Below are 230,686 nucleotides of genomic sequence, written 5' to 3'. Positions count from 1 at the left end.
TAGTGGATGTGTATCAAGATATAATTGAAAATAGCCTCATTGGGTTTTATTATGTGTATGAAGAGGATATGATGGGGCTGGATGAACCGGATACTCGAAAAGTTGCTTTGGAGCATTACAAAAGAATTGCCCAACTTGCCATTAAAAATGAATTTGATATACTGAAGCCTGTAAATTTGCCCAATGGACACCTAAGCATACGTAGAGCTAAGAAAGTAGAGCTCTTTGAGCTGCGGAAGGAGGCACTACAGGAGCGTCTTGCCACAGAATGTCCAGTGCCCCTGGCCCACTTCCTGATCGGAAACGTTGCATATTTTGAAGATTCCCTAATAGATAAGTTTCCTGTACTGAACGAAACATTAAAATTTGAGGCATCACTTGGGATCCTATTGACCTTGAACGAGCAATTTCAATTTGAAACGGTGGACGACCCACCCAAGAAAATTGAGAATAAACTGCACACTGTTCAACAACTAAAGGAGAAAAGTACAGAACGTAAGAAAAAAGACGCTATCATTTCCGATGACGAAGCCATAGACTTCCTGTTAAATTCGGTTTTCTCCAAGTCGTCTAAATAGCACCATAGGCATAGGCCAAAATATGGTTGTCTTATACTGTCCTAAATTATATTGGCCTAATATCCTACTAAGCTTTTTAACCACATAAAATATAACCATACTTTTTTTAGATACCACCATATAAGCTATAAAAAGTAACCTTATTTTGTCCAAATACACATTCAGGAGCACCATAGCTATGGTTGCCCCCTTATGGTTAATTACTTAGTTACTTTAACCATATATTTTAAAAAGAATATTAATAGTAACCCTATTTTTGTAATGCGCTACGGGCAAAGGAGGGTCAACCATACCTTAGCGAACGACATACTGAAACAACAACCCAAGTTTACTGCCAATGCCAATTATATTGATAAACAATCAATTAACTTCTATTCCTCCCGTTACATTCCCTTGTTCATATAATCTTGCCAGGTAACCAGAATGTATTTTTCTTTTCCATATTCGATTTTTTTCAAGAAACCGTATTCATAAATAAAAAAATATACGTCTCCCTTTTTGTTCTTCCAATAGTGGGTGAAAAAGTTGGAATCGAATCCCTGCTCCGAAAGAACCTTACATCTTATCGTTACCTTGCCCCCTTTGTTATATTGTTTAAGAATCTTCCGGTTCAGTTTTAGCTGATTGTCTACTTTATTGTAAAAGCGTTCCGGTCTTTCCTTTTCTTTTTGATATTGGAAAGCACTCTTGCAATGTAGATTGCAATATTTTTTATCCGTTCTACCCGTAAGTGGCTTTTTACAGTACAAACACTCATGTTGTAGTCTCATTTCCATAAACTTAAGTGAATCTTTATGCGAACATTATTCGATTAAGATACGATTAAATCATTTTTATTAATGAACTTGGAAAAAAAATAACATGTTTAAAGGTAGAAGCATTACGTTAAAACATTTATTGATAAATAACGTAAAACATATTGGACTCCAGTTCAAATCTGATAAAGTAATCCAAGCGCTTGTGGAGAAATTACCACACATATGTTGGAGCCAGGAATATGGCATGTATCATGTCCTCAACAATAAAACCAACCTTAGTACACTTTGGAGTACATTTCGTGGAGAGGTCTGGATAAACGGAAATTATTTTTTCGAGAATAGCCATGGACTAAACCCAGACAAACCCCATAACATAAACTGGTACAGGAACAGGGAGCTGAAAGAAGGTTTTAAAAGATGTCCGGAAGAGTACCTGGACAAGTTGGAATTAAGCAGATATGCGGAAAATACGGTAAAGACCTACGTACACCATTTTGAAACCTTTATAAATCATTTTCACGGCATACCACCCAATGCCATTACTGAGATAGAGGTAAGGAAGTATTTGCAAAAGCTAACAAGGGATGTCCGTTCACACTCTTATTTAAACCAAGCAGTCAACAGCATCAAATTCTATTTTGAGGTGGTCATGGGTATGCCCAACCGCTTCTATAACATTGAACGGCCCATTAAACAAAAACAACTGCCCAAAGTACTTTCAAAAGAAGAAGTTCTAAGCCTTATTGAGTATACCCGCAACTTAAAACATCGCTGTATCATTTCCCTATTATATTCGGCAGGCCTTAGAAGAAGTGAGCTTCTGAACTTAAAAATAGACGATATAGATGGAAAGCGAATGCTTATCTGCGTTAAGGCGACCAAGGGCAATAAAGATAGAATGACCGTCCTAAGCCCCACACTCTTAAAAGAACTACGTGCTTATTACAAAGAGTATAGACCACAGCACTATCTATTTGAAGGCCCCGGTCAAAAAGCCTATACCGCTTCAAGTGTATTAAAAATTACCTATATGGCTGCCATGAGACCGGGCATCATGTTACGTCATAGCTTTGCTACCCACCTTCTTGAAAACGGCACTGATATAAGGCACATTCAACTGCTGCTAGGCAACAGTAGTACCAAAACCACGGAAGTTTACACCCATGTGGCAGAAACCTCGTTTAAAAGCATAAAAAATCTCTTATCTTAGTTCCGCATAATATATATATAGATCATATGATCTATATTCCTACGTTGACCGTAACATACATATTAAAAAATGCCAACTAAGAGTTTCCCTCCTTTTTTGTTGTTTACCCAATAGTTTGACGAAATAGATTCATAAGCAGTTCGTTTATCAGCACAACAAAAAACTACGCTTTATAAAGCTAAAATATGTCCTTTAAAAGTGTTTTGGGTTTTATAAAGAGCAACTAAGAGTAAAATCCTTTTGCCGCCAGCACGTAATCTCTACGGAATCGTTTCCCAGTCTGACTTGTGGTTTGTCATATTCAACGAAGTTATATTGGAGTTTTAAGCATATTTCTGTGTTTACAAAAGTCTGGCTCAGTATGGCAAATGCGGCAAAATCTACGCGGATTGTTCCTTTCTTTTTCCTTGAGAATAAGGTTTGCGCTGTAAGCTACGGTCAACAAAACCTAAGAATTAATGCGGGGCTTTGGTGTTTAATCAAATGGTTTGCGTAATTTTATAAGGTCGTCAAATCTGTTTGATTTGACATTTTAATATTGAAAAAATAAACGCAAACAAAAAGCTTTGTCTTAGCGCGAAGACGGAAACTTTACAGTTTCCTTAGTTCCGCACTAATCTTAGCTCAGGCGTTGCCAGTAATGCGAGGCAAATCAATAAAAGTTTCCATATAATTCAACTTTTTTGTTATCTTTACTTAAGTAAATCGACAAAATAAACTGAATGAAACCAAAATTTGAGGTAGTTTTTCTTGAGCAGGCTATAGACTTTATGAGTAAAATAGATGCAAAAGCCAAAAAGAAAATCTATTACAATTTGGATAAAGCGAAACTCGAAAATGACCCAAAACTGTTTAAAAAACTGACAGATGATATTTGGGAATTCAGAACGCTTTATCAAGGAATTCAATACAGACTTTTTGCTTTTTGGGATAAAACGGACAAAACCGAAACTTTTGTTTTGTCAACTCACGGAATGGTTAAAAAAGTGAGTAAAGTTCCAAAATCACAAATAGAGAAAGCATTGAAAATTAGAGCTGAATATTTTGACCTATAACATTGAAATTATGGCAACGAAAAACAAAAAAATGAAAATGATGACACTTGACCAAATGAAGGACAAGGACATCGGAAAAGTTGGAACACCAGAACGAGACAAATACGAATTTGACTTGCGAATGGAAGTGCTCGGCGATATGATTAAGTCTGTCCGAAAAGAAAGGAATTTGACACAAGAACAACTTGGAGAATTAATTGGAGTTCAAAAATCGCAAATATCAAAATTGGAACGAAATACAAAGAATGTGACTATCGAAACCATTTTAAAAGTATTTCGAGCATTAAAGGCTAACGTTCGATTTAGTGTGGAAATGAACGAATTTGAATTCAAAGTAGCGTAAAGCACTAATGACAATCGAGTGGATGGCTCCGCCATCAAATGACGGAGTGCCCCCCTCACACCACCGTACGTACGGGTCTCGTATACGGCGGTTCGTAAATCATCAAACCAAGGCTCTTTTCACCCTTGGCACTATCTTCTAATTTAGGCATAGGCTACAACATGTGCTCCTATGCGAATTTTGAAGAGAATTACGTTCGGTCCTTCCTTGTTTGTGAGACCTCTAGGGTACTAGCTCGTTTCCCGTAAGTACTATGACCTCTGCTGACTTCTCCATGTAGCTACACGTAACTTTGGAGACCTCCCCAGGTAAGAACATCTTCTTTCTCTCGATCCCTGCCGTATCTACATACTTACCCTTTTGTAATCTTGGGGCGTTACAATGATGTGCGTGCTTACCCAAGTAAATATGCCTCTGTATACGGTTCCTGTTCGTCAGTACCGAGTTTTGTAGTCTCGCTTTCTTCAGATGTAACCTCACGGTTACCACCCTTGCGACTTACTAATGCTTCCAGACGTTACTCCAGCGCATAAGGGACTTGCAGCCTCTAGATTAATTAACTACTTTTCTGTAGTTAAAAGATGCCCATACTGGGCACACACACTGTATATGAAATCATAGCTCCCATTCGGTCGCTACGCTTCATATACTAACCGTTAGCGGTAATAAGACAAATCAACTAAAATCCTGAATTTAAATACATTTATCCTTGATTTGAAAACTTTATAAATCTGTATGCCCCGTAAATTTGTGAAAAAACAAATATTATGAGTAAACAGAAAGTTTGGTTCATTACAGGAGCGTCTAAAGGGATGGGACTTGAAATCACAAAAGCGGTTTTAAGTAATGGCGGTAAAGTCATTGCAACTTCTCGAAATACGGACACGCTTTTGGAAAAAATTGAAGAACAAGAAGGAAATTTGCTTCCAATAAAGCTGGACATCACTAATGAAAAAGATGTTGAAAATGCGATTTCAAAAGGCATAGATGAATTTGGACAAATAGATGTTGTGGTCAATAATGCAGGGTATAACCTGTTGGGTAATATTGAAGAAATAAGTGATGCCGAATTTAGAAAAACAATGGATGTAAATGTTTTTGCAATGACCAATATTATTAGAAATGTCCTCCCACATTTACGTAAGCAAAAATCGGGGCATATCATCAATACTGCGTCTATGATGGGTTATATGAGTTATCCCGCTAACGGAAGCTATAGTGCATCTAAATATGCGGTTATTGGACTGTCAGAGGCACTTGCTCAAGAAGTCGCTCCTTTTGGCATAAAAGTAACTATCCTTGCTCCAGGAACATTTCGTACAAATTTTATGAATGAGGATACACTCAATGTTGCGGAAAATAAAATTGACACCTATAATTTAAATAAGCAGGTTGAACAGTTTATTGGGTTCGATGGCAAACAATTAGGGAATCCTAAAAAATTAGCAGAGGTAGTACTTAAACTTATAGAAATGCCGAATCCTCCCTTGCATCTTCCTTTAGGTTCTGATAGTTACAATGCCATTTTGGAAGTTCGTAAAAACGAAAAGGAAGAAATGGAAAAATGGAAAGCCTTATCTTTATCAACTGATTTTGAATAAAAATAGTGTGAAAAAAGCTGCTCCATATAAAATTGAGTCAATATCTGAACTTCATAGATTATTCAATTTACCAAAACCAATTCATCCTTTGATAAGCGTGATTGATTTTGAGCATTTGAAATTCTATTCCAATGAAATTTGGAGCAGCTTTTATTATGATTTCTATTGTGTAGCTATTAAAAAAGAGGCTTCAGGCAAGTTTAGGTACGGACAAGGTCATTATGATTTTGATGAAGGCCTGATGAGTTTTACCAAGCCAGGTCAAATCTTTTCTGTCACGAATCCTGTGGATGACCCCGTGTCAGGATATATGATGGTTTTTAAACCTGATCTTATACGACATTATCAATTAGGTAAGATTATAGGTAATTATGGATTCTTCTACTATTCTACCGCAGAAGCGCTTCACCTTTCTGAAAAAGAGGACAATATCATTATGTCACTGATGCATCAAATGCAGGATGAACTAAAAAATAACATTGACCATTATAGTCAGGATTTAATAGTATCGCACATTGACTTGCTTCTCAATTACGCAAAGCGTTTTCACAATAGGCAGTTTTTGACACGAAGTTCTGTGAATAAGGACATTGTAGTAAAAATGGAAAAATTAATGGATGCGTACCTAAAAAGTGATGCTACACTATCGGGTGTTCCAACGGTCAACTATTTTGCAGAGAAACTCAATATCTCTCCCAATTATTTGAGTGATTTATTAAAAAATGCTACCGGTAGAAATGCACAAACCCATATTCAAGAATCCATAGTTGAAAGAGCGAAAGAACTGCTTTCCACAACTAATTTAAGTATAAAGGAAATCGCTTATGATTTGGGGTTTGAATACCCTCAATCATTCAGTACTATGTTTAAAAAAAACACACAACAAACACCATTGCAATTCAGGGCATCATTTAATTGAAAAAATTACTACCGCTAACAAAGTATATAAAAAATAGCGGTTGAATTGCTTAATCCAAAGTGATTTTCATAAATTTATAATCAGTATCAAACCGAAAAGTCCGTGCGTAAAAACCGCTACTTTTCATATACGCAACCGTCAGACTGTCTCAATACTTAAAGATAGCTTTACCTCGCAAGGTTCGATATTCCTTATCTTTAAGTATGGAGTATCAACAGAAACAATCCCGTACCCAGCTTACCCTCTACACCACTTGTTTGGATGATATGATCGCCGAGGAAAATTCGGCACGCACCATTGACCGTTTTGTGGACGGTCTGGACCTACAGGCCTTAGGGTTTGGGCCCATGGCATCGCAAGGGCGTCCGCCCTATGACCCCGCCGATCTCTTGAAGCTTTACATCTATGGGTATTTGAACCGGATACGTTCGTCCAGAAATTTAGAGTTGGAGTGTGCCCGCAACATCGAACTGATGTGGCTGCTCGGCAACCTAAAACCAGACCATAATACTATTGCCCGTTTTAGAAAGGACAATCCCAAGGCGATAAAACGGGTGTTCCGAGCCACGGTGTCCATAGCCAGGAACCACGAGCTGATCGGCGCAATCCTCATTGCCGGAGATTCCACCAAACTCAGGGCGCAGAACAGCAAAAAGAACAACTTTAACCTAAAGAAGGTCGCACGCCACCTGGAATACATCGATAAAAAGCTCGAAGAACACCAACAGGAGCTGGCCGAGGCGGACGGCGACCGAAAGGAGGATATCCGTAAACTGGCAGAAAACAGGGAACGACAAAGGGAAAGATATCTCCGTATCCAAGAGGAACTACGGGCGGACACCTCCACGGAAAACCCACAGATATCCACAAGCGATCCCGATAGCCGCCACCAAATCGTCAGGGGCACCATAACGGAAGTCTGTTATACCGCACAGACAACGGTGGATGCCGACCATAAGCTCCTGATCGATTACAAGATCACCAACCAAAACGACAAAAAGGCCATGGGCGGTATGCTCAGAAGGGCAAAGGCCATTTTGAGCACCAACGCTTTTACCGCATTATATGACAAAGGCTACCATACCGGAAGCGAGTTCAAGGTGGCCGACGACCTTGGGGTCGACACCCTGGTGGCCGTGCCCGGTATCGGCCGTGCCAGCCAGGCACCGGACCCGGCATATAATGCCGAACATTTCAACTACGACCCACAACGGGACAGCTATCGCTGCCCACAGCGCCATGAGCTTACCAGTAACGGAAACTGGTACAGGGCACGCAACTATCGGTTCAAACAATACAAAACGAAAGCGTGCAAAAATTGCCCGGTGCGCAACCGATGCACATCGGCAAAGCAAAATGGAAAGATATTGCAGCGCAGCGAATTCACAACGTTTATCGAACGTAACGCCCGTAGGGTAGAGGAGCAACCAGATGTTTACAAAAAACGGCAGGCCCTTGTCGAACATCCTTTCGGTACCATAAAAAGGCAATGGGGCTTTGACCACATCATCACCAAAAAGGGAATCCCTGCGGCCGGTGCAGACTTTGGGCTTATTGCATTGGCGTATAATTTAAAAAGACTTATCAAATTAGGTTGGAAGCCCGAAATCAGGGAAAATCACCGAACGAACATCTTAAAAAAGCCTCTTCTAACCGTTAAAAGGCTGAAAGATGGGGTCCTGTCCCATATATCCGAATTTATGAAAATCCCCCCATCTTTCAGGCCCATATCTCGTATATCCCAAATTGTGTAAATTTATTCAAAATAAAAGGTGGTTTTGAGACAGACTGCCGTTAGCTACCATTATGACCCGTCCTAAAATATGTTTACAAGAAACAAACTCAATTATAAAGATTCTTTTTTGTAATTTTTTTATATTTGCTTCAGGAGAATTTTAGACACATTATTTGTGTTGAACTTATTTTTATCATTAGAGAAGATTTTGGAAAATAAGTTTCATTCTTGCACAACTAAATAGTGCTACTCTAATAAAATTAAATTTTTATTAGAATGAATACAAAAGCACCATTAGTTTTATCCTTATCCGAAGTAACAAATACCTTAAAAAATTTAAATTTAATACCTTTAATAGAAGAAGGCTTTGTCTCCTTATCTTCTAATAAGGCTATTGTTCCTCCAGTAGGAGAATTACTTTTCGAAAACCCAAGAGGTGAATCGCATATTAAATATGGTTATATCATTAATCAACCGTATTATGTAATAAAAGTAGCTTCTGGCTTTTATGAAAATCCAAAAATAGGGTTAAAATCAAGTCAAGGTTTAATGTTGGCTTTTAGTCAAAAAACTGGTGTGCTTAAAGCGATTCTGCTAGATGAAGGACACCTTACAGATATTAGAACTGCTATTGCTAGTATGATTACCCTAAAATATTTAGCTCCTAAACACAATATCAGAATTGGGATTATTGGAACAGGTATACAAGCAGAACTTCAATTAAAATACCTTCATACTGTTAGTAATTGTAAAGAAATATTTGTTTGGGGGAGAACAGCAGAAAAGGTAAAAGCTTTCAAAGATATTTTTAAAGACTCTAATTATAACATTACAATAGCTCCTTCTATACCGGAATTAGCTCACAACTGTAACATTATTATTACTACTACTCCGTCTACAACGCCACTATTGTTTTCATCACAAATCAAAAAAGGGACGCACATTACTGCTATAGGTTCTGACACTTCCGAAAAAATGGAATTAGACACAGACATCATAAAAAAAGCAGACATAGTAATCTCAGATAGTATTGAGCAATCTAAAACGAGAGGCGAAATCTATAAAGCAAGACAAAATAATTGCTTAAGTAAAGACACACTTCGTGAATTAGGAAATATTATAAAAGACCCAACATTGGGTAGACAAAACGACAATCAAATAACCGTCGCAGATTTAACAGGAGTGGCGGTACAAGACATTATGATAGCGACCGCAATAATTAATAACTATAAAATTTAAGATTATGAACATTAGAACTTTTGACCTTGAACGTATTCAATCCTTATATGAGAATACAGTTCCAATTAATTTAACCGAAAGTGGTTTTCATCCATATACCTTAGAGGAGTTATTGAGCGTAGACCAAATAAAAATGCTTTCTTCTACGGTTTTAGGGTATGGACAAACTAATGGTTCAATACCATTAAGACAAATTGTTTCTTCACTATATCCTAATTGTAATGAAGATAATGTTTTAGTAACTAATGGTTCTGCAGAAGCTAACTTTATTGCTTGTCATACCATTTTAAAACCAGGAGACGAAATGGTAATGATGGTACCAAATTATATGCAAATTTGGGGTATTGTTGAAGAAATGGGATGTACTCCTAAAAAATTTCATTTAAGAGAAGAAAATAACTGGAAACCTGATTTGGAAGAATTAGAATCTAAAATGAATTCTAAAACAAAAATGATTGCTCTATGCAACCCTAACAATCCTACTGGATATGTACTAACAGAAAACGAGATGAAATCTGTAGTTGAAATAGCTAAAAAATATGATGCTTGGATTTATTGTGATGAAGTTTACAAAGGAGCAGATTTAGATGGTATTGAAAAGCATAGTTTTTATGGAATGTACGATAAAGTAATGGTAAATGGCGGGCTTTCAAAAGCATATGCGCTTCCTGGTTTACGTTTAGGCTGGCTAGTAGGCCCAGAAGAATTAATTGCTGATACTTGGGCTTATCATGATTATACTTCATTAACAGCTGGGATTTTAAGTCATAAAATAGGAGAAATAGTTTTACAACCAGAAAAAAGGAAAGAGGTTTTAAACAGAAACATTTCAATGCTAAACGAAAATCTCAAAATTACTCAACAATGGGCAGATGAACATAGCAATTCATTAACTTTTGTACCTCCAAAAGCAGGAGGAATGGTTTTTATAAAATATAATTACCCAATTAATTCGACAGAGTTATCAGATTGGTTACGTTTAGAAAAAGGAGTTTTTATTTTAGCAGGTGATGTATATGGAATGGATAATCACTTTAGAATAGGAATCGGAGCTGAAAAGAAAGAACTTTTAAAGGGGTATAGTATTTTAAGTAAAGCTCTTAATGAACGATTTGATATTTAAAAAACGGTAGCTAACAATGTATCCTATGAAAAGCCCTAGATAAATTATTTAATTTCATTGCATGCTATAGTATTAAAATTTTCAAATATGTAAAAATGAAAACATACTTGTTATATAATGATAAACATATCAGAACATATAAATGAAAAATATCCTCATTTTAACCTTACGGATGAAGAAGTGTCTATTTTAGAGCAACATTTAACAACGTGTTTCTTTAAACGAAATGACCTTTTTCTGAAAGAAGGAACTCCGTGTGAAAAAATAGGCGTAATATTTAAAGGGACAGCTTACTCTTATAAAATGGATGATAATGGAGAAGAAGTTATAAAAAACTTCTTTTATCCCAATAATCAAGATATTCTTTTTAATTATGAGAGTTATTTACAAAATGAAAACTCTAATTTAAATATTAAATTTCAGGAAGAATCCTTTGTAGGTTTTTTTTATATCAATGATATCATAAACCTTTACACAGATTATCCTCGTTTTCTTCATTTAGAAATGTTACTTATAAAACAGCAATTTCAATATGCATTGCAAAGAAGCAAGATATTACAACTTGGTTCAGCAGAAGAAAAAATAAAATTACTGCAAAAGTATAAACCTAAAGCCTTTGAATTATTTCCTTATTCGCATATTGCTTCCTATTTAGGAATTCATAGAAACACATTTAGACGTGTTTTTTCAAAACAATAATAAACCCTCATTTTTTATACCAAAATAGCATCTATCTTATATGTACAACCATAGTTAAATATTATGTTAATCAATAAAGATCTTGCTGATTTAAATATTTAAAAATAAAAAGTATTGCCCATCTCCCTTCGCATAAAAATGTAATTTTTAAAACACAACCAAACCCATAAAACCTATTTGCACCATATGGTGCGTTATTTACTTTGAACGCTATTATACTTTTGTATTAGAGTTATTTACTCAATTATGTACAAGTAGTTAAAATAGCAATTATGGACACAAATAATAAAAAAGTAAACACGGAACTCTTAAACGAAATATTAAGTAATAGAGAAGGAGATGTTTCTGACGTATTAAGAATTTATGACCAATTAGAACCTGTAAACTTAGATTTTATGACAGGTCGTTGGAAAGGTTATGAAATTAAAACAGGCCATTCTTTAGATGGTATGTTAGTCCCTTCTGGCTGGTATGGAAAAGTATTTAAATCTCCCGAAGAAGTACATCCGTTAGTTTTCTTTGCTAAGAATAAAACTCAATTATATGCTGTAAATCCTAAGAAACTTTCTATGGATGTAAAAGTTCCTAATAATATTATAGGTGTATTAATGTCATTAGCAAAGCCGTTTTTACAAACAAAAAAGTCTGGTGCTCGGCTAAGAATGATTGAGTATAGAGGAAAAGCAACGGCAACAATGCAATATGATGATAAGCCTATTAATGATCATTTTGTAAAAATTGATGAGAATACCGTATTGGGACTTATGGACAAAAAAGGAGATTCTCCAAATTTTCCTTATGCTTTTGTATTAGAAAGAGATAATGAGTCTAACTACCAAATAAAATTCTAAGCATATGAAATTCAAGGATAAAATAGTATTGATTTCTGGAGGAGCAAGTGGCATAGGACAATTACATGCCACAAAATTAGCTACAGAAGAAGGCGCTATAGTTGCCATTTTAGATGTAAATGAAAAAGGATTAGAAGAAACAGCTTCACGATCAGCGAACATACACCCCTACTATTGTGATGTAACAAATATTGAATTAGTACGAGAAGTAATTAACAAAGTGATTACTGACTTTGGACCTATAGATCGTTTATTTAATTGCGCTGGGATTATGCCTGCTGGTTTACTGAAGGATTTAACCGCAGAACATATCAATAAGTTAATGCTAATCAATTACTGTGGAATGGTTAATATATGCCAAACTGTAGTGCCTGAAATGTTAAAAAGAAACAGTGGAGATGTCATTATTTACGGTTCTACTGCGGGTATGTTGGTTACTCCTAAATTTGGTGCCTATGGTGCTACAAAAAGCGCTAATAATTTTTACACCAAAGTATTAATCGAAGAAAACAAAAAGTCTAAAGTTAGAATATTATTGGTTTGTCCGCCAGCTGTAAATACACCGCTCTTAAAACAAGCAGAAGAAACAGATCAACCCGATATGTTTAATACTACGTTCTTCAAAAAATATATGACCTCTTCCCCTGAAGCTGTTGTAAATGCCGTGGAAAAAAGCATTAAAAAAGGAAAAAAAATCTGCTATCCAGGTGCTGCCGGTATTATGGCGTTTTTAAATAGATTTATGTAAATATCAATTAATAAACATAATAAAATAAGCGCCCAAATGCGTAAATAAAAAATTTAAAAAATATAATCATGAAAGAGCATTTTTTTGTACCTAATGAAATAACCTCAAATTTTGATAGACCAGATTATTCATTTCCAGATTCTGAAACCTATGCAATAGCTTTTAAAACAGATAAAGCTGCACTTGAAGGATTTTTACCTGAAGGATTGAGTTTTGTGCCAGGTTACGAAGATGTTGTATTACTAAGAATTAATAAGTTTGAATGTACAGAGAAAAAAATTAGACCTTATTGGGAGTCTGTTATATCTGTTCCTGCTTCCATAGAAGTAAATGGAGAAAATGTAATTGGTGAATATGCCGCGCAATTATACTTAGGTTCTATTGAGCCAGAAAGTGATATATCTCCTATTTTAAGCGGTCAATTACTGTATGGATACCCAAAAAGGGAAGCTATATTCTCTATAAATGGTGAATTTGGTAAAAGTGATGTTAGTGTTGTAAAAAGACGCCACGGAAAAACATTATGTGATGTAGACTTTAAAACTTGGACATCAGAAGCACCAGATAACCTTGGGGCTGCAGTACCTCAAGGACCATTATTACTTTGTAAAGCAATTCCTAATGTTAGTGGAAATGGGTGGGATGTTTTAGAGATTAATACACCAGGAATGGTTGATGGTTCTTTAAAGATTAAAGAAATGAGACCCCTAGAAGGAAAAATTAATGGAGATATAATTTTAGATACTGGTCGTGCTTTACCTGTAAAAGAAATTCTTGAGTCATATTATATGAAGTATGATTGGATATTAACTTGGGGAATGACACTACATAATTATCTTAAATAATAGATATGACTTCCATACTTACTTTGAAAGGTTTTTAGTAAAACATCAAAAAACTATTGCTAACAACGGTAACAGTTGCACAAGCCTATAATTAGAAATAATTACTATCGATATAAGCCTCTTTAAGGGGCTTTTTTTATGCTAAGCTAGAAGTTGAACTTGAATTTTCCGTGCGCCGGAGAAAGGCTTTTCACGTAATGAACCATGACTTTTACGAATAATGGCAGGGCAAGCTTTCCCGCCCCACTTTTCGGGTGTTTGTTCTCGAATTTCAGGTACTTTTTGAGGTTGTAGGCGATCGCCGATAGGTGCATCACCTTGTTCGCCTGTGCAAGTCCAATGGTAGTTATCTTCCTCAGACTTATAAATTGGGTAAGACCCACTTAATTTTAACAATAAAAAATAAAATGGTTGGTCAGTTCGCTGTTTTTAGTCATTTCTTAAGCAGACTTAAATAATTTATAGCCTTTATGGTTTTCCGTAATGGACTGTGCGTTGATAATTGTAGGTTTATTCTTTAATAGTATATTAGTGAGCAGAAAAACTATTACACATATTCCTCGATAATAGGGGTGTATGTGCAATTGTACACATACACGATTGTTACCACACATTTTGAAAAAAAAATATAAACTCAACAACAAATTACTAAATAAGCTCCTAAAGCAAAACTTATGGATGCTCATACTTTTGGTGGTTTTTTGTTTGATAAATTGGATATGGTTTAGTAGCAGAGATATTGAATCTTTTTGGCTACTTTTTCTAATTATAATTGGAGTTTTATTAGTATTTAACTTACCGTCATTGGTCCTATTTTTAAACTATTACAAAGAGAATAAGTATACTGATTTTGAAATAGTTGAAAAACCCAATTCAATTAAAATAAACCAAAGTGGAATTATTAAAACTTACATGCTGAATGATTGTAAAAAATCAACATATCATTTAGCTTACAACTATAAAAATACTATCGACAATAGAGGGAGAGACTCTATGTTTTTTTCGGATTTTGGATATTGGGATTTGCAATTTGAAAATGGAGACCGATATTACTTGACAAATCTCCTGAACGACTTTGTTCATCAAGCTCCAATTATTCGAAAAACAAAATATCGATTTAGATTGTTTCCGTATATAAAAAAATTGGATTCAAAAGAAGGTGTGAAATTAAAATCTATACCGAAAAAATATTAATAATTAATGGACTCGACTCAAACGCAACTGTTATGCAGATGGACCTTTTAGCTAGTTAATGTAGAAGGAACAATCTTAACAGAATTTATGCGCATTTAAAACGGTGTTGTGAAGAAAAAACGTGTGGTAACAATACCTATAATTAATGCGGACTTGTGTCTTATTCGCAAGGTCTGTGTATATTTATAAAGTCACTAAATCTGTTGGATTTAGCTTTGGATAAAACAAAATACAAATCAAAACCAAAAGCTTTAGCTTAGCGCATGGCTGGAAATCCGTCGGATTTCCGCGCCGCACTAATCATAGCCGCAACGTTGTGGTGCATATAAAAAAATGAGAACTAACATTAAAATATCGTTTCTGATTTTACTGATTTTGACAATAATCGGATGTCAAAACTCTGAAAAAAAAGAAAAACAGTTGGTTCAAATAGATTTCGGAAAATGGGACAAAGAAAGCGATAGTCTTGGTGTTGAATTAGTTTATAATCGATTCGAAAATTGGAAAGACTTACTCAAACGGACTGAAAGAATTGCTTGTAACGATAGCATACCGAAAATCACTTTAAAATCTGACGATGAAATTAAGACAATCTATTTCCATAATCCTTGTTGGGAAAATTTTGCTTGTATATTAATAAAACAAAAGAATACAATCGAAATTCATAATGATACAATTAATAAAAATTACGAGAATTTCTATCCTTTAGATAGTTTGGAAAGTGTTTTAAAAAGAGATATTGAAAACAATGGGAAAAATCCGCAGTTAAGTGACAATCCCGAAAAATTACTGATTTACGTTTCTTATGACGAAAACGGATTTGAAAATTTACCTAAAACATTAGACAAACTAACTCAAGCTTATAAACGAATTACTAATAAAACGGATATAAATATTTGGCTGAATGAGAAATTTGACATTCCTCCTCCGCCACCACCTCCGAAAGAAATAATAAAAATTGAATAAAAAATACGCACCACAACAAAGAACTGAGGTAAAAAACAAACAAATTTTTCTTTAATCTGAGACAATATTATTCTAGGCTCATAGATTCTAAAATCAGGTTCTTTGAGCTTTTTTTTATTTGATTTATCTGCTTTTATCTCAGCAATACAGATACGTAAGTTTCATCATATGGTTTGCCAGATTTTGCGATGGCAAAGGACTGTTTCAATAGTTTGTTGGCAACGGCTATCAATGCCAATTTCTTGCTCTTGCCCTTGTTCACGATTCGCTCATATACCTTTCTGCATGCCTTGTTGTGTTTACAAGCATTGAAAGAACATAGAAACAATAGGTTGCGAAGCTTTCTATTACCGACCTTACTTATTCTCGCTCGACCTCTTACACTGCTCCCAGACTCTCGTATCGTTGGGGTTATACCTACATAACTACAAAGCTGCGAGGCCGTTTCGAACTTGTTGAAACCATCGGCGACCACTATTAGGAACAATGCTGTCTTTTGACCTATACCAGGTATTGACATCAATAAGGTCAATTGCTCCTGTTGGTCCTCTTTTACCAATGATAAAATCTTTGATTCGATTGCAGCTACCTCTTTATTCAGCTGCTTCCTGTTCCGTATCAAGGAACGATAAACAAACTTTGAGGGTATACCTAAAACTACCTCCCCATGTATCTTGTTCTTGGTCGCCGTTCGTTGTTTTAAATAGTTATCCAATAACCGGAACAACTGTAAACATTCACTCTGAACATCTGTCAAGGCATTATAAATAGACACCTCGTTGACCAGGGCATATTCACATATAGCCTTCGCATCGCTCTTGTCCGTTTTCACCTTGGCAAGTCTCATTTGAATGAAACGTTTGATCGACAATGGATTTACTACCGAAACGATTACGTCGTTCTTGTAAAGAAACTGTGCAAGTCTATAATGATAATATCCGGTAGCTTCCATAACGACCAATGAACCTTTGGGTAATTCCTCAAGGTATTTCTTGAATCCAGTTTCATCGTTCTTATACTGCTCGTGACCCTTCCTACTTCCATGTACATCAAAGACATCTTTACTGATGTCGACTCCAAAAGTTTCTTTATATTTATTCATAAGAAATGTTTTATGAAAGAACCGGCTACTTCTGCCCACAACAACTTGAAAACGAGATCTAAGGTCTCACAGAACTGAACGTGGTTTAAGTAGTAAAAGAGAGAGGATTATCAATGTTGTCGAAGTCTAAAGCTTCACTGTATAACATAACCTTAATTCTCTCTTTTGTTCTTTCTGGTTACAACAACAATTTACTGAGAATCAAACTTAAGCCGTATAAAAATAATGCTTAGTTTAGTGCTTAATCAAGAGTCCGTGTACTTTTGTTACGTCTGATTTTCCTACGGAAAATCCTCGCACACAAAACCGCACTATTCTTATACAAACACGTTAGCAATAATTTAAAAAAACATTACGGACTAAGAAATAGTTTGATAAAGAATGAATATATCCGATTTCAAAAATCATAAAGAGTATCAGAAAATTATAAAGAAAGAAAAAATACCAATAGGTAACTTCTCTTATGAAATATACTTGGGTTCTGATATTCTTTTTCAGAAAAAAGATGATACTGGTCTTTGGGATATCACAATTTATAAGAGATTGGAAGGAACACCTCTTGAAAGATTAATGATTATTTCTGCCTTGGGGACTATTAAAAGTAAAGAAGAAAATTGGTATAATGATGAAACAAGTCCATTTAGCATAATTGGTCCCGAAATACAAAAGTCGTTTCATCTAATTGACGACAAATGTAAAAAAATAGCAGAAGAAGTTTTATGTGATATAAGAAATAGTCTACACTATATGTTTGAAGTAGATTTTTTATTGCGAAAAAATACTTCTCTATTAACGATGTGATACAACTCGCAAAATATTATCAATCAACGAGTATGATGTCATCAATGTTTTTTCAATTCTTGACAACAATTTCAGCTTTAAAAAAACATAACGGAGATGTTGTAAATTTTAATGAACATTTAATTTCAATTAAAAGATATGAACTTCTTCAAATAATAGATGTTGAAAGAGTTGTCTTGGATAATTCCAAGATAACAAAAAAAGATATTAAAGATATATTCAATTTATTATATCCTGACAGAGAAAAAATAGCATCAAAATTTGAATTAGAGCAACAACTCAAAGAAATTAAAGGAAGTGATAAGTGTTTTATTCTTACAGAAGATAGTAAATCAAATAACTTGACGAAAGTAATATTTGAATCTAATGGATTTGAATTTTCTGAAACGTCCATTTTATCTTATGATAGTTGTAGTCAAATCGGCTCAGTAATATTATTTTCCGCTTTTGTAAAACAAAAATTTCCCTACATTGAGATAATTGTTCACAGAGATAGAGATTATTTAACAGATGCTGAAATCATTAAGTTAGAAACTCAATTCGAAGAAATTGGAATAAACTTATTTATAACTAACGGAACAGACATTGAAAGCCATTATGTTAATGAATTGCACGTAAATAAATGTTATCCCGAAATAAGTATTCAAAGAGCTAAAAAACTAATTGAACAGTCTTTTGAGGAAGTTAAGGAAAAGTCAATTGATTTATTAAAGAAAAAAGAATTCGGAGAAAAATATAAAAACAAATCCTCACATTTAGAAAATGCAATTAATGATATTTATACAAATAACAAACTAAGATTTTCACAAGGTAAAGCGTTGTATAAATGTTTAAAAAAAATCATACAAAAAGAGATTAAAGAGAATCCAAATCTTGAGGTAACAAGTGAGTATTTAAAAATCGATAAACTTGAAGGAATATCAAGAAAGATTTGGAATAAACAATAAACATCGCGAAAAAAACTATTGCTAACAAAGAACTGAGGTAAAAAACAAACAAATTTTTCTTTAATCTGAGACAATATTATTCTAGGCTCATAGATTCTAAAATCAGGTTCTTTGAGCTTTTTTTTATTTGATTTATCTGCTTTTATCTCAGCAATACAGATACGTAAGTTTCATCATATGGTTTGCCAGATTTTGCGATGGCAAAGGACTGTTTCAATAGTTTGTTGGCAACGGCTATCAATGCCAATTTCTTGCTCTTGCCCTTGTTCACGATTCGCTCATATACCTCTCTGCATGCCTTGTTGTGTTTACAAGCATTGAAAGAACATAGAAACAATAGGTTACGAAGCTTTCTATTACCGACCTTACTTATTCTCGCTCGACCTCTTACACTGCTCCCAGACTCTCGTATCGTTGGGGTTATACCTACATAACTACAAAGCTGCGAGGCCGTTTCGAACTTGTTGAAACCATCGGTGACCACTATTAGGAACAATGCTGTCTTTTGACCTATACCAGGTATTGACATCAATAAGGTCAATTGCTCCTGTTGGTCCTCTTTTACCAATGATAAAATCTTTGATTCGATTGCAGCTACCTCTTTATTCAGCTGCTTCCTGTTCCGTATCAAGGAACGATAAACAAACTTTGAGGGTATACCTAAAACTACCTCCCCATGTATCTTGTTCTTGGTCGCCGTTCGTTGTTTTAAATAGTTATCCAATAACCGGAACAACTGTAAACATTCACTCTGAACATCTGTCAAGGCATTATAAATAGACACTTCGTTGACCAGGGCATATTCACATATAGCCTTCGCATCGCTCTTGTCCGTTTTCACCTTGGCAAGTCTCATTTGAATGAAACGTTTGATCGACAATGGATTTACTACCGAAACGATTACGTCGTTCTTGTAAAGAAACTGTGCAAGTCTATAATGATAATATCCGGTAGCTTCCATAACGACCAATGAACCTTTGGGTAATTCCTTAAGGTATTTCTTGAATCCAGTTTCATCGTTCTTATACTGCTCGTGACCCTTCCTACTTCCATATACATCAAAGACATCTTTACTGATGTCGACTCCAAAAGTTTCTTTATATTTATTCATAAGAAATGTTTTATGAAAGAACCGGCTACTTCTGCCCACAACAACTTGAAAACGAGATCTAAGGTCTCACAGAACTGAACGTGGTTTAAGTAGTAAAAGAGAGAGGATTATCAATGTTGTCGAAGTTTAAAGCTTCACTGTATAACATAACCTTAATTCTCTCTTTTGTTCTTTCTGGTTACAACAACAATTTACTGAGAATCAAACTTAAGATGTATATAAAACATAGCTAATATAGGCTTTCCGAAAGGTTTATGTGTATTTGCGAAGACCGCCAAATTTTTAAATTTGACGATTTTCAATAAAAAAGATAAATAGTAAAATTTAAAAATTCGGCTCGTGTATAATCCGAAAAGATAGCGTCTTTTTACACGCTACGTTTCATATACGGAGACGTTGGCAACAATATGAGAAAAACCGTTTTACATATCATAATTCTTCTGATTGTAGCCTTACCCTTTTTGTAGCCTTCCCTAAAAATAGGACAGTATAAAATTCGAATTTATTAATTTTAAACTTTACTGCACCTTAATTGCATTATAAACGCAATTAAGGTGCATTAATGCTATTTATTATTATTTTTGTCAGCATTAAGTTTTGCTAGTCTGTAATTATTTTTGATGAAAATTGGTCGTCTAAGAAATAGTATAACGTTTCTCTTCCTTGCGCTATTCATAACAACGAAAATGGCGGGGCTTCATGTATTTTCACATATAGATGAAGATGACCATGGGGTGGAATGCGCTATTTGCGTCCATGTAAACGCAATCAACTCAACTCCTGCTATTACACCTGATTCTCTGGGTCCGGTAATAGAAAACACAGCATACGTACCCCATGAAGCAATAACCGAAATTTATACCTTCGTTGTTTCTAGTACAATTGCTCCAGACCAGCTTTTTTCCAGGCCTCCCCCATTTGTATTATAAGAACTCCTGTACACCTTATGGGTGGTGATGCATACTGCACCTTATGCAATTAATTTATTCGTCCTTTTGATTATGTATTATTAATTGATTGACTACTTCAGCATCACCTTGTATAGGTTGACCTAGGCCCTTTTTTGGGACAATAGTTTAATATCTTATAGTACATTACATGTTTTATAAATATCTGGGTATATGGCTATTCTTTAGTCTATACGCAACTGCGTTTGCACAAGATACTTTTCAAATAAAAGGGGTTGTGTTACACGCAAAGGACTTATCACCGGCACAAGGTGCTACAATCGTAGGTAAAAAACTTTATGCAGTTTCTACGGCAAATGGTGCTTTTACCATCAACAATGTGGCAGAAGGCACATACACTTTTACCATATCCCATATTGGTTGCGAACCTACAACCCTAAGTGTTGACGTACAGCAAAATATGGACGGATTAAAGGTTTATTTGGTTGAATCCGCAACGGTTCTTGAAGAGGTAAAGGTTAACGGGAAAACAAAAAAAAGAGAAGCTTTAGAAGTTCCTATTGTTACCCAAACGGTTTCCAAAGAATTTCTTGAACAGAATAGAGAAAACACCTTAATGCAAACTTTGAGTAAAATTGCCGGTGTAAGTACGATCAATATTGGTTCTGGGCAGTCAAAACCGGTTATTAGAGGTTTGGGTTTTAATAGGGTTGCCGTCGTACAAAATGGTATTAAACACGAAGCACAGCAATGGGGCAATGACCACGGTCTAGAAATTGACCAACACGGTATTGAAAACATTCAAATCATTAAAGGTCCGGCTTCTTTATTATATGGTTCTGATGCTATTGCCGGTGTGGTAGATATTCAACCTAACCAAACTCCGTTACCTAATTCCTTTGGTGGTGAAGTCAATATTCTTGGAGAAAGTAATAATGATCTGTTGGGTGTTTCAGCTGGTATAACATCTAGAAAAGATAAATGGTTCTACCGTGGGCGACTAACATATAGAGACTACGGGGACTATAAAGTTCCCGCAGATAGAATCAATTATGAAAATTATGTTTTTGAACTAGATGATAATAATTTAAGGAACACTGCAGGTAACGAAGCAGATGCCAGTTTAGGTATTGGCTATGTAACTGAGGGATTCAAATCTGAAACCGTTTTTAGTAATGTAAATGCAAAAAATGGATTCTTTGCAAATGCACATGGTTTAGAAGTACGAACTTCTAGTATAGATTATGATAGCTCTAACAGAGATGTTGACCTTCCATATCACAAAGTAAATCACTTTAAAATAACGAACAATACTTCAATCAGTGCCGGAGAACATTTATTACATATAGATCTTGGTTATCAAAACAATAATAGAGAAGAACATTCAGAACCTGTACCGCACGGGTATATGCCTACACCACCGGACACTAAAGAAAGGTTGTTCATTAAAAACACCTACTCTTTAAATTTTCGAGACGACTTTAACCCTACCGATAAACATGATATGGTGATAGGTCTAAACACGGAATATCAAAATAATAATATTGGTGGATGGGGTTTTCTAATCCCGGAGTACAATCGATTTACAGCAGGTGTTTTTGCCTACGATCAGTTTGAGATTAATTCAAATTTTCATGTGCTAAGCGGATTGCGTTATGATGTAGGTAGGGTAGATACCAAGGCATATTATGATTGGTATCCTTCAACTGTAAATAATGCCGATGGTTCCACATCATATATTCACCAACAAAGGTCTAAAGACAAAACCTTAGATTTTGGGAGTCTTAGTGCTTCTTTAGGGTTAAGTTATATTCAAGATAAAACCAGTTACAAAATAAATGTAGGTAGAAGTTTTAGAATGCCACTGGCCAACGAATTGGCCTCGGACGGAGTTAACTATCACATGTATCGCTATGAAAGAGGTAATCTAGATTTAGACCCCGAGGTTTCGTATCAGCTAGACTTATCGTTAGTACACACAGAAAAATCTTTTAGTGTTGGTGTTAGTCCGTTCGTGAATATTTTTCAAAATTATATTTACTTGAATCCAACTTCAAATTATTACGAAACCATACAAATTTATGAATACACACAAGCCGAAGTTTTTAGAATAGGTGGTGAATTCAACGCAAGTGCTACTATTACTAAAAACTTGCGGTTGGATGCATCGGTAGAGTATGTGTATTCAGAGCAAACCAGCGGTCCTAAAGAAGGCTTTACATTGCCATTTTCTCCGCCTTTATCCGGATTGTTATCTGCCCGATATCAATTTGATAAGCTTTTGATTTTTAACAAACCACAATTGATTGCGGATTATAGAATTACCGCAGCTCAGGAAGAAATTGTGCCACCAGAAGAAAAAACAGACGGCTATCAAGTATTGAACATGTCCTTTTTAACGGAAATGAATGTGTTAAAAAACAGTTTACCGCTAGAAATGCGGGTAAAGCTAAACAACGTATTCAATACCAAATACTTTAATCACACTAGTTTTTATAGGCTTATAGATGTACCAGAAGCCGGTAGAAATATCTCATTATCACTAACAATACCCTTACAGTAATCAGTAATCAGTAATCAGTAATCAGTAATCAGTAATCAGTAATCAAATTAAAAATTAGTACAATGAAAACAACCATTATGAAACAGAATTTAAAATTTTTAGCAATCGTTGCGTCTGCCGGACTCTTTTTACAATCATGTAGTAGCGATGATGACGGAGATATTGAGTTAAGCGCTCCTGTTATAGCCAGCTTTGAATATGGTGAAGGTCATCATGACGAAGATGGTGATGAGGACGAAGATCATGACCATGTTTCAGAAGAAGCATATGCTTATAGAGGATCAGACATACATTTAGAAGCAGAAATTACAGCCGAAGCTACGGTAAGCAGTATTACCGTTTCCATTCATTCAGATGAAGTAACTGCTGGAGAAGGCGAAGTAGATTGGGAGTTTGAACAAGTTTATACAGATGCAGACTACTTAGTTATTAATCCTACTTTTCATGAACATATAGATATTCCTGCAAATATTCCAGTGGGGGAATACCATATTGAACTATTAGTAACCGACGAATTGGGGAATAGCACAGAAGTAGATGGTCACCTTGAAATCATGGACACCATTACTATTAGTGGTTTTGAAATGGATGAAACAGTAGCTAGAGGAGAAGATTTCCACGTTGAGTTTATGATACTTGCTGCACATGGCATACATAGTATTGCTGTAGATATTCATGCAGACGGTGTTACTCCTGGTGATGGAGAAGTAGAATGGGATTATGAAGAAGAATTTTTAGAAGGTTATCACGAAGAAACCGAAGCAGAATTCCATGAGCATATAGATGTACCTGCTACTGCTCCTGCAGGAGAATATCATATCATCTTTACTGTTGAAGATGAGGATGGTGACACTATTGAATATGAAGCACATATTGATGTTACTGCTTAATTAAAAAAACAAAACCGCATAGCATAAAGCGTGCTGTGCGGTTTTAAAACTAATCTTATGAAATCTACATTTAAAAATTTTTATTTTTTAGTCATTATACTGCTAATAGCAGCTTGTTCTAGTGATGACAGCACTGAAATAGACGAAGAGAAACCAACTATTAGTGTTAATTATACTGGAGGTTTCCCTCAAGGTTGTGCAATGTTAACTAAAGGAGAAACTTACAATTTTAGGGCTATGGTGACCGATAACAGCGAACTTGCTGCATACAGTATTGATATCCATCATAATTTTGACCATCATACCCATGATGACCAAGTAACCGAATGCGAATTAGGCGAAATTCAAAGCCCTGTTAATCCTTTGATTTATGTAGAAAACTTTACAATTGAAGGCTCTTTGACCAGCTATGAAATTAATATTCCCGTAACCATCCCAACTGATATTGATACAGGCGATTACCACTGTGCCTATTCGGTTACAGATGCCACTGGCTGGCAAAGTAGAACATCTATTGATATTAAAATCGTGGAATAAGCAACGTTATAAAAGCTTAAAAATACCTATTAACATATGGAAGCGATTATTACAATTGTTGGCTTTTTGGGAGCAGGAAAAACTACTTTATTAAAGTTTTTAATAGATAGTTTTTCTGAGAAAGGTTGGAACCCCTTTTTGATTCTTAATGATTATGAGAATGCAGATATGGATGCCCAGCAATTTATAGCGCAAATGCAAACCAATAGCATTAAAGCGCTTACAGGCAGTTGTATTTGTTGTAGTGGTATAGTAGAGCTTAGAAACATCGTAAATAGAATTGCGGAAAGAAAGAACGGAATTACTTTAATTGAAGCCAATGGTACTTCTGATGCTTGCTCTCTTATGGAGTTCTTAGGCGTAGGCCTAAATGATAGGTTCTTCCCCCCTATTCAAATATCTGTTGTGGATGTTAAAAATTGGCAAAAACGGGGAGAACATAATGAATTGGAAGCCAATCAGATTCAGGTTTCCTCACTTCTTGTTTTAACGCACTTAGAAAATACAACCAAAAGCCGACAGGATGTAGTCGTTAAGGAAATAAAAGCGCTCAATCCACTGGCACGAATTAGCACTATGGAAGATTTAAATATTTCGCTTCTTCCAGAACTTTTACCCGCTACCAATGCGCCTCAAAAAATGGAGCATCACAAAGCACATTGGTCTTCCTGCTCTGCAGATTTGCCCATTTTGTCCCACCTAGAGTGTATCCATAGGATTTGTGAAGCCCTCCCCAAAAACATACTCAGGGTAAAAGGCTGTGCTCAAATCAATGAGGAAAGTGCTTACACTTATTTTGAACGCAACCCAGATGGCGAGGTCCATATTAGACCTTTTAACGGTGTTCCCATAACCGGCACCAAGCTCTTGGCCATAGGACCAGGCAGTAGTCCTGAAATTTTAGAAAAAATAATACAACAAAGCCTTAACGCATCAATTTCAACATAGAAGAAAAAAACTTCAGCTAGAAAAAATACTAAGCGTCTCTTAAATTTTAAATCGTATGGAAATGAAAAAACTACCTGTAACCGTATTAAGTGGCTTTCTAGGTGCTGGAAAAACCACCTTACTCAATCATATTTTACATAACAAAGAAGGGTTAAAAGTAGCTGTTATCGTAAATGATATGAGCGAAGTAAATATAGATGCCCAATTCATTGAAAATGAAAATACACTATCTAGAACCGAGGAAAAACTGGTAGAAATGTCCAATGGATGTATTTGCTGTACCCTTCGTGAAGATCTTATGGTAGAAGTGGAAAAACTTGCCGCCCAGAATAAATTCGATTACCTATTGATAGAAAGTACGGGCATAAGCGAACCTATACCCGTGGCACAGACCTTTACCTTTGAAAGTGAAGATGGCACTATTGATCTGAGCCGTTTCAGTTATGTTGACACCATGGTTACCGTAGTAGATGGGTTTAACTTCTTAAAAGACTTTTCCAGCCCGGACTATCTTACCACCAGGTCGTTAACGGATATTGAAGGAGACCATAGAACCATTGTTAATTTACTTACCGATCAAATTGAATTTGCCAACGTAATCATCATCAATAAAATTGATTTAATTACGTCCGATCAATTAAAAGAACTTAGGGCTATTATTCATAAATTGAACCCCGAAGCGCGTATTATTACAGCTACTGAATCTAAAGTAGAACTAGTGGATGTTATCAACACAGGGTTGTTCGATTATGAGAAAGCAGAGGCCTCGGCAGGGTGGATCCAAGAACTGGAAAAAGAACATGTGCCCGAAACCGAAGAATACGGAATAGGTTCCTTTGTCTTCAGAAGTAAAAAACCATTTCACCCAGAACGTTTTTTAACCTACCTCAACCAAAGCTTCCCTCAAAATATTATTAGAAGTAAAGGGTTGTTTTGGTTGGCATCTAGATCGGACCAAGCATTGTTATGGAGCTCTGCAGGAGGTTCTTGCAAAGCTGATTCTGCCGGTGTCTGGTGGACATCCATGCCTTTTTCAGAACGAATAAACTATGCCTCTTTTTGTGACAACCAGAATCAAATTGAATCGGATTGGGATGTTCTTTTTGGTGATCGCAAAATTGAATTGGTTTTTATCGGGCAGCATATAAACAAAGAAAAAATGATTTCAGAATTGAAAAATTGCCTGCTCACGGAGCCGGAAATAGACCTTTGGGCAAATCAATTATTCCCGCAACAAGACCAATGGCCCATAGCGTAGCAATAGTAGTAATACAATTTTAAGATGGTTCAAACAGACAATCTCACATTTCATTATAAAAAAGCGGAACATACGTTCCGCTTTCCCAACATAGATTTAAAAGAGCAGGAAAGTTTACTCATTTTAGGAAAATCCGGAATAGGAAAAACAACCCTGCTACATCTTTTGGCCGGTCTACTTAAGCCTGCAAGCGGAACGCTAGTGATAGATAACGTAGAGATCAACAAGCTGTCTCACTCACAATTGGATAAATATCGCGGGCAGCATATTGGGCTAGTATTTCAAAAAAATCATGCTGTCAGGTCGTTAAACGTTCTGGACAACTTAAAGGCCCGTCTTTTTTTTAGCGGAAAGTCCATCAACCCTACCGTGATCGACTCCTTGTTGGAGCAATTGGACTTAAGCGAGACTAAAAGTAAGGGAATCAATGAGCTCAGTGAAGGACAACTACAGCGTTTAGGAATCGCTATGGCCGTAGTACATCATCCACATGTAATTCTAGCTGACGAACCCACCTCAAGTCTGGATGATGAAAATTGTATGGCCGTATTGCGATTGTTACAACAACAGGCAGAGAAAAACGGAGCGAATTTGGTAGTCATTACCCATGACAATCGCATTAAGTCTGCGTTTAAAAATGTTATTACGCTATGAACAATTGGAAAATAAGCCTTAAGAACCTTATCCATAAACCGCTCTATGCGTTTTTAAGTATATTTTCCCTATCCATCAGTATTGGCCTTCTATTGGGCATTCAACAGTTGGATACTTCCATACAAAACCAATTTGAAAATGGTTTGGGTACTACAGAAATGGTAGTTGGTGCCAAGGGAAGCCCGCTACAATTGGTGCTTTCCTCTGTACTGCACATAGATAACCCAACGGGGAATATCGCGTACAGCGAAGTGGCAAAAATGAAAAAAAATCCTTTGGTAAAAGAAGCCGTACCCATCTCCTATGGCGATAGCTACAAAGGCCACCGTATCGTAGGCGCTACGCTGGGTTTCGCTAAAATATACAGTGCGGAACTACTAAAAGGAAGAGAAGTTGAGAGTGCTATGGAAGCCGTTTTAGGCAACGATGTAGCCCAACGATCAGGCTTAAAACTGGGCGATACATTTGTGAGTTCGCACGGACTAACCGAAAATTCAATCGAACAACATGAAGAATCCTTTACGGTGGTCGGTATTTACAAGCCAACTTACAAAGTAATAGATAGATTGATCGTAACCAACCTAGAAAGTATCTGGGATGTTCACGACCATGAAGACCATGACGGCCATGAGGAAGCCCATTTAGAACCAGAACATGATTCCCATAGTGAACATGAGAATCACAAAAACCATGAAGACCATAATGCACACGATTTGCATGAAAAAGAAGATGATAGGGAAGTAACCTCTATTCTGGTTTCCTTTAGAAACCCCATGGGTCTCATGACCATGCCAAGAAATATTAATTCCAATACGGACATGCAGGCCGCCTTGCCCAAGTATGAGCTAGAGCGACTGTTTCGCTTTACGGGCGTTGGGGTCAAAGCAATCTCCTGGATCGCCTATATTATTCTACTCATATCCTGTGTTTCTATTTTTATCGGTCTATACAAGATGGTGCGCGAACGTGCTTTTGACCTTGCTTTGATGCGTACCTATGGTGCCAGTAACTTTCAGCTGTTCCGTATTGTGGGTTTTGAGGGTATGCTAATGGTATTGGCATCCTTGATATTTGGTTTTTTGTTTTCCCTTATCGGGATACATTTTATTATCGATGTATTCAAATCCCAGTTTCAACAGGATATCGTTCTCACATTTTCTACGGACCAAATGCTAAGAACGCTGCTCATAGTAATAGCTATAGCTATGGTTTCCGTAGCATTGGCCATTATTCCTCTGTTAAAAATGAACATCTCAAAAATTTTAAGTGATGAAACATAACCTTTTATACGCGCTATTTTTTCTCGTTTCCATTACCGCCATGGGGCAGGTAGACATTACCTGGGACGATTTGGCCAAAGTAGATTACACAGAGAAATATTTCCCCACCTATGATTCCAACTTTCTGTACCCGGAGTTCAGTCAAGAAATAATCAACCTTCAAGGCAAAGAAGTAACCCTATCCGGTTATTTCTTAGATGTAGACCCCAATGGGGAACTCATTATTCTATCTAAGAATCCATTGGCTTCCTGTTTCTTTTGTGGTAACGGAGGACCGGAAACAGCAGTAGAACTTCATTTTAAAACTAAACCCAACTTTAATACAGACGATGTAGTGCTTATAACAGGCACCTTAAAACTCAACAAAGACGATGTTGAGCACTTTAATTACATCCTAACCGATTGTTCCGGGTTTAAATTAAAATAAAACAACACTTTCATACCAAAATAACATAAAAATGAACAGAAGAAAATTTTTTAGAAACGGATCGCTGCTTACGCTTGGGACATCCTTACTTCACCCTTTTAACAGTACTGCCAATAGTATCGGGAACTCCGGCAAAAACAAAAAAGCAAAAAACATTATCGTAGTGGTTAGTGATGGTATGAGTATTGGCACATTGAACATGGCCGATTTGTACCTTTCCAGAAAAATAGGTACAGGCACCAATTGGTTGCAACTGTATAAAGACAATAAGGTAACCAGATCACTTATGGATATGGCTTCCGCCAGTTCTATAGTAACGGATTCCGCTGCGGCAAGCTCCTCTTGGGGCGGAGGTGTGCGTATTGATAATGGCGCATTAAACGTGAGCAAAAACGGAGAAGAACACCTTCCTATCTGGCAGAAATTTAAACAAGCAGGAAAAAAAGCGGGTTGTGTCACCACGGTACCCATCACCCACGCTACTCCAGCCGGATTCTGTATTAATTCCAAATCAAGAAACGCCCAGGAACAGATTGCCGAGAAATACTTGCAACAAAAATTTGATGTAATGATGGGGGGGGGCGATACGTACTTTTCTCCGGAGAAGCGAAAAGACAAAAAGAATTTGTACAAAGATTTTTCATCAAACGGTTATGAAGTGGTACAAACCAGAAATGAAATGCTTTCGGCATCTATAGATAAACCAATTTTAGGGGTTTTTAATGATGGTGCACTTCCCTACTCCATAGATAGAAATAATAGTAAAGAACTTCTGCAAAAAGTACCTACGCTTGCCGAAATGACGCATAAAGCCATTGAAGCCATGAAAGACCACCCTAAAGGTTTTGTATTACAGGTAGAGGCCGGAAAAGTAGATTGGGCCGCACATGGGAACGATATTGCCGGCCTTTTGTACGATCAAGTGGCGCATGACGACGCTATACAAGTAGCTATGGATTTTGCCGAGCAAGACGGCGAAACTTTAGTCATTATCACCACAGACCACGGTAATGCCAACCCAGGATTGATTTATGGAAAAGAGACAAACGATAATTTTGATTCCGTCCAGAAATACAAACACACCAATGAGTGGATTTTGAACGGTATCGGCAAAGAAACATCCGTATCCCAATTGAAGGAAAGAGTAGCTTATGCCAATGCAATGCCGCTTACGGACGAAAAAGCAAAACTATTATTAAGTTACTATTCCGAATTACAAACGGAAGACGGCCTATACAATCCAAAGAAACTTCCTTTTAAGGTTTTGGCAGAAATACAGTCAAAACACAATTCTGTGGGTTGGATCAGTATGCAGCATTCTGCCGATTATGTTGAATTGGCCATGTACGGACCGGGAAGCCAACATTTAAAACCCTTTATAAAGAATACGGACCTACACTACTTTATGCTTGAAGCTGCGGAAGTAGAAAATACTTTTTAAAAAAGAGCAAGCATCCCGAAAGAGAAATTAGTTGCTGAATTTAAAAACAATACATACCTATTTGCCACAAATCTAGAGCCTAAAAAAGAGTTTGATTTCGATTCATTTATTAAAAAAAGGTTGGATTTAACTCTTCTTGGTCTTAGAAAATTGAATGTTCTGAAATAAATACTGGTGCTAATAAGTAAGCATCCGTGCGGTCGGTATTGACCGAGCATGAATGTGGTGTTGAACTACATCGGATCTTTGGCCGCGTTGTTTCCTATGGGTATTGATATGTATTGGGAGGGAAATTTGAAGAGGCACCTGTGTGGATACCTTTTACGGTTAGCGTGTTTTCTGCCTCCAAAGTACTCTCAACATATTAAATCAACATATGTGCCACTCAATTCAAGTTATTATAAGACAAAATTAAAGTTTAGGTAATATATGCGTTAACTTATCTAGGTATCATTGCAGGTGTTAGACCACACCTATGAAAATCTCAGATGCCAATTTGTTTTTGCTTACTCTCAAGGACAACGAGGTTGCTTTTAAGCAACTCTATGACCGGCTCTGGAAAAGTCTTTATCTATTCTCTCTTAAACTTTTACAAAACGAAACAGAAGCCAAAGATGTAGTTCAGGATGTTTTCTGTAATCTCTGGACAAAAAGGAAAGAACTTGAAATTAAAAATGTAAAATCTTACTTGTTTTCTGCAACTAAATACAAATGCTTAGAATATATAAGGAAAAACAAAAAATATTCTGATTTACTAACTCAGATAAATCTTGCCGATTTAGAAAACAACACGGAGCGGGAGTTGGACTTTAAGGAAACGAAGTCCAAAATTGAAAATGGTATTAATACATTACCATTGAAGACCAAGCAAATTTTTACCATGAGCAGGTATGATGACCTTTCTAACAAAGAAATTGCCCATAAATTAAATATTTCAATAAAAACCGTTGAATATCATATCACCCAATCAATCAAACAATTAACTCCGGTTATTGCTTCTTAAAATTATTTTTTTCAAAAAAAGCACTTTCTTGCTTAGGGTTAACCTTCTTTTTTCTCTCTTACTTATAGAGCACCATAGTAATGACGGAAAAAGAACTTCAAAATTTAATAGACAAATACATTTCAGGCAACTGTTCCCAAGAGGAACAGGAGCTTTTGGATAAAGTTCTTGACAGCTATACTGATGCCGATGCTACTTTGCCGGAAATAGAAGAAGAGTTCCGTATTCAATCGGAAATATATTCCCACATTCTTAAAAAGGGAATAGCCCCTAACAAAACCCACTCAACCAAAACCTACAAATGGTTGAAAATTGCTGCAGCAATGGTTTTACTTTTATTTAGTTTAAGTGCTGCTTTTTATACCATCAACCCATTTGAAAAAGAAAATGTAGTTGCCCAATCTTTTGTAACTAAATCTACGGAATGGGGTCAACGTTCTACTTTAACGCTGCAAGACGGAACAAAAATTACCTTAAATGCGGGCAGCAGTATTGAGTTTCCCGAAAGTTTCAATGCGCTATCTACAAGAGAAGTGAAGCTAAATGGTGAAGCATTTTTTGAAGTAGCAAAGAATCCCAATAAACCGTTTATAATCCATACAGAGAATGTAACCACTCAGGTATTGGGAACCTCGTTCAATGTAAACGCTTATGACTTTAGCGAAAATATTTCAGTAACTGTCAGGACGGGAAAAGTACGGGTACAATCGGAAAATAAAGATGGTGCCATCAATACGGTATATCTTACTCCCAATCAAATGGCTGCATACAGTAAAAAAGGTGATGAACTTATTACCTCTACCGTTGATAATGAAAACTATCTAGATTGGAAAAATGGAATTATCAGATTTAACGATATCACTTTCTTAGAGGCTTCTAAAATGCTCACCAGATGGTACGGTATTGAAATAGACTTTCAGTCTCCATCCCTTAAAAATTGCCATGTTACGGCACGTTATGAGAAAGCAAAACTCCACGTAGTTCTAGAGAGTATAAAATTTGCTACCAAAGGAATGGATTACGAGTATTTAGAAAACCATACCATTTTATTAAAAGGATCATGCAACCATTAAAACCTATACCACCATGTAAATAAAATAGACTCAGAAAAAAAAGCAGCCTGTGACACTTTGGCGAGGATCAACAGACTGCATAGCATTTAACGATTAAATAGATAACCATTAAACATTCTGTGAAGTTATGAATTCACTAAGTATTAAACAATTTATTGCGTTGACAATGAAAATTACCGTTCTACTTGTGATTGTTGCGCTAATGAACCCTCTTTTCGCATCGACGGTTGAAGCCCAACGATTAGACCAAGTTTCCGTAGAACTATCCCTAAAAAATGCCTCTATAGAAGAGGTTATCTCTACTATTGAGGACCAAACTACATTTAACTTCGTATACGGTCGATCCATTATCAATTTAAAAAACAGGTACAATTTTAATTACAGTGGAGTTTCGTTAAAGTCCGTTTTAGAAATTCTGGCCAAGGATGCGGGTCTTGCTTTTAGACGAATAGATGAGAATATTTCTATAGATCGACGAAAGCAAACCGAAAATAAAGTTGTAGACCTAATTTTTCAGCAAGTTGAAGGAAGGGTTCTAGACGAAACCGGTCAACCCTTACCTGGCGCCTCTATTGTAGAAAAAGGAACTACTAACGGCACCGCTACCGATTTTGATGGTAACTACAGTATTAATGTAGGTCCGGATGCGGTACTGGTGGTATCATATATTGGTTATAATACCGAATATGTTCCGGTAGGAAACGAAACTCAAATAGATATTAAATTATCTATGGCTTCCTCTGCCCTGCAAGAGGTTGTACTTATTGGGTATGGTCAACAAGCCAGAGCAAAGGTGGTTGGGTCGGTCTCCGAGATAAAGAACAGCGAACTTGAAAATGTTACCGCTGCTACGGTCGATCAGCAATTGGCCGGTAAAATTTCCGGGGTAATCATCAACCAATCCAACGGTCAACCTGGTTCAGATTCGCAAATTATCATTAGAGGTACAGGAACACTAACTGCGGGTACCAACCCTTTAATCGTAGTTGATGGCTTTCCGCTTACAGAGGGAAGTTCTTTAAGTTCCGTAAACCCTAACGATATAGCCGAAATCAATATTCTAAAAGATGCCGCTTCAGCATCCATTTATGGTTCAAGAGCTGCGAATGGAGTAATATTGATTACTACAAAATCCGGTACCCGTAATCAAAAAACAACCGTAACCTTAGAAACTTACGGAGGTGTGCAACAGCAAAGCTCGGGTGTAGAATTGGTGGACGGTTATGAATTTGCTCAATTCCTGACCGAAGCTAGAAACTGGGGTTATGTTTCTAAAGACCCTGCTAATAGGAGTGAAATCGATCCGAACTCCGTGAGGGTTACAAAACTTATTGATGGAAAACAGATAGACGGCCGTGAACTTTTCTTGCCAGAATTAACACCCTACCTAAATGGAGAGCCCGGCCTTGTGAATACGGACTGGATCGATGAAGGTTTTAGGAATGCAGCCTTGTCCAACTATGCGCTATCCGTTTCTGGGGGGAATGAAAAAACAACCTATTACACATCTTTGGGATATTATGATCAAGAAGGTGTTGTGGTTGGTACGGATTTTAAGCGTTACTCGGGATCGGTAAATCTTCAGAGTCAAATCTCGGAAAAGGTCAAATTTGGTATCAACCTAAAACCTACGTACTCCATTGAAAACTCAGTAGACCAAGGTAGCCGAAGCAACGGTGTGCTTGGCCTTTCCGTTCTTAATTTTCCATTTTACAGCCCTTATAAGTCAGATGGAAGTATTAATATTAGTGACCAGCTTGTACACGAACAGCATGAGGTTGAAGGCGTCCGTATTAATGGTACACCAGTAGAAAACCTAATTGCCACTGCCAATTTAATTACGGACGTTAAAAAACGATTTAGGATTTTTGGTAATGCCTTTATTGATGCAGAAATTCTAGAGGGCCTAACCTATAAATTTTCTTTAGGAGGCGATTATGATTCCTATGTTCGCGACTACTACTACCCTATTAGCGTGGGATCTTACCGGACTCCAGCCCCTAGAGCGGATGCTAACGGTGAACAACGTAAGCAGAATAAAATCAATTATTTGCTTGAAAACACCTTAACATACGATAAGAGTTTTGGCAAACATCACCTTAACCTTTTAGGTGGTTATACGTTTCAAAAGGAAAAAACGGATTATACTAGGGTAATCGGTACCGGTTTCGCAGATGATAACATTCAAAATATTGCGGGTGCAAGTGCTTTTACCGCATCGGCGGATGTAGGTATATGGACATTAGAATCCTACTTGGCTCGTTTACAGTATGATTTTGATTCAAAGTATCTGATATCGGCAGCTATTCGTCGTGATGGATCTTCAAGGTTCGGAATCAATAACAGATGGGGTAATTTCCCTTCCGTTGCAGGCGGTTGGGTATTTACCAGAGAAGGTTTTTTTCCTCAAAATGATGTAGTAAGTTTTGGTAAGATATCGGCCAGTTGGGGTCAAACTGGAAACAACCAGATTGGAACCTATGCTTCTAAAGCATTGGTAACGGATTCCAACTATGTATTTGATGGTGGTATTGCACCAGGATATATTACCACATCTGCCCCTAATCCAGATTTGGGTTGGGAAGTAGCTTCTTCTTTTAACATTGGTCTGGACCTTGGGTTGTTCAATAACAAACTGAACTTCAACATGGCCTATTATAAGACCAACACCAAAGATTTGCTATTGGATGTTCCCGTTCCACAGCAAACAGGTTATGATAATGTATTGGCCAATATTGGTGAAATGGAAAACCAAGGCTGGGAATTTCAGATATCCGGGAACGGTTTTAAAGTAGGAGAGTTAGGCGTTGGGTTCAACGCCAACCTAACCTCGTATGAGAACAAGGTTATTGCTTTAGGGCCTGGGCAAGATAAAATTGCTACGGGTAGGGACCAACTTTTTACAACTCAAATTGGTAGACCTATTGCCGAAATCTATGGGTATACCTTAGATGGTGTATTTAAAACACAGGAAGAAATTGACTCAACACCACATTTAGACGGTACCCTTACGGGTGATTTAAAAGTTGTGGACATCAATAACGATGGTGTTATAGATGATGAGGACAAAACATCCAAAGGTACTTATGCTCCTGATTTTACCTATGGTTTTGGTGTAAACCTAGATTACAAAGGCTTTACCTTAAGTGCCAATTTTGCCGGTGTAGAGGGAAGAACATTATTGGATGGCGACCTTAGCTCCATAACCGAATCCGGGGAAGGCTTTGGGGTTCCTACGCAATATTACTTTGACAATAGGTACCACCCGGTCAACAATCCTGACGGATTTTTGGGTCAGCCCAACTTTGGTAATTTCTCCAACTCAAGAAAAATTCTGCGTAGTTCTGTAACTGTAGAAGAAAACAATGGTGATTATTTCAGATTTAGAGACCTCCGCGTAGGTTATAATTTTCAGGAAAACTTATTGGAGAGAATCAAACTTTCCGGCTTACAAGTTTATTTTTCAGGAAATAACCTGTTTACCTCTACCAAATGGAGAGGTTGGAACCCAGATGGTACTTCAAGTGATATACTTACGTCCGGCTACAACTCCGGCGGTAACTATCCTATTTCCAAGACCTATACAATCGGTTTAAAAATTTCATACTAAAAAGCTATTCAAATGAAAAAGTATATATCCTTAACTATTGCAGTTCTTGCTCTGGGATTGGTAAGCTGCGAAAAAGAATTGATTCAGAACCCAACCACCACTAAGGTTGCCGATAATTTCTATGCCAATGAGGCAGAAATGGAAGAAGCGGTAAATGCCGTATTCGCTACCCTGCAATTTACAGGTGTTTATGACACGGCCATGCCCGCTGTTGGAGAACTTCCGGGCGAAGATGCCTATGATGAAACTCCAGCCAATGATGGTGGAAACTATGGGATGCTGGACGACTTTATCGTTATTCCGCAAAGTAGCCTTATAGCCGATGTTTGGGAAGACACCTACAAAGGCATTCAAAGAGCCAATATTGTGCTCAGCAGAATTCAAGAAGTAGAGTTTGAAGATGCCGCATTAAAAGAAGCGCGGACTGGAGAAATGTTATTCATTAGAGCATTACTTTATTTCAATTTAGTGAGAACCTTTGGTGATGTTCCTTTAATTGTTGATGAAGTTGAAAATCCACAAGAGTATTTTGGCCAGTCCAGAACCTCCGTTACGGAAGTCTATGCTCAAATTATTTCAGATTTGGAGGCTGCGGAAATTGTGCTCCCCATTCGGAATGACAGTAATAGAGGACGTGTGGTAAAAACTGCAGCACAAGCGCTTCTAGGCAAGGTTCATCTTACCCTAGGAGATTATTCTGCAGCTAAGGAAAGCTTGTTAAAAGTTGTAAACTCCAATGCCCATAATCTGATTGCGGTAGACGAAGTATTTTCGGTTGATAACGAACTTAATGAAGAGCTCATTTTTGTAGTTCAGTACGCATCAGGAATAAACTCAAATGGAGAAGGTTCAGATGCCTATAGAATGTTCAACCCAACGGGAAGACAAGATGGCGGTATGGCCGGAACAAAGGGACATGGCGTACTTAAACCTGATTTTTTCGCATTGTATGATGATACCGATAGCCGAAAGGACGTATTTGTAGGCCAACTGGAATCTGGTTTAGCATATAACAATAAAATTGCCGTGCCAACTACGGTAATAGGCGATTCCCCTAGCGATTGGGTGGTACTGCGTTATGCAGACGTGCTTCTCATGCTGGCCGAGATAGAAAACGAATTGGGCAACTCCACGGATGCAGTCTCTTATTTGAACGAAATTCGTAACAGAGCAAATCTTGGGGATTATAGTGGTTCTACCGATAAGACCTCATTGTTCGCCGAAATAGATTTACAAAGACGTTTAGAGTTGGTATGGGAAGGTCACCGTTGGTTCGATTTATTGCGCCAAGACCGTGCACAGTCCGTATTAGGTATCACAGATGCCAATAAATTATTACTACCGTTGCCTGCAAGTCAAATTGCGGCAGATCCGGCATTGGTTCAAAATCCAGGATACTAAGAACAGATTATGAAAAAACAGATGAAACGCACAATCCAGGGGCTTTTATTTTTCATATTTGGAATGCAAATAGTTGTGGGGCAAGAGTCCCACAACGCATCCCAAAGCAAGGCCGCGCAAATTTTACATCAGCTTAAAAATCCGTCTGCAGAATATATCGTTGCCATTTCCCACAGAGGAGATTGGCGCTATGCTCCAGAAAATTCATTAATGGCCATTCAACGTTGCATAGACTTGGGTATTGATGTTATAGAACTGGATTTTAGACTTACCAAAGATGGTCACTTAGTGGCTATGCACGATACCACCGTGGACAGGACAACCAACGGAACTGGAAAAGTAAGCGAATTGACCTTAGCGGAAATAAAACAATTTCGATTGAAAAATGCAGCTGGGGTGAGACATTCCAACCAACAGGTGCCTACACTAGAAGAGGTTATGAACTTGGTAAAGGGAAAGGTCATGGTAAACTTGGACAAGACCGAAAGTAAGTGGGTAAGAGAATCTTATGAAGTATTGAAGAAGACCAAAACAGTAGACCATGCTATCTTTAAAGGTAATGATGATATTACGGTGATGCGCCAAAAATACGGCTCTTTAATGGATAGTATTATATACATGCCCAAACTTTGGTACAAGAACCCAAAAGTAAAAGAGTTATATCAAGGATATGAAAAAGACATTGACCCCTTTTACTACGAAACTATTTTTGATACCGAGGAAGCCGAACCCCTTAGAATTGCCAAATCACAAATGAAAAAGAACGGTGATGGCTTTTTGGCCATTGCCCTGTGGGATGAACTTTGTGCAGGTAGAACTGATGAAATGGCTTTGTTGGAAGGACCTGATAAAGCTTGGGGCTGGTTAATTGAACAAGGTGCCAATGCCATCATGACCGATAGACCTGAGGAACTACTGGAATACCTTGAAAGCAAAGGATTAAGAACTATGAAAACGGCTAATCAAAATCGATAAAAATGAATCTAAAAATAGGCGTTAGTACTATCCTTTTTGCTTTTTTGTGCATTAACCAAGGTTTCTGTCAAACCAAAAAGGTAGATAGTATTCTATACGATTTTAACCACAGACCAGAAAAGATTCTAGTGGCGGCCCATAGGGCCGCTCACCAGAATTATCCTGAAAACTCCATTGCTGCAATTCGCGAAAGCATACGTATGGGAATAGCCATTGTTGAATTGGACATCCGGGTTACAAAAGATAATAAATTGGTAGTGATGCACGACCGAACCGTAGACCGTACGACAAACGGATTCGGTAAGGTAGAACAGCTTACATTCGAAGAAATAAGGAGCCTTCGCCTTAAGCATAAAGATGATTTGACCGATGAACAGGTGCCTACTTTAGAAGAGGTACTCTTAGAAGCTACAGGAAAAATACTTATTGATATAGACTTTAAAGCAGCGCCCAAACACATTGACAAAGCCTTAGTTCTTATAGAAAAACATGCAATGGAAGACCAGATTATCTTCTTTTTATACGACCATAAGCTAGCGCCAAAACTTCATAAGAAAAGTCCGGATATTAAAATTATGCCCCGGGCCCATAATCAGAGTGAAGTAGAAGAAATTTTAAAATGGAATTACATTAAAGTTATTCATGTGGATGAAAGTTTTTATGATGATGCACTTATGAAACGCATATTGGATGCCAACGTGCGCGTATGGATGAATGCTTTAGGAAAATATGACACCATGGAAAAAACAGAAAGGAATTCCGGTTTTGAAGCTTTATTGAAGCAAAAGAACATCAATATCATACAAACGGACTTACCTGAAGAGTTGAACAATTTCCTTATTAATAGAAAATTTAAGGAATAGTTTCATTTTTTTCTCAATTTGATTAAGGGGCATAACTTGCCCCTTTTTTAACCCTTAGAAAATAGTTTACTAACATAGGTGTCTTATTTTTAATAATTCTATTTCTTAGTATCACAATTACCACAAACCAAACAGAACACTTAATGAAACTCCATCAAATCCTCTCCGCTTTAGTACTCTTTTTAGCCGTACACCAATACAGTATTTCACAAGAGTCAAGTGAGACTAGTATGCATGGTCATAGCCACTATAGCCGTTTCTCTAATACAGTGGACCACAAATTGATATTTCCTTCTAAAGTGCCCGATAGAATTATTGTTAATCTAACAGCAGACCCTTCCCATAGTTTTGCGGTAAACTGGCGCACGGAACAATCCGTTGATACGGCTTATATTGAAGTTGCCCTAGAATCTCATGGTCCTGAAATACGCATACCAGGTGTCGCACGCCGTATTGTAGCGAAAACGGAGCTGTTCGAAAATGAAAATATCCGTGACAAGGAAGCTTTGGTAAAGGCTGCTTATCATTCCGTTTTGGTCGATAAACTGGAACCTGGCAAAGTATACGCATATCGTGTGGGGTTTGGGGAAATGAACGATAGTACTTGGAGCGAATGGTTTCAAATAGAAATGCCGAGCCCAGATGTTGATGCGCCTTTCAGCTTCGTATATTTTGGAGATGCGCAGAACGATGTTAAATCCATGTGGTCCAGAGTTATCCGTAAGTCTTACAAAATGGTTCCCGATGTTGATTTTATGCTACATGCCGGAGACTTGATCAACCACAGTGAATCCAACGAAGAATGGGGCGAATGGTTCTATGCGGGAAGCTACATTCATGCTACGGTACCAAGCGTAATGACACCGGGCAATCATGAATATAGAGACGGTAAGCTATCCAGCCTATGGAGTCCCCAGTTCAATTTGCCACAAAATGGACCTCAATTAGAGGAAATGGAGACCTACTATACCCTAGATTACCAAAACATGAAACTGATTTCTTTTGATGCGGAGCAGTTTGACGAGCACCCTGAATCCCGTAAACAGGTAATGAAATGGTTAAAAGAAACCCTCTCCATGAACACCCGTAAATGGATTACACTTTTTATGCACTACCCTATCTATTCCACTGCAAAAGGGCGTGATAATAAAGCGTTACGCGAAGCACTAAAACCTTTGATCGATGAGTACAAAGTGGACTTGGTACTGCAAGGCCATGATCATACCTATGCCCGTGGAAATGATCTAAACAAAGATCAAGGCAAAACCCTTGTTTCCGACGTGGGAACTATCTATGCCGTATCCGTTAGCGGTCCTAAGATGTACGAATCGCAAGATCAAGATTGGATGGCTCGCCGTGGCGAATACACACAATTGTTCCAAATCATAACGGTGTCCAAAAACACAATTAAATACCAAGCTTTTACTCCTTTAGGTGGATTGTACGATAGTTTTGAATTACAAAAAGATGATAACGGAAAGAAAAAACTCATCAACCAAGAAGCTGAACTTCCTTTACGTTTGAAAAAGGATTTTGTTGGGGAGTAAGTTTTATACCTATTCTCTCAAGCAATAAAACTCTTAGCTGAATTTGTGAAAATGGAAAGCATTTAGAAGCAAACTGAAAGGCGTCGATTGGAAAGCCAAGAAGCGCATCCTATAAAGGCGACCAAGCTATTATAAATGGTTCATTCCGAAAATTCAACACTGTGCTTTCCACTTGGGAAGTTTCCACTTATAACTATCAGAATGAAATCAGATAATGTGCAATTAGATTCCAGAAAAAACTTAGAAACGGCTCCAAAAACTACATACGAATAAAAACGCAGTATGAGTATACAGCCGTTCTTTACATCAAAACTTTACTTGATAGTAATTTGGATAGCGTATATTCTTTACAACATTTAATTGAGCCCTACACCATTTTCATTTGAATGGCAAGTACAATTACCCAGGGTTCGTCCGCTTAAAATAATCGACCATTCTAGGACCTGTCAATCCATGTATCAATATACTTAGGATAACAACGCAAGAAACAACGGCATATATTTCATTGGCAGATGAGAAACTACTTTCATATAAAGCAAAAGCCAGATAAAAAAAAGAACCGACTCCTTTAATACCAAAAAAGGAAACAGCCCATTTTTTATTTGCTTCAATCGTACTACCCAAAAGGCCAATTCTACCTGCCAACGGCCTTAGAAACAAGATGGCTGTTAATGCTACCAACACTCCTTTCCAATCCGTATAGTTCAAAATTCCCGAAGCAACAAAGCCTCCAAAAATAATTGTCCATAACACGATTAGAAATTCTTCAATTTTCTCATTGAACAATAAAAGCTCTTGCTTATCCTCATTGGATTGCCCATCCTTCTTTTTAGCTTCTTTTGATCTTTTAAGGTGATAATGGTACTGGGCGAACAAACCGGCAAAAAAGGCACTTATGAAACCATATGCATGCAAGAGTTCTGCAATACTGAACGCAAGAATTGCCAAACCAATACCCATAAAACCGGATAGTATTTCATCTTTATATTTGCTGGGAGTATTTGTTATCAAAAGACTGAAGGAATATCCTAAAATACTGCCTATGACAATACCTCCCAAAATCTTATAGAGTACATAATAGTTTATCCAATGGTAAACATCTACCTCTGACCAAGCACCTACTTTTGACCACATTATCGCTAAAAACACGAATGGAAATGCCATTCCATCATTTAATCCTGCTTCTGACGTTAACGCATATCTTATTCCGGTATTCTTATTTTCATACATTTCTTCTTTCTGCAACTGTAGTTCTGAGGCCAAAACTGGGTCTGTAGGTGCACATACAGAGGCTACAAGAAGAGATGACGCTCCATCCATGCCCAAAAAATAGTAACAAATTGCAGTCAATGCAGATATATAGAGTGGCATCGTAAAAAATATAAGTCTCAACGGATCTTTCCAATGCCGAATGCCGTACCGCATTCCGATTTTTAGGCCTGCCCCCATGAGACTGATAATTACAATAATCTCTGTCAATATTTTAACATATTCATGCTTCCAAACCGGATTTGGCCAAGATACGGGCAGGCCGAAGTAGTAATACAATAGCCCAATAACTAGCAATGGTACCGTATAGGATATCTTAATCTTTTTCAAGAAAATGGAGGCAAATGCGACCAGCACAACCGCTCCGCTGAAAGCGAACAATATTAAATAATAATCTTTGATGTATTTAAATATATAGTTCTACAAATAGTTTTTGTTTCCAGACACTACGCTATCGCCAAGCGCTTCTGGAGTACATGAGACAAATAAATCACTATGCTATATGCAATGTTCCTTCAGCTGCATTCTTATGCAAAAGCGATTCTACTATACGTTCCAGAGACGATACCAGCGATTCGTATGACGAGGTCTTTATCAAATACCGATTAGCACCTAGTTCAAACAATTTTTCTATGCGATCAATATCAAATTCCGAGGAATATAGGACTATAGGCACGTTTTTTAACTTTGATTTTTTCCTAAGGGCTATTAAACATTCTTCTCCATCCATTTTTGGCATGTATAAATCCAAGACAATTATATCGGGTATGAATTTCTCGGACCTAATTCTATCAACCACCTCTACCCCATTTTGGAACGTTGTTAGCCTAATGTCCCTGTCAATTTCGTTTAATGCTTCTGCAAAGGCTTCTCGATCGGTTACATCGTCATCAGCTAAGTAAACGGATAAGCCCCTTTTCCCTCCTAAAGTTGATGTCATAATTGTTAATTTTTAATGAATGTGGTTATAATATAGCTTACGAAGGTATTTCTTGTATAAACGATCTATTAAACCAATTAAAAATTAATTTGACTGTTTAGAATTTGTACGGCTCTAGTCCGTGTTACAAATACATCTAAAAATATACCACCTCTCTGTAAAAATGTTTTTAAAATCTAAGACGTTATAAAGAGTCGATTGGTTCTAACACTGAATTAAACTTTTGAATGCTGTCTTTTGCGGTTATCATCGACTATATATTCATATCAATTCAAATTCTTTGTAATCGCGTTAACTAATGAAAATTACTTGATTGATATTCGCATTACATTTAAACAGCAAAAGCATGTCTCTATTAACTATCATTTTAAACATTTTTCTTCCACCATTAGCCGTATTTTTAAAACATGGGCTAGGAACAACTTTTTTAGTCAGTATAATTTTGACCTTGTTCGCTTGGTTACCGGGTGTAATCCATGCTTTTATAGTAAATAAGTAGTTTTGAGCTTATTTTAAATGAAAAGTAACAAGACTCATTATTCAACGTGCCACTCCAAGAGTGTCAGTAGGTTTTATAATTTAGAGGATTGCCCTATGTTCTAACACCTAATTTATTTTGGACTAATCTTTACGGGGAATTCAGACTCGCCACCATACAACTTAATTTCTTGTATATCCGCTGGCATATAATAACCAGCCTTTTCTAGTTCCTCTTTTACATTTCTCACCACATTACCTTTTGTTATCAGTGCCATTCTCCTAAAATCTTTAGTATCTACCCAGAAAAAGACTTTTAAATTAACCGTACTTGTAGCCAGTTCATCTTCGATAACAAAATTTTCATGCTCTTCATCTTCTATGACATTGGGTTCTTTCTTTAAGGCATTTAAAACGGTTTCTTTCGCCCCTTCAATATTGTCTTCATATGCGATCCCGATAATGAAATCCCATCTAAAAAAGCCATCTTCCGTATAATTGGTCACAGGCTTCGTAAGTACATCACTATTAGGTATATATACATCTTTACCATCAAAGGTTTTAAGCTTCGTATATCTGAATTCCAAAGCTTTAACCTTTCCGAAATTCTTATCTATCTCTACCGTATCATTAACATTAAACGGTCTGCCAAAAGCCATTATAATACCCGCAATAAAATTTTGGCCAATATCTTTAAAAGCGAATCCTAGAACAACCGCACTAGCCCCTGCGGCAGTTAATATTCCTGTGGCTATGGCCCCTAGCCCCGATGCTTCCAAAGCCATCATGATAGCAATGATTACAGAAATATATTTTATGGCCTGCCCCAGAAATTTACTCATTAGAGGGTCGCCCGTTTTAACCGCCAGCCTTCTTTTTGCAAATCCACCTAACCAAGAACCTATTAATAAACCTAAGATTACTATTAATATGCCCATTCCAATACCGGGTAATTGCTCTATCAATCCGTTGTAAAAAGAGGTAATAGATTCCGATATGGTGGTGATATTGTCCTGCATGTATTGAAAGAATTATGTTTTATATCTGGTATAAATTAAGGAAGGCCGTTACAATTAAGTAACTCAAAGTGTTTATAATTTAGCCTTAAAAATTAAACTCCTAATTATCTCACTTTATCCCACCGGATTTTTGCAGTTGTCATTTGCCTCCGCATTTTATTTTTTTGCAGATCAAAATCAATAAACATACCCAAAGAACTTTTACCGACAACTTCGGTCATGCATTAATTGACAAGCCTTTTCACCACAGGTAACATCCTAACCATAAGGGATAAACCAGAATCATTCCTTGTTAATTCAGCCAATACTGTATGTCAAAAATTATGGATCTAAAGGTTGATAGGGGTTCTGATGCAATGAAACCGGCAATCCTTTGAACTCTATTGTAAGGGGAGATAATCGCTCAAAAAGTTTTATGGGTTGATACCCTAATTCTTCCGAACATCGCTCCGAAAAATTATCGCTTTGTAAGTAACTACTGTGCATAGGGCCCGTGATCACCAAGCTTTTCTTTTCCAAAGGAATGCCGTAAGACATCATTAATCTAGTTGCGTTACGCATATTTGTAGTTGTATGGCGTGCGTAAGGTTCAATTAGTATACGCTCTTCTGGAATCCCGTATATTTTTATAAGCTCCCGCTTCATCTCAACACCTTCGTTATACGGAGTCATAAAAGGATGTGTATGTCCTCCAGAGACGATTATAAATGGCACTTTGTACCTACTGTACGCATTAACCGCCATTTGCAACCTCATTTTTGCCATACCCGATAAACGATCGCGGGTTGTTTCCGGACCAGAACCTAGTACTACCAAACAACCATAATCATAGTTGTCAAAATCGGTGGACTTTACAGTTTCAACGGCTTTTGCATTTTCTTTTTCCTGAAGTGGCTCGTATCGTACGGCCTCATCACGGTGATTGGCATATAGCAACCACAGAGATAAGTCTAAGCTTGGTTGAAAAAATAGGTTTTTTTCTTTCGGCCGAACCAAGACCAGATTCTTTAAAACGTTTAAACCATAAGTATATCTCTGGGAATGTACATTATAAGAAACCGAGTCTATTTTTTCATATAATGGTTTTTTCCCTAACCCGTATACCTCCAAAATGGTATCCATACCTTTCGCGCAGAGCTCCCAAGATTTATATAGAAAATCATCATCTGACTTATCTTTAAAATTGGCATAGTTGCCGGACTGTCTAAGGTCAATTATTAAATCTGCCAAGGCTTTGTTCTTTTTGGACAGTTTCACCAGCCTCTTGCCTACAACTTCAATAGCTTCATCATTCCACATAAATAGGTTGATAATTTCTTGGCCACTTTTGGGCATCTCAAGGCTATTTTGCTTGGGATAATAAGGATTCAAATAAGAGTTTAAAGTCTTATCTTTTTGCAAAACCTCACTTACTTCTTGATTGTTATTTATGGCCGTGAACAAATAAAAATTTTTGTTCTGTAATTTTTCAAATGTCTTATTTTGATGCGCCTGATCAAACTCTTTTTCTTGAGCCGTCACCCCTGTCAAAATTAGAAACACCGTTAAAAAGAATAGCTTTTTCATACCGTACATGATAAAAAAAGGGCCTCTATAATAGAAGCCCTCGTTATAATAATTAATATCCGTTGTTCTGGGTTATAAGCCCATCTTCTACACTATCTATATATTCTTGCGGAATAGGCCAATATTCATTTTTACCTGCGGTGAAAGCTGCATTCGTTAAATGACTTCGTCTAGTTTTTTCTATCACCAGATAATCGTCTATAACATCTTTGGCGATACCCCAGCGAACAAGGTTAAAAAATCTATGTCCTTCCATTGCTAATTCCAAACGCGTTTCTAAACGTACTTTATCCCTTGCATCGTCTATATCTGTCCATACCGTGTCATAAGTAGCTATAACATAGTTGGCAGCATCCGCTGAGCCATCAAGTGTTTTTACAAACTCAGAGTTGGCAGCACGTTGTCTAATTTCATTAACCAGGTTGCGGGCCTCTTCTAGGTTACCCAATTCTACTGCTGCTTCGGCTCTCCATAATAGCACCTCAGCATAACGAATGATATAGTAGTTAAGCGCATCAACATAAGGCCAAACCGTAACATGATAAGGAGAATTAGCAGAAAGGATTCGCTTTTTAGGACCGAAAGGTCCATAAGTGGCCAAATCACGTGCCCAGTTATCCTCATATAAAACATCTAAATCTTTATATGGAATTCCTGGACGGCCAATTGTGATATCCAAGCGTGGGTCAACATTGTCAGTTGCAGTAATTTCTACATTATCTACCACCGGAAGACCACTAGCATCCGTCTTAAAAGTATTCACTAAATTCTGAGACGGGCGGTGGAAGCCATACTGAGAATAAAAAGGACCTCCTGGAGCAGTCAAACGATCACCGATACTACCATTGTAGTTATCGGACTGACCATCATTAACCGAATACTGTACCGCAAAAACCACTTCTATACCGTTATCGTTCTCCGGAAGAAAAACGGACTGAAAATCATCCATAAGTCCGTAGTTACCACTCATAACCAAAGTGGTGGCATCAAATGCATCTTGCCATTTTTCTTGAAAAAGATAAGTTTTTGCCAAATAGGCCATGGCCGCCAATTTTGTAGGCCTACCTTGTTCCTCTTGTGAATCTGGCAGTACATCATAAGCCGCTTGAAAATCGTCTTCAATTTTACCCCATAATTCTTCAGAAGTAAATTCCGTATTTGAACGGGCATAATCGTCTACTGTTTCCGCAGTCTCATCTATGTACGGAATTTGATTATAGATTTTCTTTAGCTCAAAATAGTAGTGTCCTCTAATAAATCTCAATTCGGCTCTACGCTGTGCTTTTAAACCAGCATCAAAATCTTCTGACGCATCTAGCAACTTCATTGCCTCATTGGTTCTTTTCACACCTTCATAAAGAGCCATCCATTTGCGTTCAACATCATAGGTTGTGGAATTTGTATTATATAATTCCATTTGATGAATTTGATTCTGATCACCGGTTCCACCACCACCTTTGTAGCTATCATCTGAAACTACATCGCCAAAACTCCAGTTCGAGGCAGGTGAGTTATAAGCGTTGCTCGCTCCATCAATCTGTCCGTTTAGAACACTGTAGGCCGAAATAATAGCTTTCTCTACATTTTCGGGTTTAGTCATTTCAGATGGAGGGACTTCCCCAAATGTTACTTCCTCTAAATAATCATCGGAGCAAGAGCCCATTATTGTCAGTGCTATAACCGCAACGATTACAAGTATTTTCGATTTTTCTTGTCGTAAGTTTTTCATCGTTTTATTAAAGTTTTAGGTTACATCCAATTACAAAAGTTCTGCTTGGCGGGTACAAGCCTCTATCTACCCCAATGTCTAGATTCCTATTACTACCTGAATAGTTTTGAAGTCCTACTTGCGGATTCATACCGCTGTAATCGGTAATTGTAAATAGATTACTGGCCTGCGCATAAATTCTAAGGTTTACACCTCCTAACAATTCCGGTTCAAAATTATAGCCGACCTGCATATTGGTAAGCCTGACGAAAGACCCATCTTCTACGTAGTAAGAAGAGGGACGAATATTATTGTTGGGGTCATCTAATGATAGACGTGGTATGCTACTGTCAGTATTGCTTGGAGACCATGCATCCAATAATACATCTTCCTTGTTGTAGGCCGCTTGATTAAAAAAGTGGTTTTTGTACTTGGTAAAGTTATAAGTATCATTACCAAAACTGCCGTTAAAGAACATGCTCAAATCAAAATTCTTATAGTTGAACTGTAGATTAAGGCCAAGCATGATATCCGCATGCGGAGAACCAATAAAAGTTCTATCATCAGCATCAACATCACCATCACCATCAACATCTTTGAACTTAATGTCACCAGGGCTGGCATTAGGCTGTAAGCCATAGCTATCTATTTCTGCCTGACTTTGAAACAAACCATCTGCTTCATGTCCGAAAAAGGATGCGATAGGTTGCCCAACCGCACTTCTAGAAATTTCTTGGTCAAAGTTTACACTGTGTAAGGATGAGCTGGGTATTCCTAAATAATCCGAAGTGTTCAACTCTGTTAGTTCATTATTAGCTCCGGTAAGATTTAATCCAATTTGATACCCTAATTCGCCTGTCTGATCGGCATAATCGATGTTAATTTCAAAACCATTGTTTTTCATCTTACCATCGTTCACCCATTGGCCATCATTTGTTCCTCCATAGGTTAACGGTACAGTGTTATAGATTAAAATATCATCGGTTTCTTTGATGTAATAATCTGCAGTAATGTTCAGTCGGTCATCTAAAAGACCTAAATCGACCCCCAAAGAAGTTTGAGTTGTAGTTTCCCATTTTAGATTCGGGTTGGCAATACGTGATTGGGTAAGTCCAGTGTAAACCGCTTCTTGAGCTCCATCTATAGCGTAGTTAGAATTGGCATTGTTGTTTCTGTAGCTATCAACAGTAGCGTAGTTGGAAATTTCTTGGTTTCCGGTTTGTCCCCAACTACCTCTTAACAATAAGGAAGAAACAAGCCCATTCGTATTAAAAAAATCTTCACGGTCTAAACGCCATCCTAAAGAAAAAGCTGGGAATGTTCCCCATCGGTTATCCTCACTAAATCTTGAACTACCATCATTCCTTACTGTTGCCGTAAATAGATATTTCTCGTCAAAATTATAATTCAACCTACCAAAATACGAATTAAGCGACCAACCAGAGGCTCCTCCGGAGTTGAGCATATTCTCCGTTCCAAAGCTTAAATAGCGAAAATTTTCATCTTCATATAAAAATTCGCTCACCTCGGCACCAAAATTTTCATAGTTGTATTCAATAGCCTCTTGCCCTAACAAAACATCCAAACTATGATTGCCAAAGCGCTTTTTATAGTTCAAAGTATTCGTAAATGAAAACTGGTAATTGAAACTATTTGAAGTGGACAAAGAATTTGTATTGTTCGTAACCAGAATTTCATCAAAAGTTTGAGAAAACTGTCTATAGTTATAATTTTCATAATCTAGGCCAAACGAGGTTTTAAAAGTAAAATCTTTTATATACAGATTGGCAAATAAATTACCTAAAGCCTGTACTCGCTTCTGTTTATTGTCTTTATTGCGGTCCAATTGACCCATAGGGTTATTACTGTCGTTTATAGGATTACCGGCGTAATTGCCATTTATATCCTTTACAGGAACTATAGACGGAAACTGCATTGCAGTAAGGATTACGCTACCCAAAGCTTCATTTGTACCTACTGAAACGCGTTCTTTATAATTGACCGTAAAGTTTTCTCCAATAGTTAAAAATTCACCAATATTATACGAGGAATTGAATCTTGCTGAATACCGCTCAAAACCCGTATGTTTAATAAGGCCTTCTTGATTAAAATATCCAACGGAAAACATATGCTGTCCTTTAGAATCCCCTTTTGCCAGTGACACATTGTATGATTGAACTGCTGCTGTTTGCATAATCTCGTCTACCCAATTGACATCTGCACTGGGTATGGTCTGATCTGCATTCAAATATTGTGGCACAACCGCTTGAGTAGGGTCATCGCCATAAATATCGTTGGAAGGCGTGCCTCCATCGTTTAAGGTCGCCTGCCATAATAAATCTCCGTACTGCTGAGCGTTAAGCATTCTTGGTAGATTGTAGCTAGACTGGATACCCGCGTAGCTATCAAAAGTGACCTCGTAACCACCTTCCGAATTAGAGCCCTTTTTTGTAGTGATAATTACAACCCCATTTGCCGCCCTTGAACCGTAAATAGAAGAGGAAGCTGCATCCTTCAACACTTGAATACTTTCAATATCCGTAGGGTTAATTCCGTTTAACCCATTGGAAGCCGGCACACCATCTATTATAACCAAAGGATCGTTGCTATTGATAGTACTAAACCCCCTTACTCTTATAGAAGTTCCTCCTCCTGGAGAGTTATCACTCATAATCTGGACCCCGGGCAATCTACCTTCCAACATTTCAACCACGTTGGCCTTGGGTTGTGTATTTATATCTTCTGGTGATACTGTAGCGATAGCTCCCGTGATGTTTTTTCTTGATTCGGTGCCATAACCTACCACAATAATTTCATCTAGCTGTGAGGCACTTTCAGAAAGCATTATGGTTATAGTATCCAACCCTTCTATACTAACATCTTGTCTTTTGTAACCGATATAGGTAACGGAAAGAGTGTTAAAGTTAGAAGGAATTTCAATGACAAATTTTCCATCAAAATCAGATACTGCACCGTATTCCGTTCCCTCTACAAAAACATTGGCTCCGGGTACGGCAATACCCGCCTCATCCACGACGGTACCGGTTACTTTCCGCTTTTCTTGAATAAACTTTACCAACACCCCTTGATCGGTAACCTTAAAATCTACATTGGCTTTACCTTTAAGCACGTCTAAAACGGAGTTCAGGTTCTCTTTGTTTACATCTAAACTGATGCGTTGTTGCAGGTATTGAGCATCGGCGGCATAAATAAATCTTTTTCCGGTTTGACTGGCAATCAAGTCAAAGACTTTCTCTAATGAAACACTTTTAAGGCTCAGGTTAATATCATCTAAATTCTGTGTCTTTACCGTTGATACCGGTGTAATGGGAATTTCTTTTCCCAGACCTAGAAATGGCAAGCACAGTAATAGTGCTAATATGTTTAATTTTTTCATTTGGTATTAGATACTTTAGTTGTTTGTTCTCAATAATTCTAAGTAGTTGAAAGATTTGTTTTTAGGGTTGTACCATAAGTAGTGAGGTATAGGGTTAATATTGCTTTTTCTTGAGTACGGTGCTTCTAATGATTTTTAAGGCATGGGCCATATGGCTTTCTACAGTTTTCACAGAAATCCCCAAGATTTCAGAAATTTCTCTGTATTTGAGTTCGTCCAGCCTGCTCATTTCAAAAATTTGACGAGACTTCTTGGGTATTTGACATAGGATTTCTTCTATTTTCTGACTGAATATTTCCTTCTCTTCCTGATTTATAATTTGCTGTTCTATACTTGGACTCGTAGTGTATTCAGCTTCAAACCCCTGGTCAAAAGACTGCTTGAGATTAGATTTGGAAATAGCCTGTAGCAATTTGTTTTTCACTACTACATACAAATAAGGTTTAGGGTTTCTTATTTCCTGTATCCGAGTTTCATTGTTCCAAAGCTGAAGAAATACATCGGACACAACTTCTTCTACACTATTCTGCTCATTAGTGTAGGAGAGACCAAACCTGCAAAGCCCATCATAATGTCTATTGAAAATGGTCTCAAGGGCTCCTTTGTCTCGCTCTTGAATCAATTTAAACAACTCCAAATCGGACAACCGTCTAAAGCGCTCATGGTTTGTTGTGTAGGATTTAGTTTTCATCACTTGGGGAAATTGAAAATTTGTTATCCGATATAGGAGTTATTTTTACATCTGCAATAAAGGCCAGCGTTTGTATAAAGTCATCAAGACTTTGGTTCTCAAATGCGCCATTAATTTCTTTCGCCCCAACAAGACTGTCGCCAACAGAGAAGTCAACCCCATAAAATGAATTGATATCTGCGAGTGCTTTTTGAAGTGGTAATCCATTTAAAACAAGAATATTATCTTTCCAAGATGTAGTTTTTGAAATATCAAAATTTCGCTTTATCACCTCCCCTGTTTCACTATTCCAAATAAGTTCTTCTTTAGGCTCTAATCGTATCTCGTCTCCCGACTCTTTTAATTTCACCTTTACTTTTCCGCTTTCTAAAGAAACTTTGGTTATAGTGCCTTTATCGTTTACGTTGAACTTTGTACCTAGAACCTCAATTACAAATCCATTTGCCCTCACCCTAAAAGGCCGGTCAACGTCTTTAGTTATATCAAAATAAGCTTCTCCTTCTACCCATACTTCCCTACTTTTTGTACCGAACATTTCCGGATATTTAATCTGCGCTTCAGAATTAAGGGTTACGGTAGAATGGTCCGGTAATGTTATTTGTGTACGCTCACCTTTTAAAGCGGTAATATGATTGGTATACCTAGAATCGGTTCCTGTTAGAAGTCTTGATACGAAAAGAGCTAACAAAATTGTAGCAGCAACCGCTAACCACATTTTATTTTTAGTGTTTAGGACTATTGTTCTTTTTTTAGGTTTTGAATTGACCTCGTTTCTTAAACGATTTGCAAATTTATTTTTGTTTAGATGAAGTAATGGTTTGGGATAAGCATCCCAGAGTAACTTGTAGTCTTGGTACAATTCACTTACGCTATCATCCAACAGCAGTTTTACCTCAAACATAGATTGTTCTTGGTTGCTCTCCATTTCTCCCGCAAGTCTTCTGGCACATTCAATATCTTCCTTAGATATTTCCATGGTCTCTTGTTTACTTCTATGAGCGCGAAAAGATAGTTTTACCCCTAGACCGCAATGTCACCAAAATGCAAAAAGTCGATTAACTTAATGTTAACCCACTTTTTTAAAAATGATAAAGAGTATCAAATTTTGACCTCATATAACTATAGTCATTACTTTATAAATATTTGGTCATCTTTATTCGTTTTCTACATAGTCCTTTCTCAAACGAACTGGAGTTTCGGGAATCCTATTTACTAACTTCTTCTTTCCGTTAATTTTCATCAAATCAAAAGCGTCATACAAAGTTCCAATTGGAGTATAGGCCTCATAACTCAGTACATTGCCTGCAATTGTAATTATCTGGAATAATTGAGTAAACTCTCCTCTCCTCTCTATCCAGCTTTTATCAACCGACTCATACATCTTTGGCCCACTTACCGATACGGCGTAAATAGTACCGGCATCAGAAACTGAAGTCACACCAGATTCTTCATTATTTATCTGGCCCCGTGCGTAGGTGTGATCATGACCTTGCAAAACTAAATCCACCTTATACTTATCTATTAAAGGTTTAAGATGCTCAATAAGCACCTCATAGTTCTCTCTTTTTTTAGCGGGAGTATATAAAGGAAAATGTAATGTAATTGCCGTCCATTTTTTGGTATTGTGACTTAAAACGGAATCCAACCATTTAACCTGTGCTGCTCTTTCCTCTTCATTTTTCTTAAAATGGATACAATCGATAGATATGACCTTTAAATCTTGATAATCTACAGCATATGTAGTTTCTACTACCCCATCTATTCCTTCAGGCCCGTTTTTAGGTAGGTTAAATTGAGGTCTCCATAATGGCGTAAGATCAGCATCTCTGTACTCATGGTTTCCAGGTGTCATTATGCTCGGTATGGTAGCATGAATAAAACTCCCTGCATGAAACCATTCGCCCCATTCAAGATTAGAATCCTGACTGTTTATCAAATCCCCGGCATGAAGCATAAAATCCACAGAAGGGAATTGTTTATAGGAATTTCGTATCACACGGCTCCACATAGATTTTACATCATTCTGAGCATCCCCAAAATAGATAAAACTAAATTCTTTTCCGCTTTTGTCAGATGCGGTTCTATACTGAAACCATTCGCTCCATAAAATATCGCCTTTGATTTCACCAGCATCGGTTCCAACTCGATAAACATAGGTTGTGTCTGGCACTAAACCGGTTGCCGTAGCTGAATGAAAACTTGCTTTAACCAAGGGTTCCGGATTTTTCTCGTGCTTGTTTTCAAATCTTTCAGTAATGGCTTTGGTTCTCATAATATTCCCCAATCTAAATTCAGGGCCGTCTGTAGCCAGTGCCACTTCCAAATAAGCTGTGTCTATTTGCTGGTTCGTTCGCCAGTTAACCGCTAACATAGTGGCGGCATCTTCTGGTAAATTTGCAATAATTCTATCGGGAACTTTACTTGGGTAGATAAGTTTATGCGATAATACCGTATCGTGCTTTTGATAGTGGGTGTGGTGGTGTTCATCTTGTCCTAAACCATGCATATGGCCTTCGTTGCTACTTTGTTTACAAGAAACAAAAAGAATAAGCCCTAGTGCCATAACAAGCTTGCAACAACTAGAATTAGATTTAAATATTGACTTCATAGAAATATAATTAGGATTCAAGTTTACTTTTAATATAGGACGGCCCTATGTGGTCCGCCCTATTCCTTTTATCGTTTTATTATCATAAAAGCCTTACTGTAGCAGCCACATTTTGGCCCACTGGTCATTCTCCGCCGGATTTAATCTAGAAACGGCATCAACCATATTACCTTCATTATTTGGATCTGAATAGATAAAACGCACTGGAGTAATTTGCCCTTTGGTGCCGGATATAATATTCTTATCCAAATTAGGATACCCCGTTCTTCTAAAATCGAACCAAGCTTCATAAGTAAACCAAAGTGAAATCCACTTTTGATGTATGACCGGTTCCAATGGATCGCTTGCCGTGTCATATATTGTATTGGCGTTAGCCAAATAAGAAGCCTTGTCAAAAGCCACTAACTCATTGTTCTGCTCATCATAAACAGCTTCCGCATCGCCATCTTGTATCTCATACTGCTCAAAGGATAACTCTATTCCTTTCTCGTAGTGAGACTTGGCATCATCGCCGATCCAACCTCTAATACTTGCTTCCGCTAACAAAAACTCTATCTCTGCTGCATGCATGAATACAGCTTTTACCAATTCATTGCTGTCTTCTGAATACATTGATGTTAGATAAGAGGTATGCGGATTAGCCGCTGCCGCTAAATAAATATTGGGGTCCAAGGCCGCAATTGCATCACCAAAATCAGTTAAGGTAGATGCACCCAAATTAAAATCGTTCGGTGCGTTCAATGCTATTGGGAGACCAACAAAAAGAGAAGTGTTTAAATCGTTCTCAGGATTGCCATCTGAGTTAATCGCGTCAATATCCACATCAACATAACGTTTTAAACGACCGTCTTCTTCCTCCACTTTATTCTCTGTACCCGGTACTAATTGCACGTCTACCGGCGCTACCCATTTTGTTAACCTAGGGTCATTAAGTTCAATAAGGTCGTTTACAATCGTAGAAGAAGGTTTACGTCTATAATATTCCGATCTGTTACTATAATTAAGAGGTCCGCCAGGCCAACTATTATCGTCAGCAGTCCCAACATATGAAATAGTGGCGTTAGCATCATTTGAAAGAATTATAGGTGCTCCACTATCAATGATTGCGGCAAAACCGCCGCGAGCATCAACCTCAGTTTTCTCAGAAAGGCGCATGTATATCCTAAGCCTTAAAGAATTAGCGAATTGACGCCATTTTTGACTGTCTCCTTGATATACAATATCCGCATCGGCTACTTCTGATATTGTACCAGCCGTACGAAGTAATTCTACAGCTTTTTCTAAATCAGCCAAAATGCCTTGGTAAATATCCTGTTGATTGTCATACGCCGGTTGAAACGCTGCACCACCTTCTTCTGCATTTAACGCTTCGCTGTACGGCACATCTCCGTACACAGAAGTTAAGAATTCATAGCCGTAGGATTTAATTATAAGCGATACCGCTTGGTAATAGTTTTTAACCTCACCTTCTTTTTCGGTCTCGGCACGCTCGTAAATATAATCGGAGTTTTTAAGTGGTTTGTAATAAGAACTAAAATCTATAGGTGACCATTGATAATTATTTTCCTCATAACTGGTAAAATCTCTTTGCAGGTACTGTGAAGCAGCGGATACCTCTACCCATTCGTAGCACACCGAAGATTGAATTTGAGCCGTTTCACTTAAAATACCAGTCAGCACAAACTTAATATCCACCTCAGTTTCCGCTAAGCTGTTAGGGCTAACATTTATTTCCGTCAATGACTTTGTGCAGGCGCCATTTATGATAATAAGCCCAAAAAAAGCAAGTTTTAATATGTTATATTTTATAGTCTTCATTATTGTATTTTTTAGAAACCAACATTAAGTTTAAATCCGATTGGAGCTGTCCACGGGGCTAAATTCCATTTTTCATGCCCTTGATCACCACCATCGTAAGCTAACTCAGGATCAATACCGATACCTGCTGCGGTCCATAACATTATGTTTTTGGAATAAAGGGATAGTGAAACATTATTTGCCGATATCATTTGAGCAACCTTTTTAGGAAAATCATAGGTAAATGTGATATCTCTAAGTTTCACAAAGGAAGCATCGTACATAAATGCATAACCGGTACGCCAGAAACTTCCGCTAGATTCAACCACACGATAAGCATCGAACATCTGGGTACCTTCTGCACCAAAATTTTCTGTGTACGTACCATCACCATTATCAATCACGCCCGGAAAAAATGCACCGTTATAATTACCATTGTAATCAAAACCGCCAAGTTCTTGAGTTCTACCACCAACCCAAACATCATTATCTCGGTAAACAGGATTGTTCTTAATTTCTTCCGCCAATGCATCTCTGTCCCCTCCAAAAGAATTAGCATCCAATATCCCGGAAAATGTGCTAGAACTTACGCCATTTTGCCAATCTTCTATTTTACCGGATCGGGCCATACGTTTCATAGACTCTGAGAAAAACTCACCTCCCTGACGCCAATCAAAACTTGCAGAAACCGTAAAATTCTTATACTTGAACGATGTGGTCATCCCCAACGTAAAGTCGTTGTTGAAGTTGCCTACTTTTATTTGGTTCTCTTTTGTACGGTCTACCACCCATCTACCATTAGCATCTAAGAGATTCCACCCCGCGTATGGACCGTCTTCTACTTTTTGAATGTACGGAGAATACAAATCACCTATTTCTCCCCCTACTCTAGTAAAAGACCCCATGTCCGTACCTCCTCCAAAGGATATTCTGTCTATACCATCAACCAACTCTACTAATTTGCTCTTTTGTGTAGTGAAATTGAAATCCATATTCCACTCTACATCCTTTGTGCGAATAGGAACAATTTGCATACCCAATTCTACACCGTAATTCTCAACATTACCGGCATTAATGGTGGTACTGGTATAACCGGAAAGTGGCGTAGCATCTACATTAAGAATTTGATTTTTGTTTTGATTCTTATAGTAAGTACCATCAAAGCCCAACCTACCTTCAAAAAACTTTAAGTCCGTACCAAATTCATAAGATGTAGCTATTTCTGGTTTTAAGTTGGTATTTGGCATACTACTAGGAAGCGAGTACGTATAATCATCGCCCCAATACCCCTGGGAAAGTATGGGATGAATAGCATAGGGCGAAGTATCTTTACCTACTTCTGCCCAACCAGACCTAAGTTTTACAAGAGTTACCCAGCTAGGCATATCTAACGCCTCTGAAACCAAAAAACTTCCTGAAACAGAAGGATAGAAATAAGAACGATTTTCTTTTGGCAAAGTACTGGACCAATCGTTACGAGCCGTTACATCTAAAAACGCAATATCCTTGTAACTTAATGACAGTAGTCCATAAGCACTATATATTGCTTTTTCCGAAACGGAACTAGCGTATAATAAACCAGCTCTGGCTACATTTGATAAGGTGAACAATCCAGGTAAAACCAAGTTATCACCACCAGCATCAAGGCTTTCTCCTTTAGACTTTAAAATATTCCCCCCTACAGAAGTAGAAAGATGAAAATCTCCTAATTGTTTGGTATAGGAGAAAAGAGCTTCAAAATTCGCTTCACGTGTTAACCCTGTGCTTATGTAATATGAACCAAAAGGCTGTGTATCACCAAAACCTTGATAAGACCACGGACGTAGAATTTCTTCTTTGTTGTTTACACTGCTATACGATGCTCGCCCCATAGCGCTAAATTCGGGTGTTATCTGCCAATCTAATTTGATGTTCCCAAAGCCACGAATCTTGTCGAACCTATTCTGACGTTCACTGCTAAACCACCACGGGTTGTTATAACCTTCCGTTACGTTTCGTTGTTGCACGTTATTCTCTACCCACAAATCTCCTTTTAAGTCATTAATGTTAATGTGAGGAGCAATATTGTAAACATCAAAATACTCGTCATTTCCCCCGATAAGGTTAGAAGGGTAATTATCCGAATAAGAGTTTGATAAATTGATGTTCACAGACACATTAAAATTATCGGTAACCTTATAGGTCGTACCCAAATTCATACCGATTCTTTGCAGCTCAGCTTCGGGAGTTATCCCTTCTCCTTTTAAATGGGAAATACCCAATCTAAAATTTCCCTTGTCATATGAACCGGAAATTGTTGCATCATTAATTGTGGTGAGTCCTGTTTGAAAATAATCTTGCAAACTATTGTCATAAAACTGTAATGGAACAGCCTCTCCGTTACTATTATATTGTACTGCAGCCGTACCTTCTTCCGCTCCATACCAATGTTGCCATGTAGCTTCATTGAACTGACCCTTTTGACCATTGGTAAACCTGTTTTGCAAATCGATATATTTATAGGGGGAACTCAAGGTCATTGTAGAGTTAAGGCTCACACCGATTCCCTTTTTACCTTCACCTGATTTTGTTGTAATGAGAATTACTCCGTTTCCTGCACGAGACCCATACAAGGCCGCAGCGCTCGCCCCCTTAAGGACACTTATGGTCTCAATGTCCATAGAACTGATATCTCCCATAACACTTGCATCACCCACGGGTGCACCATCGATAACAACCAAAGGCTGATCATTTCCCGTCAATGAAGTTTTACCACGAATAGTAACATACGTTTCCGCAAAAACATCATTACCGGAACGACGCACATCCAACCCTGATACTTTTCCTGAAAGGCCACCAAGGGCATTCTCTTGCGGCACAAGGTTCAACCTTTCCGTATCTGTTTCGCCCACTGAATAACCAAGTGCCTTTTTATCTCTCTTCATACCTAATGCGGTAACAACTACCTCATCTAATTCTCCTGCATTGGGCTTAAGTGAAACTCGAATATCGGAGCTGTTGACAAGAACAACTTCTTGGGTCTTGTACCCTAAATAAGATACCTCTAGCGTGGCATTGGTATTTGCAACCTGAATTATAAAATTGCCATCAAAGTCTGTTGTGGTTCCGTTCGTTGTTCCTTTTTCAACAATACTTGCGCCTGGCAAAGGGTTTTCTGCTTCATCTAAAACCAAACCTCGAACCTCATATTGAACGGAACTTGTTCCCGAACTACTTTGGGTTTTATCTCCAATTTTTCTTGCGGTTAAATGAATCTGTTTGTCTTTCTCTACAATAGTGTAGGACGTATTGGTGTTGTTGAAAACAAATTTCAACACTTCAGAAATAGGTTTTCCATTCACATTTATAGATACATTTCTACCTAAATTGACATTCTTAACTCGATAAATAAAACGAAATTCAGATTGACTTTCGATTTCATCTATTAATTGCAGTAAAGGAACATCTTGCAAATTGAGCGTAATCTTAGTTCTCTGAGCCAAGGAATCGCTCGCTTGTAATGTAAAAAAGACCAATAGAAACAATAAACTCAGTTTCATTTTTAGATTTTTCAAATAGGTTTTGGGCCTTCTTTCTAGTTTAAGAAGATTTTTCATATTTTTGTTTTGCTAATAGTGGTTATATTTTTAGTAATCACGATTTTACAATCGGGAAATGCGGGAACATTTTCCGATTTTTTTTACTCTTTTTTTCTCACATACATCTATTTTTTAATTCTCATATAGTTAGTTTATAAGTACTCGGTCCCCTTCAATTTGATAATCAATTCCGTGGTATTCTTTTAAAGTCTCCAACACTTTCTTTATGGGTACGGCATCAAATCTGGCACTGAATTTTTCCTTTGCCAATTGATCGTTTGTATTTGTGATGACCACGTTATAGTGTCTTTCTAGTTTTTTCAGTATATTTTCAAAAGGCATATCCCTAAAAACCAACTCGCCCTGCATCCAAGAAGTATAAATGGAGGTTATCACAGGGGTAGTAGAAATTTGAGAATTTTGGTTATCAAAACTTCCTTTATATCCCGGTTCTAAAACAACAGGCTTCGATGGAGTTTTCTTATCTGCCGCATAAAGACCAACGGCACCTTCTACAAGTACAACTTCTGTAACTTGGTCTTCGTGATAGGCTTGTACATTAAATTTGGTGCCTAAGACCTGAACATCCAGATTACGCGCATTTGCTATAAATGGATGGGCGGAGTCTTTGGCAACTTCAAAGAAAGTCTCTCCTGTTATATAAACTTTTCGGTCTTGCCCCTTTAGGAATTGAACGGGGTATTTTAATGACGACCCGGCATTAAGATGAGCGATTGTTCCATCAGATAATTGAATCTGGAATTTTTTACCGTAGGGAACATATAAGGTGTTGTATATTAATTCCTGAATCGCCTCAGACTCTTCATATACCAATTCATTTCCCTTTTGCTGACCAACAATATTTCCTTCCCTATCATAAACATTTGTGGTGCTATCTTCTTTGATAATCTTGGTTGAACCATCTTGTAATTGCAAAGTGATAACATCACTTTTGTCCATCCGGTCATTTTGCACAACAGTTCTTTGATAGTAAATGGTAACCGCTGCTATAATACCTACAACCATTGCGGCCGTACGCCAAACAAACTGAAAAGAAAATTTAGATGTGGCCGTCTTATTTTGTTCGACGGTATCGGTTATTCGTTTTAATAACCGTATACGTGCCTGTTCTTTATCGGAAAGGTTCCAGGCACCCTCAAAATTTTTTACTTGAGTATCTTCACAGAATTCATACAGTAGTTTTTCCTCTTTAGAAGAACATTCTCCTTTTTCAAACTTATTTAATAAAATAAAGAATTCATCTTTTGTCATGCCATGGGCCTTTGAATACCAAGACACATAACCTGACCACTTTTCACACGACAAAATTCGAAAAACGACCTATTTAATGATTAGATAACAATTCAGATACAAGCTGCTAACCTAAGCAGGAATTCTTTTAGAAAAGGAAAGTCAAGAATAAGGCCGTACCTAGCTCTTTGCGCAAATGTTTTAGCGCCAAACTGATTTGGTTTTCGACAGTTCGTTGTGAAATATTAAAATGATTGGCTATTTCTGCAGAAGAATAATCTTGAAATTTACTCATGTAAAATATGGCCCTGCACCTTGCCGGCAACTTTTTGGCCGCAGTCTCAATAGCTAATACGGTAGCGGTCTTATTAAATTCCTGTTCTATTTCAGGCTCCAGTCTTAGCTTATCCACAATAAATTCATCCAAGGCTGAAAATTTGTCGTCTCTAATTTTTAGAAGAGCTCTATTTCTAACCCCATTGTATAAGTAGCCCTTTAAATTGGTTATTTCCAATTTTTCTCTTCTTATCCAGATTTGAGTAAAAACTTCATGTAGAACATCCTCAGTTAGCCACGCGTCATTAAGTATATTGTGAACATACGCGTAAAGACCTTCCCAATATTTGTGATATACCTGACGAAAAGCCAATTGATTGCCTTTACCGATCAAAATTAAAAGATGTGCTTCTGATAAATCCTTGATGTTGTCAGTATTCAAGCTGAAGAATTTTGAACAAAAAAAATGAAAGTATTTGAATAGATACTAGAGTTAGAGGTTAAGGAAATATTATGTTTAGTTTTTTGAGAACGAAAATTGGACATGACCGTATCCAGACCATTTTAAGTATTGTCCTATAAAACAAATGGTAGTCCATTTGGAGAGTTAAAAAGTCCTAAACATATTCTAACTGGAGAAACTTCTTGTGAATACACGATTGTTTAATTAGGAAACAGATAAGTTTTTGCTCATCTATTTCCTTTTTTTACTGGTATAGATAAGGCCGAAAAAACAACGTTAAGGATACGTTTTATTTGTGTAGTTTTTCTGTCAACTTGTGTAATGAATATAATTATTTTTCATATTCCCTTTCTTTATTTAGATTAACATATACATACGTATTCTGCTACATTTTTAATTTAAAAATAACTAGTAAATGGAATTTAAAATAGTTTTAACGGAAGATGAATATAAATCTACCGATAATCTTATTCACAAAGCATACCATCAAAAAAAACTAATAGACAATGGTGACTATACACATATAAATAGATTAAAAAAAGCTAGTGCTATTAGAGCCTACGGCAAGAAAGAGATCGAACCGATCATAACTTGTTCGGCGATATTCAGTTCTAAAAAAGAAGAGCTACCCAGTTCGGATATCTATGCCACGGAAATATTAGAATTACTGAATACTAAAAAATATGTTGCCGAAGTTTGCCTGTTGGCCGATTGCCGAAAAATCCCCAGATTTCACGACCTATTGAATATACTTTCACTACTCTCTGCGGAGGGTATGAAAAAAGGTGTTACGGATGTAATCCTTTCCGTAAACCCAAAATCATGTAGTTTCTATGAAGTATTTTTTAATTGCAAAAAACTGGGGAGCGAAAAAAGATATGAGAAACTTTCTGAAGCTCCCGCTCAATTAATGTATTTAAATTTAGCACAAATCGATTCAGAAAACTTCCCTAAGTTATTTAGAAAAACTGTCTATAAGTATTATAATGAATAAAGTCACGATTAAGAGATGTCTAGACAATCTGTCTTCAAGCAAGAAGATTGTTTATCCAGTAAACGTATCCGAAATAAAAGAGGTAATCGAATATTGTAATTTGAATTCTTACAGTTTTTATCCTGTCTCATCCGGGAATAACTGGGGCTATGGAAGTAGTTTTCCGCCTAATGAAAACACTCCAATCGTAATGAATCTGTCAAATATGCCCAACGTTATCAAGTTTGATGCAGATGAGGGTTTATTGACTTTTGGACCAGGATTGACACAAGGAAAACTTCATGAATTTCTAACCGCTAACTCCTACAAGTTCATGGTACCGGTTACCGGAGCAGGTCCGGAAGCCAATATTATGGGTAATGCACTAGAAAGGGGGTTCGGGATAACTCCAGTTCATGACCATGTAGAGTCCGTTCGTTCTTTAAAAGCCATTTTACCAGATGGTAGCAACTATGAATCTACCTTTTCTCAGTTAGGTCTGTCAAATCTGGATAAACACCACAAATGGGGAGTTGGTCCTAATTTCGATTATATTTTTTTTCAATCGAATTTTGGGGTGGTGTACGAAATGACCATAAAACTAGAGCGTACTCCTGATAATATTATGATGTTTACGCTATCGGTTTCAGAAGATGCTAGCCACGCTTGCCTATTAAAGCTAAAAGAAATTAAAGAGACCTATAAAAACTTTATTTCAGGCATCAACCTAATGAACACGCGAAGGATGTTAGCCATGAAAAGTAACTACCTTGCAGAAGAGAACGGCTACTGTTCAGAAGACAAAATAGGAGAATTAAAGAAAATACATAAATTGGAAGAGTGGACCGTTATGGGTGCTATATACGGATCTAAAGGAATCCAATCTACCATTAGGAAAGAAATGAAAAAAGCGTTAAAAGGCATTGGAACCAAAAAACGTTTTATTTCTTCTAACAACATCATATTAAAAAACAACTCCTTAGGTAAACTTTTTATTGATGCGGAAGACCTAAAAAAAATAAATGAAGGGTTCTCCATTTTAAAAGGAAAGCCTTCTAAATATCCCCTCAACTTAATTTATTCCTTGTCTAGCATCCCTGATGCAAACAAAAACCACAATCCGTTAAAGGATAATATAGGTATTATATGGTTTGCCCCTGTTATACCGTATAAAGTGAAGGTTTTAAATGATTATATGACTGGTATTTACAACATATTCAAAGAATTTAACCTTGAGCCTATGGTTACCTTGACCATTCAGAATGAAAATATAATCGCTTCAACCATTCCCATATTGTTTGACAAGACAACCACTAACGGAATTGACAACGCCCATAATTTGTACAGAGCATTATTGGATTTTTGTTTAGACCTTGGTATCTACCCATATAGAATACCAACTGTTTTTCAAAGTGAATATGTGAGTAAAATAAATTGGGAAGATAGTATAGCCTATAAATTGAAAAACAAACTTGACCCCAATAATATATTGGCTCCAAATCGATATTCAAAATAGGTGGTTCCAACAAATGAATAAACCGTGTCTATCACTACTAATCGAATTTAGGGTGAGATATAATTATTCACCTCTTCCCCATAAAACGTTGAATGTTATGGGGAAGAGATAAACTTATATTTACAAATTAATTCCAATATTCATTAACTACCTTTTCTATCTGTGGATATTTAGAGTCGTCTTCTTTTACCTCACTTCTTAATTCCTTCAATCTAGTTTTTAAATCTGAAATAACAGTGGCGTATTTTTCATCTCCATATCGATTATCCATTTCCTCTGGGTCATTTTTAAGATCATAAAACTCCCAAGCCACAGGCGTAATAAAATCAGACATAGATTCCGGATTGTGCGCCCATTCTTGTTTACTTGTATCCCTATCCGTATCATAATCCCTACCGTAGAAAAAAATCAGCTTATAATCCTTGGTTCTAATCCCAAAATGGGCAGGATTATTATGTTTGTGCGCCATATGCATCCAGTAGCGGTAGTAGGTATCTTGTTTCCAACCTTCAGGTTCTTTTTGGGTTTCTAAAATGGATTTAAAACTTGATCCTTGCATATAATCCGGAACTTCACCACCAGCCATTTCAATCATAGTTGGAGCAAAATCTGTATTATTCACCATCGCATTGGTGCGTGAACCAGCTTCTATGGTTTTTGGGTAACGTACTAAAAATGGCATACGTTGTGACTCCTCATACATCCATCTCTTATCAATATAATCATGTTCCCCTAGCATAAATCCCTGATCGCCCGTATAAATGATAATGGTATTATCCATTATTCCTTCAGCTTCTAGATAGTCGAAAATACGTTTTACGTTATCATCCACGCCTTTTACACATCGTAGATATCGCTTAAGATACTCTTGATACGCCATTTTTTTATACTCAGGATCGGGAATATCAGGGTCTATTTCCATATGCATACCCATGTTTCGGATTACATTTCTATGACCAATAGACGATCCGATCGTATCCATCAATTCATTATTCTTTCCCCTTGTTGCTATTGAACCGTTATTTCCATTATACCACATATTGGCTGGTTCAGGAATTTCTACATCCTCTAAATAGTCTTTATAACGTGGTGCAAATTCAAAAAAATCATGAGGTGCCTTAAATTGGTGCATCAACAAAAAGGGTTTTGACTTATCGCGTTTGTTTTTCAACCAGTCTAGAGAAATATCCGTAATAACATCCGATGAATGTCCGTCATACGTTGTAGCATTCACTTCACGAACCAAGTCTTCTTCAAAACGAATTTCTTTCTTTTCTCCTCCTTCGTTACTATAAAGCGTAGGATTATGATAATCTCCTTGACCAGGAAGCACATTATAATAATCAAATGCTTCCGGGGCATGTTTTAAATGCCATTTTCCAATCATTGCAGTTTCATATCCTTGCTTCTTGATTTCTATTGGTAAATACTGATTTTCAGGAGCTAGTCTACCACTCAAGTCCACTACTCCATTAACTTGTCCAAATTGACCCGTCATGATGCTAGCCCGTGATGGGGTACAAATGGAATTAGTTACAAAAGCGTTTTCTAATAAAATACCTTCCTTGGCCAAGCGATCAATAGTAGGAGTTGGGTTTAAACGTGCCAATCTACCACCATAAGCCCCTATAGCTTGTGAAGTATGGTCATCTGACATTATAAAAAGGATGTTTGGTTTTGTTATTTTTGATTCTGTTTGAGCATAAGAAAATGTTACGACAGCAAATAGAAAATAAGTAAATAGGTTTTTAATAGTGTTCTGTTTCAAGGGTATTAAATTTGATTAAATTTAAGGATTGTAATTTATAAAAAAGCTGCCAATTTTTGATTTAAAAAATGACAGCTTTTTATTGTCAAACCTGTTGAATTACAGTTATTCTAATTGTTTACTAAAGGATTGGAGTCTACTAACGATAATGGGATTTTTACTTAGTTTTTGAATACGAAAAACAAAAAGGACAGTATCCATAATTTTTACCCTCTAAGGTTAAACTGGACGTACGAATGAACAAAAACCAACAGACCTGTAGGAAGCAGCTTTAATCTTTAGAAAATCGAAAAAATTAATTAGCAACTTTTCAATTCTAAAAATTAAACCCCACACTGAATATGAATCTATTTCCATCTCCTCCGTGATAGAAACCTAGATTTCCTGTTAATGCACTAAAACCGGATATCCATATAGAGCCTCCGTAGTCATTGTGCCATTGGGAAGAATTATCATTATCCGTCCAAACGCGGCCATAATCAAAACCGGCACTTACTCCCATTTGAATAGGTATGAAATTAGTTTTAAATCTAGTAATTCCTACTCTTAAATCTGTACTTTGATAAAAGGCGGATTTCCCATTAAACCTTTCATTTCTGTACCCTCGCAAACTTTGGTTTCCGCCCAAAACGGCACCATTATAAAACTCATAGTTATCTCCTATAATCGCTTCTCCCGCTATTTTAGTTGCAATTACGGCAATACCGCTTGGATGCAATGGGTAGGTTAATGACAACGACGGTTTTACATACCCAAAGTTATTATCGTAGCCATTTATGTTCGATTTATAACCCGCTACCACCTCTGCATCCATAGCCCGATTAGGAAATGCGGGGTCATTTTGATTGTGGTAATTGTAACCTACTTCTGCTGTAGTGTATAATTGTTGTTCATAAACGTCATCATCGGCAGTAAATGATTGTCCTACAAAACGGTCATCGTCATTAGATACATCAAAAGATTCCAATGCAGCTCTTAAGTAGTATTTACTTCCCGCACTTTTATGTACCAGATAAGGAGAGAATTTCCATTGTCTAATACGTACGCGGTTGTAATCAAAGTCTAAGTCATTGTCATATTGAGAATCATTGCCTGCTCCAAAATAGTTCATGGTAAAATTGGGGCTAGCGTATCGAACATCAAAACCAAGGTTCCAATTGTGAAAAACGTGCCCAAATTCGGCATTATAATCTATTGCGAAACCGTTAGTAGCAAAAAAATACTCCGCTCCTATGGTGTGCTGTGATTTAAACGGATTGTTAGCTAAACCGTATGTAGTAAAACGGTCTTTTAGCCCAATCCTAAAACCTGTATCCCCATCATATCCTAAACTTGGAAATATGATATTTTCATGATACTTCCTTTTTTGATAGTCATAAGTATTGACATCATAGGAATCTGTGAGCCATTTTTTGGACTTTGGGTTTACTATGGTATTATTCTTGCTTTTATAATCATATAACTTTACCTTTTTAGTGGATTTAAAATCATAGGTGTCGTTTTTCTTGCCTCCTATTATTTTAAGGTCTATAAGCTTATTTCCCTCTCCCGTAACAGTAAAGGTATCGTTCCCGTCTAGCCCATACACCCAAATTTCCTTGGTTTGTTTAGAATTATAGCTATTATTAAAAACTATACTATCTTTTGAAATGGAAATGTTGGTTGCCCCATTTGGTTCTCTAGTTATCAAGAAATCATCATCCTTTTCCGTTCCAATTACGACTTCAAAATTATTTAAGTAATCATAATACGATTGGGCGATAGCCTGTAAACCATCACGTCTTGACCGAAGATTCTTTTTAATTTCATTGATACTACTGTCCTGCGCCGCTTCTGGTAGAGAATTAAAAGCAATGTCTATTTCTTCATCTGATAAGTTTTCCTGAATAAAATCTACTTGCTTTTTCCAATCATCCCAATTTGCTGTTTTTATAAAAGCCTTATCCAACGGATAGCCAGAGAGATTAAACCATTTAACATTTTTTATATCCGCATCAAAACTTTCCATTTTACGAAGCAAGGGGAAAGAATATTTTAGCATGGCAATAATAGGTCCGTCGTATTTGGGAAAAGCCTGGTCCCAGTCCCTCGGTATGGCTTCATACCTTTTTTTACCATCTTCGGTTTTAAACTGCGCCCATCGCCATTGGTCTTGATGACGGTCCCAATTACCAACTAGCATATCAAACAATCGTGCACGGATAAAGCTTGGTTCATCTACGTAGGAATCCTTAGACTCCATCAACTCTAAACGTAAATCCGTTGTACTTAAAATGTCATCTGGTTTTCCAAATGTTTCAAAGCTTTTGTTTTCATCTCCCACATGTTCCTCCAACATAAAAAGGGCGTTCCCATAATCTTCATTATAAATACCTAAAGCTTCTTGCTTGGGTACATAATATATATTTGGATTTGCATGGAGCACCTCCAAGGTTTCGGACAGTTCATTCATAGCAAATTGTGCGTAAGGATGTGCAGTGGTATAAAAATCCATCATATAACGCTCGGCCACGGTGTTTCTAAGGTAATCTTCCACATAGTGATTATCTATAGCATTGGTCTGCAGAAAGCGTAAAGCACTTTTACGCAATGCCCTTAAAGTATATTCATGTTCATTATCATCTATTAACCTTAGTGATCTAGATTGTGTACCACCACCCTCAGAAATTGGCCGTACATTACCCGGCAACTCATCTAATTCTAATACCGGAGCCTCTATTTCTTTGCTATAAAGGTTTCTATAATGGTCTCCCCAAACCCATTTATAAAATCCGCTTTTATCTGTTTCTTCCTTGGTGTATATTGAGGCTTTTTCTGTGGGCCCGTATGTTTTTTGGGGATACGAAATATCGTCTATAGAAAGTCGGTCTCTTTTAATTATCTGGGTGTAAGTAACTCTTGAATTACCACTCTTTATTTCTATAAAATCTACTTCTGAGCTACCATCTTTAAACACCTTTAATTTTGCATATCCATTGTTTCCAGATTCAAAATGTTCATCTTTGGGCGCTCTTGCTTTTTCTGTTTTACCCACGGCTCCACTAATAATCTGCGGAATACCATCATCTTCTAAATATTGTAGGTTACGGTCTTTTCCCGATACGAATATCACATCCTCAAACTGACTGGCAATAGTCTCCATTCTACCGCGGAAAAGTCTATTCTGTTTATTTTGATATGATTCCGGTTGAAACCCGCCCATCTTATCTATTACAGAAATCTTACTATTGCTCATAACCGGCTGGTAGACCGCAACAATAACCGTTTTACCTTGACTATCCTTTAAATCATCTTTAAACTCCGCCAAAAACTGGTCTCTTGTTTTATGCTCACACTTTTCATTGATGTACGGATGCTCGTCCCAATCTTCTAAAAACCACTGAGAATCTACCATCTCCAAAACTACATCGTCATTAATAGTTTCCCGCTCAACAGGACAACCATCATTAGGCCAGAATTTAGCCTTACTATTATCCTGTAAAAACGATTCTAAATCATCTATACTTTGTGGAGCTCCCGTTAGCCATTCGTTCTTTCCTGGTGTTAAAATTACATTGCCGTTAAATTCATCCCATAATTGCATTAAAGGCTTTAAGTATTTCTTTGCCTTATCTTGTTTTTCTTCTTTTGAAGGAAATCCTTCCTTGTTTATAACATTGCCCAATAACAGCAATGTAGCATCCGTATCATTTTTAGAAGCCGAATTGATTTCGTCCAATATTACTTTTGCTTCTTCAAAAGAGACATTTCCAACATTTGAGGTTATATAGAACGAATGGGATACTTCCTTATCGGAATTAGAATCTTGCGGCTCTGATACTTGTGAAAGCAGAGTTGTACAATAGAAAAGAAATGATAATGTTAAAGCTAGTGAACGCATGTATTTGTGTTTGTCTGTCATGTAGCGGTTTGAACGACACGGATGGCTTAAAATGGTCGAATAAATTCTAATAGTCGAAAAGAAAAATTTGATGTTTAAATCACAACAAAAATCCGAATCATGAGCAATTCGGATTTCAATTATAATATCTCTCTTATTTGATTTTAATTTCTAATTTTTTATTGAATTCCAGTTTAAAATTTCGTGCTGAATTTCTTGTGGGGTACGTTGATGTTTTTCGGCCAAGCGGTCGATCAAAGCACTAAAACTTCCATCTTCATAATTGGTGTTCACATCTTCCAAACCTGGATAATGAGAAAGATACTCATCGCGCACAGCGTGCCACTCTTCTTCTAAGTGAGGTTCTAGTTCACTAGATTTTACGCCACCGTTATCAACAGGTTTTACAAAATCATTAGGCTTTTCTTCCGAACTGTTCTCTGGATAATCTGCATCCATACCTCGGTTTTGCTGCACATCATTCTGTAAGCCTCCGTGATTTCTCTTATTATCTCTATGCTTGTTTTCCGTTATCATATCGTCTTCTTTTTATCTAACACTTATAGTGGTGTAAAGGTACAGATGCACCGCTTACCTATTTAACTCAATAGGTAATTTATGTGACCATAAAAATAAATCCACATCATTTATGTTCCGAGTTAATTTTCTTTTTGATAGCATCTTTTGGCGCATAAATTTTACTATACATTCATACATAAGAATAAGAATTAAACTAAAAGTAAAAATTATGAAAAAACACATATTAACAGCAGCAGTTTTAGCATTTGCGTTAACTGCCTGCACCGGAACAAAAAAAGCAACTATGAATAAGACGGATGATGAAATGACCGCACAACAAACGAGCAGACCAACAGTTTCATCCATAGAAAATTCTTCAACGGAAATAGATAATGTCTCCGGTGGCGTTGCTGCCAAGACCAATGGCTCAACAGGGGCTATGAACAATGTTCAAGCAACTAGCACTGGTAATAGTAGTTACAATAGTGCTATGATGAGCAGTAGTATTTACGAAGAAATAGGTATGACCGAAGACCAAATCACCGCTTATGAAGCTGCCATGGAAAACTTTGAAAATAAAAAACGTAATGCGCCTAATGGTGAGATGTTAGGTAGTATAGAGAGTGAACGTACAAGGCAAATGAAAAGCATTCTTTCTGAAGACCAGTTTGAAACGTATCAAAATTGGGAATCAGAAAACCAATAATATATTTTTAATAGCAATGTAAAATTGACAAGGCCCATAACAGCAGTTTGCGGCCTTGTCTTTTCTTCCCTAGCTCTTCTGAAGACCAAGATTATTGTTTCAGCAGGCCACAATAATCCAATTGTACAAATAGTATAGGCCACTTGTAATTCATAACACCAATTTTAAACAAACTAATATAATATCTGATGATTTTGTTAGCAAGGGTCAACCACTTGTTAGTGAGGGTTCAAAAAGACTTTTCAGAAATAGGAATCGAACCTGACTGGACCTTTCACTCCGAGTTTCTATTCAAAATTTTACTTGCCATTCTAGCTGGTTTCTTTATAGGCGTAGAAAGGGAGTATAAGGGGAAAGATGCAGGGTTAAAGACCAACATGCTGGTTTCGGCAGGATCTTGTGCTTACGTGATTTTATCCTTACAATTTTTAGGAAGCGAATTCACAGATGTAACCCGTGTCTTAAGCCAGGTTGTTACTGGTATAGGTTTTTTGGGTGCAGGTGTAATTTTGAAAAGAGAAGACACCATTCAAGGCCTAACAACAGCCGCTACGGTCTGGTGCAGTGCTGCTGCCGGTTGTATTGCCGCACTATACATGGTTACCAACTTAATGCTATTTACAGCAGCGGTCGTTGCTGTAAACATAGTATTCGGTCTACTAGACAAAAAAATATAACAAGAGCCTAGAAAGTCAAAAAAATGTATTCATACCGTCGTAATCCGTCCATTTATTTATTTTTCCTAATCGTTGTTCTTCCCTACATCTCTGTTGTGGCACAAACTAAAAACGAAAAAGAATATAGAATCTCAAAAGAAAATTTCCCAGAAGCAGCATTATCGCAACTAGAAAACAAACTGAGCTCTGCAAAAAGAATACGATACTTTAAAGAATACGATAACACTCAAATAGGCTATGAGGTAAAATTTAAACTTAAGAAAGTATACCACAGCGTGGAATTTGATTCTATAGGACAGCTTGAAGACATAGAAACCTACATAGAAGAAAAAGATATACCCGAGCCCATTTTACAAAAGGTCAATAACTATTTGGACGAAGAATTTAACACCTACAGAATCATAAAAATACAACGCCAATATACACTGGAAATAACTAACGCTCCAGAAACATTGTTCCAACATGCTTTTAACAAGGATAAGAATATTGGCGAGAATTATGAGATAGTTATTGCAGGCAGGAATCAAGGTGATTTTGAAAATTTTGAGCTGTTATTCTCTCCGGAAGGTACCTTAATCAATAAACGAAAATTCACATCTATTGGATATGACCACATACTCTATTAAATCGTTATTATTCGTTTTTTCACTTTTGGCCTCTTCATTTAAATTACAGGGCCAAGAAACTTTCATGGGGTATTGGGAGCCAGAAATAGGTATCTCTTATAAGGTAGCCCCCTTATATTCACATAAATTTTCCATAGAAAAAAGAACACTTTGGTATGAGGAAAACACCGTTTTTGATGTGGAACAAATTGATGTTTCGCATTTCTCAAACTATAAGTTGCTAGACAATCAAAGTATTGCTCTTGGGCTCATGTACCGCTTCGAATCGGTTTTCTCTGACGAGCGCGATGAGTTTCGGTTAACGGAACAGTACAACCTTACCACCACCCACATTAATTATAGGTTAGGGCATCGTTTTAGGGCAGAGCAACAATTTTCAGGTACTCCCGTAAATCACAGATTTCGATATCGATTAACTATAGATTTTCCTCTTCAGGGAACAAGGCTAGATGTTGGGGAAATATTCTTCACTTCTTCCATTGAAAACTTACTGACCGTAGCTAAAACCCAAATGCCAGAATACGATCAGCGTTACACCATATCCCTAGGATTATTACTGAACAAAAAATTGACCTTTACTAACGGTTTGGAATATCGATTGGAAAATTATACAAATCAGGCAGCTCATAGTTTGTTTTTGCTCAGCTCGCTTAATATAGACTTGTAGAATCATTGTGATTTACTATTTCGAGTCAATACTTCCAAAGGAGCTAAAATTCTTGAGTCAAAAAATATAGGTATACCGATCGTCTATCCGTTTTTCATTCAATACCTTTTCATCCAGTTATTCAAAGTCAACACTACTCCCCTATTTCCAATTCCAAGAATAAATCAATTTACAAAATAGAGCAAAAATGGAAAAACATATAGTTAAAATCAAATCAATAAAATTCATTAATTATAACGTCTTAGAAATAGAGACGGAAAGACCTGAAGGTTATGATTTTAAGCCTGGTCAAGCAACAGAAATGTCTATAAATACGGAACAGTGGAAAGAAGAGACAAGTCCGTTTACCTTTACAAGTCTACCCCAAGACGATTTCCTAGAATTCACAATAAAAGTGTACCCAGACCATAACGGAATGACCGAACAACTCTCTAGGCTAAAAGAAGGCGATAAACTTATTTTAAGGGATGTTTTTGGAGCTATTCAATACCAAGGAAAGGGAACGTTTTTAGCGGGAGGTGCCGGTGTAACACCGTTTATTTCTATTTTACGGTCTCTGGAAATGCAAAACGACCTTGAAAAAAATGCCTTGATATTTGCCAACAAAGAGGAGAAAGACATTTTTCTTCGCGATGAATTCGAAAACTTATTGGGACGAAAATACGTGAATGTGCTATCCGAAGAAAACATAGCCAAATACGCTCACGGTCATATTGATGAAAATTTTATGAGATCTACAATTTCTGATTACTCACAGTATTTCTATGTTTGTGGACCTCCTGAAATGACGGATAAGGTGGTTGAGGACCTGAAGAAATTAGGTGCCGCAGATGATAGAATTATAATTGAAGATTACAATTGATTTTTCTACTTTAGATATTTCATCTCAGTGATTCAACATCCATAAAACTATAAAATTCACCTATTTTAAAAAACCGCCACTACAAAGTGGCGGTTTTATTATGTTAAGCAGCAAGTTTACGACACTCTTCCGCGCATACCAAACATGAGGCTGCACATACTTTACAGTGTCCATGTTCGTGTTGCTGACATTGTTCAGCACACCACTCACAGATTTCGGCACATATTCTTGCATAATCTTTCGTAAACCGGCTATCGGCTACCATAGACTTAATGCATATTAAACAAGCATCTACACACTCTAAACAGCACTTTGGACAATCATTGGTACTTTCCATTCCTGCCATTTGCACAAGGCAATTCTGGCAATCTATCAAACACTGCTGACAGGCTTTTATACAACTTTCATAATTAGATATCATCTTCTATATTTTTAAGGTTCTTTATTAATTGAGCGTAAATAATAATACGCTCCTTAATGCGTATTAAGCATTTTGTTTCTCGTGTTTACCTTCTTTAACTTCCTCAATAAGTTTGTTGCAAAAAGCAGGTAAATCATCAGGGTTTCTACTGGTTACCAATCCATTATCTACAACTACAGGCTCATCTACCCATTTTCCTCCAGCATTAATAACATCTTCTTTTATACTTTTGTAGGAGGTAACTTTTCTTCCATCAATTACGCCTGCATTTATAAGAAGCCATGGTGCATGACAAATAGCCGCTACAGGTTTACTTCTCTCAAAAAATGCTTTTATAAAATTGAGAGCTACGGTATGAGTTCTTAACGTATCAGGATTCATGACTCCTCCTGGCAGAACCAGAGCATCATAATCGTGTACGGGAGCAGAATCAACATTTCTATCGACTTTTATGCTCTTGCCCCAATCGGTCTTATCCCAGCCTTTGATTTCGCCTTCTTTTATTGAGATAATTTCTACAGTTGCTCCTTCAATTTTTAGCGCCTCTAGGGGAGCAAAAAGTTCTGATTGCTCAAAGCCATCGGTAGCCAAAATCGCTACTTTTTTATCTTTTAATTTCATGATATTGGGTTTTAGGTGAATATTTTACTTGAAAATAAAGAAATGCTTTAGCCAAGCTTACCCCTAAAAAAATCAACGTTAATGATATCACGTATATGGCTCACGGCAACAAAACCAAAGTGGTGAATTGGGTCAACATATTGTTTTAACGAATCAATGCCAATTAGTTTTATGAAGTATTTTAAATATCTGAATTATAAAAAATAAGGATATGGCTAATACAAGTGATAAACGAAAATTTAAAAGAAAAAAAGAACAAGTTAACCCTACTAACCCAACAGGAAACGTTAATCAAGAAACCAATGAATTCAACATTGAAGAGGATACGATTCGTGATCAGCAAAACAAGGGTTAACCAATAACAATTTGAATAAATTTAGCTCGAAAGGTTCCCAGGTGGAGCCTTTCGTTTATGTAAAATCACTGGATTATGTATAGAACAAAAGAAATAAGATGGTTTTTTGACAATGACAATCAACATATTAGAGAATGGTTTAAGCAACAGAATTTAAATTTTGATTGTAGCGAGGAGAGACGTGATCTTTACTTGAATACAGAGAGCAAGAGCTTTAACATTAAACTTAGGGACAATAGAATAGAAATTAAACAACGGGAATCGTGCCCTGTTGGCCGCACCAACCTTTATACTGCATTTGGTTATTCTGAAAAATGGATGAAATGGAGTTTTTCTTTACAAGACGCCCAGGCCGAATATGGCATATTATCGGGCCTTGAAAATAATGAATGGGTAGATGTAACAAAAAATAGGCTAACCGTAAATGTTGTTGATGTTAATGGAAAGTTGGAAATTAGACAGACCACTGAGGGCGAAGAATCTGGCTGCCAAATTGAATATAGCAAGGTAACCGTTAAAAATAAAATCAGCTATACTTTCGGTTTTGAGTGGTTTGGCAAAGAAAAAGTTTTTCTTGACAACGCCTTATTAAGTGCTATTCTTGGTGATTCAAAGCTAACCCTGAACCAGTCTATGGGATACGCCGAATTTTTAAAAAGAAAAGAATTATAGTTTACCAATTCTCAATTTCGGAGCGAATTTCTGGAACGGTCTTATGTGTTACTTCACTTATTTTTTCCAATACCCTTTCAAAACCGCCAGTTTCAAAATACAAATCCCCCAACTCTACATTGGGGTGTTCTTTTAAATATTCCTCTTGAATGTCGTTCCACTTATCGCGTAGGCTTTCATAGTTATGTTTTCTGGATTGAGGATCTTTCCAGTCAACATTACTCTCTCGGTTTATATTTTCTTCATCCATAATATTGCACTATTTATTTTTTTCGAAATCTGGAATCGTCAAACTCCTTTCTTCCATAGAAAAACTCATCTTCTTCTAAATTTCCCTCGCCATCTATTGTTTCGTTCTGCGCATTAAACCAGTCGACTTCATTTTTCTCTGAAGACACAATGGTTGCATCGTTATCAGTAATGGGCTCCGTAAAGTTTTCTCTTCTTTCTTGCTTATAGAGTTCTGCATTTTCCATCTCACGCTCTACATTTTCTGTTTTTGGCTGATGTACAAACCTCCTGTTATACGAGTCTAAAATAGCGTTTTCATAAGAGCGGTCTATAGCGCTATTTTCCCGAATACGTTTGGTACTGGCGAAGGTGTTATGGTCAATGGTCTTTGAAAAAATGTAGTCTTCCGCCATATTAATATCTACCAGACCTATTGGAATTATAACATGGTTCTCTCCTTTTTCATTAACGAATTCTTTTAATCTCGTGTCCGTATTATCATAATAAGGGTCGTGTTCGGCATCAATAATTGTGGCATCTACCTCAATATCCAAGTACACCACCTTCTCTACCTTTTTGTTTACGAGTAGATTTTTGACACTCCCTACGTTTCTTAAGTTTGCATCCTTAACGACCCAGCCACGAATATCCGGGTAACCATCTTCAATTTTATATTCTGAAAGCTCGTTGAGATAGTATAAATGTTTTTCTTTAGTTCCCATTACACATAGTTTATTGGACACATAGCCCGGTTCATAAAATAGCAGTTGCCTTTCTACCTGTTCTTACCCCATATTACCTGCATATATAAAATACAGCACCACGGCTATAACTAGTATTAAAACCAACCAAGGCCAGATGGGACGTTTTTTACGTATTTTAATTTCTGCCATTTCTGTTAATTTATCTCTGTACTATCAATTTCTGTTTCATTTGGATTTCTTGTGCTATCAATTGCTGTCGTGTCTACCTCTTCATCTCTGGCCCATTCTTCTGCTCTATCCATAGCCTCCACTTGTGTTTCTTTTACACCATCCATTGGAGTTCTCTTTGTTGCGGAATCTTCAGGACTTTCACCGCAGGACATAACCAATACAAAACATACCAATGCCAATAACCGTTTATGTATACTTGCTTTCTTCATTAATTTTTCTTTTTATAGTTCTGTATGAAATTATACTACCGGCAGAAAAGTAATGGGTCGCATCGATAGAAAAATTATCTTTAAAAAGATGCTGTACACGACTATTGCGAACCTGTATTCAGAACCAAGAACACTATGGCCAGAAATACCACAAAAGCAACTACCATAATAATGGTCGCCCAAGGAAAACGATTTTTAGGTACATTGGTGGTTTGATTATTTACAGTACCGTCATCTACTTGTTTGGTAGGCATTGGCGCACTTTCACTTGCTTTTAATTGCTCTTTGTTTACTCCTGTACTCATATCTCATTTTTTAATAGTTACATACCTAATAGGTACCGGACCATACAAACTGTTGTAAATAGAATAGTCCATCAACTTCATAAAGTTGAGAAATAAACAGGGAATGAAATATCTTATTTCAATGAAATCTTAGCTCAAAAACAAAACCTATATAGCTTTTGAGTTTTAGAAATAAAGATTGAAAAAACTGTAAAAAATTAAGTTACTCTATGCTTTTAGAGTCGTTACCTAACATATAGGATTTTCTAAATTGTAATGGAGTTACACCATACTTCTCCTTAAAAATTTTAGAAAAATAACTACCACTAGCCAGGCCCAATTCCCCGGCAATATCAGAAATTGCAAAGTCAGGATTCTTTAAATGAACCACCGCGGTCTCTAAGCGAATATTATGAACATATTGGTTGGCCGTGGTATGATAAAGGCGTTGAAAACCTTGTTGTAATTTATTTACGTTCAGCCCTACACGACGGGCTATGGTCTCAATATTATCTGAAGTTGAGAGTTCTTCTCTCATAATTGCCGCCGCTTCTTCGATCAACCTTATTTCTGACTGTCTCAAAACGTTTCTCTGCCCAGCTTCCTTTAAATCATCTTTAAAAGCTAGAATCTGTTTGGTCAGAATCTGATAGGCTTTACCCTCTAGGAAAATCTTTGTCAGAAAATCGGTCTCTTCAAATTCGTGAATCTCCTTTATATTATCGGCAAGTTGAAGACTGTAAAAACCGTCATAGAAAAATTCCTCTTCGGCATTGACATCATTAAACAAGGTTTTAATACGATTATCAGTAGAGTTAAGTTCACATTGAATCTTGGTGAGAAAACGGGCTCTTACAATTTCTAGGCTACTTATTACCGTATTGGTGTTTGCCTCAAACAATAGCACATGCCCATTTCTGTTTTTACTGGCTACAATGGCATTCTTGTATTGGTCTACGATATGAAATTCCGCTTCATTTCCAAACCTATGTTTTAAGGTTCCCTTTAAACAATAAATAAACTTCAGCGGATGAACTTCATTAACTACAAACTGTATTTCAGTATCTTCAATAAAATTACAATCATATTGTATGATACCCAATCCACTTTCAAAATTGATACCTCGTATAATTCCACTTCCTATATGTTCCGGTATTTCTACAATGTATTGATCGCAATTTTCAGTGTATCCGGTTCCAAAGGCATCTGCCAAATCGGTAATTACTTCTTTTAGGGGTAAAGAGTTAACCTTAATCTTCATATTGTAGTTTGCTTTACTATCAATCCTTTGCTTAATTACCGACTTATAGAGAACGAAGAGTCTTCAGCATCGTATTTCTAAGATAAATATAAAGCATTTTTAAATATTCATAATTTTCTTGTGCGTATCCTAAATACACCTTCGTGTACAAAAAAGACCGTTATCTGTTACGAACTAAACTAGAACCATTAATACATAAATTTGTCGACAATTTCAGTCAACATTTGTTTCATTTCGTCAAACGACTTGGACTTTGTAACGAACATATTGGCACCTGCTCCTATACATTTCTCCTTGTCGCTAACGTTGTTAGAAGTTGAATATATAATCACCGGTATGTCTGAAAACAGCATATTTTTCCTTATTCTTTTAAGACATTCAAATCCTGTAAGAAGTGGCATATTAAGATCTAAAAAAATAAGTTTAGGCAAGTTTGAAACATCTTTGGAAAGACGTTCTAAAAATTTAACGGCGTTGTCGTATGATTCTAGAGGCATTTTGGGGAAAAGCTCATCAATGGCTTCTTCAAACAGCATTCTATCATCTTCATCGTCATCAATATAAATAAGTGGCCTGTTGGTCATAATATGCTGAAATTAAAAGCCTCTAAGATATATGAAGTGTAAACGAAGAGTTTTTCAAAGATAGTTGGATATACTTCAAAAAGTAACAGAATACCGTAAGAAAAAGAAACTATTAGTTAAATAACCGGTAACAATTCCTCTCAAAAAAATATTTTCTGAAATTTTCTTTTAGAACTAACTTTTCAATTTATAGGATCAATAACGCGTATCAATCTCACCTAATTTCATGACAATTATTAACCCAAAATAGAACATCATGAAAAATTTAAATGAACTTTTTGAACATCAATTAAAAGATTTGTATAGTGCGGAAACCCAACTTATAGATGCGCTGCCTAAAATGGCAGAAAAGGCAAATGATAGTAAGTTAAAAGAGGTGTTTAAAAACCATCTGGAAGAAACAAAAAACCAGAAGAAACGTCTAGAGGAAATATGCGATGAGCTGGATATTAAACCTACTGGCGAAACGTGTAAAGCTATGAAAGGCCTTATTGAAGAAGCTAAGAGTTTTATGGGCGAGGCCGAAACAGATGACGTTATGGATGCAGGTCTTATTGCAGAAGCCCAACGTGTAGAACATTACGAAATCTCTGGCTACGGTACTGCTGTACGTTATGCTAAAGAATTGGGCAAAGGAGATATTGCAAAAAAACTTCAGGAAACTTTAGACGAAGAATACAATGCCGATAATAAACTTGACAAGTTGGCCGAAGGTCGTTTGAACGAAGAGGCAATAGCCTAATTGTTCCGACACATTAACTCATTAATTAAAAGCGCTTTAACCAAAGCGCTTTTTCTATATTTATCGGTTTTAACATAACCTAATTACTCTATACAGAAAAAATAATTTATTATTGAAATTAGACCTGTAAAATGCGATTAGGTTAAAAAAACATCTTTTCGACACCATGCCATTAACATCTCAAGAATACATTTGATCTTGTGTCTATTACAGGTAGACCTTATTTAATAAATAACCGTCATATGAGCTTCACATTTATTACCAACCCCACCCACCATGAAAGATAAGGTTTTCAATATTTTCTTGACCGATGACGATGCAGATGATAGAATGCTCTTTGAAGAAGCATTATTAGAGCTAGACATACAAGTTGAATTTAGATCATTTGAGAACGGTGTGGATTTAATGAAAAATCTTCTCGATCCAATTCAGCCCTTACCAGATTATATTTTTCTGGATTTAAACATGCCTTTAATGAATGGTGAAGAGTGTTTGAACGACATTAGAGATGAGCCGAAATTTTCTAAAATTCCGATCATTATTTATTCTACATTTATTGATAGTATAAAACTTGAAGTGTTGCGATTAAATGGAGCCAACCTATACCTTAAAAAACCTAATTCATTTTCATTGTTGAAAAGAGCTATTGAAGATTGTATTGCAAATATTAAGACGCAATCAAAAGAACCTATTCCACCCTCAGATTTTATTCTGCAATATTAGAAGCCTATGCATAACAAATTTGATGGAAACCGCTTTCCGTTTTTAGAGGGCGGAGGAGAAATGGGAAAAATAATGCGTGAAAAAAATTGGGAAACCACTTTACTTGGCAGCCCTATAACTTGGCCTCAGAGTCTAAGAACAACGCTAAGCATAGTTCTGGATTCAAGATTTCCAATGTTTCTTTTCTGGGGACCAGACCTAATTAGTTTTTATAATGATGCTTTTCGTGCAAGCTTGGGTAATGACGGTAAACACCCAAATATTTTGGGTATGAAAGGTAAAGAAGCGTGGTATGAACTCTGGGACACAGTTGGACCATTAATTGATCATGTTCTATCAGGCAAAGGAGCAACCTGGAGCGAAAACCAATTAATTCCTATTTATAGAAATGGGCAGATAGAAGATGTATATTGGACATTTAGTTATAGTCCAGTAAAAGATGAATCTGGAAAAATAAACGGTGTATTCGTTACCTGTTCTGAAACGAATGAGAGTGTATCAAACCTTGAAAAGCTAAAAAATAGCGAAAGTGAACTAAAATTCGCTATTGACGCAGCCGACCTTTGCACGTGGGACTATTATACGGCTACACATCAATTCACAAGTAACGATAGACTTAAAAAATGGTTCGGTTTGCCACCAAAACAAGTAATTGATCTTCAAGAGGCTATAGAGGTCATCATTCCAGAAGATAGAGATAGGGTGGTTACCGCAATTGAAAAAGCTCTACATTATAAAACGGGTGGAAAATATGATATTACCTATACCATCCGCAATAAAACAACAGGTCGTGACCGCGTAGTTCGTGCGGTAGGAAGAAGTTGGTTTAACGATGATCGTGTAGCTTACCGGTTCAATGGTATTCTACAGGACATAACGGACGACAGGAATGCGGAACTCAAAATCCAAAAGAGTGAAAAAAAGTTTCGGAACCTCGTAAAAAATGCTCCTGTGGGTATTGCAATTATTGGTGTGGGCGATTATAAGGTACATCTAATAAACGATATGGCCTTAGAGATATGGAACACTAAAAGATCGGAAACCGAAGGGTACTCCATTTTTGATGTTTTAACGGAAATTGAAGCAGGCCTGCGTCCTATTTTTGAGAACGTGGTGCAGACCAAAACTTCAGAAAGAGGTATGGAATATCCTTTCTTATTAAAAAGAAATGGTAAAACAGAAACTGCATATTTTAATTTTATCTTTAGTCCTTCGTTAAACGATAAAGGCGAGGTTGCAGAAATTCTTTGTGTTGCCTCAGAAGTTACCGAGTCTGTAGTTGCTCGTCATCACCTATTAGAAAACGAAGAAGAGTTTCGCAACTTGGTATTGCAATCACCAATTGCTATGGGTATCCTAAGAGGACCTGAATTACGAATTGAAATGGCAAATAACGAGTTGTTGAGCCATTTTTGGCGAAAAACAGAAACCGAAGTACTCGGTAAGAAATTACTTGATGTTTTTCCCGAGTTGGAAAATCAGAAGTATCCCGAGTTCCTGTACTCAGTAATGGAAACCGGTGAGTCAATATCCGAAATAGAATCCATGGCTATAATTGATGGTAATGACGGTAGCAAAGCGTTTTATGTGGACTATAATTATGTACCTCTAAGAGAGCTAGACGGTTCCGTGTCAGGAATTATGATGACGGTTACCGATAGTACCAACAAAGTATTGGCCAGACAAAAACTTGAGAATTTCTCTAAAGAACTGGAACAGCAAGTTCATGAAAGAACCGAGTTACTAAAAAAAGCGAATGTAAAATTAAAAGAGTCCGTTCGCGAATTAGAAAAGAGTAATGATGAGCTTGAGTCATTTGCTTATGTTTCTAGTCATGACCTTCAAGAACCTCTGCGAAAAATTCAAATGATGACCAGCAGAATCTTAGATCAAGAAAATCAAAATTTTAGTGATAAGGGTCGTCAATACTTTGATCGTGTAGTATCTGCCGCAGAAAGAATGCGCACCCTGATTGAAGACCTTTTGGCTTTCTCCAGAACCACAAAGGGGGAAAAAGAGCTTGAACAACGAGACCTGCGTGAATTACTCGAACAGGTTATTGAAAATTTATCGGAAAAAATAGAAGCTACGGGCACAAGTATTGTCTATGACAACCTCTGTGAGACTAAAGTCATACCTTTTCAAATTAGGCAGGTCTTTCAGAACTTAATTGAAAATTCCATAAAATTTGCCAAAGCGGACAAACTGCCAACTATAAAGGTAATTACAACAACAGTTGAAGGTAGCGAGCTATCTCATCTTCCATTAGATATAAAAAACACCTATTATGAAATTAGTTTTGTAGATAAAGGTATAGGATTCGCACCTGAACACGGAGAGCAGATTTTTGAAATATTCAAAAGGCTACACGGCAAATTTGAATACAATGGCACCGGTATAGGGCTTGCTATTGTTAAAAAAATTGCGCTTAATCACAATGGAACTATTATAGCTAGTGGAGAATTGAACAAAGGGGCTGTATTTAAACTTTACCTACCCAAACATTAGATTCTGCGTATCATGGAATTTATTCAAAATCAACTATTTACTTTCCATTGTGTTGATTGGTCTTCAAAAATTTCCTTTCCAAAAACAGGCACCTCTGCTTTTATGGCCTCTACAACATATTCCAATGCTTTAAATACTTCTTTCCTCCTGGGCGATGACACGAAAACAAAAAGACATATTTCTCCTGATTTCACCTCTCCCAAACTATGATAGATATGCATACAGGTAAGGTTAAATTTATCAAAAGTAGCCTCCCTAATATCATGGAATTTTTTATTTGCCATATCTTCATATGCGGTATATTCAATGGCGGTCACTTTTTTATCCTCTATAACATCTGCCCGCACTTGACCTAAGAAAATATTATGAGCGCCAATTGTAGTTTTAGATTGGTGTTTGGCAATTGACTCCCCTATAAATTCCGAAGAAATTGCTCCTTGTTTAAATACGTTTTTATAAGTAGTACTCATTTTCTAATGCTTTTTTTGCTCTTGTTTATTATCTTATTTCGTTTCTTAAATTCCGTTTAGGGTTTCAAATTCTTGGTCTAAAAAATCCCAACACTTTTTATTGATCTGTTCAAAGGCTTCTATTAGACTCTTCCCATACGGAGTAATAACCGTTCCACCTCCTTTTTGCCCACCAACCGATGTATTTACTACTGCTTCTTTTGCAGATTTGTTTACGGCATCTACCAATGTCCAGGCTTTCTTATAAGACATTCCTATATTTTTGGCAGCCTTGGATAAGGAACCCTGGGCTTCAATTTCTTTTAATAGCCGTACTCTTCCTTCTCCCACTAAAACGTTATCCCCTACTTCTATCCAAATCCTACTTTTAATTTTATAATCGCTCATAGAAGACTTCTTATTTAAAGGGCAATAGTATGGCTTCCACCATTTGTCCTTTTTTTTTTCAGCGGAATTTTGAGGTAAATATACTAATGCATTGGCATCTCCAAAAGCTTTTACCATAGCTGAGCTTTGTCCGCCTAAAATAATAGCACCAGTTCCTTCTATCCTTGCCTTTAAAAATTGTGCCTGTGTGCCTTTTACCGTATAATCCGCTAACAAGGGTAAAGAGATACGAGGAAGGTTCAACTGCTCCGCTCCTTCCCATTTTTTCAAAAGAGGATATACATATACATAAAAACAACTCAGTGCCGCAGCTGGGTTTCCCGGTAATCCGAATATTGACGTATCACCTTTTTTTCCATAATACAAGGGTTTTCCCGGCTTTTGCTTCACTTTATAGAAAATCTCTTTTACACCAATTTCAGCAAATGCTTTTCCAACAAAATCATAATCACCAACAGATATACCTCCGGTTACGAAAACTATATCATGACTTGCTAAACTAGATTTCAATACCGTTTTAGTATGCTGAAAATTATCTTTAATAGTAACTACCGATGTATTTGCATACCCCAATTCCTTCAGTACAGCCGTTAACATATAGCCATTGGATTGGTATATTTGGCCGTAAGCCAACTTTTTACCGGAATCCACCAGTTCGTTACCAGTAACCACTATGGCTATGGACGGCTTTGCACGGACCGAAACCTTGGTAACCCCAAGACTGGCCAAAAACCCAATATGGGTTCCCTTTAGTGTAGTTCCTTTTGTTATTGCTAAGGCACCTGCTCTAATTTGCTCCCCTTGAGGTCGGATATTAGCTCCTAGATATACAGGTCCGTCTAAAGTAATTTCATTACCATTAACTCGTACCTTCTCCTGCATTACCACTGCATTGGCCGTATTGGGAACAGGAGCGCCTGTAAAAATCCGTGCCGCCTGCCCTTTCTGCAACCTTGGGTTTGTATCAGCTCCGGCCTTTATCTCTTCCTCCAAAGAATAGGTAACACCATCATTAAGATGCAGTGCATAACCGTCCATAGCAGATTGCCTAAAAGGAGGCATATCTATTTCAGAAGTTACATCTTTGGCCAAAACATAGTCCAATGCATTTTCAAGTTCCATTTCCTGTACTATTGTACTGGTAGAACCATGTATCGTGACTAGTTCCAAAGCCGTAGCGGTATCTATCATTAGCCTTGATTTCTATTTATCTGTTCCTGTCTTTGGAATTCCACTTTTCCAATAAGCGATGAATATACAAAATCGTTATTTCCGTTCAAACATAACGGTTGATTTTTTATATTTCTATAATTTGATTGTCTATTGCGACAGACACTTCTTTAAAATATGTGCCCATAGTGTCTCAAGAACTTTTTAATGCTGAAAAAATCTATAGATTAGTATTCGTAAAGAGAAGTAAACGGACTTAAATTTAAATCCTAAATTAAGATAGGGTACCGATAAAAATGACTTTATTCAAAAAATATTAAAGCGAAAAGACTTAGCAGTAGATAAGGTTAAGTCAGAATATAGTATAAACTATGGGCCTTAACTCACATTTGAGTATAACACTCCTCATCAAGCAAAGCAATGAAAGAATACCTAAAATCATTTAATCTATTTACAGAATTAGAAATTAATGATTTCTTGAAATTATCTCAAAATGTTGAATTAAAAAAAGGAGACTTCTATATTAATCAAAATGAAATTTGTGAATCTCTAGCCTTCGTTAAAAGTGGAATTTTTCGTTCCTTTTATTTTTCGAATAATGATGATGAAATTACATATTGTTTTACTTTTCCAAATCATCTGCTAATGGCTTACTCTTCGTTTATTTCACAAAAAAAATCTGAAGAGAATATTCAAGCTCTAACGGATGCTGAAATAATCTCAATACCTAAATTAACTTTGGAAACCTTAGCGGAATCCAATACGAACTGGTTGAAATTTTTAAAAATTATAGCTGAAAAAGAGTATATAGAGTTAGAAAAATGGATATTCAACCATCAAAAAGATAAAGCTCCCCAACGGTATTTGGACTTAATCACCAAACAACCTGAGTATATCAAAGAGATTCCACTCCACTATATTGCATCATACCTAGGCGTTACCCAACGACACCTTAGTAGAATTAGAGCAAATATTTCTTATTAGACAAATGTCCTGCTCTTAAGCCTTAACCTCTAAATAAATTTGCATATGATTTTAAACAAAACAATATATCATATGAAAACAATCATTTTAATTGGAGCAAACGGAAAAATGGGGCAAGCCGCTTTATCCGGTCTTGGCAAACACAAAGTTATTACTGCCGGACGTTCGTCTGACGGTTATGATTATCAAGTAGATATTACCAGCATAGAATCTTTACGGAAATTATTTAAAGAGGTTGGGCATTTTGATGCTGTTGTAAACACGGTCGGTGTTTGTGAATATGCAAATTTCACCGAAATGACCGAAGAACAATGGATGAATACCATTTTAAGCAAAATGATGGGACAAATCAATATAGTTCGTATAGGTCAGGAATATATTACAGATAATGGTTCGTTTACATTAATTACGGGAATTCTAAATGTCAAACCTATTCCCTTCGCTATTGCTGATGCAACTACAAGTGGAGCTATTGACACCTTTGTTAAATGTGTTGCATTTGAAATGCCACGAGGTATACGGGTAAACTCAATAAACCCAACTGTTTTGGAAGAAGCTTGGGAAGTATATGGAGAAATGATGCCCGGTTTCCAACCTGTTCCAGGAGCCTTAGTAGGAAAAGCTTTTGAACGTTCTGTAGATGGATTTATAACGGGTCAAGTAATTTTCGTAGACGCTTAACTATTCACCCTGCACTAAAAATGTAGGGTGATTTTAAAAGTTTCTAAATATCAGGGATTTAACTTCATCCACAGACCGTAAAGAAAAATTGCACTGGCACTAACCTATTCTTCATCTCTTCTAGCCTGGGTAACGGCACTAAATGAAGGGGGATTTTCAGTAATACTACCTGCTCCCTTTTTGTTAACTTTAAAAATAAGGTCCTTTTTGGTAGTAAATAACAGAACTGATGAAAAATGGGTCTTTAAATGAGATTTCAAGACAATAAAAGCCTCTTCTAATGTAAGTTCATCTTCCTCGTCCTCGGTCTCCTTTGATCTATAGCGTAATTTTAGAAGGACTTTAAAGTCGTCTTCAGAATACACCGGTCTAACAAAGATATTTCTCAAATTTGGATTCCCTATGGTCTTTGCCATAGTCAGCTTGGCAAAGCTACCTTCTTGGACACTCTCTTCTACCTGATTCCAAAAAAGAACAAACACATCTTGATACGGCATAAATAAAATTTCAATTAAGCGGACTTATCACAGATCAAAACTAATACTAATAATTCAATTCCTTACCTCCGAATCAATTACAAAGAATCTTGGGAAACTTTGTTTTGTTATTCTAGAAAAGACGCATTTGGCATGGAACTGGGAGAATTCAAGTGAAAAAATCAGTGCGATTGTAAATAATCAATTATAATTGGCCCAAATACCCTTACCATACGATTTTTCTTGATTACTTTGCAAAATGAATACTTTCCAAGATTTTAAAATCAAAAAGCAATTGCAAAATGCTATTGTTGATCTAGGGTTCGATAATCCTACTCCTATTCAAGAAGCGTCTTACTCCACCATTATGGGCGGTTCTGATTTTGTTGGGATTGCACAGACGGGTACGGGAAAAACAATGGCATATCTCCTGCCTATTTTACAAGACCTAAAGTATTCTGACCAGATGCACCCTAGGGTATTAATTCTCGCGCCTACCAGGGAGCTTGTTATTCAAATAGTAGAACAGATTGAAAAACTAACTCCCTACCTTAGTGTGAGAGCACTGGGTGTTTACGGAGGTTCTAATAATATAAATCGTCAAAAGAGAGCAGTTGCAGAAGGCCAAGATATTATTGTAGGTACACCTAGAAGGACGTATGACCTTGTTTTGGCAAATGTCTTACGATTAAAGGCCATTAAAAAGCTGGTGATCGATGAAGTAGATGTCATGCTAGATTTTGGATATAAAACGCAGCTAAGGCACATCTTTGAATACTTGCCTACCAAACGCCAAAACATTCTATTTTCGGCAACTATGACGAGTTATGTTGACCAATTGATGGATGATTTTTTGGTCAATCCGGTCAAAAAAACAATTTCTATAAGTGGTACGCCTTTAGTTACAATTCGTCAAGAATCCTATGCCGTCCCTAATTTTTATACTAAGGTCAACTTATTGAATCATCTTTTGCAGGATAAAGAAGAGTTTAATAAAGTATTGATTTTTGTAGCCAGTAAATCTATTGCCGACAGATTATCCGAGACGCTGGATTTTGAAGATGAAATTTCCGTTATTCACTCCAGTAAAGAGCAAAACCACCGTACAAAATCTATTGATAAATTTGAAAGTGGTACAAGCCGGATTCTAATTGCAACCGATGTTATTGCACGTGGTATTGATATAGATAAAATTAGTACAGTTATTAGTTTTGAAACACCTTTCTACCCGGAAAACTATATCCACCGAATAGGAAGAACCGGTAGAGCCGGTGAAAAGGGAAGGTCTATTCTTTTTTATGGCGAAAAAGAAAACGATTTAAAAGCTGCAATTGAAAGCTTGATGAATTACCAGATACCACAAAATGAATTTCCTGAAACGGTAGAAATTAGTTCTGAGCTCATTCCTGAAGAACAAGACAAACCTATAGATCTAGAAGAAGAATCCGTCAATACAAAAACGGTTGAAAGAGGCCCTTCATTTCACGAAAAATCGGCAAAGAACAGTAAACAAAAAAATAAGGTAAAAAGCTACGAAAAGACCTTAAAACAGAAATACAAAAAACCGCAGAAACGGGGAGACAAAATTCAAAATAAAAAAAGTCGCAAGAAAAAATGGTGATATAACACCTTATTGAATCTGGAATTTGTTTTTATTCCTATACTTCCTGTAGTTAAAAAAAATGACAGGGAAAATTAGAAAACAGCCCTAGTTTAAAAATGCAAAAAGTATGTCCATTAGACTAGCAAAACCTGAAGATGCGAAACCCATAGCCGCACTTATGTTGTTGGCAACTAAAGACTTTGTATTTACGTTTATTGGTGAAAAGTCCATCTCTAAAGCAACTCAGTTCTTAGAAAGACTAATTAGCGAACCTGGAAATCAGTACTCTTATGAGAACTGCTGGATACTTGAAAATGAAGATGGAGTAATAGCCGTAGCCAATGTCTATGACGGAGCGGACTTACATAAGTTGAGAGCTCCCGTAACAGCACTCATAAAATCGTGGTTTAAAAGAGACTTTACTCCTGAAGATGAGACCAGCAGCGGAGAATTTTATATTGATAGTTTAGCCGTACGTCCCGACCAGCAAGGCAAAGGTATCGGTTCTAAAATATTGCGCTTTTTAATTCATGAATATGTTACCGAACAAAACGGAAACCTTGGTTTATTGGTGGAAAAAGACAATCCTAATGCCAAAAATTTATACCTAAAAACAGGTTTTGAAAGTATTGGAGACAAAATACTTACAGGAAAGGTACTAGAACATCTTCAGGTTAAAAATACAAATCATAGCGCTCCAAAAGTAAAATAACCGTAACCTATTTACCTGACCAACCGCCCAGTAATATTACCACCTAAAATACTAGTAACTTCTTTTACCGTAGCCAGATTCACATCGCCTTCATAGGTATGTTTTAGTGCGCAGGCGGCACTTGCAAATTCCATAGCTTTATAATCGTCATACTTTTGTAAGCCATAAATTAAGCCTGCCGCAAAAGCATCTCCGGTTCCTATTCTATCAACAACATGGGTAATATCCAAATCTTCGGTTTCTCTAAAATCCGTGCCGTTCCACATTCTAGCCCTTATTTTATGCCAAGAAGAGTTCAATGAAGTTCTAATCTTATCAAATACCTTTTCAATGGTTGGGAAGGCCAACATTAATTGCTTGCTGGCTTCAATAAAATCATCGTTTTCGTAACCAAAATCAGTGCCTAGCACTTCATTAATCTCATTTACACCGCCAATAAAAATAGTAGAGTAATTAAGAAGTTCCGATAATGCTTCTTTTGGGTCTTGTTCATATTTCCATAAACCACTGCGGTATGTTGGGTCAGCAGAAACCGCTAAGCCTTTTTGCCTAGCTAACTTAAGTCCTTCCCTTAGGGTCTCATAAGCTCCTTTTGATAAGGCAGGAGTTATTCCGGTCCAATGTACCCACTCCCCGTCCTGCAATGCATTTTCCCAATTCACCGTTGTAGGCTCAATCTCTGAAAAAGCAGAATGAGATCTGTTATATGAAATCATACTGGGTCTAATCACAGCCCCCACTTCTAAAAAATAAACGCCCAAAGGACGTTTTGATAGCGTAATTGAAGAGGTGTCTACACCAAATTTACGAATATAGGCTATGGCGGTTTCTCCAATAGAATCATCCGAAACCATACTTATGTGCTTTACATCTCCACCAAAATTAGAAATTGAAATACCCACATTAAGCTCTGTGCCTCCAAAATAAAATTCAACAATGTTAGATTGAATGAATTTCTTGTTGCCTCTTGGCGAAATACGCATTAATACTTCTCCAAATGTTATAATCTGACCCATACCCAAATTTTAAGCCTAAAAATACCCATTGTGAAAGAAATAATAGATGCTTATTCCAAAAGAATTTGAATAAACTATTGTTACAAATAACGTTCATACGTATCTTACCCAATGATTTATGCGCTACAAGTCCTTTGGTTGAACAGAAGATAATACCAGACAAGGGTGCAAAATACCTCCTCCAAAAAGTATTAGGTAATCATTTTTAATGACCGTTAAAAAGTCACATAAGATTTGTACCCATTACAACGTTATTCATTTTAGATATGACTGGTATTTAACCTAATAGCGATTAGTTTGACCGAACAAAGAAAAATCCTGTGTCTTCAATTTAAAAAGTGTACTTAGCAAGGCAAAACAAGGTATTCATAAGGTCATACCAAACAGCTCAAATGTGTGTGAATTACAAATATCAGGTTGGCATAAGTGGGACTTTATTTTTCTAAAACATTCTAAGTACAATGAAAAAAATTATTGGAAAAGCTAAAATTTACTGCATGGGGCTTCTGTCTAGAAGTCGTTGCAATTCTTTGCCTTTTCATAACATGGAACACACCATGGAAGTTTATGAAAGTGTCTTGAAAATAGGAATGTACGAGAATAGAGACTTGGAAGAATTGCATTCCGTTTTATTAGCGGCACTTTTTCACGATACTGGTATGGCAACGGTTTTTGCGGACCATGAAAGTTACAGTAGTATAGAGGCCAGTAATTTTCTATTGGCTCAAAACTGCTCCAAAGAAATAATAGAATTAGTGACCGGTTGTATACAGTCCACACGAATGCCACAAAATCCGCATGGTATTTATGAAGAGATAATTTGCGATGCCGACCTGTTTTACTTAGGTACGGACCAGTATCAATCAAAAATCAAACTTTTAAGAAATGAATTGGCCAAATTTTCACATACAGAATTCTCGGATGTTGACTGGCGCTCCATGAATGTTGAGTTTTTGGAAAATCACAGGTTTTTCTCCAAATATGGAAAAGAAATATTGGAACCCATAAAACAGAAAAACTTAGCACAGTTAAAACGAAACGGCATATAATTATAAGGTTCTTTCCCTACTCGGTCTCCCCTCCTATCCCAATATTCTTAAATGTTTGAATAATCAGATTCATTTCTTTTTCGTGTAAATGGTTATCCGAAACAGCCATATCTTCTAAAATTTGAGCCAAAACCTTCTTTTTAGGATATGTCATATTGTGAAGAGAAATCAAAGCTTCTTCAACCGTTGTTTCCTGAGCCTCACTTACCAAATCCGCATTCATGGCAATATCTTCCTGGAGCTGGTCCATGGCCTTTAGCTCGCTAGGGTGAACTTTTCCATCAGCCAAAACAACCTGATTGGTCATCACATAAATAGCCTTTTTTTCCTCTTTATCAAATTGTGCTTTTTCCAGTTTTTTAGTTTTCATAGTTTGTGTTTATCAACTTCACTTGTTCATAGATTCAAAAATATAGGTCATCAAGCTATTTTCCTTTGCATGTTTAAAACCATCGGAAATTGCTGTCATTTCCAAAATGCCTTCTAACTTATTTTTATTTTCTGGGGACATTTGTTTCAGAATAGAAATAGCTTGCTCACTTTCAATATTTCTAGCTTGCATAATGAAATTACTATCAAAGTCAATCTGTTCCATTAGTTGTGTTACGGCATTGATTTCACCATTATGAATCTGCCCATCTGCAAGAATTACAGAATTTACAACATGTACCATGGCCAATTTCTCTGCCAAGGTAAAGGCGTTTGTTTCTTGATGCATTAATTGTTAATGATTTGTGTTAGCAGCCGTAATATAGTGAATTCTATAAAAGAGCATTTGACATATCATTCTTAAAATACTGGTAAAGTTACCTTAAGGTTTTACTATATGTATTAAAAATTAGCATACGATAAGGGTTTACAGGCTAATATTTAGACATCAATATTGTGTAAGGACTACGTCGTTAAAAAACTTAATGATATAAAACTCATTTTAAAAATTGATTTCTCAAGGATTATTTTATAATCACAGCATTGTTTTGTACAAAAATTCAACAATTTACAAAACCTAATATTTACTTTTTTGTTGATTGAATCATAAAATGAAAATATACCGTTCATAAAGAATTTGTAAATTACAGGTGTAATTTATATCATTACCATATTTATGGAGCAAGAATATTTGTATAATGCAAAAACAAGAACTTCATCTAACAGTTTAGATGATTTCAATGTGATATACAATTTCTTTAAACCCAAACTTTTTATAATTGCCAACAGTTATATTCCTTCTAAAGAAGACGCTGAGGAAATTGTACATGACATTCTTATTAAACTTTGGGAAAAACGTGAAAAAATAGATATAAAATCTAACTACACAGCATACATTTACAGCATGACCCGCAATGCTTGTCTGGATTACTTAAGAGCCCGTAAAAATAGGCTTTCAAAAGAGATTATTAGCGACCAGCAAGAATATTGGCTTAATTACAGTGCATTATCGGATGAAACTGCTTCCAAAATTATTGTTGAGGAATTACAAAATTTAGTCGACGGTGCCATTTCTGAACTACCTGAAAAATGCCGAAAGGTTTTCATGAAAAGTAGAATAGATGGTCTGGGCCACAAAGAAATTTCCCAAGAATTTCAAATTTCCCCCAAAACAGTTGAAAACCATATCACGAGGGCTCTCAAAGAATTAAGAGTTGTGTTACGAGAGTACTTGCCTATCTTTTTTATCTAAATTTATTTAATTGGACTAGGGGATACTTCTACTATTTACGTCTTGTAATTAAACACTGCTCCATTACAAGATGAACAAAAGAGATATTATAGCTTTAGCGGAAGGCCGTCTTTCTGAAAAAAGAAAGCAGGAAGTACTCAAATGGATGCTTAAAAACCCTAAACGACAGCAACAGTACCATACCATAAAAGCTAAATACGTTGTTGATAGATTAAAGGAATCTCAAAACGTGCCTAGTGGTAATCTTACAGCTTCCAATATTTATAAGTATTTGGGTTACGTCGCTTGTATAACAGTTTTGTTGTCACTGGCATTCTTGTATAAAACATCTGACAATTCAGTAGAAACGGAAGGTACTACGGCGCTCATGGTATCAACTTCTATAGGAGAAAACAGAACTGTTAAACTTCCTGATGGTACCGTTATAACACTAAACGCAAACACTTCACTTTCATATCCGTCTACATTTACTGCTGATACTAGAGAAGTGATTTTACGGGGCGAAGCTTTTTTTGATGTCACCCACAATGCCCACAGACCTTTTATAGTCAAGACGGACGATGGAATGAAAATTCATGTACTAGGAACTACTTTTAATGTAAAATCCTATCCGGAAGATTCCAATATGGAGACTACTTTAATATCCGGCAAAGTACGGGTTATAGAGGAAAAAGATAATAAAACAGTAGTTCTAAACCCATCGCAAAGAGCCACTTATGTAAAGAAAGAAGATAAGATTATCATAGATAAAGTAGATACAAAAACCTTTACCGCATGGCGAGAAGGCAAACTTGTTTATGACGAGACCCCTATTCGTGAGGTAATTGCTGACCTAAAAAGAAAGTATAAGGTGTCAATAGCTGTTGCTTCTCCTGAAATCATGAACTATAAGTACACAGGTACTTTCGACAATCTCACTATAGAAGAAATTTTAGACCTTTTTGAGGTATCATCACCTATAAACTACAAACTAACGCAAAACAAAATCACACTACATATGACAGAATAAAAAAGAAAAAAGAAGAGGAAAGTGCGGCAACACTTTCCCCTTTAAAAAATTATTTAACTACTTAGTAATTAAACAACTTAAACTACTCAAAATTATGAAAAAAAAATATCCTTTTTTTTCAAAAATCCCTATAGTCCGGATAATGAAAATTTATGTCATCTTATTGACACTCACATTAAGCAAACTATTTGCCTCTGAAGTTAATGCTCAGAATATTTCGTTAGACTTGAACAACGTAAAGTTGAAAAAGATCCTAAACGAAATTGAACGTAAAAGTAACTACAGTTTTTTCTACAACAACAGCATTATCGATGTCTACAAAAGAAAGTCGTTAAACGTAGAGGAAAAAAACGTTACCGAAGTTTTGGAAACTCTCTTTGAAGATTCGGATATAGACTTCAGTTTTGTTCGCGATCAAATTATTCTGTTTCCTAAGAATAACCCAGAGATTAAGTATAAAATAGAAAGTCTTCTCAACAAGCAAGTAGATAAAATGCCTTCGGTCTTAAGTCCCCAAAAAATCAATGAGCTTATTAAATCCAATGTGCAATTTACAGTTCAGGGCGTTATAACGGATAAAGCCGGAATGCCCATACCTGGAGTTACCGTATTAGTCAAAGGTACGTCTAAAGGTACTGCCTCCGATTTTGATGGAAACTATAGTATCATGGCCGATACCGGTGACGTATTATCCTTTAGTTATATAGGTTTCACTAAAAAAGATGTTGCTGTCAACGAACAACAAACAATAAATGTAACCTTAGAAGAAAACGTAGACGCACTTGAAGAGGTAGTAGTAGTCGGTTACGGTACCCAAAGAAAATCAGATCTAACAGGTGCTGTTAGTGCAGTTAGCAGTGAAGACTTATTGAAGGCTCCGGTAAGTAATGCCTTGCAAGGCATGAGAGGTAAGGTTGCCGGCGTTAATGTTTTCTTGAATTCTGGTTCACCTACTGGTTCACCAAGAATTGTTATCCGTGGAGTTGGCACCATTAACTCCTCTTCAGACCCACTTTACGTAGTAGATGGTGTGGTAATGGACGATATAAAGTTCATAAATCCAAACGACATTGAGCGAATGGAAGTTTTAAAAGATGCTTCTTCAGCCGCCATTTACGGTGCAAGAGGTGCCAATGGCGTAGTGCTGATTACAACCAAAAGAGGAGGTAAAGAGGGCAAGATTACTATTGGCTATGATGGATTCATTAGCATGGGAAGTATCCGAAAGAAAATGGACTTACTAGATTCCGATGAATGGTTAGAAGTGGTCAGAACAGGTATGGAAAACACCCCAAAATACAGACCGGACGCCACTCCTCCGGTTTTCACAGCGAATGACCCTAACTTATTCGATGAAAACGGAAATCCATTATACCATACAGATTGGCAAGATGAAGCTACGAGAACGGCTTTCTCAACCAACCATCAACTTTCAGTTCAGCAAGGAAACGAAAAATCTTCTGTGGGTGTTTTCCTTAACTACTCTCATGTAGAAGGTATTATGCTAAACAACAAATTAGACCGTATTAGTGGTAAAATTGCATATGACGTTACTCCTAAAGATTGGTTAAAAATTGGTGTAAACCTTTTGGTGAACGATGTTAAGGACACTGAATTTGAAGAAGGTGGCGGTGGTCAATCTCCACGTAGGACAATGATTGAGATGCCTCCTATCTTCCCTGTAAAATTTCCAGATGGAACTTGGAGCAATAGCCAAATGATTTCTGATGCTTACAACTTGGAATCAATGTCCAACCCGGTTCATGTTTTGGAGACTCAAGAACGTTTTTGGGAAAGAAATCAAATGTTCGGAAACTTTTATATGAATTTTAGCATTCTTCCAGGTCTAGATTTTAGAACTCAATTTGGCTTCGACAAGAACATCAGGAACAAAAAAGAATACTCGCCTAGAGACTTGGTAAATATATCATCCCCTGATGGCTATGCCAGGATTTTTAATGAAAAAAGCCTGTACTGGCAACAAGAAAACTATCTGACCTACAATAAAGAATTTGGTAAACACAGAATTAATACCATGTTGGGTCTTAGTTGGCAAGAACGAGATTATGAATCTTCTACCATTTTTGCAAGAGGGTTCAGTGATGATTTCTTTCGATATAACAATATTGGTTCCGCCAGTAATCCTAGCGCTCCTGAATCGGAATTCGAAGAATGGTCTCTTAATTCTTATTTCGTTCGGGCCGGTTATACTTTTGATGACAAATACTTAGTTACGTTAACTGCACGAGCAGATGGATCGTCTAGATTTGGAAAAGACAACAAATATGGCTTCTTCCCTTCTATAGGTCTTGGGTGGAATATCAGTGAGGAATCATTCATGGAAAATGTAAATTTTATTAACCGTTTAAAACTACGTGGCAGCTATGGTATTACCGGTAATACTGAAATTCCACCATATAGTTCATTGGCAACTGTCTCTTCTGGAACTGTCTTAATGAACGGTTCACGTGTAAGCGCAAGTTCCGTAAACCGCTTGGCCAACCCTGGTCTAGAATGGGAAAAGACCAGTCAATTTGATATCGGACTTGATTTGGCAGCATTTGATCACCGACTGCGTTTTGAGTTCGATTACTATGATAAACTTACCAAGGACTTGTTGTTAGATAGACCTGTACCTTATACCTCCGGGTTTACTTCTGTGAGAGATAATATCGGTTCGGTATCCAATAAAGGAATCGAGGCAATGATAAGTGGAGAAATTATTCGTGGTGCTGATTTTGGATGGGAATCTTCTATCAACATGAATTACAATAAGAACACCATTGAAAGTTTGGGCGAGAACGATGAAGATATTGAACCAGGTCCTTTCTGGGTATCCGGCAGCCAGACTATCCTTCGTGTGGGCGAATCATTAAGCTCATTCTATGGCTATGAAAGATTGGGTACTTGGGGGACTGATGAAGCTGCAGAAGCCGCTTTGGTAGGCGCAGTGCCAGGCGAAGCCAAGCGCTCTGCCGATAAAAAAATCCTTGGTAAAGGTTTACCCGATGTTACCGGAAGTTTTATCAACAACTTTAGATATAAGAATTTTGATTTTACTGCAGATATTCAATTTGTAGCAGGTGTAGAAATTATGCAACAATTCTATCACTCTACGGAAGATCGTAGCGGTATTGCCAATGGCTTGGCAACTATTCTTTATGACGGCTGGACAGAGAACAACCAAAACACCATGGTTCAAGAAATCAGAAACCAGGCATATGCTGGTCAGAATAGTCAAGTAGATAGCAGATGGGTCGTTGACGGTTCTTATATAAGGGGAAATCTTTTCTCTTTGGGCTATAGTTTCAATGAGCAATTTTTAGACCTTATCGGGCTTAACAGTCTTAGGGTATATGCAAGTGCTGAAAATGTATTTGTCATACACTCCAAAGATTTCCAAGGGTATGACCCTGAAGCCACTTCTTGGGAAGGTAATCAATGGGGACAAAATATTTTCTTCTTCCAGTACCCAAAACCTAGAACATTCACCCTAGGTTGTAGCCTTAAATTTTAATGCTTAAAAAAAGAAAATCATGAAAATTAAATATATAGCTTGTTTAATCGGACTTGTTTTACTCGGTTCTTGTGACGATTTTTTAGAAGAAGAACCCCTGAGCGAATTAAGCTCAGACCAATTCTTTTCTGAACCGGATCACGCTTATAGCGCAGTTAACTCACTTTATAGAAATGGAGCACCCAATATGACAGATGGTGGTGTTTATAGTGGTACACCACTGATGTTGGGTGCTTACATGAGCGGGTTCTTTACCAATGAATATGCTGGGCAGGAATTACATGTTAGCAATACCCAACAGCTTACATTAAATGGAGAGAATATCGGAGGTTACCTACAAGATAGATGGAGAGAATTGTACCTAGGTATTTCTAGGGCCAACAATGCCATTAAGTATATACCTGAAACTCCAGAATTAACTGACGCACAACAAAATCAACTATTGGCCGAAGCCAAATTTTTCAGAGCCTTTGCCTATTACTATTTGGTAAGATGGTTTGGTCCGGTACCGTTAACGACCGAACCATATGAATCATTAGATGATCTTTATTTAGAGCGAAGTCCCGTTGCCGATGTTTATGCCTTGATAGAATCAGACCTTACCGAAGCTCTAGAGCAAGGTAATTTACCAAAATTAAGTATGGTGGACAACGGAAAGAGAATTACGGCAGGTGCGGTCGCTACTCTACTTTCGGATGTGTATCTAACTATGAGCGGAAATCCACTCAATGCGGATAGATATGCAGATGCTGCTGCACTAGCGCAAGAAATTATCAACGGAGAATATGGTGCTTATGCTTTGGCTCAACATGACGAGACAGATGGAACTATTGATTTTGAAAACTCAGCATATAACAAAATTAGAAAAGGTGATGCTTCGGATACAGAACATATATACATTAAAGAGTATGACCCAGAAATAAGTACTTCCATTTATCCAAGATACTCATATCCCGTTGCCTTGGCCTCCGAAGTATTGTATGATATTACCAACGGAGCATATCAACCTTCAAGTCAATTCGTGGATTTTTATCATCCAAATGAGGATTTAAGAGCTCAAGAAAGACAGTATTTCCACAGTACTTATCTACCCAATGGACAAACCTTTGATACTGCTCCCTTCTTTTGGCATGATGATACCGCTATTTTTGAAACAGCAAATTCTGGTAAAGATTTTGCCGTTTATAGCTATACGGATGTTTTGTTAATTGCGGCGGAAGCAATTGCAATGAGCAGTGGCAATAACTCTAATGCCGTAGATTATTTGACCCAAGTAAGAAGCAGGGCCTATTGGATGAGGGATGCCGCGAACATAAGTTCAGAATTATCTGGACTGGGAACTGATGCATTTGTCGAAGAAGTTTGGAAAGAAAGACACAGGGAATTGGTTTTCGAATTCAGAAACTGGTTCGATATTGTTCGCACAGGTAAATTCCCCATTTCAGATGCTCCTGGTTCCATCTCATTTGTAAACGCAGTGGGCCATACGACCGAACAAGGTAAACAAATTGAACAGAAACATATGTTGTTACCCTTACCAGGGCCTGAACTTCAGAGAAATCCGAGTTTAGGAAGTGACAACAACGGCTATTAACCAAACAGCCATTTATGTAGAAACCCGCCAACTCTAGTTGGCGGGTTTTACTTTTATAGAAATACCCTTACGCAGCAACAGGGCATTTTGTAAAATATCGTTATTCCCGAACTACCTAAAAAACATATACCCTTTGGTTTTCATGCTTCCAAATTTTCAATGCTTATCCATCTACATTCTATGAAATTCACCTTACAATTCAACTATTTCAATAACACCAAGAAAAAACTGAATCGAAAAAAACCTTACACTTCACTTCAACTAACCAATGAATAATCATATAAACCTACATTCCAAACTTGTATCCAAAAGAAACTAGCAACGTAGTATTTCTAAGAGTAGACAAATCATTAGCATAAATATTAACCAGTCCAAACTCAGTAACTAAACCTATCTCAAATCTTTCGTCCAAAATAACGCCAACACCAAAATTAAGTCCAAAATCAAATGTTTTAAAGTAATCATTGACCGGGTCAGAACCTATGTTAATTTTTGTGTCGTTTCTATTAGCAGATAACATATAACCCAAATTAAAACCAGAAAGCCCATAAAGATAACCAGAACCCCCAATTGCAACAATATCATAACGTGCGCTAAGAGGCATCTCTATGTAAAACGTATTGAAAGTGTCCCCAACTGTAGAAGCACCCTTCTTGGCAAATCCTAGACCCGAACCTATATATAAATCATCGGTTATATCAAACTCAATAGTACCTCCTATCTTGACTCCTAAAGTTCGCCCGAATAGGTTATTACCTCCTTCATCCGGAGACGTTATATTTGCCAAACCTATTCCTGCTTTTACACCAAAAATTTGGGCATTAGCAGAGAAACCTGATGACACCATTAATAAAATCATAAGTACTTTTACCGACTTGTTCATAATATAAATTTTAAAGTTTGTGGATATTCGGGTTCTCGAAAACTCCATTTATTTTATGGTTGAAAGGTAACCGAACAAGCTGTTTTTTGAAATACCATGTTAATTGTATTTTTTTCTACCGGATTACCAGTAGAATGTAGAGAGCTTTAAAACTAAAAAGAGCCCTATCATAATTAAATAGGGCTCTAAACAATAAATTAAACTTAAAATACAACTTACTCCCCACGATAGTACGAAGGACCAAAGACGCCGTTTTCAGCTATTACTAAAGGATTTAGACGGGCACCATATCTAAAGAAAGAATTTAACCATAAGGTCTTGCCCGTATTCGCATCTATTGTCAATAGCCCCACATTATTATCTGTATCATCCGTACGATACAAATCGTGCCCATAAGAAAACAAAATACCATTTGCATATACGGGACTATGGTCTACACTTACATCTGCGTTATACCACAATTCTTCACCACTTTCAAGATCCACAGCAAAAGGTTTAGCATTAGTTGCACCAGGAAAACTTGAGCCTTTATCATAATTACTATACACTACATTTTCCACTATTAAGGGATTCCACAGCGTATCTACTCCAGTATCTTTTTGCCAAACAATAGACGTAGTACTCATGTCTATACAATACAAAGCAGACCTTAAACCTTGTCCCGGAGGTATGGCATTCACAATTAATCTATCTCCAGAAATATAGGGCGTACCGGCACCATTTGCTTCAAATTCCCATAATACATCCATAGTATCTAAATTTATTGCGTAAAGATTTTTAGCTGGCAAATACATGATATTATCAACAACCAAAGGGGTACCTGTTAATTCATAGGGTAACTTCACCTTTTGAATGAACTTACCGGTTTCCTTATCCAGAATGTGCATATAAGGAGGAAAATCGCTTATGAAACTTTCTTCGGAGAAAACATATATCTTATCTCCGTGGATTATTTGCGAACTGTTGCCATGCAATATATTATCTAACTCACCCGACGGATCGGAAGTATAATACCATTTAAGATCCCCCGTAATCTGATTAACCGCCGTCAACACTCCAGTGGTACCGGAAGCATAACACACGCCATCCACACAGGTGGGAGGTGTAACACCATAACTACTAAAATCGCTTTCTAGTAAATACTGTTCCCAAACAAAACTCTTGGTATTCACATCAACTGCATTGATAGAGTTATCATCTGCGGTTACATAAATAATACCGTCCTTGTAACTTGGAATCAACTCAAAGTCCGTTTGGTACGGGAATTCATAAATTGCCGTTTCTTCTCCCGTTTGAGCATCAACCGTATATAGGGTTTCATCTTGTGAAGCTATTAGAAAAGTATTTAATGCTGGGTTACCAGATACAATTTGATTCCCTTTTTGAGGATTGATTACCTCTCCATTTTCATCTAGTTCTACTCCATCGCCTTTTTCACAGCTAACCGTTATAAGGATGAAAAAAGATAGAAGCAGGCCTTTAATTAATATTCTGTTTTCCATTTGTATATAGTTATTGCACATTAAAGTTGAAAATTTCCGAAAGGGAGGTATTACCTATATTATCTTTAGTTTTTACCTGCCAATAATACGCCTGACCTGAAACTACATTTGTTATCATAGTGTTCTGATCCGTTGTACCTAATGAAACCGCGGGGGTTTCTTCAGTACCAAAGAATACCTCATATTCTATAATATCATTATCAACATCATTTCCCTGCCACTCCAGTTCAACACTTGTATTTACCGAGATAGACCCTCCTCTATTGGGATAAAAAGCTTCTGCTGGAAATGGCGCATAATTCACGATCCCTTCTCCGGCGTTATAGAACTTCCAAGTAGCACTTTCGGGAGCCGTTTCGGAATCATCGTTTCTAGTTATCACATACCACTCATAAGGTGTATTGCTATTAAGTGTTAAGATTGCCTCATTACTTAAGGTTTCCGTTACCTGAGTTTTTCCATTTGCAAGGTTCTTCAGGTTTAATTCATAACGAGCAGCGCTTTCAGAAGTTTGCCATTGAAAAGTAATAGCACTTTGTAAATCGTTTACAGTTTCTCCTTCCGTACACTCAGAATTGTTCTCCGGAAAAACCAAACTTACACTACCAGGTTCTCCCATTTCATCCATATCAGGACCTTCGTCTTTACTACCCGGGCATGCCGTCATAACTAATAGTAATAGCAAAAACAGTGTTGATTTTAATATTCTCATTGTTTTATGATTTTAAATGTTCTTGTACCTCCATTAATTTGAACTGTCAACACATAAACCCCTGTTGTAAGACTGTTTGCATCGATTTTTAAAGTGTTTGCATTGGGTTTTATTACTTTTTGTAAAACCATTTTACCATCAAACGTGTTTAATTGAATGGGAACGGGTTCTTCAGACGTTTTACCCAGTGCAACGGAAATCTCACCACCTTTTACAGGGTTGGGGTAGATAATTACTTGCTCTTCAAAATCCAGGATTTCCTCATGAACCCCTTGGCAATTCTTATCTGTAGTAACCGAAAGTTTTGCTGTTGCCTCATAGACGGGTAGAGTTATCTCAGATTCCGCAGTAACTATCGTTTCTTCGTTAAGTGAAATCGTATATTCTTCGGCTCCGGCTAAATTAAGTGTCACCGATTTGGCACTCAGGTTCACTTTAGACGTTACCGCAAGCGCTTCTGGCTCAGAAACCTTTACATCATAACAGCTCTTATAGCCTGGTTCTCCTTGCACCGTAATACAGACGGTATATGAACCGCTTTCCAAATCGAAAAAAGAAACAGAGCTTGTGAAATTATTTGTTTTACTCACTCCGTTTCCGGCCAGGGTTGCTATATAGTCATAGCCAGTGTTTGCATTAATATTGATACTCCCATTATTGCTTCCTACACAAGATTCGCCTTTGGCGGACACCGTGAAATTAGAACTTGGCAGAGAGAAAATTTCACAACCTGTAAGGTCTACCGTTGCACCATAAGGGGTGTTTGGGCATAAGTCATCTGCATTTACTACCCCATCATCATCACTATCATTAGGGTGAACAGGTGTACTTTCTCCTAGGCTTATGATAAAATCTTTTGTAGATCCGTCTTCTGCCGTAACCGTATAAACTACCGAGTTAGTGAAATCATTGACATTTACACCACTAATTTGGTTTACCCCCAACACAGAGACCCTAGCATTATTAGAAGTAGTGAACGTGGCTATTAAGTTTTCAGGGTTGATGTTGCCCGGAAGTTCTACTGAAATAGTACTACCAGATATAACCCCAACTGCCGGTGGTGAAGTAACATTAAATCTAAAATCGGTGATTTCCTTTTCGCTACTGAGTGTACTTCTAGATCCAACCGTGTACCAAATTCCCCATTTACCATTTGGAATCAATTCTACCAAATTACCGGTTGACGTCATTTTATCAGATGCCATATCAATAGACATGATATCTTTATCGCTTCCATTATTTGTATCGAAAATAATCTTGTCGTCAGTTTTGGAATAGTTGGGAAAGCCTAGCTTATTATTTTCATAAACTACATTTACCTCACCCGTCTCTATATTGGCGGTAATTATTTGATATTCGCCTTTTAGGTTATCAAAATAATCAAACGCTAAAATGTTACCCGAGGTTTTAGAAAAAGAAGGATTGCCTATATTGACACCTTCCGGTAGATTGGAGAATATTTTTTGGATATCACCATCTCCAAATGTGTTGGATGCATTGTCCCAAACTCGCAAAGCCCCTACGTCCCAATACTCTATTGCTTCGCCTTCTGCATTATCCAGTCTGTTTAGCGCATCATATATGAGATATTGTCCGGAATAATCCCACTCAAGTGCATCCGGGTATAGTACCTCTCCCGTGGTTATACCATCTGCAGAGGTTGGGTTATACAATTTAAACTCTTTAAATTCACCACTTACCAAATCCGAAATATAGATGATATTGGTCTCATCATTAAATATCGATGCCAGTTTGGTCCCATCTTTCGAAAGTGCTACACCCCCCCAAACTGCATCATCCGACACTACATCTTCTACTGGTGAATTCAAATCTAGAATAACTGAATTTACTTTATTTTCATCAGTAACGAACAAAGCAAAACTACCGTCATCCGCAACGCTAGGTTTTTTATAAACGCCTGTTTGTGCCAAAGGAAAATATTCAGTTGCCTTCGTATCCGAAGCATATAAAGTATAAGGGTCCATATCCCTTATGTCTATACTTAAAATAAACTCCTCTCCAGCTACTGTGGGAATATCATTGTCCGTATCCGAAGCTTCTCCATCCGTAATACCTACCGTATCAAAAGCTGTCTTTGCCGCTAGCACTTCTTGTGAATTGTCTCCATGCAAATCTGTTGCAGATTTTATAACCGCTAACCTAAGATCAATAAATTGAGAAGATACCGTCAAATACGTTTCTAAGGCACGGTAATAGATTTGCTCTGCTTTGTTCTTGCCAATTTGGGTAGCCATTAAGTAATAGGCTCTATTTAAGATTCCACTATTTCTATGAACCCCACCGTTATCTTCCGAACCGGAATAATACTCCGTCATATCTTTTGGCTGCCAACCGTTCTCTCCAGGATTGACTCCATTGTTCGGGTCCTGAAGATTACGCATTGCCCCTGAAGCAAAATAATTTCTGTTCACAATATCCTCTCCCAACAACCAATCTTCCCGATCGATCATTGTACCAAAAATATCTGCAAAGGATTCATTGATTGCGCCGGACTGATTCTTATATTCTAAATTTGCCGTAACCTCAATAACACCATGGGACATTTCATGACCGGATACATCTAAAGCACCTGCAAACGGGGCAAATGCGTTCTTTCCATTTCCATAAAATATGGCTTTCCCATTCCAAAATGCGTTATCATAATCCTCATCGTTTTCATCCGCTACATTTATAAAAGAAATTATTGTACCGCCTTGCCCATTTATTGAATTTCGATTGAAGGTGTTTTTAAAATAGTTATAGGACACCTCCGCATTGTAATGTGCAGAAACTGCAGTAGGATTGTTCCAATTGGTTCCTGTAGAGGTAACATGATATACTTTTACACCTTCGTTAGGAGCTTTATTCCTGAGGTCTAGCGTAAGAATGGCGCCAACAGGATTGTCCGGCAGCTGTGATTGAGCAGCATTAAACATAGACTCTGAAGTGTTAAGCATATAATGAATACCATCTACTTCATGCGTTTTTATTTGCCGGTTGACTCCATTTAAATCTATTCCAGAACCTGTGGTTGGTGGAGCCAAGATAGCAGAGTGCTTATGACCCTCCTTTTCTTCTCCATAGTTATGATATAGGGTGCAGGTGTGGTAACGTTTATCAAGTATACGCCCTGTTTGAGCATCAATAAAATATTCCCATCTGTCTTTTATATCTGGGTATACCGTTAGATGCCACGCTAGAAAATTGTTCCCCTCAATGGGGTAAATCAAAAGTTCTTCCTCAAAATTTGCAGGTTCCGTAAGGATACTGCCATTTTCAGATTTATTGGAAAGCGTAACCCCTAAATCTCTTTCTGCCTGTTTTAAGGCATCTTGTGGCGTTAGTTTTGGCTCTGTACTTTCAATATGGGGTGTTGGTTTATTTCTACCGTTTAAAGCACTTATCTTATTACTTTTATCAAAATGTAAGATTACCTCACTACCATACACTTTAATCCCTTTAAATACCTGCTGCATTTTAATATGCTTCTGTCCTAAGTTGTCACTCTTGTTAGAAATTTCAACAAACTCATCTTCTGGATTTTTAATCTGGATAAGGTCCTTAACATCTATCAAGTAATCCTTTACTACATCTTCTGAAGATTGTTTTGACGCTAATAAGGCTACTTCCTTATTAGCGTCACTTTCTATAAATAAAGGATTGCCATTTTCGGATTTCGCAGTTATACGATGCTTGTATTTACCATTATTAGTGGACATATTAAAAATAGATGGTATTTGAAAATTAGTACGCCCTGTAGCGGTAGACCTCTTTTTACCTATAGCCATTTTTAGTGGCGCAAACTTGTTTGGTCTACCTGATTTGGCGGTCGTACCTTTTCTATGCCTTTTATCGTCAAAAGTATCTTGGGCCGTAATGGACATAGCCATAAAAAAAGCAAAGGCAAAAGTGAATAGATGTAATGTCCGTCTCATAGTTGTTTATTTAATATGGTTTTTCATCTCCTCGTAGAAATCCAAAAAGCGTTCAGCAGGTTTTTGACCAGCAGCTCCCCAAACAACTTTATGCTTTGCATCTTTGTTCACTTCTTCTAAAAAATAATAACGGCTACCAGGATGGTCAAAATCCGTTTCAGAAATTGATAATGCTTCAAATTTTAAAAAGCACGCACTCGCTTCTTTTTTTGATAGCGACTCTAGCTCCTCTGTTTGTTGGGTTAGTGAATTCGTATGGAATAACTGTCCGTTTTCTAGAAGTATATAAGTGTCAACTGTTCCGGCCATGCCGCCGCCATATCCAAAAATCAATTGTTTAGCGGGTAATGCATTTGGGGTGTATTGTTGAGATTTACAAGCTAACAGTGTTAAGAAGAGTAAACCGTAGAATAAGAGTGTTTTTTTCATCTTTACTTATGTATTGATTTTTTAAAGGTTTTTGCGGTAAGAATGCTCCTTTAAATTAGCTTGGTGGGTATTAAACACTTCATGTAAATTGCTGATGGCAAGGTATTTTTAAATGCTTGTTTCTGAAATACCCCATTGATTGTATTTTTTTCTACTGGTTTTCCAGTATATTGATAACAGGGTAATTATAGTGCCGTATAGTTGTAGTATCTTGGCAGTAAACAATCAAAAAAAAGCTGATACCTAAATGCGCTCTCTTGTATTTGTTTTTACATTATCCCTATCGTTCTTAAGTAGCGCCCAAACCGGACGCGAAGCACGTATAGATAGTCTAGAAAATGCTTTAAACATAGCGGATCAAGATACCACACGGGTGAATATTCTTAGCGAGTTGGCACGCTCCTACGGTGGCGTAGACTCCTTAAAAGCCTTTGAAAAGGGTTTTGCCGCCATTGCCCTAGCCAAGAAAATTAACTACCTAAGAGGTATGACAGATGCCAATATTAATGTAGCTGGTTGTTATCTAGATTACTTTGATGCGGAGAATGCAAAGAAGTACTTTACAATAGGTAATAATTTTGCCGATAAATTGGTAGCAAAAGATTCTTCTACACGTAACATGAGAATATGGTTACGAGGCAAGTATAATATAGGTGTAGCTTATGGTTACGAGGGTAATATAGAAAAGGAAATAGAACTTATTGCAGAAACCATACCCTACGCACAGCAAATGGGCGATAAAATGTTTGTAGCCAATGCCAATACCAGTCTGGGCATTAAATATAGTTCTTTATCACTATTTGATAATGCCTACGATATCTTTTTAATAAGTCAAAAGCAATATGAAGAAGTAGGCTCCACTGAAGATATGATTTACCATAGCTTATCTTTTTCTACCGCTTTGGCCTCTATGGACTCTTTGGAACTAATGAAATCTACATTAGATATCGCCAAAAAAAACCTAGATAAGATTCCAAATTCTTTCTACGAAGGCCATTATTATATGGAACTTGGGCTTTATTATGCAAAAATAGGAGAGTATGTTGAAGCGCTTAATGCATTAGATAAATCCTATACATATTATAAGGAACAATCTTCTAGTTTCTATATAAAATTAATATATCAAAGGTATGCCGAAACCTATAGTGGAATGGGTAATTTTAAAAAGGCAAAAGAATACACATTGAGGTATATTAACTTTAGTGATGATAATCATTCTTTTAATGATAAGCTAGGGTCGTACTATTCCCTAGCAAAATACGATGCCAAACTGGGCAACTACAAGTCGGCGTACAACTACTTAAAAGACTACGTAGCTGCACTAGATAGTGCCAGAGTTGGAGAACTGGGTAACGAAATGCAGCAGCTCGAAATACGATACAAAACTGCTACCAAAGAAAAAGAAATCCTAGCGTTAAAAAACGAAAAAAATGAAGCAGCATTAGCGCTTCAAATAAAGAAATCACAAACCTATCTTTTGGGAGCAACCGCAAGTATTTTGGCCCTACTCCTCTTTGTTGGTTTCTATGCCTATAACAGTAAGCTTAGAAGGGCAAGAAAAAAGGAACGCGAACAAGAAAAAGAAGTAGCCCTCTTAAAACAGCGGCAAGAGAACGAAGTGTTTTCGGCCATGATAGAAGGTCAGGAAAAAGAACGAAAAAGGCTGGCTATAGATTTACATGATGGTCTAGGCGGAAGGTTATCCGGCATTAGCCTAAACCTCTCTAAACTCAACAAAGACGAACCAAAAGAATACCCTAAGGCCCAATTACAAAAGATAATGAAAGACCTTGATGACTCGCTAACGGAACTGCGCTCTATTGCCCGTAATATGATGCCAGAAACTTTAGTAAAATTTGGTCTACAGGCCGCGCTCAAAGATTATTGTAGTAGCATGACGGGTAGCGGTACTAAAGTAACGCTACAATTTTACGGTACTGAAAAAGGCATAAGCCTAAATCAACAAGTTACCATATACCGTGTTATACAAGAATTGATCAATAACGCTGTAAAGCATGCCAAAGCTTCAGATGTTCTTGTGCAATATATGAGAGATGGCAATAAAGTAGATATTACCGTAGAAGATAATGGTATAGGCTTTAATAAAGTAAATGTTACAGAAGGCGGCATGGGACTTTCTAACCTTAAAACAAGGGTAGCCTATTTAAAAGGGGATCTAGAATTTCACTCAGAAGAAAATGAAGGAACAACAGTTAATGTTCAAATTAATGTAGATGCAGCGTAAACCAATACAAATTTTAATAGTTGATGACCACCCTATGGTAATTGAGGGACTTAAAACCTTACTTAGTGATGATGAGAGAGTCTCTGTTAAAACCCATTTCATAAACGGAACGGATACCCTTTCCTATTTAGAAAAAGATACGGCAGATGTTATTTTGCTAGATGTAAACCTACCGGATATAAACGGCGTAGAAATGGTAACCAAAATTTTAAATATCCGGGCAACAGTGGGTATTATAGGGCTTAGCACCTATAGTGAGCCCAGCATCATAAACCAGATGATTAGAAATGGTGTAAAAGGGTATTTACTTAAAAACGCTACGGCAGATGAGTTGGTGAATGCTATTTCTCAAGTACACCAAGGTAATTTCTATTTTGGCTCAGAGGTCCAAAAGATACTAGCGGATTCGGTATCACAAGATAGCAACAACCTCCCTAAACTTACTCGCAGGGAAAAACATATCCTGACATTGATAGCGGACGGGAAGACGACTAACAACATTGCAGAAGAACTTTTCATCAGTCCCCTTACTGTTGAAACACACAGACGTAATCTTATGCAAAAGCTAGAAGTTAGCAATGCTGCTTCTCTTGTTAAAGTTGCTGTTGAGAAAAAGTTGATTTGACATTTCCTCCACTCCTCTTTTAAACCACCAAATACTCAAACTATTGGAAACATCCTACGGATCACTCACTATTTGCCTTGTTTTGTTTTAGGGTTAAAACAAAACATTAAACAGTTCATGCAATAGAACAAAATTCCTATATACGAATAGGAATTATTGTAAGATATTCATTACTTTTATTTAGTTGAAAATCAGCTTTAAATGGAGGAAATCCGCTCAATTAATAAAAAACCAACGCAAAATATCAAGGTTGAAATCAAATTTTCAATTATTGGAATCGGTTTTAGTGTGGGCGGCTTAGAAGCTTTAAAGTCTTTTTTTGACAATCTTCCTCTTAAATTTGCACATAGTTTTGTTGTGGTCCAACATTTAAGCCCGGACTACAAAAGTCTTATGAGCGAACTATTGTCTAAGAATACGGACATGCCCATAGTTGAAGTCAAGGAAAAGACCAAAATAAAGCCTAGTACAGTATACCTTCTGACTCCCAAAAAAAACATTTTTATAAAGGACGGGTATTTACTTTTAGAGGATAAACCCACCACCCGAACCATAAATTTACCTATTGATTTATTTTTTAAATCACTGGCTAAGGAAATGACAAATAAGGCCGTTGCTATCATCCTTAGCGGTACAGGAAGTGATGGCACCTCTGGCACCCGAGATATTAAAGAATATGGCGGTATGGTTATGGTGCAAAGCCCAGACCAAGCAGAATTTGATAGTATGCCTCAAAACGCTATCAACACCAATCTTGTAGATTACGTTCTTCCCACGGAACAAATGGGAGATGAACTTAAAAGGTTTATTCATCACCCCGCTGTTTATGGATCTTTGGAAGAAAATATTCTTAGTGACGAAGAAACACTTGTTAAAATCCTAAACTTTCTAAACAGTCAGACTAAATTAGATTTTGAATATTACAAAAGGCCTACCTTGGTTCGGATGATTGCCAGGAGAATAGGCATCAATCGTTTGGACACGCTCCAGGAATACAAAGACTATCTATTTGAAAGACCTGAAGAAGCCCATGTTTTAGTTAGGGAATTTCTAGTAGGCGTTACCAGCTTCTTTAGGGATGATCTTGTATGGGAGGTCTTGACCAATGAGGTTATCCCCAAAATAATATCCAGTAAGAAAAAAGACGATACCATAAAGTGCTGGTGCGTTGGGGTAAGCAGTGGTGAAGAAGCCTATTCATTAGCCATAATTATTAACGAGATACTCACAAAGCTCAATAAGAAGAACCTAGTTAAAATTTTTGCCACGGATATTGAAAAAAATCACCTGAACGATGCTTCAAAAGGGATGTATAATGAAAGTACCATCGCCAATATTTCCGAAAAAAGGCTGCTTTTGAATTTTACCAAAAAAGGAGATTATTACCAAGTCAATGAAAACATAAGACGCATGGTGATATTCAGTAAGCATAACGTTCTTAAAGACCCGCCCTTTAATAAAATGGATCTATCCATGTGCAGAAACATGCTTATATACCTACAACCGGTAGCACAAAATAGAGCCCTAGATGTTCTGCATTATTCGCTTAACATAAACGGTATATTGGTTTTAGGCAGTAGTGAATCTCTTGGTCAGCAAAAAAACGCGTTTAACGAACTGTACAGAAAACAAAAAATTTACTGCAATATTAGACCTGCTAAAATTCTTGGTCTTCAAAAGTACGGTTTAGGCAATAGCCAAAAAAACCCATTCGGACTAAGAAATATAAGTCAAGAAAGAAGTACCAGACAACATATAGTAGAGGCATTAAGTGACAACCTAGATCTTGCTGCCATTGTTATAGATAGTAATTTTAAAATTGTTGATGCTTTTGGAGACCTTACTAATTATATAAGTCTTCCCAACAAAGGGTTCAGCATGAACTTGTTAAAAATGGTTCCTGAAAGTGTAGCCACTGTTTTAAGCTACTCCCTAAAAAAAGTTGGAGGTACGACCCAAAAATTAAAACATGAAAATTTAAATTTCTCTACAGGAAAGAAGACGACCATTGCAAATATGCATGTAGCTGCTTTTTGGAACCCATTGAATAATAACCCCTCCAATTATTTAGTGATTATAAAACCAGCGGACCTTCAGGCAATACAAACATCCAGCAGTGAGGAGGATGATTCTTTTAAAAATATAAGGGAAAACGAACTACAAACTGAATTAAAAGAAACCAGGGAGAGTCTAAAGAATATGATTGAAGAGGTAGAGACCAGCAATAAAGAACTGCAAGCTACCAACGAAGAACTTTTGGCCTCAAACGAAGCACTACAGAGTGTAAACGAAGAGTTGAATACGGTCAATACGGAACTTCAGGAAAAACTAGAAGAACTTGCCACTCTTAATTTAGATTTGGACAATCTTTTCGAAAGCACGGATATTGGCACTATATTTTTAGACAACAACCTAAAAATACGGAAATTTACACCCAGTGTCGCCAAGCATTTTAATTTAATGTCCAGTGATATTAACCGTCCTCTAGAGCACTTTGCCAGTACCTTTCATAAGAATAATTACAAAACATTTATTTCTGATATTAAAGAGGTAATCAGCAGTGGTACTTCACAACAAAATGAGGTAAAAGATGCCAAGGGACGTTGGTTCTTACAAAAAATTGTTCCTTTCCGCGATGGAACAGGTAAAATTGAAGGAGCAACCCTAAGTTATGTGGATATAAACGAGCTTAAATCCGCAGAACAGAAATTAAAGAACCAGTTACTTGCCTTTGAGCAAACAACGGACAGTTTTTGGGATTATGACATAGAGAAAAGTTCTTACTATGTAAGTCGTTCAATCCGCCATGTCCTAGGTTACGATGAGGATGAAATTGAGGAAACTTCAGAATTTTGGGATAAGTTAACTCATCCAGAGGATTTAATAGCCCAAGAGGCTGCCATGGAAAAGCATTTGTCGAGTAACGGTAAAATCCCTTATACCGTTGAAACGAGATACAAACACAAATTAGGACATTATGTAACCCTATTAGTAAGAGGAAAGCTGGCTGAATGGACCCCGGAAGGAAAACCTAAACGAATGCTAGGTACCACAACCGATGTTTCTATGCTTAATAAAATGTCTAAACTTGAAAAAGAACTCCTAGATAAAAACATGGTGTTTGAACAAGTTCTGGAAATAACCCTAGCCGGATTTTGGGATTGGAATATACAAGAAAACACAGAGTACCTAAGTCCTACCTTCAAGCGGATGTTCGGGTACGAAGATCATGAAATGGAAAATACGCCCGAATCTTGGCAAAGAATAATTCATCCGGAAGATTTACCTGGCGTACTAGCCACTTTTGATGCTCATGTAGCCAGTAAGGGAAAAGTACCTTATGATAATGAGGTCCGCTATTTTCATAAAAACGGAGGTATTGTCTGGGTTTGGTGTAAAGGCCAAGTTATAGAATGGGGAGAAAATGATGAACCTATACGAATGGTAGGCAGTCATATAAACATCACCAACCTTAGACAACTTTCTCAAAGTAACAAAGAATTGGAACGCTTTGCCTATGTAGCCAGTCATGACTTACAGGAACCATTGCGTACCATTAGGGACTTTGTAGCTCTATTTAAAGAGGAGTACATTAAGTTGTTTGACAGTAAAGCCGCCACCTATTTAGAATTTATAGAGGAAGCTTCCGCAAGAATGGGAGAATTGGTAAAAGTAATTTTGGCCTATTCAAAGATTGGAAGCGATACTGAAAAAGGGATTGTAGACCTTAATGCAATAGTTAAAAATGTAGAAAAAGATTTACGCATCCGTATTGAATCTACCCATACAAATATCATAATCAAAGACCTACCCACAATAACAGGTCACGAAATTGAACTACACTCACTTTTCCTTAACCTAATTGGCAACTCCATAAAATTTGTGGATAGCACGAGTGATCCAATTATTGAAATTGGTTCCCTACCTTCTGAAAAAGGACATCATATTTACGTAAAGGACAACGGAATTGGAATTGACAAAAAAAATCAAGATCGTATTTTTGAGGTATTCAAAAGGTTACACAACCAAGAAGATTATGAAGGAACCGGTATAGGCCTAGCGCATTGTAAAAAAATAGTAGAGCTACATAACGGAAAAATCTGGGTAGAATCAAAAATTAATAAAGGAAGTACCTTTCACTTTAGTTTAAACCTATAACGCCAAACTATGATTAATTCTATTCTTTTAGTAGACGATAACACTGCTACTAATTTCATTCATGAGACCTATTTAAGCCGAGTAAATTGTGCTGAGAAGGTTACCTCTTTTACCATGGGGAAAAAAGCCATTGAATATCTAAAAAGCCTTACAACATTTCCAGAACTCATATTTGTTGATATAAATATGCCCACGATGGATGCTTGGGAATTTATGGAGGTTTATGAAAAGATGGATATGTCCCTAAAGATTAATACTAGGGTTATACTATTAACAACGGCCATTATTCCATCGGACAAAGAGAAAATGGGGAGATTTAGTGAAATTGATGCTATTATGTTCAAACCATTAAATGAAAATGCCATTAAAGAAGTTATGTCCGAATACTTTAACCTTACGCTGTAAAAGTAAGTTAGCGCAATTCACGGACGGCCCTTGTCAGTGACTTCTGTTTCCAATTCCAGGGCCAAATTAAGCATTTTACTACTTAGGGTAAAAAGCCATCGCAATTGTCCGAGTATTAAATGTGCTTCTTGTAGATTACGCTCTTCCCCCACTTTTACCGCATTTTCAAAATCCCACGCAATCGTATTAAACTTTGAGCGGTTACTCTCAAAGGACTTTTCTTGGTGTTTAAGGGAAAAATTATCTTTCGCCCCATTATGTGCCAATATATCTGTTGCTCTTCCCAAATTTTCCTCAATATGTGCTATTGCAGCTTTAAAACCTTCCGAAGCTTCGGTTGTACAATGGTTCTGAATATAAGAACTTAAAGATGCCAATGAAGACAAAAAAGCATGACTTAGGGTTACCAGTTCATAAACTTCATTTATTTTCCTTTGTTTTGATTTAGGTTCTTGGGCCATTTCCTGAAAAGCAGCACTTAAGTTAGAAGTCTCCTGAAAAGCCTTTTTACGACTTATGCGTAAAGAGGTCGGTTCTTTTTCCTTCTGATTATAAAAAGACGCTATTTCATCTAAAAAATTCCTATTGGCAACCAAGCAGCTTTTTAAATTGGTATTAATGTTCAAAAAACTCCATGAAGGCCATAGCACCATTGTGGCTACAAAAGACAACACAGCTCCCAATACCGTGTCTAAAACCCTAAATTGTATCACCTGCATAATATCAGGTAACATAATGCCGTAGATAAAAATAACACTAAGGGTAACAAAAGTAGCCGCTGTCTTATAATTCCTTTGCAGCATGGAAAATGCCATAACTAACGACACAAGGCCCAAAACTGCGTAAACATAGATATTTTGAAAAAGACTTACCATAACAAAAGCAATGGTTGCTCCTATTAACGTTCCAATAATCCTATCTTTTGACCTGGTTTTGGTAAGTCCGTAACTGGGCCTCAAGATGATAATGATGGTCAACAAAATCCAATAGGGTTTCTGAAAGTCGAATATTGTACCTATACCATACCCTACCATTGCAGTAACCCCCAAACGCAATGCATGCCTAAAACTAGAAGATTTTAAATTAAAGTTTCTAATCAGGTTTTTGGGGTCATAATCCTGTGAAGCAATGAACTTACGTGCATAATCCTCATCTATAAATTGTAATTCTTCGGTCTTGGCCTCATGAAGTATCCAATTAATCTTACCCAGTAGTTCTACCTGTTTTTCTTGATATTCATACAGGTTTTGTAACATTAGATAGGGACTAAGATTCTCTTTTTTAGGTGTGGTCTTTAACTGGTTTATATCTGCTAGAATCTTATCTAAATAGGGTTTCAAATCAATACTCAAAGAATGACCATTTCTACTTCTATTTGAGTAGGCTATTTTTTCCAGTTGCTCGGATATTTTAAAAATCAGCTCTTTAAAACCATCCTTGTAGGACATATGTTTTTTAAACACCTTATCCATTCGGCTGTAGTTAACAGGTTTGGATATGGCTGTTTCAAGCATTTCTACCAACTGTGCAAGAACCAATAGTTTTTTTCCGTGATAAACGGAGTGGCTAGACTTTTTTCGATTAAGAACAAGCATCTCCCGTAAGGTTTCATGTTTCTCAATTAGCTGTTCCTGTAATTTGTTTAATTCCGATAGCAATTTTTTGCGATCAGAATCCGGCTCAACAAGTTGCCCTCTTATTTTTAAAAACTTGGAGGTCAAAAGATAGGTCTCCGTAAATATTTCCTCAATCTCTCCTTTTGGATTTAGGTAATACCAAACTACTACGGCCAAAAAATACCACAAACTTCCAACGCCCACTAACAACGCATATTCAAAAGTGTTGAGCAATAGGGGCTCATGGGCAAAACTGAGAACCAATGCCAATAACCCCGAAAAACTGACCAAAGTAGCCCTAAACCCAAAGACGGATAGATAAGACAATGAAAAAGCAATCACCCCTAGAATAGGAATCAAAATATAGGCAGGCAAGTCTAGATACCCTCCAATAAAGCTAACAACCACCACCAAAACCGTAGCACTAAGTATAGCTATTCTTTTATGTCTAAAACTCCCGTTTGCATTACTGGGAGCCGTCCACAAGGCACCAAAGCAAATGGCCAGACCAACCTCTAACTGATCAAAGTATAGTCCTAATACAATTGGGGTACTAACGGTCAATCCCACCAAAAGAGCCTTTGAAAAATCCGTGCTTTTAAAAAATTGAAGAAATTCTCTAAAATTGCCCATTACGTCCCACTAATTTTATCCAAATATATTTTGTGTTTGAAGTCCAAAGATAGCCTATAACTTTGGCGTACTTTAAAATGACCCGCTTTCTTTCTCAAAAGCGACCAACTTCTCTTTAAAATGGTAATGTATCCAGATAATATGTTTCGTAATTTTACTTTTTTTAATGCCCCTTCTGATCTAACTTTAGCTTTAAATTTGGTCTATGAAGAATACGATTTCAGCTCGCGTTGCCGATTTCCTTAAAAACTACCCTCCATTTAACGAGGTAGATACCAAAGAGCTCGAAAGCCTATCCGAAGAAGTAAGTATTATTTACAAAGTTAAAGGTGAAATAATATTCGCCATAGATGAAGAAGCACATCAGTATTTTTATGTAGTACATAAAGGCGCCGTGGTCCTTACCAAAGAACCTAATGACGAGGTGGTAGACTTATGTGATGAAGGAGATATCTTTGGCCTCCGCCCTCTTATTGCCAATGAAAATTATAAAATTGGTGCCAAAGCCTATGAAGAAACAATTCTTTATGCCATTCCCATAATTGATTTTAAACCCATCATCAAAAAACATGATGAGGTAGGCACTTTTCTTATTGAGAGTTTCGCCTCCAATACCAGAAATCCATACTCTAACAGCTATAGGGGAAAACTTTATGAAGCTACATCCGCTACGGAACAGAACCGTGTTAACGACAAAGAGTTACTAGATCTTCAAGGTGTTCCTTATTCCAAAAAACTTATTACTTGTTCGGAAAACACTACCATAAAGACCATAGCAATTAAAATGACCGAAAAAAAAGTAGGTTCGGTACTTGTGGTAAACAATAAACTACCCGTAGGCATTATAACAGATAAAGATTTAAGAAATAAAATTGCTACCGGTCTCTTCCCTATCACCACTAGGGCTAAAAACGTGATGAGTTCACCTGTGATTACATATCCTAAAAAAATGACCGTTACCCAAGCCCAAATGGCCATGATGAAAAGTGATATCAGCCATTTATGCCTCACCTTGGACGGTACAACCAACAGCGAAGCCGTAGGTATCATAAGCAAACATGATATTATGTTTGAGCTGGGCAATAACCCGGCCGTGCTTCTAAAGGCTATTAAAAGGGCCAATGGATTTAAGAAAATAAAAGCGGTCCGCAGAAGGATTATGAGCTTGCTACAGGGCTATTTAGACCAAAATATACCATTAACCCTCACATCCAAAATCATTTCAGAGCTCAATGATGCTTGTATCAAGCAAATTATTAAAATCGCTTTGAACAAAATGGATGCACAGCCACCGGTTAAATTTGCTTGGTTGGCCATGGGCAGCCAAGGACGTAGTGAACAGTTATTACATACGGATCAGGATAATGCCGTAGTCTTTGAAAACGTATCCCAAGATCAATTAGAGGAGACACGAAACTATTTCTTGGACTTGGCAAAAATTGTAACCAAAGGGTTATTTGACATTGGTTATGAATATTGTCCTGCAGAAATGATGGCGTCCAACCCAGATTGGTGTTTAAGCCTATCGGAATGGAAAGAACGCACCTTCCACTGGATTACGAATCCCGGTCCGGACCAAGTGCTGCTTTCCTCCATATTTTTTGATTACAACCTTGCCTACGGTGAAACGAGCCTGGTAAACGATTTGAGCACCCATCTTTTTGAAACTACGGAAAAGTATCCTAATTTCTTTTTGCATTTGGCCAGTGGAGCACTTCAAAGTCCATCGCCTAGTGGATTTTTTAGGAGTTTTCTTGTGGAAGAAGATGGTGAATACAAAGATTTTTTTGATTTAAAGCGAAGAGCCCTAATGCCACTAATTGATGGTGCCCGTGTTCTGGTTTTATCGCATAAGGTAAAATTGATAAACAACACGGCGGAGCGGTTTGAAAAACTGGCCGAATTAGAGCCTAACAATGAAGAACTGTTTTTAGCCTGTTCCTACGCTACCAAGGCCCTTTTGAAATTCAGGACTAAACATGGACTTCTTCATAATGATTCCGGGCGTTTCATTGCCTTGACCAAACTTACCAAAGAAGAAAAAATTAAACTAAAGCGCAGTTTTAAAACCATCAAAGATTTACAAGAACTTCTTAAAGTACGTTTTAAAGTAACAAACTTGCTTAACTAATGAACCTGTTCAAAAAAAAACGAAAAAAGAACTATCCTGACTTTTGGATGAAATATGAAGCCAAATTCGAAAAAAAGGCATCGTATGCCCTTCCAGAAATTCGCTTTGTGGTGTTTGATACCGAAACTACTGGATTTGACTATGATAATGATCGGATATTGTCTATTGGTGCGCTATCTGTAAAAAACAACAGCATTCATATAAGCGATAGTTTTGAAGCTTTTTTATATCAGCATTTTTATCATGCCAAGAATATTGAAATCCACGGTATTTTACAGGAAGAACGACACGAGCGTATAACCGAACTGGAAGCGTTAATTCAATTTTTAGATTATATAGGAAATTCCGTTTTGGTAGCGCATCATGCAGGGTTTGACAAAAACATGATCAATTACGCCTTAAAACGTCATGGTATGCCCGACTTAAAAAATAAGTTTCTGGATACTTCCGTACTCTACAAAAGAACGTTAATAAATTCTCCTCTCTTACCGGTTAAACCTCAATACTCATTGGACGAGCTTGCTGAAAAATTCGATATATCAAAAAAAGACCGTCATACCGCCTTAGGTGATGCGTACATTACAGCTATAGCTTTCATGAAAATTGTTCAAAAACTGAAATTGAAGAAAAATTTCTCCGCTAAAAAATTACTGAAATAGCACTTAGACACCCTTCAAGTAATTCAATACATTGATTTCTATACGACTCTGAATATCAGATATATTCGCCTTAACAAATCGTTCCCCGGTTATATTCTCGTACAATTCAATATAACGCTCAGAAACGGACGCTATATAGTCATCGCTCATCTCTGGCAAGGTCTGCCCTTCCAGCCCTTGAAAATCATTTTGAATCAACCATTGCCGAACAAATTCTTTGGATAATTGCTTTTGAGGCTCCCCTTTGGATTGCAACTCTTCATAGGTATCCGCATAAAAATATCTTGAAGAATCCGGTGTGTGAATCTCGTCTATTAGAACGATTTTACCGTCTTGGGTCTTTCCAAATTCATACTTCGTATCCACTAAAATAAGTCCTCTTGAAGCCGCAATTTGGGCTCCTCTTTCAAAAAGGGCCCGTGTATATTTTTCCAACACCTCATAATCCGCTTCAGAAACAATACCTCTTTTAAGAATATCCTCTCTTGAGATATCCTCATCATGATCACCCATTTCCGCTTTGGTAGCAGGCGTAATAATGGGCTCGGGAAATTTATCATTTTCCTTCATTCCCTCCGGCATAGGTACGCCGCACAACATGCGTTTACCGGCCTTATACTCACGCGCAGCATGACCCGATTGATAGCCCCTAATTACCATTTCTACTTTAAAAGGCTCGCAAGCATGCCCTACTGCAACATTTGGGTCTGGTGCACCCATCAACCAATTGGGAACAATATCCTTGGTAGCATCCATCATCTTTGTGGCAATCTGGTTTAGTATTTGTCCTTTGTAAGGAATACCCTTTGGCATCACCACATCAAAAGCCGATAAGCGATCCGTGGCCACCATGACCAAAACCCCATTTTCAAGTTCATAGACTTCACGAACCTTGCCTTTATAAATACTTTTCTGGCCCGGAAATTTAAAATTGGTATCTGTAATGGTACTGCTCATTGGATAATGGTAATTTTCAATGTAAAAAGAAAGGTTGCTATTAATTCTGGTGCTCTATATTCTTGTAAGCATCAATAACTTTTTTCACAAGTTTATGACGGATAACATCTTTATCATCTAGATAAACGATTTCAATACCTTGGGTGTTCTTAAGAATCAAAAGCGCTTCCTTAAGACCTGAAATCACCCTTCTTGGTAAATCTATCTGACCAGGGTCTCCCGTAATTAAGAATTTGGCATTTTTCCCCATACGGGTAAGAAACATTTTCATCTGCGCATGCGTGGTATTCTGTGCCTCGTCCAAAATAACAAAAGCATTATCCAACGTACGTCCACGCATAAAAGCCAAAGGTGCAATTTGTATGATGTCGTTCTCTATTAAATGTGCCAATTTTTCAGCGGGAATCATATCTCTTAGGCCGTCATACAAAGGTTGCATATACGGGTCTAATTTCTCTTTTAAATCTCCCGGTAAAAAGCCAAGATTCTCGCCAGCCTCTACTGCAGGTCTAGTTAAGATAATACGCCTTACCTGCTTTTCTTTCAGTGCTTTAACAGCAAGTGCAACCCCCGTATAGGTTTTACCGGTACCCGCAGGCCCTATAGCAAAAACCATATCGTTTTTCTTGGCCGCATCAACTAACTTTCGCTGGTTTACGGTTTGTGGCTTTATAAGCCTACCATTAACACCGTGCACCAATGTTTCGCCACTATTTGCCGGCGATTCATAATCTGAAGACGTATTACTGGTTAGTACCCTTTCGATTATATTTTCGTCCAGTTTATTGTATTTGCCAAAGTGCACCGTAAGCATATCAAAACGCCGTTCAAATTCCTCAAGGAGTTCTTCATCGCCGTAGACTTTTATTTTGCTTCCCCTAGCTACTATTTTCAACTTTGGAAAATACTTTTTAAGCAAGTCAATATTTTCATTTTGTTGCCCAAAAAATTCTCTTGGGCTTATCTCGGTAAGTTCTAATATAAGTTCGTTCAAAAAACAGAGGTGTTAAAATGAAAGCCTGTGAACATAATATTTCGCTTGGCTATTTTTTTGTTATAATTTTGTTTAACAAACTTAACGAAAATTTCAGTTTGCCTAACTAAAACATATCAACATTACTGTATGATAGCGAACTCAAATAATCATATTCATTTATTCTCAAATAGCATCTTGCACAGCTTTCTATACAGGTTTAGCGTAGTTATTACGGTTTCACGCTTCACAGGTCGTTTATTCCAATTTAACAAAATACCTGTTTTTCCTGATGTAAATGAAAGTAATTTATGAATCCGATTATAACGCTAACCACAGATTTTGGTCTTAAAGACTATTTTGTAGGCACCCTTAAGGGAACCATATATAAGGAACTTAACGATGCCAGAATAGTTGATATCTCCCATAACATAAGTCCGTTCAACATTCAAGAATGTGCCTATATCCTAGAAAATTCATACAAGCATTTTCCCGAGGGCACTATACACATTGTTGGGGTGGACTCAGAACCCACACCAGAGAACCAGCATGTGGCAGTATTGGTAAACGGCCATTATTTCATAAGCGCCAACAATGGAGTTATTGGTCTTATTACCAGTGAAATAAAACCTGAAAAGGTAGTGGAATTAAATATTCCCAATCCTAGTCACGGTTCTTTTCCCGTATTGGACGTGTTCGTTCAGGTTGCCTGCCATATAGCTCGGGGCGGCACTTTAGAGGTGGTAGGAAGATCATTTGACCAGCTTAAAGATTTAAGGGAGTTCTCACCTACCGTTACTGATAATGGAAGTAAAATAATTGGCAGCGTTGTTTACATTGATAATTATGGAAACGTGGTAACCAATATTAGTAAGAACTTTTTTGAAGCCTACCGTAAGGGGAGGGATTTTGAGATTACCGCGCGGACTACCAAGTTCACCAAGATTCATAATAAGTACAGCGACATCATCAACTTTGACCTTGAGAAAAGTCAGCGTAAAGGTGCTGGAGACCGGTTAGCACTCTTTAATAGCGCCAATTACATTCAGCTTGCTATTTATAAAAGCGACCTGAATACAGTTGGCGGAGCCTCTACCCTTCTTGGTCTTGATTTTAGAGACACCATTACCATTACTTTCTCATAACAGATTGAAAAACGACTTGGATTGTATTTAACAAATGTTCGTTTAATTTATAATTGTTTATAAATTTGGGATTATACTTTTAAGTATGTTTTAAAAATAACCATAAACCGAATGTATTTTGCTCCTTATGAACTGGGGCGTTCAAAATCTAAAGCCGTATATGCTTGCCATTTTTAAACGTGAAATACAATCGTTCTTTACATCGCCCATAGGGTATTTGGTCATCGGGCTTTTTCTTGTACTGAACGGATTGTTCCTTTGGGTATTCAAAGGCCCTTTTAATATTTTTGATTACGGCTTTGCCGATCTAAGCAACTTTTTTCTCCTAGCGCCTTGGGTATTTCTTTTTCTGATACCCGCTATAACCATGAAAAGTTTCTCTGAAGAAAAAAAATTAGGGACTTTAGAGCTGCTTTTTATTAAACCCATTTCAATTTGGGAAACGGTTCTTGGAAAATTCTTCGGAACTTTCGCTTTAGGACTTATAGCTCTTGTACCCACGCTTCTCTACGTTTATAGCATTTCGCAATTGGGTACCACAAACGGCAACTTAGATACCGGACTGGTTCTAGGCTCTTATTTTGGTACCTTATTTTTAATGAGTTGTTATACGGCAATAGGTTTATTGGCTTCAACCTTATCAGAAAATCAGATTGTCGCTTTTATAGTAGGAATAATTTTATGCTTCCTTTTTTATTATGGATTTGAAGGTCTTGCCACTCTTTTTGAAGGAGAAACATTAGTGTTCATTGAAAAATTAGGGATGAAACACCATTTTGAAAGTATAGCAAGAGGCGTTTTAGATACACGAGATTTAGTATATTTTATCACTTTAACCATTTTCTTTCTTTTTCTAACCGTTATACAACTTAAAAACACGAACCGGTGATGAAGAAAAATCTAATTCCAATAGTTTCGGCTTTAGCGATTCTAATCGTATTGAATTTTATTTCCGGTTGGGTGTATACGCGCTTTGACCTTACGGAAGACCACAGGTACACCTTATCCGAAGAAGCCCTACAAACTGTTGAATCTTTTGACCAACCTGTTATTGTTGATGTGATTTTAGATGGAAACCTTCCTCCTGAATTCATAAAACTACAGACCGAGACGCGCCAGCTACTGGAGGAATTTGCATCAAAGAACAGTAATATAAAATTCAGTTTTATAAATCCGTTGGAGGACGCCTCACAAATTGATGGCACCATAACAGATTTGCAAGCATTAGGACTGACTCCCGCTCAAATTACAGTTGAAGAAAATGGAAAGACTTCACAAGAAATTGTTTTCCCATGGGCCATGGTCAACTACAACAATAAGACCGTTAAGATTCCCCTGTTAAAAAACAAACTGGGCGCTACCACCGAAGAACGAGTCAACAATTCCGTTCAACATTTAGAATATGCTTTTACGCATGCTTTTGCTAAAATAAGCATAACTGAAAAAAAACAGATTGCAGTACTAAAAGGTAATGGTGAGTTAGATGACATTCACTTGGCGGATTTCTTGACCTCCATAAAAGACTACTATAATATTGGTGCTATTACTTTAGATTCGGTAGCTACCAATCCTCAAAACACACTAGACCAGCTTAAAAACTACGATTTGGCGCTAATAGCCAAACCCACAGAGCCGTTCACGGATGCCGAGAAATATGTGTTGGACCAATATATAGTGAGCGGAGGAAAATCTATGTGGCTCATTGACCAGGTAGATATGGAATTGGATAGCCTTTTTAACGAAAATGGAGCGGCCATGGCATTGCCAAGGGATTTAAACCTGAATGATTTCTTTTTTAAATATGGCGTTCGAGTGAATCCCAATTTGGTAAACGACATGTATTTTACCCAAATTGTCCTAGCTTCGGGGGAAGGTAACGCTTCCGAATACAATCCCGTGCCATGGTATTACAATCCTATGGTTTTTTCAAAAAATGACCATCCGATCAACAATAACCTAGAAGCTATTCGCTTTCAATTTGCCAATTCTATAGACACTTTAGCCAATACCTATACAAAAACGGTACTTCTATCAAGCTCACCCTTATCTAAATTGGACGGCACACCAAAACAAATTAGCCTAGACCTTATTAACACACCTCCCAAAAAAGAGCTGTACAACAAAGGAAATAATCCGCTGGCCGTTCTGGTATCGGGAAAATTCACCTCGGCCTTCGCAAATAGAATCAAACCAATTTCTTTAAAAGGGGCTTTGGACAAAGGTGAAAAGAACCAAATTTTGGTGGTTTCCGATGGCGATATTATCCGGAATCAAATACGGAACAACCGGCCGTTAGAATTAGGCTATGATAAATGGACAAACAACTATTACGGCAATAAAGAATTTTTAATAAATGCGTTGAATTTCCTTTTAGACGAAAAAGGACTTATAAACATTAGAAATAAAAAAGTTGCGGTACCCTTTCTGGATGACCAAAAGATGACAGACCAAAAAACTAAATGGCAACTAATAAATATTGGCCTTCCCGTGGGGTTGACACTTCTTTTTGGAGCAATTTTCAGCTATTTTAGAAGGCGTAAATACGGGGCCTAGATGTTAATAAGTTTGTTTCGGTAAAAAATGCATTTCAAATATCTTTGTTTCATTCAGGTTTTTCGAAGCTTGTATCAATATCGAGACATATTAGACACTATATACCACAAATTGAAATAACGATTCTCCTATGAAATTCATAGTATCCAGCACCTATCTCTTAAAGCAGTTACAAGTTTTAGGCGGTGTTATCAATAACAGTAACACCTTACCTATTCTAGACAATTTTTTATTCGATCTAGATAACAACAAATTAACGGTCTCCGCTTCTGATCTTGAAACTACAATGAGCTCGGTATTAGATGTTGATTCGGACAACCAAGGAACCATTGCCGTTCCCGCTCGTTTGTTGTTGGAGACGCTAAAGACTTTTCCTGAACAACCGCTAACTTTTGTTGTAGAAGACAATAACACCGTAGAAATAAGCTCTAATCACGGTAAATACGCATTGGCATACGCTGATGGTGCTGAATTCCCAAAAGCAGTTGAACTGGCCAACCCTAGCTCCACTACCCTTCTTGGCGATATTTTAGCAACTGCTATTGACAAAACCATATTTGCTGCAGGTAACGATGACCTTAGACCGGTAATGAGCGGCGTTTTCTTTCAGTTCTCTACGGAGAATTTAACTTTTGTCGCTACAGATGCCCACAAATTGGTAAAATACCAAAGAACGGATGTTACGGCTTCACAGGTTGCGGAATTCATTATGCCTAAAAAACCCTTGACGCTGTTAAAAGGAATTTTGGCCGGTAGCGAATCGGATGTTATAATTGAATATAATGATAGTAATGCCAAATTCAGCTTTGAGAATACAGAGCTTATTTGTCGTCTAATCGATGGAAAATATCCTAATTACGAAGCCGTAATTCCTAAAGAAAACCCTAATGTACTTTCTATCGCCAGAAATCAATTTTTGAGTTCTGTAAAAAGGGTGGCTATTTTCTCCAATAAAACTACCCACCAGATACGACTTAAAATTGCTGGCGCAGAACTGAATATTTCTGCCGAGGATATTGATTACAGTAACAAAGCGGAAGAACGCTTAACTTGTTCTTATCAGGGAGACGATATGCAAATAGGTTTTAACTCTCGTTTCTTAACAGAAATGCTGAACAACCTTACTTCTGATGATGTATCATTAGAAATGAGCTTACCGAACAGAGCAGGTATCCTAACGCCTATTGACGGTCTTGATGAAGGAGAAAACGTAACTATGCTAGTAATGCCGGTGATGCTGAACAGCTAGGAAGTTATTTTAAAATACAAAAGCCCCAAGAAATACTTCTTGGGGCTTTTTGTTTATATATGTTTTTTATATTTTAAGATATAAAAGGAATAGTCATAAAGGTATTGGGTTTTTCGCCATTACTTGCTCTTACTGCATTTACTATAGGGATTATAAACGCTACGATACCTATAAAAATTAAACTTAAAATACCTAGGCCCAAAAGTAATATAGCAGGAACACTAATAATAGTCCCGAGTAATACAGTTAACTGAAAGTTTATAATAGACTTGCCATGCTCGTCCATACCAACAACACTGTCTTTAGAGGTAAGCCACAACAACAAAGGAACTACGAGGCCGCCAAAACCTGTTATGTACGTTAAGAATTGTGATAAATGGGCAATGACCAACAGTTGATTATTCTGTTCTAATGTTTTGTTTTGATTAATGATTTCCATTTTTTGATTGTTTTAGAGGTTCTGTATATACGACGAACAAAAAGAGGAAATGTTACATTACAAAACAAAAAATCCCGTAAGAATCGGTTCTTACGGGATTGAAAAATATATTTTTTTACTTGTTTACAACTTTCTTTCTAGCTTAATCAGTTTTTCCTGATTTTTGTTCATGCTAACTTTTATTTTATTCAGTTTCTTTTCAATTTTAGCAACATCATTTGGAGAAAGTTTGCCCTTAATTTTATCAACCTCCATTTTGTCACTTATTTTAGCAACCTTCTTTTCATCTTTTTCCAATCCCTTTTTTATAGAATTGATTTGACTTGTAAGCTTTTCGTATTTCTTTTGAGCTTTTTCTGATTTCTTCTGTGCTTTTTTTGCCGCTTTCGCTTCTTTTTCAGCTGCTTTTGCCTCCTTTTCGGCCGCTTCTATCTGTCTTCTGATTTCCTTGGCCTCACGCTCCGCCTGCTCAACCTGGGATATGGAATCCATTTTAACCCCGCCGTCTTCCTGTGCAAATGAGAAAGTTGAAACTCCAACTAGAAACACCAAAAATGTCAATACTCGCATGTTCATAATAATATAGTTTTAATAGTTAATGGAGGGCGAAGGTAATTATTTTCCTTAATTCATAAACATTAGCGTCATTTATTTTTGATGTCTTAAATTGACATTTGCTTCTACTTGTTTTTCCCTATTTTTGCAAAAACTTTTTAATGGTCCCAAACGATAATATAATAGCATTGGCAACCCCTTCGGGCGCTGGTGCAATTGCCGTCATTCGTATTTCAGGAGAAACTGCAATAGACATTGCCGCTACTTTTTTCAAATCTGCCTATGGTAAAGATTTAAGAAAAAAGAAGAGCCATACTATTAGTTTAGGTCACATTACAGAAGATAATAAGATTCTGGACGAAGTTTTAGTTTCCATTTTTAAAGGTCCAAATTCGTACACCGGAGAAAATGTAGTTGAGATATCCTGCCATGGCTCCCCTTATATACAGCAGCAGATAATTCAATTATTCCTTAGGAATGGCTGCAGGACCGCAGATGCCGGGGAATTTACACTAAGAGCCTTCTTAAATGGCAAAATGGACTTAAGTCAGGCCGAAGCTGTTGCCGACCTTATTGCCAGTGATAATGCCGCTAGTCATCAAATTGCCATGCAGCAGATGCGTGGTGGGTTCAGTAATGAGATCAAGAGCCTACGAACAGAACTTCTAAATTTTGCTTCGCTCATAGAACTTGAACTCGATTTTTCCGAAGAAGATGTAGAGTTTGCGGACCGTACTCAATTTAAAGAGCTATTGGCACGTATTCAGAAAGTTTTAAAAGGTCTGATCGATTCTTTTGCGGTAGGAAATGTAATTAAAAACGGAATTCCTGTTGCCATTGTAGGCGAACCCAACGTAGGTAAATCTACCCTCCTCAATGCTTTTTTAAACGAAGAACGTGCACTGGTCTCCGACATTGCCGGAACTACCCGAGATACTATTGAAGATGAAATAGCCATTGGTGGTATAGGGTTTCGTTTTATTGACACCGCAGGAATTCGTGAGACCGAAGATGTTGTGGAAGGCATGGGGATAAAACGTACATTCGAAAAAATTGAACAAGCTCAAGTAGTATTGCTTCTAGTTGATGGCTCGAAAATTCTCGCCGATGAACAAAAGCTGAAAAATATTGTTTTTGATTACGAGAAAATTAAGAATCAGAATCCTCAGAAACCTTTGGTACTTCTGGTCAATAAGGCCGATACCCTATCAGACACCGATAAAAATACCATTTCCGAGCATTTACAAAATGTAAATTACCTCTCCGCAAAAACAGGCGAAGGCGTAGAAGAATTACAGGATAGTCTTTTGGAGTTTGTAAACACTGGAGCCCTTCGTAATAACGAAACTATAGTCACCAATACACGGCACTACAATTCCTTGCTAAAAGCGCTGGAAGAAATAGAAAAAGTGCAATTTGGCATGGAAGAAGACCTCTCTAGCGACCTGATGGCCATAGACGTTCGTGAAGCGCTATACCACTTAGGGGAAATCACAGGGCAAGTGACGAATGACGAGTTGTTGGGGAATATATTTGCTAACTTTTGTATCGGGAAGTAACTATAGTTTCATTTATCTCTATTCCATCAACTTTATGAAAAATAAAAATGGAATATCACTAAAAAAAGATTGGCTGATTTTTTCTGTAATTCCCAACTTCTTAGCTATAGCTGAAGATCTTTTATGGCCCTGACCCGGAATTTCCGATGTGTTCCTGAGCTGTTATAGTGATACGAGGCATTGCCATCACTGAATTTTACAAGACGCGCTTGATGCTTGTCAAAAGGTGTAGCGCTCCAATACAACTCGGCTACGAATTTACCTTCGTTGTCCGCACCCTGTCCGATAGTTTTATATAGGAGACGCAATTCATCTATCTCAGGCAACCGCCAGCCTTCACCTAATTGTTCGTGAATACTCATCGCATCTTTCCATGCCATGGGACCTTTATCCTCCATATAAGCAATTTTACCAGTTTTGTTCAATGGGTCAAAGGCAAAAATGATACCGCCATTATATGTATCTCCAATACCTAGTTTTAGGATAGCCGCTGCCTGATTCTCCGGCTTCTTTTCTGTAATTACTTCAGCAGTGAAATCAGAATCGGAATTTAAATCAAGTTCAGAATCGACTGGCACTTCCTCAATTTCCGATAGTGTAATCGGCTGTTTTTCAGAATCTCCTTGAATTACGTAAATCAATATGCCAAAAATAACTAGTGCTACCGTTAAGAGGCCAGCACGAACGCTTCCTATCTTACTTGCATATATATAATTCTTGGCTTCCCTAAAAAATTGACTGAATCCTGTAGCTGATTTGACTTTATATTTTTGTAAAGTGGTTCGAGTTTTATTTGTGACGCTGTTTAACACCTCAACTATTCTCCCCTTTTCAACCTTCTTTCCTGCTACTTTGGATTTTGCTGCTTTTAAAAAGTGTTTAATCCCTTCTGCGCTTTGCTCTTGATATTCTCGCAAAGCCAACCCAGTTCTTTTTAGGACTTTTTTCAGTTCCTGAACTAATTCGCTAGGTTTTTTCTCCTCTACAGGAACCTGAATTTTCGTTTCTTTATCTACCTGCCTTTCTTCTTGAACCAAACTTTTGGCCTCAGCAACTACTTTTTTACCAAATAGATAATTAATTCTTGTAAAGTTCTTTTTCGTAATTGTTTTGAGGACTGCGACCCGTTCATATAGTTTCTTGTCCCATTGCGCCTCTCGTAAGTTTTTCAAAAGTACAGTCCATCTTCCCTCCTTTAAGACTATTTGGGTCTTTGGTTCTTCTTTGACCGACCTTTCTTCTTGAATAACTTCAGAAGCTTCGACCTCCCTTTTTCTGTCAAATTGGTAGTTATGTCTTGCTAGATTAGTTTTTCTAGTTACGGTTTGATCTACCGGAACTGTTTCATTTGATATCTTTTCCCGTTGCGTCTCTCTCTGAGGAATTGCAATTTTTGCGCTACTTTTCTCCTCTACTACTATTTGGATTATAGGTTCTTCTTTGGCACGCTTACTTTCCGGAACTATAGTTCGAGCCTCTATCGTGTTCTTATTACTGAATCGATAATTATATTTTGCAAGGCCGTTTTTTCTATTCGGTATTCTTTGGGTCGTAACTGTCTCCCCTAATACTTTTTCCCATGCCGCGTCTCTTAGCGGTTGTGTTACTTGTTCGTGCCTTTTCTCACCTATTGCTATACGAGCTTTTATAAATTCTCTTTCTCGGCTTTCGTCTTGAACTACTACTCTTCTCGCCTGGACCTCTTTTTCAATTCGTATTTGGTTTTCCGCTTTCTGTCTTTGCCTTTTCTCTCTTCTAATTAATTCTTTAGCTTCGGCCTCTTCTCTAAGTTTTTTATTTTTTTCCTCTCTCCTTTTTAATTCAGCTTCTTCTTTCTGTTTTTTCTCGATATCGGCTTTAGTATCAACCTCGCTTTCTCCGAAAAAATTCATTACAATTTGCTCTTCCTTCTTTTTATTCAGCTCCTTCTTCTCTCCCTTGTTTTCGGATTCCTCCAAAGCAATTTTTTTAGAATATGATGCAAGTAAACCGCGAACATAAAAGCCCACTTGCATACAAACTTTATCCGTTGGGTTCCAACCGCCTACTAGTTTTTCATCTCTACGGAAGACTTGTAGTTCCTTAAAGTTAAAATTGTAATCGTCAGAGGTGAATTCAATGTCCCATGGACAACTTTCCAAAAGTATAGGTATAACAGTGGCCCCACCCTCTTTATAGCGGTCTATAACATTTTTAAATTCATCATACTTGATAAATTCCGAATTCATAAAAGCATTGCTGAGTAAAAATAGAAATACATCTGCACGCTCCAATTGTGAAGAATATTGTGGATTTAACGGCTGTTCTCCATCAATGGCATCATCACTCCAAATAGCTATATTGAAGTCCTTTGCCAAAGGTTGCAAATGAGGCAATAGATACTGCAGCACATCTTTATCTTGGCTGGAATAAATCGCAAAAATGTTGTTCGTTGAACTCATTTAAAAAAACACAACTGTAAGTGAAATCCTATTAAATATAAAAGTCAAAAACTACTTAAAGTAAATAATTTGACAAACTGTATTTTCCGCTGAAACATAGTGAATTATATTCTAAAAAGCAGTACTAAGTATTAAATATTTTTCAATTTGAAAAAGTATCAAAATTTCAACATAAATACGAATGTTATGAGGGTTTTGGTTGATAGAAGTTGTTGATTTTTCAATACATCGATTTTCTAACCGTTGTCAACCCTCCTCATATTAAATAGGAAGCCTGTAATCAATTGCAAATACATGAGTCATTTTAAAAGCCTTTTGACTACAGACGATAAAGAAATCAAGAAGAGCCTGCAAAAAAAGTCAAGGAAAAATGAGAAGAAGGTACCTGAAAAATTTATAGGTATTATCGTCTCGAATACAAACCGAGAACCCATAAAAGATGACGTTTTTATTTGCTTGGACGACAGACCTAGCATTTTAAAAGCTAGTGAAATAGACGGACGCATACTTCAAAAAATGAAAACGTTCATAGACATATTTATAAATGGAATGGTGGGCTAATAGTATCACCTAATGAAAAAAGCAGCTTTTCAGCTGCTTCTTACTATTTATTAAATTTTGTCCTTTACTTCCCAACGTAAGTTAATGCGGTCAAGAAAGTTTTGTTTTTACCTCCATTTGCGGATATGAAAAAACTATCATTCCGGCAGCCTTCGTTGTCTTGTAAAATGGAGTTAATTTAACCTCCAAAACAAGTTCCCGCCGTTGAATTTGTTTAATAAAAGAAACTAGACAAGATTTAAAAACTAGTCATATTGTACAAAATATGTGATACTGGTTATACTCTAAAATTATAACCATACCTCTTCTAGCTTTCAATTAATTACAAATAAAATTCAAACTAAAAACTTCTGATTCAAGAATTAAATACACTTAAACTTTAAACTTAGTGTAGATGTTTTACCCATGTATGGTTTCATCCTTTCCGTAGTTCTTTATCACTTCTGCTTCGAACGCTACCAGCTCTTTCCAACGTTTATCTACATCAACATCTTGGCCATATTTACGAGCAAAACCAATAAAAGTAGTGTAATGGCCTGCTTCGCTAATCATTAAATCACGATAAAATTTTGAAAGTTCCGGGTCTTTTATTTCTTCCGAAAGTAGCTTAAAACGTTCACAGCTCCTGGCTTCGATCATAGCCGAAAACAAAAGTCTATCTACCATAGACTGAAGTCTACTTCCTCCTTTGTTCATGAACTTATACAACTCGTTAACATAGCTGTCCTTGCGCTCCCTACCTAACGTATACCCGCGCTTTTTAATAATATCGTGGACCATTTGAAAATGAACTAATTCTTCTTGCGCCAATAAAAGCAAGTCTGTGACTAAATCCGGATATTCAGAATTGAGCGTAATTATAGTAATGGCGTTAGTAGCCGCTTTTTGTTCACACCATGCATGATCCGTTAGTATTTCCTCTAGGTTTTTTTCAACTATATTAACCCAACGTGGATCAGTAGCTAATTTTAAATGAAGCATGGGCTATTATTTTGTTATAAACTACCTTGGGAAAATCCCACTAGGCATAAAAAGGAATACACTTTGATTTCAAGGCAAGCCTAGGCGGATTTAATCTCGATTATCCAGTAAAAATAGGCATTCAAATGAGATAAATCGCCAGTTAACCAAATGAAATCTTTCTAATACCTCATATTTGGCACTCCAATACGATATAAAAAAAGAATCTTATCTGTTTTATAAGTACAACACAAAAAAAGCAGCTTTACAGCTGCTTTTCTAACTCAAATTCTAAAAATTCCTTTTTTATTCGCCCACATACGTAAATGTAGTCAAGAAAGTTTCGCTGTCACCACCATCTGCGGAAACCGAAGAAACTGTTGCAGACGTTGGGTAATCGCCATCATAAGTATAGGACATGTTAATTGTATACTCTATTTCTCCTTCCTCATTTTTGTACACCACTTGAGAAGGATTGTTGTTAGGGAACAATGCTTTTGCTTTCAAGATTTCTTGTGGTTGTGGCGCTACGGCAAAATTCAGTTGCACTTTGTCCATTACATCAATCATACCGGCAGCCTCAGTTGTCTTGTAAAATGGGTTTGGTTTATTATCATAAGAGATTTCTGCCGTAAAATACACCATTTCTTCTTCGCCTGTCATATAATCATAATTGTACTCAACAAACTTTATTACTGAAGGGTTTCCGTTATCATCATATTCTTCAACATGGCCTGTTTCAAAAGCATCATAAGGAGAATCATATAGCTCCTCTACATTTCCATTATCACCCTGACCGGTCACATCACTTAAATTGCCATTCTCATAAACGAAATTTGTAGTTTCAGTACCATCAAAAATAGAGGTCAATCGAAGATCGGCATTATATGAAAATAATATCTTAGTATCCTCATCTGAATCTTCAGCAGAGGTTACATCTATAGAACTTATAAGTTTGGTTTCTATATTCCCATTTACATCTTCAAATTCATCTGATGTAGATTTGTCACAGCTAAAATTCACAACTGCTAGGGACGACATTAAGAGTAGGCTGTTAATTCGTTTCATAGGTAAGCTTGGATTTGATTTATTTGTTTTGTCTATACGTAACAGTTCCTGTTCAAAAATATTGCTCTCCATATTTTACAGTATTCCGTACTATTTTAGCTGAAGTCAATCACTATCGAATCTTTCTAAATTTATATTTATTATTTTAAGTATAATCGTTTACAATTAGCGATTATTTTGTAGGAATTTTCGCTTATGAAAAAGCTCCATATTTATTACAGTTAAAAACTAAACTGTATAATTATAGAGAAGACTTAGTTAGCAACGGTTATTTTCCGTTGTTACAAATCAATCCATTTTTGGTGTGGTTAACAAAAACCAAAATAATGCCCAAAGTAGTCCGAGTGAATTTATAATTAAAAGAATGATTTTTTGACTGTATTTCTGTCTAAAAGTCATTCCTGATGTTATCAGTAAAAGATTTATCGACACTGAAATTGGTACAATTAGAAGTCCATAACCCATTGGCCCTCCACTTACTTTCCACCAAAACACTTAAACCTCACTTAAGCCAAGGTTTAAAGCAGATCGCAATCTGTTAAAAATCAAAGCTATAAGAACCATCACATCAATTTATGCGTACATTTTTAAACCCCGAAATCTATTTCTTATGAACAAAGTGAAAATCTACCTGTTAATTTTTAGCATTGGTTTCAGCATTCTAAGCTGTACTAGCGACAACTTAAATTTAACCCCTAGTGACGATTCCGAAGAACAGGAATCTGTAACTCCCGAAGAAGAGAACACTGAGGAAGAAGAGGATGTCACCGAAGAAAACCCCACCGGTGAAAACGAAAATTCAGTTGCTGTTGCCACGGAGCTAACGGCCAATGACCTAGAACCGCACCCTATGCAAGACATTGCTAGACCGGGTTATTTGGAAACCATTGTAGATCCCTCTTTCGGAACGGTAATACGAAGGATTTCGGACGCCGGTGACGGAAATATAATCAAACCCATGTACAGTACGGTACAAGCTTGGAATGCAGACGAAACCCGAATGATACTATATGACCAAAGCAATGGTGTACACCAATTGCTAGATGGTAAAACGTATGAATTCATTAGAAACCTGGATGATGTTCTACCAGATGATATTGAGCAATTGTTTTGGGATTTTAATAAGCCGGATATACTTTATTACTTAGATAAAACAACGGATGATTATATTAAATACACTGTTTCTTCCGGCAACAAAGAAGTGTTGGTCAACCTTAGGGACATTACAGGTTGTACAGGCGGAATCAGCATGGGTAATGATGTACAAATGCCTTCTTGGGATAACGATGTCATAGGTTTTAGATGCGAAAACAGTACCGCCTACGCTTATCGTTTTTCGACTCAAAAACTGACCGCCTTTTCTATCAACGACGTTAACTATACGGCGGCAATGCCTGCTCCAAGTGGCCTACTTTTTTATCATAACATATCTTCCTATGATGATAACGGAAACCTTGTCTCAAACCTCAATAAGCAAAAACCGGAACATTCCAGTTTAGGCAAAATGGCAAATGGGACAGACACTGATTTTTCAGTGACTTTTAACGCCGGTCCATATGGCGGATGTCTTGGTAACATCATTGCTTATGATCTAAATACCGGTGATTGTTTACCCGTAATTTCTGAAGATTTAGGATATGATTATCCTAAAAGCGGAACTCATATTTCTGCCGTAGCTCATAAAAATCCGGGATGGATTGCCGCCTCTATGATTGGTTTTGAACAAGACGGGCAAAAACTTCTTGACCAAGAATTGGTTATTGCTAGAATTGAACCTGGAAATGTAGAAGTATATAGAATTGGACACCACAGAGCTGATGAAGATGAATTTGATTATTGGGGCGAACCTCATGCTGTAATCAGTCCATCGGGAACACGCGTGCTTTTTGGTTCGGATTGGAGTGGTAGCGATGATGGCAAATCAGTTGAATCCTATGTGGTTGAATTACCTTCTTATCAACCGTAACTTTCCTGTTTCTATCAGCCTAAAATTTAAATAACTTAAAACGGACGCTTTACATACGCGTCCGTTTGAGTTTCTATAGACTCCATTTATACAGAAATACCGGTAAAGTGAACAGGATAATAGCCCTTTTGTACAAAACCGCATTGTTTACATTCATTACTTTTTAATTTAGTTAGGATTATAAGTCTGTGCTCTTTTCTATCAATTACAGAACTGTAACCCCATTGGCTTATCATCTGCCTCCCCCTTTTATTATTAAGAACCAAAAGAAAGGCGCTATGAAAGCAAAACTTCCACTACCTTGGATTACTGTATTATTCTTCCTAACGATATATTTTTTACATAAGGATGCCAACTCTTACCAAATAAACGGGTATCAAAAAGCGTCGTTCAGTTTTACTAAGTGTACTCCGGCAAAATTTATGTTGAACGGAGTTGATACCACCAAACAGATTTCGCCATTGTTCAATAACTTGGGAAATCTTCATTTTCCGATAGCTACAAAAAATGAGCGCGCTCAGCAATTCTTTGACCAGGGCATAAAGCTGTCCTACGCCTTTAACCATGCAGAAGCTCATAGGTCTTTTTTGGAAGCCGCCAGATTGGATTCCAAATCGGCCATGGCGTACTGGGGGCAAGCGTATGCCCTTGGCCCAAATATTAACGACCCCTTACCGGACGAACAACGAAAAACCAAAATTAACGAAGCATTGGTCATGGCCAATAACATGGCACCAACCGCAAATAAAAAAGAACAAGCTTTAATAAAAGCACTGAACGCCAGATACAGTACAGACCTTGACATGGACCCGGACCTTCTGGACCTTGCCTATTTTAAGGAAATGGAAAAAGTGGTCGTACAGTATCCGAACGATGCCAATATTCTAATTCTCTTTGCACAGTCGGCCATGAATACGACAAGGTGGAACTATTGGGACAAGAACGGAAACCCAGGCCCGAATATCAAAGCAGCAAAAACGGCCTTGGAAAAGGCTATGGAACTTGAGCCCGAAAACCCTGGCGGACACCATTACTATATACACATGGTAGAATTACCGCATCCGGATATGGGCGTAAAAAGTGCGGACAAATTGGCTTCCCTCATGCCCGGTGCAGGCCATATTGTTCATATGCCTTCCCATATCTATATTAGAGTGGGAAGATATTTAGATGCCGTAAAAACAAATCAAACCGCTATTGCCGCAGATGAAGATTATATTGCTCAATGCTTTTCGCAGGGGCTTTACCCTTTAGCGTATTACCCCCATAACATTCACTTTTTGTGGTCTTCCGCAAGTCTTTTGGGTGCTAGTGAAATTGCTATAGATGCAGCAAAAAAAACAGCCGAAAAGGTTCCCGTGGGTGAACTAAAGGAGCTACCTTTTCTACAGGATTTTGCCGCTACGCCCCTATTGGCCTATACCCGATTTGGAAAATGGAACCAAATTTTGACCATCCCCGCCCCGGATTCGGAAATTAAGCATCTCAATCTTATTCGCCATTACGCCAGGGGCATTGCCTTTATAAGAAAAGGTAACCTGAAAAAAGCCCAAGAGGAACTAGAGGCGTTAGAATCCATCAGAAAAGACCCTGAACTGGAAACCCTTGTTGCAACGGCAAATAATGCGTCTATCCGTTCAGCCCATATAGCTTACGAAGTGGTGGCGGGGGAATTGGAAGCCTCAAAAGGTAATCACGATCAAGCCATTATGCATTTGGAAAAAGCAGTAGAACTAGAAGACGGTCTTACTTATACGGAGCCTGCTGCTTGGCATATTCCTACTCGACAAAATTTAGGCGCAGTGCTTTTAAAAGCTGAGCAATATGATAAAGCCGAAACGATATTTAAAGAAGATTTAGATGTCCTTAGACAGAACGGATGGTCTTTAATGGGACTTTACCACGCTTTACAATTTCAAAACAAATCAGAAGAGGCAAAGGCTATCAAAGCCGAATTTGATAAAGCTTGGGAGCACGCCGATATAAAAATTGAAACTTCAGTTTTATAAGTCCACATCCGAAATGAACCTGTTTGGCAAGTTAAAATATCCGCTACCTACTATCCTATTTTTTACTCTATCAGCGAGTATTTTGTTGTACGTCCTACTTTCCTCAAGCACCAAATTACCTATTTATAATGCAACGGATTTTAATGCGGAATTAGTTGATACTTCCGTTCAGGGAAGTTTGGAAAAACACACGATAGCCAATTTTCACCTAATCAACCAGAACAATGAAATAGTTACCCAAGAAAATTATAGAAACAAAATCTACGTAGCCGATTTCTTCTTTACACGTTGTCCCACCATCTGCCCGGTAATGGCCAACAACATGAAAAAATTGCAAGATGAATTCCTGAACGAGGATGATGTAATGCTCCTTTCCATGTCCGTAACGCCAGCACTGGATAGTGTATCCGTTTTAAAGAAGTACAGTGAAAGACATGGTGCCATAGATACGAAATGGCATATTACCACGGGCGACAAAAAACATATATATAACCTAGCGCGAAAAAGCTTTTTTGCCGCCGTTGACCAAGGCGATGGAGGTTTTCAAGATTTCATACACACCCCTAATTTTATTTTAATCGATAAAAAAAAGAGAATTAGAGGTGTTTATGATGGCACCAATACGAACCATTTAACCCAATTGACTACCGATATTAAAACTTTACAAGGTGAAACTCCGTAAAACGGCTGCACAAAAACCTTGGCATCATTTAGTGTTGATTTATATTTCCTAAATCAACTCTACCCCATTGTCCCTGTAGGAAGCTAGCAATTCCGAATTCGGATCAAGCTCCGTTACCAAAGCATCCAAAGTACTGATATCACAAATTTTATAACGGTTTACGGTATTTAATTTTTTGCTGATGGTAAGAGCTACCAAGCGTTTTGAAGCCTTGATCATGGCACTTTTCATTTGTGCAATTTCCCAATCTGCTTCTGTTATACCTCTTGTATAGTCTATGTATCCGGTTCCTAAGAAACAAATATCCACAGTAATGTCCGCTAGGCTGTTAATAGAACCACCACCTGTAACCAGTTGCGATTCTTTGGATAACTTCCCTCCTATGAGATAAACTTCATGTCTCGCAGACATATTATTGACCAATTCAATGGCCATAGGTAAACTGGGCGTAAAAAAGGTCAGGTTCATTTTTGCCGGTATCAATTTTGCCAATTCAAGATTGGTAGACCCTCCACTAATAAGAATAACATCGCCATCCTTTAATAAGGATATACCTTTGCGGGCAATATTAACTTTGCTGTCTTGCTGAAAGATTTCGCCTGATCGGTCAGTATATATATTAAATCCGTTTGATATAGCACCGCCGTGCACCTTTCGTAGCTTTCCTAATTTATCCAACTCTTTTACGTCTCTTCTGACGGTATCCATAGATACATCTAAAATTCCGGCCAAATCAGTCAAAAGCACTCTATTGTGCAGATGTACCTCTTCTAATATGACCTGATGTCTGTTACTTTTCTTCAATTGCTAATGGTTTTGTTTACACAATAATATCAAATTAAGAATTAAATCGCATAGTTTGCAACAAAATACTGCATTTTACATACTCTTTTTATTAAAATGCCATAAACACTTCTGTTTTGCTGTTTTTTTGCAATAATAAATTGCAAATAATAGAATATTCTTCTAAGTTTGGTCAAACAACAAGCTAAAGACTCTATTATGACAAAAACGAATTACGTGCTCTCTGTGCTCTTGCTAGTATTTTTCTCGCTCAGCTCATTTGCACAATCAACTACAATCTCGGGAACAGTCCTTGCCGATGACGGATTTCCATTACCCGGTGCAAGTATCGTATTAAAAGGAACCACTACGGGAGGAACATCAGATTTTGACGGAAATTTCAGCATTCAAGTAAGTGATGCTACCAACAAAACTTTAACCATTAGCTACATTGGTTATAAAACTGCAGAAGTTGCTTTGACCGGATCAGACCAAGTGGTGAATGTAACATTGCATGAAGATGCAAATGCCCTAGACGAAGTAATTCTTGTAGGTTCTTCCATAACGCAATCCAGAAAAAAACTGGGTAATGCCATTACTACGGTTAAATCGGTAGAATTGGTGAAAGCAGCTCCCGTAAATATTACGTCTTCCTTACAAGGTAAAGTGCCCGGTGCCCAGATTACACAAAATTCCGGTGATCCTGCCGGTGGTTTTTCCATTCGTTTAAGAGGACCGAGTACTATTAAAGGATCTTCTGAGCCCCTTTATGTTGTTGATGGGGTAATTACCAGCAACCTGACCACCAACGTTACCAACCTAAATATTGATAGCGGAGATGCATCACCTGGTCAAAATAGAATGGTGGACATTAACCCTAACGATATTGAAAATGTAAATATTTTGAACGGTGCCGCCGCTGCTGCCATATATGGTTCACGAGCATCTAACGGTGTTGTGGTGATTACCACTAAAAAAGGTGGCAATTACGAAGATGGACCCGAATTTTTCGTAAAGTCGACTTTTAATGTAAGTACAATTCGTAAAAAATTGGATTTGAACTTACGCGGGGAAGAGTTTGAAACGGTACCTAATAGTGCGCTTTCCGGTAGACTTTGGCCTATTTTCGGTTTTGACCCCAATGATGGCAATGCCCTTACTACTTATAGAAATCTATCTACCAATAAATTCGAAACAACACGTTACGATTACCAGGACGAAATTTTTCAGACCGGGTTTGGTAGCGATACGTATTTTTCTGCAAAAGGTGGAAACGAAAAAATGAGCTATATGGCATCCGTAGGGTACCTAAGCAACGAGGGTATTATTAAAAACACCCAATTTGACCGCTTTTCAGCGCGATTGAATTTTAAACATCAAATAGCCGATTGGATTTCTTATGACCTTGGCCTTTATTATGCCAATAGCAAGTCTGATGAGAAGCCTGACGGAAACGTATTCTGGAGCCCTATCAACTCTATCAACATTACCAACAATACGTTTGATATTACCCAAAGGGACGCTAACGGTAACTTAATGGCCGTAGAAGACACACGAGTGAATCCTCTCACCATAATTGAAACATTTGATATTACTCAAAATGTCAATCACTTTATTCCCAATCTACATTTAAAAATTCAGCCTATCGAAAACCTAACGATAGACCAGATTATTGGTGTGGATACTTACAATCAAAAAGGTCATATTGGTATTCCCGTTTATCCGTATGCGAATGTTAACCCTGCCTATTTTAATGATGGATATATGGGTGATGCAGAAGCTAAAGTCTTTAACTGGAACTATGATATCAACGCCAATTACAATATAGATATCTCTGATAAATTAAACTCAGTTACCACTGCAGGCTATAGCTTTCAATCTAGTGAGCTTTCTTTTGAAGGTACGCAAGGGCGAGGTCTAGATGCCAACAACGAGCCTACCATTCCCTTGTATACTCAACCCATTGACACCAATCTAGATATCTACGGATTTTTTCTTCAAGAAACCTTGTCCTGGGACAACAAATTATTTTTGACCTTGGCAGGAAGAATAGATGGCGCTACAAACTTTGATGTAGACGAACGCTCTAACTTTTACCCAAAGGTTTCTGGGTCATATGTGCTATCTAACGAACCTTTCTGGAACAGTGATGGTTTCTTTACCTCGGCAAGATTAAGAGCATCGTATGGTGAGGCAGGTAACCTAACCGCCATTAGCCCTTATGAAAGATACGGAAGCTATAGTTCAAATGATTTCCTAGGTTCTTCAACTCTACAGCAGAACAACAGACTGGGCAACGAAGGTCTAAAACCTGAGCGTACCAAAGAATTTGAAGTAGGTACAGATTTAAGTTTCTTTGATAATAGAGCTTCGTTATTGTTCACCTACTATCGTCAAAATATTGAAGACCTAATCGTAGGCCGAGTGCTTGCGCCTTCCGTTGGCGGTTCTTCAAGAACGGAAAATGTGGGTACTATGCGTAACAACGGTATTGAGCTTTACGCTAGAATCACTCCTATTAAAACGGACGACCTTACTTGGGATCTGAACTTCAATTACAGTAGTAACAAGAATAAAGTACAAGAAACCATTGGTGGTGATATTACCATTGCCAGTTTAACAGGTGCCCCACCAGTAGTTAAAGAAGGAGAAGCCTTAGGAGTTTTCTATGGTACTTACTATGCCAAAGATGATAACGGAGAATTGCTTTTAACCGGTGCATCTACGGATGGTAGTCCTGTTGGCGTTCCACAACCGGAAAGAGGGGATTTAGCAACAAACACACCAATGCGCGATGCCAACGGTCAACCTACAGGCGATGTTTTAAGAAAAGTCATAGGAGACCCCAACCCTGATTATATTTTAGGCGTAGGTACCGACCTTGCTTACAAGAACTTTTCGTTCAGCATGCTTTGGGAAGCCGTACAAGGTTTTGATGTTTTTGATGCCGATAAAAGAACTAGACAAGGGGTTGGTCTTGGCCAATTGGCCGAACAAGAACTTAGTGGTGAACTTCCAAGAGGATACATTGCCGGTGTTTACCCTATTGAGGAATTCAGAATGGAAGACGGTTCTTTTGTAAAGCTTCGTGAAGTATCGTTAGGATACGAATTTCCTGAACTTTTCAATTCTACATTAGAAAATGTAAAGCTGTCTTTAATAGGAAGAAACTTGATTTCTTTTGATGATTTCTTCAGCTACGATCCTGAGACCAACGCAGGTGGACAATCTAACTTGTTACGATCCGTAAACTTCGGTAACGTTCCAATTCCTATGACCATCTCATTATCACTAAGCGCAAACTTCTAAAAAGACTGATATGAAAAACATAATAAAACTAATGGCTATTGCTTTGGTGATCGTTGCATCATCTTGTGATACCGAATATTTAGACCCCAACTCTACTCTTGAACCAGATGTAGTGAACAACACAGATAATTTAGTAATGTTGATAAACGGGATTCAACAAAGGTGGAGTTCGGACCGTGCGGGTATTATTTATACGTACACGCACATATCCGGATTGAATACTGATGAATTGAGACTGTTGAACCCTGGTAACCTAGGTGAAAACGAAATTTTGCTTGGTGGTGATGATGTAAACGGAGGAAACGAAGTTTTAATCAACATGTGGACGAATGCAATGTTAACCCGAAAAGAGGCGACTACGGTGATCGATGCCGCTGATGATGCAAGTGAGAGCGCCTCTGCTTCGGGTTCTTTAAAGGCTTACGGTCTTTTCTATAGAGCAATGGCTCACGGAACCTTAATCCAATTTTTTGAAAGCATTCCATTAGAGATTGTGGAAAATGCAGCTTTTGAAGATCGTGCCACCGTACTACAAAGTGCCATAGCAGATTTAACCGAAGCCAAAGGATATATAGATGCAGGACTGGATGCTACTGCCACCGCAGATATCTTTACCTCAGTAGACCTAGAAAACTCAGTGAATGCTATGTTGGCAAGATTCAATCTAATGGCCGGTAACTATGATGCAGCACTAACTGCCGCTAATGCAGTTGACCTTTCGGCTAAATCTACTTGGGTTTACGATGCTTCCATTCCTAACCCGCTGGCATTTTGGTTCGGTTCACAGAACGTAACGCAGGCAAAAGATTTAACCTTCGGCCTGCCTTCGGAATTGTTGCCTGATGAAAATGATGCACGTATACCTTTCTATGTTACTGCAGATGATTTAGAAGCAGAAACTCCAAACTACCAAGTAGTTGGTTTTTGGAGCGATAATCTTGATGAAATCCCTGTGTATTTACCGGGCGAAATTCTTTTGATCAAAGCAGAAGCATACGCAAGAACCAATGACCTTACGAATGCAGTTACCGAACTAAATTCAGTATTGACGAAAACAGCAACAACGGATATTTATGGCCTAGGAGCTAATCTTCCTGAGTATTCAGGACCTATTGTCGAAGACGATATTTTAGATGAAATCTATAAAAACAGAAGAGTAGAATTGTATTTAACAGGATTGTCCTTAGAAGACAATAGAAGGTTTGAAAGACCGGGACCTGGGGATGCGGATTCAGAAAGAAACCGGAACTATTACCCTTACCCTAATGCGGAAAGAGATAATAACACCAATACTCCTGCAAACCCCGCTTTATAATTCCAAACACTTGTAACATAACGGGGCAGTTTAACAGCTGCCCTTATTTTTGGTTCGCTTATACTCCAAATACAAATGAAGCTTCGTTGATAAAGTCTTTGTCAATACACTTCATTAAACCTTAAAGCCTACATTTTTGAGTCCTACTCTAATCTTAATTATCATAGCCATCTATTTCTATACTTTGATGGCCATTTCTTATTTCTCATCAAAGAATTCAAGTGACGAAACCTATTTTACGGGCGATCGTAAATCGCCTTGGTATTTAGTTGCATTCGGTATGGTCGGTGCCGGTCTATCTGGAGTTACGTTTGTTTCCCTTCCGGGGATGGTGGGTAACAACAATTTCCACTTCTATCAATTTATATTGGGGAATGTTGTGGGGTATCTCTTTATCACTTTTGTATTAACTCCCCTTTATTACAAATTGAGATTAGTGTCCATTTATTCCTATCTCAATGACCGTTTCGGCAGTAAAACCTATAAAACGGGATCACTATTTTTTCTTGTTTCGCAATCTTTTGGTGCCGCATTGCGATTATTATTGGCTGCAAAAATTTTACAATTCGCGGTTTTCGACCACTTTGGTGTTCCTTTTTTCTTAACCGTGATTCTTATTCTAGCCCTAGTTTGGCTCTATACCAACAAATCAGGAATTAAAACAATTGTATGGACGGATACCATGCAAACGGTTTTTCTCATTTTAGGCGCCGTAATAACTATTTACACCATCATAACTTCTCTAAACCTAAGTTTACCGGAAGCCGTTGAAAGCGTTACAAAGCACCAATACTTTAAAATTTTTAATTGGGATGCCGCTTCAGGAAACAATTTCTACAAACAATTTATAGCCGGTATTTTAGTGGCCATTGCCATGATCGGTCTGGATCAAAACATGATGCAGAAAACCCTAACCTGCAAAAACGTTTGGGACGCTCAAAAAAACACACTCACCTATAGCCTCATTTTGGCCATTACCCAATTTCTCTTTATGGGACTTGGCATTTTAATGTACATCTATGTTCAAGATAATGGTATAGCCTTACAAGTAGGCAAAAACGGATTACTGTTAGATACGGATACTCTATTCCCTAACTTGGCATTGAACCATCTAGGTATTCTGGCAGGTATATTTTTTATCCTGGGAATTATTGCCGCCTCATTTTCTAGCGTGGACTCTGCTTTAACCGCCCTTACAACCTCGTTCACCTACGACTTTCTAGATATTGAACATAAACCAAGTGAAACCAAAAAGAAGCTGAAGAATCTAGTTTTAATCGGGTTTTCATGTGTCATTTTTGTAATCATTATGGCTTTCGCCAATAGCAAAGGTGATGTTATTTCACTCATTTTTAAGGTTGCAGGATATACTTACGGGCCGCTATTGGGCTTATACCTTTTTGGCATGTTCACCAAAGTTTCCGTTAAAGATAAATGGGTACCCTTGGTTTGCGTTTCCGCACCTATAGCCACTTATTTTTTGGGAAGTTATTTTCAAAATACATTTCAATTCGATTTCGGATTTATAAACATAGCCGTAAACGCAGCTATTACTATTACAGGACTACTATTAATACATAAAAAAACAAAGAAAGATGAGTAAACCCATCACTGAACAACCCTCTAAATATGACAATCTTGAAAAGATGGAGTTATTAGAGCTGCTCAGTTCTATAAATGCTGAGGATAAAACCGTTCCGATGGCCATAGAAGAAGCGCTACCACAGATTCATAATTTTGTGGCCGCTGTAGTTAATAAAATGCAGCAAGGCGGAAGACTTTTTTACATTGGCGCCGGTACTAGCGGACGATTAGGAGTTTTAGATGCCTCTGAATGTCCTCCTACTTTTGGGGTGTCAGATGACCACATCATAGGTCTTATTGCCGGTGGTGACGTGGCTCTAAGAAAAGCGGTAGAAAATGCGGAAGATAATACGGAACAAGCTTGGAAAGACCTGAAAACCTTCAATATCACTAAAAACGATGTACTTCTGGGTATTGCCGCATCTGGCTCTACCCCGTATGTAATTGGCGGGTTGAAAAAGGCCAAGGAAGAAGGTCTCATAACCGGAGGTATTTCTTGTAACGAAAACTCACTTTTATCCCAGACAGCGGAGTATCCCATGGAAATTGTAGTTGGACCCGAGTTCGTAACCGGAAGCACCCGAATGAAGGCCGGTACGGCTCAAAAACTGGTTCTGAATATGATTTCAACATCGGTAATGATTCAGCTCGGAAAAGTAAAAGGAAACAAAATGGTAGACATGCAATTGTCTAACAAAAAATTAGTGGAACGTGGTACCAAAATGATTATAGAAGCTCTTGGTATTGAAGCTGATTTGGCAAAACTACTCCTAAAAAAACATAAAAGTGTAAGGACCGTTATAGACCTCTACAAAGATAAAATGCCTAAAAGTAGTTTTGAATAGAACCTTTTTGCCCCAATTAAAGTTTAGTTGTTAAGCGAGAATACCAAATGCCTCGATTGGGATTTTCATTTTTTAATTGTTACTGTTCTATTCAACTACGCAGATCGACCGGAGAAACTTTGTTTTTTCGGTCTTTCTTTTTTAATACATCTTCTTATGAAATGAACCTTTAAAATTTTCAATATTTTCGCAACTGAAATAAAATTATATGACTGTTGAAGATTTAGTTGGGGAATATAGTATAATGGGGAGCAATCAAGATGCCGAAAATAACACCTATAAAGGAAAATTGATTTTATCCTTAGATTTAAATTCAAGAATTATAGCTAAATGGACCATCAACAATACACAACAACAAACAGGGACGGGTTTCTTTAAAAACAATATTCTGGTAATAAACTTTAGATATTCTGGTGATGACCAAAATATTTACAAAGGTGTTGTAGTTTACCAGTGCATCAACAATGATGTTTTAGACGGATTTTGGTCTGAAAAACATGGTAATCCGCTTTATTTAGGCGAAGAAAGGTGCTTTAGGGTAAAACAAAATACATCTTTAATGAATTAACCCTACACTATTTAAGCGTACTGAATTCTAACAGTTAAGCAGGATAGCCATTGATAGCTTCGATAAAAAACTTAACCACTTCTTTTTTGTTTCTATGATCAGCGATTAACACGGCTCCTTCAAAACCTTCGTTCTTCCATTCACCCAATGAAAGGTTTTTAAAGTTAGAAGTATCAATTCCTTTACCTTTTTCATATCCACTGACATAAAAATAATGTTCGTTTACCATGGCATCAGGAATTGCCAATCCTAAACCTACCGCTATATCGTCATTTAAACTGGCATAAGCTCCAGAATCAAAATGATGTGGCCAAATACGCACATCCGATTCCAGTCCTGTTTCCTTAAGTACTTTTTCCAAACTAGACTGCGCCAAAGTTCTTAAACTTGCCAACTCCTTTAATTCCGATTCATCTAAGTGATATGTAAATGATGTATCAATAGTATAAGGCAAGTCATAATGAAAAGCATAGGTATATGATTTGCTTAAAAATGCCGCCGAAGTTTCTTGAATCCATTTTAAAACTTCCGCATGGGACCTATTATTTAAAGGCAATGCGGCAGAACCACTATTAGAATTCCATATTAAACTAAAAGTCCCGTAATCCAGTGCAAGTACATCCCCGTTTGGAGATAACCGGTGTGTTTCCATTTGCTGCTTTTCATTGGACCAGCCCAAATTGGTGTGACTATCGTCATCTTTTTTGGGTAAGAAACTGATTCCTGCAGCGGCCAAGTATTGGGCTGCTAAATGCATTTGTTTTCTCATTGGTAGTATTTTTATTAAAAAGAAAAGCCCAGTACGAAGACTACACGTCCACCGTCTACACTATTAAAATATCCTAGATTTGCCGTGAATGCTTCAGCGCCTATTAGCCAAGCCGAAGCCCCTACGGAATTATGCCATTTTTTTGAGGTATCGCCCGCTAGCCAAACTCTACCATAATCAAAACTTCCCGTTAGCCCAAATCTAAAAGGAACCAGACTTGTTCTTAATCCTCCTAAGGGAAATCTTAAATCTGTATTCTGATAAAAAGATTGTTTAGCCGTAAAACGCTCATTTCTAAAGCCTCTTAAGCTATTGTTTCCACCAATAGTTGCGGCGTGATAAAATTCAAAGTTATCACCAATTAAGACGTCACCAGCTATTTTAGTAGCAAAAACCACACTACCGCTTTTGGTTATTTTATGGTCTATAGCTAAATGTGGTACCACATAAGCAAAGCTATTTTCTGCATCGGTATTATCAATATTGGTCTTATAACCCAACGTCAAACCGGCATCTAGGCCCATGGTTGGAAAAGCTGAGCTGTTCTTGTTTTTAAAATTATAAGCGGCCTCCACGCCACCGTAGGTCTGTCTGTCAAAAATTAAGCTGTTTGCCGGTAATAATGAAACAAAGCGGTCAGACGTATTCTCCACATCAAAACTTTCAACTAAAGGCTTAAAATAAAATGAACCTCCGTTAACGCCTTCCCAATTTAAAGATATAGCTGCCTTGAATTTTCGGATTTTAACCCGATTAAAATCCAAATCTTCTTCGTCTTTATCATAGTAAGTTTCGTTACCAAAACCAAAGAAGTTTTCCGAGAAATTAGGGCTGGTATACAAACCTTCTAGACCAAAATTCCAATTATGAAATACATTTGAGAACTGACCTTTATATGACAGATCAAAACCCGATGTACTGGTATAAAAAGCAGCATTTATACTATGCTTGTACGTAAACGGATTACGCTGTAAATTATAAGAAGTATGGTTACTAACTATCCCTATTTTAACTCCATCATCAGGGTTAAAAGCAATTAAAGGTAGCTGCTGATTAAAACTATGTTTTACTTTTTTATGGTCGTAATTGTTTAAACCATAATCATCAACCAACCATTTTTTAGAACGTTTGTTTACAACCGTATTGGCTTTACTTTTATAGTCATATAGTTTTACTTTCCGTGTATTCTTAAAATTATAGGTGTCATGTTTTTTACCGCCCACAATTTTTATTTTGATAGGATGGTCACCTTCACCCTCAACCAGAAACGTATCTTTGCCGTCTAACCCGAAAATCCAGATTTCTTTGGTAATATTTCGTGAATAAGTCTGATTAAGAAGTCCCAAATCTTTACGGTCAATTTTCACAGTGGTTTTACCATCTGGCAATCTTGTTATCGTAAAATCATCTGATTTTTGGGTACCGGTAATTACCTGAAATTTATTCAGATATAGGAAATAGGCTTTCGCAATTTCCTTTAGATTATCACGCCTACCCTGCAGTTTCCGTTTTATACCTTCTATTGTTGCTCCCTGTATTTCCTCCGGAATTGCCTCAAAAGCTTTGACGATATCATCATTGGAAAGTCCCTTTTGAATATGTTCAGCCTGCTTTTCCCATTCGTCCCAATCCGATGCATGTATCAAAGTTAAATCTAAATGATAGGGTGATGAGGCAAACCACTTTACACTTCTTATGTCTTCATCATAAGTTTGCATTTTTCGTAAACCAGGAATCATTCTTGTTATGAAACTGACTAAAGCACCGTCATATTTTGAAAAGGCTTGGTCACGATCTCTAGGAATAGGACTGCAATATTCCGTTCCATCTTCATTTTTATACAGCGCCCAACGCCATTGGTCTTCATGGCGATCCCAATCTCCTAAAAGCATATCGAATAGTCGGGCTCTGATATACATAGACTCATCTACAACCGATTTACCCGATTTGTTTATCACTTGTAAAACATCTGCCGTGCTTAATATGTCTTGTGGTTTTCCAAAACTTTTTGCTTCTAACTGGGTGTCACCCACATGTTCTTCGATCATATACAACTCATCTCCAAACTCATCATTGTAAACCCCTAAAGTTGCTTGTTTAGGAACGTAATATAATATAGGGTTGGTATGATTTACCCCTACAGCATCTGACAACCCGGCAATGGCGAAAGGAGTATAAGGGTGAGACGTGGTATAAAAATCAGCCAACAATTTATCTACAGCGGTATCATCTAAAACATCGCCAATATAGGCCTCTTGAAATGCATTGGCCTGCAAGAATTTTATTGTGCTTTTTTTTAAGGCACGCATTACGTATTGCCTACCGTGTTTATCTTCCAATCGAAGTGATTTTGATTGTTGTCCACCACCACGTTTCACAGGGGCAAGACCTCCCATTAAAGTATCCAATAAAACCAAGGGAGCGTTTACATCTTTACCATAAAACGCTCTGTAATGTTCACCCCATACTGCTTTACAAAATCCTGTTTTGGTAGTAGCCTCTCTGGTATAGATTGATGCTTTTTTATATGTATCGAAGCTTTCTGGAAAAGTATATTTTTCCGTATCGCCGGTTTTTCCTTTTAAAACAATTGTTTTGTACACTTCGTTAAAAACACCATTTTCTAATGCCAGATAGTTCGCAGAAACTCCGCCATCGGTAGTAATATCTAACCGGACATAACCTTTTTCAGCAATTGAAAAATCACCTTCATTGCCTTTCTCTACCGCTTCAGTTTCTCCCGCTGCACCACTCATGATTTGTGGCACACTGCTATCTATATATTGTAAATTTTTACCTTGACCAGATAAGAAAATAACATTTTCTGCACCCCTAGCTATTGTTTTTAGTCTGTTTCTTAGTGTGCGGTATTGTTTGTTTTGAAAATCCCCTGTCTTGAAGCCCCCAATATCATTAAGAAAACCTTGTTTTGTAAGTGTTCTTATGGGGTGATGTATAACAACAAGGACTATTTTACCCTGTGCTTTTTTAATGCGATTTTCAAATTCTAAAAAGAACAAGGTCCTATTCTGAATTTCAGAATTTTCGTTGATATAAACATGGTCATCCCAATCTTCTAAAAACCACTGAGAATCTACGGTAATCAACTCTACATTTTCGCCTAAATCATGATGCTTAATGGGCTCTGCATCGTCAGGATAGAATTTAGCTTTGCTGTTTTTCTGAATATATTTTTCAATATCCGAAACGCCTTTATGTCCATATGTCCATTCTTTATGGCCAGGCATAAAAATTACATTTTTTCCTAGCGGTTCAACAAGGCCCAGTTGTTTCTTTAAAGAATTCTTGTATGCTTTAGTAGGCACAGCATCACCCACAATCAGCAAAGTTGGGTTCTGAGTCAATTTTGACTCGTCAACTATACTAGATAATATTTCGGTATTAGAAGCATCCCAAGTATTTGCCGTAACAAAAATAGATTGTTCTGTTTCTTGTGCAAACACGATATTGGCCACAAAAAACAAAATGTAAAGTAACGGGTAATTTTTTTTCAATAGTTTCAAAATTGGTTGATTTTGGCCTATTTGTCGAATAAAAATACACTTTCTTTCCTTTAGCAACCGCTAAAATGAAAGATATCCTAATTCAGCCTAAACCAACAAACAATTAAAACTATGGCTTGCCTCTCAGTCGTTTAAACTGTTTGTACGCATCATTTACTTTTTTCTCAGGTGCTTGCACAAATTCCTTTTCCGTTACCTTATAAACCTTTTGAACACTATCTAGCTTATGGTGCATTTGTTCAATTACAGATGAATAGGTTCTATCATCAATTATGTTATTCAGTTCTTTTGGGTCTTTGTACAGGTCATAAAATTCCCAAATATCAATATCATCATAAAAGTGCATTAACTTATACCGTGCTGTACGAATGCCATAATGTTTTTTCACCATGTGAAAGGCAGGATAATCATAGTAATGGTAATAAAGTACATCTCTAAAATCTTCAGGATTCATAGAACCATCTAAAAGTCCTTTAAACGATTGTCCTTGCATGGCTCTACTTTCTCCTTCTACACCAGCAAAATCGAGAAACGTCTGTGCAAAATCCAAATTTTGAACCATAGCGTCTACCTTGGTTTCTGCTGAAATAGTGCCTGGCAATTGCATTAATAAAGGGGTCCCAAAAGACTCTTCGTACATAAAACGCTTATCGAACCATCCTTTCTCACCCATATAAAAACCTTGGTCTGAAGTATAGACTACTAACGTATTTTTATCCAATCCGGATTCCTCTAAGTAATCCAAAATCTTACCTACACCTTCATCTACAGCGGCTATGGTGGCCATATAATCTTGCATATAGCGCTGGAACTTCCATTTGGCCAAATCCTTACCTTTTAAATTCGCCTGATGAAAGGCATTATTTTTTGGTAAATATGCTTTGTCCCATGCGTTTCTCTGTTCAGGGGACATTCGCTCAAAATCGGTTGTCCAAGGATTGTGTGCCAATTCCGTACTTCCGTATTCCTTGCTCATTTTAAGGTCATGACCCTCGTACATATCGTCATATATGGTCTGTAGTTGAGCTTCTGCCGCTTGTTGATTTTCTAAGGACGGGAAATACGTATCAGGCAATGGAAACTGAACGGAGTCATATTTGTTCATATAACGCAATGCCGGCATCCAGTTACGATGCGGGGCTTTGTGATGCACCATCATAAAAAACGGAAGGCTATCGTTTCTTTTGTTTTGCAACCAGTTAAGGGCGTCATTGGTAATAATATCTGTCGCATAGCCCTGTATTCTTGTCGTATCGTCTTTTTCAATAAAATCCGGATTGTAATAGTTGCCCTGATCTACAATTATTTTGGAATAATCAAATCCTTGAGGCTCCCCGTGCAAATGCCATTTTCCCACAATTGCTGTTTGATACCCCGCTGATTTTAATATTTTGGGTAGCGTCACCTGATTACCGTTAAACTGATCTCCGTTCTGTCTGAAACCGTTTATATGACTGTGTTTTCCGGTCAATATTACAGCCCTACTTGGCCCACAGATAGAGTTTGTAACGTAACTGTGCGTAAAAAGCGCCCCGTTCTTTGCCAAACGGTCTATATTGGGAGTCGGGGCCTGTTGTGTTAGCGGATGCCCGTAGGCGCTTATGGCTTGAATAGCATGGTCATCGGCCATGATAAAAAGGATGTTGGTCTTTTTATCTGATTTTTTAGGTTCAATGGTCTCCTCTTTACAATTGAGAAATACCAACGAAACCAGTACTAGTAATTTTGAGAAACGAAACATGATAATTAATTTTTGGGGGACATTCTCACGTGACTTTGGATAAGCTTTCCGTTGAGAACATTTTGTAGAATAAATTCAGAAATTAGGTCTACCTGAGCATAGGGCAGATTTGCCCAATCATGACTACCGTTCGGGTCATAAACCAAGGTGCATGATGTATTGAGCACCTTCAACCTTTCAGCAATGGTCCTTGAACCGTCTAACATAAGATAACCAGCTGCGGATGCTATGCAGTGGTGGTGTGGCGCAGTTCCAAAAGGTACCAGTTTATCCTTTTTACCATGGAATAGTAAAGTAGGGACAGCATTATTTTTCACTATGTAATCCGCATTTAGAACGGCCCCGGCAAATGAAACTACACCGGCAAATTTTATATCTCCATAAGGCAATTTTTTAAAGTCCGGGTGATACTGTAAAAATGCCGTATTGAGAACAGCTTCGGCCCCGGCACTGCTGCCCACTAGAATAATTTTATTTTTATCGAAATTCAACTTAGCGGATTTGCCTATTAAAAACCTAGTGGCTTTCAAAACATCGGCAGAAACGGATTTGAACGTTTCTATTTTTTCGGTGGATGGGCAATCGCACCCAAAGGATTTTCCTTTTCGTAAGCTGTAACTGATTGAAGCAACGGCGTAGCCTCTTTTTGCCATAGCTTCTGAAAATCCGCTTTCCAAGAAATTGTCTCTCTTCCCTCCGGAAAAACCTCCACCATGAACTAAAATCAGTAAAGGACGATTGGGTACAACCCCTTTTTCAGAAGAATAGAAGTCCAGTTTTAAGGTATCGGAATAAGTAAAAGTTTCTTTGCCGATTTTGGCATGAATACTATCTAAATACACCTCTTGTGCTTGCGTAGATTGAAACCCAAAAACCAATACAATCAATACCTGAAAAAAGTATAAACGCTTTTTCATGCTAGTTCAATTTAAAGGATGCCTTCAATTCCGCTTGCGAATTGGTACCCACGAATATTTCAAAATCACCTGGCTCAGCAACAAACTCAAGTGCTCCGTTATAAAATTTAAGGTCATTAGGTTGTAGTGTCAATTTTACAGTCTTGGTTTCGCCTTTTTTCAAGAAAACCTTGGTAAATCCTTTCAACTCTCGCATGGGTGGTGTAATACTCCTTACCACATCTCTAAGGTAGAGCTGTACGATTTCCGCACCATCAAAATCACCTGTATTGGTAACCTCTACCGAAATTTCTACCGCTTCGTTCTGTGCGATTTCCGAGTGCTGGACCTTCAGGTTTTTATAGCCGAATTCAGTATAGCTCAATCCATAGCCAAAAGGAAAAAGTGGGGTATTGACTACATCTAGATAATTGGACTTGAATTTTTGAAAATTATCAGCTTCAATCGGTCTACCCGTATTCTTCATACTGTGATACACGGGAACCTGACCTACGTTGCGCGGCCATGTTGCCGTTAATTTGCCCGAAGGATTATAATCTCCAAATACAACATCCGCGATAGCGTTACCTGCTTCAATACCGGCATGCCACACCTGGAGTATACTCGCTGGCAAGGCAAACTCGTCCTCAATGGTCAGAGGTCTTCCGCTCATAAGGACTATGACCATTGGCTTACCTATTTTTGATAGTTCGGTCAACATTCTTTTTTGACTTTCAGGAAGGGATAAATTGGTTCTGCTTGCGGCTTCTCCACTAAATTCACTTGCTTCTCCTACCACAGCAACAATAACATCTGAATTTGCGGCAAGCTTTAACGCTTCGTTCAAAAGCGTTTCCGGTGAACGTTCGTCTATTTCAACACGCGTTCCAAATACATTGGCACGCTTTGCCAAATCTGGGTCGTTGGTAATGTTAGCTCCTTTTGCATAATTTATTTTTGCTTTTGGTGCTACATTTTTAAACCCTTCAAAAACAGGAACGGAAAGCTGCGGGTCTCCTGTCGGCGCCCAAGTACCCAACATATTGTTTTTATTGTTCGCAAGAGGTCCAACTAGAGCTATCTTGGCACTTTTCTGTAACGGAAGTACATTCTCATGCTTTTTTAATAATACGAACGATTGCCTTGCTGCTTCTCGGGCAAGCTTGCGGTTCTCTTGGCTTAGAATATCTTTTTCAGGTCTACTTTCATCGGCATAAAGGTAAGGGTCGTCAAAAAGGCCTAAGTTGTATTTGGCCGTCAAGATTCTTCGGCAAGCCTGAGTGATAGATTCCTCGCTTACCTTACCTTCTTCTACAGACTTTTTGAGTGTTGTTAAAAAGCCTTCGCCCACCATGTCCATATCAAGGCCTGCATTTAAGGCAAGTGCCGACACCGTTTGTAAATCACCCAAACCATGCGCTACCATCTCATTGACCGAAGTATAGTCGGAAACTACCATTCCCTCAAAGCCCCATTGTTTCCGCAACAAATCCGTAATCATCCATTTATTCCCGGAAGCCGGTACGCCGTCAATATCATTAAAAGAGGTCATGGCGCTACCTACTCCTGCGTCCACGGCAGCTTTATAAACTGGCAGATATTGGTTGTACATTTTCACTTTTCCCATGTCTACGGAATTGTAATCACGCCCACCTTCGGCAGCGCCATAAAGCACCAAATGCTTCACCGTAGCCATCATGGTGTTAGGTTTCTTTAGATCCGTACCTTGGTAGCCCTTTATCATTGCGGTTGCAATGGCACTTCCTAAAAACGGGTCTTCCCCTGCTCCTTCGGCAATACGCCCCCATCTGGGATCACGAGCGATATCTACCATGGGAGAAAAATTCCAGTTGATTCCGTCCGCAGTGGCTTCCTTGGCTGCCGTCTCTGCCATTTTCTTTATCAGCTCCAAATCCCAACTAGCTGCGGTTCCCAAAGGAATGGGGAAGGTAGTTTTATAGCCGTGGATAATATCCGAACCAATTAACAACGGTATTTTAAGTCGAGAGTTTTCAATAGCTATTTTTTGGGCCTGACGCACCTTCTCTGGTCCTGCGACTCCAAACAAGCCCCCAACCTGACCTGCTTTTATCTTTGCTTCTACATTTTTACTCACCACCGAACCTGTGGCAATACCTCCACCAGGGGTTAATAAATTGAGCTGCCCTATTTTTTCTTCCAAGGTCATTTTTGAAAGTAGCGCTTCTACTTGATCTATCTTTTCCTGTGCTTTCACGGAAAATAATCCTAAACCAAACAAAAGGATAAAGGAGAGTAATTTTATTTTTAGAGTATTCATTTTCAACATTTTATCATTTTCATTCACGTTCAATAAAGACCAAAACATCCCTGTGCACCATTCCTTGTAAAGTGGCACCTTTCAATCTTATCCTAACTAATTCACTGGGTTCTAATAGGTAAACCCTAAGGCATCCAGACCTTTATTTACATCTTCATTTTGCATAAAAAGTCGCCATAGTAATTCTGACCTATGGTTTTCTATCATAACTAAAATAGGACCTTGGTCTATGGCCAAATATGCATCTGCCACCCAAAAATCGTTTTGCGGACTAAAAGCATCATAAAAACCTGCAGGGCCTAAAAGTTTATCTTTATTCTTATAAAAATACCGTAACGCTTTCATCGAAGCTTCCGGAGTATACGGCATAGAACTTAGTGCCGCGGTAGGCGAAACTACACCTGTGTCATTAGACGGGCTATGCGCATTGTACCCTATACCGCCATCGGCATTTCTACTGTAACTAGCAGTAAGACCCCAACAATCTTCGCCATAATCCGTAAAATTTTTTGGGTTATCTATGCAATACGCCAAATTGATTTTGGCATGATTTACGGCCGCTTCACCATAATTCACAAAAGCGTCGGCCAAGTTTCGAGGATCTAGCCCTAAATAAGAGTAGTGTGCCCAAAACAATGGCCCGCCTTTGGGAGAATTACCTGCATGGTCTACAACCAGAGGAATATCATATGCTAAAGCGCCATTGGCAATAGCGCCATTTGATGCCCAGCCATTTTCATAAATTTCTTTATTAATAGGAAAATTGGGAGAAGCCGCTGCCATAACGTACGTCATCAAAACTTCGTTGTACCCCTTTAATTCTAAGTTGATATCGAAACCAAAATCGGGACTCCAATGCCAATACAAAGTATTTTGATCTTGGGTGAACCAATTCCACTCCACTCCTTTCCATAAACTATCGGCTTGCGCTGCCAACTCCTTTTCTTCGGGAGAACCGTTTTTTAAGTATTCCTTTACACAAATTAACCCCTGTGTTAAAAATGAAGTTTCGACTAAATCTGCACCATTATCTTTTTCACTAAATGGAAGCACCTTACCTGTCTGTCCATCTAACCAATGAGGCCAAGCGCCATGAAAGCGGTCTGCTTCCTCTAAAAACGACATAATTTTAGCGAGTCTTTCCACACCTTCGCTTCTTGAAATGAATCCCCTTTCAATTCCCACAAGAATCCCCATTAACCCAAAACCTGTTCCGCCAACAGTAACCGTATTAGGGTCATTGGTCAGGTCTTGAGGATGATATCTTTCACGAGCAGCACCTGATTCTGCTTGCGCGAAATCATAAAAATATTTGAAGGTCTCTTTTTGCGTCAGGTCTAACAGTTCCTCATCCGAGAGCTCCGGAAGTTCTTCCTCCTCTTCCTCTTCTTCTTCAGGTACATTTTCCTCAGGAACTTCGGGCAGCTCGGAAACCCCGATTGCGCCATTTTTCCCATCATCAGAAGAACATGAAAAGCACAACGAGACCAATAAAAAGAGACCAACAACTTTATTCATTTGGCAAACTTGGAGAAGTGAATCCTAATTTTCTTAAACCTTTTTGCACATCTGAATTGGTCATAAAAAGTTGCCAGAAAAGTCCGCTTCTATAATTCTCTATCATTACAGGAATAGGCCCTTGGTCAATTGCCAAATACCTTGGCACGTACCATTTGTGCTCTAAGCTAAAGGCATCATAGGGACCATATTTACCAATTAAAGAGTCCTGTTCCGTATACATGTACCGTAAAAAATCTTTACTCTGCTCAGGCGTATATGGCATAGAGGCAAGTGCGGCCGTTGGTGATATAACACCAAGGTCACGGTCAGGTCTATGACCTGCATACCCTTTCATTGAGTAGCTAGAAGTAAATCCCCAAAGATTCTTTCCGTACCCTTTATATTCATGCGGATTCTCTACGGCATGACGATACTGAATCATTGCATGGTTCTCGTTTAACTTCCAATAATCTGCGTATTGGTCTTTTAAGTCTTTCGGGTTGAGGCCCAAATACGAATAATGTGCCCAAAACATTGGGCCAACAGGAGACCTGTCATGCTCATAATGATTTATTATGGTTCTTAAACCATAAAAAGTAGTATCATTTTTAATTTCGCCATTTTTAGCCCAACCTTGTTCGTAAACTTCCTTTTTTATAGGATGTGTTGGCGAAGCTGCAGCCAAAACATACATAATAAGAGCCTCATTATATCCACCTACAGGGAAGTTCATCTCCCATTTGTATTCAGGCGACCAATGCCAATAGAGTACATTTTCACCTTTGGTGTACCAGTCCCACTCAACCTCTTCCCAAAGTTTTTGAATTCTGTTCGCCAGTTCTTTCTCACGCTCATTACCCGACTCAAAATATTCTTTTACGGTCAACAGGCCCTGTACCAAGAAAGCAGTTTCTACCAAATCCCCTCCATTATCCATCTTACTGAAAGGCGTCATCTTTCCGTCGGGCATAAGCCAGTGGGGCCAAACCCCATGAAATCTATCCGCTTTTTCTAAAAATGAGACCGATTTCTCGTAACGCTCCAAAGCTTGTTCACGGCTAATAAAACCGCGCTCTACCCCTACCAAAATGGCCATGAGGCCAAAGCCTGAACCACCTGTGGTAATAATATCCTTGTCATGAGCTGGATAAACGTTATCCAAATGAATACGCTCACGAGCCAAACCAGATTCTGGTTCTGCACCTTCCCAGAAATAGTCAAACGTCTGTTTCTGAACGGAATCCAACAACTGCTCATCGGTCAATTCCTTACCTATCTCAGGCTCTTGTTGGGTTCCAATTTTTTCTTTTTTTGATGGATTGCCACCACACCCGATCAAAAGGGAACCCGTAAAAAGGGCTATAGTCAATACTCTCATACGATTGTATAATTTGATTTTAAACTGCTATAAATTAACGTTCATAATTTCTTGAATTTCTTCTTGAGATAGCGCCTTATTGAACAAGCGTAGCTCATCCATTAAGCTCTCATCGGCCAAATGGCCCCACTCCGTAAATCTTGGAGCTCCCGAACCTATGGATAGAATATCGCAATCCGACCAATCAATACCACCACTTACGGCATTTTGAGAAACCTCTTCCCCGTTGATATAAAGTACCGCTTTGCTAGCTGAAATAGAGAAGGCCAAATGCACCCATCCGTCCGTAGTTGGGTTAATGGCCGCTGCATCTCCTCCGTCTAACCACGTATCAGCTTCACCATTACCTACATTTAGTTTGAAAATTTCTCGTGTAGCATCACCCTCGTGCATTAACCTAAAACCACTAATCCTTAGATTCTGAACTTCAGGATATCCATCTTTTTCGGTGTCTTCAGGACTCATTGTCAATACTCCTCCATTACCAGATTCCGTATCGACCTTGTACCAAAGTGTGGCACTGAACTCATCTGTAGTCAATCCGTTAGAAGGAACGGTCAAATAAGAATCTTCCGCACCTACATAAGCAGCTTCACCCGCAATAACATCATCGGAAAAACCAGGTGTACCCACTACATCTGCCTCCAAACCAGTAAACAGATTCTCATACGAATTCTCAAAAGGCATATAAAACATCTCTCCCGAGAAATTAGGAGGGTAATCCGATACCACGATACCCGAATCATCTTGAATGATTTGTTTCACTTCTTCTTGCGTAATAGCGCGATCAAAAATTCGCAATTCATCAAGCAAACTTAAATCGGATTTATGATTCCAAGCTGAAAAATTAGGTTCACCAGACATAATGGAAAGAATGTTTACATCCGTCCAATCAATACCCGTTATCTGATCTTGACGAACCATCTGTCCATCAATATATACCGTAGCTTCCGTTGGGGAAATAGTCAACGCTACATTCACCCACTCATCAGTAGAAGGGTCAACTTCAGCAACTTCCCATCCTGCTAAACTAGTATTAGAATCACCAGACCCTACGTTAAGAATTAGACGTTGTTTCCCGTTTGCATTTTCCCTAAAAAACCTGAAACCACTGGTCAATACATTTCCACCTGTTTCGCTAAGAGGGGGACTCATTGCCAAAATACCGGCACGGTCTGGTACTGCATTTAATTTTATCCAAAAAATAGCACTTAACTCTGCATTCTTGAATCGTTCCGGATCTAGTGTCAAATAGGAGTCTTCCGCACCAGCATAAGAACCATCTCCCGCTAAGCTTTCTTCGCTAATGGAAGGCGTACCTACTTGTTCTGCCTCTTCAAAACTCAACAAGTCTACATACCCCCCTTCAAAAGGCATATATAAGAGCTCGCCAGGGTATTTGGAAATATACGCTGGCTCTTTGGTAAAATTGACCACCTCACTGGTAGATTTCCCATCCAAATCTTTGGCAATAACCGTAAGTTGATGCGCCCCATCTTCCAATTGATCATACACCAAATCATCAACAATCAACTTACGGTAATCTTTAAAACTGTTATAATTGCCTATTCTAGTTCCGTTCAGCAATACTTCTACCGAACCTAGCTCTATATCATCTTCGGCCTGAAACTTAACGGTAATCGTTGCTAGCTCCTCATTTACCTTAACCGCTAGGCCCTCTGAAGGTGAAGTAATTGTTATTGCCGGTGCCGTTGCATCTGCCCCGGGATCAACTTCGGTTAAAGAATCGATACCTTGATCACAGCTATAAAAAAGCGTAGCTGCCATCAAACATGATACTATGTATTTTACATTTTTCATCTTTCTGTTTTGTTAGTTGAATTGGATTAATTCTGAAGCACCGGAAATTGGTCTATCTGTGGTTGCGGATAAGGCAAGAAGGTCTTAGCCTCAGTGAACGTACGACCATCGTACGTAAGCTCATCAAACCTCTGCAAACGAATCATATCATAATAGCGTTTGCCCCATTCCATGGCCAATTCGGCAAATTTCTCCTCCACAACCTGATCTAGAGTTACCCCGGATAAAGCAGGCATTCCCGCTCTCTCGCGAACTAAGTTCACAGCCTGATCGGCTGTTATTGCCGAGCCTGATGCGCCTTGTGTTAGAGCCTCTGCATACATTAGCAAAATTTCGGCATAACGAATAACGTTGTGGTTTTTATTACTACCATACTCGGTACGTCCTTCAATCAACTGATTGGACGGCAGGTAATGTTTTCCGCTTGAAAAGTAACCCCGTGGAAAATCATTGATGGTATCGTTGTCTCGGGTAATTTTGGTCATGTAACTTGGCAAATCGGAATACGCTGGATCTGTCTGTAACTCCGCTATACCTTTTTCCGTGAAAAGTACACTCGTTTCCAAACGTACGGTTTCACCACGGTCTAGCATAAACTTGATGAATTTGAAACTGGGCTCATAAAAACCCCAACCACTATTGGAACCTTCTACAGCGGGAGACCAGTTTTGTGGACCATAAGGAGCATATAGGTGTGCAAAACGATCTCCTTCGCCTTGGTTAAAATCGGAATATTGTAAATCCAATAAACTTTCATCACTTAACTTACCGGGAGTTTTAAAAAGCTCATAAAAATCTGGATACAAGCTGAATTTCCCCGAAGCGATAATCTGGCCGGTGGCATCTGCAACCGCTTGGTAATTTTCCAATTCTTGGTTTGCCAATGCTTTAATTGCAAGTGCCGTATATTTAGTAACGCCGCCTTCTAGATCGGTTCTCTCATTAGGTCTAGCATCCGGTAATAACGGAATAGCCAAATCCATCTGATCGGAAACGTGCTGCATTACTTCCGCTTTCGTTGGCAGGGTTTCCACTTCTAACAACAATTCCGTATCCGAAGACTCTGGAATAAAAATATCTCCGTATACCTGAGAAATTTGAAATAACATCATACCTCTTAACACCTGTATTTCTGCGATATACTGGTTTCCCAACGCAATTTCAGCATCGCTACCAAATTCTTGGTAACGTGCAATCTGCTCCATAGCGGTATGCGCGGAAATAACATCTGCATAGGTGTTTTCCCAAAGGGAATTTACCATCCAATGGTCTTTACTGTAATTGAATCTATCCATTTCAGTAAATTCTGGCTGATCACCCAAACCACCTGAATTAACATCATCTCCTCGAACGGACATAATGAGCGGTTGCTCCCATCCTCTAGAATAAAAAGCTTCGTAAGCACCAACAGTGGAAAGTAACATTCCGGATGCATCCGTAAAATCAGTACCTCCTGCGAAATTGTTGTTCAGTTCCGGTTCATCTAACTTATCGGTACATCCCCAAACGGCCAGAACCAAAAGCAACACAAGGGAAGGTTTTGAAATTTTATTAAATAGTTTCATAGTCGTCTTTTTTATATTTTAATGTTTACGCCTATTGTGTAAATAGCCGGAATAGGATAGGTATCGTTATCAACACCATTAGGTACTTCAGGATTAAAACCATTGTAATCAAAAACGGACAATGGCTTCTCCGCAGTAACATACACCCGAGTTTTAGGAAGACCTTTTATCTTTCCATCTTTGTTAATCGTATATCCTAAAGTGATATTTTGAATTCTAAAGAAATCACCGTCTTCAATAAAGAAATCGCTTAATTGTTGGTTCCATCCCTTTCTAATTCCTGCAGAAGATGGGTAACTGTTAGAAGTACCCTCCCCATGCCAACGGTTCAGTGCAAAATCACGGTCCCAGTTGGTATCATTGGTAAAAATGACCTCACCACGTTTACGGTTTAAAATTTTATTTCCTCCTTGGCCCAAGGCCGCTGCAGAAAAATCCCAAGCTTTATAGTTGAAGCTCATATTAAACCCAAAAGAATAGGTTGGCAAGTAATTACCTAACATAACACGGTCATCTGCTGTTATGCCGTCTACACCATCCTGGTCCCTAAATTTTAAGTCTCCGGGTACAATTGCTCTTCCATTAGCTATTTCCACTTGTGCTGCTGGATCCGCTGCTATTTGTGCCTCATTTTGATAAACACCATCTACTTCTAGACCGAAGAAAGAAAATACCGGGTCACCCACACGCGTACGTTGTCTAAATTCCGCAGAGCCGGTATCTATATTCAATTGACGGTCAGTGTCCAATACTTCATTCTTTAGGGTAGAAAAATTAGCACCGAGCGAATAACTAAAATCATCAGAAACTTGATCGTTCCAGTTTAAAGCCAATTCAAGACCTTGATTTCTAATTTCACCCACATTTTGCCGGGTTGCATCCGGAATCAAAGGAACTTCAATTGGAATTACAGCATCCTTTGTATCACGTATATAATAATCCGCTTCCAAAGAAAGTCTATTGTTTAATGATCGTGCCGAAAGACCAACGTTCACTTCTTCAGTAACCTCCCATTTTAGTGCCGTAAAATTGCTGCTGGTATTAACCCCGCTCACCATGGTATCTCCAAAAGAAGTAGTTACAACGGTAGACGTTATTGCGCCTTCGCTACCAGGTACCTTATCGTTACCCAATTTACCCCAACTACCACGGAATTTAAGAAAGTCAAACACTCCGTTATTTTCCATAAAATTCTCTTCAGAGAGAACCCATCCTGCACCTATGGTTGGGAAATAGCCCCATTTTTCTTGATACTTGTTCGTTCCATCTGCACGGTACGTTCCGTAAAGCAGATACCTATTATCATAATTATAAGAAACCCTACCGAAGAACGATAGACCATATTCACGACGACCATCATCCTTTACATCATCTTGTACAATAGTCTGTGCCTGATCCAAATAATAGGCCTCTTCCCCGGATAACGGAAAGTTCAGACCTTTTGCCTCAAGGCGCTCAAAAGATTCGTCTCTAAAAGATGAACCTCCAAGCACCGTAAGGTTATGTTTGCCAAAAGATTCTGTATAGGTTAAGGTGTTGTCCCAAATTTGGTTTGAATAAGTATCGTTTCTCTTTACCAATTCTGCATTTTCACGCTGAAAGCCGTTACCTATAAAATAGGGCAGTCTAACCTCTCTACGTTCTATGGTTTCAAAGTTGTGATTGTAAGCCGTTTTGAAGGTCAACTTCTCAGGAATGATATGTACCTGCGCATAAAAATTGGCCAAAACGTTTCTTATTTTAGAACGAAGTTCACTATTATCCATTGTAGGGAACGGATTCTGACCGCCACGATATCCTAAATCTTGGGCATTCGCATAATTGGTTGGATATACACTCTCGTTACCAGCAAGTGTTTCATCATACACCGGAAGAATAGGAACTGCATAATATGCCAACCTGAAAGCAGAGTTCTCTGCATCATAACGGGTAGCGTTACTAATTACCATATTTCCACCAACCGTTAAATTATCGTTTACCTTAAAATCAATTTTACTTCGGAGGTTGAAGCGCTCGTATTCATTCTTCATTTTAAGAATACCCTCTTGTCCAAAATAATTGGCGCCAATTGCATAGGTAGCATTATCGCTACCACCGGTAATGCCTATACTATGGTTTTGAATCAAAGCGGGTCTCAAAATTTCGTCATACCAATCCGTGTTTACGTTAGGTACATTCGGGTTAATTCGGCTACGCCCGTAACGCTGCATAGCGTTATCAATAAATTCATTATCGGGTGCAGACCCTGATTCTCTTGCCAAGGTCACAAATTGCTCAGCATTAGCCAATTTCAACACATTCTGTGCGACCTGAAAACCGGAATACCCATCATAAGTAATTTCCGCTTTCTGATTGTAAGCACCAGATTTAGTTTCAATTAGCACTACTCCGTTTGCAGCACGTACTCCGTAAATTGCTGCGGCAGAGGCATCCTTTAAAACAGATATAGAAGTTATATCTGCCGTATTCAAGAAATCTATGTCATCAAAGAACATTCCATCCACCACGTAAAGTGGACCACTAGCATCAATCCCATCGTCATTGTTGTCATCATACGAACCAATACCACGCACACGGATCGTTGGGCCTTGTCCAGGACCACCATTACTTACAACCTGCAAACCGGCAACCTTACCTTGTAGTGCTTGCATAGGTGAACTTGTTGGTGTTGCAGCGATCTCTTCGGCCTTGACCGTCGTAATTGCAGAAGTAAGATCTTTAGATTTCATTTGACCATAACCAATAACCACTACTTCATCTAAGGCTTGAGCATCCTCAGATAATGATACATTAATATTGGTCTGCCCTTTCACTGAAATTTCTTGTGAAGTAAAACCGATATAGCTTACTACTACTATTCCATCTTCATCCACTCCGTTTAAGGTGTAGTTTCCGTCAAAATCGGTTTGTGTTCCTGATGTGGTACCCTTAACTACGATACTTGCTCCCGGTAACGGTTCTCCATTAGCATCACTAATATTACCTGAAACGGTAATACCGTCCTGAGCAAACAATGCTAACTGAAAGAGAAAGAAGCACATCGATAAAAAAATGTTTCTTATTTTCATAATTATCTAAAAGTTGAGTTATAAATTTATCAATCTGTTAAATTCAAGCACAAGTTATATAATGTAACCAGCGTCTCTTTTGTGAAAGGCTACATAAAAAGTACATCAACGTAAATAGGGCTGCGAACCCCATAATACACGGTATTTGCAGTAGTGCCAGTGTTAAGAAAACTTAAAACTTTAACACTGTGATGTAGTCTTGATGTAGTGGTTTAAACGGATGGAAATTAAGGATGTAAGAAAATAGCACCGTTAAAAGAGCTATTTAAACTTAATTAGGAAGTTCGACAGATTTTGAGAACTATCAATTCCCAATTTTTTACGTAAACGGTAACGATGTATCTCTACCCCTCTAATAGAAATTGCCATAAGTGGAGCGATTTCCTTACTTGATAGATTCATCTTTAAGTAGGCACATAATTTCAAATCTTTTGGTGTAAGTTTCGGAAACTGCTGCAATAGGTTATCAAAGAAATCATCATGCAGTTCTTTAAAGTTAACCTCAAAATTTTTCCAATCCTCATTCTCATTGATGGACCCATCTAACTTTTTGGTCAATGAACGATAACGTTGCTTATTGGAAAAAGCATCTTTGTTCAAAACCATAAGGTCTTTGAGTTCTAGAATAAGTTCGTTTTTTTTCGCAACACTCATAGTTGTTCTTGCCAATTCGGTTTGCTTCCGTTTAATTTCCCTTTCTAATTTTTCCTTTTCTAATTGCGCCAAACGTTCTTCTTGCTCACGCTCCAAGTTTATTTTTAAAAGCTCATGCTTTCTTTTTAGTTTTTGTCTGTTATACCAACGTACCCCTAATATGACCGCAATAACCAATAGCAAATACCCCAACATACTTAATTTTGACAAATACCAAGGGGGAGCTATATTAAATGTAATTATTTTAGGGTCGCTTTTCTTATGGTCCATACTCACCGTATGCACACGAAGCTCATAACTACCATGTGGTAAGTTTTGAAAATTTAGGGTTCCTACCGTAGCATACTCCTGTTGTTCCAAGGGTCCCTGCAGTGTGTAATAATACCTAGGTTGAACCATACGCGGTGCAGAAAACTGAAAACTTAAATCTTGGGCATCTATAAATGGGATTTCAAAATCGCTTTCTGTAATCGCATGGCGCTGTGCATCATCACTAAAGACCGAAAGTTCCGGAACTGGTATAGCAGCACCCTGTAAGTGTCTTTTTAACTGGGTAAGATTCATTTGCGCAAAACCATCGCTCAAGGTTATAAGATAGGTAGAATCGTTACGCCTAACCGCCCTTTCCATATCGGGCATGAGCCTTTGGTTCAATTGGGCCTCACTAATAGCTATGGTATTTTCACGTAAATCCGTATATAAGAGCTCTTTTGTTTCCGTATCCTTCAAAAACCAAAAATGTTCACCATCCTCATAAATAAGGGACATATCCGTAAAGGGCTCAAATTCCTCTAAAAGGACAATTTCCCCCACCAATGGATCATACTTGTACCATTTGCCCTCACTCTGAATGACAATTTGGTTTTTAATTCTATATAACTTTACATTATAGATGTTAGGAAGTACGTTGGTACCAAAGGCAACTTTATCCTCAACCGCAGATAGATTTTCATTTAATTTAAAGCGAAACAAACCCTTATAATGATGGGCGGCCCATATGGTTCTATTATCTTCAAAACACAGTTGTTTCACAGGAAAATCTATTCCCAAAATAGAGTTTGTATCCCATTTACCCGAAGCCTCTTTTTCATATTTGCTCACACCGGTATATGTACCTTGCAGAAAAACATTACTCCTTTCCGGAACCTTTACAAATTGATAACCACCTGCCCTATTGGATACTTTTTGCAATCTGTCACCCTCTAGCCTAAATGTTCCCGTATTATGACCAACCAACACATCGTTTGCAATGGTCTCAACATCCCAAACATGGCCCTGAGAACCTTCAAAAAACTCCAGCTCATCATCCTTAAAATAATAGATTCCCGTGTTACTGCCCAGATATGTGGTCCTATCTTTTATCGCCACATCATGAACGGTACCCAATGACCCGGTATGATCCGTATAAAAAGTAATTGGTGAGTTTACCTGAATCCGATCTATTCCACTTTCCAACCCTGCCCAAAATTGATCATTGAACTTTGCCAAAGAGAGCACTGTATTGTTTTGCAAGCCCGTATTTCTATTAAGATTACGAGAAGTTCCTGTAAGATTATCATAAATATAGATGCCGTTCTTTATTGTGCCAAAAACAATTTCTCCAGTATCCAATGGTAATATTTTATTGAGCTGATGTTCTTTCAAACGGTTGTTCATATCCGTATTAAAAGGCAAAAACGCATCATCTTTGAATAACAAACATCCGTTTAACTGAGTCCCGATCAAGAGCCCATTATCAAAAGGAACCATATCCGTAATGGTCTGGTTTTTCAAAACCTCCTTATTAGCGATGGATTTAAGCTGATTTTCCCTCAAAACATAGAGTCCTTCATTCTTTGCTGCTACATACACCTCATTGTTATAGACTGCTAGGGCCGTTACTACAAATTCCGGGTCTATTACCATTATTTTTTCACCTTCATATTTGTACAAAGTAGAAAATGACCGAAAATAGACAGACTCTTTAAATGGTAATATCTGCCAAAATTCCTCACTGGTAAACGTATGGTTTTTTATCAGCGAAGTCAGCGAAGTATAATTCAATTGCCCCATATCCGATTTCTCCCAATACCCAAACTCTTCGTACGAACCCGTATACACCCTATCTTTATTGGTCGCTACGGAACGTACTACCGTATTATTGGGTAGTTTGTTTAAAATCCATTCCTCTCCATTATAAGAAAGCAAACCCTTATCATTGGCCGCATAAACATGTCCGTTTTCATCTATACTGAGGCCCCAATTCTGGGCTCCCGCATTATACTCAAACACCTTATAATTATAAATAGGTGGCAGCAGCGTTTGTGCGGTTCCAATAAAGGGAAGTAGCACTAACAAAAAAATTATGTAATATCCATTTCTCATTTCTAATCTCTACTTTACATAATACAAAAATGGGCTTGAAGAAAATCAAACCCTGCTGCAAAGATAAACAGATTAAAGAAGCTTATTAGCACTCCGCAATCTTGAAAACAATCCTATATGGATAAGAATTATGGATTACTGTGTAAATAAGAGAAAGCAGGTTGAAATCTGGTTCGTACCTATCTAATTCTATTTAACATGGTATTTTAATCCATCTAACTGATGACGATTGATAAAAAGAGCGAAAACCACGTGAAAATATGTAATTTTGCATCCACTAATATACAGGGTACATGCGTTTGGTTTCTAAGGAGCAATTCCCCTTCATAAGCCACTCGCTTAAACCTGTACTTCACAATCACTAATCCGACATTTTTACTATGACAAACAAACATGAATTTTTTATGCGTCGTGCTATTGAAATGGCTGCCAAGGGAATGAACTCAAATGCAGGTGGACCTTTTGGTGCTGTAGTCGTTAAAGACGGCGAAATCATTGCTGAAGGCCACAATAAAGTAACCTCAACCAATGACCCAACAGCACATGCCGAAATGGTTGTCATTAGAGACGCCTGTAAAAAGCTGAACACCTTTCAGTTAACCGATTGTATTATTTATACTTCTTGTGAGCCCTGCCCCATGTGTTTTGGTGCCATTTATTGGGCTAGACCTAAAGCTGTGTATTATGGCTGCGATAAAGCTGATGCCAAAGCTATAGATTTTGACGACCAGTTTATTTACGATGAATTAGAGGTTGGTATGGAAGACCGGCAGATTCACTTTAAGCAAATGCTACAAAATGAGGCCGTAGAAGTGTTCAACGACTGGGCCTCTAAAAACGATAAAACAAAATATTAGGACCAGTTTCCTCCATTATAAAATCTATTGCCAATTGCAGATATGACCGAAAAAGAAAAAATGCTCCATGGAGACCCTTATAATTCCCGAAATCCAGAACTATTGGCCATGTACCATAAAGCACGAAAGTTATTACTGCAATACAATGCTCTAAATTCTGAGTTAAGTAGTGAACGTGATGCCATTCTCACCGACCTTTTTGACAAAAAAGGAGATGGTGTATGGATCGAAGCTCCCTTTTTCTGTGATTATGGCGAAAACATCATTATAGGTGATGGCACTTTTGTAAACACCAATTGCATTTTTCTTGACAACAATACAATTACAATCGGTAAAAACGGACTTATAGCTCCCTACGTTCAAATTTATACCGCTACACACCCTCTAAAAGCTTCCGAGAGGATAATTACCGAAGAAGGGCAATCTCGCTACCTGACCCATACAAAACCAGTTTCTATTGGTGATAATGTTTGGATTGGCGGAAACTCTGTCATCTTTCCTGGCGTAACCATTGGAAACAATGTAACCATAGGCGCCGGTAGTGTCGTTACCAAAGACCTTCCAGATGATGTTTTGGCATTTGGAAACCCTTGTAAAGTGATCAGAAAGCTATAATTAGAGACCTGCTTTAGTTTTATAAGCTACGCTAAACAGATTCCTCAATCCCTAATAAAGTTTTAAGGGTTTACGGCCAATACGTCTTAGTTTCAACAAAAAAAGTTCAAAGATGATTCAGCATTACTCATACTGGAAAACATCTTTGAACCTTACTTTAATTTGATATCAATGCCTAGCGAAGGGCTTCCTCTATAGGTAAAACCTCATCAAAAACTTTTATTTCTATATTTCGATAAAAAATCTCTGCAGTTTCCGCTTGTAAGCCTATTTCACCCTCTGAATGACTGAGATTGGTCAGAACATTTACAACCTTTCCGTTTAGTTTATAAACCGCATAAGCATTGCCCATAACGATAACTTCGCACTGGTTCCATTGTCCATCAAGAGCGTGAAATTCCGCTCCCTTATGAGCTTTATGTTCACCTCCACGATGCTCCTGTGCCACACCACCCTCTTCTTTAGAAAGGTAAGTCCTTAGTTTTGGGTTTTCTTCTGAATTATCAGCATACCAATCAAACTTGGCACCTGAGTTCCAAACACAACCGGTATGGTTTTCATTTTTAGAATCGTCATAACGAACTTGATACTCCAATCCCTTTGGCCAAATATTTACATCAAAAACATGAAAATACATTCCTGCATCATATTGAAACTGGTCGTAATTATTAAAAATTTTATCACCCCACTTATACTCGAATTTAAAGCTATAACTGCTATACTTTTCTTTCGTAAAGAACATACAGTGGGTTCCATTTTTCCCTACTTCGGTACGGTCGCCGTTTGGAAAATCTTTATAGACATGCATTTCTCCATTTTCCCCGGCAGCAAAAACTTTCTTCGCCAAACCTGGCTCCTTGTCTCGGCACATGATATTCCAATTGCTCATATCATGCCCATTATAGAGCGAAACATAACCGTCCTCATCGTTTGTTGATTCGGACGGTATACTACTTTGTTTGGCCTTGCACGACAGAGCTAATACCACTATGCCTACTACCGCAAAATATCCATTGATCTTCATGTAATTCTTATTTTGCTCTTCGTACTAAAATAGCCCAATCTTGCTGTTTCTTATCAGGCGACTTTCCTAGTTCTACCACTGAACCACCCGATACTTTCTTTACTTTGGATTTTCTAAGTTCACCTCCTTTTTTCGGATTGAACCAAAGCACTTCAAAATCACCAGAGGCATTGGATAAATCTAAAGCAGCTGTAGGAACAGAATTTAGATATACCGCATAGACCTCATTCTCTTTGGCCAAGCAATACACTGTATTCTTGTTATCTGAATTTCCAACTAAATCATTTCTGTTTTCGGTCTCCCAAAAAGGAATATCATTATCCTTAAAGAACTTAACCGCATTTACTGCCTGATCCCAAAAGAGGTCTCTAGAGCGGTAATCTTCACAAGTAAGGTCTGAATGTGGGTGTGCATAACCAAAATACCATTCATTACCCCATCCGCCGGCCATAAAAGTACCCCAAAGGCCATTTCTTCGAGCATTATCATGATCAGGGTTTTCTGCATCCGTAATTAGCGAATGTTGCGCATCACCAGGCTCATCTACCGCAACGGCCCATTGGAAACCTGCCTTTTTAGACTCATCCAACCAATGTAACACTTGCCCGTGAACACGACTAAAATCGGTTTTATTGGTCTGAACGGATGGTCCCGTAAGTCCGCTTTCAGGTCCTAAAAGGTCTACAAAATCTTTTCCGTTATGAATTACCAAATGATGATGGTAGGGGTCGTTCTTTTTAAAATAAGTTGTCATTGCCAAACGCTGCTCCTCTTCCTGCGGTGGCGTGGTCGGGTTCTTTACCCATTCGCCATTTTCCTCGCAAAGATTCCAGTTAAGTGCTAAATGATGTCCAAAACGCGCCATTATCTCACGGTAGTACAATTTTGTATTTGCACCAACCCCCCCATTATCCAAAAGTCCTTGGTTTTCTACTTCTAAAAGTTTAAAATGAAGAAAAAGACCTAGCTTTTGTGCATGCTCAAAAATAATTTCCCACTGGTCCATTTTGGAAACATCTATTCGGTCATACGTATCATAATCAACATATGGAAAAACGTTCTGGTCATCACCTGCTATATTGTTGGTCAAAAACGAAACCGAATTCAAACCTTTTGAAGCCAAATAATTCAATGCCCCAATAATAGCTTTTCCCTTGCCATTCTTCCAGGTTGGGTCATTCTGCTTATAATCCTGTAAATGTGCAGACCATGTTTTCACCATCTTATCCTTATGACCATCATCCTTAAACGTACCGTCCAAATCTACATAGGACAAGAAATTTTCGGGAGCATCAGGACCTTGCTTTAAGAAGTATTCACCTGTCTCGGCAAACTTCAAATAACGTTCGCCAACATATTGCAACCTTCCTTTTCCTCTAAAATCCGCACCAGATTTATCGGTTTTTTCTATATTGAACGTTCCACTTGCTCCGTCCATAAAGCCAGCACTGACACCCGTATTGGATTTTGTACTTACCGCAGAATAGTTGCCTTTTCTAAAATCAACAGTATAAGTCCACTCTCCTATTTCATCGGGAGCAAAATGCACACGCCATTTGTTTCCTTTGATGGAAGAAGATTGTCCGGCATCACCATCTGCCGCATAATAACCCGGTACAACAAAAGACTTTTCACTCTGCTTGTGCGTAAAGGTTACATTAAAACGATAGTTCATAAAAGGATTGTAATCTGCATCCTCAGAAGTACTTGGCCCATCAAAAGTTAGAGTTACCTTGTGCCACTTTTTAAGTTCTCCCGTAATCTTTAAATTGGTCTGGTCTGCCATTTTCTGCTGTATTTCCTCCAACAGCTTTTTACCAGTACCCGCCTTTACCAATACCAACCCACTCCAACGGGCACGGCTAAATTCTTTACCATCTTTACTCTTTGGAACCGCCTTTAAGCCAATGGCATCATTATTCTTCAATTCAATATTGGAATATACTTTTACATATTCCAACCCTTCCTCAAACATATTACTGCTTAGCGGAGTTCTAAAATCCTGAAAACTCTCATCGTTTTTTTTCAAAGTGTATATAGAACGACCGTCATTTTCACCAACCGTAAAAAGAAGTACGTCATAGTTACCTTCTGGACCCTCAAAATCAAGAGAAGCTTCAGCCTCATTAAATTTCTCCGGGTTAATTGCTAACCATTTTTTATCATTATAAAAAGTATTTTTAGTACTCTTAAAGGTCTGAGCAGGGTATATTTTAGCACTTGGCCTTACTTCTTTCACCATGGCCAATACATCTTGATCAGCCACAACCTCACTTTTCTTCGCTGGATGAAAAGAGCTATCCTTGGTTAGGATAAACTGATCCATTTCAAAACCATCCTCCCGCATACTGAACTGAATATCATGTTCACCAGTCTTGTCAATATCTATATAAATAAAACCAGGAACCCCACAATGTCTTTCTTCTGTACGCTGACTGTTGCCCCACGTCCAGGCGTCCTTTCCTTCGCACCACTGCATACGCTGACCAGATTCCGGCCAAGTACCGTCAACACCAACGTGAACCCCGTTATCTTCCGTTCCGCTGCTAAAAGCACGTACCCATACATAATATCTTCCCGTCTCGGAAAAATTCACTTTGTAATGCAAAACACCCATTTTGCCCGGCTCATTTGAAAAATTTTCTCCAACAATCAGCTTTTCATCATGATTGGTGCGTGTATCCGGTAAAATTTCAATGTATTTTTCGCCATTGGCAGCCTTAAAATGTAAATTATGCTCAAGGCTTTTCATCTTTGCGCCGTAAGCTGCATCTATAACATACCACTTGCGCTTGTCCGTATGGCTCTGATCATAAAAATCTTCGGCCTCAACCACAACTTTACCTTTTGTTTCCGTATTACTTTTGGGCTGATTTGCTTGTGTCTGAAAAAAACTTAAAGACAAGGCAAGTAAGAAGTGACTCTTTACAATGGACTTCCATTTTTGTTGTTTCATTGGTGTTCTTTTTTCTGTTTATTGATACTGAGATAATTAGAGCTTCCTTACGGCAAAGCTTGATTGTTTTAACGATTACTAGTACATTTATAAAAACGATACAAAGTTTTATGAATCTAAAATTTTGAGTGACTCAATCGTCTGTATAATCATTGTAAATCGATGATTTTGAATTGCGCAAATTTTGCACTTATTTTATGTAATTCCACAATTTTAAACGAATTAACACTTAAACCATACAATAATACAGATTAATTCATCAATATCACATATTTTAATTGTGCAAATTTGTGCAATAAAAATACCTTTGTTTGAGGTTTTTAATAAAAACATACCTCTATTTAACCGATACTTGAGCGTACTATACCTTATCGGCAATTCTCATATTCCAAACCATTTCTGCTGTATCTTTGTTTTAAAACACAACACTCCTTATTTCTAATGTATTACCGAATGTGAAGAAGTCCCTATTTATATTACTGTTTTGTCTTTCGGCATCAATAAACGCCCAACAAGCGTATACCAAAACTTTAAAGTTAATGGGCAGCCGGTTTGATATTACCGTAGTTGCCAAAGATTCTGTAGATGGAAACAAAAATATAAGTTTAGCAGTTGACGAAATTTCTAGGATAGAGAACCTAATCTCTTCATGGAACCCTGACTCTGAAACTTCAAAAATTAATAAAAATGCCGGAATACAACCCGTATCGGTTTCCCCAGAACTGTATCAACTGATTGAACGGGCAATTAATCTATCAAAACTCACTGATGGAGCCTTTGACATTAGCTATGCCTCTATGGATAACATATGGGTGTTTGACGGTAGTATGACCCAAATGCCAAATAGAAGCTCTATAGCTTCTTCAGTGGCTAAAGTCGGTTTTCAGAACATCCTACTTAACCCACAGGACAGTAGCGTTTTTCTGAAAAAAAAAGACATGAAAATAGGATTTGGTGGCATCGGTAAAGGATACGCCGCAGATATGGCCAAGAAACTTTTAATCGAAAAAAGAGTTCCCGCAGGGATTATCAATGCTTCTGGGGACATGAATACATGGGGGAAACAACCCAACGGTGAACCGTGGAAAGTTGCCATAACCAACCCCATGAACAAAAACAAAACCTTTGCATTGCTCCCCATTGCACAGGGAGCGGTAGTCACTTCCGGTGACTATGAAAAGTTCGTGAATTTTAAAGGTAAACGCTATTCACATATAATTGACCCTAGAACCGGATATCCTTCCTCAGGGATTATTAGCGTTACCGTTTTTGCTCCTAAAGCAGAGCTGGCAGATGCCTTGGCTACTTCGGTCTTTGTAATGGGTAAAGAAGTAGGGCTCAATAGAATAAATCAAATGCCCAAAATAGAATGTATCATTATCGATGATAAAGGAAATATTTTCACATCGAAAAACGTTGAAATAGAAAACTAAGATGAGAACGTTTCTACTAATCCTAGGTTTGACACTTTCCCTTCACAGCTGTGTTGTAGTAAAAGAGTACGAAAAGGTAAACCTGAATGACCCTGATATGCTTCTATCGGATAAAAAATGTGACCGAAATGTTACTGTTGCTCATTCATATAGAGAAGCAGCTGTTGGTGCCAACGGAGGAAAAACAGGTGGCGGCTGCGGCTGCAACTAAGCTATGAGATGATTATGACTCTACTAAAAAACATATTTCTTTTTCTCCTGATACTGGCTCTACAACAAGTTTGTGCCCAAGACACGGAACAGACCTATAAAAAACGTGTTCTTGAAACTACGGAGGTAGATTTCTTATCGAGCTATTACTCTCAAGACGGGGATAATGCCGCGGTAAGTGGCGGAAGAGGAACCGAAGAACTAACGGATGCTACCGGAACAATTATTGTTTCCATTCCGCTAAACGATGATGATGTACTTACCATAGACGCCGGGGTTTCTGCTTACACCTCCGCCTCGTCTAGCAATGTAGACCCTTTTGACAAAAGAAGTGATGCCGACCCATTTGTTGCCAGTTCAGGAGCTTCTCAATCTGATACTTGGGTGAATTTAACAGGCAACTATAGCCATAGCTCCGATGACAGAAATGATATTTGGTCGGCCAAATTCTCCGTTTCCTCAGAGTACGATTATTTTTCTCTGGGTTTTGGAGGCAGCTACACTAAACTCTTCAATGAAAAGAATACGGAGGCCAGTATCAACGCCAATGTGTATTTGGACAAGTGGACCACTATCTACCCTTTTGAACTCCGTCCTTTTGGAGAAAATGGAATAGGATTTTTTAGACCTGAGGAAATTACCGGAAACACCAATTACAATCCAAACTTCTCCGAACTGGACCAAACCAACAGAAATTCTTATTCATTAGGGTTAGGTCTCTCGCAGATTCTACACAAAAATGTACAAGGGTTAATATCATTTGATATTATAAGTCAACAAGGCTTACTTTCTACCCCATTTCAACGTGTCTATTTTTCCGATGTAGACGATTCCTTTATAGAAAATTTTCAATTGGCCGATGACATAGAACGTTTGCCTGACGGAAGGTTGAAGTTCGCTTTAGGCGGACGTCTGAACTGGTACCTTAACGAAATTATAGCATTAAGAACCTATTACCGCTATTATTTTGATGATTGGGGCATCAACTCGCATACGGCAAACCTTGAGGTATCCGTTAAACTAGGAGATAAATTTACCTTATATCCTTCTTATCGCTTCTATAACCAAACCGAAGCCGATTACTTTGCTCCTTACGAAACCCACGTTTCTACCGAGGAATATTACACATCTGACTATGACCTATCCGAATATTCAGCAAATCAATATGGCTTGGGGATCTCGTATACCGATATCTTTACAAAACTGAATATTTCTAAATTTGGACTTAAAAGTATTGACCTGAAGTTTTATCAGTACGACAGGGACACCACATTTAGCTCATCTATCATTACGGCAGGGGTGAAATTCGTTATGGATTAAATCTAAACCATCACCTTTTTTTAACCCATAAAAAGACACAAACTATTGAATGTTATTCAATAGTTCTTAATTTGAAATAAGGATTTTATGAATTGTTGATTCTCCATCACTAGTCACTACGCGAACAACATACATTTCCGGTTTTAAAATACTTACATCTAGTTTGTAAAGTTTCTGTTCAACTTGGATAGCATCGGCTTTTTCCATTTTAACCAATGTTCCATCCATGGTATAAATAGCAATATATTCTGCTTCTTTTTGTTCTTTTTGAAGCGAAATATAAACTTCAGTATGTGCTGGGTTGGGATATAAACTAACTACACTTAGGCTCTGCTCCACTAACAAATCCGAAGCAATTCCAGCTTCCATATTTCTATATAAATCAACAACTTCTGTTTGTGTAGTTGAATTTTTACCGCTAAGCGAGCAATTAAAATCCGTCCCTCCAAAACCAGTTGGTAGTTCCCCGTTTTTAGTAACGTATATTTTATCAAGTTTAGCACCTTGTTCCCTATGGGCAAAAACTATGGTATTGTTTCCTTCATTCAAATCCAAGGTCACAAAAACAGATCTGCGTTCCTTATCGTGCAACTGTCTCCAATTAAAACCGTTGCCTCCTAAAATATAATTCCATTTTAACCAAGGTCCGTTATTCGCTCGAACCCAAAAACTATCATTATCTCCTGTAGGTGTATCCACAAGAGCAAATAGATTATAAGTTCCTTCCTCAACGGAAAGGTCAAAACGTATACTTGAATCTTCATCGGTAGGTGCATTATAAAAGTGATTGCCAGAAGGTGCTTCCAAATATTTCCCGCCGGAAACAGAATCATCCGTTCTAATCAACCAATTAGCTCCCACATCTGCGCATTCTGCTTCAAGCCAAATATGGTTGCTCAGACTAACTACCTCTGGACCAACCGTTACTCCAACCTCATCTGAATTAGCTTGATTTTCATCATCGGTTATCGTTAGCCGAAAAACATAAGAGCCTTCTATTAGATTACTCGCATTAAGTTCCGAATTCATAACCGAAGATAAGGTAGCAGCATTTGGCCCACTAACCTGTGCCCATTGGTATGAAACCGCACCACCGTCCGGATCACTACCAGAACCGTTCAACACCACTTCATCCGTAGGCAGAACTATGCTCTGATCTTGCCCAGCATTAGCAATAGGCTCTAACGAAGGCTGGCCCCCTTCTTCCCCTACAATCTCAATGGCATTGATAATAGGATGTCTAGAACCCCCATCGGATTCCAATGCCGAAAAGTCGATATTAAGGACGCCATCCGTAATGGAAACCGAGTGCGTGCGTACCAATAGGGCATCCGCTCCCACCGATGCAAAAACATCCAAATTATCCTCTACCAATTCATTCTCCAAACGTACATCAAAAACACGGCTGCCCGTTCCGCCAGACCCTCCTCCGGTCGCACCAAACCACAGTTCGGCAAAATGTAACCTTACTGTATATGCCCCGTCAGGCAATGGAATATCATAGCCCATAAGCTGGGACCTGCTAAACCTAAAACTCCGATATGGTTCAGGCAAACCTGTTTGTGGTCTATTAAGAATTGAACCCGTATCGAAATGCTGGTCTGCGATAAACTCATTACCATTATAGGTAGTTTCTAGACCACCCGCATTGATACGAAGAAAGAAATCACTCTCGGTTGGCTCTGGCTGCACAGTAACATTCACTTCATCAAAAACCGTATCGTTCTCGTCGTCGATTACAGTTAGTCGAAATGTGTAGTCTCCCACCACTAAATTTGCAACTATAAGATTGACTGAGTTAGAATTGGTTAATGTAGCGCTGTTGGGACCATTTTGTTGCGTCCATTGATAAGTAACCGTACCACCATCTGGGTCGCTGCCCGAACCGTTCAGGGTGATGTTAGAGGTAGGTAAGTTGATATTCCGATTCCCTCCTGCATCAACAATAGGTGAGCTTGACTCTACAGTAAGGGCTACCTCATCAGATACTGTATCATTATTTTCGTCGGTGACCGTTAATCGAAATACGTAGTTACCCGCTAAAAGTCCTGCTACGGAAAGGTTCGCTGTGTTTTCATCGCTTAATGAAGCTGAATTGGGGCCACTGACCTGCGTCCATTGAAAAGTAACCGTACCACCGTCGGGGTCGCTGCCTGAACCGTTTAGGGTGATGTTAGCGGTAGGCAAGTTGATATTTTGGTTCTCTCCTGCACTGACAATGGGTGACTGCCCACCACCGCTTGATTGTGCCGTAAGGGTAACCTCATCGTATGTCGTTTCGTTATCTTGGTCAGTGACCGTCAATCGAAATACGTAATTTCCTGCTAAAAGCCCTGTTGCGGTAAGGTTCGCTGTATTTTCATCGCTTAATGTTGCTAGATTGGGGCCACTGACCTGCGTCCATAAAAATGTAACCGGACCGCCATCAGGATCATGTCCCGAACCATTGAAAGTGACGCTTGTAGTAGAAGGAAGTGTAATTGTCTGATTGTTTCCAGCCTCCGCCACAGGTGGTGCCGAGGGACTTCCGCTACCAATCACTTCAATAGCGTTGATTATCGGATGCCGACTGCCTCCATCTGCAGCTAGTGAAGAAAAGTCAATATTAAGCATGCCGTCGTTTACATATGCGGTATGCGTCTTTACCAAAGGTTTCTCTGCTCCCACTTCGGCAAATACATCCAGGTTATCTTCTACCAACTCATTTTCCATGCGTACGTCGAACACTCTATTTCCTACTGCTCCTTCACCACCTCCCGTAGCCCCAAACCAGGTTTCGGCAAAATGTAATCTCACAGTGTATGCTCCATTGGGAACCGGCAGGTCGTAATTCATAGTTTGCGAACGGCTATAACGTATGCTACGGTAAGGCTGCGATAATCCTGTTTGAGGCCTGTCAAGTGTACTTCCTGTATTAAAATATTGATCGTCTATGAATTCTTCGCCATTAAAGGTGGACTGAGAACCGCCGGTATTGATACGCAGTGTGAACCCTCCTTCAGTTGACTCGGGAACTACGGTTACGGTTACTTCATCAAAAGAGTTATCGTTCTCATCGTCCGTTACCGTTAATCGGAAGGTATAGTTCCCCGCCACCAAATTGGATGCCGTTAGATCGGCGGTGTCGAAATTGGTCAATGTGGCCGTGTTAGGTCCATTTTGTTGGGTCCATAGAAAAGTAATCGGACCGCCATCAGGGTCATTGCCCGAACCGTTCAAGGTTAATTCAGAAGTAGGCAAGTTAATTTCCCGGTCATCACCTGCATTGACAATTGGCACACTATTACTCACCGTACTTTTGTTCTCAAAAATCCTCGGCACGATATTATCCCATCCTATCGAAACAATATCCAAATCACCATCATTGTCAATGTCTACTACCTGTGCCCCATCGTGATGGTCAAAACCGGTGCCTCCGGCATTGATGGTATGGGTAATCCAAGTACCGGAATTACAAAGATCATTCTCGAAAGTCAGTAATCGGTTGTTTCCTTTCCACTCTCCTACCACAATATCCTCATCCCCGTCAAAGTCAATATCGGAAACTACGACACTCAAACTTCCGTTGATATCCGTAGCCAAAATACGCTTCGTCCATGGTTGTGTTGGATCTGCAGGTGCTTCAAACCAGGCGAACTCAGTCTTCTCCGATGAGCTTGTTCCCAAACTTAGTTGACCTACAACGGCATCCAAATCACCATCACCATCAAAATCGGCCAATTGGGCCCTATCGGGTGTGGTTACATATGAAATTCCAGTAGCAATCGTTGTCCAGTTACCATTGCCCTCATTACGTAACCAATTGCTCGACTGAAACAGATCGAGGTCGCCATCACCATCAATATCGCCCTTTTGTATATCCTCCCCAAGGGAATCGGGACTGATATCAACAAGTGGCCATGTCGTATTGACCGGGTCAACGGGAACACTCAACATTTGTACAGGGGATCCCGTAGACTCCGCACCGTTCCAGTTGATTGCCATCTGATATGGGCCTCCATTTTGAAAAATGCCACCGGAAATACCCGCCAAAAAGGGCTCACTATAATTTGTGTTTCCTGCGGGAATGTTGTTATGTATAGTAAAATTGCCCGTACCATCATTTTGCGCCCAAACCAAATCTGAACCTGTGTAAGCACCGGTTGTACCCAACATATCCATATCACCGTCATTGTCAAAATCGTGGATATGAGCCATATTATTAAATGAATTGCCAATTGTTTTCCGCTCCCAATTACCTGATGCAGAACCCGGATTTTTATACCACCAAGCTCCCGTTACAATATCCTTTAGGCCGTCACCGTCCAAATCTTCCTGTGGAAGGATATAGACCGAGCGATAAGGCAATTCGTTACTTTCCAATTCATGTACCTGCCATTGGTCTGGAAAGGGTGTATTGCCGCACACATTTTGATCACTGACGTTGACCGTAACTTCATCGAATATACCCGTAGGTACATGACCGGCTTCATAAAGCTCCAATTTTATGGTATGGTTACCAAGGCTTAGGTCATTAATGGTAAGTGGCCCGTAACTGTAATGCGGGCCCACCATCACATCGTCTATATAATAATGCATGTGGGTACTTCCTTCAGAAATTTCCCAATTTTGTACGGTAAAAGCTATATCGAACGGTTGGTTTACCGATGCACCATTGGTAGGTGAATTGATAACTATGGTTGGTGCAATCGTAAATGCATCTGCCGGTAATATCTCAATGGCAGAAACTTTAGGGTTTTCAATTACTGAAAGAAACTGAATATTAGCAACCCCGTCTGTAATTGAAACATTGTCAAAATCCTTTATTATTGCAGTTGCCGGCGTGGTCTCTTCCAAAATATCAAAATCGGTCAATACCGGATTGCCTTCTATCGTAACGTTAAAAACCCTCGATCCCGGTCCGCCAGAGACGCTACCTACACCAAAATAGAGCTCAGCAAAATGCAAACGAATATCATACGTGCCGGGAATAGGTAACGGAATATCATAAGAAAACGTTTGGAAACGTTCAGTCTGATAGAGCTCGTCGTTGGAGGTATTGGCAATCGCTATGTCATTACTAAAAAGCTTCCCACCATTCGCGTTTTGATCCCCTAGAAAAGTATTTCCATCAAAAGTTAATGATGGCCCGCCTACATTGATGCGAACAGGATCAAAAATGGATATGGGGTAACTATTCGTTATAACGGCCAAACCAACATTATTCTCAACATTGCCTATTGAAAGACTATATGTCGTACCCGCTCCCAGTTGTGAATGAGTGAGCATTACCGTTCTATTATCAGCCTGCAGTACAGCTGCCGTAACTGTAATGCCGTTGTCTATGGAATAATTGGCCAAGTTTTCTGCGGAATCTTTGGTGATATATTCGGAAAATTCAACACCTAATTCAGTTGCATTAACTTGACTTACGGCTACTACCTCAGGTGGGGAATTGTCAATAGAAACCCCGGAGCCTATAAACTCTATATAGTTGATATCAAAAATATTCTGCTGCCCAGGATTGTTCTTGAAAACAAAATAGATATTGTTTTTCCCTCCTGGATCGGTAAAGGTAGATTCAACGTCGACCCAGTTATTGGTGCTTCCCGTTACTGGTATGTTAGTGGTTGCCAAAAGTGGCCCGGTAACGCCACCTGTCCTAAACTCTATAGTACCTCCGATAGCGGCGGCCGATATTCTATATCGTATTGCATCGATATTTAAAAGATTTCTATCCTCAAAAACAATATAGCCTCCATGATCAGCACGAATGGCTTCACTGCCTCCACCAGAAGCATCTGTATTTGAGATTTTAAGTACATCACTTGCTTCTGAAAAGAACTCCGCTTCCATACGCTTCGGGTAGAGTTTCAATTGATCAAAAGAAGTTAGTCCTCCTTCATCCGTATAGTTTGCATTCAGCACATAAAAAATATCCATTTCCCCGTTAGTATCGTGGGAGCCGGGATCTAGAGTCAATATTTTGGGGCATCCATTGATTGTTACGCCATCATGAAAATGATTGAGGTGTCCTAAGGAGGGAACTAGAGACACATCACTACAAGCGATTCCACTTGATGTACTACCATCTTCTATATCACTTACGGTTAGGTCGAAATCGATGTCATCGTCCCAAGCCATAAATCCGCCGTCAGGTGGTGAATTAAAAGTGAATGTTGCCGCATTGTTACCCGCGTGAATCGTACTATTTTTAACCCCTATACCTCCATTTCCATCGTCGACTTTAAGCTGCACATTGAAAGTCCCTGGAGAAGTGAAAGTGAATGTAGGGTTTTCTTGAGTTGAATCTACTGTTCCGTCGGACTGAAAATCCCAGGCATATGCTAACGGGGAATCTCCATTGGGGTCCACGGTGCCAGCACTGGAAAATTCCACGCTCAATGGTAGAGAACCGCTCGTGACATTGGCATTGAGAACTACCTTCGGTGGAGAATTGGAGACTTCGCCTGTATAGTCTATGCGAAGAAGCTTTCCGGTACCGCTGTTGTCAGGGCAACAGCCTGTGCCATAAGCCAAAATGTACATATGACCGTCCGGGCCAATTTCCATATCTATAAAACCATTTGAAGACTTGGGAAACACAGAGGGCGCTAATTGATCATTGCTTAAAATAGTCCCATTAGCGTCCATTTGTACTGCCCATATCTTACTGGTATTAAAATCGTAATAGAAAAAAACTTCATCCAACTCGACTGGAAGCCTTTGTGGATCGCTCAACGTACCATCATAGTAGTATCTTGGTCCTGCAAAATAACTTTTGTGAAAAAACTCAAGCCATGATGGCTGGGCAGGAGGCAGGGCAACAGAACCAGTATTCCATGTAGAAATATTCTGCGGAGCGTTCTGATTGTTATAATAAGGTGTACTAGCATAGGAGATTTGATAGGCTTCGTTTTTACCCGAAAAATAAGGCCAGCCATAATTGCCTGCTGATTTGACCAGATTCATTTCATCCATACCTTCTGGACCCAAAGAACTTGACGAATTTGCATCAGGACCGACTTCTCCCCAAAAAAGCCAGTCCGTATTGGTCTTATCGACAAAAATCCGATATGGATTTCTGGCTCCCATAACATAAATTTCCGGTTTGCCACCTACACCATTTGGAAAAAGGTTTCCGCTGGGTACGGTATATGTACCGTTTGTTTGAGGAGTTATTCTAAGTATTTTTCCACGGTAATCATTTGTATTTGAAGAGCTTTTTTCAGCACTTTTTGTAGGATTGGTTTCGCTTAATGCCCCATAATTACCATGATCCGTATTGTCTCCGGTAGCTATATATAAATTGCCTTGCGAATCGAAAGCCATATCGCCACCTGCATGAAAGCTAAATACACGCTGTACCGGCCATTCTAGCAACGTTACCTCCGAATCCACATCAAGAATATCACCATTCATGGTAAAGCGGGATACTCGGTTTGTAGAGGATGAAAATACGGAATAGTGTAAATAAATATAGTCGTTGTCAAGAAAATTGGGGTCGAAAGCGATACCTAACAATCCATCTTCAAACTCATGAAATACAGGTAATACACCCGACGATACAGAAAGTTGGGTATCCGTATGATAGATTTTGACTTCACCGAAACGATCTAAGATAAAAATGCGGCCGTCCGGCGCGAACTGCATTGTTGTAGCGTTTGAAAGACCTGTCAACAGCTCCACCTTTTGAAAATCGGTCGGCAGCTGAGCTTTTAACTCATTTGTTCCCAACAGCAAGAATAAGAGCCATACAACATTTCTAAACTGACGACATAGAAAAAGGTATAGAACGGTTTTTTTTACACTTGGAACTTTACGGCAAAAGATGCTAGTATTTCTCATGGTTTGGTCTGGCAAAAATAATTGAGCTGCTTTCGCTCGTACAGGAAAAGCAGTGTTGGTAACTTTAAATTGTTTGTTGGGGGGTAGAATAAAAATAGAATATTTTTACGCGCTTTACAGACTTAAAGTATGATAATCGTCTAACCAACAACACTTAACGACAAACGGTGTAGATATGCTCCATCGACAAATGGCGGGATGGATTTCTAGCTCATTTTTGTTAGAAAAGCCTCGAGATTGAAGTACAATACGGACCGGATTCCAGTAGCGACCGTAATAGCACCCACATAGTCATTCTGCAGTCCGAAAGAAAACAGCTTCCATTGGTTTTTTTCTTGAGGATTCCAATCCGTACGTAACAATTCCGCATTTTCATCCTCCAAAGAGACTGTAAACGAAGCTAAAGGAAAAGAAAGACCAATACCCTTTGCCTTGATAAAAGATTCTTTTCTGGTCCAACAACAATAGAAGGCCCTGTGTAAATCATTTTTGGGCACATCATTTAACATCTCTATTTCCTTAAACGAGAAAAAATTTTCTGCTAGTTTCAATACGTCAAAATCAGTTTTGATTTTTTCAACATCTATACCAATGGTACTATTTTTCACAAAGACTAAAACAATAAGTTCTCCCGAATGAGATACATTAAACTTAATTGACGTTTCTAGGTTATAGTCCGGTTTTCCATATTCGCTGTATTTAAAGTGGATTTTTTCCGGAGAAACGTTCAAATAGCGTCCAGATAAGACTCTTAACAACCCTCTCGCTAAAATGTAGGTTTTCCTATCTTTTTCAAATTTAAACCGAGTAACCCTTTCTTTTTCATCAAGAGATAGCAATTTTAAATAAGTGCCCATTTCATCAAAATCACTCACTTTAAAATTCCAGACATGTGCGTCGTTTTCGGTTAATTTCATAGGGAATGGATTAACCTTTTTTCTGACTAGTTTCAAACTCAACCATACAAGCATCTACGGCAATAGCGGTTTTGCGCACCATTTTTGAATCTTCAAAAAGCTTATCATGATGCCCTTCAACCGGGACAATTACAACTTCTTTAGTTGTCATTTTCTTCCACGAGCCAATGACCTGAGTATTAAAATCACTACCGGGTTTTTCCGTCAATAACAAACGAATATTGCTCGCTACAGATTTCCACTCATATTCTTGATATAATTTAATATGATTGTTATGAAGAATTCTAATCAGTTTTTGGCTTCCGCTACTCTTCAGCGTTTTATATTTTTCTTTGAAGGGGTAAATCAGTTTTGACTTAACCAAACGACGGACAGCATCTACGGGTCTTTTTTTAAATCGCTCAAAAAAAGCGGTTGTACGTACTTTAGTCCTGGATGCCGCAAACAAACTAAGATAGTCCGCCATGGTATCCGCAACAATAAGATTTGGCTTATCCGAAGACTCATCCAATAACCTCACAACCTCCATTCCTATTGCCGTATTGTAGCAATATGCAATAAAGTGATAAGGTCCATTAGGTTGCACTTTTTTAATTTCCTGAATGAAACTGACCGCCATTTCATGAACACTTCTATGTAAAGTAAGCTGATCTTCATGTCCAGAGGCTTGTAGCGCATACACGGGTCTATTTTCTTTTAAATGGTTGGCAAACTCATTATAGTAAAAGAAATGAGTTCCACCAGAATGCAAACAAAACAATGGTGGTTTAGCACCTTTGGAACGAATAGGAACTAAGTGTTTGAATTTTGTTCCATTCAATATTTCCTCTTCCCTAACACTTTTTAATTCCAAATTACGCACGAGTTCAGAAATCGTTTGACATTCAAATAGTTGATTAGGTGATAGCTGCATATCAACAGCTTTTGCCTTTGAAATGACCTGTATGCTCAATATAGAATCTCCTCCTATATCAAAGAAATTCTCATGAAGTCCAATTTCAGACAAATCAAGAACTTCTTTCCAAATAGCCAACATTTTCTTTTCCAATTCCGTAGCAGGTCGTTCAATTGTCCTCTCTTTTAGCTCTGGTTCAACCGGTTGAACAGTTCCTAAACGCACCTTGTCCACCTTTCCGTTGGGCAAAAGCGGGAACTCACTTACCTGAATGATTTGTGTAGGCACCATGTATTCTGGCAACCTCGCTTTTAAATCTGATTTTAGTTCACCTATTCTAATATTTTCACTTGCCATAACGTAAGCGATTAAGCGTTTGTTATCTTCAACCGTTGCTACGACAGTTGTTACAGTGTTAAATTCCAAAATGGTTTTCTCCACTTCATCTAGCTCAATTCTAAATCCACGAACTTTAACTTGTTGATCTACCCTTCCCAAAAACTCAATAGTACCGTCATTTCTGTACCTCCCTAAATCGCCCGTTTTATATATTTTGGAGCCGATTCTAAAGGGGTTATCTAAAAACACGTTTTCCGTTAGTTCCTTTCTATTGAGATACCCTTTGGAAACTCCCGTTCCACCAATATATATTTCTCCCACTGCACCAAAGGGAACAATATCTTTGGACGAATTCAGTAGGTATATCCCTGCATTGGCTACGGGTTTTCCAATAGGAACGATTTCAGAATCATGAGTTGCTTCAACTTTATGTGCGATGCACCAAACAGTAGCTTCCGTAGGACCATATTCATTATATAGACTTGCAGTTGGCAGGTTTTTAAAATGGAGCTCTCGTAAATTCCGCCCACAAGCTTCGCCCGCTACTATTACCGTATGAAGACTTTTTAATTTGGAAAGATCCCCATGCTCTAAAATAACTCCGTATAAAGAAGGAAGCATAAGCGTATGACTCACTTTATGATCCCATACTAATTTCTCAATTTTAGTAATATCTTGTTCAATCCTATTCTCAGTAAGTATGAGGTTCCCCCCTGTACAAAGGGTCCAAAAAATTCCGGCCTTTGAACTATCAAAAGAGATGGAGGACAGCAACAAAAACGCACTCGGATCGTGCGTATAAAACTCCAATCTCCCCGCTGTAGAATTGATTATGTTTTTATGAGTTATGGGTACGCCTTTGGGCTTTCCGCTACTGCCAGAGGTATAAATGACATAAGCTAAATCATTTTCGTCCACATCGGGCAAAATTACTTTTTGCAATTCAGTGGTTGTCAACGTATCAGTTAAAATGATATGCTTATTTGTTTCTTCAAAAACTTTTGCTAAACTGCTATTGGTAACCACAATGTTACAATTAGCATCTTCCAAGATGAAATTCAGCCTTTCCATAGGATATTTGGGATCCATTGGCAGATAGGCACAACCCGCTTTTAAGATGCCCAATAGCGCCACTATCATCTCTATTGACCTATCCATGCAAAGCATTACCATTTCATTGCGCTTCTTTGTTTTTTGAAGAACGGCAAAAGCGAATGTATTTGCTCGTGCATTCAACTCTTGGTAGCTTATTGAACTTCCGTTAAAGGTCAATGCTTTATTCTGAGGGAACTTTTGAGCTACATCTTCTATAATGTGATGAATAGCTTTATACGATGCAAAATGTGTATTACTTTTAGCTGGCTCAGGAAGCAATATATTTTTTTCTCCCGAGGTCATCATGGATAGGTTAGCCACCTTTCCATTAGGATTGGAGATCATTCCCTCCAATACTATTTTATAATGCTGAAGAAACCGCGTAATGGTATCAGATTCAAACAAATCTGTGTCATATTCAAAAGCTAATGAAAGGAGTCCGTTAGATTCGGAAATGGACAAGGTTAAATCGAACTTAGAAACTTCTGTGTCAAATTCAGCTTCATTTACTAAACGTAAATCCGTTCCAAATGAAGGAGTTTCAGTAGATGAGTGATACAAGAACATCACCTGAAAAAACGGACTCACGGCCAATGACCGTTCTACTTTTAATTCCTTCACGAGAACATCAAAAGGTACATCTTTGTTTGAAAAGGCAGAAAGCGTATTTTTTTTTACCTCATGAATCAATTCTGAATATATAGCATCCGCATGGACTCTATTTCTCAACACCACTGTATTAATAAAAAACCCGAGCACCTTATCAAGTGATTTTGTGCTGCGGTTTGCAATAGGCGTACCCACTAAAATATCCGATTGACCAGTATACTTATATAAAAACAGATAATATGCCGTGAGCAAGAAAACAAAAGGTGTTGTCCCCATTTCCTTGGAAGTATTTAAAACCCTAGCAGAGAAATCTGCACCTAAATGCAGTGTCTGTTGCTTTCCCCTAAAAGCCGGTTTTGAAGGTCTTACATTATCGGTTTGTAAATTCAAGAGAGGAATATCTCCGGAGAGTTCTTGCTTCCAATATTCCAACTGCTTGGTATCTATTGGAGTATTTCGCTCCCAATGGGCATAATCCGAGTATTGCAAAGTTTCAGAAACAGCTTCTAACGATTCATCAGAGAGCAACTTTAGGTATATGTTCGCTAACTGTTGCTTTAAAACATCAATAGACCATTCATCTATAATAATATGGTGCATGGTAAAGAAAAGAACAAATCTGTTTGGTGTATGTTTTATTAAAGATACACGCACCAAACCGGGTTCGGACAAATCAAAAGGCAAGGATGATTGCTTGTGCATTAGATTACTAGCCTCTTCCCTTGCTTCAAATTCCGTTAAATGACTCACATCAAACTCCTTAAGGTTCGGTATACCATCATCCACTTTAAGAATGGGAACACCTTCAATAGTAGGATAATATGACCTTAGACCCTGATTATGCTCAAAAATATAATTGAGGCTCTTGTTTAATACATCAACATTCAGTTTTCCTTCAAAAGTCAGCGCCTCAGAGTAATTATAGAAGGGGTTATCAGGATATAATTGTTGTAAAAACCAGATACGCTGTTGACCGCTAGACAAAGGAATTTGAGCATCAACAGGCACCTTAGGTATCTGCAATGACGTAGATTCCTTAGTCTCCCGGTTTTTCCATCGGTTTAATAGCGAACTATTTTTAGTGCTTTCTTTCAAGTGCTCTATTTTGTGAGTTAATTACTTTAAACCAACAAAATTCGCCACAGGGTATAAAATATTTCTGTTGATAAACTCATCCAAAGGCAAATCAATATCAAAAGCTCTTTCTATAAGCCAATACGCAGAAATAACTATCAAAACTACGGAAAGCCATACCAGAAATCTAGAGTAGTATTTGTTATTCCTTATAAAATATAGAATTGGAAAAATCAATGCTATGATTGCAATCTGACCAATCTCCACTCCCACATTAAACCCAACTAAAGATAATGACAAGTACTCCCCTTTAAAACCTAAATCTCCCAAAACACTTGCAAAACCAAAGCCGTGAAAGAGACCAAAGACAAAAGCAATTACCCAATCTTCACCTTTAAATATGGGCCTAATATTATGAAAAGCAGCAAGACCTACAGAAAAGGCAATAATGGATTCTACCACCCTAGAAGGAAGGTTAATTATCTCCAGAGATGCCAGACTAAGTGTAATAGTATGGGCAATCGTAAAGAAGGTTACAATTTTAAGAATGTAGATAAAAGCCGGCCTAAACTTTTTAACTGGTTCCCAACCCCAAATATTGAATTGACCTTTGTCCACGGGTGCACCCGTAACTCCATTTTTCTTTCGTCTTCGTACCACGGATGGCAATATCAACGCCACCAAAAATAGAATATGATCCATACCTATCCAGATATGCCATATTCCTTGTTGCACCATAGCTAGAAAACCTTTCCACAAAGATGTTTCTTTAATAGAGAAAGTGCCATTTCTCTCCCCTTCCGATAGGTATAAAGCTACAATATGCTCATTGTTTATCAAGCCTGCCTTCCAATTATACTCCATTGCCACAAGACACATATGAGTAGGGTCTTCATCAAAAAACGCATCATAATCCAATGTAAGGCTATCCGGTAAATTTTCTGAATTTTCTAGTCGAAAATGGAAGTTGACAAAATCCCCATAAGACAGGTTTAACTTTGACATTTCTCCTGTAAATACAATCTGATACGCTCCTAATTCTGATGAAAACTTAGCATTTTCAAGTAAATAGGCTTGGATTTTATCTTGGTAAGGTCTTATCTGCTCTATACTTGGATGCAGCCCAACATCCAAGCCAAAGACATTGACAAGTTCATTGGCGTTGACCTCAAAACGACCTTCAATACCCGTTTTCTCATAAATCCGAAGGTATATTAAACTTTGTTTGGGTTGATGAGCGAACGTAACAATAGGGACCAACAAAAAGAGTCCAAAAATAAGTGGTAGTAATAGTTTTTTCATAGCGCCATCAAGATAGAGAATTATTTGAATTTTAACTTATTTTTTCGATTTCCAACGCCAAAATCGGATTGCTACAATTTTTAAAAGGTCCTTACTACCGTTTAAAAAGATTTGTACAGCCTTTGTGCTGAACCCAAAAACCACATGGCCCAACTATTGATTATTCAGTAAAATAAGATAGAGAATGTTGAATATTTTAAAGTAAAATCGATAAATACCTGTAATTTTTCGATGACCGACCTGCAAATCAGTTATTGAACTACTTTTTTTCTTGATAAGCTCAACATCATAAATTATATTAGCCATGCTATGAATTTGGAGGTTTTGAGTGGAATCAAAAAGCTCGTGGTTTGTGGTATGTAATCAACTAAACCCGTAATTTGAAATCACCGTATACATTACCGCAACTTATTGATAATGTAGCAAACACATCGCCTAATCGCGAAGCCTTTCGTTACCTGGATCAAACCATAACCTATGGCGACCTTCAACTTAAGTCTAACCTGCTAGCCTCTTATTTAGTATCAATAGGCATACAGAAAGGTGACCGTGTTGGCATCTACATGAACCGTTGTCTTGAAACCTGTATTGCCGTATATGGTATTCTCAAAGCTGGAGCCGCGTATGTTCCATTGGATACTTTTACCCCTTACAATCGAACTGCTACAATACTAAATGACTGTGGGATTACGTGCCTAATCACTACGCCAACGAAAAGACGAAAAGTAATGTCGCTTTTAAATGAAAGCCATGCTATATCTACAATTATTGGTGACACGCTTCCTCATTCTATTCAATCTATTGATTGGGATGCTATTTTCTCAATTGGGTTGAAAGATGTTATAGCTCCTATTATTCTTGAGCAAGATTTAGCTTTTATCTTATATACTTCTGGTTCTACAGGAAAGCCTAAAGGCATAATGCACACGCATTATAGCGCATTGAGTTTGGTTAAAATAGCAGCCGACACATATGGTTTTAATTCCAATGACATATTCGGAAATCCGGCACCTTTACATTTTGACCCTTCTACTTTTGGATATTTTGTAGCTCCTTTAGTAGAAGCAAAAACCGTAATAATTCCTGATGCCCATTTAAAAATGCCCGCGAGCCTTAGCGCTCTTATAGCGAATGAAAAAATTACGGTTTGGTATTCCGTACCGCTTATGCTCATACAACTTTTAAATAACGGTACTTTGGACAAGAACGATTTCAGCTCTTTGAGATGGGTACTTTTTGCGGGGGAAGTTTTTATAACCAAACATTTGAGAGCCCTAATGCTCCTGTGGCCAAATGCAAAATTCAGTAATTTATACGGTCCGGCAGAGCTTATTTTATGTACGTATCATCATGTACCCGAACCACCAAAAACTGACAAACCAATACCTATTGGCAAGGTGTGGGCCAATACAGAATATAAAATCATTGATGATAAAAATACCGATGTTCCCGTTGGGGAAACTGGTCAACTAGTTATCCGTTCGGCCACAATGATGAAAGGATACTGGAATAACAAAGCACTTACAGAACAATCACTTCATAGGGTAAACGTTGCAGATGGCTACGAACATATTTATTATAAAACGGGAGATTTAGCTCAGTTAAACACAAGAGGAGAACTACTCTTTATGGGCCGGAACGACAGACAAGTAAAATTAAGAGGCTATCGTGTAGAATTAGACGAAGTAGAACTTACACTACTCAATTATGAAAATGTTGAAGAAGTAGCTGTGATAGTTTTGGGGAAGAACGAAGAAGTTCAGGAGCTAGCTGCGGTTATAAAGCCAAAAAAGGACACCGCCATAAATCTAACGTATCTAATGGAATACTGTAAACTGGCCCTACCCTCCTACGCTATTCCCAAAACCATTGAATTTATGGATGATTTACCCAGAACGAGTTCCGGTAAAATAAGCCGAAAAGAAATTGGCAAAATACTAGCTGAAAATTATATATGAAAAATAAGATCATAGACTATATAAAAAGTGACTTAGCAACAGAAACAGTTGAAGAAATAGGTCTAAACGAAGACTTATTAGGCTCTGGCCTCGTAGACTCTGTTGGAATGGTACAATTGGTGCTTTTTATTGAAAATGAAGGGGAGATAAAAGTGGCTCCCGAGGAAATGACTATTGAAAATTTCATGACTATCAGTCATATTTTGGAATATATAAAGCGTAAACGCGATACTGAAACAAAGCAATCATAATAATGACGAACACTCAAAAAGATACATTTCTACCGCTAACTAAAAGTCAATCTGCCCTTTGGGCCGGTCAGCGAATGCATCCTGATGTCCCGCTTCATAATGTGGTCTATACTTTTGAGATAAACGGTGCTATTGATAAGGCTGCTTTTGAAAAGGCTTTTCAGAAATTAATTGCCTCTACAGATATACTGCGTACTGTATTTTCCGAAGAAAAAGGTGTCCCCAATCAGACTATATTAAGTGATGGGCACTTTAAACTCGAATATCTAGACTTTAGCGCTTCAGATAATATTCAGAATATGGAAAAGTGGCTTCACGAGCGTACTATCCACCATATGGATATTTCAAAACGTGTATTTGACAGTGTTCTTCTTAAACAAAGTTCCACAAATTATATCTGGTTTTTAAAACTGCACCATTTAGTCACCGATGCCGTTTCTAATTCTATTCTCTACAATAGAATGAACGCTTTTTATTCGGAAGAAGTTACGAATACTACTCCTACAACTGAACACTTTCCAACGTTCTCAAACTATATTGAATTTGAACAAGACCAAAGAGCAACTAAAAAGAACAACGATAGTTATACCTATTGGAAAGAAAAAACTAAGAATCTTTTAGAAACGCCCCAATTATTCGGAGAAAAAACCAATCAAACAACTAGAGCAAGACGAACTATAGTAGAACTTGGCGTAGAACGCTCCCTGAAGCTTCGTGAACTTGCAAAACATAAAGAATTTAGAGGGTGGACAGAAGACTTAACGCTGTTCAATATATTCTTAACGCTGTACTTCACTTACATCCACAGAATAAGCAATCAAAACAAAATTGCTATTGGAGCACCTGCACATAATAGAGCTACCAGAGGTTTTCAAAAAACTGCCGGGCTATTTATAGAGGTACTGCCATTAGTTGTAGAAATTGAAGATGAAGACACTTTTGTTAGTCTTTTTAATCGGGTTAAAATTGAGACCAACTCCTATTTAAGAAACGCTCGCCCAGGCAGTACTACTGAAAAGACGAATAGCAGCTTCAATACCATATTGAATTTCATTAATGCCGATTTTCCAGATTTTAGCGGATTTCCCACCAAAACGGAGTGGTTACATCCTGACCATATGGATAGCAACCATACCTTACGCACCCATGTGTACGATATGAACAAAAGTGGTGAATTTAAAATTGCTTTTGATACCAATTGTAGTAGCATTTCTGAAATAACGGCCAAAGAAATGCCTTCTCATTTTATCAACCTTTTAGATTCATTTTTGGACAATTTTGACCAATCCATTTACAGGCCTAGTTTATTATCTTCTACGCCCAAGCCTACAGAAGAACCTCCTTCCAGTACTTTTCAATCCGTAATTGAAACGTTTGAAAGGCATGCTGCAAACAACCCAAACAAAGTTTCCTTACAATTTAAAAATGAAATACTTACGTATAACGCGCTTAACAAAAAGGCGAACCAATTAGCTCATTATTTAAGAGACAGAGGCGTAACCAAAAATAGTAGAATAGCGCTTCACTTTCAAAGAAGTACAGACTATTTAGTTAGTGTTTTAGCTGTCCTAAAAACGGGTGCGGCTTTTATACCTATTGCTTCAGATTACCCCGCGGAGCGAATAAAATATATCATCTCAAGTTCAGAAAGTAGTCTTCTAATAAGCCAATCCAATCTCATATCAAAATTAGAATTACCAGATTTAGGTGTTTTAGATGTTGAGAAGGAAAGCCTAAGTATTGGCAAGCAACCAATTACTAATCCAAACACAGAAATCTTACCAGAAAGCCTAGCGTATATATTATATACATCTGGAAGTACTGGAAATCCAAAGGGAGTTTTAATCTCTCAAAAAGCCTTATCAAACTATATTTTCTGGGCGCAAGATTTCTATGGAATAAACGACAAATCCATTTTTCCCTTGTTTACATCCATTGGTTTTGATTTGACCATCACATCTACATTTTTACCAATTGTAAGCGGTGGAAGAATAAACATCTATAAAGAACCGGAGACAGGGCCCGATGTAAGCCTTTTAAAAGTAATAGATGACAATCTCGTAAATTGCATCAAATTAACTCCATCCCATTTAACTCTTTTTAAGGGAAAAGAACTGAGTACTTCGTACATACACACCATGATAGTTGGTGGTGAAGAATTAAAATCAAATCTTGCAAGGTCCGTTAAAAATACGTTTACATCTGAATTAAAAATATACAATGAATATGGACCAACCGAAGCTACCGTTGGCTGTATAGTTTCTGAGTACGATGCAAATGTTCATACGAAATCAGCGGTACCTATAGGTTTACCAATTTCGAATATGACCGCCTATATTTTAGACACCTACCAAAACCAAGTACCACAAGGTGTTATAGGTGAGCTCTACCTTAGTGGTACTGGCCTTTCGGATGGTTACGCGAACGATTCTTTTACAACCGAAGCTAAATTTATTGACAATCCACTTGCTCCTAATCATAAAATGTATCGCACAGGAGACCTAGCAAGAATAAACCAAAATGGAAACTTTGAATACCTAGGGCGGTCAGATGAGCAAGTGAAACTTAGGGGATATCGCATTGAACTAACTGACATTGAAAGTAATCTGAACAGATTTAATGAAATTGAGAACTGTGCGGTTGTTTTGGTAGAAGACCGCAAAAATAACGTGGAGGAGGAAGTTGTCAATTGCACAAAATGTGGGTTACCCTCAAATTACCCCAATACAGATTTTGACGAGAATGGCGTATGCCACTTATGTACGGCATTTGAAACGTACAAAGACCAAGCGGAACGTTACTTTAAAAATGATAAGCAATTGGCGTCTCTATTGACATCAAAAAGAGCTCAAAGTTCCGAATATGACTGTATTTCCTTATTAAGCGGAGGAAAAGACAGCACCTATGTTCTAGCTAGGCTTGTAAATATGGGATTAAAAGTTTTGGCTTTCACCATGGATAACGGCTACATCTCCGAACAAGCGAAAGCAAACGTGGAACGAATTGTTAAAAAGCTTGGTGTGGACCACGTTTACGGTGAAACGCCACATATGAACGAAATATTTGTTGATAGCCTAAATCAACATCACAATGTCTGCAATGGTTGTTTTAAGACCATTTATACGCTCAGTACTAAAATTGCACTTGAAAAGAATATTCCATTTATCGTTACCGGTCTAAGTCGCGGACAGTTTTTTGAGACACGATTAACAGAAGAACTTTTTTGGGATGACAATTTAGATACCACCAAAATAGATGATACTATTCTAGAGGCCAGAAAACTATATCATCAAGAATCAGACGCGGTAAAACGACTTTTAGACGTTTCAATTTTTCAAGATGAAAGCGTTTTTGAAAAAGTGGAATTTGTAGATTTTTACAGATTCAGTGATGTTAGTTTAGAAGAAATGTTGGTCTATCTGAAAGAAAAGGCAAGCTGGGTAAGACCTACCGATACCGGTAGATCCACCAATTGCCTCATTAACCAAGTTGGTATTTATGTTCATAAAAAGGATTTAGGGTATAGCAACTATTCTTTTCCGTATAGCTGGGACGTTAGGCTTGGCCATAAAACAAGAGATGAAAGCCTAGAAGAAATAAACGAGGTAATTGATGAGAAGGAAGTGCTGCGTATCATGGATGAAATTGGCTACACATCAACTCAACCAGAATGGGAAAATAACTCAAAATTAGTTGCTTATTATACAGGAAAGAAAAACATAACCGTAAAAGACATTCAATATAGATTAGGAAAACAATTGCCATCCCATATGATACCTTCTGTTTTTAAACATTTAGATGAAATGCCATTAACAAAAAACGGAAAGGTTGACAAAAAAGCTTTAAAAAACCTCACTTCGGTGCAATTAACCATGAGCACCTCGTATACTGCTCCGAGAAATGAAATTGAGGTTCTTCTTGAGCGTATATGGGCAGAAGTCTTACAACTGAATAAAGTTGGCGTTCATGATGATTTCATTGCCTTAGGAGGGCATTCTCTGGCGGCTATACGTGTTACAGCACGGATTAATGAAGAAATAGAATATAATTTTCCTTTAAATAAAATCTTTGAAAACCCTACTATAGCTCAATATTCCAAATATTTAGAAGAAACATTAACGTCTCTTTTGGAAAAATAAAACCTTTAGCATCATGATTTCGTAAGTAGAATTGTATGCAGCTTAAAAAAGAACATTTCAGCAATTATGCTAGACTAGAGCTTATAAAGTTTATGGCCCTTGTAATTGCCCTTTGTTATGTTTTTAACCCCTTACATCAACAAATCAGTAGCATCTTTCATGAAGTTTCCCATGTTTTAGAAATGCCAAATACCGTAATGGAGCATACTCCATTCTCTTACGAAAATGACACCCATCACTCTCATAATCACAGGAGTACGGATAGCACTCACGAACATAAAATTATTAAAATATTAGATACAATTTTTGATGGTACGGACAGCAAAAATTCCCCTGAAGACACATTACTGACAGATTTCAAATTTGACAAACATATTACAACGAATAATTTTCACTTCAATATCTTGGCATCCGTAGATTCACAGGAAAACTTCAAAACCGTGGATGGCAACCTAAAATTAGGATATTACTTCATCCTAGAAGAGCCTCCTCGGTACGCAAACTCCCCTTTTTCCATTTAAGGCGTAAACGCCTATTTTTTTAATTAGCGATTTAGCATTACGCTTAAATAATACCCACATGGGTAAATAAGCACGTGTGCAATAACTATCAATCTATTTACAATGAAAACATATATTACATTCATAGTACTCTTTTCTTTCGCCATAGGCATAAGAGCGCATGATTTAAGCGGTACTGTAACAAACGAAGACCAAGTAGCCCTAGAAGGTGTTGGTGTTTACAATAAAACCACTGGCGGCTATACCTATACAAATGTATCCGGTTATTTTGAACTTGACGATATCTCCGTAGGAGATGCTATTTACTTTTACAGTCTGGGGTACAAGAACCATCAAATTACCATTTCCGAAGAACTTTTGGATGGCAAAATAAATATAACCCTAATAGAATCTGCCGTTTCATTAGAGCAAGTGGTATTGGTTTCCAAAGTTAATGCCTTAAGCAACTTTGTAAATGTGGATGTTAAGGCCAACCCCGTAAAATCTTCACAGGAAATTTTACGTAAAGTTCCTGGCCTAATTATCGGTCAGCATGCTGGTGGCGGAAAAGCCGAGCAGATTTTTTTAAGAGGATTCGATATTGACCATGGTACCGATTTGGCAATCAATGTTGATGGGCTTCCTGTAAATATGGTTTCTCATGCGCACGGACAAGGATATTCGGACATGCATTTTATTATTCCTGAAACCATTGATAATATTGACTTTGGAAAAGGCCCCTATTACGCCAACAAAGGAAATTTCAACACAGCGGGGTATATCGATTTAAAGACTAAAAGGAAATTAGACAAAAATTTGATTTCTGCCGAAGTTGGTCAGTTCAATACCCTACGTACATTAGGAATGTTTAAAGTTGCCGAAAGCGATTTCAGTAATGCCTACTTAGCTACAGAATTGGTGTTAACCGATGGTCCGTTCGATTCTTCTCAGGATTTTAATCGAATTAACATCATGGGTCGGTATACGTTCAATAATCGAGAAGATCAAGATTTAAGCATTACGCTTTCTCATTTTCAAAGCAAATGGGACGCTTCTGGTCAAGTTCCCCAACGTGCCATAGATGCCGGTCTTATTGGTAGGTTCGGTGCAATTGATGATACAGAAGGAGGTAATACAAGTAGAAGTAATATCCTACTAAACCATACAAAACAGCTAGACGAGCACTCTAGGGTTAAATCAAAAGCGTATTTGACCAAGTATGACTTTGAACTCTTTTCTAATTTTACTTTTTTCTTAGATGACCCTGTAAATGGAGATCAAATAAGACAATTTGAAGACCGAACCATTATTGGTGCGGAAACTAGCTATGAACATTCCATTCACGTAGGTGACCATGATTCTCAGCTAAAATATGAAACTGGAATAGGATTTAGATATGATGATGTGAACGATGTTCAATTATCGCATACCAAAAACAGGCAAGAATTATTAGAACGCCTCGCTTACGGTAATGTAGATGAATTAAATGCCTATGGCTTTTTTGATGTCACCTACAAAAAGAAAAAATGGACGTTGAATACCGGATTAAGATTGGATTATTTTAAGTTTGATTATGTAGATAAACTGACCGAAACTTATGATAGTAAAAGTGAAAACAAGCTTTTTCTAGGTCCTAAACTTAATATAATCTATGCCGCAACTTCCAACTTACAACTCTTTGCGAAATCAGGTATTGGATATCATTCAAATGATACAAGGGTAGTAACCGCTAATAACGGTAAAGAAATTCTTCCTCTTGCTTATGGAGCGGACTTAGGCGCTATCTACAAACCCATAGACAAACTGGTTGTTAACGCTGCCTTATGGACACTATTTTTAGACCAAGAATTTGTATACGTTGGTGATGCCGGAATAGTTGAACCCAGTGGAAAAACCCGAAGACTTGGTGTTGATTTTGGACTACGATATCAAATTAACGATTGGCTATACGCCAACGGAGATGTCAACTACACCTATGCTAGAAGTACCGATGAACCTGACGGACAAGATTTAATTCCGCTAGCACCGGACTTGACTTCCTCTGCAGGACTTTCCTTTTTAGACGTTGGAAATTTCTCAGGAGGAATCAATTACAAATACGTTAAAGACAGAGCTGCCAATGAAGATAATTCTATAGTTGCAGAAGGTTACTTTGTAACGGATTTAAATTTGAACTACTCCATTAAGAATTGGACATTGGGTGTTATCGTCGAAAACCTTTTTGACACGGAATGGAACGAAACCCAATTTGCCACGGAAAGTAGATTGTTCAATGAAACAGAACCAACAGAGGAAATCCATTTTACACCAGGTATTCCTTTTTATTTAAGAGGCAAAATATCAGTTAATTTCTAAATACCAAATTAACTTAATACAATCAGGGATATGACAAATTGGTCGTATCCCTTTTTTATTTCTCGAGATAAATCAAAGTTGATAAGAATTGTTACAATTGTAGTGGTTCTAACTTATCTTTGCATTGTACAAAACAAACATCATAAATAACGTATTGACCGTTATACTTCTTAAGTTACTAACGAAACCACAGTAAATGTTTCACTTTTTTAATAAGAAAAAATTTTTAGTCGATTATCTAGATGGATTTATTGACGTTCACAACCACATATTACCCGGTATTGATGATGGAGCAAAAACAGTAGATGAATCTATTGCGCTTATTAAAGCTTTTTCTGAGTTTGGGGTTACGCATTTTATTGCCACACCTCATATAATGTCTAACTACTACCCCAATACTAGAGAAACCATCAGTGCTGCGTTAACGGAGTTAAAGAATGCCCTATTAAAAAATGGACTGAAGGATGTTTCAATAGAGGCCTCTGCCGAACATATGATAGATGATAATTTTGAACATTTATTGGATAGTAACGGGGTGATGCCATTGCGAAAAGACTATCTACTTGTAGAAATGTCATATTTACAACCCCCAATAAATTTTGATGATGCTATTATAAAAACAGCTTCAAAGCGGTTTTTCCCTATTTTGGCACATCCAGAGAGATATGGTTTTTTACACCATAGAAAGAAAAGGTACCGTGAGTACAAAGATAATGGCATCTCTTTTCAAATGAATCTATTATCACTTAGCGAATATTATGGAAAGGAAGTGCCAAAAGTAGCTCAAGAACTTTTAGAAAATGGCTTGATAGATTATGTAGCTTCTGATATTCATACCATGACCCAATTAGAAGCTTTGAAAAAGCTTACACTTTCCAAAAAAATGGTTGAACAACTCTTACCAATACTAAATAATACAATTCAGACTTTTTATTAAAATCAGGAGAGTTTCGTAAAATTAGAATATAAAAAATGCCGCTGAAACAGCGGCATTTCTCATTCGAAATCCTAATATTATATACTATTAGTTTTGTATCAATAACTTCATAATAACTGTATCTCCCATGTTGTTGGCAATGTTAACAAAATATATACCATCTTCCAAAAGATAAACAGGAACTTGATACGTATCATTTCCTAAAACTACAATCTCCTCAGCACTTATACCCGTGATCAAACGTCCTTGTTGATCATGTAGGTTAATGCCCAACATCATGAAGTCTTCTGGCTGATTTAAAATACGTATGGTTGCTACACCCTCTCTAACTGGGTTCTTTTCTAAAATAAAGCCCATCTTCTCACCTTCAATCGTTTCTGAAATGGTAACAATTACCGTATCTGAATGAGATTCTCCACCAACACTACTCACGGTCAGCACTACCTCGTAAGTTCCATTTTCCAAAAATGTAGTTGCACTGTCCGCCTCGTCAGAAGTATTTCCATTATCAAAATCCCAAAAATAAGTTTCAATATCACCTAATGAATTACTACCAGTAAATGTCACCTCAAGTGGCGCACTTCCCTCAGTAGAGCCTACTTCCGCTATAGCCAATAAGCCATTTTCAGGTACTACTGTAACTTGAACATCGTCAAAAACTACTTCATTCTCATCATCGGTGACAGTCAATCTAAATACATAGACCCCTTCTTCCATATTTGTCACTGAAAGTTCCGCTGTTGTTTCGCCATTTAACGTAGCTGAATTTGGTCCACTCTCCTGTGTCCAAACAAAAGTTACCGTTCCACCATCAGAATCAGACCCTGAACCTGAAATAACAGTACTATTATTTGGAAAAGTTATCATTTGATCCTCCCCTGCATCTACAGTTGGAGCACCTTCAACAACCGGTTCGATAATTTCTATCCCAGAAATTTTTGGAAACTCCGTAACAGGTGTTAAAGTTATTGTTAAGCTACCATCTAATACATTAATACCGTTAAATGCTTCTATTACTGCAGTTGCTGATCCACCCGCAGCTACTACTATATCATAATTTTCTATTTGCTTTTGACCTTCAATATCAATATTAAAAACCCGTGAGCCTACACCACCTGCAGAACCATCACCAGGTACGCCATAATAAATTTCAGCAAAATGGAGATTTACACTATGCTCACCATTAGCTACTGGAATTTCATATGTTAAGTCTCCTTGAGTTCTATAACGCTCTGTTTGATACAACGCATCATTTTCTGTATTAGCTATTTCAATGGAATTAGTTAAAACAGAGCCGCCATTAGAGTATTGATCCGAAGCCCAACTTACCCCATCATAAATGAAATTAGTACCACCACTGTTAATTCTGGTAATAGTAGAGGTGCTAGATTTAGTTACCGAAACGGTATCAAAACCGGTCTCGTCTTCTTCATCGGTGACAGTTAAACGAAATACATATAAACCGTCAACAAGGTTCGTAGCTGTTAATTCTGTTGTAGTAACACCACTTAAAGTTGCCACATTGGGACCACTTTCCTGAGACCACTCATATGATACAATTGCACCGCCATCAGGATCACTTCCCGACCCCACAAGGGTCACGCTAGTTGTTGAAATAATTTTATCCGAACCTGCATCTGCTATGGGCCTATCATCTAATAATAATGGAGTTGTATTCTCGTATATTCTTAGAACTTTATGTTTTAACCATCCATTGGATACTACATCTAAATCCCCATCAGCATCAATATCTACAACTCTAGCACCATCATGATGTTCATACCCTAATGCACCATCATCCAAAATAATCTTATTAAATTGCCCAGAACCACAGAGATCATTTTCAAAAGCAATCAAACGGTAATTATCTCTCCATTCTCCAACAACTATATCCTGATCTCCATCAAAATCTATATCTATTGCGAATACACTTAAACTACCATTTACTTCACTATCCAAGTCGTGTCGTATCCATAACTGTGTTGGGTCAGAAGGCGCTTCAAACCAAGCGAACACAGTTTTAGGCCCTGTACCATCACCGCCACTACCTAAACTTAACTGTCCTACCACCGCATCTAAATCACCATCGCGGTCAAAATCAGCCAACTGTGCGCGGTCAGCAGTTGTAGAATATGCATCGTTTACGCCCGTTTCAAACTTCTCAAAATTTAGGCTGCCATTGTTTCGCAACCAATTGACTCCTTGAAATAAATCCAAATCACCATCTTGATCTATATCCCCCGCTTGTATATCCTCTCCTGAAGAATCATTACTAATGTCGGTTAAATCCCATGTTTGGGTGGTTATATTATTTTTATTCGGAGGTGTAAGCATTTGAATGGGTGACCCAGTTGATTCGGCCCCGTTCCAATTTATTGCCATTCTATACGTACCTGTATTATCAAATACACCTCCAGCAATACCTGCTAAGAAGGGCTCATAATAATCCGTATCTCCTGCCGGTATGTTTTCATAAACCGTAAAATTACCATTCCCGTCATTTTGGGCCCATACTAATTGAGCTCCTGTATACTCTCCAGTGGTACCCAAAAGATCCATATCGCCGTCATCATCAAAATCATAAACATGAGCTACGTTTTTAAAACTATCTCCTACAGTATTTTTTTCCCAATTTCCAGAAGCCGTCCCTGGGTTTTTATACCACCATCCTCCGGTAACAATATCCTTAAGTCCATCGCCATCTAAATCGTCATCAGCAAAGGTATAGACCACTGTATAAGGATTTGGATCAAATTCATGCACAACCCACGATTCAGGAAATGGAGTTTCATTACAAGTTATTAACCCTGTAACATTTACTACTACTTCGTCATAAATACCAGTACCCGTATGATCAGCATTAAATAATTCTATTCTAATGGTATGTTCTCCGTCAGCTAAATCAGTAAACGGGATAGGGTCATATCCATAGTATTTATCTATTAGGTCACCATCTACGTAATAATGAATATGAGTATCATCTTCATTAATAACCCAATTATCTACCCTAAAAGCCACTTCAAAAGATTTGTTAACATCCCATCCATTTGAAGGTGACGTAATAGTTATTTTGGCATTTGTTGCCGTTCCCCCTTCAAAAGTGTCCTTTGATAAGATTTCTATACCATTTACTTTTGGACTTTGTACAACACCATTAAAGAATATACTCGCAAAGCCATCAGTAATCGTAATATTGTCAAACTCCTTGACCAAAGCTGTTGCCGGGTCTGTTTCGGAAAGTATATCAAAGTTGGATAAAACCTCGTTGCCTTCAATAACGACATTAAAAACACGAGCACCAGGCCCTTTATCAAGTTGATTTTCATCTACTCCAAAGAATATTTCAGCAAAATGTAGCCTAATATCATACTCCCCAGATAGAGCTACTGGAATTTGGTATTCAAAAGAACCTTTATTATTAGTATAACGTTCTGATTGATACAATTCATCATCATCCGTTCCTACTATGTCTACAGTTTTACCATATTCGCTCCCTGAATTAAAATACTCATCTTCTTTGAAGATTTCTCCTTCGGGACCGGTAATCTGATCTCCGCCTGCATTGATTCTAATTTCCTCAAAAACAAAGAACGAGAAACTCTTAGCTGCCATAGAAACACCACTAATGTTTTGAACATTGGAAATACTGAGACTGTAATCAACATCGGCGCTTAAAAGAGAGGTCGTAAGAAACACTGTGAGCCCATCAGGCTGAAGTTCTGCACTTTGAACAGTTATACCATTACTAATCGAATAGTTCGATAAGTTTTCAGCTGTACCTTCGTTCACATATTCAGAAAATTTCACCTTCAAAACATTGTTTCCATCAGGTTGCACACTATGAACTTCAGGAGGGGTTTTATCTTCTGAAACTCCGTCACCTAAAAATTCAACATAATTCAACCTGAAGATATCCTGTGAAGAACTAGCGTTCTTAAAAACAAAATATAAATCATGTTTTCCTGTAGGAACACTATTTATTGGAGTTTGCACATGTAACCAATTATCATTCCCTCCGGTTGAAGGTATAGTCGTAGTTGTTACCACGTTTCCTGTAGGACTGTCCAATCTAAGCTCAATAGTACTACCAGAATTGTCCGATGCCACTAAGTATTTAACGGCATTCATATTCATCAAATTACGTCCTTCAAAAGATATATAAGAATTGTTATCTACCTGTATAGCATCCTTAGCACCTTCTAATTCATACGTATTCGGGATAATCGTCACACCACTTTGAGTATCAAAATACTCAGCTTCCCTCCTTTTTGGATGTACCCGAATCTGACCTCTAGATATAAGGCCATCGCTATCCGTATAATTCGCGTTCAAAACGTAGTATATATCCATCGCCCCGTCTATTTGATGATCTCCATCATCCAAGGTAAGAGTTGATATACACGCATCCAAGGTCCCTATATCGTGAAAGTGGTTTTCATGTCCCAAGGATGGTACCACATTAACGTCCTCACAAGAAATAATACCGTCTTCTGCATCATTGGCCACCAAATCAAAATCTACATCATCGTTCCAATTAAAAAAACCACCGTCTACAGGCGAATTAAAATTAAATTCCGTAGGGGTATTACCCGCATAAATTTTTATTGTTTTAGCACCAATAGCCCCTTCAGGATCCGTAACCTTAAGTTGTGCCGAATACGTTCCTTTGGTAGTGTAAGTATGAGAAATATTAGGTGTAGTATAATCAACCGTACCATCTATATCTATGTCCCAAGCATAGCTCAATGGGGAATCTCCATTAGGGTCTGTCGTCTGATCTCCTGTAAAATTGACCGTTAACGGCAAAGGACCATAAGTAACATCAGCTCCCATAACTACAGAAGGTGGGGAATTTGTAGTAATACCGGTATAATTAACTTGAATAAGTCTACCTATGCCTTCCGGAATGTCCTGAGGACAACAGCCCGCACCATAGGCCAAAATGTACATTTTTCCATCGGGGCCTAATTCCATATCAATATACCCATCTTTACTATTTCCGGAACCCGGGAAAACCTCGTCCGAAAGCATTTCTTCGGAAATAATTGTACCATCACCCCCCATTTCTACTGCCCAAATACGGCTTGTGTTAAAATCAAAGTAAAAGAAAAGTCCATCAAATTCAGCTGGTAGACGTTGTTGATCTAACAATTCGTCGTTAACATAATTGTATCTAAAACCTGCTAAATAACATTTATGAAATTTTTCAATCCAGGCTTCTTGAGCCGAGGGTAGTACCGTTGCCCCTGTGTTCCATTTTGAAATATTCTCAGGTGCCGCTGGATTATTATAATACTTTGGATTGGCATATGAAATTTGGTATGGATCATTATCTATACCAGAAAAATAGGGCCAACCATAATTACCTGCTTGCTTGGTTAAATTGATTTCATCTAATCCTTCTGGACCTAATTCTCCTGCTTCATTTCCATCAGGCCCCACCTCTCCCCAAAACAACCAATCATTATGCTCTTTATCCACAAAAATTCGATAAGGGTTTCTTGCTCCCATTACATAAATTTCCGGCTTGGTATTCGGCGTACCAGCGGCAAACAAATTCCCAGTAGGTATGGTGTAAGTAGTACCTGGCCCAGGTTTAATCCTTAATATTTTGCCCCTTAAATCATTCGTATTAGAAGAAGCTTTCTCCGCACTAAAGTCAGAATCATCTTCATCAAGTGGTGAATAAAGTTTGCTGCCATAAGTGGTGTTATCCCCCGTGGCTATATAAAGGTTGCCTTGAGAATCAAAATCCATATCACCGCCAGAATGCCATAACGCAGACCTAGACGTATTCCACTGGATAATGACTTCCTCAGAGCTGAAATCTACCATATCCCCATCAACACTAAATCTTGAAACCCTATACCCTACAAAATCTATTGGTGCATAATGAAGATAAATTTTATTATTGTTTTCAAAATCAGGATCGATTGCTACACCAACTAAACCATCTTCATGTTCATGATAAACAGGTAATGTCCCAGCCGTTACCGTAAATTGTTCATCTGGTTTATAGATTAAGATTTCACCGAAACGATCTAGAATAAATATCCTGCCATCCGGTGCAAATTTAAAGTTGGTTGCATTGGACAATCCAGTTACGATATCAACTTTCGCAAATTCATCGGTTAATTGTGCGGTAACAGTTTTATGACCCACTAAAAAGATAGTAAGACATGTGAAAACTAGTTTAAAAAAGTATTTTTTTTTCATGTTACTTAAGTGTTTGGTATCCGGATTTAGCGTGTTAGCAGACCAGTGACAAATATAATCTAATAACAGTTTGAGACGGAAATACCCTACTGCTTTTCGTTAAAACAGGATTGATACTCGGCAAATAACCAGCCGACTTAATAAAGTTATCAACTTAGAGTATCTCTGAACTGTCCACTACATCTGTTTACTTAGAATATAGTGTTCTATCAATTAAATTATAGGGGGAAGATTATTATAATAAATACTAATTTGGATAGCGACACACACAATAATGGCTACACAACTACCGAAAACACCCTGAATTTTACTTCAGGGGTATTATAAAGTGAAAATTTTTAAAACTTCCACCACTTTTTCTGGGATTTTCCGTAACCATATCCATATTTTCCACCATAACCCAAATTAGAAGAATCTACATCGTTAACAACAAAGGAAAGTCCTTTTATTTTTCCTTCTTCTTGAAGTTTTATTGGGTAATCTACAGCGTTTGTCTCTGTAACTCCAGCTCTAGTAACATACAGCAAAAGATCAGCATACTCACTAATAAGCAATGTATCCGTAACAACCATTAAAGGTGCTGTATCTACAATTACATAATCGTAAGTTTCAGAAACTTGAGTAAATAATTCTTTTATCCTTCCACTCATCAAAAGTTCCGCAGGGTTAGGAGGTATTCTACCCGAGTAAATAACATCTATTGTATTTCGATGCACGAGCATAGGATTAACGATATCTCTTATCGCAATAGTATTGTCGTATAAAAATTCTGTAAGACCAGCATCTTTATTTCTGTTAGGCTTCTGCATGTTATCCATGTTACCACCCGAGAAAAATGTATACAATTTAGGGTTTCTAATATCAGCCCCTATTAAAAGTACTTTTTTATTGGTGCTAGCCAATATCATAGATAAATTGGTAGAAAGGAATGTTTTACCCTCACCAGGGACACTAGACGTAACAAACACAATATTATTCTTCCCAGACTTCTCTTGCTTTGATTTAATCAAATAATCCAGATTGGTACGAATAATTCTAAGGGATTCCGCAAGCACTGACCTATCTTCTTTGACTACAAGCTTTTCATCCTTTTTTGTTAATCTTGGAAGCTCCCCAAGGATTGGTATGTTCTTAACCAATTTCTCCAAGGAATGCATATTATGCACTTTATTATCTAAAAGATCCTTCGCATAAATTATACTAAACGGAACAAGCAAGCCTAAAATAAAAGATGCCAGATAAATTATAGATTTTTTTGGAGAAACCGGCAATTTACTAATGCTGTAGGCTTGATCTACAATTTTAGATTTAGGCGAACTGGAAGCTGCTGAAATTTGTGCTTCCTCTCTTTTTTGTAGAAGATAAAGATATAGAGATTCTGTAGTCTGCTGCTGCCTAGTAATATCCCTCAACGCCCGTTCATTTGCCGGTGAAGAATATATCTTAGAATTAAACCGTGCCTGTTGTCCACTTAAAGAATTTACCGTAAGCCCAAGATTATTTACAGTGCTACTTAAACTAGACTGCATACTACTTTTTAGACCAGCAATTTGTTGATCTAAGTTAACTATTACCGGGTTTTTCTCATTTGAACTTTTAAGAAGCCGCTTACGTTCCAAAACCAGTTGATTATAGCGATCTGTGGTACTTGCTATTGTTGGGTCTGAAAGCCCAATATTGGTTGGCAAAACCTCGTAACCACCTTGCTGCTGGACCAATTCCTGCATAGACGCGGCCATGTTAAGCTGATTTCGGGCATTTGCTAATTCCTGCTGATTGGCAACACCAACATTTAAGTTAACATTCGCTTCCGCTGCAATATCGGTAACACCTTTTTCTGTTTTAAAATCCTGAGCTGACTGATCTACACTAGCCAAATCAGAAGAAATATTACCTATTCGTTCATCAATAAAATTAGAAGTCCGGTCGGCAATAATCTGCTTATCCTTTATAGCATTTTCGTTATATATACGTACTAGTGCATCAAGAATATTTGCTGCTTTCTCTCGTATAGGGTCTTCCAAGGTAATATTAACTATATTAGATAGTTCACCCGGATTACTAACTATAATTCGTGTACGGTACCCTTGTGCAACATCTTCAATAGGTTTTACCGAAATCCTTAACTTTTTATCTTTATAACTTTCAAAAACTCCAACATTAGGAGTAATAACTATATCCCCTATGGGTGTAGGAATGTTTTTACCGAAGGCATATATTTTTACTGGCTTATCCTCCTCTTCCGTGTAACCAAAAGTTGTTGAGGACGAAATGGTTATAAAAAAATCTAAATTTGCTCGATTCAATATTGAGTCGGCTGCAATAAAGTTTAAATTAACCGGAGGATTTTTATATAACTCTGTCTCCTTAATATTTCCTTGAACTAAAATTTGAGTGTTTAAATTTAGCTCTTTAACCACTCTGATAAAATTAGATCGAGAACTTATGAGTTGTAGCTCATCTTCTACTTTATTCTTGCCTCCACCCAATAGATTCAAATCTTGAAAAACATCCAGCTCAGAGCCCGATGTCTTATCTTCCAATATCTGAATCTGCGTTTGAACGGCAAACTGCGGTGTAGAATATCTAATATAAAGAAAAGCTATAATTAAAGCAACAACTACAGACAATATAAACCACTTCAAATGTACCGTATAAGTATTTAAAACTTCTTTTATATCAAAGGAATTATTAGACATTGAATTCTGAGTAGATATGCTCATTAATATTAATATTAATTAGGTAGAAAATCTTGTGATTAATTTCTTGTAATCAAGAGCACTGTAGATGTTATCAATAACGAAGCTATAGATATTGCTACTGTAACTCTGCTATCAAAAGATGAAGCATTAATAGCAGATTTATTTGGCTCTACATAGACTACATCATTCTGCGTAAGATAATATACTGGTGAACTTAGTGCTTCTTTTTTTGTAAGGTCTATTCTAGTGTACACCTTGGTACCATCAAAATCACGAATGACCATAACATTTTCTCTCATACCTTTTATAGTCATATCACTCGCCAGACCTAAGGCTTCTAGTATAGTAATACGCTCACCATCTACAGGATATGTACCTGGTCTATTTACTTCTCCTAAAACCGATACGCTAAAGTTACGTAACCTGATATTAATGATTGGATCTTTCAAATAATCTGAAAGTTTATTCCGCAACAAAACTCTTACCTCTTCACCAGAAAGTCCGGCAATTTTAACCTTACCAATAACGGGAAAATCTATCTCACCTTCTTTATCTATCAAATAGTCTACTTGTTCAGGGCGTATCCCACCTTCAGAACCTCCCCTAAATAAATTAAAGGGCGCACTTGCCTCACTATCTAATGTTGAGACATAAATACTTACTAAGTCATCAATTTTAAATTTGGGAGTAAAACTATTCTTATCCACTAAAGTTTCAAAATCTCCCGTATTCTGAAAATATACTACTTCTTGTCTCGTAGCACATGACGATAATAAAACAACTGAAATTATTAAAAGAAAAAATGTACTTTTTAAAGACTTGACAATATGGATTGAACTCATTTTTTTAATGGACATAGTGTTTCTAATTTTAATGCAATGATAACAAATTAAAAAATTATAGGACTTTTTTAAGCGGATGATTCTTAGTCTTGCTTTCTTTCTTCTTATCTAGAAGACATAGTTCTGAATTATTGGAAATAAATTCAGGAACAATCTCCTTCATTAAACTCACGGTACTTTCATTGAAGAACATATTTGATACACAAAGCTCATCAATTTTCGACCTAACTAAAGTATAATCAAGTTCTCTGGTTTTGCCTATCATTATTTTTTTATGGTAAGTAGGCAAAGTATTTTCTCCATTTGCCAACAACTCTTCGTATAATTTTTCACCCGGACGCAAACCTGTGATTTTGATATCAATATCTTCCGGATATTTAAGTCCTGAAAGCTTAATCATATTCTTGGCCAAGTCAAATATTTTTACTGATTCTCCCATATCAAATATGAAAATTTCACCACCATCACCCATTGCCCCAGCTTCTAACACAAGCTGAGAAGCTTCTGGTATAGTCATAAAAAACCGAGTAACGTTTTCATGAGTAACTGTCAATGGGCCGCCTTTATCAATTTGTTTCTTAAAAAGAGGTATAACAGAACCATTAGACCCTAATACATTTCCAAAACGGGTTGTAATAAATTTAGTTTTCCCCCTCTGTTGCATACAACTAATGTACATCTCTGCAATTCGCTTAGTCGCCCCCATCACGTTTGTAGGATTAACCGCCTTATCCGTAGATATAAATATAAATTTATCCACGTTATGCGCTATAGACAAATCGGCTACTACCTTCGTCCCTGCAACATTTATTTTAATGGCTTCGTACGCATTATATTCCATTAAGGGCACATGCTTGTATGCAGCGGCATGAAAAACTACGTTAGGTTTATATTCCTGAAAAAGATTATTCAACCTATTCTTATCTCTAACATCTCCAACAATAGGCATAAAGTTATGAAAGCCATTTTGTTTTAGTTCTTGTTGTAAATCATACAATGCCGACTCTGACTGATCTATTACAATAAGTGATTTGTAATTATACGTACATACTTGACGTACAATTTCACTACCAATAGATCCAGCGCCTCCTGTAACGAGTACAACCTTATTCTTAACCTCTTCGGATATTTTAGAATTTCTAATGTTTATAGGTGCTCTATCCAAAAGGTCTTCAATTTGAATCTGTTTGATTTGGGAAACCTTCAACTCTCCATTAATCCACTGTTCTACCGGTGGCACAATTTTCACCTGAACAGGATAGTCAACCAAACCTTCAACCAAGACACTAAGACTTTTAGGGTCTATATTTTGAATTGAAAAAATTACTTCGGAAATACTATTTTTAAGAATGAATTCTCTATTAAGAATGTCTTTGTGAAATACTTTTACTCCATTTATTTGCTTCCCAACTTTTTTATCGTCTTCATCTATATACCCAACTACCCTTACTCTACTCTTCGTATGATTAACAAGAGCGCTTTGGGTCAATATTCCAGATTCTCCAGCTCCAAAAATCAAAACGTTTTTATTCACCTTAAAATCTCGAGCCATAAAATTGGTATAAAGCGATTTAAAGACGTAACGAGAAGCGGTAAGTGCAACAAAACTCAACAGACTATGTATAATTATAATCCCTAACGGAACTGTGAAGTTTTCAAAAACCCCCAATTCACGATTGAAAAGGACCATTGAAATTAATAAAATACTAGAGAGACAAATGGCATTGAATATGTTGTAAACATCCCTAACACCGGTATGCCTAACTACCCCTTTATAAGACCCGGTAAAGATAAAAGAGGCCAAAGCTATCAATGAAATAATTGGTAATTGAACAAAAAGCTTATCAATATCAAAGTCTAACGTAAGGTTAAACCTAATAATGTACGATAACACGAAAGAAATAGCTATCATCACCACATCTATAGCCAAAACCAGCCATTTAGATGCGTATTTATGAGCGTTATTTACTAGATATTCTTTTATCATCAGATTAAATTTTGGTTAGTATCAACTCTACCACTCTTTCAAGGTCACTTTGTGAAAGATTAGAGCCACTAGGCAAACATAGCCCTCGGTTAAAAAGGTCTTCGGACGTACCATCAGAATAATGAGGGAATTCAGTAAAAACCGGTTGCAAATGCATAGGTTTCCATAAAGGTCTTGATTCAACATTGTCTTCCAATAGAGCAAGACGGATTTTTTCCCTTATTTCGAAAGAGGGTGTAAGTATACAAGACAGCCATCTGTTACTATAATAGGTACTTTGTTCTTCTAAAAATTCAACTTCAGGAAGATGTGCCAAATGTTTTTTGTAAAATTCGAAATTTGACCTTCTCTGATCCACACGGTTTTGAAGCACCTCCATTTGACCACGGCCAATTCCTGCCAAAATATTACTCATCCTATAGTTATAACCTACGGATGAATGTTGATAATGTGGTGCATCATCTCTTGCTTGAGTAGCTAGGAATACTGCTTTTTTCTTTATTGCTTCTTCTTTAGCGATTAAAGCGCCCCCGCCAGAAGTTGTTATAATTTTGTTTCCATTAAAAGACAAAATACCTATTGCACCAAAAGTACCGCACTTTTGATTATTAACACTGCTGCCAAGAGCTTCAGCGCTATCTTCAACAACTGGTATATCGTATTTTTTTGAGATTTCAGCTATAGCTTCAACCTTATATGGCATTCCATATAAGTGGACCGCTATAATTGCCTTAGGTTTTTTACCTTTTTCAATTCTATCCATGATAGCATCTTCCAGCAATTTTGGAGAGATATTCCATGTATCCTTTTCACTATCCACAAAAATTGGTGTAGCACCAAGATACATGATCGGGTTGGCGGAAGCAGAAAAAGTGAAACTTTGACAAATAACCTCATCACCTCTGGTGACGCCTAGTAATTCCAAAGCCAAATGGATAGCAGCCGTTCCTGAACTGAGCGCAGCAACATAAACATTACCTCCAACAAACTCGCTAATAGATTTTTCGAAATTATCTACATTAGGCCCCAATGGAGCCACCCAATTGGTATCAAAGGCTTCTTGAATATATCTTTGTTCGCCCCCTCCCATATGCGGAGAAGACAGCCAAATCTTATTTTTAGTAATAGTTTTCAATTAAAATTGGTTTTAGTTCTTTTCGTTTGGGGGTTGCCTTTAATAATTTAGTATCATCGGCCAAACATATAAATATAATCTAAAAATTACTAAAAAGTTCTTTTTGATTACGGAATACAAAACTAAACCCTAATCATTGAACTCTTTACTAATTTTGTTGTAAGCCTCAAAAATTCGGTTAATAACACTTGCACAGCTAACCATCTTTTATTTAGCTTAAACTTCCATACCTACGTTAGAAAGCTAAAAATAGATTTTCTGTTCTAATGCCAACTATTCGAATAAATGCATAGAAACCGTCATTAATACCAACAATTTGCGTATAAAAAAATAAAGGAGCTAATCTGTTTTCCGATTGCTCCTTATAATTATATATTCAAAAATTAAATCCTATTATAATCTTTAAAATCCTTATGATCCTTTTTGTACAACTCTTCTTCTGGAAGCGACTTAAAGTACTCATACGTCTTTTTCATTCCTTCGGACCTTGACACCTTGGGTTCCCACCCTAAAATTTCCTTGGCCTTGGAAATATCCGGTTGTCTTTGCATAGGGTCATCTTGCGGCAAGGGTTTATATATTACTTTTTGATCTGTACCTGTTAATTTAACGATTTCCTCAGCAAAATCCTTAATCGTAATCTCATGAGGGTTACCAATGTTTACCGGCATGGGGTAATCACTGAGCAAGAGTCTATATATACCTTCAACCTCATCATCCACATAACAAAAGGAGCGGGTTTGACTTCCGTCTCCAAATACCGTCAAATCTTCACCTCTCAGTGCTTGACCTATAAATGCAGGAATTACCCTTCCGTCATTTAATCGCATTCTAGGACCATAAGTGTTAAAAATACGCACAATTCTGGTTTCTAAACCATGGAAGCGATGATAGGCCATTGTAATTGACTCCTGAAACCTTTTTGCTTCATCATACACTCCTCTTGGCCCAATCGTATTTACGTTACCATAATATTCTTCTGTCTGAGGATGAACCAACGGATCCCCATATATCTCCGAAGTAGATGCTATTAAAATTCTAGCCTTTTTCACCTTTGCCAGACCTAAAAGATTATGTGTTCCCAAAGCTCCTACCTTTAAAGTCTGGATTGGGATTTTCAAATAATCAATTGGACTAGCAGGAGAGGCAAAATGTAGAATATAGTCCAGCTTACCAGGTACGCTCACAAATTTTGTCACATCATGATGGTAGAATTCAAAATTTTCTAACTTGAACAAATGTTCAATGTTACGCAAATCACCTGTAATAAGATTATCCATGGCAACAACGTAATAACCTTCTTTTATAAAACGGTCACACAAATGGGACCCTAAGAAACCTGCCGCCCCGGTAATCAGTATTTTCTTCATTTCTTACATTTATCATCCTGACAAACAAGTACATTACACTTTTGCACTAAAAAATCCAGAATGGTTTGTGAATATTGTCAAAATATTTCCACGAATATAAATACATTGCCTTAGATTAAATATGATTTGCCTTTAAAAAACTATGAAATTCTAATATTTTTAGACAAAAGGTAAATAGTCCCATTCGACACAACTTTCGTATATAATTTCGGACTAGTTATATATTACAGTAATTACAAGCTTGAAAGCTATTGCAAAAGACCATATGATTATTAATACATCTTTAAATTCGCCTTCATTTAACCACATAATCCTGAAATAAATCTTTTTAACCGAAAAAATGCAAGGTAGTTTTGAGTTATTTAGTAATCTTTGCAACCTAATAAAATGAACCCAGTCATGAAAAAAGTAAATAAGATATGCTGCATTGGTGCAGGATATGTAGGTGGACCAACCATGTCCGTTATTGCTAGTCAGTGCCCTGAAATAACTGTAACCGTTGTGGATATTAACCAATCGCGCATTGACCAATGGAACGATTCAGACTTAGACAACTTACCAGTTTACGAACCGGGACTTAAAGAAATTGTAGAAAAAACCAGAGGGAAAAACCTTTTTTTCTCAACCGAAGTGGATAAGGCTATAGACGAAGCCGAAATCATATTTATATCAGTAAACACGCCTACTAAGACTTACGGAAAGGGAAAGGGACAAGCAGCAGATTTAAAGTTTGTAGAACTTTGCGCCCGTAATATTGCCAAAGTAGCCAAGAGTGATAAAATAGTAGTAGAAAAATCTACTTTACCAGTAAGAACTGCTAGTGCAATAAAAAGTATTCTAGAGAATACAGGTAACGGGGTTAAATTTGAGATACTTTCAAATCCAGAATTTTTAGCGGAGGGAACAGCAGTTGAAGATTTATTAAAAGCAGACCGTGTCCTTATAGGTGGTGATGAAACCGCTTCGGGACAAGAAGCCAAGGACACTTTAAGTTCAATTTATGCTCACTGGCTGCCAAAAGAACGCATCCTACAAACCAACGTTTGGTCTTCTGAACTGTCCAAATTAGTTGCCAATGCGTTTTTAGCGCAAAGAGTTTCTTCCATAAATGCTATTTCGGCCTTATGTGAGCGAACAGATGCAAATGTTGCAGAAGTTTCAAGAGCAATCGGAACTGATAGTAGAATTGGACCAAAGTTCCTTAACGCCTCTGTAGGATTTGGTGGATCTTGCTTTCAAAAAGATATTTTAAACCTGGTTTATATTTCAAGAAGTTTTGGACTAACCGAAGTTGCGGATTATTGGGAACAGGTGATTATCATGAACGATTATCAAAAAAGACGTTTTGCAGAAAATATAATATCCACTCTATATAATACGGTTTCCGGTAAGAAAATAGTTTTCTTCGGATGGGCTTTTAAGAAGGATACAAACGATACTCGAGAATCTGCGGCCATTAATATAGCTGATGCCTTGCTAGAGGAAAAAGCAGAAATCGTAGTCTACGATCCAAAAGTATCCGCAGAAAGAATTTATGCAGATTTAGATTATTTGGATACGCGATCGCCTGAAGAAAACAGAAAACTTCTAACTGTTGTTACGGATTCAATGGATGCTGTTCAAGATGCACATGCCATTGCCATTTTGACCGAGTGGGATGAGTTTAAAAATTACGACTGGGACACCATTTTTGAAAAAATGTTAAAACCAGCATTTGTATTTGATGGTCGTCGTTTATTATCAAAAGAAGATATGGAAGCAAAAGGCTTCCAATATTATAAAATAGGACAATCATGAAAATTCTTGTCACCGGCGCAGCTGGCTTTATAGGGTTTCACCTTTCCGAAAAACTTCTTCAACAAGGACATGAAGTTATTGGCTTAGACAACATCAACGATTATTACGATGTAAATCTAAAATATAACCGATTAAAAGAGTTAGGTATAGCTCAAAGCGCTGCCGAAATTTTTAACAAATCATTTTTTAGTTCTATCTATGGAAACAAGTTTTCTTTTGTTCGCATGAATTTGGAAGACAGAGAGGCCTTACCCCAGCTTTTCAAAGAAGAAAAAATTGACAGAGTCTGTAATTTAGCTGCTCAAGCCGGCGTTCGTTACAGTATAGAAAACCCTGAAACCTATATTGATAGTAATGTTGTTGGTTATTTGAACCTACTGGAATGTTGCAGACATAATAAAATAGAACATCTAGTTTACGCCAGTAGTTCTAGTGTCTATGGTTTGAACGAAAAAATACCTTTTTCAACATCAGATAGTGTGGACCACCCAATAAGCCTTTATGCAGCAAGCAAAAAGAGCAACGAACTAATGGCACACACCTACAGTCATCTATTTAACATTCCAACTACGGGCTTACGTTTCTTTACGGTCTACGGTCCATGGGGCAGACCGGACATGGCCTTGTTTCTTTTTACAGATGCTATTGCTAATGGAAAGCCTATTAAAGTGTTTAACCATGGAAAAATGGAAAGGGACTTTACCTATGTAGATGATATTGTAGAAGGAGTTGTTCGAATTTTGACAGGATCTACCGAAAATAGAGAATTGTACAAAATTTATAACATAGGAAACAACAATGCCGTAAAACTTAATGATTTCATTGAGGCAATTGAATCTAGTATGGGGCAAAAAGCCGAAAAAGAGTTAATGCCCATGCAACCAGGTGATGTAGAACGTACTTGGGCAGATGTTGATGATTTAATCCAAGATTACGAATACCAACCCAATACTTCGGTTACAGATGGTGTTCAGAAATTTGTAGATTGGTACAACGGATATTATGGAAAATAGATTCCACACAACCATATTCAAGTAATTTAATATAAAAGACTCAATATTAATTGAGTCTTTTGTTTATCAGAAAATATATTAAACACAAAATCCTAACGTTTAAATAGAAAGGGTTTCACCGTTTTCAATATAAAGGTATGCTATTCAATTCTATAGATTTTGCAATTTTCCTACCAGTGGTCTTCGTTTTATATTGGTTTGTTTTCAACAAAAACCTCAAAGCACAAAATTTTCTTATTGTAGTTGCTAGTTATTTTTTTTATGGCTGGTGGGATTGGAAATTTCTAAGTTTAATTGCCTTTAGCACTCTGGTTGATTATTCAATAGGAGTAGCTTTATCAAACGAATACAGCGATTTGAAACGGAAAATTTTACTTTGGACCAGTATCAGTGTAAACTTGGGTTTTCTAGGGTTTTTTAAGTATTATAATTTTTTCTTAGATAATTTCATATCTGCTTTTTCCCTTTTTGGACACACCCTAAACACTAATACTCTTAACATCATTTTACCGGTGGGCATAAGTTTCTATACTTTTCAAACATTGAGTTACACTATAGATGTCTATAGAAAACAACTTGAACCCACAAAAGATTTCATTGCATTTTCAGCATTTGTTTGCTTTTTCCCACAATTAGTTGCTGGCCCCATTGAACGCGCCACCCATCTATTGCCACAGTTTTATAGTAAAAGAAAATTTAATTACGCGCTTGCCGTTGATGGCTTACGTCAAATATTATGGGGGCTCTTTAAAAAAATTGTCATTGCAGATAACTGTGCTCAATACGCAAATCAAATTTTCAATAATTCTGACCAATTTTCAGGAAGTAGTTTATTACTAGGCGCCTTTTTCTTTACTTTTCAAATTTATGGCGATTTCTCGGGTTATTCAGATATTGCCATAGGAACTTCACGTCTATTTGGTTTTGATTTAATGAAAAATTTTGCTTTCCCTTATTTTTCCAGGGATATTGCAGAATTCTGGAGAAGATGGCACATTTCATTGTCTACTTGGTTTAGAGACTACCTTTATATTCCTCTTGGGGGTAGTCGAGGAGGCACTTGGACAAAGATTAGAAATACATTCATTATATTTCTTGTAAGTGGTTTTTGGCACGGGGCCAATTGGACGTTTATTATATGGGGAGCACTCAACGCTTTATACTTTTTACCACTAATGTTATTAGGAAAAAATCGACAAAATCTTGGTATTGCAGCTGAAAATAATACTTTACCCAGTATTAAGGAACTATTTCAAATAAGTACCACATTTATAATTACCGTACTGGCATGGATTTTTTTTAGAGCAGAAAATGTAACTCATGCTTTTAGTTATCTAACAGGAATTTTTGACAAATCTTTTTTTTCATATCCAGAAATTTTTCCCACCACCACAATCGTTTTAGTAATTTTATTTATTGGTATAGAATGGCTTCAACGAGAAAAAAATCACGGACTTGAAATTTACGGTAATGGACTATTAACAAGTCGCCCGGTTAGGTGGGGAATGTATTTAGGACTAATTATACTGATTTTCTCTTTTGGCGGATCTCAACAAGAATTTATTTACTTTCAATTCTAAAATTAAATGAAAAACTTTATTTATAGAATATTGCTGTTTGGCACATTTACATTTTTTGGCATGGCGCTTTTAGTCATAATCACTGCTTCAATTGCGAGAAATTCATTTGATTTCAAAATAGCCGACTTTAAAAATATCTTAATCCTCGGCAATTCTCATCCAGAATGCGCCATAAATGATTCTTTAATACCAAAAACAAAAAATCTTGCCCAGAGTGGTGCTGCTTATTTTTATGATTACCTGAAACTAAAAAACATCACCAAGCACAACAAACAAATCGACACAGTTATCCTTGGATATTCCTACAGCATACTTCAGAAAGATATGGATGCTTGGTTGAATGCTGAAAGCAAAATTAATACCCAAATACGGTATTATTTTTTTCTACTTGATTTTAAAGATTATTGGACCTTGCTTTCCGCTAATCCAATTGCTACATTAAAAAGTACACCACAAACTATTTTTCATAATCTAAGAATGAAGTCCAAGGGCTACAGTTACCTAGGTGGTTACAAATCATTATCAGAGAGAAAACTTAAACAGGCTAAAAAATATATAAAACCCTTAGACATCGGTGAAATTCACGAGTATTCTCAATATCAGATAAAGTACCTCATCGAAATATACAAATTTTGCGAGTCCAATAACATTTCTTTAATTTTAATAAACACCCCTGTACACCCTATAATTGAAAAATTACACGAACCCTTAAAAAAAGGATACTATGATTTTGCTAAGAATCAACTTCCAAATACAACTCTGATGGACCATTCAAGTTTTGATTTTCCCGAATCTGCTTATAGAGACTTATCTCACCTTCATAAAACCGGAGCCGAAATCTACTCGAATTATTTAAAAGAGCTGTTAAACTCCAAAAAATAACAAAATACCTTCCCTAACATATCCTTTTCTTTTTTCATGACATTAACAAACTCTCGAAATGGACTTTATTGACAATTAAGAGATAGGCAGAATGTACTACACCTTTCATCCCTTAAATAGACTTTTGACAGAATATTACTTCCTTCATGACATTTTTTTCACATCTTTGCAGCCTATTAACCACCCCAATTGACTAAAGACGACTTTAATTGTTAATATTTTTTTAAATCAAAATTCGATGTCACTCGAAAAACTGAATTTCCCATCCAAATACACAATTTTAGTAACCGGAGGCGCCGGTTTTATTGGTTCTAACCTATGCGAAACCCTCTTATTAAATGGTAACAAGGTTATTTGTCTTGATAATTTTGCAACAGGAAAACGCAAAAACATTAAACCTTTTCTTAGTAACGAGAATTTCACCTTAATTGAAGGAGATATTCGTGAGCTAAGCACTTGTGAAAGTGCTTGTAAAAATACAGATTATGTACTGCATCAAGCCGCATTAGGATCTGTCCCACGCTCCATAAATGACCCAATTACTAGTAATGATGTTAATGTTTCCGGATTTTTAAATATGTTGGTTGCAGCTCGCAACGCAAAAGTTAAGCGTTTTGTGTATGCTGCCAGTTCCTCTACTTATGGAGACTCCAAGTCGATGCCCAAAGTGGAAGACATTATCGGTAAACCATTATCGCCATATGCAATTACAAAATATGTGAATGAGCTTTATGCCGATGTATTTTCAAAAACTTACGGAATTGAGACCATAGGGCTTAGATATTTTAATGTTTTTGGAAGAAGACAGGACCCTAACGGCGCATACGCCGCGGTAATTCCAAAATTCACCATGCAACTCATGAATCATGAATCGCCCGTTATTAATGGAGATGGGAGCTTTTCAAGAGACTTTACGTACATTGATAATGTAGTTGAAATGAACGTTAGAGCTCTTTTAGCTGACAATAAGCAAGCTCTTAACACCGTTTACAATACAGCCTACGGCGAACGTACGGATTTAAAGGAGCTAGTAGAACTATTAAAACAATACTTAAGTAAGTACGACTCTGAAATTGGGAACATTCAAGTAACCTATGGTCCTGAGAGGCAAGGAGATGTACCTCATTCTCTAGCCTCTATTGACAAGGCCCGAAAAAACCTAGGCTATAACCCTCAGTTCAATATAAAAGCAGGACTAATGTCGGCTATGGATTGGTATTGGAACAATTTAAAATAAACAAAAGTATGAACACATCAAAGATTGCGATTATCGGTCTAGGCTATGTAGGTCTACCATTAGCACGTTTGTTTGCTACCAAATACCCAGTAATCGGTTTTGACATAAACCAAAAAAGAATTGAGGAACTACAATCCGGAAAAGATAACACCCTAGAAGTAAGCGATGAAGATTTAAAAGCAGTTTTACAAAAATCCGCTAATTTTGATAAAGGCCTATATTGCAGTTCCAATTTAGAGGATATTGCAGATTGTACTCATTATGTCGTAACGGTACCAACTCCTGTTGACAGTACCAATAGACCCATCTTGACGCCACTTTACAAATCCAGTGAAACAGTTGGTAAGGTTTTGAAAAAGGGTGATTTGGTCATATACGAGTCTACGGTCTATCCAGGCGTAACCGAAGATGAATGTGTGCCCGTCTTAGAACGAGTAAGTGGATTAAAATTCAACGAAGACTTTTTTGTGGGTTATTCTCCTGAACGAATCAATCCGGGAGACAAAGAACATACTGTAGATAAGATTCTAAAAGTAACTTCTGGCTCTACACCTGCTATTGGAAAGAAAGTAGATGAACTATACGCTTCCGTTATTACCGCTGGAACACATTTAGCCCCTACCATTAAAGTTGCGGAAGCGGCCAAGGTCATTGAAAACTCCCAACGAGATATAAATATCGCTTTTGTTAACGAATTGGCAAAGATTTTCAATCTCATGGACATTGACACGACTGCTGTTTTAGAAGCAGCAGGGACCAAATGGAATTTTCTTCCGTTTAAACCAGGTTTAGTAGGTGGGCACTGTATTGGAGTAGATCCTTATTATTTGGCTCAAAAAGCACAAGAGTATGGTTATCACCCTGAAATTATTCTCGCTGGGCGCAGAATGAATGACGGTATGGGTAAATACGTAGCTTCAGAAGTTATAAAATTAATGGTTCAAAAAGATATCAAGATTAAAGAAGCCACGATCCTTATACTTGGCATAACTTTTAAAGAAAACTGCCCCGATGTGAGAAATACAAAGGCGGTGGACGTTATAAGCAATTTAAAAGGCTATAGTACAAACTTAACAATTTTTGACCCATGGGCCTCTAAAGAGGAAGTGAAAAAAGAATTTAATCTTGACATGGTATCAACCCTACCAGAAGAGAAGTTTGATGTTGTGGTTTTAACTGTAGCCCACAAAGAATTTCTTGATTTCGACCTCAAAAGTTCTTTAAAGCCTAATGGTATTATATATGATGTTAAAAGTATTTTGAAGGACAAAGTAGACGGAAGACTATAACCTAGAGAACTCTAAATAAACCCAAAAAGGGCCAACACATTGTGTTGGCCCTTTTTGGGTTTTGATCATGTATATCCTAAAGTAGGTTTAAAGAATTCAATTTCCTTCCTCTCGAACATCTTTCCTGTATGATATTAGCACGATACCGTAAACAATTCATTCAATTTTGACGTTCCGTTAAAAAACAGGTTCTATCACATCAAAAGTTAATCATATTACGCAGTTTATCGATTTTTTTCTTAACAAAAAGTTAAAAATGACAAATGCAGACATCTACAACCCGCTTCATTAGCGTATTGTATTTTGTAATCGACGAACGGTCAATTTTCACGCATTTTAACACTTGTTATCGAGTTTTATTTATTTTTCATCGATAAAACTGATTTTTAATAATTTGTTTCTATTTTTAGCCGCTTGTAGTTTATCGACAAAATTGGTTATTGACCGATAAAAGACGATTTGAGAACCGTATATTTTTTTTACAAAAATTTAACTTTTTAGCCCACTTATGAAATTTCACCCCACCGCTCCTAACAAATCTTTAATAGGATTCGTATTTATATTTTTATTGATAATTATATCCTGTAGTAAAGACAGTGAATTACTGAAGGATGCTGTTTTAGCCGACCCATCAACTGAAGTTAAAGAAGTTACCAATGAGACTTCCGAAGAAATTTCCGAAGAGGAATTAGTTCCCGAAAAAGTCGTTCTTCCTGAGGAAGAAGAAATCATAGAGGAAATAATTTATGAAACTAGAACAACGGTGTTCACTACTATTCATGATGCTCATTTACAAAGCGGTAAAGGATATAATCAAGATTTAATTCGTCTTGATGAGGGGCATAGGGAAAGTTATTTGATGTTTGATATTAGCCCTATTGACTCTATTGGCGGAATTTTAGAAGAGGTTCACCTAGAGTTCACTATAAGTACAGATGACGGACACGGGACTATTTCTGTTTTGAAAGGTGAATCAACGGAATGGTCGGAACATGATATTTCAGAAATAACCGCTCCTAAATCCGATACCCTCCTTGGATCTACAACAAATGATTATTATGTAAACCAAACGCAGGAGATAATTTTAGATCAAGAAAAATTAAACCCTGAAGTACTTACCTTAGTTCTTAAACATGAAGATGGAAACGATTTGGCTTTTGCTTCAAAAGAACATAGCTCAAAAAATGGTCCAAAACTGGTTATTACCTATAGTGCTCCCCAAGATTCCGAAGGTATAGTCTCCGCTGATCAAAACCCAACTACAGAAGTACCATCATCACCGGCTATAGTTGAAGAAGAAACCCCAGTACAGGAAACACCGGAAGAACCCACAAACCAAGTTACTGAAGAAGAGGAAGGAGAACTAAATACTGACACTCCCAAAGAAGAAGAAGAAGAAGAAGAAGAAGAAGAAGAAGAAGAAGAAGAAACGCCTGAAACTCCTATCTCAACGGAAAATCAATCGCCTATTGCTGTGGTAGATGCATCACCATCTTCAGGTACTGCTCCACTTAAAGTAAGTTTTACAGGAAATAATTCTAGTGATGACCAAGAAATTAAAAATTATGGATGGAATTTTGGGGATGGGTCATCCTCAAACGAAACTAACCCCTCACATACCTTTCAAAAGGCTGGGACCTATAAAGTTGTTCTAACAGTACAGGATGCGCAAGGAAAAATTGATACTGAAGAAACCACAATTACAGTAAAAGTCAAAGAAAACAATGCTCCTACTGCTGTAGCTAAAGCTTCTGTAACATCTGGTGAAGCCCCATTGAAAGTTAATTTTGATGGAAAAGAATCATCAGATGATATTGAAGTAACTAGTTACCTGTGGGATTTTACAGATGGCGACAAGGGAAGTTCATCTTCTACTTCGCATACGTTTACAAAAGCAGGTACTTATGAAGTGGCATTGATAGTCAAAGATAAAGATGGATTAGAAGACACGGATACTGTAACTATAACTGTAACTGAAAAGGAAAACAAAGCCCCTACTGCTATAGCTTCCGCGAATACAACAGAGGGTGAAGCACCATTGGAAATTCAGTTTAAGGGAAGCAATTCTACCGATGACAAAGCGGTGAAAAATTACTTTTGGGATTTTAAAGATGGTAGCTCTTCTACAAGCTCCAACCCTTCTCATTCCTTTACAAAAAAGGGAATCTATAATGTAATACTTACAGTAACAGACGAAGAGGGCTTAAAAGATTCCGAAACCATCACGATTACGATTACCGAAACAGAAAACGAAGCACCAGTAGCAATTGCTTCAGGCTCACCTTTAACTGGCGACGCTCCTTTAAACGTACAATTCAGTTCAAATAACTCAACGGACGACAAAGAGATTACGGGTTATTTTTGGGATTTTAAAGATGGGTCTACAACTACCAACAAAAATCCATCCCATAGTTTTTCCGAACCAGGCACGTATAAAGTTGAACTCTCCGTAAAGGATAAAGAAGGACTTACCCATTCAACTACCGTTGAGGTTAAAGTAAACGAGAGACCTGTTGACAATGGTGGCGGTGACACAGGCGGTGGAGATACTGGCGGAGGTAATACAGGTGACGGAAATACTGGTGGCGGTGACACAGGAGGAGGTGACACTGGAGGTAGTTCTGGAAATTATCCGTCCAACGCTGTGTTCGCTTCTAGTTATGGTTTTAAATCAGGAGATGCAACAGCTGCTTTTCAGGCTGCAATTAAATCGGGAAGTTCGTATGTAGTTATTGATAAACAAAGTAGCGACTGGGTTGTTCAACCTTCAAAATTCTTTAACTTAAAAAATATGACTATTGTTTTTGAAGCTGGAGTTATCTTGCGTGCCAAATCTGGAGCTTATGGTGGCATTAGTGACCACATATTTCAAATGGTATCTCCGTCTAATATTACAATCGAAGGCAATGGAGCAACATTTCAAATGAACAAATCCGAATACACAAGTGGAGAGGGGCGTCATGGGCTCAGCATTTACGGAGGTAAAGACATAAAAATAAGTGATTTAATTATAAAAGATACAGGAGGCGATGGTATTTTTATTACTAGAACTTCGAGTAAAACTTTTTCGGAGAACATTACACTAACCAATATAACTTCTCAAAATAACCGCAGACAAGGAATGAGTATAACAAGTGGAGAAAATATCTATATCAGAAATTGCAAATTTATAAACACAAGTGGCACCAAACCGGAAGCAGGTGTGGATTTAGAACCAGACTATCCCTATGAAAGATTAGTGAATATAAATTTCAGCAATTGTCAATTTTCAGGAAACGATAGTTCGGGTTTTCATTTAGCCACTTTAAAAATGAACAGTTCTTCTACACCAATAAGCGTAAAAGTTACGGATAGTGAGTTTAGCCATAATATGAAATCCCCTTCCGAAGGTGTTACAGGCACAGAAATTTATTTAAGCCAAGGAGCTACCAACAATCCCGTTAAAGGTGAAATCAAATTTGAACGTATACAATTTAATGGTAGTACCGATCGTATTATATTTAGCCGAAAGGCCCATGATTCTTTTAAAGTAGTTTTTAAAGATTGTATAGCAAAAAACATAGGAACAAACGAATCAAGAGGACTGATAGAGCTACAAGCTTCTTCCACTGAAACTTCTTTGGGAGGGTTTGTCTTTGAAAATTTTAGAATGGAGTACAACAAGAATGTTCCATTTATGGAAATCAATGCTCCTAATAGCAATTTTACCGTCAGGGATATAAGCGGTTCTTTTACTATTGTCGAACCGAATAATAACCCATTAAAATATTCGGGGGGGTATAAATCTTCCAACAATGTAAATGTATCTATTAATTATACGCACCTTTAAAAAGAATAGAATAGAAAAAACATCGCTACAACCTAGTTGAAGTTGTAGCCTTACCTGAAAATGTAACCTTACAGAGTTTACATACGATTTTCTCAAACAGTTTAAAGCAGGAGAGAAACTCTAAGATTTTTTTTGAGGAGGTTATTTTTTGAGACTGCAAACTGAACTCTGTCTGAAAAAAGATTATAATTATTAATTTTATTCAGACAGAATCATGACAAAGAAAGAACAAACGGAACTTAAAAAAAGTGCTCGAACATTTCATGTCGGGCAAGAACCTTTTCGGAGAGGGGGAGCCTTTGCTTTTTTGTTTCATATATTTCTGCCACTTATTTAACTTTGGAACCGTAAACAGTTCTCGCAACATAATTGGTAAAATATATAGCTCCTTTTTCAGACATATGCGTCGCATCTTTCCAATTAGACACATCTGAATTTTCACCAAAAAAATCACCAAAATCCTTATATGTTAAGTTCATTTTATTCATTTCCTCACTTAAAAACAAATTATCCTCTTTACAATTATCAAACAGCTTAGGGGACGTAAAAAATATAAGTCGCTTTCCATTCTTTTCACTAAACCCTTTTAAATCTAATAAATAGGCCCGGTAAATTGGATTCAAAGTATATTCTCTTTTCGCACATTCTATTTGTATTTCTCCTTCTTTTAATTCTAAAACATTTCTATTTGACGAATTGTTTACATGCAATGGATCATACCCATTGTAAGTTGTATAATTATAATTTGGCTTTAAATAATTCTTAATAGCACCAAACAGAATTCCGTTAAAAGAAATACACCAGTAAAATTTCTGTAATGGATTCAATTTCTTATACTTATCTATTTCATTCCTAACTATTTCATTCTTATAATACACAGCCTTCAAACTGCCTAAATCATCGGCCTTGTACAAATCATCTACAGCATTCTCTGGATCTATATGAAATAAAACCGTTTGCTTCCTATTAGGCAACAATTTGAACAATGTAGCTGAAAATGCAATTTTCTGACCATCCATTCCCATGTTATACCCATTTTCACTAATTAATGATGGGTTTATATGATGATTAGCCCTAGAACTCCCAAACACTATAAAATCTAAACTATCTTTAATCGAAAGGTATTGATTAAATTTTCCAACACTCTGACCTGTATAAACCCCATTCTCAATCTGTCTGATTCCAAAGTATACTAGTTTGTCCGTGACGTACGAAACCATTAAAAAAAGGATAAGTATTCTACTTAAAAAAATCACATTTTTCCGATTCATACCTCACTAAAATTGAAAATATATAAAATTATCCGATGTAGAATAAAAGAGTGTTATCAACAAAGAAATAACACATGTTAAAACAATTAATTTCGTTGTGCCTAAGCTACTCCCCATCTTCTCCAAACTAAACTTAGTTCGATACAAATAAAAGTCGAATACAAGCCCAACAATAAGCATGGCTATACAATTGGCCAAAACCGTAATATCTCCTACATAAGGCATGTTTAGTTGCACTTGAAAAATCTTTCTCAAGGCAAGAAGTGCCGTATTAAAGTCTTTAGCCCTAAAAAACACCCACGCTAAAAGTACCACTACAAAAGTCAATATCCGCCCTAGCCAATTGACACTTCTTATTGCACGAAACCATTGATTCGCATTTAAAAATTTTTCTATACTCAGTACAACACCATGAATCCCCCCCCAAATAACAAAATTCCACGAACTTCCATGCCACAAACCTCCTAAAAGCATTGTAATCATTAGGTTTCGATAAGTAAGAACGATTCCTTTCCGATTCCCTCCCAAAGAAATGTACAAATAATCCCGCAACCAATACGATAGGGAAATATGCCATCTTCGCCAAAAATCGGTTAAAGATGTAGCAAAATAAGGTAGATTAAAATTACGCATAAAACTAAAGCCCAACAACTTAGCCGTACCAATAGCTATATCGGAATAACCAGAGAAATCAAAATATATTTGAAACGCATAAAAAACTGTTGCCAAAATAATCGTTGTACCATCGTGCACTTCTATATTGCCATAGACGACGTCTACATATTTGGCCAAAGTATCAGCAATAACAATTTTTCGAAAAAGGCCTACAACTATTTGCAAGATACCCTCGCTAAAATATGCTTTCGTAAAAGTTCTTTTAGACAATACTTGAGGAAGCAGATTTGAAGCTCGCTCAATGGGGCCGGCAACCAATTGAGGAAAAAAAGCTATATACGTAAAAAATGCTACAATATCTTTTGTTGGTTTCAGAGTGCCTCTATAGATATCCAAGGTGTAACTTAAGGTCTGAAAAGTATAAAAACTAATACCCACAGGTAAGATAACATTCAATGTTAATTCATTAGGTGTCCAGTCCCAATTTTCTGCAAAAACAACGAAAGATTCAACAAAGAAATTATAATATTTAAATACACCTAATAGGCCCAAATTTACTGAAAGACTAAGTAATAACCATCGCTTCTTAATTATTGCGCTTTCAGCCTCATGAAGACGTAATCCAATCACATAGTCAACAATAGAACTAAAGATTATTAAAGATAAAAAACGCCAGTCCCACCACGCATAGAAAAAATAACTAACTAGAAGCAGAAAAATATTTTGAGCCTTTAAATTAAACTGCAAGAGCCAATACAACACAAATACGGTTGGAAAAAAAAATAAAAATTCAAACGAATTGAACAACATATCGGGCTAGGCTTATTTCATAATTCGAAACGAAAATACTTATAAAACTTAATGATTTCCAAATAGTTTGACGACCTATCATGTATTTCATCGACTTTTTTAAATTACCTAGTGCATTTCATCTATTAAATGG

166 protein-coding genes (1 of these 166 only partly in view) are annotated in these 230,686 nt (G+C 37.6%); 94 read left to right on the top strand and 72 right to left on the bottom strand.

Annotation, left to right across the window (positions count from 1 at the left end; translation table 11 throughout):
- Positions 1-578 carry the 3' portion of a hypothetical protein gene (locus P0077_RS17195; RefSeq protein WP_276166441.1) on the top strand. Its footprint begins 208 nt before the window's first position, so 578 of the gene's 786 nt are visible here — the last part of the coding sequence; the start codon falls outside the window, past its left edge; it ends in the stop codon at positions 576-578.
- Positions 579-961: 383 nt separating this feature from the next.
- Here P0077_RS17195 and P0077_RS17190 read toward each other — a convergent pair whose 3' ends face one another.
- Positions 962-1,348 carry a hypothetical protein gene (locus P0077_RS17190; protein ID WP_276166440.1) on the bottom strand — a complete coding sequence of 129 codons (387 nt, stop codon included), beginning with the start codon at positions 1,346-1,348 and terminating at the stop codon, positions 962-964.
- A 91-nt stretch (positions 1,349-1,439) separates the two neighbouring features.
- On the opposite strand from P0077_RS17190, the gene P0077_RS17185 reads away from it, so the two are divergent.
- The 14 genes from P0077_RS17185 to P0077_RS17125 all read left to right on the top strand — a co-directional run bounded on the left by P0077_RS17185 (position 1,440) and on the right by P0077_RS17125 (position 15,864).
- Positions 1,440-2,546, top strand: coding sequence for a tyrosine-type recombinase/integrase (locus tag P0077_RS17185; protein WP_276166439.1), 1,107 nt, complete (start codon positions 1,440-1,442; stop codon positions 2,544-2,546).
- Between the two features lie 722 nt (positions 2,547-3,268).
- Positions 3,269-3,601 carry a type II toxin-antitoxin system RelE/ParE family toxin gene (locus P0077_RS17180; RefSeq protein WP_276166438.1) on the top strand — a complete coding sequence of 111 codons (333 nt, stop codon included), beginning with the start codon at positions 3,269-3,271 and terminating at the stop codon, positions 3,599-3,601.
- A 31-nt stretch (positions 3,602-3,632) separates the two neighbouring features.
- A complete protein-coding gene (locus P0077_RS17175) occupies positions 3,633-3,944 on the top strand; it encodes a helix-turn-helix domain-containing protein (protein WP_432422811.1) in 312 nt (103 codons plus the stop codon).
- A 767-nt stretch (positions 3,945-4,711) separates the two neighbouring features.
- Positions 4,712-5,545 (top strand): SDR family NAD(P)-dependent oxidoreductase, encoded by an 834-nt coding sequence (locus P0077_RS17170; protein WP_276166436.1) that lies wholly within the window; start codon positions 4,712-4,714, stop codon positions 5,543-5,545.
- A gap of 97 nt (positions 5,546-5,642) precedes the next feature.
- Positions 5,643-6,464 (top strand): helix-turn-helix domain-containing protein, encoded by an 822-nt coding sequence (locus P0077_RS17165; RefSeq protein WP_349293005.1) that lies wholly within the window; start codon positions 5,643-5,645, stop codon positions 6,462-6,464.
- Between the two features lie 203 nt (positions 6,465-6,667).
- Positions 6,668-8,218, top strand: coding sequence for an IS1182 family transposase (locus P0077_RS17160; protein WP_276166434.1), 1,551 nt, complete (start codon positions 6,668-6,670; stop codon positions 8,216-8,218).
- Positions 8,219-8,475: 257 nt separating this feature from the next.
- Entirely contained in the window at positions 8,476-9,438 is a 963-nt protein-coding gene (locus P0077_RS17155; RefSeq protein WP_276166433.1) for a Rossmann-fold NAD(P)-binding domain-containing protein, read from the top strand.
- A gap of 4 nt (positions 9,439-9,442) precedes the next feature.
- Complete coding sequence (locus P0077_RS17150; RefSeq protein ID WP_276166432.1) at positions 9,443-10,561, top strand: aminotransferase class I/II-fold pyridoxal phosphate-dependent enzyme; 1,119 nt, start codon at positions 9,443-9,445, stop codon at positions 10,559-10,561.
- A gap of 117 nt (positions 10,562-10,678) precedes the next feature.
- Entirely contained in the window at positions 10,679-11,260 is a 582-nt protein-coding gene (locus P0077_RS17145; RefSeq protein WP_276166431.1) for a Crp/Fnr family transcriptional regulator, read from the top strand.
- Between the two features lie 272 nt (positions 11,261-11,532).
- Entirely contained in the window at positions 11,533-12,111 is a 579-nt protein-coding gene (locus P0077_RS17140; protein ID WP_276166430.1) for a DUF4334 domain-containing protein, read from the top strand.
- 4 nt (positions 12,112-12,115) lie between these two features.
- Positions 12,116-12,859: an SDR family NAD(P)-dependent oxidoreductase gene (locus P0077_RS17135; RefSeq protein ID WP_276166429.1), complete on the top strand. Its 744-nt coding sequence runs from the start codon at positions 12,116-12,118 to the stop codon at positions 12,857-12,859.
- 68 nt (positions 12,860-12,927) lie between these two features.
- A complete protein-coding gene (locus tag P0077_RS17130; RefSeq protein WP_276166428.1) occupies positions 12,928-13,704 on the top strand; it encodes an acetoacetate decarboxylase family protein in 777 nt (258 codons plus the stop codon).
- 576 nt (positions 13,705-14,280) lie between these two features.
- The gene (locus P0077_RS20990; RefSeq protein ID WP_489980871.1) at positions 14,281-14,898 is read left to right on the top strand and encodes a PH domain-containing protein; all 618 of its coding nucleotides are present in this window, start codon (positions 14,281-14,283) and stop codon (positions 14,896-14,898) included.
- Between the two features lie 333 nt (positions 14,899-15,231).
- Positions 15,232-15,864 (top strand): hypothetical protein, encoded by a 633-nt coding sequence (locus tag P0077_RS17125; RefSeq protein WP_276166427.1) that lies wholly within the window; start codon positions 15,232-15,234, stop codon positions 15,862-15,864.
- A gap of 133 nt (positions 15,865-15,997) precedes the next feature.
- On the opposite strand, the gene P0077_RS17120 is transcribed toward P0077_RS17125, so the two are convergent.
- Positions 15,998-16,966 (bottom strand): transposase, encoded by a 969-nt coding sequence (locus P0077_RS17120; RefSeq protein WP_276166426.1) that lies wholly within the window; start codon positions 16,964-16,966, stop codon positions 15,998-16,000.
- A 381-nt stretch (positions 16,967-17,347) separates the two neighbouring features.
- Between P0077_RS17120 and P0077_RS17115 the strand changes: the two genes are divergently transcribed.
- Together P0077_RS17115 and P0077_RS17110 are read left to right on the top strand one after the other, a co-directional pair.
- Positions 17,348-17,767 (top strand): hypothetical protein, encoded by a 420-nt coding sequence (locus P0077_RS17115; RefSeq protein ID WP_276166425.1) that lies wholly within the window; start codon positions 17,348-17,350, stop codon positions 17,765-17,767.
- Between the two features lie 32 nt (positions 17,768-17,799).
- Positions 17,800-18,714, top strand: a complete 915-nt coding sequence (locus P0077_RS17110; RefSeq protein ID WP_276166424.1) for a hypothetical protein — start codon at positions 17,800-17,802, stop codon at positions 18,712-18,714.
- A gap of 142 nt (positions 18,715-18,856) precedes the next feature.
- Here the strand turns inward: P0077_RS17110 and P0077_RS17105 are convergent, their stop codons facing one another.
- The gene (locus P0077_RS17105; protein ID WP_276166423.1) at positions 18,857-19,825 is read right to left on the bottom strand and encodes a transposase; all 969 of its coding nucleotides are present in this window, start codon (positions 19,823-19,825) and stop codon (positions 18,857-18,859) included.
- Positions 19,826-20,511: 686 nt separating this feature from the next.
- Here P0077_RS17105 and P0077_RS17100 point away from each other — a divergent pair.
- From P0077_RS17100 to P0077_RS17020, 17 genes are all read left to right on the top strand, one after another.
- The gene (locus P0077_RS17100) at positions 20,512-20,754 is read left to right on the top strand and encodes a hypothetical protein (RefSeq protein ID WP_276166422.1); all 243 of its coding nucleotides are present in this window, start codon (positions 20,512-20,514) and stop codon (positions 20,752-20,754) included.
- Between the two features lie 169 nt (positions 20,755-20,923).
- Positions 20,924-23,296 carry a TonB-dependent receptor gene (locus P0077_RS17095; RefSeq protein WP_276166421.1) on the top strand — a complete coding sequence of 791 codons (2,373 nt, stop codon included), beginning with the start codon at positions 20,924-20,926 and terminating at the stop codon, positions 23,294-23,296.
- Positions 23,297-23,358: 62 nt separating this feature from the next.
- Positions 23,359-24,186, top strand: coding sequence for a DUF4625 domain-containing protein (locus P0077_RS17090; RefSeq protein WP_276166420.1), 828 nt, complete (start codon positions 23,359-23,361; stop codon positions 24,184-24,186).
- Positions 24,187-24,243: 57 nt separating this feature from the next.
- Positions 24,244-24,723: a DUF4625 domain-containing protein gene (locus P0077_RS17085; protein ID WP_276166419.1), complete on the top strand. Its 480-nt coding sequence runs from the start codon at positions 24,244-24,246 to the stop codon at positions 24,721-24,723.
- Between the two features lie 36 nt (positions 24,724-24,759).
- Positions 24,760-25,671, top strand: coding sequence for a GTP-binding protein (locus tag P0077_RS17080; protein ID WP_276166418.1), 912 nt, complete (start codon positions 24,760-24,762; stop codon positions 25,669-25,671).
- Between the two features lie 61 nt (positions 25,672-25,732).
- Positions 25,733-26,929: a GTP-binding protein gene (locus tag P0077_RS17075; RefSeq protein WP_276166417.1), complete on the top strand. Its 1,197-nt coding sequence runs from the start codon at positions 25,733-25,735 to the stop codon at positions 26,927-26,929.
- Positions 26,930-26,953: 24 nt separating this feature from the next.
- Positions 26,954-27,583, top strand: a complete 630-nt coding sequence (locus tag P0077_RS17070; RefSeq protein WP_276166416.1) for an ATP-binding cassette domain-containing protein — start codon at positions 26,954-26,956, stop codon at positions 27,581-27,583.
- On the top strand, positions 27,580-28,863 hold the full coding sequence (locus P0077_RS17065; RefSeq protein ID WP_276166415.1) for an ABC transporter permease: 1,284 nt from the start codon (positions 27,580-27,582) through the stop codon (positions 28,861-28,863). The genes P0077_RS17070 and P0077_RS17065 overlap by 4 nt, the downstream gene beginning before the upstream one ends.
- Positions 28,853-29,290 carry a hypothetical protein gene (locus P0077_RS17060; protein ID WP_276166414.1) on the top strand — a complete coding sequence of 146 codons (438 nt, stop codon included), beginning with the start codon at positions 28,853-28,855 and terminating at the stop codon, positions 29,288-29,290. Before P0077_RS17065 ends, P0077_RS17060 begins: the two co-directional genes overlap by 11 nt.
- A 31-nt stretch (positions 29,291-29,321) precedes the next feature.
- A complete protein-coding gene (locus P0077_RS17055) occupies positions 29,322-30,731 on the top strand; it encodes an alkaline phosphatase (RefSeq protein ID WP_276166413.1) in 1,410 nt (469 codons plus the stop codon).
- 475 nt (positions 30,732-31,206) lie between these two features.
- Positions 31,207-31,734, top strand: coding sequence for an RNA polymerase sigma-70 factor (locus P0077_RS17050; RefSeq protein ID WP_276166412.1), 528 nt, complete (start codon positions 31,207-31,209; stop codon positions 31,732-31,734).
- Between the two features lie 80 nt (positions 31,735-31,814).
- A complete protein-coding gene (locus P0077_RS17045; RefSeq protein ID WP_276166411.1) occupies positions 31,815-32,807 on the top strand; it encodes a FecR family protein in 993 nt (330 codons plus the stop codon).
- 127 nt (positions 32,808-32,934) lie between these two features.
- On the top strand, positions 32,935-36,417 hold the full coding sequence (locus P0077_RS17040; RefSeq protein WP_276166410.1) for a SusC/RagA family TonB-linked outer membrane protein: 3,483 nt from the start codon (positions 32,935-32,937) through the stop codon (positions 36,415-36,417).
- A gap of 12 nt (positions 36,418-36,429) precedes the next feature.
- Positions 36,430-37,818 (top strand): RagB/SusD family nutrient uptake outer membrane protein, encoded by a 1,389-nt coding sequence (locus P0077_RS17035; RefSeq protein ID WP_276166409.1) that lies wholly within the window; start codon positions 36,430-36,432, stop codon positions 37,816-37,818.
- A 9-nt stretch (positions 37,819-37,827) separates the two neighbouring features.
- A complete protein-coding gene (locus tag P0077_RS17030) occupies positions 37,828-38,793 on the top strand; it encodes a glycerophosphodiester phosphodiesterase family protein (protein WP_276166408.1) in 966 nt (321 codons plus the stop codon).
- Between the two features lie 2 nt (positions 38,794-38,795).
- Positions 38,796-39,656, top strand: a complete 861-nt coding sequence (locus tag P0077_RS17025; protein WP_276166407.1) for a glycerophosphodiester phosphodiesterase family protein — start codon at positions 38,796-38,798, stop codon at positions 39,654-39,656.
- Between the two features lie 143 nt (positions 39,657-39,799).
- Positions 39,800-41,203, top strand: a complete 1,404-nt coding sequence (locus tag P0077_RS17020) for a purple acid phosphatase family protein (RefSeq protein WP_276166405.1) — start codon at positions 39,800-39,802, stop codon at positions 41,201-41,203.
- A 399-nt stretch (positions 41,204-41,602) separates the two neighbouring features.
- On the opposite strand, the gene P0077_RS17015 is transcribed toward P0077_RS17020, so the two are convergent.
- Both P0077_RS17015 and P0077_RS17010 read right to left on the bottom strand, forming a co-directional pair.
- Positions 41,603-42,829 (bottom strand): cation:proton antiporter, encoded by a 1,227-nt coding sequence (locus P0077_RS17015; protein ID WP_276169221.1) that lies wholly within the window; start codon positions 42,827-42,829, stop codon positions 41,603-41,605.
- Positions 42,830-42,965: 136 nt separating this feature from the next.
- The gene (locus P0077_RS17010; RefSeq protein ID WP_276166404.1) at positions 42,966-43,412 is read right to left on the bottom strand and encodes a response regulator; all 447 of its coding nucleotides are present in this window, start codon (positions 43,410-43,412) and stop codon (positions 42,966-42,968) included.
- A 346-nt stretch (positions 43,413-43,758) separates the two neighbouring features.
- On the opposite strand from P0077_RS17010, the gene P0077_RS17005 reads away from it, so the two are divergent.
- Positions 43,759-43,911 (top strand): YqaE/Pmp3 family membrane protein, encoded by a 153-nt coding sequence (locus P0077_RS17005; protein WP_276166403.1) that lies wholly within the window; start codon positions 43,759-43,761, stop codon positions 43,909-43,911.
- A gap of 112 nt (positions 43,912-44,023) precedes the next feature.
- Here P0077_RS17005 and P0077_RS17000 read toward each other — a convergent pair whose 3' ends face one another.
- The 11 genes from P0077_RS17000 to P0077_RS16950 form a co-directional block, all read right to left on the bottom strand.
- The gene (locus tag P0077_RS17000; protein WP_276166402.1) at positions 44,024-44,908 is read right to left on the bottom strand and encodes a mechanosensitive ion channel family protein; all 885 of its coding nucleotides are present in this window, start codon (positions 44,906-44,908) and stop codon (positions 44,024-44,026) included.
- Positions 44,909-45,229: 321 nt separating this feature from the next.
- Positions 45,230-46,474: a YdcF family protein gene (locus P0077_RS16995; RefSeq protein WP_276166401.1), complete on the bottom strand. Its 1,245-nt coding sequence runs from the start codon at positions 46,472-46,474 to the stop codon at positions 45,230-45,232.
- 52 nt (positions 46,475-46,526) lie between these two features.
- A complete protein-coding gene (locus tag P0077_RS16990) occupies positions 46,527-48,203 on the bottom strand; it encodes a RagB/SusD family nutrient uptake outer membrane protein (RefSeq protein WP_432422791.1) in 1,677 nt (558 codons plus the stop codon).
- 7 nt (positions 48,204-48,210) lie between these two features.
- Positions 48,211-51,579, bottom strand: a complete 3,369-nt coding sequence (locus P0077_RS16985) for a SusC/RagA family TonB-linked outer membrane protein (RefSeq protein WP_276166400.1) — start codon at positions 51,577-51,579, stop codon at positions 48,211-48,213.
- A gap of 94 nt (positions 51,580-51,673) precedes the next feature.
- Entirely contained in the window at positions 51,674-52,270 is a 597-nt protein-coding gene (locus P0077_RS16980) for an RNA polymerase sigma factor (protein WP_276166399.1), read from the bottom strand.
- A complete protein-coding gene (locus P0077_RS16975) occupies positions 52,260-53,246 on the bottom strand; it encodes a FecR family protein (protein ID WP_276166398.1) in 987 nt (328 codons plus the stop codon). The genes P0077_RS16980 and P0077_RS16975 overlap by 11 nt, the downstream gene beginning before the upstream one ends.
- A 177-nt stretch (positions 53,247-53,423) precedes the next feature.
- Positions 53,424-54,878: a purple acid phosphatase family protein gene (locus P0077_RS16970; protein ID WP_276166397.1), complete on the bottom strand. Its 1,455-nt coding sequence runs from the start codon at positions 54,876-54,878 to the stop codon at positions 53,424-53,426.
- 93 nt (positions 54,879-54,971) lie between these two features.
- Positions 54,972-56,696 carry a SusD/RagB family nutrient-binding outer membrane lipoprotein gene (locus P0077_RS16965; protein WP_276166396.1) on the bottom strand — a complete coding sequence of 575 codons (1,725 nt, stop codon included), beginning with the start codon at positions 56,694-56,696 and terminating at the stop codon, positions 54,972-54,974.
- 11 nt (positions 56,697-56,707) lie between these two features.
- On the bottom strand, positions 56,708-60,271 hold the full coding sequence (locus P0077_RS16960) for a SusC/RagA family TonB-linked outer membrane protein (protein ID WP_276166395.1): 3,564 nt from the start codon (positions 60,269-60,271) through the stop codon (positions 56,708-56,710).
- A gap of 129 nt (positions 60,272-60,400) precedes the next feature.
- Positions 60,401-61,525 (bottom strand): FecR family protein, encoded by a 1,125-nt coding sequence (locus P0077_RS16955; RefSeq protein ID WP_276166394.1) that lies wholly within the window; start codon positions 61,523-61,525, stop codon positions 60,401-60,403.
- A 127-nt stretch (positions 61,526-61,652) separates the two neighbouring features.
- Positions 61,653-62,222, bottom strand: coding sequence for an RNA polymerase sigma factor (locus P0077_RS16950; RefSeq protein ID WP_276166393.1), 570 nt, complete (start codon positions 62,220-62,222; stop codon positions 61,653-61,655).
- A 436-nt stretch (positions 62,223-62,658) separates the two neighbouring features.
- On the opposite strand from P0077_RS16950, the gene P0077_RS16945 reads away from it, so the two are divergent.
- Both P0077_RS16945 and P0077_RS16940 read left to right on the top strand, forming a co-directional pair.
- Complete coding sequence (locus tag P0077_RS16945) at positions 62,659-63,237, top strand: N-acyl amino acid synthase FeeM domain-containing protein (RefSeq protein ID WP_276166392.1); 579 nt, start codon at positions 62,659-62,661, stop codon at positions 63,235-63,237.
- Positions 63,230-64,732 carry an FAD-binding oxidoreductase gene (locus tag P0077_RS16940; RefSeq protein ID WP_276166391.1) on the top strand — a complete coding sequence of 501 codons (1,503 nt, stop codon included), beginning with the start codon at positions 63,230-63,232 and terminating at the stop codon, positions 64,730-64,732. Before P0077_RS16945 ends, P0077_RS16940 begins: the two co-directional genes overlap by 8 nt.
- Positions 64,733-64,859: 127 nt before the next feature.
- On the opposite strand, the gene P0077_RS16935 is transcribed toward P0077_RS16940, so the two are convergent.
- From P0077_RS16935 to P0077_RS16925, 3 genes are all read right to left on the bottom strand, one after another.
- The gene (locus tag P0077_RS16935; protein WP_432422790.1) at positions 64,860-66,389 is read right to left on the bottom strand and encodes a sulfatase family protein; all 1,530 of its coding nucleotides are present in this window, start codon (positions 66,387-66,389) and stop codon (positions 64,860-64,862) included.
- A gap of 427 nt (positions 66,390-66,816) precedes the next feature.
- On the bottom strand, positions 66,817-70,401 hold the full coding sequence (locus P0077_RS16930) for a BamA/TamA family outer membrane protein (protein WP_276166390.1): 3,585 nt from the start codon (positions 70,399-70,401) through the stop codon (positions 66,817-66,819).
- A 150-nt stretch (positions 70,402-70,551) separates the two neighbouring features.
- Positions 70,552-70,917 (bottom strand): hypothetical protein, encoded by a 366-nt coding sequence (locus tag P0077_RS16925; RefSeq protein WP_276166389.1) that lies wholly within the window; start codon positions 70,915-70,917, stop codon positions 70,552-70,554.
- Positions 70,918-71,128: 211 nt separating this feature from the next.
- Here P0077_RS16925 and P0077_RS16920 point away from each other — a divergent pair, with 211 nt between their 5' ends.
- From P0077_RS16920 to P0077_RS16900, 5 genes are all read left to right on the top strand, one after another.
- Positions 71,129-71,605: a hypothetical protein gene (locus P0077_RS16920; protein ID WP_276166388.1), complete on the top strand. Its 477-nt coding sequence runs from the start codon at positions 71,129-71,131 to the stop codon at positions 71,603-71,605.
- A gap of 188 nt (positions 71,606-71,793) precedes the next feature.
- Positions 71,794-72,282, top strand: coding sequence for an MgtC/SapB family protein (locus P0077_RS16915; protein ID WP_276166387.1), 489 nt, complete (start codon positions 71,794-71,796; stop codon positions 72,280-72,282).
- A gap of 23 nt (positions 72,283-72,305) precedes the next feature.
- Positions 72,306-72,908, top strand: coding sequence for a hypothetical protein (locus P0077_RS16910; RefSeq protein WP_276166386.1), 603 nt, complete (start codon positions 72,306-72,308; stop codon positions 72,906-72,908).
- Positions 72,889-73,575 carry a DUF2490 domain-containing protein gene (locus P0077_RS16905; RefSeq protein WP_276166385.1) on the top strand — a complete coding sequence of 229 codons (687 nt, stop codon included), beginning with the start codon at positions 72,889-72,891 and terminating at the stop codon, positions 73,573-73,575. The genes P0077_RS16910 and P0077_RS16905 overlap by 20 nt, the downstream gene beginning before the upstream one ends.
- 187 nt (positions 73,576-73,762) lie before the next feature.
- Positions 73,763-74,437: a ferredoxin reductase domain-containing protein gene (locus P0077_RS16900; RefSeq protein ID WP_276166384.1), complete on the top strand. Its 675-nt coding sequence runs from the start codon at positions 73,763-73,765 to the stop codon at positions 74,435-74,437.
- A gap of 103 nt (positions 74,438-74,540) precedes the next feature.
- On the opposite strand, the gene P0077_RS20985 is transcribed toward P0077_RS16900, so the two are convergent.
- Positions 74,541-74,858, bottom strand: a complete 318-nt coding sequence (locus P0077_RS20985) for a four-helix bundle copper-binding protein (protein WP_489980870.1) — start codon at positions 74,856-74,858, stop codon at positions 74,541-74,543.
- 63 nt (positions 74,859-74,921) lie between these two features.
- A complete protein-coding gene (locus P0077_RS16895; protein ID WP_276166383.1) occupies positions 74,922-75,479 on the bottom strand; it encodes a type 1 glutamine amidotransferase domain-containing protein in 558 nt (185 codons plus the stop codon).
- Between the two features lie 211 nt (positions 75,480-75,690).
- Here P0077_RS16895 and P0077_RS16890 point away from each other — a divergent pair, with 211 nt between their 5' ends.
- Entirely contained in the window at positions 75,691-75,834 is a 144-nt protein-coding gene (locus P0077_RS16890) for a hypothetical protein (RefSeq protein ID WP_276166382.1), read from the top strand.
- Between the two features lie 75 nt (positions 75,835-75,909).
- Positions 75,910-76,506, top strand: coding sequence for a hypothetical protein (locus tag P0077_RS16885; RefSeq protein ID WP_276166381.1), 597 nt, complete (start codon positions 75,910-75,912; stop codon positions 76,504-76,506).
- 1 nt (position 76,507) lies between these two features.
- On the opposite strand, the gene P0077_RS16880 is transcribed toward P0077_RS16885, so the two are convergent.
- The 6 genes from P0077_RS16880 to P0077_RS16855 all read right to left on the bottom strand — a co-directional run bounded on the left by P0077_RS16880 (position 76,508) and on the right by P0077_RS16855 (position 80,010).
- Complete coding sequence (locus tag P0077_RS16880) at positions 76,508-76,756, bottom strand: hypothetical protein (protein WP_276166380.1); 249 nt, start codon at positions 76,754-76,756, stop codon at positions 76,508-76,510.
- Positions 76,757-76,769: 13 nt separating this feature from the next.
- Positions 76,770-77,459 (bottom strand): photosystem reaction center subunit H, encoded by a 690-nt coding sequence (locus tag P0077_RS16875; protein ID WP_276166379.1) that lies wholly within the window; start codon positions 77,457-77,459, stop codon positions 76,770-76,772.
- A 176-nt stretch (positions 77,460-77,635) separates the two neighbouring features.
- Entirely contained in the window at positions 77,636-77,881 is a 246-nt protein-coding gene (locus tag P0077_RS16870) for a hypothetical protein (protein ID WP_276166378.1), read from the bottom strand.
- 101 nt (positions 77,882-77,982) lie between these two features.
- Positions 77,983-78,186: a hypothetical protein gene (locus P0077_RS16865; protein WP_276166377.1), complete on the bottom strand. Its 204-nt coding sequence runs from the start codon at positions 78,184-78,186 to the stop codon at positions 77,983-77,985.
- A 202-nt stretch (positions 78,187-78,388) separates the two neighbouring features.
- A complete protein-coding gene (locus P0077_RS16860) occupies positions 78,389-79,426 on the bottom strand; it encodes a helix-turn-helix domain-containing protein (protein WP_276166376.1) in 1,038 nt (345 codons plus the stop codon).
- Between the two features lie 188 nt (positions 79,427-79,614).
- The gene (locus P0077_RS16855; protein ID WP_276166375.1) at positions 79,615-80,010 is read right to left on the bottom strand and encodes a response regulator; all 396 of its coding nucleotides are present in this window, start codon (positions 80,008-80,010) and stop codon (positions 79,615-79,617) included.
- A 256-nt stretch (positions 80,011-80,266) separates the two neighbouring features.
- On the opposite strand from P0077_RS16855, the gene P0077_RS16850 reads away from it, so the two are divergent.
- From P0077_RS16850 to P0077_RS16840, 3 genes are all read left to right on the top strand, one after another.
- Positions 80,267-80,752, top strand: a complete 486-nt coding sequence (locus P0077_RS16850) for a YciE/YciF ferroxidase family protein (protein ID WP_276166374.1) — start codon at positions 80,267-80,269, stop codon at positions 80,750-80,752.
- Between the two features lie 276 nt (positions 80,753-81,028).
- On the top strand, positions 81,029-81,475 hold the full coding sequence (locus P0077_RS16845; RefSeq protein WP_276166373.1) for a response regulator: 447 nt from the start codon (positions 81,029-81,031) through the stop codon (positions 81,473-81,475).
- 6 nt (positions 81,476-81,481) lie between these two features.
- Positions 81,482-83,983: a PAS domain-containing protein gene (locus P0077_RS16840; protein WP_276166372.1), complete on the top strand. Its 2,502-nt coding sequence runs from the start codon at positions 81,482-81,484 to the stop codon at positions 83,981-83,983.
- Between the two features lie 29 nt (positions 83,984-84,012).
- On the opposite strand, the gene P0077_RS16835 is transcribed toward P0077_RS16840, so the two are convergent.
- Both P0077_RS16835 and P0077_RS16830 read right to left on the bottom strand, forming a co-directional pair.
- Positions 84,013-84,453, bottom strand: coding sequence for a molybdenum cofactor biosynthesis protein MoaE (locus tag P0077_RS16835; protein WP_276166371.1), 441 nt, complete (start codon positions 84,451-84,453; stop codon positions 84,013-84,015).
- 45 nt (positions 84,454-84,498) lie between these two features.
- Positions 84,499-86,031, bottom strand: a complete 1,533-nt coding sequence (locus P0077_RS16830; RefSeq protein WP_276166370.1) for a molybdopterin-binding protein — start codon at positions 86,029-86,031, stop codon at positions 84,499-84,501.
- A 399-nt stretch (positions 86,032-86,430) separates the two neighbouring features.
- Between P0077_RS16830 and P0077_RS16825 the strand changes: the two genes are divergently transcribed.
- Together P0077_RS16825 and P0077_RS16820 are read left to right on the top strand one after the other, a co-directional pair.
- Complete coding sequence (locus P0077_RS16825; protein ID WP_276166369.1) at positions 86,431-86,994, top strand: Crp/Fnr family transcriptional regulator; 564 nt, start codon at positions 86,431-86,433, stop codon at positions 86,992-86,994.
- A gap of 72 nt (positions 86,995-87,066) precedes the next feature.
- Positions 87,067-87,675: a short chain dehydrogenase gene (locus P0077_RS16820; protein ID WP_276166368.1), complete on the top strand. Its 609-nt coding sequence runs from the start codon at positions 87,067-87,069 to the stop codon at positions 87,673-87,675.
- Between the two features lie 104 nt (positions 87,676-87,779).
- Here P0077_RS16820 and P0077_RS16815 read toward each other — a convergent pair whose 3' ends face one another.
- Entirely contained in the window at positions 87,780-88,172 is a 393-nt protein-coding gene (locus P0077_RS16815; protein WP_276166367.1) for a hypothetical protein, read from the bottom strand.
- Positions 88,173-88,410: 238 nt separating this feature from the next.
- Between P0077_RS16815 and P0077_RS16810 the strand changes: the two genes are divergently transcribed.
- Both P0077_RS16810 and P0077_RS16805 read left to right on the top strand, forming a co-directional pair.
- A complete protein-coding gene (locus P0077_RS16810; RefSeq protein WP_276166366.1) occupies positions 88,411-89,772 on the top strand; it encodes a DEAD/DEAH box helicase in 1,362 nt (453 codons plus the stop codon).
- 109 nt (positions 89,773-89,881) lie between these two features.
- Entirely contained in the window at positions 89,882-90,466 is a 585-nt protein-coding gene (locus tag P0077_RS16805) for a GNAT family N-acetyltransferase (protein ID WP_276166365.1), read from the top strand.
- Positions 90,467-90,477: 11 nt separating this feature from the next.
- Here the strand turns inward: P0077_RS16805 and P0077_RS16800 are convergent, their stop codons facing one another.
- The gene (locus tag P0077_RS16800; RefSeq protein WP_276166364.1) at positions 90,478-91,482 is read right to left on the bottom strand and encodes a sugar kinase; all 1,005 of its coding nucleotides are present in this window, start codon (positions 91,480-91,482) and stop codon (positions 90,478-90,480) included.
- Positions 91,483-91,943: 461 nt separating this feature from the next.
- Between P0077_RS16800 and P0077_RS16795 the strand changes: the two genes are divergently transcribed.
- Complete coding sequence (locus tag P0077_RS16795; RefSeq protein ID WP_276166363.1) at positions 91,944-92,531, top strand: HD domain-containing protein; 588 nt, start codon at positions 91,944-91,946, stop codon at positions 92,529-92,531.
- Between the two features lie 16 nt (positions 92,532-92,547).
- Here P0077_RS16795 and P0077_RS16790 read toward each other — a convergent pair whose 3' ends face one another.
- Both P0077_RS16790 and P0077_RS16785 read right to left on the bottom strand, forming a co-directional pair.
- Entirely contained in the window at positions 92,548-92,901 is a 354-nt protein-coding gene (locus P0077_RS16790; protein ID WP_276166362.1) for a hypothetical protein, read from the bottom strand.
- Positions 92,902-92,919: 18 nt separating this feature from the next.
- Positions 92,920-93,249 (bottom strand): tellurite resistance TerB family protein, encoded by a 330-nt coding sequence (locus tag P0077_RS16785; protein ID WP_276166361.1) that lies wholly within the window; start codon positions 93,247-93,249, stop codon positions 92,920-92,922.
- A 387-nt stretch (positions 93,250-93,636) separates the two neighbouring features.
- Here P0077_RS16785 and P0077_RS16780 point away from each other — a divergent pair, with 387 nt between their 5' ends.
- The 4 genes from P0077_RS16780 to P0077_RS16765 all read left to right on the top strand — a co-directional run bounded on the left by P0077_RS16780 (position 93,637) and on the right by P0077_RS16765 (position 100,332).
- The gene (locus P0077_RS16780) at positions 93,637-94,212 is read left to right on the top strand and encodes an RNA polymerase sigma-70 factor (RefSeq protein ID WP_276166360.1); all 576 of its coding nucleotides are present in this window, start codon (positions 93,637-93,639) and stop codon (positions 94,210-94,212) included.
- A 70-nt stretch (positions 94,213-94,282) separates the two neighbouring features.
- Positions 94,283-95,221, top strand: a complete 939-nt coding sequence (locus P0077_RS16775) for a FecR family protein (protein WP_276166359.1) — start codon at positions 94,283-94,285, stop codon at positions 95,219-95,221.
- 94 nt (positions 95,222-95,315) lie between these two features.
- On the top strand, positions 95,316-98,738 hold the full coding sequence (locus P0077_RS16770; protein ID WP_276166358.1) for a TonB-dependent receptor: 3,423 nt from the start codon (positions 95,316-95,318) through the stop codon (positions 98,736-98,738).
- 19 nt (positions 98,739-98,757) lie between these two features.
- Complete coding sequence (locus tag P0077_RS16765) at positions 98,758-100,332, top strand: RagB/SusD family nutrient uptake outer membrane protein (RefSeq protein WP_276166357.1); 1,575 nt, start codon at positions 98,758-98,760, stop codon at positions 100,330-100,332.
- A 286-nt stretch (positions 100,333-100,618) separates the two neighbouring features.
- Here the strand turns inward: P0077_RS16765 and P0077_RS16760 are convergent, their stop codons facing one another.
- The 5 genes from P0077_RS16760 to P0077_RS16740 form a co-directional block, all read right to left on the bottom strand.
- Positions 100,619-101,215: a porin family protein gene (locus tag P0077_RS16760; RefSeq protein WP_276166356.1), complete on the bottom strand. Its 597-nt coding sequence runs from the start codon at positions 101,213-101,215 to the stop codon at positions 100,619-100,621.
- 215 nt (positions 101,216-101,430) lie between these two features.
- Positions 101,431-102,717 (bottom strand): PQQ-like beta-propeller repeat protein, encoded by a 1,287-nt coding sequence (locus P0077_RS16755; RefSeq protein WP_276166355.1) that lies wholly within the window; start codon positions 102,715-102,717, stop codon positions 101,431-101,433.
- Positions 102,718-102,727: 10 nt separating this feature from the next.
- Complete coding sequence (locus P0077_RS16750; protein WP_276166354.1) at positions 102,728-103,429, bottom strand: fibronectin type III domain-containing protein; 702 nt, start codon at positions 103,427-103,429, stop codon at positions 102,728-102,730.
- The gene (locus P0077_RS16745) at positions 103,426-107,364 is read right to left on the bottom strand and encodes a M4 family metallopeptidase (protein WP_276166353.1); all 3,939 of its coding nucleotides are present in this window, start codon (positions 107,362-107,364) and stop codon (positions 103,426-103,428) included. Before P0077_RS16745 ends, P0077_RS16750 begins: the two co-directional genes overlap by 4 nt.
- 6 nt (positions 107,365-107,370) lie before the next feature.
- On the bottom strand, positions 107,371-107,793 hold the full coding sequence (locus tag P0077_RS16740) for a hypothetical protein (protein ID WP_276166352.1): 423 nt from the start codon (positions 107,791-107,793) through the stop codon (positions 107,371-107,373).
- 247 nt (positions 107,794-108,040) lie between these two features.
- Here P0077_RS16740 and P0077_RS16735 point away from each other — a divergent pair, with 247 nt between their 5' ends.
- The 4 genes from P0077_RS16735 to P0077_RS16720 all read left to right on the top strand — a co-directional run bounded on the left by P0077_RS16735 (position 108,041) and on the right by P0077_RS16720 (position 115,226).
- Positions 108,041-110,038, top strand: a complete 1,998-nt coding sequence (locus tag P0077_RS16735; protein ID WP_276166351.1) for a tetratricopeptide repeat-containing sensor histidine kinase — start codon at positions 108,041-108,043, stop codon at positions 110,036-110,038.
- Complete coding sequence (locus P0077_RS16730; protein WP_276166350.1) at positions 110,028-110,663, top strand: response regulator; 636 nt, start codon at positions 110,028-110,030, stop codon at positions 110,661-110,663. The genes P0077_RS16735 and P0077_RS16730 overlap by 11 nt, the downstream gene beginning before the upstream one ends.
- Before the next feature lie 201 nt (positions 110,664-110,864).
- Positions 110,865-114,821 (top strand): chemotaxis protein CheB, encoded by a 3,957-nt coding sequence (locus P0077_RS16725; RefSeq protein WP_276166349.1) that lies wholly within the window; start codon positions 110,865-110,867, stop codon positions 114,819-114,821.
- Positions 114,822-114,830: 9 nt separating this feature from the next.
- Positions 114,831-115,226 (top strand): response regulator, encoded by a 396-nt coding sequence (locus P0077_RS16720; RefSeq protein WP_276166348.1) that lies wholly within the window; start codon positions 114,831-114,833, stop codon positions 115,224-115,226.
- A 17-nt stretch (positions 115,227-115,243) separates the two neighbouring features.
- Here P0077_RS16720 and P0077_RS16715 read toward each other — a convergent pair whose 3' ends face one another.
- A complete protein-coding gene (locus P0077_RS16715; RefSeq protein WP_276166347.1) occupies positions 115,244-117,475 on the bottom strand; it encodes an FUSC family protein in 2,232 nt (743 codons plus the stop codon).
- Positions 117,476-117,680: 205 nt separating this feature from the next.
- Between P0077_RS16715 and P0077_RS16710 the strand changes: the two genes are divergently transcribed.
- Complete coding sequence (locus P0077_RS16710; RefSeq protein ID WP_276166346.1) at positions 117,681-119,606, top strand: DUF294 nucleotidyltransferase-like domain-containing protein; 1,926 nt, start codon at positions 117,681-117,683, stop codon at positions 119,604-119,606.
- Positions 119,606-120,265 (top strand): 3'-5' exonuclease, encoded by a 660-nt coding sequence (locus P0077_RS16705; RefSeq protein ID WP_276166345.1) that lies wholly within the window; start codon positions 119,606-119,608, stop codon positions 120,263-120,265. The genes P0077_RS16710 and P0077_RS16705 overlap by 1 nt, the downstream gene beginning before the upstream one ends.
- 3 nt (positions 120,266-120,268) lie before the next feature.
- On the opposite strand, the gene P0077_RS16700 is transcribed toward P0077_RS16705, so the two are convergent.
- Positions 120,269-121,222 (bottom strand): phosphoribosylaminoimidazolesuccinocarboxamide synthase, encoded by a 954-nt coding sequence (locus P0077_RS16700; protein ID WP_276166344.1) that lies wholly within the window; start codon positions 121,220-121,222, stop codon positions 120,269-120,271.
- A gap of 40 nt (positions 121,223-121,262) precedes the next feature.
- Entirely contained in the window at positions 121,263-122,216 is a 954-nt protein-coding gene (locus P0077_RS16695; RefSeq protein WP_194526950.1) for a PhoH family protein, read from the bottom strand.
- Between the two features lie 290 nt (positions 122,217-122,506).
- On the opposite strand from P0077_RS16695, the gene P0077_RS16690 reads away from it, so the two are divergent.
- The 4 genes from P0077_RS16690 (at position 122,507) to dnaN (ending at position 127,142) form a co-directional block, all read left to right on the top strand.
- Positions 122,507-123,340: an SAM hydrolase/SAM-dependent halogenase family protein gene (locus tag P0077_RS16690; protein ID WP_276166343.1), complete on the top strand. Its 834-nt coding sequence runs from the start codon at positions 122,507-122,509 to the stop codon at positions 123,338-123,340.
- A gap of 160 nt (positions 123,341-123,500) precedes the next feature.
- The gene (gene gldF, locus P0077_RS16685) at positions 123,501-124,229 is read left to right on the top strand and encodes a gliding motility-associated ABC transporter permease subunit GldF (protein ID WP_276166342.1); all 729 of its coding nucleotides are present in this window, start codon (positions 123,501-123,503) and stop codon (positions 124,227-124,229) included.
- The gene (gene gldG / locus P0077_RS16680) at positions 124,229-125,893 is read left to right on the top strand and encodes a gliding motility-associated ABC transporter substrate-binding protein GldG (RefSeq protein WP_276166341.1); all 1,665 of its coding nucleotides are present in this window, start codon (positions 124,229-124,231) and stop codon (positions 125,891-125,893) included. The genes gldF and gldG overlap by 1 nt, the downstream gene beginning before the upstream one ends.
- 130 nt (positions 125,894-126,023) lie before the next feature.
- Complete coding sequence (dnaN, locus tag P0077_RS16675) at positions 126,024-127,142, top strand: DNA polymerase III subunit beta (RefSeq protein WP_194526946.1); 1,119 nt, start codon at positions 126,024-126,026, stop codon at positions 127,140-127,142.
- Between the two features lie 73 nt (positions 127,143-127,215).
- On the opposite strand, the gene P0077_RS16670 is transcribed toward dnaN, so the two are convergent.
- Entirely contained in the window at positions 127,216-127,581 is a 366-nt protein-coding gene (locus P0077_RS16670; protein WP_276166340.1) for a DUF4870 domain-containing protein, read from the bottom strand.
- Positions 127,582-127,704: 123 nt separating this feature from the next.
- Positions 127,705-128,157, bottom strand: a complete 453-nt coding sequence (locus P0077_RS16665) for a hypothetical protein (RefSeq protein ID WP_276166339.1) — start codon at positions 128,155-128,157, stop codon at positions 127,705-127,707.
- 140 nt (positions 128,158-128,297) lie between these two features.
- Between P0077_RS16665 and mnmE the strand changes: the two genes are divergently transcribed.
- On the top strand, positions 128,298-129,695 hold the full coding sequence (gene mnmE, locus P0077_RS16660) for a tRNA uridine-5-carboxymethylaminomethyl(34) synthesis GTPase MnmE (RefSeq protein WP_276166338.1): 1,398 nt from the start codon (positions 128,298-128,300) through the stop codon (positions 129,693-129,695).
- Positions 129,696-129,799: 104 nt separating this feature from the next.
- On the opposite strand, the gene P0077_RS16655 is transcribed toward mnmE, so the two are convergent.
- Entirely contained in the window at positions 129,800-132,136 is a 2,337-nt protein-coding gene (locus P0077_RS16655) for a TIR domain-containing protein (protein ID WP_276166337.1), read from the bottom strand.
- 294 nt (positions 132,137-132,430) lie between these two features.
- On the opposite strand from P0077_RS16655, the gene P0077_RS16650 reads away from it, so the two are divergent.
- Positions 132,431-132,697 (top strand): hypothetical protein, encoded by a 267-nt coding sequence (locus P0077_RS16650; protein WP_276166336.1) that lies wholly within the window; start codon positions 132,431-132,433, stop codon positions 132,695-132,697.
- A 399-nt stretch (positions 132,698-133,096) separates the two neighbouring features.
- On the opposite strand, the gene P0077_RS16645 is transcribed toward P0077_RS16650, so the two are convergent.
- Positions 133,097-133,678 carry a MiaE family protein gene (locus tag P0077_RS16645; protein WP_276166335.1) on the bottom strand — a complete coding sequence of 194 codons (582 nt, stop codon included), beginning with the start codon at positions 133,676-133,678 and terminating at the stop codon, positions 133,097-133,099.
- Positions 133,679-133,963: 285 nt separating this feature from the next.
- Positions 133,964-134,725 (bottom strand): hypothetical protein, encoded by a 762-nt coding sequence (locus P0077_RS16640; protein WP_276166334.1) that lies wholly within the window; start codon positions 134,723-134,725, stop codon positions 133,964-133,966.
- Between the two features lie 610 nt (positions 134,726-135,335).
- On the opposite strand from P0077_RS16640, the gene P0077_RS16635 reads away from it, so the two are divergent.
- The 3 genes from P0077_RS16635 (at position 135,336) to P0077_RS16625 (ending at position 139,382) form a co-directional block, all read left to right on the top strand.
- Complete coding sequence (locus P0077_RS16635) at positions 135,336-136,691, top strand: hypothetical protein (protein WP_276166333.1); 1,356 nt, start codon at positions 135,336-135,338, stop codon at positions 136,689-136,691.
- Between the two features lie 278 nt (positions 136,692-136,969).
- Positions 136,970-138,700 (top strand): tetratricopeptide repeat protein, encoded by a 1,731-nt coding sequence (locus tag P0077_RS16630; protein ID WP_276166332.1) that lies wholly within the window; start codon positions 136,970-136,972, stop codon positions 138,698-138,700.
- Complete coding sequence (locus P0077_RS16625; RefSeq protein ID WP_276166331.1) at positions 138,681-139,382, top strand: SCO family protein; 702 nt, start codon at positions 138,681-138,683, stop codon at positions 139,380-139,382. Before P0077_RS16630 ends, P0077_RS16625 begins: the two co-directional genes overlap by 20 nt.
- A gap of 48 nt (positions 139,383-139,430) precedes the next feature.
- On the opposite strand, the gene P0077_RS16620 is transcribed toward P0077_RS16625, so the two are convergent.
- On the bottom strand, positions 139,431-140,186 hold the full coding sequence (locus tag P0077_RS16620) for a DeoR/GlpR family DNA-binding transcription regulator (RefSeq protein ID WP_194526912.1): 756 nt from the start codon (positions 140,184-140,186) through the stop codon (positions 139,431-139,433).
- A gap of 198 nt (positions 140,187-140,384) precedes the next feature.
- Between P0077_RS16620 and P0077_RS16615 the strand changes: the two genes are divergently transcribed.
- The 5 genes from P0077_RS16615 to P0077_RS16595 all read left to right on the top strand — a co-directional run bounded on the left by P0077_RS16615 (position 140,385) and on the right by P0077_RS16595 (position 147,786).
- The gene (locus P0077_RS16615) at positions 140,385-143,474 is read left to right on the top strand and encodes a SusC/RagA family TonB-linked outer membrane protein (RefSeq protein WP_276166330.1); all 3,090 of its coding nucleotides are present in this window, start codon (positions 140,385-140,387) and stop codon (positions 143,472-143,474) included.
- Between the two features lie 10 nt (positions 143,475-143,484).
- The gene (locus P0077_RS16610) at positions 143,485-144,789 is read left to right on the top strand and encodes a RagB/SusD family nutrient uptake outer membrane protein (RefSeq protein WP_276166329.1); all 1,305 of its coding nucleotides are present in this window, start codon (positions 143,485-143,487) and stop codon (positions 144,787-144,789) included.
- A 136-nt stretch (positions 144,790-144,925) separates the two neighbouring features.
- On the top strand, positions 144,926-146,392 hold the full coding sequence (locus P0077_RS16605; RefSeq protein WP_276166328.1) for a sodium:solute symporter: 1,467 nt from the start codon (positions 144,926-144,928) through the stop codon (positions 146,390-146,392).
- Positions 146,385-147,218 (top strand): N-acetylmuramic acid 6-phosphate etherase, encoded by an 834-nt coding sequence (murQ, locus tag P0077_RS16600; protein ID WP_276166327.1) that lies wholly within the window; start codon positions 146,385-146,387, stop codon positions 147,216-147,218. Before P0077_RS16605 ends, murQ begins: the two co-directional genes overlap by 8 nt.
- A gap of 208 nt (positions 147,219-147,426) precedes the next feature.
- Positions 147,427-147,786: a hypothetical protein gene (locus tag P0077_RS16595; protein WP_276166326.1), complete on the top strand. Its 360-nt coding sequence runs from the start codon at positions 147,427-147,429 to the stop codon at positions 147,784-147,786.
- A gap of 34 nt (positions 147,787-147,820) precedes the next feature.
- Here the strand turns inward: P0077_RS16595 and P0077_RS16590 are convergent, their stop codons facing one another.
- The 11 genes from P0077_RS16590 to P0077_RS16540 all read right to left on the bottom strand — a co-directional run bounded on the left by P0077_RS16590 (position 147,821) and on the right by P0077_RS16540 (position 169,332).
- Positions 147,821-148,555 (bottom strand): hypothetical protein, encoded by a 735-nt coding sequence (locus P0077_RS16590; RefSeq protein ID WP_276166325.1) that lies wholly within the window; start codon positions 148,553-148,555, stop codon positions 147,821-147,823.
- 14 nt (positions 148,556-148,569) lie between these two features.
- A complete protein-coding gene (locus P0077_RS16585) occupies positions 148,570-152,079 on the bottom strand; it encodes a bifunctional metallophosphoesterase/BamA family protein (protein ID WP_276166324.1) in 3,510 nt (1,169 codons plus the stop codon).
- A gap of 109 nt (positions 152,080-152,188) precedes the next feature.
- Positions 152,189-153,820, bottom strand: coding sequence for a sulfatase family protein (locus P0077_RS16580; protein ID WP_276166323.1), 1,632 nt, complete (start codon positions 153,818-153,820; stop codon positions 152,189-152,191).
- Positions 153,821-153,825: 5 nt separating this feature from the next.
- Positions 153,826-154,737 carry an alpha/beta hydrolase gene (locus tag P0077_RS16575; RefSeq protein ID WP_276166322.1) on the bottom strand — a complete coding sequence of 304 codons (912 nt, stop codon included), beginning with the start codon at positions 154,735-154,737 and terminating at the stop codon, positions 153,826-153,828.
- A gap of 1 nt (position 154,738) precedes the next feature.
- Positions 154,739-157,015 carry a beta-glucosidase BglX gene (gene bglX, locus P0077_RS16570; protein WP_276166321.1) on the bottom strand — a complete coding sequence of 759 codons (2,277 nt, stop codon included), beginning with the start codon at positions 157,013-157,015 and terminating at the stop codon, positions 154,739-154,741.
- A 111-nt stretch (positions 157,016-157,126) separates the two neighbouring features.
- On the bottom strand, positions 157,127-158,533 hold the full coding sequence (locus tag P0077_RS16565) for a glucoamylase family protein (protein ID WP_276166320.1): 1,407 nt from the start codon (positions 158,531-158,533) through the stop codon (positions 157,127-157,129).
- Positions 158,526-159,893, bottom strand: a complete 1,368-nt coding sequence (locus P0077_RS16560) for a glucoamylase family protein (protein ID WP_276166319.1) — start codon at positions 159,891-159,893, stop codon at positions 158,526-158,528. The genes P0077_RS16565 and P0077_RS16560 overlap by 8 nt, the downstream gene beginning before the upstream one ends.
- Positions 159,894-159,920: 27 nt before the next feature.
- Positions 159,921-161,714 carry a LamG-like jellyroll fold domain-containing protein gene (locus P0077_RS16555; RefSeq protein WP_276166318.1) on the bottom strand — a complete coding sequence of 598 codons (1,794 nt, stop codon included), beginning with the start codon at positions 161,712-161,714 and terminating at the stop codon, positions 159,921-159,923.
- A gap of 26 nt (positions 161,715-161,740) precedes the next feature.
- Positions 161,741-163,279, bottom strand: a complete 1,539-nt coding sequence (locus P0077_RS16550; RefSeq protein WP_276166317.1) for a RagB/SusD family nutrient uptake outer membrane protein — start codon at positions 163,277-163,279, stop codon at positions 161,741-161,743.
- Positions 163,280-163,290: 11 nt separating this feature from the next.
- On the bottom strand, positions 163,291-166,347 hold the full coding sequence (locus P0077_RS16545) for a SusC/RagA family TonB-linked outer membrane protein (RefSeq protein WP_276166316.1): 3,057 nt from the start codon (positions 166,345-166,347) through the stop codon (positions 163,291-163,293).
- 261 nt (positions 166,348-166,608) lie between these two features.
- Positions 166,609-169,332: a helix-turn-helix and ligand-binding sensor domain-containing protein gene (locus P0077_RS16540; protein ID WP_276166315.1), complete on the bottom strand. Its 2,724-nt coding sequence runs from the start codon at positions 169,330-169,332 to the stop codon at positions 166,609-166,611.
- Between the two features lie 413 nt (positions 169,333-169,745).
- On the opposite strand from P0077_RS16540, the gene P0077_RS16535 reads away from it, so the two are divergent.
- Both P0077_RS16535 and P0077_RS16530 read left to right on the top strand, forming a co-directional pair.
- The gene (locus P0077_RS16535; protein ID WP_276166314.1) at positions 169,746-170,222 is read left to right on the top strand and encodes a nucleoside deaminase; all 477 of its coding nucleotides are present in this window, start codon (positions 169,746-169,748) and stop codon (positions 170,220-170,222) included.
- A 42-nt stretch (positions 170,223-170,264) separates the two neighbouring features.
- Positions 170,265-170,837, top strand: a complete 573-nt coding sequence (locus P0077_RS16530) for a sugar O-acetyltransferase (RefSeq protein WP_276166313.1) — start codon at positions 170,265-170,267, stop codon at positions 170,835-170,837.
- Positions 170,838-171,012: 175 nt separating this feature from the next.
- Here the strand turns inward: P0077_RS16530 and P0077_RS16525 are convergent, their stop codons facing one another.
- Together P0077_RS16525 and P0077_RS16520 are read right to left on the bottom strand one after the other, a co-directional pair.
- Positions 171,013-171,861 carry a 3-keto-disaccharide hydrolase gene (locus P0077_RS16525; protein WP_276166312.1) on the bottom strand — a complete coding sequence of 283 codons (849 nt, stop codon included), beginning with the start codon at positions 171,859-171,861 and terminating at the stop codon, positions 171,013-171,015.
- Positions 171,862-171,868: 7 nt separating this feature from the next.
- Positions 171,869-174,817, bottom strand: a complete 2,949-nt coding sequence (locus P0077_RS16520; protein ID WP_276166311.1) for a DUF5060 domain-containing protein — start codon at positions 174,815-174,817, stop codon at positions 171,869-171,871.
- Between the two features lie 455 nt (positions 174,818-175,272).
- Here P0077_RS16520 and P0077_RS16515 point away from each other — a divergent pair, with 455 nt between their 5' ends.
- From P0077_RS16515 to P0077_RS16505, 3 genes are read left to right on the top strand one after another with little or no spacing between them, the layout of a single operon-like run.
- Positions 175,273-176,250, top strand: a complete 978-nt coding sequence (locus P0077_RS16515) for an FAD:protein FMN transferase (protein ID WP_276166310.1) — start codon at positions 175,273-175,275, stop codon at positions 176,248-176,250.
- Position 176,251: 1 nt separating this feature from the next.
- A complete protein-coding gene (locus P0077_RS16510) occupies positions 176,252-176,461 on the top strand; it encodes a DUF4266 domain-containing protein (RefSeq protein ID WP_194526887.1) in 210 nt (69 codons plus the stop codon).
- A 14-nt stretch (positions 176,462-176,475) separates the two neighbouring features.
- Entirely contained in the window at positions 176,476-177,780 is a 1,305-nt protein-coding gene (locus P0077_RS16505; RefSeq protein WP_276166309.1) for a DUF3570 domain-containing protein, read from the top strand.
- A 66-nt stretch (positions 177,781-177,846) separates the two neighbouring features.
- On the opposite strand, the gene P0077_RS16500 is transcribed toward P0077_RS16505, so the two are convergent.
- The 4 genes from P0077_RS16500 to P0077_RS16485 all read right to left on the bottom strand — a co-directional run bounded on the left by P0077_RS16500 (position 177,847) and on the right by P0077_RS16485 (position 191,838).
- The gene (locus tag P0077_RS16500; RefSeq protein ID WP_276166308.1) at positions 177,847-185,607 is read right to left on the bottom strand and encodes a PKD domain-containing protein; all 7,761 of its coding nucleotides are present in this window, start codon (positions 185,605-185,607) and stop codon (positions 177,847-177,849) included.
- Between the two features lie 206 nt (positions 185,608-185,813).
- Positions 185,814-186,524 carry a 4'-phosphopantetheinyl transferase family protein gene (locus P0077_RS16495; RefSeq protein ID WP_276166307.1) on the bottom strand — a complete coding sequence of 237 codons (711 nt, stop codon included), beginning with the start codon at positions 186,522-186,524 and terminating at the stop codon, positions 185,814-185,816.
- Positions 186,525-186,534: 10 nt separating this feature from the next.
- On the bottom strand, positions 186,535-190,557 hold the full coding sequence (locus P0077_RS16490) for a non-ribosomal peptide synthetase (protein WP_276166306.1): 4,023 nt from the start codon (positions 190,555-190,557) through the stop codon (positions 186,535-186,537).
- Positions 190,558-190,578: 21 nt separating this feature from the next.
- Positions 190,579-191,838, bottom strand: coding sequence for a HupE/UreJ family protein (locus tag P0077_RS16485; RefSeq protein ID WP_276166305.1), 1,260 nt, complete (start codon positions 191,836-191,838; stop codon positions 190,579-190,581).
- A gap of 380 nt (positions 191,839-192,218) precedes the next feature.
- Between P0077_RS16485 and P0077_RS16480 the strand changes: the two genes are divergently transcribed.
- The 6 genes from P0077_RS16480 to P0077_RS16455 all read left to right on the top strand — a co-directional run bounded on the left by P0077_RS16480 (position 192,219) and on the right by P0077_RS16455 (position 201,978).
- Complete coding sequence (locus tag P0077_RS16480) at positions 192,219-193,796, top strand: amino acid adenylation domain-containing protein (protein ID WP_276166304.1); 1,578 nt, start codon at positions 192,219-192,221, stop codon at positions 193,794-193,796.
- The gene (locus P0077_RS16475; RefSeq protein ID WP_276166303.1) at positions 193,793-194,047 is read left to right on the top strand and encodes an acyl carrier protein; all 255 of its coding nucleotides are present in this window, start codon (positions 193,793-193,795) and stop codon (positions 194,045-194,047) included. Before P0077_RS16480 ends, P0077_RS16475 begins: the two co-directional genes overlap by 4 nt.
- Before the next feature lie 2 nt (positions 194,048-194,049).
- Positions 194,050-198,186, top strand: coding sequence for an amino acid adenylation domain-containing protein (locus P0077_RS16470; RefSeq protein ID WP_276166302.1), 4,137 nt, complete (start codon positions 194,050-194,052; stop codon positions 198,184-198,186).
- Positions 198,187-198,221: 35 nt separating this feature from the next.
- Entirely contained in the window at positions 198,222-198,707 is a 486-nt protein-coding gene (locus P0077_RS16465; RefSeq protein ID WP_276166301.1) for a hypothetical protein, read from the top strand.
- Between the two features lie 102 nt (positions 198,708-198,809).
- On the top strand, positions 198,810-201,041 hold the full coding sequence (locus P0077_RS16460) for a TonB-dependent receptor (protein WP_276166300.1): 2,232 nt from the start codon (positions 198,810-198,812) through the stop codon (positions 201,039-201,041).
- A gap of 196 nt (positions 201,042-201,237) precedes the next feature.
- A complete protein-coding gene (locus P0077_RS16455; protein WP_276166299.1) occupies positions 201,238-201,978 on the top strand; it encodes a tyrosine-protein phosphatase in 741 nt (246 codons plus the stop codon).
- An 87-nt stretch (positions 201,979-202,065) separates the two neighbouring features.
- Here P0077_RS16455 and P0077_RS16450 read toward each other — a convergent pair whose 3' ends face one another.
- From P0077_RS16450 to P0077_RS16425, 6 genes are all read right to left on the bottom strand, one after another.
- On the bottom strand, positions 202,066-208,194 hold the full coding sequence (locus P0077_RS16450) for a malectin domain-containing carbohydrate-binding protein (protein ID WP_276166298.1): 6,129 nt from the start codon (positions 208,192-208,194) through the stop codon (positions 202,066-202,068).
- 338 nt (positions 208,195-208,532) lie between these two features.
- Positions 208,533-210,917: a GumC family protein gene (locus P0077_RS16445; protein ID WP_276166297.1), complete on the bottom strand. Its 2,385-nt coding sequence runs from the start codon at positions 210,915-210,917 to the stop codon at positions 208,533-208,535.
- Between the two features lie 35 nt (positions 210,918-210,952).
- Positions 210,953-211,753: a polysaccharide biosynthesis/export family protein gene (locus tag P0077_RS16440; protein ID WP_276166296.1), complete on the bottom strand. Its 801-nt coding sequence runs from the start codon at positions 211,751-211,753 to the stop codon at positions 210,953-210,955.
- A gap of 40 nt (positions 211,754-211,793) precedes the next feature.
- Complete coding sequence (locus tag P0077_RS16435) at positions 211,794-213,725, bottom strand: polysaccharide biosynthesis protein (RefSeq protein WP_276166295.1); 1,932 nt, start codon at positions 213,723-213,725, stop codon at positions 211,794-211,796.
- Between the two features lie 4 nt (positions 213,726-213,729).
- The gene (locus P0077_RS16430) at positions 213,730-214,815 is read right to left on the bottom strand and encodes a DegT/DnrJ/EryC1/StrS family aminotransferase (RefSeq protein ID WP_276169218.1); all 1,086 of its coding nucleotides are present in this window, start codon (positions 214,813-214,815) and stop codon (positions 213,730-213,732) included.
- Positions 214,816-215,243: 428 nt separating this feature from the next.
- Positions 215,244-216,230 (bottom strand): UDP-glucuronic acid decarboxylase family protein, encoded by a 987-nt coding sequence (locus P0077_RS16425; protein ID WP_276166294.1) that lies wholly within the window; start codon positions 216,228-216,230, stop codon positions 215,244-215,246.
- A gap of 399 nt (positions 216,231-216,629) precedes the next feature.
- On the opposite strand from P0077_RS16425, the gene P0077_RS16420 reads away from it, so the two are divergent.
- The 7 genes from P0077_RS16420 (at position 216,630) to P0077_RS16390 (ending at position 227,857) form a co-directional block, all read left to right on the top strand.
- Positions 216,630-218,027 (top strand): nucleotide sugar dehydrogenase, encoded by a 1,398-nt coding sequence (locus P0077_RS16420; protein ID WP_276166293.1) that lies wholly within the window; start codon positions 216,630-216,632, stop codon positions 218,025-218,027.
- Positions 218,024-219,040 (top strand): NAD-dependent epimerase, encoded by a 1,017-nt coding sequence (locus P0077_RS16415; RefSeq protein WP_276166292.1) that lies wholly within the window; start codon positions 218,024-218,026, stop codon positions 219,038-219,040. The genes P0077_RS16420 and P0077_RS16415 overlap by 4 nt, the downstream gene beginning before the upstream one ends.
- Positions 219,041-219,177: 137 nt before the next feature.
- On the top strand, positions 219,178-220,620 hold the full coding sequence (locus P0077_RS16410; protein ID WP_276166291.1) for an MBOAT family O-acyltransferase: 1,443 nt from the start codon (positions 219,178-219,180) through the stop codon (positions 220,618-220,620).
- Positions 220,621-220,626: 6 nt separating this feature from the next.
- On the top strand, positions 220,627-221,502 hold the full coding sequence (locus tag P0077_RS16405; protein ID WP_276166290.1) for a hypothetical protein: 876 nt from the start codon (positions 220,627-220,629) through the stop codon (positions 221,500-221,502).
- 238 nt (positions 221,503-221,740) lie between these two features.
- Positions 221,741-222,739 (top strand): SDR family oxidoreductase, encoded by a 999-nt coding sequence (locus tag P0077_RS16400; RefSeq protein ID WP_276166289.1) that lies wholly within the window; start codon positions 221,741-221,743, stop codon positions 222,737-222,739.
- An 8-nt stretch (positions 222,740-222,747) separates the two neighbouring features.
- Positions 222,748-224,028: a nucleotide sugar dehydrogenase gene (locus P0077_RS16395; protein ID WP_276166288.1), complete on the top strand. Its 1,281-nt coding sequence runs from the start codon at positions 222,748-222,750 to the stop codon at positions 224,026-224,028.
- Positions 224,029-224,536: 508 nt separating this feature from the next.
- Positions 224,537-227,857, top strand: coding sequence for a PKD domain-containing protein (locus P0077_RS16390; RefSeq protein ID WP_276166287.1), 3,321 nt, complete (start codon positions 224,537-224,539; stop codon positions 227,855-227,857).
- 329 nt (positions 227,858-228,186) lie between these two features.
- On the opposite strand, the gene P0077_RS16385 is transcribed toward P0077_RS16390, so the two are convergent.
- The gene (locus tag P0077_RS16385; protein ID WP_276166286.1) at positions 228,187-229,077 is read right to left on the bottom strand and encodes a hypothetical protein; all 891 of its coding nucleotides are present in this window, start codon (positions 229,075-229,077) and stop codon (positions 228,187-228,189) included.
- Positions 229,078-229,134: 57 nt separating this feature from the next.
- Positions 229,135-230,373, bottom strand: a complete 1,239-nt coding sequence (locus P0077_RS16380; protein ID WP_276166285.1) for an MBOAT family O-acyltransferase — start codon at positions 230,371-230,373, stop codon at positions 229,135-229,137.
- Positions 230,374-230,686: the final 313 nt, after the last annotated feature.

Origin of the sequence: Zobellia alginiliquefaciens, from assembly GCF_029323795.1 — a bacterium.
In the GTDB taxonomy this organism is placed as follows: domain Bacteria; phylum Bacteroidota; class Bacteroidia; order Flavobacteriales; family Flavobacteriaceae; genus Zobellia; species Zobellia alginiliquefaciens.
The sequence above is the reverse complement of the archived record's forward strand: the minus strand, read 5'-3'. Positions and strand labels throughout refer to the sequence as shown.

Excerpts from the sequence above, each read along its gene's own strand:
- P0077_RS17190 (WP_276166440.1), bottom strand. The coding sequence starts at position 1,348 with ATGAGACTACAACATGAGTGTTTGTACTGTAAAAAGCCACTTACGGGT.
- P0077_RS17185 (WP_276166439.1), top strand. The coding sequence starts at position 1,440 with ATGTTTAAAGGTAGAAGCATTACGTTAAAACATTTATTGATAAATAAC.
- P0077_RS17180 (WP_276166438.1), top strand. The coding sequence starts at position 3,269 with ATGAAACCAAAATTTGAGGTAGTTTTTCTTGAGCAGGCTATAGACTTT.
- P0077_RS17175 (WP_432422811.1), top strand. The coding sequence starts at position 3,633 with ATGAAAATGATGACACTTGACCAAATGAAGGACAAGGACATCGGAAAA.
- P0077_RS17170 (WP_276166436.1), top strand. The coding sequence starts at position 4,712 with ATGAGTAAACAGAAAGTTTGGTTCATTACAGGAGCGTCTAAAGGGATG.
- P0077_RS17160 (WP_276166434.1), top strand. The coding sequence starts at position 6,668 with ATGGAGTATCAACAGAAACAATCCCGTACCCAGCTTACCCTCTACACC.
- P0077_RS17155 (WP_276166433.1), top strand. The coding sequence starts at position 8,476 with ATGAATACAAAAGCACCATTAGTTTTATCCTTATCCGAAGTAACAAAT.
- P0077_RS17150 (WP_276166432.1), top strand. The coding sequence starts at position 9,443 with ATGAACATTAGAACTTTTGACCTTGAACGTATTCAATCCTTATATGAG.
- P0077_RS17145 (WP_276166431.1), top strand. The coding sequence starts at position 10,679 with ATGATAAACATATCAGAACATATAAATGAAAAATATCCTCATTTTAAC.
- P0077_RS17140 (WP_276166430.1), top strand. The coding sequence starts at position 11,533 with ATGGACACAAATAATAAAAAAGTAAACACGGAACTCTTAAACGAAATA.
- P0077_RS17135 (WP_276166429.1), top strand. The coding sequence starts at position 12,116 with ATGAAATTCAAGGATAAAATAGTATTGATTTCTGGAGGAGCAAGTGGC.
- P0077_RS17130 (WP_276166428.1), top strand. The coding sequence starts at position 12,928 with ATGAAAGAGCATTTTTTTGTACCTAATGAAATAACCTCAAATTTTGAT.
- P0077_RS20990 (WP_489980871.1), top strand. The coding sequence starts at position 14,281 with ATGTGCAATTGTACACATACACGATTGTTACCACACATTTTGAAAAAA.
- P0077_RS17125 (WP_276166427.1), top strand. The coding sequence starts at position 15,232 with ATGAGAACTAACATTAAAATATCGTTTCTGATTTTACTGATTTTGACA.
- P0077_RS17120 (WP_276166426.1), bottom strand. The coding sequence starts at position 16,966 with ATGAATAAATATAAAGAAACTTTTGGAGTCGACATCAGTAAAGATGTC.
- P0077_RS17115 (WP_276166425.1), top strand. The coding sequence starts at position 17,348 with ATGAATATATCCGATTTCAAAAATCATAAAGAGTATCAGAAAATTATA.
- P0077_RS17110 (WP_276166424.1), top strand. The coding sequence starts at position 17,800 with ATGATGTCATCAATGTTTTTTCAATTCTTGACAACAATTTCAGCTTTA.
- P0077_RS17105 (WP_276166423.1), bottom strand. The coding sequence starts at position 19,825 with ATGAATAAATATAAAGAAACTTTTGGAGTCGACATCAGTAAAGATGTC.
- P0077_RS17100 (WP_276166422.1), top strand. The coding sequence starts at position 20,512 with ATGGCGGGGCTTCATGTATTTTCACATATAGATGAAGATGACCATGGG.
- P0077_RS17095 (WP_276166421.1), top strand. The coding sequence starts at position 20,924 with ATGTTTTATAAATATCTGGGTATATGGCTATTCTTTAGTCTATACGCA.
- P0077_RS17090 (WP_276166420.1), top strand. The coding sequence starts at position 23,359 with ATGAAAACAACCATTATGAAACAGAATTTAAAATTTTTAGCAATCGTT.
- P0077_RS17085 (WP_276166419.1), top strand. The coding sequence starts at position 24,244 with ATGAAATCTACATTTAAAAATTTTTATTTTTTAGTCATTATACTGCTA.
- P0077_RS17080 (WP_276166418.1), top strand. The coding sequence starts at position 24,760 with ATGGAAGCGATTATTACAATTGTTGGCTTTTTGGGAGCAGGAAAAACT.
- P0077_RS17075 (WP_276166417.1), top strand. The coding sequence starts at position 25,733 with ATGAAAAAACTACCTGTAACCGTATTAAGTGGCTTTCTAGGTGCTGGA.
- P0077_RS17070 (WP_276166416.1), top strand. The coding sequence starts at position 26,954 with ATGGTTCAAACAGACAATCTCACATTTCATTATAAAAAAGCGGAACAT.
- P0077_RS17065 (WP_276166415.1), top strand. The coding sequence starts at position 27,580 with ATGAACAATTGGAAAATAAGCCTTAAGAACCTTATCCATAAACCGCTC.
- P0077_RS17060 (WP_276166414.1), top strand. The coding sequence starts at position 28,853 with ATGAAACATAACCTTTTATACGCGCTATTTTTTCTCGTTTCCATTACC.
- P0077_RS17055 (WP_276166413.1), top strand. The coding sequence starts at position 29,322 with ATGAACAGAAGAAAATTTTTTAGAAACGGATCGCTGCTTACGCTTGGG.
- P0077_RS17050 (WP_276166412.1), top strand. The coding sequence starts at position 31,207 with ATGAAAATCTCAGATGCCAATTTGTTTTTGCTTACTCTCAAGGACAAC.
- P0077_RS17045 (WP_276166411.1), top strand. The coding sequence starts at position 31,815 with ATGACGGAAAAAGAACTTCAAAATTTAATAGACAAATACATTTCAGGC.
- P0077_RS17040 (WP_276166410.1), top strand. The coding sequence starts at position 32,935 with ATGAATTCACTAAGTATTAAACAATTTATTGCGTTGACAATGAAAATT.
- P0077_RS17035 (WP_276166409.1), top strand. The coding sequence starts at position 36,430 with ATGAAAAAGTATATATCCTTAACTATTGCAGTTCTTGCTCTGGGATTG.
- P0077_RS17030 (WP_276166408.1), top strand. The coding sequence starts at position 37,828 with ATGAAAAAACAGATGAAACGCACAATCCAGGGGCTTTTATTTTTCATA.
- P0077_RS17025 (WP_276166407.1), top strand. The coding sequence starts at position 38,796 with ATGAATCTAAAAATAGGCGTTAGTACTATCCTTTTTGCTTTTTTGTGC.
- P0077_RS17020 (WP_276166405.1), top strand. The coding sequence starts at position 39,800 with ATGAAACTCCATCAAATCCTCTCCGCTTTAGTACTCTTTTTAGCCGTA.
- P0077_RS17010 (WP_276166404.1), bottom strand. The coding sequence starts at position 43,412 with ATGACATCAACTTTAGGAGGGAAAAGGGGCTTATCCGTTTACTTAGCT.
- P0077_RS17005 (WP_276166403.1), top strand. The coding sequence starts at position 43,759 with ATGTCTCTATTAACTATCATTTTAAACATTTTTCTTCCACCATTAGCC.
- P0077_RS17000 (WP_276166402.1), bottom strand. The coding sequence starts at position 44,908 with ATGCAGGACAATATCACCACCATATCGGAATCTATTACCTCTTTTTAC.
- P0077_RS16995 (WP_276166401.1), bottom strand. The coding sequence starts at position 46,474 with ATGAAAAAGCTATTCTTTTTAACGGTGTTTCTAATTTTGACAGGGGTG.
- P0077_RS16990 (WP_432422791.1), bottom strand. The coding sequence starts at position 48,203 with ATGAAAAACTTACGACAAGAAAAATCGAAAATACTTGTAATCGTTGCG.
- P0077_RS16985 (WP_276166400.1), bottom strand. The coding sequence starts at position 51,579 with ATGAAAAAATTAAACATATTAGCACTATTACTGTGCTTGCCATTTCTA.
- P0077_RS16980 (WP_276166399.1), bottom strand. The coding sequence starts at position 52,270 with ATGAAAACTAAATCCTACACAACAAACCATGAGCGCTTTAGACGGTTG.
- P0077_RS16975 (WP_276166398.1), bottom strand. The coding sequence starts at position 53,246 with ATGGAAATATCTAAGGAAGATATTGAATGTGCCAGAAGACTTGCGGGA.
- P0077_RS16970 (WP_276166397.1), bottom strand. The coding sequence starts at position 54,878 with ATGAAGTCAATATTTAAATCTAATTCTAGTTGTTGCAAGCTTGTTATG.
- P0077_RS16965 (WP_276166396.1), bottom strand. The coding sequence starts at position 56,696 with ATGAAGACTATAAAATATAACATATTAAAACTTGCTTTTTTTGGGCTT.
- P0077_RS16960 (WP_276166395.1), bottom strand. The coding sequence starts at position 60,271 with ATGAAAAATCTTCTTAAACTAGAAAGAAGGCCCAAAACCTATTTGAAA.
- P0077_RS16955 (WP_276166394.1), bottom strand. The coding sequence starts at position 61,525 with ATGACAAAAGATGAATTCTTTATTTTATTAAATAAGTTTGAAAAAGGA.
- P0077_RS16945 (WP_276166392.1), top strand. The coding sequence starts at position 62,659 with ATGGAATTTAAAATAGTTTTAACGGAAGATGAATATAAATCTACCGAT.
- P0077_RS16940 (WP_276166391.1), top strand. The coding sequence starts at position 63,230 with ATGAATAAAGTCACGATTAAGAGATGTCTAGACAATCTGTCTTCAAGC.
- P0077_RS16935 (WP_432422790.1), bottom strand. The coding sequence starts at position 66,389 with ATGTCAGATGACCATACTTCACAAGCTATAGGGGCTTATGGTGGTAGA.
- P0077_RS16930 (WP_276166390.1), bottom strand. The coding sequence starts at position 70,401 with ATGACAGACAAACACAAATACATGCGTTCACTAGCTTTAACATTATCA.
- P0077_RS16925 (WP_276166389.1), bottom strand. The coding sequence starts at position 70,917 with ATGATAACGGAAAACAAGCATAGAGATAATAAGAGAAATCACGGAGGC.
- P0077_RS16920 (WP_276166388.1), top strand. The coding sequence starts at position 71,129 with ATGAAAAAACACATATTAACAGCAGCAGTTTTAGCATTTGCGTTAACT.
- P0077_RS16915 (WP_276166387.1), top strand. The coding sequence starts at position 71,794 with ATGATTTTGTTAGCAAGGGTCAACCACTTGTTAGTGAGGGTTCAAAAA.
- P0077_RS16910 (WP_276166386.1), top strand. The coding sequence starts at position 72,306 with ATGTATTCATACCGTCGTAATCCGTCCATTTATTTATTTTTCCTAATC.
- P0077_RS16905 (WP_276166385.1), top strand. The coding sequence starts at position 72,889 with ATGACCACATACTCTATTAAATCGTTATTATTCGTTTTTTCACTTTTG.
- P0077_RS16900 (WP_276166384.1), top strand. The coding sequence starts at position 73,763 with ATGGAAAAACATATAGTTAAAATCAAATCAATAAAATTCATTAATTAT.
- P0077_RS20985 (WP_489980870.1), bottom strand. The coding sequence starts at position 74,858 with ATGATATCTAATTATGAAAGTTGTATAAAAGCCTGTCAGCAGTGTTTG.
- P0077_RS16895 (WP_276166383.1), bottom strand. The coding sequence starts at position 75,479 with ATGAAATTAAAAGATAAAAAAGTAGCGATTTTGGCTACCGATGGCTTT.
- P0077_RS16890 (WP_276166382.1), top strand. The coding sequence starts at position 75,691 with ATGGCTAATACAAGTGATAAACGAAAATTTAAAAGAAAAAAAGAACAA.
- P0077_RS16885 (WP_276166381.1), top strand. The coding sequence starts at position 75,910 with ATGTATAGAACAAAAGAAATAAGATGGTTTTTTGACAATGACAATCAA.
- P0077_RS16880 (WP_276166380.1), bottom strand. The coding sequence starts at position 76,756 with ATGGATGAAGAAAATATAAACCGAGAGAGTAATGTTGACTGGAAAGAT.
- P0077_RS16875 (WP_276166379.1), bottom strand. The coding sequence starts at position 77,459 with ATGGGAACTAAAGAAAAACATTTATACTATCTCAACGAGCTTTCAGAA.
- P0077_RS16870 (WP_276166378.1), bottom strand. The coding sequence starts at position 77,881 with ATGAAGAAAGCAAGTATACATAAACGGTTATTGGCATTGGTATGTTTT.
- P0077_RS16865 (WP_276166377.1), bottom strand. The coding sequence starts at position 78,186 with ATGAGTACAGGAGTAAACAAAGAGCAATTAAAAGCAAGTGAAAGTGCG.
- P0077_RS16860 (WP_276166376.1), bottom strand. The coding sequence starts at position 79,426 with ATGAAGATTAAGGTTAACTCTTTACCCCTAAAAGAAGTAATTACCGAT.
- P0077_RS16855 (WP_276166375.1), bottom strand. The coding sequence starts at position 80,010 with ATGACCAACAGGCCACTTATTTATATTGATGACGATGAAGATGATAGA.
- P0077_RS16850 (WP_276166374.1), top strand. The coding sequence starts at position 80,267 with ATGAAAAATTTAAATGAACTTTTTGAACATCAATTAAAAGATTTGTAT.
- P0077_RS16845 (WP_276166373.1), top strand. The coding sequence starts at position 81,029 with ATGAAAGATAAGGTTTTCAATATTTTCTTGACCGATGACGATGCAGAT.
- P0077_RS16840 (WP_276166372.1), top strand. The coding sequence starts at position 81,482 with ATGCATAACAAATTTGATGGAAACCGCTTTCCGTTTTTAGAGGGCGGA.
- P0077_RS16835 (WP_276166371.1), bottom strand. The coding sequence starts at position 84,453 with ATGAGTACTACTTATAAAAACGTATTTAAACAAGGAGCAATTTCTTCG.
- P0077_RS16830 (WP_276166370.1), bottom strand. The coding sequence starts at position 86,031 with ATGATAGATACCGCTACGGCTTTGGAACTAGTCACGATACATGGTTCT.
- P0077_RS16825 (WP_276166369.1), top strand. The coding sequence starts at position 86,431 with ATGAAAGAATACCTAAAATCATTTAATCTATTTACAGAATTAGAAATT.
- P0077_RS16820 (WP_276166368.1), top strand. The coding sequence starts at position 87,067 with ATGAAAACAATCATTTTAATTGGAGCAAACGGAAAAATGGGGCAAGCC.
- P0077_RS16815 (WP_276166367.1), bottom strand. The coding sequence starts at position 88,172 with ATGCCGTATCAAGATGTGTTTGTTCTTTTTTGGAATCAGGTAGAAGAG.
- P0077_RS16810 (WP_276166366.1), top strand. The coding sequence starts at position 88,411 with ATGAATACTTTCCAAGATTTTAAAATCAAAAAGCAATTGCAAAATGCT.
- P0077_RS16805 (WP_276166365.1), top strand. The coding sequence starts at position 89,882 with ATGTCCATTAGACTAGCAAAACCTGAAGATGCGAAACCCATAGCCGCA.
- P0077_RS16800 (WP_276166364.1), bottom strand. The coding sequence starts at position 91,482 with ATGGGTCAGATTATAACATTTGGAGAAGTATTAATGCGTATTTCGCCA.
- P0077_RS16795 (WP_276166363.1), top strand. The coding sequence starts at position 91,944 with ATGAAAAAAATTATTGGAAAAGCTAAAATTTACTGCATGGGGCTTCTG.
- P0077_RS16790 (WP_276166362.1), bottom strand. The coding sequence starts at position 92,901 with ATGAAAACTAAAAAACTGGAAAAAGCACAATTTGATAAAGAGGAAAAA.
- P0077_RS16785 (WP_276166361.1), bottom strand. The coding sequence starts at position 93,249 with ATGCATCAAGAAACAAACGCCTTTACCTTGGCAGAGAAATTGGCCATG.
- P0077_RS16780 (WP_276166360.1), top strand. The coding sequence starts at position 93,637 with ATGGAGCAAGAATATTTGTATAATGCAAAAACAAGAACTTCATCTAAC.
- P0077_RS16775 (WP_276166359.1), top strand. The coding sequence starts at position 94,283 with ATGAACAAAAGAGATATTATAGCTTTAGCGGAAGGCCGTCTTTCTGAA.
- P0077_RS16770 (WP_276166358.1), top strand. The coding sequence starts at position 95,316 with ATGAAAAAAAAATATCCTTTTTTTTCAAAAATCCCTATAGTCCGGATA.
- P0077_RS16765 (WP_276166357.1), top strand. The coding sequence starts at position 98,758 with ATGAAAATTAAATATATAGCTTGTTTAATCGGACTTGTTTTACTCGGT.
- P0077_RS16760 (WP_276166356.1), bottom strand. The coding sequence starts at position 101,215 with ATGAACAAGTCGGTAAAAGTACTTATGATTTTATTAATGGTGTCATCA.
- P0077_RS16755 (WP_276166355.1), bottom strand. The coding sequence starts at position 102,717 with ATGGAAAACAGAATATTAATTAAAGGCCTGCTTCTATCTTTTTTCATC.
- P0077_RS16750 (WP_276166354.1), bottom strand. The coding sequence starts at position 103,429 with ATGAGAATATTAAAATCAACACTGTTTTTGCTATTACTATTAGTTATG.
- P0077_RS16745 (WP_276166353.1), bottom strand. The coding sequence starts at position 107,364 with ATGAGACGGACATTACATCTATTCACTTTTGCCTTTGCTTTTTTTATG.
- P0077_RS16740 (WP_276166352.1), bottom strand. The coding sequence starts at position 107,793 with ATGAAAAAAACACTCTTATTCTACGGTTTACTCTTCTTAACACTGTTA.
- P0077_RS16735 (WP_276166351.1), top strand. The coding sequence starts at position 108,041 with ATGCGCTCTCTTGTATTTGTTTTTACATTATCCCTATCGTTCTTAAGT.
- P0077_RS16730 (WP_276166350.1), top strand. The coding sequence starts at position 110,028 with ATGCAGCGTAAACCAATACAAATTTTAATAGTTGATGACCACCCTATG.
- P0077_RS16725 (WP_276166349.1), top strand. The coding sequence starts at position 110,865 with ATGGAGGAAATCCGCTCAATTAATAAAAAACCAACGCAAAATATCAAG.
- P0077_RS16720 (WP_276166348.1), top strand. The coding sequence starts at position 114,831 with ATGATTAATTCTATTCTTTTAGTAGACGATAACACTGCTACTAATTTC.
- P0077_RS16715 (WP_276166347.1), bottom strand. The coding sequence starts at position 117,475 with ATGGGCAATTTTAGAGAATTTCTTCAATTTTTTAAAAGCACGGATTTT.
- P0077_RS16710 (WP_276166346.1), top strand. The coding sequence starts at position 117,681 with ATGAAGAATACGATTTCAGCTCGCGTTGCCGATTTCCTTAAAAACTAC.
- P0077_RS16705 (WP_276166345.1), top strand. The coding sequence starts at position 119,606 with ATGAACCTGTTCAAAAAAAAACGAAAAAAGAACTATCCTGACTTTTGG.
- P0077_RS16700 (WP_276166344.1), bottom strand. The coding sequence starts at position 121,222 with ATGAGCAGTACCATTACAGATACCAATTTTAAATTTCCGGGCCAGAAA.
- P0077_RS16690 (WP_276166343.1), top strand. The coding sequence starts at position 122,507 with ATGAATCCGATTATAACGCTAACCACAGATTTTGGTCTTAAAGACTAT.
- gldF (WP_276166342.1), top strand. The coding sequence starts at position 123,501 with ATGCTTGCCATTTTTAAACGTGAAATACAATCGTTCTTTACATCGCCC.
- gldG (WP_276166341.1), top strand. The coding sequence starts at position 124,229 with ATGAAGAAAAATCTAATTCCAATAGTTTCGGCTTTAGCGATTCTAATC.
- dnaN (WP_194526946.1), top strand. The coding sequence starts at position 126,024 with ATGAAATTCATAGTATCCAGCACCTATCTCTTAAAGCAGTTACAAGTT.
- P0077_RS16670 (WP_276166340.1), bottom strand. The coding sequence starts at position 127,581 with ATGGAAATCATTAATCAAAACAAAACATTAGAACAGAATAATCAACTG.
- P0077_RS16665 (WP_276166339.1), bottom strand. The coding sequence starts at position 128,157 with ATGAACATGCGAGTATTGACATTTTTGGTGTTTCTAGTTGGAGTTTCA.
- mnmE (WP_276166338.1), top strand. The coding sequence starts at position 128,298 with ATGGTCCCAAACGATAATATAATAGCATTGGCAACCCCTTCGGGCGCT.
- P0077_RS16655 (WP_276166337.1), bottom strand. The coding sequence starts at position 132,136 with ATGAGTTCAACGAACAACATTTTTGCGATTTATTCCAGCCAAGATAAA.
- P0077_RS16650 (WP_276166336.1), top strand. The coding sequence starts at position 132,431 with ATGAGTCATTTTAAAAGCCTTTTGACTACAGACGATAAAGAAATCAAG.
- P0077_RS16645 (WP_276166335.1), bottom strand. The coding sequence starts at position 133,678 with ATGCTTCATTTAAAATTAGCTACTGATCCACGTTGGGTTAATATAGTT.
- P0077_RS16640 (WP_276166334.1), bottom strand. The coding sequence starts at position 134,725 with ATGAAACGAATTAACAGCCTACTCTTAATGTCGTCCCTAGCAGTTGTG.
- P0077_RS16635 (WP_276166333.1), top strand. The coding sequence starts at position 135,336 with ATGAACAAAGTGAAAATCTACCTGTTAATTTTTAGCATTGGTTTCAGC.
- P0077_RS16630 (WP_276166332.1), top strand. The coding sequence starts at position 136,970 with ATGAAAGCAAAACTTCCACTACCTTGGATTACTGTATTATTCTTCCTA.
- P0077_RS16615 (WP_276166330.1), top strand. The coding sequence starts at position 140,385 with ATGACAAAAACGAATTACGTGCTCTCTGTGCTCTTGCTAGTATTTTTC.
- P0077_RS16610 (WP_276166329.1), top strand. The coding sequence starts at position 143,485 with ATGAAAAACATAATAAAACTAATGGCTATTGCTTTGGTGATCGTTGCA.
- murQ (WP_276166327.1), top strand. The coding sequence starts at position 146,385 with ATGAGTAAACCCATCACTGAACAACCCTCTAAATATGACAATCTTGAA.
- P0077_RS16595 (WP_276166326.1), top strand. The coding sequence starts at position 147,427 with ATGACTGTTGAAGATTTAGTTGGGGAATATAGTATAATGGGGAGCAAT.
- P0077_RS16590 (WP_276166325.1), bottom strand. The coding sequence starts at position 148,555 with ATGAGAAAACAAATGCATTTAGCAGCCCAATACTTGGCCGCTGCAGGA.
- P0077_RS16580 (WP_276166323.1), bottom strand. The coding sequence starts at position 153,820 with ATGTTTCGTTTCTCAAAATTACTAGTACTGGTTTCGTTGGTATTTCTC.
- P0077_RS16575 (WP_276166322.1), bottom strand. The coding sequence starts at position 154,737 with ATGAAAAAGCGTTTATACTTTTTTCAGGTATTGATTGTATTGGTTTTT.
- bglX (WP_276166321.1), bottom strand. The coding sequence starts at position 157,015 with ATGAATACTCTAAAAATAAAATTACTCTCCTTTATCCTTTTGTTTGGT.
- P0077_RS16565 (WP_276166320.1), bottom strand. The coding sequence starts at position 158,533 with ATGAATAAAGTTGTTGGTCTCTTTTTATTGGTCTCGTTGTGCTTTTCA.
- P0077_RS16560 (WP_276166319.1), bottom strand. The coding sequence starts at position 159,893 with ATGAGAGTATTGACTATAGCCCTTTTTACGGGTTCCCTTTTGATCGGG.
- P0077_RS16555 (WP_276166318.1), bottom strand. The coding sequence starts at position 161,714 with ATGAAAAATGTAAAATACATAGTATCATGTTTGATGGCAGCTACGCTT.
- P0077_RS16550 (WP_276166317.1), bottom strand. The coding sequence starts at position 163,279 with ATGAAACTATTTAATAAAATTTCAAAACCTTCCCTTGTGTTGCTTTTG.
- P0077_RS16545 (WP_276166316.1), bottom strand. The coding sequence starts at position 166,347 with ATGAAAATAAGAAACATTTTTTTATCGATGTGCTTCTTTCTCTTTCAG.
- P0077_RS16535 (WP_276166314.1), top strand. The coding sequence starts at position 169,746 with ATGACAAACAAACATGAATTTTTTATGCGTCGTGCTATTGAAATGGCT.
- P0077_RS16530 (WP_276166313.1), top strand. The coding sequence starts at position 170,265 with ATGACCGAAAAAGAAAAAATGCTCCATGGAGACCCTTATAATTCCCGA.
- P0077_RS16525 (WP_276166312.1), bottom strand. The coding sequence starts at position 171,861 with ATGAAGATCAATGGATATTTTGCGGTAGTAGGCATAGTGGTATTAGCT.
- P0077_RS16520 (WP_276166311.1), bottom strand. The coding sequence starts at position 174,817 with ATGAAACAACAAAAATGGAAGTCCATTGTAAAGAGTCACTTCTTACTT.
- P0077_RS16510 (WP_194526887.1), top strand. The coding sequence starts at position 176,252 with ATGAGAACGTTTCTACTAATCCTAGGTTTGACACTTTCCCTTCACAGC.
- P0077_RS16505 (WP_276166309.1), top strand. The coding sequence starts at position 176,476 with ATGACTCTACTAAAAAACATATTTCTTTTTCTCCTGATACTGGCTCTA.
- P0077_RS16500 (WP_276166308.1), bottom strand. The coding sequence starts at position 185,607 with ATGAGAAATACTAGCATCTTTTGCCGTAAAGTTCCAAGTGTAAAAAAA.
- P0077_RS16495 (WP_276166307.1), bottom strand. The coding sequence starts at position 186,524 with ATGAAATTAACCGAAAACGACGCACATGTCTGGAATTTTAAAGTGAGT.
- P0077_RS16485 (WP_276166305.1), bottom strand. The coding sequence starts at position 191,838 with ATGAAAAAACTATTACTACCACTTATTTTTGGACTCTTTTTGTTGGTC.
- P0077_RS16475 (WP_276166303.1), top strand. The coding sequence starts at position 193,793 with ATGAAAAATAAGATCATAGACTATATAAAAAGTGACTTAGCAACAGAA.
- P0077_RS16470 (WP_276166302.1), top strand. The coding sequence starts at position 194,050 with ATGACGAACACTCAAAAAGATACATTTCTACCGCTAACTAAAAGTCAA.
- P0077_RS16465 (WP_276166301.1), top strand. The coding sequence starts at position 198,222 with ATGCAGCTTAAAAAAGAACATTTCAGCAATTATGCTAGACTAGAGCTT.
- P0077_RS16460 (WP_276166300.1), top strand. The coding sequence starts at position 198,810 with ATGAAAACATATATTACATTCATAGTACTCTTTTCTTTCGCCATAGGC.
- P0077_RS16455 (WP_276166299.1), top strand. The coding sequence starts at position 201,238 with ATGTTTCACTTTTTTAATAAGAAAAAATTTTTAGTCGATTATCTAGAT.
- P0077_RS16450 (WP_276166298.1), bottom strand. The coding sequence starts at position 208,194 with ATGAAAAAAAAATACTTTTTTAAACTAGTTTTCACATGTCTTACTATC.
- P0077_RS16445 (WP_276166297.1), bottom strand. The coding sequence starts at position 210,917 with ATGAGCATATCTACTCAGAATTCAATGTCTAATAATTCCTTTGATATA.
- P0077_RS16440 (WP_276166296.1), bottom strand. The coding sequence starts at position 211,753 with ATGTCCATTAAAAAAATGAGTTCAATCCATATTGTCAAGTCTTTAAAA.
- P0077_RS16435 (WP_276166295.1), bottom strand. The coding sequence starts at position 213,725 with ATGATAAAAGAATATCTAGTAAATAACGCTCATAAATACGCATCTAAA.
- P0077_RS16430 (WP_276169218.1), bottom strand. The coding sequence starts at position 214,815 with ATGGGAGGGGGCGAACAAAGATATATTCAAGAAGCCTTTGATACCAAT.
- P0077_RS16425 (WP_276166294.1), bottom strand. The coding sequence starts at position 216,230 with ATGAAGAAAATACTGATTACCGGGGCGGCAGGTTTCTTAGGGTCCCAT.
- P0077_RS16420 (WP_276166293.1), top strand. The coding sequence starts at position 216,630 with ATGAAAAAAGTAAATAAGATATGCTGCATTGGTGCAGGATATGTAGGT.
- P0077_RS16415 (WP_276166292.1), top strand. The coding sequence starts at position 218,024 with ATGAAAATTCTTGTCACCGGCGCAGCTGGCTTTATAGGGTTTCACCTT.
- P0077_RS16410 (WP_276166291.1), top strand. The coding sequence starts at position 219,178 with ATGCTATTCAATTCTATAGATTTTGCAATTTTCCTACCAGTGGTCTTC.
- P0077_RS16405 (WP_276166290.1), top strand. The coding sequence starts at position 220,627 with ATGAAAAACTTTATTTATAGAATATTGCTGTTTGGCACATTTACATTT.
- P0077_RS16400 (WP_276166289.1), top strand. The coding sequence starts at position 221,741 with ATGTCACTCGAAAAACTGAATTTCCCATCCAAATACACAATTTTAGTA.
- P0077_RS16395 (WP_276166288.1), top strand. The coding sequence starts at position 222,748 with ATGAACACATCAAAGATTGCGATTATCGGTCTAGGCTATGTAGGTCTA.
- P0077_RS16390 (WP_276166287.1), top strand. The coding sequence starts at position 224,537 with ATGAAATTTCACCCCACCGCTCCTAACAAATCTTTAATAGGATTCGTA.
- P0077_RS16385 (WP_276166286.1), bottom strand. The coding sequence starts at position 229,077 with ATGGTTTCGTACGTCACGGACAAACTAGTATACTTTGGAATCAGACAG.